General features: G+C 70.4%; 211 protein-coding genes, 1 tRNA gene, 1 other RNA gene, 3 pseudogenes and 2 riboswitches (1 of these 218 only partly in view). Of the genes and pseudogenes, 118 read left to right on the top strand and 98 right to left on the bottom strand.

What is annotated here, in order from left to right; genetic code table 11:
* The 9 genes from HL658_RS22680 to HL658_RS22640 all read right to left on the bottom strand — a co-directional run.
* Positions 1 to 156, bottom strand: the beginning of a protein-coding gene (locus HL658_RS22680) for a gamma-glutamylcyclotransferase (RefSeq protein ID WP_343055285.1). 531 nt of this gene lie to the left of the window's left edge; the window shows 156 of its 687 coding nt (coding positions 1–156); it begins with the start codon at positions 154 to 156; the stop codon falls past the left edge of the window.
* Positions 153 to 1451, bottom strand: coding sequence for a hemolysin family protein (locus tag HL658_RS22675; RefSeq protein WP_180282999.1), 1299 nt, complete (start codon positions 1449 to 1451; stop codon positions 153 to 155). The genes HL658_RS22680 and HL658_RS22675 overlap by 4 nt, the downstream gene beginning before the upstream one ends.
* Before the next feature lie 33 nt (positions 1452 to 1484).
* On the bottom strand, positions 1485 to 2147 hold the full coding sequence (locus HL658_RS22670; protein ID WP_343055283.1) for an exopolysaccharide biosynthesis protein: 663 nt from the start codon (positions 2145 to 2147) through the stop codon (positions 1485 to 1487).
* Positions 2148 to 2279: 132 nt separating this feature from the next.
* The gene (locus HL658_RS22665; protein ID WP_180283000.1) at positions 2280 to 2969 is read right to left on the bottom strand and encodes an ABC transporter permease; all 690 of its coding nucleotides are present in this window, start codon (positions 2967 to 2969) and stop codon (positions 2280 to 2282) included.
* Complete coding sequence (locus HL658_RS22660; protein WP_180283001.1) at positions 2969 to 3673, bottom strand: ABC transporter permease; 705 nt, start codon at positions 3671 to 3673, stop codon at positions 2969 to 2971. Before HL658_RS22660 ends, HL658_RS22665 begins: the two co-directional genes overlap by 1 nt.
* A 64-nt stretch (positions 3674 to 3737) precedes the next feature.
* Entirely contained in the window at positions 3738 to 4595 is an 858-nt protein-coding gene (locus HL658_RS22655) for a transporter substrate-binding domain-containing protein (protein ID WP_343055280.1), read from the bottom strand.
* Positions 4596 to 4684: 89 nt separating this feature from the next.
* Positions 4685 to 5488 carry an ABC transporter ATP-binding protein gene (locus tag HL658_RS22650; protein WP_180283003.1) on the bottom strand — a complete coding sequence of 268 codons (804 nt, stop codon included), beginning with the start codon at positions 5486 to 5488 and terminating at the stop codon, positions 4685 to 4687.
* Positions 5489 to 5563: 75 nt separating this feature from the next.
* The gene (locus HL658_RS22645) at positions 5564 to 7243 is read right to left on the bottom strand and encodes a putative transporter (protein WP_211109815.1); all 1680 of its coding nucleotides are present in this window, start codon (positions 7241 to 7243) and stop codon (positions 5564 to 5566) included.
* Positions 7244 to 7588: 345 nt separating this feature from the next.
* On the bottom strand, positions 7589 to 8878 hold the full coding sequence (locus HL658_RS22640; RefSeq protein ID WP_180287663.1) for a hypothetical protein: 1290 nt from the start codon (positions 8876 to 8878) through the stop codon (positions 7589 to 7591).
* Positions 8879 to 9161: 283 nt separating this feature from the next.
* On the opposite strand from HL658_RS22640, the gene ccmA reads away from it, so the two are divergent.
* The 11 genes from ccmA to HL658_RS38085 all read left to right on the top strand — a co-directional run bounded on the left by ccmA (position 9162) and on the right by HL658_RS38085 (position 19656).
* Positions 9162 to 9845, top strand: a complete 684-nt coding sequence (ccmA, locus tag HL658_RS22635) for a heme ABC exporter ATP-binding protein CcmA (RefSeq protein WP_180283005.1) — start codon at positions 9162 to 9164, stop codon at positions 9843 to 9845.
* On the top strand, positions 9842 to 10507 hold the full coding sequence (ccmB, locus tag HL658_RS22630) for a heme exporter protein CcmB (RefSeq protein WP_180283006.1): 666 nt from the start codon (positions 9842 to 9844) through the stop codon (positions 10505 to 10507). Before ccmA ends, ccmB begins: the two co-directional genes overlap by 4 nt.
* Positions 10508 to 10592: 85 nt before the next feature.
* Positions 10593 to 11795 (top strand): PP2C family protein-serine/threonine phosphatase, encoded by a 1203-nt coding sequence (locus HL658_RS22625; RefSeq protein WP_180283007.1) that lies wholly within the window; start codon positions 10593 to 10595, stop codon positions 11793 to 11795.
* Between the two features lie 158 nt (positions 11796 to 11953).
* Positions 11954 to 12673, top strand: coding sequence for a heme ABC transporter permease (locus HL658_RS22620; RefSeq protein WP_180283008.1), 720 nt, complete (start codon positions 11954 to 11956; stop codon positions 12671 to 12673).
* A gap of 65 nt (positions 12674 to 12738) precedes the next feature.
* Positions 12739 to 12969: a heme exporter protein CcmD gene (gene ccmD, locus HL658_RS22615; protein WP_180283009.1), complete on the top strand. Its 231-nt coding sequence runs from the start codon at positions 12739 to 12741 to the stop codon at positions 12967 to 12969.
* Positions 12966 to 13430 (top strand): cytochrome c maturation protein CcmE, encoded by a 465-nt coding sequence (ccmE, locus tag HL658_RS22610; RefSeq protein WP_180283010.1) that lies wholly within the window; start codon positions 12966 to 12968, stop codon positions 13428 to 13430. Before ccmD ends, ccmE begins: the two co-directional genes overlap by 4 nt.
* A gap of 40 nt (positions 13431 to 13470) precedes the next feature.
* On the top strand, positions 13471 to 15459 hold the full coding sequence (locus HL658_RS22605; RefSeq protein ID WP_180283011.1) for a heme lyase CcmF/NrfE family subunit: 1989 nt from the start codon (positions 13471 to 13473) through the stop codon (positions 15457 to 15459).
* A gap of 19 nt (positions 15460 to 15478) precedes the next feature.
* Positions 15479 to 16012 (top strand): DsbE family thiol:disulfide interchange protein, encoded by a 534-nt coding sequence (locus HL658_RS22600; RefSeq protein WP_180283012.1) that lies wholly within the window; start codon positions 15479 to 15481, stop codon positions 16010 to 16012.
* Positions 16009 to 16485: a cytochrome c-type biogenesis protein gene (locus HL658_RS22595; RefSeq protein WP_180283013.1), complete on the top strand. Its 477-nt coding sequence runs from the start codon at positions 16009 to 16011 to the stop codon at positions 16483 to 16485. The genes HL658_RS22600 and HL658_RS22595 overlap by 4 nt, the downstream gene beginning before the upstream one ends.
* A gap of 4 nt (positions 16486 to 16489) precedes the next feature.
* Complete coding sequence (ccmI, locus tag HL658_RS22590; RefSeq protein ID WP_180283014.1) at positions 16490 to 17857, top strand: c-type cytochrome biogenesis protein CcmI; 1368 nt, start codon at positions 16490 to 16492, stop codon at positions 17855 to 17857.
* Positions 17858 to 17970: 113 nt separating this feature from the next.
* Positions 17971 to 19656, top strand: coding sequence for a histidine kinase dimerization/phosphoacceptor domain -containing protein (locus HL658_RS38085; RefSeq protein WP_180283015.1), 1686 nt, complete (start codon positions 17971 to 17973; stop codon positions 19654 to 19656).
* Here the strand turns inward: HL658_RS38085 and HL658_RS22580 are convergent.
* The gene (locus tag HL658_RS22580) at positions 19640 to 20074 is read right to left on the bottom strand and encodes a hypothetical protein (protein ID WP_180283016.1); all 435 of its coding nucleotides are present in this window, start codon (positions 20072 to 20074) and stop codon (positions 19640 to 19642) included. The genes HL658_RS38085 and HL658_RS22580 overlap by 17 nt on opposite strands.
* Positions 20075 to 20291: 217 nt before the next feature.
* Between HL658_RS22580 and HL658_RS22575 the strand changes: the two genes are divergently transcribed.
* Entirely contained in the window at positions 20292 to 21146 is an 855-nt protein-coding gene (locus HL658_RS22575; protein ID WP_180283017.1) for a DMT family transporter, read from the top strand.
* Between the two features lie 39 nt (positions 21147 to 21185).
* Here HL658_RS22575 and HL658_RS22570 read toward each other — a convergent pair whose 3' ends face one another.
* A complete protein-coding gene (locus HL658_RS22570) occupies positions 21186 to 21560 on the bottom strand; it encodes a YkvA family protein (protein WP_180283018.1) in 375 nt (124 codons plus the stop codon).
* A 97-nt stretch (positions 21561 to 21657) separates the two neighbouring features.
* Between HL658_RS22570 and HL658_RS22565 the strand changes: the two genes are divergently transcribed.
* A complete protein-coding gene (locus HL658_RS22565; RefSeq protein ID WP_180283019.1) occupies positions 21658 to 22419 on the top strand; it encodes an SDR family NAD(P)-dependent oxidoreductase in 762 nt (253 codons plus the stop codon).
* 12 nt (positions 22420 to 22431) lie between these two features.
* On the top strand, positions 22432 to 22851 hold the full coding sequence (locus HL658_RS22560) for a rhodanese-like domain-containing protein (RefSeq protein ID WP_180283020.1): 420 nt from the start codon (positions 22432 to 22434) through the stop codon (positions 22849 to 22851).
* A 22-nt stretch (positions 22852 to 22873) separates the two neighbouring features.
* Here the strand turns inward: HL658_RS22560 and HL658_RS22555 are convergent, their stop codons facing one another.
* The 3 genes from HL658_RS22555 to HL658_RS22545 form a co-directional block, all read right to left on the bottom strand.
* Positions 22874 to 24661 (bottom strand): COG4223 family protein, encoded by a 1788-nt coding sequence (locus HL658_RS22555; RefSeq protein WP_180283021.1) that lies wholly within the window; start codon positions 24659 to 24661, stop codon positions 22874 to 22876.
* A gap of 16 nt (positions 24662 to 24677) precedes the next feature.
* Positions 24678 to 26180, bottom strand: a complete 1503-nt coding sequence (locus HL658_RS22550) for a dynamin family protein (RefSeq protein ID WP_180283022.1) — start codon at positions 26178 to 26180, stop codon at positions 24678 to 24680.
* A 214-nt stretch (positions 26181 to 26394) separates the two neighbouring features.
* The gene (locus HL658_RS22545; protein WP_180283023.1) at positions 26395 to 27771 is read right to left on the bottom strand and encodes a COG4223 family protein; all 1377 of its coding nucleotides are present in this window, start codon (positions 27769 to 27771) and stop codon (positions 26395 to 26397) included.
* A 410-nt stretch (positions 27772 to 28181) separates the two neighbouring features.
* Between HL658_RS22545 and HL658_RS22540 the strand changes: the two genes are divergently transcribed.
* A complete protein-coding gene (locus HL658_RS22540) occupies positions 28182 to 29051 on the top strand; it encodes a COG4223 family protein (RefSeq protein WP_180283024.1) in 870 nt (289 codons plus the stop codon).
* Positions 29052 to 29140: 89 nt separating this feature from the next.
* Here HL658_RS22540 and HL658_RS22535 read toward each other — a convergent pair whose 3' ends face one another.
* Positions 29141 to 29569: a hypothetical protein gene (locus tag HL658_RS22535; RefSeq protein WP_180283025.1), complete on the bottom strand. Its 429-nt coding sequence runs from the start codon at positions 29567 to 29569 to the stop codon at positions 29141 to 29143.
* A gap of 332 nt (positions 29570 to 29901) precedes the next feature.
* Between HL658_RS22535 and HL658_RS22530 the strand changes: the two genes are divergently transcribed.
* Positions 29902 to 30600, top strand: coding sequence for an MlaA family lipoprotein (locus HL658_RS22530; protein WP_180283026.1), 699 nt, complete (start codon positions 29902 to 29904; stop codon positions 30598 to 30600).
* A 67-nt stretch (positions 30601 to 30667) separates the two neighbouring features.
* Here HL658_RS22530 and HL658_RS22525 read toward each other — a convergent pair whose 3' ends face one another.
* Positions 30668 to 31000, bottom strand: coding sequence for a hypothetical protein (locus HL658_RS22525; RefSeq protein ID WP_180283027.1), 333 nt, complete (start codon positions 30998 to 31000; stop codon positions 30668 to 30670).
* Positions 31001 to 31216: 216 nt separating this feature from the next.
* Here HL658_RS22525 and HL658_RS38245 point away from each other — a divergent pair, with 216 nt between their 5' ends.
* The 3 genes from HL658_RS38245 (at position 31217) to HL658_RS22510 (ending at position 34763) form a co-directional block, all read left to right on the top strand.
* Positions 31217 to 31831, top strand: coding sequence for a helix-turn-helix domain-containing protein (locus HL658_RS38245; protein ID WP_425485361.1), 615 nt, complete (start codon positions 31217 to 31219; stop codon positions 31829 to 31831).
* A gap of 296 nt (positions 31832 to 32127) precedes the next feature.
* Positions 32128 to 32553: an ATP-binding protein gene (locus HL658_RS22515; protein ID WP_180283028.1), complete on the top strand. Its 426-nt coding sequence runs from the start codon at positions 32128 to 32130 to the stop codon at positions 32551 to 32553.
* A gap of 98 nt (positions 32554 to 32651) precedes the next feature.
* A complete protein-coding gene (locus HL658_RS22510) occupies positions 32652 to 34763 on the top strand; it encodes a 3-hydroxybutyrate oligomer hydrolase family protein (RefSeq protein WP_180283029.1) in 2112 nt (703 codons plus the stop codon).
* A gap of 6 nt (positions 34764 to 34769) precedes the next feature.
* Here HL658_RS22510 and HL658_RS22505 read toward each other — a convergent pair whose 3' ends face one another.
* From HL658_RS22505 to HL658_RS22485, 5 genes are all read right to left on the bottom strand, one after another.
* Positions 34770 to 35594: a TIGR00282 family metallophosphoesterase gene (locus tag HL658_RS22505; RefSeq protein WP_180283030.1), complete on the bottom strand. Its 825-nt coding sequence runs from the start codon at positions 35592 to 35594 to the stop codon at positions 34770 to 34772.
* Positions 35595 to 35610: 16 nt separating this feature from the next.
* A complete protein-coding gene (locus HL658_RS22500; RefSeq protein ID WP_281378850.1) occupies positions 35611 to 36147 on the bottom strand; it encodes a 5-formyltetrahydrofolate cyclo-ligase in 537 nt (178 codons plus the stop codon).
* Positions 36148 to 36204: 57 nt separating this feature from the next.
* A non-coding RNA gene (gene ssrS, locus HL658_RS22495) (6S RNA) lies at positions 36205 to 36364 on the bottom strand.
* A 13-nt stretch (positions 36365 to 36377) separates the two neighbouring features.
* Positions 36378 to 36722: a cell division protein ZapA gene (locus HL658_RS22490; RefSeq protein ID WP_180283031.1), complete on the bottom strand. Its 345-nt coding sequence runs from the start codon at positions 36720 to 36722 to the stop codon at positions 36378 to 36380.
* A 4-nt stretch (positions 36723 to 36726) separates the two neighbouring features.
* The gene (locus HL658_RS22485; protein ID WP_180283032.1) at positions 36727 to 36951 is read right to left on the bottom strand and encodes a hypothetical protein; all 225 of its coding nucleotides are present in this window, start codon (positions 36949 to 36951) and stop codon (positions 36727 to 36729) included.
* A gap of 216 nt (positions 36952 to 37167) precedes the next feature.
* Between HL658_RS22485 and HL658_RS38080 the strand changes: the two genes are divergently transcribed.
* From HL658_RS38080 to gap, 3 genes are all read left to right on the top strand, one after another.
* Positions 37168 to 37848 (top strand): glycoside hydrolase family 19 protein, encoded by a 681-nt coding sequence (locus HL658_RS38080; RefSeq protein WP_180283033.1) that lies wholly within the window; start codon positions 37168 to 37170, stop codon positions 37846 to 37848.
* Between the two features lie 198 nt (positions 37849 to 38046).
* Positions 38047 to 40056: a transketolase gene (gene tkt / locus HL658_RS22475; protein WP_246337785.1), complete on the top strand. Its 2010-nt coding sequence runs from the start codon at positions 38047 to 38049 to the stop codon at positions 40054 to 40056.
* A 65-nt stretch (positions 40057 to 40121) separates the two neighbouring features.
* The gene (gene gap / locus HL658_RS22470) at positions 40122 to 41129 is read left to right on the top strand and encodes a type I glyceraldehyde-3-phosphate dehydrogenase (RefSeq protein ID WP_180283034.1); all 1008 of its coding nucleotides are present in this window, start codon (positions 40122 to 40124) and stop codon (positions 41127 to 41129) included.
* A gap of 107 nt (positions 41130 to 41236) precedes the next feature.
* Here the strand turns inward: gap and HL658_RS22465 are convergent, their stop codons facing one another.
* Positions 41237 to 41581: a type II toxin-antitoxin system HicB family antitoxin gene (locus HL658_RS22465; RefSeq protein WP_180283035.1), complete on the bottom strand. Its 345-nt coding sequence runs from the start codon at positions 41579 to 41581 to the stop codon at positions 41237 to 41239.
* 68 nt (positions 41582 to 41649) lie between these two features.
* Positions 41650 to 41865 (bottom strand): hypothetical protein, encoded by a 216-nt coding sequence (locus HL658_RS22460; RefSeq protein WP_180283036.1) that lies wholly within the window; start codon positions 41863 to 41865, stop codon positions 41650 to 41652.
* Between the two features lie 113 nt (positions 41866 to 41978).
* On the opposite strand from HL658_RS22460, the gene gcvA reads away from it, so the two are divergent.
* From gcvA to HL658_RS22405, 11 genes are all read left to right on the top strand, one after another.
* Positions 41979 to 42875 (top strand): transcriptional regulator GcvA, encoded by an 897-nt coding sequence (gcvA, locus tag HL658_RS22455; RefSeq protein ID WP_180283037.1) that lies wholly within the window; start codon positions 41979 to 41981, stop codon positions 42873 to 42875.
* 94 nt (positions 42876 to 42969) lie between these two features.
* Positions 42970 to 43614: a hypothetical protein gene (locus HL658_RS22450; protein WP_180283038.1), complete on the top strand. Its 645-nt coding sequence runs from the start codon at positions 42970 to 42972 to the stop codon at positions 43612 to 43614.
* Positions 43611 to 44198, top strand: coding sequence for a hypothetical protein (locus HL658_RS22445; protein ID WP_180283039.1), 588 nt, complete (start codon positions 43611 to 43613; stop codon positions 44196 to 44198). The genes HL658_RS22450 and HL658_RS22445 overlap by 4 nt, the downstream gene beginning before the upstream one ends.
* Before the next feature lie 120 nt (positions 44199 to 44318).
* Positions 44319 to 44780: a hypothetical protein gene (locus HL658_RS22440; protein ID WP_343055277.1), complete on the top strand. Its 462-nt coding sequence runs from the start codon at positions 44319 to 44321 to the stop codon at positions 44778 to 44780.
* Between the two features lie 119 nt (positions 44781 to 44899).
* A complete protein-coding gene (locus HL658_RS22435) occupies positions 44900 to 45829 on the top strand; it encodes a class I fructose-bisphosphate aldolase (protein WP_180283040.1) in 930 nt (309 codons plus the stop codon).
* Positions 45830 to 45831: 2 nt separating this feature from the next.
* A complete protein-coding gene (gene thiE, locus HL658_RS22430; protein ID WP_180283041.1) occupies positions 45832 to 46473 on the top strand; it encodes a thiamine phosphate synthase in 642 nt (213 codons plus the stop codon).
* Between the two features lie 13 nt (positions 46474 to 46486).
* Positions 46487 to 47293, top strand: coding sequence for a TSUP family transporter (locus HL658_RS22425; protein WP_180283042.1), 807 nt, complete (start codon positions 46487 to 46489; stop codon positions 47291 to 47293).
* A 143-nt stretch (positions 47294 to 47436) separates the two neighbouring features.
* Entirely contained in the window at positions 47437 to 48759 is a 1323-nt protein-coding gene (locus HL658_RS22420) for an OmpP1/FadL family transporter (protein WP_180283043.1), read from the top strand.
* A 96-nt stretch (positions 48760 to 48855) separates the two neighbouring features.
* A complete protein-coding gene (locus HL658_RS22415) occupies positions 48856 to 49851 on the top strand; it encodes an MDR family oxidoreductase (RefSeq protein ID WP_180283044.1) in 996 nt (331 codons plus the stop codon).
* Positions 49852 to 50025: 174 nt separating this feature from the next.
* Positions 50026 to 50643: a UDP-N-acetylglucosamine acyltransferase gene (locus tag HL658_RS22410; protein ID WP_180283045.1), complete on the top strand. Its 618-nt coding sequence runs from the start codon at positions 50026 to 50028 to the stop codon at positions 50641 to 50643.
* Positions 50640 to 51107: an outer membrane lipoprotein gene (locus HL658_RS22405; protein WP_180283046.1), complete on the top strand. Its 468-nt coding sequence runs from the start codon at positions 50640 to 50642 to the stop codon at positions 51105 to 51107. The genes HL658_RS22410 and HL658_RS22405 overlap by 4 nt, the downstream gene beginning before the upstream one ends.
* 31 nt (positions 51108 to 51138) lie before the next feature.
* Here HL658_RS22405 and epmA read toward each other — a convergent pair whose 3' ends face one another.
* The gene (gene epmA / locus HL658_RS22400; RefSeq protein WP_180283047.1) at positions 51139 to 52194 is read right to left on the bottom strand and encodes an EF-P lysine aminoacylase EpmA; all 1056 of its coding nucleotides are present in this window, start codon (positions 52192 to 52194) and stop codon (positions 51139 to 51141) included.
* A 150-nt stretch (positions 52195 to 52344) separates the two neighbouring features.
* Here epmA and efp point away from each other — a divergent pair, with 150 nt between their 5' ends.
* The 5 genes from efp (at position 52345) to HL658_RS22375 (ending at position 57811) form a co-directional block, all read left to right on the top strand.
* Positions 52345 to 52911: an elongation factor P gene (efp, locus tag HL658_RS22395; protein ID WP_180283048.1), complete on the top strand. Its 567-nt coding sequence runs from the start codon at positions 52345 to 52347 to the stop codon at positions 52909 to 52911.
* 10 nt (positions 52912 to 52921) lie between these two features.
* Positions 52922 to 53773 (top strand): inositol monophosphatase family protein, encoded by an 852-nt coding sequence (locus HL658_RS22390; protein ID WP_180283049.1) that lies wholly within the window; start codon positions 52922 to 52924, stop codon positions 53771 to 53773.
* 173 nt (positions 53774 to 53946) lie between these two features.
* Entirely contained in the window at positions 53947 to 54756 is an 810-nt protein-coding gene (locus HL658_RS22385) for an OmpA family protein (RefSeq protein WP_180283050.1), read from the top strand.
* A 43-nt stretch (positions 54757 to 54799) separates the two neighbouring features.
* Entirely contained in the window at positions 54800 to 55942 is a 1143-nt protein-coding gene (locus HL658_RS22380) for an FUSC family protein (protein ID WP_180283051.1), read from the top strand.
* Positions 55943 to 55984: 42 nt separating this feature from the next.
* Entirely contained in the window at positions 55985 to 57811 is a 1827-nt protein-coding gene (locus HL658_RS22375) for a peptidoglycan -binding protein (protein WP_180283052.1), read from the top strand.
* 15 nt (positions 57812 to 57826) lie between these two features.
* Here the strand turns inward: HL658_RS22375 and HL658_RS22370 are convergent, their stop codons facing one another.
* From HL658_RS22370 to HL658_RS22355, 4 genes are all read right to left on the bottom strand, one after another.
* Positions 57827 to 58045, bottom strand: coding sequence for a hypothetical protein (locus HL658_RS22370; protein WP_180283053.1), 219 nt, complete (start codon positions 58043 to 58045; stop codon positions 57827 to 57829).
* Positions 58046 to 58213: 168 nt separating this feature from the next.
* Positions 58214 to 59173 carry a manganese catalase family protein gene (locus HL658_RS22365; protein WP_246337784.1) on the bottom strand — a complete coding sequence of 320 codons (960 nt, stop codon included), beginning with the start codon at positions 59171 to 59173 and terminating at the stop codon, positions 58214 to 58216.
* Between the two features lie 68 nt (positions 59174 to 59241).
* Positions 59242 to 59949, bottom strand: a complete 708-nt coding sequence (locus HL658_RS22360; RefSeq protein WP_180283054.1) for a 2OG-Fe(II) oxygenase — start codon at positions 59947 to 59949, stop codon at positions 59242 to 59244.
* 77 nt (positions 59950 to 60026) lie between these two features.
* Complete coding sequence (locus HL658_RS22355; RefSeq protein WP_180283055.1) at positions 60027 to 60968, bottom strand: threonine/serine dehydratase; 942 nt, start codon at positions 60966 to 60968, stop codon at positions 60027 to 60029.
* A gap of 53 nt (positions 60969 to 61021) precedes the next feature.
* Between HL658_RS22355 and HL658_RS22350 the strand changes: the two genes are divergently transcribed.
* From HL658_RS22350 to HL658_RS22330, 5 genes are all read left to right on the top strand, one after another.
* The gene (locus HL658_RS22350; protein ID WP_180283056.1) at positions 61022 to 61324 is read left to right on the top strand and encodes an ArsR/SmtB family transcription factor; all 303 of its coding nucleotides are present in this window, start codon (positions 61022 to 61024) and stop codon (positions 61322 to 61324) included.
* A gap of 136 nt (positions 61325 to 61460) precedes the next feature.
* Positions 61461 to 61889 (top strand): hypothetical protein, encoded by a 429-nt coding sequence (locus HL658_RS22345; protein ID WP_180283057.1) that lies wholly within the window; start codon positions 61461 to 61463, stop codon positions 61887 to 61889.
* The gene (locus tag HL658_RS22340; protein ID WP_180283058.1) at positions 61886 to 63613 is read left to right on the top strand and encodes a hypothetical protein; all 1728 of its coding nucleotides are present in this window, start codon (positions 61886 to 61888) and stop codon (positions 63611 to 63613) included. The genes HL658_RS22345 and HL658_RS22340 overlap by 4 nt, the downstream gene beginning before the upstream one ends.
* A gap of 15 nt (positions 63614 to 63628) precedes the next feature.
* The gene (locus HL658_RS22335) at positions 63629 to 64486 is read left to right on the top strand and encodes a hypothetical protein (RefSeq protein ID WP_180283059.1); all 858 of its coding nucleotides are present in this window, start codon (positions 63629 to 63631) and stop codon (positions 64484 to 64486) included.
* 12 nt (positions 64487 to 64498) lie between these two features.
* The gene (locus HL658_RS22330) at positions 64499 to 64678 is read left to right on the top strand and encodes a hypothetical protein (protein ID WP_180283060.1); all 180 of its coding nucleotides are present in this window, start codon (positions 64499 to 64501) and stop codon (positions 64676 to 64678) included.
* A 4-nt stretch (positions 64679 to 64682) separates the two neighbouring features.
* Here the strand turns inward: HL658_RS22330 and HL658_RS22325 are convergent, their stop codons facing one another.
* A complete protein-coding gene (locus HL658_RS22325) occupies positions 64683 to 65276 on the bottom strand; it encodes an NAD(P)H-dependent oxidoreductase (protein WP_180283061.1) in 594 nt (197 codons plus the stop codon).
* Between the two features lie 53 nt (positions 65277 to 65329).
* Between HL658_RS22325 and HL658_RS22320 the strand changes: the two genes are divergently transcribed.
* A complete protein-coding gene (locus HL658_RS22320) occupies positions 65330 to 65734 on the top strand; it encodes a hypothetical protein (protein ID WP_180283062.1) in 405 nt (134 codons plus the stop codon).
* 7 nt (positions 65735 to 65741) lie between these two features.
* Here the strand turns inward: HL658_RS22320 and HL658_RS22315 are convergent, their stop codons facing one another.
* Positions 65742 to 66002, bottom strand: coding sequence for a hypothetical protein (locus tag HL658_RS22315; RefSeq protein ID WP_180283063.1), 261 nt, complete (start codon positions 66000 to 66002; stop codon positions 65742 to 65744).
* Positions 66003 to 66215: 213 nt separating this feature from the next.
* On the opposite strand from HL658_RS22315, the gene HL658_RS22310 reads away from it, so the two are divergent.
* The gene (locus HL658_RS22310) at positions 66216 to 67088 is read left to right on the top strand and encodes a peptidoglycan-binding domain-containing protein (protein WP_180283064.1); all 873 of its coding nucleotides are present in this window, start codon (positions 66216 to 66218) and stop codon (positions 67086 to 67088) included.
* Between the two features lie 252 nt (positions 67089 to 67340).
* Here HL658_RS22310 and HL658_RS37285 read toward each other — a convergent pair.
* Positions 67341 to 67394: pseudogene (locus tag HL658_RS37285) on the bottom strand (hypothetical protein); the annotation flags it as partial.
* Between the two features lie 232 nt (positions 67395 to 67626).
* On the opposite strand from HL658_RS37285, the gene HL658_RS22300 reads away from it, so the two are divergent.
* The 3 genes from HL658_RS22300 to HL658_RS22290 all read left to right on the top strand — a co-directional run bounded on the left by HL658_RS22300 (position 67627) and on the right by HL658_RS22290 (position 70312).
* Positions 67627 to 68901 (top strand): glycosyltransferase family 4 protein, encoded by a 1275-nt coding sequence (locus HL658_RS22300; protein WP_180283065.1) that lies wholly within the window; start codon positions 67627 to 67629, stop codon positions 68899 to 68901.
* A gap of 167 nt (positions 68902 to 69068) precedes the next feature.
* Positions 69069 to 69791, top strand: coding sequence for a hypothetical protein (locus tag HL658_RS22295; protein WP_180283066.1), 723 nt, complete (start codon positions 69069 to 69071; stop codon positions 69789 to 69791).
* Positions 69788 to 70312, top strand: coding sequence for a PIN domain-containing protein (locus HL658_RS22290; RefSeq protein ID WP_180283067.1), 525 nt, complete (start codon positions 69788 to 69790; stop codon positions 70310 to 70312). The genes HL658_RS22295 and HL658_RS22290 overlap by 4 nt, the downstream gene beginning before the upstream one ends.
* Positions 70313 to 70354: 42 nt before the next feature.
* Here the strand turns inward: HL658_RS22290 and purD are convergent, their stop codons facing one another.
* Positions 70355 to 71641 carry a phosphoribosylamine--glycine ligase gene (purD, locus tag HL658_RS22285; RefSeq protein ID WP_180283068.1) on the bottom strand — a complete coding sequence of 429 codons (1287 nt, stop codon included), beginning with the start codon at positions 71639 to 71641 and terminating at the stop codon, positions 70355 to 70357.
* Positions 71642 to 71699: 58 nt separating this feature from the next.
* Between purD and xseA the strand changes: the two genes are divergently transcribed.
* Positions 71700 to 73307: an exodeoxyribonuclease VII large subunit gene (gene xseA, locus HL658_RS22280; protein ID WP_246337783.1), complete on the top strand. Its 1608-nt coding sequence runs from the start codon at positions 71700 to 71702 to the stop codon at positions 73305 to 73307.
* A gap of 9 nt (positions 73308 to 73316) precedes the next feature.
* Here the strand turns inward: xseA and HL658_RS22275 are convergent, their stop codons facing one another.
* Positions 73317 to 74507: a DUF3095 family protein gene (locus HL658_RS22275; protein ID WP_343055275.1), complete on the bottom strand. Its 1191-nt coding sequence runs from the start codon at positions 74505 to 74507 to the stop codon at positions 73317 to 73319.
* Entirely contained in the window at positions 74486 to 75538 is a 1053-nt protein-coding gene (gene pyrC / locus HL658_RS22270) for a dihydroorotase (RefSeq protein ID WP_180283070.1), read from the bottom strand. Before pyrC ends, HL658_RS22275 begins: the two co-directional genes overlap by 22 nt.
* Positions 75539 to 75694: 156 nt before the next feature.
* Between pyrC and hisS the strand changes: the two genes are divergently transcribed.
* Positions 75695 to 77056 carry a histidine--tRNA ligase gene (gene hisS, locus HL658_RS22265; protein ID WP_180283071.1) on the top strand — a complete coding sequence of 454 codons (1362 nt, stop codon included), beginning with the start codon at positions 75695 to 75697 and terminating at the stop codon, positions 77054 to 77056.
* A 22-nt stretch (positions 77057 to 77078) separates the two neighbouring features.
* On the opposite strand, the gene HL658_RS22260 is transcribed toward hisS, so the two are convergent.
* Positions 77079 to 77519, bottom strand: coding sequence for a nucleoside deaminase (locus HL658_RS22260; RefSeq protein ID WP_180283241.1), 441 nt, complete (start codon positions 77517 to 77519; stop codon positions 77079 to 77081).
* 133 nt (positions 77520 to 77652) lie between these two features.
* Between HL658_RS22260 and HL658_RS22255 the strand changes: the two genes are divergently transcribed.
* From HL658_RS22255 to HL658_RS22210, 10 genes are all read left to right on the top strand, one after another.
* Positions 77653 to 77862, top strand: coding sequence for a dodecin (locus HL658_RS22255; protein WP_180283072.1), 210 nt, complete (start codon positions 77653 to 77655; stop codon positions 77860 to 77862).
* 79 nt (positions 77863 to 77941) lie between these two features.
* Entirely contained in the window at positions 77942 to 79276 is a 1335-nt protein-coding gene (locus HL658_RS22250; protein WP_180283073.1) for a pseudouridine synthase, read from the top strand.
* Complete coding sequence (gene rsmD / locus HL658_RS22245; RefSeq protein WP_180283074.1) at positions 79257 to 79811, top strand: 16S rRNA (guanine(966)-N(2))-methyltransferase RsmD; 555 nt, start codon at positions 79257 to 79259, stop codon at positions 79809 to 79811. Before HL658_RS22250 ends, rsmD begins: the two co-directional genes overlap by 20 nt.
* 112 nt (positions 79812 to 79923) lie before the next feature.
* Positions 79924 to 81330, top strand: coding sequence for a dihydrolipoyl dehydrogenase (gene lpdA, locus HL658_RS22240; protein ID WP_180283075.1), 1407 nt, complete (start codon positions 79924 to 79926; stop codon positions 81328 to 81330).
* Positions 81331 to 81452: 122 nt separating this feature from the next.
* Positions 81453 to 83309: an extracellular solute-binding protein gene (locus HL658_RS22235; RefSeq protein WP_180283076.1), complete on the top strand. Its 1857-nt coding sequence runs from the start codon at positions 81453 to 81455 to the stop codon at positions 83307 to 83309.
* Positions 83310 to 83349: 40 nt separating this feature from the next.
* Positions 83350 to 84468, top strand: coding sequence for a microcin C ABC transporter permease YejB (locus HL658_RS22230; protein ID WP_180283077.1), 1119 nt, complete (start codon positions 83350 to 83352; stop codon positions 84466 to 84468).
* Entirely contained in the window at positions 84468 to 85598 is a 1131-nt protein-coding gene (locus tag HL658_RS22225; protein WP_246337781.1) for an ABC transporter permease, read from the top strand. Before HL658_RS22230 ends, HL658_RS22225 begins: the two co-directional genes overlap by 1 nt.
* A gap of 95 nt (positions 85599 to 85693) precedes the next feature.
* Positions 85694 to 87811, top strand: a complete 2118-nt coding sequence (locus tag HL658_RS22220; protein WP_180283078.1) for a S8 family serine peptidase — start codon at positions 85694 to 85696, stop codon at positions 87809 to 87811.
* Positions 87812 to 87914: 103 nt separating this feature from the next.
* Positions 87915 to 88349, top strand: a complete 435-nt coding sequence (locus HL658_RS22215) for a hypothetical protein (RefSeq protein ID WP_180283079.1) — start codon at positions 87915 to 87917, stop codon at positions 88347 to 88349.
* A gap of 140 nt (positions 88350 to 88489) precedes the next feature.
* A complete protein-coding gene (locus HL658_RS22210; RefSeq protein ID WP_196242242.1) occupies positions 88490 to 89062 on the top strand; it encodes a DedA family protein in 573 nt (190 codons plus the stop codon).
* A gap of 39 nt (positions 89063 to 89101) precedes the next feature.
* Here the strand turns inward: HL658_RS22210 and HL658_RS22205 are convergent, their stop codons facing one another.
* Genes HL658_RS22205 through HL658_RS22195 form a run of 3 tightly spaced genes read right to left on the bottom strand, consistent with a single transcriptional unit; the run spans position 89102 to position 91324 of the window.
* Entirely contained in the window at positions 89102 to 90256 is a 1155-nt protein-coding gene (locus HL658_RS22205) for a PP2C family protein-serine/threonine phosphatase (protein WP_180283081.1), read from the bottom strand.
* Between the two features lie 14 nt (positions 90257 to 90270).
* Positions 90271 to 90996, bottom strand: coding sequence for an ATP-binding protein (locus HL658_RS22200; RefSeq protein WP_180283082.1), 726 nt, complete (start codon positions 90994 to 90996; stop codon positions 90271 to 90273).
* 22 nt (positions 90997 to 91018) lie between these two features.
* Positions 91019 to 91324 carry an STAS domain-containing protein gene (locus tag HL658_RS22195; protein ID WP_180283083.1) on the bottom strand — a complete coding sequence of 102 codons (306 nt, stop codon included), beginning with the start codon at positions 91322 to 91324 and terminating at the stop codon, positions 91019 to 91021.
* Positions 91325 to 91739: 415 nt separating this feature from the next.
* Between HL658_RS22195 and HL658_RS22190 the strand changes: the two genes are divergently transcribed.
* Together HL658_RS22190 and HL658_RS22185 are read left to right on the top strand one after the other, a co-directional pair.
* On the top strand, positions 91740 to 94061 hold the full coding sequence (locus HL658_RS22190; RefSeq protein ID WP_180283084.1) for a PAS-domain containing protein: 2322 nt from the start codon (positions 91740 to 91742) through the stop codon (positions 94059 to 94061).
* On the top strand, positions 94058 to 97000 hold the full coding sequence (locus HL658_RS22185) for a response regulator (protein ID WP_180283085.1): 2943 nt from the start codon (positions 94058 to 94060) through the stop codon (positions 96998 to 97000). Before HL658_RS22190 ends, HL658_RS22185 begins: the two co-directional genes overlap by 4 nt.
* 5 nt (positions 97001 to 97005) lie before the next feature.
* On the opposite strand, the gene HL658_RS22180 is transcribed toward HL658_RS22185, so the two are convergent.
* Positions 97006 to 97539 (bottom strand): superoxide dismutase family protein, encoded by a 534-nt coding sequence (locus tag HL658_RS22180; protein ID WP_180283086.1) that lies wholly within the window; start codon positions 97537 to 97539, stop codon positions 97006 to 97008.
* A gap of 209 nt (positions 97540 to 97748) precedes the next feature.
* Here HL658_RS22180 and HL658_RS22175 point away from each other — a divergent pair, with 209 nt between their 5' ends.
* From HL658_RS22175 to HL658_RS22165, 3 genes are read left to right on the top strand one after another with little or no spacing between them, the layout of a single operon-like run.
* A complete protein-coding gene (locus HL658_RS22175; RefSeq protein ID WP_180283087.1) occupies positions 97749 to 98171 on the top strand; it encodes a Fur family transcriptional regulator in 423 nt (140 codons plus the stop codon).
* A complete protein-coding gene (locus HL658_RS22170; RefSeq protein WP_180283088.1) occupies positions 98171 to 98362 on the top strand; it encodes a hypothetical protein in 192 nt (63 codons plus the stop codon). Before HL658_RS22175 ends, HL658_RS22170 begins: the two co-directional genes overlap by 1 nt.
* A gap of 46 nt (positions 98363 to 98408) precedes the next feature.
* Positions 98409 to 99497: a hypothetical protein gene (locus tag HL658_RS22165; protein ID WP_180283089.1), complete on the top strand. Its 1089-nt coding sequence runs from the start codon at positions 98409 to 98411 to the stop codon at positions 99495 to 99497.
* A gap of 3 nt (positions 99498 to 99500) precedes the next feature.
* Here the strand turns inward: HL658_RS22165 and HL658_RS22160 are convergent, their stop codons facing one another.
* From HL658_RS22160 to HL658_RS22135, 6 genes are all read right to left on the bottom strand, one after another.
* Positions 99501 to 100835: a DUF1329 domain-containing protein gene (locus tag HL658_RS22160; protein ID WP_180283090.1), complete on the bottom strand. Its 1335-nt coding sequence runs from the start codon at positions 100833 to 100835 to the stop codon at positions 99501 to 99503.
* Positions 100836 to 100899: 64 nt separating this feature from the next.
* Positions 100900 to 101979 (bottom strand): sn-glycerol-3-phosphate import ATP-binding protein UgpC, encoded by a 1080-nt coding sequence (locus HL658_RS22155; RefSeq protein WP_180283091.1) that lies wholly within the window; start codon positions 101977 to 101979, stop codon positions 100900 to 100902.
* 3 nt (positions 101980 to 101982) lie between these two features.
* Positions 101983 to 102831 (bottom strand): sn-glycerol-3-phosphate ABC transporter permease UgpE, encoded by an 849-nt coding sequence (ugpE, locus tag HL658_RS22150; protein ID WP_180283092.1) that lies wholly within the window; start codon positions 102829 to 102831, stop codon positions 101983 to 101985.
* Positions 102828 to 103712, bottom strand: coding sequence for a sn-glycerol-3-phosphate ABC transporter permease UgpA (gene ugpA / locus HL658_RS22145; protein WP_180283093.1), 885 nt, complete (start codon positions 103710 to 103712; stop codon positions 102828 to 102830). The genes ugpE and ugpA overlap by 4 nt, the downstream gene beginning before the upstream one ends.
* Before the next feature lie 45 nt (positions 103713 to 103757).
* Positions 103758 to 105074 carry a sn-glycerol-3-phosphate ABC transporter substrate-binding protein UgpB gene (ugpB, locus tag HL658_RS22140; RefSeq protein WP_180283094.1) on the bottom strand — a complete coding sequence of 439 codons (1317 nt, stop codon included), beginning with the start codon at positions 105072 to 105074 and terminating at the stop codon, positions 103758 to 103760.
* Positions 105075 to 105244: 170 nt separating this feature from the next.
* Positions 105245 to 106705: a hybrid sensor histidine kinase/response regulator gene (locus HL658_RS22135; RefSeq protein WP_180287662.1), complete on the bottom strand. Its 1461-nt coding sequence runs from the start codon at positions 106703 to 106705 to the stop codon at positions 105245 to 105247.
* Between the two features lie 281 nt (positions 106706 to 106986).
* Here HL658_RS22135 and HL658_RS22130 point away from each other — a divergent pair, with 281 nt between their 5' ends.
* Complete coding sequence (locus HL658_RS22130) at positions 106987 to 107700, top strand: M48 family metallopeptidase (RefSeq protein ID WP_180283096.1); 714 nt, start codon at positions 106987 to 106989, stop codon at positions 107698 to 107700.
* A gap of 43 nt (positions 107701 to 107743) precedes the next feature.
* Entirely contained in the window at positions 107744 to 108970 is a 1227-nt protein-coding gene (locus HL658_RS22125) for a multidrug effflux MFS transporter (protein WP_180283097.1), read from the top strand.
* Here HL658_RS22125 and HL658_RS22120 read toward each other — a convergent pair.
* On the bottom strand, positions 108912 to 109418 hold the full coding sequence (locus HL658_RS22120; protein WP_180283098.1) for an MgtC/SapB family protein: 507 nt from the start codon (positions 109416 to 109418) through the stop codon (positions 108912 to 108914). The two genes, HL658_RS22125 and HL658_RS22120, sit on opposite strands and share 59 nt — an antisense overlap.
* Before the next feature lie 457 nt (positions 109419 to 109875).
* Between HL658_RS22120 and HL658_RS22115 the strand changes: the two genes are divergently transcribed.
* Complete coding sequence (locus HL658_RS22115) at positions 109876 to 111009, top strand: type III PLP-dependent enzyme (RefSeq protein ID WP_180283099.1); 1134 nt, start codon at positions 109876 to 109878, stop codon at positions 111007 to 111009.
* 220 nt (positions 111010 to 111229) lie between these two features.
* Here the strand turns inward: HL658_RS22115 and HL658_RS36660 are convergent, their stop codons facing one another.
* Positions 111230 to 111448, bottom strand: a complete 219-nt coding sequence (locus tag HL658_RS36660; protein WP_211109814.1) for a DUF1127 domain-containing protein — start codon at positions 111446 to 111448, stop codon at positions 111230 to 111232.
* 285 nt (positions 111449 to 111733) lie between these two features.
* A complete protein-coding gene (locus HL658_RS22105) occupies positions 111734 to 112900 on the bottom strand; it encodes a pyridoxal phosphate-dependent aminotransferase (protein WP_180283100.1) in 1167 nt (388 codons plus the stop codon).
* Between the two features lie 159 nt (positions 112901 to 113059).
* Between HL658_RS22105 and HL658_RS22100 the strand changes: the two genes are divergently transcribed.
* Both HL658_RS22100 and HL658_RS22095 read left to right on the top strand, forming a co-directional pair.
* Positions 113060 to 113749, top strand: a complete 690-nt coding sequence (locus tag HL658_RS22100; RefSeq protein WP_180283101.1) for an HAD family hydrolase — start codon at positions 113060 to 113062, stop codon at positions 113747 to 113749.
* The gene (locus HL658_RS22095) at positions 113746 to 114084 is read left to right on the top strand and encodes a cupin domain-containing protein (RefSeq protein WP_180283102.1); all 339 of its coding nucleotides are present in this window, start codon (positions 113746 to 113748) and stop codon (positions 114082 to 114084) included. Before HL658_RS22100 ends, HL658_RS22095 begins: the two co-directional genes overlap by 4 nt.
* A 22-nt stretch (positions 114085 to 114106) precedes the next feature.
* On the opposite strand, the gene HL658_RS22090 is transcribed toward HL658_RS22095, so the two are convergent.
* Positions 114107 to 115819: a caspase family protein gene (locus tag HL658_RS22090; RefSeq protein ID WP_180283103.1), complete on the bottom strand. Its 1713-nt coding sequence runs from the start codon at positions 115817 to 115819 to the stop codon at positions 114107 to 114109.
* Between the two features lie 6 nt (positions 115820 to 115825).
* Positions 115826 to 118048: a CHAT domain-containing protein gene (locus HL658_RS38075; protein WP_180283104.1), complete on the bottom strand. Its 2223-nt coding sequence runs from the start codon at positions 118046 to 118048 to the stop codon at positions 115826 to 115828.
* Positions 118049 to 118265: 217 nt separating this feature from the next.
* On the opposite strand from HL658_RS38075, the gene HL658_RS22080 reads away from it, so the two are divergent.
* Positions 118266 to 119885, top strand: a complete 1620-nt coding sequence (locus HL658_RS22080; RefSeq protein ID WP_180287661.1) for a hypothetical protein — start codon at positions 118266 to 118268, stop codon at positions 119883 to 119885.
* A 147-nt stretch (positions 119886 to 120032) separates the two neighbouring features.
* Here the strand turns inward: HL658_RS22080 and HL658_RS22075 are convergent, their stop codons facing one another.
* From HL658_RS22075 to HL658_RS22060, 4 genes are all read right to left on the bottom strand, one after another.
* Positions 120033 to 120236 (bottom strand): hypothetical protein, encoded by a 204-nt coding sequence (locus HL658_RS22075; RefSeq protein ID WP_180283106.1) that lies wholly within the window; start codon positions 120234 to 120236, stop codon positions 120033 to 120035.
* A gap of 199 nt (positions 120237 to 120435) precedes the next feature.
* Positions 120436 to 121623, bottom strand: coding sequence for a sensor histidine kinase (locus HL658_RS22070; RefSeq protein WP_180283107.1), 1188 nt, complete (start codon positions 121621 to 121623; stop codon positions 120436 to 120438).
* Complete coding sequence (locus HL658_RS22065) at positions 121620 to 122708, bottom strand: cobalamin-dependent protein (RefSeq protein WP_246337780.1); 1089 nt, start codon at positions 122706 to 122708, stop codon at positions 121620 to 121622. Before HL658_RS22065 ends, HL658_RS22070 begins: the two co-directional genes overlap by 4 nt.
* A 99-nt stretch (positions 122709 to 122807) precedes the next feature.
* Positions 122808 to 123227 carry a response regulator gene (locus HL658_RS22060; protein WP_180283108.1) on the bottom strand — a complete coding sequence of 140 codons (420 nt, stop codon included), beginning with the start codon at positions 123225 to 123227 and terminating at the stop codon, positions 122808 to 122810.
* Positions 123228 to 123456: 229 nt separating this feature from the next.
* Here HL658_RS22060 and HL658_RS22055 point away from each other — a divergent pair, with 229 nt between their 5' ends.
* The 3 genes from HL658_RS22055 to HL658_RS22045 all read left to right on the top strand — a co-directional run bounded on the left by HL658_RS22055 (position 123457) and on the right by HL658_RS22045 (position 127100).
* Positions 123457 to 125565, top strand: coding sequence for an ATP-binding protein (locus HL658_RS22055; RefSeq protein WP_180283245.1), 2109 nt, complete (start codon positions 123457 to 123459; stop codon positions 125563 to 125565).
* 111 nt (positions 125566 to 125676) lie between these two features.
* Positions 125677 to 126612: a bifunctional helix-turn-helix transcriptional regulator/GNAT family N-acetyltransferase gene (locus HL658_RS22050; protein WP_180283109.1), complete on the top strand. Its 936-nt coding sequence runs from the start codon at positions 125677 to 125679 to the stop codon at positions 126610 to 126612.
* A 107-nt stretch (positions 126613 to 126719) separates the two neighbouring features.
* Positions 126720 to 127100: a hypothetical protein gene (locus HL658_RS22045; RefSeq protein ID WP_180283110.1), complete on the top strand. Its 381-nt coding sequence runs from the start codon at positions 126720 to 126722 to the stop codon at positions 127098 to 127100.
* A 6-nt stretch (positions 127101 to 127106) separates the two neighbouring features.
* On the opposite strand, the gene HL658_RS22040 is transcribed toward HL658_RS22045, so the two are convergent.
* Together HL658_RS22040 and HL658_RS22035 are read right to left on the bottom strand one after the other, a co-directional pair.
* Complete coding sequence (locus HL658_RS22040; RefSeq protein WP_180283111.1) at positions 127107 to 128795, bottom strand: methyl-accepting chemotaxis protein; 1689 nt, start codon at positions 128793 to 128795, stop codon at positions 127107 to 127109.
* Positions 128792 to 129193 carry a hypothetical protein gene (locus HL658_RS22035; RefSeq protein WP_180283112.1) on the bottom strand — a complete coding sequence of 134 codons (402 nt, stop codon included), beginning with the start codon at positions 129191 to 129193 and terminating at the stop codon, positions 128792 to 128794. Before HL658_RS22035 ends, HL658_RS22040 begins: the two co-directional genes overlap by 4 nt.
* A gap of 131 nt (positions 129194 to 129324) precedes the next feature.
* Between HL658_RS22035 and HL658_RS22030 the strand changes: the two genes are divergently transcribed.
* Entirely contained in the window at positions 129325 to 129921 is a 597-nt protein-coding gene (locus tag HL658_RS22030; RefSeq protein ID WP_180283113.1) for a transcriptional regulator, read from the top strand.
* A gap of 3 nt (positions 129922 to 129924) precedes the next feature.
* On the opposite strand, the gene HL658_RS22025 is transcribed toward HL658_RS22030, so the two are convergent.
* The gene (locus HL658_RS22025; protein ID WP_343055269.1) at positions 129925 to 130416 is read right to left on the bottom strand and encodes a helix-turn-helix domain-containing protein; all 492 of its coding nucleotides are present in this window, start codon (positions 130414 to 130416) and stop codon (positions 129925 to 129927) included.
* Positions 130417 to 130961: 545 nt separating this feature from the next.
* On the opposite strand from HL658_RS22025, the gene fliF reads away from it, so the two are divergent.
* The 15 genes from fliF (at position 130962) to HL658_RS21950 (ending at position 151289) form a co-directional block, all read left to right on the top strand.
* Positions 130962 to 132629 (top strand): flagellar basal-body MS-ring/collar protein FliF, encoded by a 1668-nt coding sequence (gene fliF / locus HL658_RS22020; protein WP_180283114.1) that lies wholly within the window; start codon positions 130962 to 130964, stop codon positions 132627 to 132629.
* Positions 132630 to 132635: 6 nt separating this feature from the next.
* Entirely contained in the window at positions 132636 to 133373 is a 738-nt protein-coding gene (locus HL658_RS22015) for a FliH/SctL family protein (protein WP_180283115.1), read from the top strand.
* A gap of 53 nt (positions 133374 to 133426) precedes the next feature.
* Entirely contained in the window at positions 133427 to 133753 is a 327-nt protein-coding gene (fliN, locus tag HL658_RS22010; RefSeq protein ID WP_180283116.1) for a flagellar motor switch protein FliN, read from the top strand.
* Positions 133753 to 134616: a motility protein A gene (locus tag HL658_RS22005; protein ID WP_180283117.1), complete on the top strand. Its 864-nt coding sequence runs from the start codon at positions 133753 to 133755 to the stop codon at positions 134614 to 134616. The genes fliN and HL658_RS22005 overlap by 1 nt, the downstream gene beginning before the upstream one ends.
* Before the next feature lie 3 nt (positions 134617 to 134619).
* On the top strand, positions 134620 to 136170 hold the full coding sequence (locus HL658_RS22000) for a sigma-54-dependent transcriptional regulator (protein ID WP_180283118.1): 1551 nt from the start codon (positions 134620 to 134622) through the stop codon (positions 136168 to 136170).
* A 39-nt stretch (positions 136171 to 136209) separates the two neighbouring features.
* Entirely contained in the window at positions 136210 to 138378 is a 2169-nt protein-coding gene (flhA, locus tag HL658_RS21995; RefSeq protein WP_180283119.1) for a flagellar biosynthesis protein FlhA, read from the top strand.
* Between the two features lie 79 nt (positions 138379 to 138457).
* Positions 138458 to 139498, top strand: coding sequence for a GTPase (locus HL658_RS21990; RefSeq protein ID WP_180283120.1), 1041 nt, complete (start codon positions 138458 to 138460; stop codon positions 139496 to 139498).
* Positions 139495 to 140295 carry a MinD/ParA family protein gene (locus HL658_RS21985; protein ID WP_180283121.1) on the top strand — a complete coding sequence of 267 codons (801 nt, stop codon included), beginning with the start codon at positions 139495 to 139497 and terminating at the stop codon, positions 140293 to 140295. Before HL658_RS21990 ends, HL658_RS21985 begins: the two co-directional genes overlap by 4 nt.
* A gap of 13 nt (positions 140296 to 140308) precedes the next feature.
* Positions 140309 to 142477 carry a hypothetical protein gene (locus HL658_RS21980; protein ID WP_343055266.1) on the top strand — a complete coding sequence of 723 codons (2169 nt, stop codon included), beginning with the start codon at positions 140309 to 140311 and terminating at the stop codon, positions 142475 to 142477.
* Positions 142478 to 142675: 198 nt separating this feature from the next.
* Entirely contained in the window at positions 142676 to 145366 is a 2691-nt protein-coding gene (locus HL658_RS21975; protein ID WP_180283122.1) for a hybrid sensor histidine kinase/response regulator, read from the top strand.
* Positions 145363 to 145860: a chemotaxis protein CheW gene (locus HL658_RS21970; RefSeq protein WP_180283123.1), complete on the top strand. Its 498-nt coding sequence runs from the start codon at positions 145363 to 145365 to the stop codon at positions 145858 to 145860. Before HL658_RS21975 ends, HL658_RS21970 begins: the two co-directional genes overlap by 4 nt.
* Positions 145861 to 145909: 49 nt before the next feature.
* Complete coding sequence (locus HL658_RS21965) at positions 145910 to 146275, top strand: response regulator (RefSeq protein WP_180283124.1); 366 nt, start codon at positions 145910 to 145912, stop codon at positions 146273 to 146275.
* Positions 146276 to 146380: 105 nt separating this feature from the next.
* Entirely contained in the window at positions 146381 to 147562 is a 1182-nt protein-coding gene (locus HL658_RS21960) for a protein-glutamate methylesterase/protein-glutamine glutaminase (protein ID WP_180283125.1), read from the top strand.
* Entirely contained in the window at positions 147559 to 148407 is an 849-nt protein-coding gene (locus tag HL658_RS21955; RefSeq protein ID WP_180283126.1) for a CheR family methyltransferase, read from the top strand. The genes HL658_RS21960 and HL658_RS21955 overlap by 4 nt, the downstream gene beginning before the upstream one ends.
* Before the next feature lie 179 nt (positions 148408 to 148586).
* Positions 148587 to 151289, top strand: a complete 2703-nt coding sequence (locus tag HL658_RS21950; RefSeq protein WP_180287660.1) for a TIGR02302 family protein — start codon at positions 148587 to 148589, stop codon at positions 151287 to 151289.
* Between the two features lie 82 nt (positions 151290 to 151371).
* On the opposite strand, the gene HL658_RS36580 is transcribed toward HL658_RS21950, so the two are convergent.
* Complete coding sequence (locus HL658_RS36580; protein WP_281378848.1) at positions 151372 to 152037, bottom strand: DUF3426 domain-containing protein; 666 nt, start codon at positions 152035 to 152037, stop codon at positions 151372 to 151374.
* 149 nt (positions 152038 to 152186) lie between these two features.
* Between HL658_RS36580 and ftsE the strand changes: the two genes are divergently transcribed.
* From ftsE to HL658_RS21920, 5 genes are all read left to right on the top strand, one after another.
* Positions 152187 to 152858 (top strand): cell division ATP-binding protein FtsE, encoded by a 672-nt coding sequence (gene ftsE, locus HL658_RS21940; RefSeq protein ID WP_180283129.1) that lies wholly within the window; start codon positions 152187 to 152189, stop codon positions 152856 to 152858.
* Between the two features lie 19 nt (positions 152859 to 152877).
* The gene (locus HL658_RS21935; RefSeq protein WP_180283130.1) at positions 152878 to 153768 is read left to right on the top strand and encodes a cell division protein FtsX; all 891 of its coding nucleotides are present in this window, start codon (positions 152878 to 152880) and stop codon (positions 153766 to 153768) included.
* Between the two features lie 34 nt (positions 153769 to 153802).
* The gene (locus tag HL658_RS21930) at positions 153803 to 154438 is read left to right on the top strand and encodes a YdcF family protein (RefSeq protein WP_246337779.1); all 636 of its coding nucleotides are present in this window, start codon (positions 153803 to 153805) and stop codon (positions 154436 to 154438) included.
* Positions 154439 to 154450: 12 nt separating this feature from the next.
* Positions 154451 to 155224: a lysophospholipid acyltransferase family protein gene (locus HL658_RS21925; RefSeq protein ID WP_180283131.1), complete on the top strand. Its 774-nt coding sequence runs from the start codon at positions 154451 to 154453 to the stop codon at positions 155222 to 155224.
* 69 nt (positions 155225 to 155293) lie between these two features.
* Positions 155294 to 157573, top strand: coding sequence for an adenosylcobalamin-dependent ribonucleoside-diphosphate reductase (locus HL658_RS21920; RefSeq protein WP_180283132.1), 2280 nt, complete (start codon positions 155294 to 155296; stop codon positions 157571 to 157573).
* Positions 157574 to 157606: 33 nt separating this feature from the next.
* Here the strand turns inward: HL658_RS21920 and HL658_RS21915 are convergent, their stop codons facing one another.
* From HL658_RS21915 to HL658_RS21895, 5 genes are all read right to left on the bottom strand, one after another.
* Positions 157607 to 158521 carry a hypothetical protein gene (locus tag HL658_RS21915; protein WP_180283133.1) on the bottom strand — a complete coding sequence of 305 codons (915 nt, stop codon included), beginning with the start codon at positions 158519 to 158521 and terminating at the stop codon, positions 157607 to 157609.
* 196 nt (positions 158522 to 158717) lie between these two features.
* Positions 158718 to 159371: an SH3 domain-containing protein gene (locus tag HL658_RS21910; protein WP_246337778.1), complete on the bottom strand. Its 654-nt coding sequence runs from the start codon at positions 159369 to 159371 to the stop codon at positions 158718 to 158720.
* Between the two features lie 102 nt (positions 159372 to 159473).
* On the bottom strand, positions 159474 to 161423 hold the full coding sequence (locus HL658_RS21905) for a M1 family metallopeptidase (RefSeq protein ID WP_180283135.1): 1950 nt from the start codon (positions 161421 to 161423) through the stop codon (positions 159474 to 159476).
* Between the two features lie 73 nt (positions 161424 to 161496).
* Positions 161497 to 163053 (bottom strand): methyl-accepting chemotaxis protein, encoded by a 1557-nt coding sequence (locus HL658_RS21900; protein WP_180283136.1) that lies wholly within the window; start codon positions 163051 to 163053, stop codon positions 161497 to 161499.
* A gap of 52 nt (positions 163054 to 163105) precedes the next feature.
* On the bottom strand, positions 163106 to 163819 hold the full coding sequence (locus HL658_RS21895; RefSeq protein WP_180283137.1) for a substrate-binding periplasmic protein: 714 nt from the start codon (positions 163817 to 163819) through the stop codon (positions 163106 to 163108).
* Between the two features lie 208 nt (positions 163820 to 164027).
* Between HL658_RS21895 and HL658_RS21890 the strand changes: the two genes are divergently transcribed.
* The 4 genes from HL658_RS21890 to xsc all read left to right on the top strand — a co-directional run bounded on the left by HL658_RS21890 (position 164028) and on the right by xsc (position 169401).
* The gene (locus HL658_RS21890) at positions 164028 to 166106 is read left to right on the top strand and encodes a molybdopterin oxidoreductase family protein (RefSeq protein WP_180283138.1); all 2079 of its coding nucleotides are present in this window, start codon (positions 164028 to 164030) and stop codon (positions 166104 to 166106) included.
* A gap of 19 nt (positions 166107 to 166125) precedes the next feature.
* Positions 166126 to 166677, top strand: coding sequence for a hypothetical protein (locus tag HL658_RS21885; protein WP_180283139.1), 552 nt, complete (start codon positions 166126 to 166128; stop codon positions 166675 to 166677).
* A gap of 99 nt (positions 166678 to 166776) precedes the next feature.
* Positions 166777 to 167316, top strand: coding sequence for a gamma carbonic anhydrase family protein (locus HL658_RS21880; RefSeq protein WP_180283140.1), 540 nt, complete (start codon positions 166777 to 166779; stop codon positions 167314 to 167316).
* 306 nt (positions 167317 to 167622) lie between these two features.
* A complete protein-coding gene (gene xsc / locus HL658_RS21875) occupies positions 167623 to 169401 on the top strand; it encodes a sulfoacetaldehyde acetyltransferase (RefSeq protein WP_180283141.1) in 1779 nt (592 codons plus the stop codon).
* A gap of 163 nt (positions 169402 to 169564) precedes the next feature.
* On the opposite strand, the gene HL658_RS21870 is transcribed toward xsc, so the two are convergent.
* Genes HL658_RS21870 through napE form a run of 6 tightly spaced genes read right to left on the bottom strand, consistent with a single transcriptional unit; the run spans position 169565 to position 174234 of the window.
* The gene (locus HL658_RS21870; protein WP_180283142.1) at positions 169565 to 170179 is read right to left on the bottom strand and encodes a NapC/NirT family cytochrome c; all 615 of its coding nucleotides are present in this window, start codon (positions 170177 to 170179) and stop codon (positions 169565 to 169567) included.
* Positions 170176 to 170664 (bottom strand): nitrate reductase cytochrome c-type subunit, encoded by a 489-nt coding sequence (locus HL658_RS21865; protein WP_180283143.1) that lies wholly within the window; start codon positions 170662 to 170664, stop codon positions 170176 to 170178. The genes HL658_RS21870 and HL658_RS21865 overlap by 4 nt, the downstream gene beginning before the upstream one ends.
* A gap of 13 nt (positions 170665 to 170677) precedes the next feature.
* Positions 170678 to 173170, bottom strand: a complete 2493-nt coding sequence (gene napA, locus HL658_RS21860; protein ID WP_180283144.1) for a periplasmic nitrate reductase subunit alpha — start codon at positions 173168 to 173170, stop codon at positions 170678 to 170680.
* 57 nt (positions 173171 to 173227) lie between these two features.
* The gene (locus tag HL658_RS21855; protein WP_180283145.1) at positions 173228 to 173494 is read right to left on the bottom strand and encodes a chaperone NapD; all 267 of its coding nucleotides are present in this window, start codon (positions 173492 to 173494) and stop codon (positions 173228 to 173230) included.
* Positions 173484 to 174011 carry a ferredoxin-type protein NapF gene (gene napF, locus HL658_RS21850; protein ID WP_180283146.1) on the bottom strand — a complete coding sequence of 176 codons (528 nt, stop codon included), beginning with the start codon at positions 174009 to 174011 and terminating at the stop codon, positions 173484 to 173486. Before napF ends, HL658_RS21855 begins: the two co-directional genes overlap by 11 nt.
* 7 nt (positions 174012 to 174018) lie before the next feature.
* Complete coding sequence (gene napE, locus HL658_RS21845; protein WP_180283147.1) at positions 174019 to 174234, bottom strand: periplasmic nitrate reductase, NapE protein; 216 nt, start codon at positions 174232 to 174234, stop codon at positions 174019 to 174021.
* Between the two features lie 194 nt (positions 174235 to 174428).
* Here napE and HL658_RS21840 point away from each other — a divergent pair, with 194 nt between their 5' ends.
* The gene (locus HL658_RS21840; protein WP_180283148.1) at positions 174429 to 175058 is read left to right on the top strand and encodes an NnrU family protein; all 630 of its coding nucleotides are present in this window, start codon (positions 174429 to 174431) and stop codon (positions 175056 to 175058) included.
* A gap of 18 nt (positions 175059 to 175076) precedes the next feature.
* Here the strand turns inward: HL658_RS21840 and HL658_RS21835 are convergent, their stop codons facing one another.
* The 10 genes and pseudogenes from HL658_RS21835 to HL658_RS38315 form a co-directional block, all read right to left on the bottom strand.
* On the bottom strand, positions 175077 to 175571 hold the full coding sequence (locus HL658_RS21835; protein ID WP_180283149.1) for a glycine cleavage system protein H: 495 nt from the start codon (positions 175569 to 175571) through the stop codon (positions 175077 to 175079).
* Between the two features lie 5 nt (positions 175572 to 175576).
* Entirely contained in the window at positions 175577 to 176068 is a 492-nt protein-coding gene (locus HL658_RS21830; RefSeq protein ID WP_180283150.1) for a hypothetical protein, read from the bottom strand.
* Positions 176069 to 176089: 21 nt separating this feature from the next.
* Positions 176090 to 176184, bottom strand: a tRNA-Sec gene (locus HL658_RS21825).
* Positions 176185 to 176313: 129 nt separating this feature from the next.
* Positions 176314 to 178143 (bottom strand): annotated as a pseudogene (gene selB, locus HL658_RS21820) (selenocysteine-specific translation elongation factor); the annotation flags it as partial.
* Positions 178140 to 179576, bottom strand: a complete 1437-nt coding sequence (gene selA, locus HL658_RS21815; protein WP_180283151.1) for an L-seryl-tRNA(Sec) selenium transferase — start codon at positions 179574 to 179576, stop codon at positions 178140 to 178142. The gene selA and the pseudogene selB, both read right to left, overlap by 4 nt.
* A 21-nt stretch (positions 179577 to 179597) precedes the next feature.
* Positions 179598 to 180542 (bottom strand): formate dehydrogenase accessory protein FdhE, encoded by a 945-nt coding sequence (gene fdhE / locus HL658_RS21810; protein WP_281378843.1) that lies wholly within the window; start codon positions 180540 to 180542, stop codon positions 179598 to 179600.
* 33 nt (positions 180543 to 180575) lie between these two features.
* Complete coding sequence (locus HL658_RS21805) at positions 180576 to 181262, bottom strand: formate dehydrogenase subunit gamma (RefSeq protein WP_180283153.1); 687 nt, start codon at positions 181260 to 181262, stop codon at positions 180576 to 180578.
* Complete coding sequence (fdxH, locus tag HL658_RS21800) at positions 181259 to 182161, bottom strand: formate dehydrogenase subunit beta (protein ID WP_180283154.1); 903 nt, start codon at positions 182159 to 182161, stop codon at positions 181259 to 181261. The genes HL658_RS21805 and fdxH overlap by 4 nt, the downstream gene beginning before the upstream one ends.
* A gap of 15 nt (positions 182162 to 182176) precedes the next feature.
* Positions 182177 to 184657 (bottom strand): formate dehydrogenase-N subunit alpha, encoded by a 2481-nt coding sequence (fdnG, locus tag HL658_RS21795; RefSeq protein ID WP_484463070.1) that lies wholly within the window; start codon positions 184655 to 184657, stop codon positions 182177 to 182179.
* 12 nt (positions 184658 to 184669) lie between these two features.
* Complete coding sequence (locus tag HL658_RS38315; protein ID WP_246337776.1) at positions 184670 to 185269, bottom strand: twin-arginine translocation signal domain-containing protein; 600 nt, start codon at positions 185267 to 185269, stop codon at positions 184670 to 184672.
* Between the two features lie 243 nt (positions 185270 to 185512).
* Here HL658_RS38315 and HL658_RS21790 point away from each other — a divergent pair, with 243 nt between their 5' ends.
* On the top strand, positions 185513 to 186655 hold the full coding sequence (locus HL658_RS21790; protein ID WP_343055259.1) for a cysteine desulfurase family protein: 1143 nt from the start codon (positions 185513 to 185515) through the stop codon (positions 186653 to 186655).
* Between the two features lie 7 nt (positions 186656 to 186662).
* Here HL658_RS21790 and selD read toward each other — a convergent pair whose 3' ends face one another.
* The 19 genes from selD to HL658_RS21695 all read right to left on the bottom strand — a co-directional run bounded on the left by selD (position 186663) and on the right by HL658_RS21695 (position 206619).
* Positions 186663 to 187709, bottom strand: coding sequence for a selenide, water dikinase SelD (gene selD / locus HL658_RS21785; protein ID WP_180283156.1), 1047 nt, complete (start codon positions 187707 to 187709; stop codon positions 186663 to 186665).
* A gap of 35 nt (positions 187710 to 187744) precedes the next feature.
* A complete protein-coding gene (locus tag HL658_RS21780) occupies positions 187745 to 188122 on the bottom strand; it encodes a DsrE family protein (RefSeq protein ID WP_180283157.1) in 378 nt (125 codons plus the stop codon).
* Entirely contained in the window at positions 188122 to 189201 is a 1080-nt protein-coding gene (locus HL658_RS21775) for a lipoate--protein ligase family protein (protein WP_180283158.1), read from the bottom strand. Before HL658_RS21775 ends, HL658_RS21780 begins: the two co-directional genes overlap by 1 nt.
* On the bottom strand, positions 189198 to 190268 hold the full coding sequence (locus HL658_RS21770) for a radical SAM protein (protein WP_180283159.1): 1071 nt from the start codon (positions 190266 to 190268) through the stop codon (positions 189198 to 189200). Before HL658_RS21770 ends, HL658_RS21775 begins: the two co-directional genes overlap by 4 nt.
* 17 nt (positions 190269 to 190285) lie before the next feature.
* On the bottom strand, positions 190286 to 191254 hold the full coding sequence (locus HL658_RS21765) for a radical SAM protein (protein ID WP_180283160.1): 969 nt from the start codon (positions 191252 to 191254) through the stop codon (positions 190286 to 190288).
* 203 nt (positions 191255 to 191457) lie between these two features.
* On the bottom strand, positions 191458 to 192135 hold the full coding sequence (locus HL658_RS21760; RefSeq protein ID WP_180283161.1) for an energy-coupling factor ABC transporter permease: 678 nt from the start codon (positions 192133 to 192135) through the stop codon (positions 191458 to 191460).
* A 71-nt stretch (positions 192136 to 192206) separates the two neighbouring features.
* Positions 192207 to 192449, bottom strand: a riboswitch (cobalamin riboswitch).
* 19 nt (positions 192450 to 192468) lie between these two features.
* The gene (cobA, locus tag HL658_RS21755; protein WP_180283162.1) at positions 192469 to 193230 is read right to left on the bottom strand and encodes a uroporphyrinogen-III C-methyltransferase; all 762 of its coding nucleotides are present in this window, start codon (positions 193228 to 193230) and stop codon (positions 192469 to 192471) included.
* Positions 193227 to 194546: a cobyrinic acid a,c-diamide synthase CobB gene (locus HL658_RS21750; RefSeq protein ID WP_180283163.1), complete on the bottom strand. Its 1320-nt coding sequence runs from the start codon at positions 194544 to 194546 to the stop codon at positions 193227 to 193229. Before HL658_RS21750 ends, cobA begins: the two co-directional genes overlap by 4 nt.
* Entirely contained in the window at positions 194539 to 195330 is a 792-nt protein-coding gene (gene cobM / locus HL658_RS21745; protein WP_180287659.1) for a precorrin-4 C(11)-methyltransferase, read from the bottom strand. Before cobM ends, HL658_RS21750 begins: the two co-directional genes overlap by 8 nt.
* Positions 195327 to 195719, bottom strand: a complete 393-nt coding sequence (locus HL658_RS21740) for a cobalamin biosynthesis protein (protein WP_180283165.1) — start codon at positions 195717 to 195719, stop codon at positions 195327 to 195329. The genes cobM and HL658_RS21740 overlap by 4 nt, the downstream gene beginning before the upstream one ends.
* Positions 195716 to 196915, bottom strand: a complete 1200-nt coding sequence (gene cbiE, locus HL658_RS21735) for a precorrin-6y C5,15-methyltransferase (decarboxylating) subunit CbiE (RefSeq protein ID WP_180283166.1) — start codon at positions 196913 to 196915, stop codon at positions 195716 to 195718. The genes HL658_RS21740 and cbiE overlap by 4 nt, the downstream gene beginning before the upstream one ends.
* Positions 196908 to 197696 (bottom strand): precorrin-3B C(17)-methyltransferase, encoded by a 789-nt coding sequence (cobJ, locus tag HL658_RS21730; RefSeq protein WP_180283167.1) that lies wholly within the window; start codon positions 197694 to 197696, stop codon positions 196908 to 196910. Before cobJ ends, cbiE begins: the two co-directional genes overlap by 8 nt.
* The gene (locus tag HL658_RS21725; RefSeq protein ID WP_180283168.1) at positions 197693 to 198424 is read right to left on the bottom strand and encodes a precorrin-2 C(20)-methyltransferase; all 732 of its coding nucleotides are present in this window, start codon (positions 198422 to 198424) and stop codon (positions 197693 to 197695) included. Before HL658_RS21725 ends, cobJ begins: the two co-directional genes overlap by 4 nt.
* Positions 198421 to 199050, bottom strand: coding sequence for a precorrin-8X methylmutase (locus HL658_RS21720; protein ID WP_180283169.1), 630 nt, complete (start codon positions 199048 to 199050; stop codon positions 198421 to 198423). The genes HL658_RS21725 and HL658_RS21720 overlap by 4 nt, the downstream gene beginning before the upstream one ends.
* Entirely contained in the window at positions 199050 to 200195 is a 1146-nt protein-coding gene (cobG, locus tag HL658_RS21715) for a precorrin-3B synthase (protein ID WP_211109813.1), read from the bottom strand. The genes HL658_RS21720 and cobG overlap by 1 nt, the downstream gene beginning before the upstream one ends.
* Positions 200192 to 203479, bottom strand: a complete 3288-nt coding sequence (gene cobN, locus HL658_RS21710) for a cobaltochelatase subunit CobN (protein WP_180283170.1) — start codon at positions 203477 to 203479, stop codon at positions 200192 to 200194. The genes cobG and cobN overlap by 4 nt, the downstream gene beginning before the upstream one ends.
* Positions 203480 to 203486: 7 nt before the next feature.
* Entirely contained in the window at positions 203487 to 204524 is a 1038-nt protein-coding gene (gene cobW, locus HL658_RS21705) for a cobalamin biosynthesis protein CobW (protein WP_180283171.1), read from the bottom strand.
* Between the two features lie 96 nt (positions 204525 to 204620).
* Positions 204621 to 204848, bottom strand: a riboswitch (cobalamin riboswitch).
* Positions 204849 to 205139: 291 nt separating this feature from the next.
* Complete coding sequence (locus HL658_RS21700) at positions 205140 to 205742, bottom strand: hypothetical protein (RefSeq protein ID WP_180287658.1); 603 nt, start codon at positions 205740 to 205742, stop codon at positions 205140 to 205142.
* 301 nt (positions 205743 to 206043) lie between these two features.
* The gene (locus HL658_RS21695) at positions 206044 to 206619 is read right to left on the bottom strand and encodes a PRC-barrel domain-containing protein (RefSeq protein WP_180283173.1); all 576 of its coding nucleotides are present in this window, start codon (positions 206617 to 206619) and stop codon (positions 206044 to 206046) included.
* A 170-nt stretch (positions 206620 to 206789) separates the two neighbouring features.
* Between HL658_RS21695 and HL658_RS21690 the strand changes: the two genes are divergently transcribed.
* The 17 genes and pseudogenes from HL658_RS21690 to HL658_RS21620 form a co-directional block, all read left to right on the top strand.
* Entirely contained in the window at positions 206790 to 207503 is a 714-nt protein-coding gene (locus HL658_RS21690; RefSeq protein WP_180283174.1) for a response regulator, read from the top strand.
* Complete coding sequence (locus tag HL658_RS21685; protein WP_180283175.1) at positions 207500 to 208837, top strand: ATP-binding protein; 1338 nt, start codon at positions 207500 to 207502, stop codon at positions 208835 to 208837. The genes HL658_RS21690 and HL658_RS21685 overlap by 4 nt, the downstream gene beginning before the upstream one ends.
* Positions 208838 to 209035: 198 nt before the next feature.
* A pseudogene (locus HL658_RS38240) lies at positions 209036 to 209440 on the top strand (RNA polymerase sigma factor); the annotation flags it as partial.
* Positions 209441 to 210069: 629 nt separating this feature from the next.
* Positions 210070 to 211134, top strand: coding sequence for a glycosyltransferase (locus tag HL658_RS21675; RefSeq protein WP_343055257.1), 1065 nt, complete (start codon positions 210070 to 210072; stop codon positions 211132 to 211134).
* A 5-nt stretch (positions 211135 to 211139) separates the two neighbouring features.
* Positions 211140 to 211853 carry a class I SAM-dependent methyltransferase gene (locus HL658_RS21670; protein ID WP_180283177.1) on the top strand — a complete coding sequence of 238 codons (714 nt, stop codon included), beginning with the start codon at positions 211140 to 211142 and terminating at the stop codon, positions 211851 to 211853.
* Positions 211850 to 212278, top strand: a complete 429-nt coding sequence (locus HL658_RS21665) for a GtrA family protein (RefSeq protein WP_180283178.1) — start codon at positions 211850 to 211852, stop codon at positions 212276 to 212278. The genes HL658_RS21670 and HL658_RS21665 overlap by 4 nt, the downstream gene beginning before the upstream one ends.
* A gap of 162 nt (positions 212279 to 212440) precedes the next feature.
* Complete coding sequence (locus HL658_RS21660) at positions 212441 to 214564, top strand: glycosyltransferase family protein (RefSeq protein WP_180283179.1); 2124 nt, start codon at positions 212441 to 212443, stop codon at positions 214562 to 214564.
* A gap of 91 nt (positions 214565 to 214655) precedes the next feature.
* The gene (locus tag HL658_RS37850) at positions 214656 to 214778 is read left to right on the top strand and encodes a hypothetical protein (RefSeq protein ID WP_281378841.1); all 123 of its coding nucleotides are present in this window, start codon (positions 214656 to 214658) and stop codon (positions 214776 to 214778) included.
* Positions 214779 to 215114: 336 nt separating this feature from the next.
* A complete protein-coding gene (locus HL658_RS38310) occupies positions 215115 to 215201 on the top strand; it encodes a small membrane protein YohP (protein ID WP_484463071.1) in 87 nt (28 codons plus the stop codon).
* Between the two features lie 60 nt (positions 215202 to 215261).
* Complete coding sequence (locus HL658_RS21655) at positions 215262 to 216083, top strand: IS5 family transposase (protein WP_180283180.1); 822 nt, start codon at positions 215262 to 215264, stop codon at positions 216081 to 216083.
* 401 nt (positions 216084 to 216484) lie between these two features.
* Positions 216485 to 217492 (top strand): 2-dehydropantoate 2-reductase, encoded by a 1008-nt coding sequence (locus tag HL658_RS21650; RefSeq protein ID WP_180283181.1) that lies wholly within the window; start codon positions 216485 to 216487, stop codon positions 217490 to 217492.
* Positions 217493 to 217774: 282 nt separating this feature from the next.
* The gene (locus HL658_RS21645) at positions 217775 to 218464 is read left to right on the top strand and encodes a GntR family transcriptional regulator (RefSeq protein WP_246337775.1); all 690 of its coding nucleotides are present in this window, start codon (positions 217775 to 217777) and stop codon (positions 218462 to 218464) included.
* Between the two features lie 44 nt (positions 218465 to 218508).
* Complete coding sequence (gene oxc / locus HL658_RS21640; RefSeq protein WP_180283182.1) at positions 218509 to 220269, top strand: oxalyl-CoA decarboxylase; 1761 nt, start codon at positions 218509 to 218511, stop codon at positions 220267 to 220269.
* Between the two features lie 92 nt (positions 220270 to 220361).
* Complete coding sequence (frc, locus tag HL658_RS21635; protein ID WP_180283183.1) at positions 220362 to 221642, top strand: formyl-CoA transferase; 1281 nt, start codon at positions 220362 to 220364, stop codon at positions 221640 to 221642.
* Between the two features lie 155 nt (positions 221643 to 221797).
* Positions 221798 to 223951: an acetate--CoA ligase family protein gene (locus tag HL658_RS21630; protein WP_211109812.1), complete on the top strand. Its 2154-nt coding sequence runs from the start codon at positions 221798 to 221800 to the stop codon at positions 223949 to 223951.
* Positions 223952 to 224095: 144 nt separating this feature from the next.
* Positions 224096 to 225295 (top strand): ADP-forming succinate--CoA ligase subunit beta, encoded by a 1200-nt coding sequence (gene sucC / locus HL658_RS21625; protein WP_180283185.1) that lies wholly within the window; start codon positions 224096 to 224098, stop codon positions 225293 to 225295.
* Positions 225295 to 225762 (top strand): succinate--CoA ligase subunit alpha (locus HL658_RS21620; RefSeq protein WP_425485359.1); only part of this gene is annotated, 468 nt, incomplete at its 3' end. The genes sucC and HL658_RS21620, both read left to right, overlap by 1 nt.

The following is a 225762-nucleotide window of genomic DNA, read 5'->3' as shown; positions in this document are numbered from 1 at the left end:
CGGACGGGTCGCCAGCGTGCGGTCGAGCGACTGGCGCAGCTCCTCCTCGGTCAGCACGCGCAGCGCGATGCCAGCCTCGCGGATCAGGCGTTGGAACAGGCCGTTGCGCAGCGCCTCCCGGTCCACCGCGTGGCGCCCGCCGGGGAGGTCGTTCACGCGCCCTCGCCGCCGGCCTTCTGGATCAGGATCTTGTCGATGCGGCGGCCGTCCATGTCCACCACCTCGAAGCGGAAGCCCTCCCAGTCCACATACTCCGACGCGGTGGGCACATGGCCCAGCTTGTCGAGCACGAAGCCGGCGATGGTGTGGTAGTCGCCGTCGTCCACGCGGAGCGCCGGCAGGTCGATCGCCGCCTCCACATCGTCCACCGGCGTCATGCCATCGACCAGCCAGGAGCCGTCCTCGCGCCGGACGATGCCCTGCTCCTCGTCGCCCTGGTCGGGCATCTCGCCGGCGATGGCCTCCAGGATGTCGGTGACGGTGACGATGCCCTCCACGCTGCCATACTCGTCCACCACCACGGCCATGTGGACGGTGGCCTGCTTGAACAGCTCCAGCAGCCGCATCACCGGCGTGCCGTCATGAACGATGAGGGCGTCCACCACCACCGCCCGCAGGTCGAAGGGGCGGCCGTGCAGCGCCTGATCGAGCAGCGCCTTGGTGGCGACGATGCCCTGCACCTCGTCCAGGTCACCGCGGCAGGCGGGGAAGCGGGAATAGCCGCTCTCGCGGATCTCGCGGGCGATCGTCTCCTGCGGGTCGTCGAGGTCGAGCCACACCACATCCGGCCGCGGCGTCATGATCGAGCGCACGCTGCGGTCGGACAGCCGCAGCACCCCCTCGATCATCTGGCGCTCGGCAGGCTCGAAGACGCCGGACTGGGTGCCCTCGGCGATCAGGGTCTTGACCTCCTCCTCCGTCACCGTCTGGTCGCGGATGCCGGACAGGCCGAGCAGCTTCAGCATGCCTTCGGTCGATACGCCGAGCAGCCAGACCAGCGGGGCCGCGGCGCGTGACAGGACGCTCATGGGGGCGGCGACGGTGGCGCTGATGCGCTCCGGGTTGGCGAGCGCCAGCCGCTTGGGCACCAGCTCGCCGACGATCAGCGACAGGTAGGTGATGGCCGCCACCACCAGCACGAAGGCGACCTGCCCGCCATAGGGCGCGATCCACGCCACCTCGTCCAGCGTGACGCCAAGGCGTTCGGCGATGGTGGCACCGCCGTAGGCGCCGGCGATGATGCCGATCAGCGTGATGCCGACCTGCACCGTGGACAGGAAGTTGGACGGATCCTCCGACAGCGCGAGCGCCGCCCTCGCCCCCTTGCCGCCCCGCGCCTCGGCAAGCTGCTGCAGCCGCGCCCGGCGCGACGACACCAGCGCCATCTCCGACATCGCGAAGAAGGCGTTGAGCAGGATCAGGAAGACGATGATCAGGATTTCCCACAACATGCGCGGTTCTGTTCCTCCCTTACGCGGCCGCCGTCAGGCGAACAGGCCCCGGACGAGGAGCCACGCGGCCCCCCCCAGCCCGAAGACGACGGCCGACACGAAGGCGAGCGCCAGGACCGAGCCGACCAGCCCGGCCAGGACGAACGCCCCGTCCCGTTCGATGAGTCCGAGCGCGATCAGCCCGATGCCGACCGCGGGCGGCAGATTGCCGAACACGATCGGCAGGCTGAGAACGCCCGCCAGGACGATGATGACGAGGCCGAGCAGCCGTTCGGCCAGGGCCTCGGTGAATTGGGGAAGCCGCGGGCGCAGGTGCCGCTCGACCCGCGCCACATGCGGATGCACCCGGCGGACCACGCCGAGGAAGGCGTCGCGGTCGAAGCCGACCGACGCCAGCCGCCGCGGCAGCCAGGGCTGTCGCATGCCGGCGGCCATCTGGGCGCCCAGCAGGATCATCGGGATGCCCACGGCCGTGGACAGGCCGGGCATCGGGATGACGTTGGGGATCGCCAGCAGCAGCAGCATCATGCCGAAGGCGCGGTCGCCGAGCAGCGCGACCAGCCCGCCCAACGTGATGGTGCGGCCGTGCTCGTGCTCCAGGAAATCCAGCAGCAGCTCCGAGGCGCGCCGCCGCGGGGGCGGGGAGACCAGAGCGGGGACCGCAGCCGATTCGCGTGTGGGACTCTCGTGACTCACGGCGGTTTCCGCGGCGGACGGCGGGCCGTCAGGGCCGCCGCGGCGCAGCAAGCGCCATCGCCCTTGTACCGGAAACGGCCCCGGAACTCCAGCCCGCGTCGTCGCCGCACCGCCCGACGGCGGGAATCGGCCTCACACCCGCGCGCGCAGGTGGGGGGTCATACGCCATTCGGCCCAGCGGATCAGCCGCGCCGCGGCGAAATTGATCAGCAGATAGAGGATCCCGGCGACGATGAAGATCTCGAAGACCGCGTAGGTCTGCGAGATGATCCGGCGCGCCACGCCGGTGATCTCCAGCAGCGTGATGGTGCTGGCGAGCGAGCTGGCCTTCACCATCAGGATGATCTCGTTGCCGTAAGCGGGCAGCGCCTGACGCACCGCCACCGGAAGGACGATGCGGCGGAACAGCAGCAGCCGCGACATGCCGCAGGCCCGCGCCGCCTCCACCTGCCCCTGCGGCACCGACAGGATGGCGCCGCGGATGATCTCGCTCTGGTAGGCGCCGGTGTTCAGCATCAGCGCCAGGATGGCGCACCAGTAGGGCTCGCGCAGAAGCGGCCAGAACAGGCTGGCGCGCACCGCCTCGAACTGGCTGAGTCCGTAATAGATCAGGAAGATCTGCACCAGCAGCGGCGTGCCGCGGAACACGAACACATAGGCCGACGCGGCGCCCGCCGCCACCGCATGGCCCGACAGCCGCGCCCAGGCGGCCAGCGCCGCCATCCCAAGACCCAGCAGCAGCGCCAGCGCCACGAGCTGGAGCGTCAGCGGCACCGCGGCCAGCAGGGCGGGGACGCTGTCCCACATCAGCTCCCAATCCATCAGGCCCTCCGCACGCCGCGCATGGCGTTCTTCTCGGCCCGGTCGAACAGGGCGGTGGAGACGGTGGTCAACAGCAGGTAGAGCACGGCGGCCGCCGCGTAGAACACGAAGGGCTGCTTGGTCGAGCCGGCCCCCACCGCCGCCTGCCGCATGATCTCCGCCAACGCGGTGACCGAGATGAGGGCGGTGTCCTTCAGCGTGAGCTGCCACACGTTGCCCAGCCCCGGCAGGGCGTGGCGCAGCGTCAGCGGCCCCAGGATGCGCCGCAGGATCAGCCAGCGCCCCATGCCGCAGGCCCGCGCCGCCTCGATCTGGCCGTAGGGCACGGCCTGCGCCGCACCCCGGATCACCTCGGTCGAATAGGCGCCGGAGATCAGCCCCACCGCCACCACGCCGACCACGAAGGCGTTGACCTCGATGTACTCGTCGTAGCCGAAGACGGATGCCAGGGCCATCACCATGCCGCTGCCCCCGAAGAACAGCAGATAGATGACCAGCAGCTCCGGCACCCCGCGCACGACGGTGGTGTAGGCCTCCGCCACCCCGACCAGGATCAGGTTGCGGCTGAGCTTGGCCGACGCACCCAGCGTCCCGAACACCAGCCCCAGCAGGAACGCGGAGGTCGCCACCGCGACCGTCATCGCCGCCCCCTGGAGCATCTCGTCGCCCCAGCCGCCGTCGCCGAAGGCCAGCAGCTCGATCATGGGGCACCGCCGTCATGAGCCCTCTCCCCCGCGCGGGGGAGAGGGGGGTTGGCCGGGACCCGCGTCACGGGGTGACGGCGATGTCGTAGCCGAACCACTGGGTGCTGAGCTTGCCGGTCACCCCGGCCTTGTGGGCCTCGACGATGGCCTTCTCGAACAGCGTCTTGAGGTCCTTGTCGGCCTTGCGCAGGCCGACCGCCACGCCGTCGCCCAGGATGCCGCCGCGGTACTGGGTGCCGAAGACGGTGATGTCCTTGGTCGCCCCTTCCTTCTGCAGCCCGCCGATGGCCGAGCGGTCGGCGAACATGGCGTCGATGCGGCCGGCGACGAGGTCGAGGCCGATGTTGTCCACCTTGTCGTAGGTGCGCAGCGTGACGCCCGGCATGTACTTCTCGACGAAGGACGCCTGGATGGTGGAGACCTGGGCGCCCACGGTCTTGCCCTTGAGCTGGCTGGCGAGCCGCTCGATCACCGTGCGCTCGTCGGCGGTCAGCTCCTTCATGTCGACCAGCGCCGGGTCGGCGGCGATGGTCAGCAGCGGGCTGCCCTTCATGGCGGCGAAGGCCGACGGCTCGTTGGCGTAGGGGCCGGCGAACTGGATGACCTTGCGGCGCTCGTCGGTGGCCGACATGCCGGCCATGATGGCGTCGTACTTGCCCTGCTGGAGGGCGGGGATGATGCCGTCCCAGTCCTGCGCCACCAGCTCGCACTCGACCTTCATGCGGGTGCAGAGATCCTTCATCAGGTCGACCTCGAAGCCGACCAGCTTGCCGGACGAGTCGGTGCCGTTCCAGGGCATGTAGGCGCCCTCGGTGGCGATGCGGACCTTCTTCCACTCCTTGGCATCGGCCCCCGTCGCGACGGCGGTGGCGGAGAGGGCGATCGCGGCCCCGACCAGGAGCGTGGCGATGGTGGATTTCACAGCAGATGCCTCCTCTGTTCGGGCGGCCCCGGTTGTTTCGGTGGGGCCGTCGGTTGATTCGTCTGACATCCCGCGCCCGAAGCCCGGCGTCAAGCGCCGCCGGACAGGTGGCGGGACAGAAACTGCCGCACCCGCTCGGACTCCGGGTCGACCAGCACCTTGCCGGGCCGGCCGCGCTCCTCGATCCGGCCCTGGTGCAGGAACACCACCTCGCTGGAGACCTCGCGGGCGAAGCCCATCTCGTGGGTCACCACGATCATGGTGTTGCCCTCCTCCGCGAGCTGGCGGATGACGCCCAGCACCTCCCCCACCAGCTCGGGGTCCAGCGCCGAGGTCGGCTCGTCGAACAGCATCACCTTGGGCTGCATGGCGAGCGCGCGGGCGATGGCGGCGCGCTGCTGCTGGCCGCCCGACAGCTCCACCGGGTAGGACTCCGCCTTGGCGAGGATGCCGACCTTGTCGAGCAGCATGCGCGCGCGCTCCGCCGCCTCGGCCTTCGGCACGCCCAGCACATGCACCGGCGCCTCGATGACGTTCTGGAGGATCGTCATGTGGCTCCACAGGTTGAAGCTCTGGAACACCATGCCGAGCCGGGTGCGCACCCGGTCCACCTGTTTGGGATCGGCGGGAACCGTGCGGCCGCCCTTGGTCTTCAGCCGGATCTCCTCGCCGCCGATGACGACGCGGCCCGAATCGGGCACCTCCAGCATGTTGACGCAGCGCAGCAGCGTGCTCTTGCCCGAGCCGGAGGAGCCGATCAGCGTGAGGACATCCCCCTCGTGCGCGGTCAGCGAGACGCCCTTCAGCACCTCCAGCGAACCGAACCGCTTGTGCAGGTCATGGATGACGACGGCTTCGGGGGCGCTGGGACTGCTGGGCGGGTGGGCGTGCATGCCGGGGCTGCGACCTCGTTCGGACTATGCCTAGGCTAGTCCGGCAAACCCCTCCCCGCAAAGCGGAATCCACCGTCACCACAGCAGCACGACGAGGATCTGCGGGGACAGGATGCGCAGGCACATCACCAGCGGGTAGACGGCGGCGTAGGCCAGCGACGCCGCCGCGCAGGGCGACAGCGCGTTGGCGAAGGCCAGCGCCGGTGGGTCCGTCATGCTGCCGGACAAGAGGCCGCAGAGGGTGAGGTAGTCGAGCTTCCCGACGGCGCGCGCCAGCATCCCCACCAGCAGCAGCGGCAGCAGCGTGATCGCGGCCCCGCAAGCCATCCACAACAGCCCGTCGCCGTGCACCAGCGTCTCCACGAAGCGCCCGCCGGACAGCAGCCCGACCACCGCCAGGAACAGCACGATGCCCAGCTCGCGCAGGGCGGTGTTGGCGGCCGGCGGCATGAACCAGACCAGCGGCCCCAGATGGCCGACCCGCGACAGCAGGATGGCCGCTACCAGCGGCCCGCCGGCCAGCCCCAGCTTCAGCGGCGCCGGCATGCCGGGCAGATGCACCGGGATGGAGCCGATGGCGATGCCCAGCGCGATGCCGATGAAGACCGGGATGAAGGTCACCTGCTCCAGCCGGCGCGGGGCGTTGCCGAACAGGGCGGCGACCCGCTTCAGATCGTCCGGCCGGCCGATGACGGTCAGGATGTCGCCGAACTGAAGCTGCAGGGCCGCCGCCGGCACCAGTTCCACGCCGGCGCGGGTGACGCGGCTGACCACCGCGTCGTGGCTGTCGGCCAGCGAGAGCTGGGCCAGCGTCTTGCCCAGCGTGTGGGAGTTGGTGACCACCATGCGCTCCCACCGCAGGTCGGTGCCCTTGGTGGTCAGCGTCACCTCCGACTCGGCGCCCAGTTCGGCCTTCAGCCGGTCGAGCAGCGGGCGCGGCCCCACCAGATGCATGACGTCGCCCACGCTCAGCCGCGTGTCGGCGTGCGCCACCTGGAGCCGGCCGTCGCGCAGCAGGCGGGACGCGATGACCTTGTGGTCGACACTGCCCAGCACGTCGCGGAGCTGACGACCATCAGCCGCGGCGTTGCGCACGGCGACGTCCAGCGTCTCCAGCGCCGCCACCTCGGCGCGGCGCCGCGCTTCGAAGGCGGCGGCCTCGGCCGTCGGGTCGATGCGGAAGACCGCGCGGATCAGCGCCATGGTCAGCAGGATGCCGGCGATGCCGAAGGGATAAGCGACGGCATAGCCCAGGCTGGGGGTGGCGACGGCACCGGACGGCGCCCCCACCTCCTGCAACACCTGCTGGGCCGCGGCCAGCGAGGGCGTGTTGGTGACGGCGCCGGAATAGACGCCCAGCACCGCCTCCAGCGGCACTCCGGCCAGCAGATGGATCGCCGCGGCGGTGGCGGTGCCCAGCAGCACGACGGCCGCCGCCAGCCCGTTCAGCCCCGCCCCCTGCCGCTTCAGCGCGGAGAAGAAGGCGGGGCCGACCTGGATGCCGATGGTGTAGACGAACAGGATCAGCCCGAACTCGCGCACGAAATGCAGGACATGCAGGTCGAAGGACACCCCGGCCACCGCCGCCACATGACCCGCCGCCAGCCCGGCGAACAGCACCCCGCCGATGCCGAGCCCGACCCCGAAGAGCTTCACATGCCCCAGCGCCAGCCCGGCCACGGAGACCAGGCTGAGCACGAGGACGACGCGGCCGATGTCCGACAGCCCGTTGAAGAGGTCGAGGAGGAGGGTCATCGCGGCGGCGGATCCAGTCGGTTGCGGGGCGATTGCCGAGGGCGGTTGCAGGAGCGCACCCTTTCTGCCCGAGCCACCCGCCGTCCGCAACCCGCACGGGCAGAGGCATCCGAACGAGTGATTGGCCCCATGGATCACATTTTCGCCACTTTTATACCCTATCCCTGACACCACGGAGAGGGATGGTCCGTCTGGTCCGGACGGGACCGAGCCCCCTCCGGGATCCCCCGAGCACCCGGGCGCCTTTTTCCCCGGCGCCCACCAGCCAAGCCCCGGCTGGATGGACGGCCCCGCCGGAGCCCCCCGGCGGGGCCGTTTCCTTGTGCGCCCGGCGGCGCGTCCTCATCATCGCCCCACGGTTCGCAAGCAGGATTCGGGGTGCCGGGGCGCCGTCAGTCCGGTTCCGGACGGGTTGTACAGACAGCCGAACGCCTCCGGCAGCCGCGTCGGCCCCGTGTTCGATGCGAGGGGCGTCAGCAGCAGGAACAGGAATGCCAACCCGTTCAGCGCATGACGGGGCAAGCCGTGCTCGCATATCCGCGTCAGCGCGGACTCGAGAACCGGCACCGGCGACAGGCGCAACAGGCAGAGACTGGCGACGAGCATGTTCAGGGCGGTGAAGGACGACCAGCGGATGTAATCGACCCCGATGCCGAACATCAGAAGCGGCGTGTAGCATGAGCCGAAGCAAAGTGCGGCGGCGCGCGGTACCGCGATCCGTCCGATGGCCGACCACAGGGTTCGGGCCAGCACCGTCGCCGCGCCGATGATCAGGACGCTGAGGACGGCGGCCAGCGGCCAGAAGTTCCCCAGGGTATAACGGATGTTGCCAGCAAGGCCGCGGTGGTGGACGGCGAGACTGTTCCCGCTCTCGTGCAGCGCATAGGGAGTGCGGAACAACCAGTGCGCATCCCATACCGGTTTGGGCACCGACGGACTCCCCAGCCACTCTACGGCCGCAAAGCACAGGATCGGCACCGCCGCGGCGAGCGGGACGGCGAATCGCCGGATCGGGTGCGGGGAGCCTCCGTCCGCGTCCAGCCGCATCGCCAGCACCCCGAGGGCCGTCGGAAAGTGGAAGAACAGGAATCCCTCGTGGATGAACATGGCGAGCGAACAGGCCGCCGCGAGCACCGCGCAGGCCAAGCGACGATCGCAGGCGACAGCGGCGTGGCAGGCCAGCAGAAACAGCAGAAACGACAGTTGCTCCGGCCGGCCGAACATCCGGATGAAGATGGGAATGGCGGGTTCGAGCAGCGCCCCGGCCAGCGCGACGATCAGGACCAGTGCGCTGGGGCGGTGCCGCAGAATCGACGTCACGAACAGGCCGTAGGCGAGGACGAGGACCGCCAGCATGGCGCTGGAAAGCACGACGAGGTTCCGGTACTCGTTCCCCGCACCGCCCGCCAGCAGGTCCAACAGCTCACCCGGCAATCCACGCCGGACGAATCCCAGGCTGTAGTCCCAGGTCCAGCTCATCACCACAAACGGATCGATTTCTCCGATCTTGTAAAAAAACTGCAATGACAATGCGAACGATATCAAAAGCATGCCAACAGCCGCCATGGTCGCCCGCACCCGGACACCCGCGATACCAACATGATATTCCGGACTCGCCAGTGAACTGCGCATCATAGCCACCATTCTTCCGGCATGAACTTGAGCTGCTCACCGGGACAAGCGTAATCACGATAATTTACAACCACCGCAGGTGAATGCGGCTCTACCCGGAATCGGCGTGGCCGACGGGCCATGCCCCTTATTAGAGAAGGGTCATTTCCCGCCATCGGATGGCCGGCCAGCCACGCTTTCCGATCCGTGGCATCAGGTCCGCGACATCCGGGCCGCGACATCGGCGCGGGCTGTGCTATAGGTCGCACCCTACGTCCTTCACCCACCGGATCTGTTGCGTTTCCGCATGCCCGTGTTTTCAGGAACCGATCTCACCTGCCTGCGCGGCGACCGGCTGGTCTTCACCGGGCTGGACTTCCGGGTGGAGTCGGGCGGCGCACTGCTGCTGCTGGGTCCCAACGGCAGCGGCAAGTCCAGCCTGTTGCGGGTGATGGCGGGGCTGCTGCGGCCCTTCCGCGGGCGGCTGGCCTGGGACGACGCCGCGTCCGAAGACGACGACCAGCACGGCGGGCGGATTCATTACGTGGGTCATCTGGACGCGGTGAAGCCGGTGCTGACGGCGCTGGAGAATCTGAGCTTCTGGGCGTCGCTCGGCGGGGCCGCCGACCCGGCGGGAGCGGCCATGGCGGCGCTGGAGCGGCTGGGCGTGCCGCACATCGCGGGGGTGCCCGGGCGCTACCTGTCGGCGGGGCAGAAGCGGCGGCTGACGCTGGCGCGGGTGCTGGCGGCCCCCGCCCCGCTGTGGCTGCTGGACGAGCCGACGGTGGCGCTGGACCGGGCGGCGGTGCGGCTGCTGGAGGGCATCCTGGCCGAGCACAGGGCCGGCGGCGGCATGGTGGCGCTGTCCACCCACGCCGACATCGCGCTGCCGGGTGCGGCCGAACTGCACCTCGACCACTTCGCGCCGGCCACCGGCGACGACGTCGATCTTGACAGTGACGCCAACGGGGATGGGGAGGCCGCGGCATGAAGGGTTTCCTGCGCCTCGTCGCCCGCGACCTGCGGCTGGCCCTGCGGCAGGGCTCCGACGCCACCATCGCGGTGATGTTCTTCGTGCTGTGCGTGGTGCTGTTCCCCTTCGGCGTGGGGCCGGAGGCCAACATCCTCGCCCGCATCGCGGCGGGGGTGATCTGGGTGGCGGCGCTGCTCGCCTCGCTGCTGTCGCTGGAGCGGCTGTTCCTCACCGATTACGAGGACGGCTCGCTGGAGCTGCTGGCCCTGTCGCGCATCCCGATGGAAGCGGTGGTGCTGGCAAAGACGCTGGCGCATTGGCTGGTGACGGGGGTGCCGCTGATCGTCGCAGCCCCCATCCTGGCGCTGCTGCTGAACATGGAGGCGGCGGGCTTCGGCGTGCTGGTTCTGGCGCTCGCCATCGGCACCCCGGCGCTCAGCCTGATCGGCAGCATCGGGGCGGCGCTGACGCTTGGCGCACGGCGCGGCGGTGTGCTGCTGTCGCTGCTGATCCTGCCGCTCTACATCCCTGTGCTGATCTTCGGGGCCGGCGCCATCGACGCGGCGTTGAACGCCCTGTCGCCGCGCCCGCACCTGCTGCTGCTGGCCGGTCTGCTGGCCGCCGCCCTGCCGCTCGCCCCGCTGGCCGGGGCCGCGGCCCTGCGCCAGGCGCTGGAGTAGCCGCAGCGATCATCCAAGGTAACACTTTCCCCACGCGGCCGTGCTAGGGTTGTGGCGACGGCACACCGTGCGTCGAGGGGGGAGCATGGCGGCGATCGGACTCGACTGGTACCAGCTCAAGGACCAGCGGGTGCTCGTGGTGGACGATCAGGCGCTGGTGCGGTCGCTGATCGGCGGCATGCTGGCGAGCGTCGGCTTCGAGACCGTGGCCTTCGCCGAGGATGGCGACGAGGCGCTGGAGCGGGTCGGCAGCTTCCGCCCCGACCTGATCCTGCTCGACCTTCTGATGCCGCGGGTGGACGGCATCGGCGTGCTGGAGCAGCTCCGCGCCGAAGCCGCCTGGATGGACGTGCCGGTCCTGGTGCTGACCGCGGCCGACGACCTGCAGATGCGCGGGCGGGTCTTCATGGCCGGGGCCACCGACTTCATCTCCAAACCCGTCAACCGGCTGGAGCTGCTGGCGCGGGTCAAGGTGCACCTGTCCAACTGGGTGCTCATCCGCACGCTGGATCGCCAGTTGAAGCGCATCGACGCCGACCTGAAGGAGGCGCAGCGCATGCAGACGGCGCTGCTGCCGGGGGCCGACGCCCTGCGCGCGCTGGAGCGCAGCCACGGCGTGACGGTGGCGTCGCATTTCGAAAGCTCGTCGCGGGTCGGCGGCGACTATTGGACGGCGCGGGCGCTGGAGGATGGCGCCCTGGCGGTGCTGATCTGCGACTTCTCCGGCCACGGCGTGTCGGCGGCGCTGAACACCGTGCGGCTGCACACGCTGCTGGCCGACCTGCTGGCGCCGGTCTGGCACCGGCCGGCCGAGCTGCTGGGGGCGATCAACGCCGCGCTGGTCGGCCGCCTGCCGGAGGGGCAGTTCGCCACCATGTTCGCGGCCGTCGTGGACACCCGCGCCGACACCCTGTCCTACGCGGCGGCGGCGGCACCCGACGCCTTTCTCGGCCGGGCGGCAGGGGGGGAGCTGCGGCGGCTGGACGGCACCGGTCTGCCGGTCGGGCTGTCGCCGAAGGCGCGCTACCGCGAGGCCACGGTGCCCTTCCCGCCCGGCCATTACCTGTTCCTCTACTCCGACGCCTTCTACGAGGGGGTGCCGGCGCCCAAGGGGCGGTCGGGCCGACGGGAGTTCGCGGAGGTGTTCCAGGCGATCCTGTCCGCCCCCTGCGCCGACCCGGTGCTGCCCCGCCTGCTCGACTGGTTCTACGCCCGGTCCCCCCGCCCGCCGAAGGACGACCTGACCGCGGTGTGGCTGGAGCGGCGCCCGGCGCGGTGGGAGGAATAGGCCATTGGTAGGATCGGGCGCGGCCGGTGGAATAAGGGCTGCGACGAATCGTCTTGCCTTATGACTTCGATCAAGGCACAGCCCTGCCAAAGACCGTAGGATCACCCATATCGTCGGCAAGCCGGCCTTCCGGATCGTCGCGCCTGGACCGTACCGTCATGCACCGTTTCGCCAACCCCGCCCGCTTCCTGCGCCTGTCGGCCGCCATTCTGCCGTGGAGCGCGGGGGCCACCGTCGTTCTGCTGATCGTCGGGCTGTATCTCAGCCTGTTCGGATCGCCGCCCGACTACCAGCAGGGCGACACGGTGCGGATCATGTACATCCATGTGCCGGCGGCGTGGATGAGCCTGTTCGTCTACACCAACATGGCGATCGCCGCGGCGGTCGGGCTGGTGTGGAAACACCCGCTGGCCGACCTGTTCGCCAAGGCCGCCGCCCCCGTCGGGGCGGGCTTCACCGCGGTGTGCCTGATCACCGGGTCGCTGTGGGGTGCGCCGATGTGGGGCACCTGGTGGGTGTGGGACGCGCGGCTGACCAGCGTGCTGATCCTGTTCTTCCTGTATCTCGGCTACATGGCGCTGGTGAACGCCTTCGACAGCCCGGAGCGCGGGATCAAGGCGGGCAACGTGCTGCTGCTGGTGGGCATCGTCAACGTGCCGATCATCAAGTTCTCGGTGGACTGGTGGAACACGCTGCACCAGCCCTCCAGCGTCATCCGCATGGGTGGGCCGACCATCGATTCCACCATGCTGTGGCCCTTGCTGGTCATGGCGCTGGCCTTCACCACCTATTTCGTGTCGGTGGTGCTGCTGCGGGTGAAGGCGGAGATCCTCGCCCGCCGCATCCAGACGCTGCGCCTGTCCGAGGCGCAGGGCTGACGGCTGCCACATTGGCGCCACGAGGGCGCCGCATGACGAACGCAGTGGGGACGAGCGACCGACCGATGGCTGAATTCTTCGCGATGGGCGGCTACGCCTGGTATGTCTGGCCCTCCTACGGGATCGCGGCGGCGGTGCTGATCGGGCTGCTGGTCGCCTCCGTCCGCGGCCTGCGCGGCCAGGAGACCACGCTGAAGGCGCTGGAGGGTGCCCGCCCGCGTCGCCGCCCCCGCGCCAACACTGGAAACGGCACCGGAGACGCCGCCGGCCGTCCGGCGGCGGGAGTGGAAGGATGACGAGAAAGAAGCGCCGCCTGTACATGCTGGGCCTCGCCCTGCTCGGGCTGGGGACCGCGACCGCCCTGACGCTGACCGCGTTCCAGGACAACCTCGTCTTCTTCTTCAGCCCCACCGACCTGCAGGCCAAGGCGGCCGAGGTGCGCGACCGCAACTTCCGCCTCGGCGGGCTGGTCGAGCAGGGCAGCGTCGAGCGGCGCCCGGACGGCATCACCGTGCTGTTCAAGGTGTCGGACGGCCCGCACGCGGTGCCCGTCTCCTACACCGGCCAGCTCCCCGACCTGTTCCGCGAGGGCCAGGGCGTGGTGGTGGAGGGGCGGCTGCGCCCCGACGGCGTGTTCGTCGCCCGCGAGGTGCTGGCCAAGCACGACGAGAACTACATGCCCCCCGAAGTGGCCGATGCGCTGAAGCGCGCCGAGCACTTCAAGGACACCCAGAAGACGCTGGTGCCTGGGTCGTGACGCCCGCCCAGCCCGCACGCGCCGTTACCGGAGACCGCCCGTGATCCCCGAGCTTGGCCATTACGCGCTGGTGCTGGCGCTGTTCGTGGCGCTGGTGCAGTCGACCCTGCCGTTGGTGGGTGCGGCCACCGGGAACGCCGCCTGGATGGCGGTGGCGCGGCCGGCGGCGGTGGCGCAGCTGGCGCTGATCACCGTCGCCTATCTGGCGCTGACCTGGGCCTATCTGGTGTCCGACTTCAGCGTGCTCAACGTCGTGCAGAACAGCCACTCGGCCAAGCCGCTGATCTACAAGCTGTCCGGCGTGTGGGGCAACCACGAGGGGTCGATGATCCTGTGGGTCGCCATGCTGGCGGTGTTCGGGGCCGCGGTGGCGCTGTTCGGCCGCAACCTGCCGCCGACGCTGAAGGCCCGCGTGCTGTCGGTGCAGGGCATGATCGGGGTGGGCTTCCTGCTGTTCATCCTGATCACCTCCAACCCCTTCATCCGCGTGGTGCCGGCGCCGCCCGACGGCAACGACCTGAACCCGCTGCTGCAGGACCCCGGCCTCGCCTTCCACCCGCCCTTCCTCTATCTGGGCTATGTCGGCTTCTCCATGGCCTTCTCCTTCGCGGTCGGCGCGCTGATCGAGGGGCGGGTGGATCCGGCCTGGGCACGCTGGGTGCGGCCGTGGACGCTGGTGGCGTGGTCGTCGCTGACCATGGGCATCGCCATGGGCTCCTGGTGGGCCTATTACGAGCTGGGCTGGGGCGGCTGGTGGTACTGGGACCCGGTGGAGAACGCCTCGCTGATGCCGTGGCTGGCCGGCACCGCCCTGCTGCACTCCGCCATCGTGGTGGAGAAGCGCGACGCGCTGAAGACCTGGACCATCCTGCTGGCCATCGTCACCTTCTCGCTGTCGCTGATGGGCACCTTCCTGGTGCGCTCGGGCATCCTCACCTCGGTGCACGCCTTCGCGGTCGATCCGGCGCGCGGCGTCTTCATCCTGGGGCTGCTGCTGCTGGCGACCGGCGGCTCGCTGCTGCTCTACGGCGTCCGGGCACCCGGCCTGAAGACCGGGGGCCTGTTCGCCCCGGTCAGCCGGGAAGGCGCGCTGGTGCTCAACAACCTGCTGCTGTCCACGGCGACGGCCACCGTCTTCATCGGCACGCTCTACCCGCTGTTCCTCGACATCGTCGGCGGCGGCAAGGTGTCGGTGGGGCCGCCCTTCTTCAACGCCACGTTCCTGCCGCTGATGATCCCGCTGGTCGCCGCCATGGTGGTCGGCCCCATGCTGTCCTGGAAGCGCGGCGACCTGCCCGGCGCGCTCGGCCGGCTGGGGGCGGCGGGGGCCGCGGTGCTGCTGTCGGTGCTGGTCACCGTGTGGCTGACCGGCGGCCCGCTGCTGGCGCTGGTCGGCATCGGACTCGGCATCTGGGCCATCGCAGGCTCGGCGGTGGAGGTGGCCGAACGGGTGCGCCTGTTCCGCATTCCGCTGCGTGACAGCTGGACCCGCGCCGCCGGCCTGCCGCGCGCCGCCTGGGGCATGACCATCGCGCACGCCGGCCTCGGCATTGCCATTCTCGGCATGACCGGCACCTCCGCCTGGGTGACCGAGGACATCAAGGCGATGAAGCCCGGCGACCGCACCACCCTGGCCGGCTACGAAATCCTGTTCGAGGACCTGCGCCCGGCGGTGGTGGCCGGCAATTACAGCGCCGATGTCGGCCGCTTCCGCATCACCCGCGACGGCGCGCCGGTGGCGGTTCTGACTCCGGAGCGGCGCAGCTACAACGTGCAGCGCATGACCACGACCGAGGCGGCGATCCACACCACCTGGGTTTCCGACCTCTACATCGCGCTCGGCGATCCGGGGCAGACGGGGGCCTGGACCGTGCGCCTCTACCACCACCCGCTGGTGCCGTGGATCTGGATCGGCGCGGTGATCATGGTGGCGGGCGGGCTCGTGTCCCTCACCGACCGGCGGCTGCGGGTGGGAGCCCCCGAACGTCGCCGCGCGACACCACCCCCGGCCGCGCAGCCCGCCGAATAGCCCCGAGGAACACCCGTCGATGCGCCGCCTGCTCTTCATCCTGCCGCTGCTGCTGTTCGTCGGCGTGGCGGTGGCCTTCTACCTGGGCTTCAACCGCGACCCGCGGGAGATCCCGTCCGTCCTGATCGACAAGCCGGTGCCGGAGTTCGCGCTGCCGGCGCTGCCCGGCTACAAGCAGGGGCTGGCGACGGCCGACCTGAAGGGCGATGTGCAGCTGGTCAACGTCTTCGCCTCCTGGTGCGTGCCCTGCAAGATCGAGCACCCGGTCATCACCCGCCTGTCGCGGGAGCAGGGGGTTCCCGTGCGCGCCATCAACCACAAGGACAAGGCGGAGGACGCCATCGCCTGGCTGAAGCGCAACGGCGATCCCTACGCCGGCATCGGCCAGGATCTGGACGGCCGTGTGTCCATCGACTGGGGCGTCTACGGCGTGCCGGAGACCTTCCTGATCGACCGCCAGGGGCGCATCCGCTACAAGCACGTCGGCCCGCTGTCGCCCGAGGTGGTGGAGCGCGACATCCTGCCCCTCGTCAAGGAGCTGCGGAAGGGATGAGGACGCGTCTCCTCGCCGCTTGGCTGGCGCTTGGTTCCCTGGCTGCCGCCCTGCCCGCCGCCGCCGTCATGCCCGACGAGATCCTGGCCGACCAGGGGCTGGAGCACCGCGCGCGCGAACTCAGCAAGGAGCTGCGCTGCCTCGTCTGCCAGAACCAGTCGATCGACGACAGCAACGCGCCGCTGGCGCGCGACCTGCGGGTGCTGGTCCGCGAGCGGCTGAAGGCCGGCGACAGCGACGCGCGGGTGCTGGACTACGTCACCGACCGCTACGGCGACTATGTGCTGCTGCGTCCGCCCTTCAAGGCGACGACCTGGCTGCTGTGGATCGGGCCCTTCCTGGTGTTCGCCATCGGGGCGGCGGCCACCGCCGTCTATCTGCGCGGCCGGCGCGGGGTCGCGGCCGGCGCGGATACCGCCCCCCTGAGCGAGGACGAGCAGCGCCGCCTGGACGCGCTGCTGCGCAAGGACTGACGCGATGCTGTTCTGGATCGTCGCCGCGGCCATGACCGCGGGTGTGCTGCTGCTCATCCTGCCGCCGCTGCTGCGCCCGGCGGGTGCCGCCCCGGCGCGCGCCGCTTACGACATCGAGGTCTACCGCGACCAGCTCACCGAACTCGACCGCGACGTCGAGCGCGGGTTGGTGACCGAGGCGCAGGCCGCCGCCGCCCGCGCCGAGATCGGCCGGCGCATGCTGACCGCCGGGGCCGAGAGCGCACCGGCCGCCGCCGCCCCGCCGCGGCGCGCCCGCGCCTTGGCGGTGGTCCTGGCCCTGGCGATCCCGGTGGGGGCGCTGGCCGTCTATCTGCCGCTCGGCCATCCCGACCTGCCGGCCCAGCCGCTCGCCTCCCGCGACCTGGACGCCGAGCGCAACGCACCGCCGCCCGCCGTGCTGGCCGCGGTCGACAAGCTGAAGGCGCATCTGGCGGCCGAACCCAACGACCTGCAGGGCTGGTCGGTGCTGGGCCAGACCTACGCCCGCATGGGTCGCTGGGGCGACGCGGCCGACGCGCTGCGCCGCGCCGTCGGCCTGTCTCGGGGCGATCTGGAGGTGACCGCCTTCTACGCGGAGGCGCTGACCAACGCCAACGGCGGCACCGTGCCGGAGGAGGCGCGCACCGCCTTCGACGCCATCCTGGAGAAGAACCCCGCCGACCCGCGCGCCCGCTACTATCTGGCGCTCGCCCGCTTCCAGGCCGGCGACGTGAAGGGCGCGCTGGAGCGCTGGGCCGCCATCGTCGCCGACACGCCGGAGGACGCGCCCTGGCTGCCCATGGTGCAGGCCCGCGTCACGGAGGCCGCCGGCCGGCTGGGGCTCGACGTCGCCACCGTCATGCCGAAGCCGAAGCCGGCCGAGCCACCGCCCGCCGCCCAGGCCGGCACCACCGCCGATCAGGAGCGCATGGTCCGCGGCATGGTGGAGTCCCTGGCCGCGAAGCTGGAGGCCAACCCCGGCGATGTGGACGGCTGGGTGCGGCTCGCCCGCTCCTACCGGGTGCTGGGGGAGATGGGCAACGCCGAAACGGCCGCCCGCAACGCCGTGGAGCGCGCTCCCAAGCGGCCCGACGCGCTGCTGGCGCTGGTCGATGTGCTGCTCGCCACGGCACCCCCCGCCGAGGGCCGCGGCACCATGCCGGCGGAGGCCGTGCGCCTGCTGAAGGAGGTCGCAGCGCTCGACCCGGCGAACCGCGACGCGCTGTGGCTCCTGGGCCTGGACGCCGCCAACGCCGGCCGCAAGGTCGAGGCGGCGGAGCTGTGGGGCCGCCTGCTCGCCCAGCTCGACCCCAAGGACCCCGACCACGCGCTGCTGCGCCAGCGGCTGGACGCGCTGAAGGCCGGAGGCTGAGGGCGCGTCAGAGGCCGGAGACAGGATTTGTCCCGCGCCTGGGGGGTGGAATTCCCAGGCGCTTTGGTTCAGATTCCTGTCGCATGGCAGCGAATGTTACCGAACCGGCTGCGGTGACCGATTCCGGTCAGGGTGCGCAGGCTCCCCCGAGCGCGCGGCTGGAAGCCGCGATCGCGTGGCTGGCGGTCGCCGGCCTGGTGCTTCTGGTGTCAGCGGTCGGCATCCTGGCGCTGCATCTGCGCGACAAGGTGATGGAGGAGGCGGAGGCGCGCGCCACCGACACCGTGCGCGTGCTGGCCGAGCACGCCGCCCGCCTGTTCGACGCCGCCGACCTGCTGGTGGTGCGCGCGGCGGAGGAGACCCGCAATCGCGACTGGGACGAGATGGAGCGGTCGACCGTCACCTGGGACCGGCTGCGGCGGGAGGCGGTGCGCTTCCCCTTCGTGGACGCCGTGTGGTTGAACGACGCCAACGGCCGGCTGCGCCTGACCACCTTCCGCTTTCCCGCACCGTCGACGACGGTGACCGACCGCGACTTCTTCACCATCCACACCGACGGGCCCGACATTCCCTATGTCAGCGAGCTGATCGTCGGCCGGGTGACGGGGGAGCCGACCTTCCTGGTCAGCCGCCGGCTCGCCAACCCGTTCGACGGCTTCCGCGGCATCGCGTCGATCACCATGAAGCCGGCCTATTTCAGCGACTTCTACCGACAGCTCGACCTGCCCTACGCGCCCACCATCCTGCTCTACCGCAGCGGCGGCAAGGATGTGGTGGTGCAGCACCCGGCCCCGTCGCCCGGCGCCACCACCCCCTTCGACGCCACCGTCGCGGCCGCGATGCGGGAGGCGCCGTTCGGCGGCACCGTGCATGACGGCTCCACCCTCTTCACCTACCGGGCTTTGGCCGAATGGCCGGTCGGTGTCGCGGTGCGGCTGGACCTGCGGCTGGCCGACGCCGCGTGGCGGCGGACGCTGTGGCCCTATCTGCTGGTCGCCATGGCTGGGGCGACGGCGCTGGTCGGGCTGGCCGCCTTCGGCTTCCGGCAGGCGCGCGCCGTTCGCCGGGCGCAGCGCGCGCTGGAGGACCGCGTGCGCGACCGCACCGCCTCGCTGGAGGCGGCGCTCGACCAGCGCAACGCGCTGGTCGCCCAGAAGGACCTGCTGATGCAGGAGGTCAACCACCGCATCAAGAACAGCCTTCAGATGGTGTCCAGCCTGCTGGCGCTGCAGGGCCAGAGCGCGCCGGAGGGCGAGGCGCGACGCCAGATCGCCGAGGCCGGGCGCCGCGTGCGCGCGGTCAGCGACATCCACACCCTGCTCTACCGCGGACAGGACGTGCGCGCCGTGCCCTTCCACGACTATCTGGCCGCCCTCTGCCGCGATCTGGAACGCTCGGCCATGCAGGGCGAGGAATGGCGGCTGGAACTGGCGCTGGAGCCGGCCGAGGTGCCGACCGACCGCGCCGTGCCGCTGGGGCTGATCGCCAACGAGCTGGTGATGAACGCGGTCAAGCACGCCTATCCTGACAGCGGCGACAAGCCGGTCCGTGTCGGCCTCGCGCGGGTCGATGCCGAGGTGGTGCGGTTGACGGTCGCCGACCGCGGCACCGGCCTGCCGGAGGGCTTCGACTGGCGGCGCAGCCGCAGCCTGGGCATGCGGGTGGTGCACGCACTGTCGGCCCAGCTCGGCGCCGGGCTGGAGGTGCGGGACACCGCACCGGGCACCGAATTCGCCGTCACCGTCCGCCTGTCCGCATGGGAGGAGGAGCAGTCCGCCGCGGTCAGCGCGCCACCTTGAGCGCGAGGTCCAGCCGCTCCACCGAACAGCGCGTCTCCGCCTCCCGGCAATAGCGGTATTCGATGCGCAGCGTGCCGTCGTGGCTGTCGGGCGTGGCGATGCGCAGGGACCCCGCGCGGTCGAGCGGCAGCCGCGCCCGCATGGCACCGCCCTCGCCGCGCACCGTCGTCGGCAGAGCGCCGCCGATGTGTTCGCGGATCAGGGCGGAGGCGTCGAGCCGCAGCACCGGCGGCTTGATGGTGACGCCCTTCAGCGGCTGCACGGAGACCACCACCGCGCCCGCACGCCCGCGCGCTTCCAGGGACACGGTGACGGTGGCACCGTCCAGCGTCTCCGACCACACCCGCTCCGGATCGGCGGCCAATGCCGGGCGCGCGAGTGCCACGAGCAGCAGACCGGCGGCCACAACCCTCGACATGCGTCTTCCTTCGTACGCCGTGCCACGACCCATGCGCGGGACTCATGGTGGATGCGCGGTGACCGGCCCGCAAGTCCCCGCTTGGACACTGGCGCTCATGGTTCGTACGCAACACATTCGGAGAACGCCCATTGCCGCCGTCACCCGATCGGTCGCCCCCTTGCCCTCTCCGCTCCCGCTCCCGAGGCTGTCACCGGCCACGCAGGCCGTGCTGTGGATGGTCCTGTCCACGGCCATCTTCGCCACCGGCAACATCCTGATCCGGCACGCCACCAGCGAGGTGCACCCGTTCCAGGTGGCGTTCTTCCGCAACTTCTTCAGCCTTCTGTGCCTGCTTCCGCTGGTGGTCGGGGCGGGGCTGACCTTGCGGACGAGCCGGGTCGGTCTCTACCTGTCGCGGTCCCTCACCAGCCTGTGCGCCATGCTGACCTGGTTCTACGGCCTGTCGGTGGTGCCGCTGGCCGACGCTACCGCGCTGGCCTTCACCCTGCCGCTCTTCGCCACCATCGGCGCCGCCCTGTTCCTGGGGGAGGTGGTGCGGCTGCGGCGCTGGATCGCGGTGGTCGTGGGGTTCATCGGGGTGCTGATCATCCTGCGGCCGGGGGCCGGCAGCCTGACCATTGGGGCGGGAATCGTGCTGGTGAGCTGCATCTTCTCCGCGGCCACCACCCTCCAGGTCCGGTCGCTGGCGCGCTCCGAAGGCACGGTGGCGATGGTGACCTACATGGTGCTGTTCCTGACGCCCATGTCGCTGGTGCCGGCATTGTTCGTGTGGAGCTGGCCGTCCTGGGCGATGCTCGGCTGGATGGCGCTGCTGGGCGCCGGCCTGACGCTCGGCCATCTGGCGCTGACACGCGCCTTCCATCTGGCCGAGGCGTCGGCGCTGATGCCCTATGATTACCTGAAACTGCCCTTCACGGCGCTGCTCGCCTATGGCCTGTACGGCGAGATGATGGACGGCTGGGGCTGGGTGGGCGCCGCGATCATCGCTGGTTCGACCCTCTACATCAGCCACCGCGAAGCCAAGCTGGCCCGCCGCACCCGCGCCGCGGTGCCGGCCGCGGCGGAGTGACCGGCGGCCGCGGCGGCGCCACAACAACGGCAGGGCGGCTCACGCCGCCGCCCTCTCCTCCTCCCGCAGGGCGGCGCGGGCGCGGTCGTAATGCTCCGGCCGCAGGTTGGCGCGCACGGCCTGGATCGCCGCCATGACGACCGCCGCGTCGTCGGTGAAGCCGACCACCAGCAGCCAGTCCGGCACCAGATCGGCCGGCATGATGAAATAGGCGAGCGCACCCATCAGCACCGCTTTGGCGGTGGCCGGGGTGGCCGGGTCGATCGCGCAGTACCAAGCGGCCAGCGCGTGCTCCAGGAACGGCAGCCGCTTCACGTTGGCGCGCAGCTTGTCCCAGAAGCGGCGGCGGACCAGCGTCTCGTCGCGCGCCACCTTCAACGGATCGAAGGGCGGTTCAGCGGTGCCCTCGGTCATGGCTCCTCCATTCGGCCGCAAGCGGGCGGGTTTCCCACGCCGGCACGGCTCTGCTACACATGCGATCAGAGAACGGAACACACAACGGGAGGGTTTCATGAAAATCGACGGCGTCGCGGCGTTGGTGACCGGCGGCGGGTCCGGCATGGGGGCGGCGACCGCCCGCCACCTCGCCTCGCTCGGGGCCAAGGTGACCGTGCTGGACGTGAACGAGGACGCCGTCCTGGCGGTCGCGAACGAGATCGGTGGGCTGGGGCTGGTCTGCGACGTGACCGACGCCGCCTCGGCGGAGAAGGCCTTCGCCCAGGCCGAGGGCGCGCACGGCGCCGCCCGCATCGCCGTCAACTGCGCCGGCGTGGCACCCGCCCAGCGCATCGTCGGCCGCGATGGCGCCATGCCGCTGGAAGCCTTCCGCCGGGTGATCGAGGTCAACCTGATCGGCACCTTCAACATCCTGCGTCTGGCCGCCGCCGGCATGGCCAAGCTGGACCCCACCGACAGCGGCGAGCGCGGCGTGATCGTCAACACCGCGTCGGTCGCCGCCTACGAAGGGCAGATCGGGCAGGCGGCCTACGCCTCGTCCAAGGGCGGTGTCGTGGCGCTGACCATCTGCGCGGCGCGCGACCTCGCCCGCAGCGCCATCCGCGTGATGACCATCGCGCCGGGCCTGATCGGTACGCCCATGCTGCTGGGCATGCCGCAGGAGGTGCAGGACAGCCTCGCCGCGTCCGTGCCCTTCCCCAAGCGCTTCGGCCGGCCGGAGGAATACGCGCGGCTGGTGCAGCACATCGCCGAGAACGAGATGCTGAACGGCGACGTCATCCGGCTCGACGGCGCCATCCGCATGGCCCCGCAGTAAGGGGGTTCGGCCATGGCGCTGACCGTCGGCTACCGCCAGCTCCTGGACGAGGCCAACGCCCGGATCGAGACGCTGCCGCTCGACCGGGCGGCGGCGTTGCACGGCGATCCGGACACGCTGTTCGTGGACATCCGCGACCCGCGCGAGCTGGCCCGCGACGGCATGATCCCCGGCGCCTTCCACGCGCCGCGGGGCATGCTGGAATTCTGGGTGGACCCGGACAGCCCCTACCACAAGCCGGTCTTCGCGTCGGGCCAGCGGCTGGTGCTCTACTGCGCCAGCGCCTGGCGCTCGGCGCTGTCGACCGACCTGCTGCAACGGATGGGGGTGCCGCGCGTCTGCCACCTGGAAGGCGGCTTCTCGGCCTGGAAGAAGGCCGGCCTGCCGGTGGACGTACGAAGCAGCGGCGGGCCGGAGGGCGGCGGGGGCTGACGCCGCCCGCCACGGTCGCACCCTACGGCTTCACCTCGGCCGAGGCCAGCCGGCGCAGGGCGGCCTCGTTGAGGCCGCGCAGCGCGCGCTCGGCCTCCACGCGGATCATCGCCATGCGCAGCCATGCGTCGGCGTGCACCGCGCCGGGCGGCTGGAGGGCGGCCAGATCCTTCACCGCCTCGGCGAAGTTGCCGTTGGTGATGCTGGCGGCGGCGCGGCCCAGCGCGGCGCGGGCGGCTTCCCCCGGCACCGCGGGCGGGGCGACGGTCCAGCCGAAATAGGACTGGACGGTCGCCATCTGCCGCTCGTACCAGGGGGGCGCCGCGGCCTCCTCGGCCTCCAGCACCTTCTTGGCGGCGGTGTTGAAGTCGCGGCGCAGCAGAGACAGGCTGGGAGCGCCGCGCGTGGCGAGCGGGGCCAGCCGCTCGGCCGAGGCGGCGATCACCGGGTCGTTGCCGCCGAACTGGCGCAGCGCCTGGACCTCCGCGGCGAAGGGCTCGCCCTCGTCGAGCGCGGTGCGGATGCGGGTGGCGAGCGTCAGAAGCACCGGCCCGGCGGTCGGGGCGGGGATCTTCTCCTCCACCTCGTCGATCCGGGTGCCCAGCGCCTGGACGCCCTGGCTGTTGGCCTGCACCGAGTCGCGCAGCGGTCCGATGGCGCCGTCGATCCCGTCCATCCGGCCATCGATCACGGTCACCCGGCCGTCCACAGCGGTCACCCGGCCGTCCGTCGCGGTGACCCGCCCATCGACAGCGTCGATCCGCGCGGCGAGCGCGGTTTCCACCGCGGCGACCTTCTCGCCGGTGGCGACCGTCGCAGCCTGCACGGCGGCCTCGACCGCCGCGGTGCGGTCGGTCACCGCCTTGATCGAGTCGCCGAGCCCGGCGATCTGTGCCACCACCGCCTGGGCGCCCGACTCGAGAGCCGTGGCGCGGCTGGCGACGGCGGCCACCGCCGCAGCCCCGGCGTCGGCCACCTGCACCAGCTTCTGTTCGACGCCGTCGAGCCGCCCGCCGGCCGCCGTCTGGGCGCCGGCCAGCTCATCCGCCCGGGCGACGGCCTTGGTCATGCCGCCCTCCACCATCGACAGGCGGCTGGTGTGCTCGCGCGCCGTGCCTTCGCCCTGCTCCAGCCGGACGGCCAGCGCGCGGCCGCTGGCCTCCATCTGGTCGGCGCGGCTGTCGATCTTCGCCAGCCTCGTCTCCAGCGCGCCCAGCGCTTTGGAGAGCTGGAGCACCTGATCCTCCGCCCGGCGCAGCTGATCGGTCAGCGACAGGAAGCGCTCGCTCTCCCCCGACGCCTCGACGAAGCGGTTCAGCGTGTCGCGGTCCACCGGCTGGCCGGCCGGGGTGGTCGCCAGCGCCGTGCTGAGCGCGTTGATCCGCTGGTCGAAGCGCTGGAGGTCGACCTCGATCACCTCCGGCGGGCGGGTGTCGGCCGTGCCGGTGACGATGCCGACCCAGGGTTTGTCGCCGAACTGGGCGCGCAGCTGCTCGGCCAGGATCGGTCGCAGGCTGGGTGCGGCGATGGTGCCGCCCGCCCCGACCAGCGCGATCAGCGCGCAGAACAGAGCCAGCCCGGTGCCGCGGGCGCGCGGCGGCTTGGCGGCGAGCGGCGGCAGCGGCGCGTCGGTGGCAAGCCGCGGCAGCGCCGGCGGCTCCTGGAAAGCTCTCGCCTCGGCCCGCGCCCCGTCCTTCGGCCCCGGGTCCGCGCCCGGCGGCGGCACCAGGAACTCGGGGAAGGGCTTCGCTCCGGACTCGGCGCCGAAGGACGGGGCGGTCTTCTGATCGTCGCGGCTCGGCTCGCTCACGGGCGCATCTCCCAGGTCATGCGATCGGTGCGTTGGTCGTCTCGCCGGCGGCGGGCGCCGGTGCGGCGTCGGGCTTGCGCCGGCCCGCCGGGTCGGTGTGGATGTCGTTCAGCCGCTGCACATGCGCGGCCACCGCCTCGCGGATGGCGAAGATGCGCTTGCGGGCACCCCGCCCCCAGCCGACCGGCGAGGAGCTGAGGATGCTGCGGAACAGCCCGGTGTTCTTCAGGAAGGCGTTGCGCGGGTTGAGGTCGGCCTCGCCCATGCGCTCCGGCAGCTTGCCGGCGATGCCACGCGCCATAAGCCGGCGGATCCACAAATGCCCCGCCCCGAACAGACCGAGCAGCAGCAGCAGCGCCGCCACCGCCCGCACCGGCAGCCCGGCCAGCCACGCCGGCTGCCATTCCATCAGCCAGGTCAGGAAGGGCGGCACGCTGTCCGTGCCGGCGGCGTAGACCACGCCGCCGATGGCGCCCAGCAGCAGCGCCAGCCACAGCGCGTCGCCCCAAAGCACGCGGCGGCGCCAGCGGGCGATGGCGGTCTGCACCACCGGGATCAGTTCGCCCTCCACCTCCTTGGCGATGCTGTCCAGCATGCCGACGATGCGGTAGCCGCGGCCGATCTCCACCTCCGCGATGCGGCCGTAGATCTCGGTCAGGTCGGTCGCACACTTCTGCTCGTAGCGGGCGCGCTTGGCCTCGTCCTCGATCACGCCGGCCGACGCCCGGTCGTAGATGCCGTAGAAGCGGCCGCTGACCAGCCCGGCCCCGGCGACCGAGCGCTGCCACGCGCCGAACACCGCCTCCGCGTTGTCCTCCTTCGCGGTCGTGTCGATCTGGTTGAGGATGTAGAGGAACTTGCGGGCGTCGGCGCGGCGTACGGTCTTGGACACCAGCAGCCGCAGCGTGTCCTGCATGGCGCCCGGCTCCGGATGGCGGGCGTCGAAGAAGACCAGCACGAGGTCCGACAGGTCGATGATGTGATCGGTCAGCCGCAGGATCGAGCGGCGCTGGTCGTCGGCGTCGAAGCCCGGCGAATCGATCAGGATCTTGCCGCGGATACGCTCGCTCGCCAGCGTCTTGAGCTGGAGGTAGCTGTCGATGCGCTTGCCCTCCCCGGCCGCGACCTTCTCGATCTCGTCGCTGATCCGGTAGAAGGGAAAGCGCGGGTCGGCGTTCAGCGCGGTGCCCGGCAGCGCCTCGTGCCGGGTGTCGGCGCCGTAGCAGACCACCGTGAACTTGTCGTCCACCGCCTGGTTGCCGGTGCTCTGCAACGGCGCCTGGAGGTAGCTGTTGATGAAGGTGGACTTGCCCGACGAGAAGGTGCCGAGCACCGCGATCATCGGCCACCAGGGAATCCGCGTCGCCAGCGACTCGTCGTTCTTCAGCAGGCCGAGCTTGCAGAGCACCCGGTCGAAATCCCGGAAGGTCGGGATGATCGGCAGCAGGACCGGGTTTTCCGAACGCAGGTGGCTTTCCAGGCCCGTGAGGCGCTGCTGGAGTGCTTGCCTGGAATTCATACGGCGACGAACCCTCTTGCTGAACGGCTTGCCGGCCACGCGGCCGAAGGGCGCACCATGAACGGGATGGCCGGTGGCCGCCCCGTGAGCAGGACGGCCGGACGCCGCCTCTTTAGCACGGCTGCGGACCGGCGTGGCGTATCAAAATACAGCACGGGGACGATCGGCCGCCGCGGCGCGTACGCGGTGCGCCGCGGCGGCGATGCGGCACCGGTCAGGGAAGCAGGGTCGCGACACGCTTGGTCAGCAGGGCGCTGGCGTTGTCCGCGGCGATGCGCGCCCGCGCCTCCGCCAGCCAGGGCTGGACGGCGGCGGCGGACGGCCCCTGCAGCATCGACACCAGATCGGCGGCGGCGGCGAACTCCCCACGCTCCAGCATGCCGGCGGCGCGCGCCATCAGGGCTGGCGTGCTCTGGCCGTCGGAGCTGTCGGACACCGGCAGGCGCAGCACCCCGGCCACCCCGGTGACCCAGCCCAGCACCCGCTCGCCGAGGCCGGAGTCGAGCCCGCCCATGTCCGCGCGCACCACCGCCGGCACCTGCCACGCGAAGCGCTGCACCACCTGGTCGCGGGTCGGAATGCCCTTCGCGGCGAAGGGGGCGATGGCGTCGAGGGCGACCCCGGACGCGTCGTCGGCGATGCCCGACGCGCGCACGGCGGCCAGCTCGCTGGCGAAGGGCGTGCCACCCGCCAGCGCCTCGCGCAGGTCGCGCACCGCCAGAGCGCCGATTCCGGCCACCTTGCGGTCCATCGCCGCGGCCGCCTTCTCCAGCGCGGCGACCCGGTCGGACAGCGAGGTGCCGGTGGTGAGCGCGTAGCCCAGCCGGCCCTCGAGGTCGTTCACCCGCGTCTCCAGCCCGGACACCTGCCCGGACCGTTCGAGATAGTCGGGCGACCACAGCGGCGCCGTCACCGCGGCACCGGCGCCGATGATCGCCAGCAGTGCCGCCACCACGGCGACGCCGGCCCCGCCACCGGAGGAGGCCGGGGCCGGCGCGTGGCCGACGCCGTGCATGTACGCATGCGCCAGCGCCGACACCGGAGACGGTGCGCCGACGAAGACGCTGTCGGCCGGCGGCGGGGCGGCCGGTTCCGGCGCCGCCGCGGCCGGCTTGTCGCCCACACCATGCACATACGCGTGCGCCAGCGCCGACACCGGCGACGGCGCACCGGCGAAGACGCTGGGGGCGGCGGGCTCCGCCGCGGGCGCCACGGCCACAGGCTCGGGGGCCGGCGCTGGCTCGACGGCCGGCGCTGGCTCGGGGGCGGATTCGGGCGCCGGTTCGGCCGCGGTCGCGGCGGCCGCCGCCTCGGCGACGGCCGGCTCCTCCATGCGGAAGACGCCGTCCAGCTCACCATCGGCGAAGGCGATGCCGTGCTTCTCGGCGGCGGCGCGCAGCTCGGCCTGGCGGGCGCCGGGGATGGCGGCGCGCTTCTTCCAGCCCTGCACGGTGCTGACCGGCACACCCACCTTCTCGGCCATCGGCCGGATGCCGCCGAATCGCTCGATGAGCCGCTCGACCGGCGTGTGCGCGGCGTCGGCCGCTCCGTCCGGGGTGTCCACCTGGTCGTTTCCGTTCTGCTGGGCCATGCTTCACCTATCCGGGCTGTTCGCGTGGATCCGGGCCGTCCGTGCGGGCGTGGACACGCCGGCACGCCCCCTCACTTGGATTCGGGCGCCGACCGGCCACGCGCCCGGGATCGGCGCGGGCGGACAGGCCGCACGGATGGCAATAGTAGCAAAGCATCACGCCCGGACGGGAGCATAAAATGCTGCGATGCACGTCCGGTTGACGCTTCCGTACGTTTCGGCACACCGTGGTAGGCACGGTGGACGGACACCTCCGTGCGACGGCAGCGGTTCGATTGCCCGAGGTGATGACAAACGCATGCTGCGGAGCGGCGAATCGGCCAACGCCGCAAGTCGCCGTTGAGTTCTCGCGCGTGCCTCTGTATCAGTCGTACAAGCTTCAACCGGCAGACGACACGGGGGCCTCCTCAATGAGCGATTCCGAAAGCCAGACGACTCCCCAATCCGCGACGGCCACTCCGGCGCCCCAGACCGTCATCGTGCGCCGCGGCGGCGCGGGCACGGTGGTGGTGGCGCTCGTCCTGTCGCTGCTCGGCACCGCCGCGGCGATCGTGGCGACCCCGTACTGGGTGCCGGCGGTGACCAAGCTGGCCGGCCTTCCCGACCCCGTGCGCAAGCTCGACGCCGAACAGGCGCGCGTCGGCCGCTCGCTGGGCGAGATGGAGCAGAAGGTCGCGGCGCTGGGCGAGCAGGTCGGCAAGCTCTCCGGCAGCATCGCGGGCGGGGCGGCCACCGCCACCGACCTGCGTTCGGCCACGCTGGCCCTGGCGGTCGGCGAGCTGCGCAACGCGCTGCGCCGCACCGGCCCCTTCGACAGCGAGCTCGCCACGCTGCGCGCGATCGCCGGCAAGGACGCGGACATCGAGAAGGCGGTCGCCGGCTTCGCCTCCTTCGCCAGCACCGGCATCCCCAGCCGCGCCCAGCTGCGCGCCGACTTCCCGCGCGCGGCCTCGGCGGCGGTGAGCGCCGGCGTGCCGGTTCCGGCCCAGAAGGAGGCCGGCGGCTGGTACACCAGCGTGTCCTCCGCGGTCACCCACTTCACCTACATCGTCCGCCTGGACACGCCCCCGGCGGACAGCGCGTACGCCATCGTGCAGGACGCACGCGCCCGGCTGTCGGCGGATGATCTCGCTGGAACGGTGGACGAGCTGGCCAAGCTGCCGGCCCCGATCGACCCGGAGACCGGAAGCTGGATGACCCATGCCCAGGCACGTGTGGCGGCCGACCGCGGCATCGCCGCGCTGACCACCCTGACCATGGCCCGCATCAGCGCCAAGTAAGCGCACGGCGCATCGAGGCCCGAACAAGAAAGGCCGCCGGGTGACCGGCGGCCTTTCTCGTGTATGCGCTATGCGCCGAAGCCGTACGCCTATTCGGCCTCGACCTTGTTGTACCAGCGGCGGGTGCCCAGCATGCCGTTGCGCTTGGCCGTCCAGCCGTTGGCGATCATGATCTTCTTGATCCGCTTCCTCGCCTCGTCCTCGCTCACGCCGAACGCGCAGAAGCGACGGTAGAAGCCGACGGCGTCGTTGAACTGCCGCTTCTCGATGCGCCCGTTGTCGGCGTAATCCTCCAGGATCTCGGCGATCCTCTTCTCCGCCTCGGACTCGAAGACGTATCCCTGGTCGGACGCCACGCCCAGCATGATCTGGCGCCCGTCGTCCAGGCCCAGCTCGAAGCGCATCACGCCGTCCTCGAGAATCTTCTTCTCCGTCTCGCGGTCGATGTAGCGTCCACCGAGCGCCTGAACCTTCACGTACTCGGCAAACCGCTTCTTCACATCCTCGGAAACCGCCATGACCGCCCTCGACGCGATGCTCCAGACCCGCGGCATTGATTAGCCCGAAAGGCTACCGCACCGCGAGCGATATTTATGGACCGTGTTCGTGAATGGTTTGACCGCAAGCACGCGGCGCCTGTCAAGGCGAGCGTACGCCGCCGTCTATGCAGTGGCGGCTTGCAGCGTACGTACGCACGCCTCACCGGCGGTGGAACCCCGACGGATGTTGCCGGCCCGGATGGCCGTCCCTCCTTTGCCCCCGCACCGGGTGTGAACCCCCGGCCGCGGCACCGGCGTTCCCCCCACGTCGGTGCGGTGGGCATCGGCGGGTCTATCGATGGAGGCACCGGATGGCGCAATCAATACTTGCAGCGGCGGTGGCCGCCGCCATCCTGGCCAGCCCCGGCCAAGCCGCCGCCGACCTCTGGAGCGACCCTTTGGAACCGATGAACCGGGCCGTGCACGGCTTCAACCGCGCGGTGCTCGACGGTGTGCTGGTCCCGGCCGCCGGGCTGTACCGCAGCACCGTGCCCGACGTGCTGCGCAACGGCGTCAGCAACGCCATCGCCAACCTGCGGGAACCGGTGACCGCGGCGTCGAGCGGACTGCAGGGCGACTTCGCCAACGCCGGAGTCGCCGTCGCCCGTTTCGCCATCAACTCCACCATCGGGCTGGCCGGGGTGATGGACGCCGCCGGAGCCATGGGGCTGGTCTCCCGCCCCGAGGACATGGACCAGGCCCTGTGCGCCCACGGCGTCCCGGAGGGGCCGTTCCTGATCATCCCCTTCTACGGGCCGAGCACGCTGCGCGACGCGACCGCACAGGCCGCCATGATCGCCGGCGGCCTGTCCCTGGCCGGGGAGGATCTGTGGGCGGGTGTACTTGCGGCAGGCGCGGTGGGCGCGCTCGACGCGGCACCCGCGCTGGCCGCCTTCGACCACACATCGGTCGATGCGTACGCCGCGCAGCGCAGCGCCTATCTCCAGCACCGCCGCGCGGCCTGCGCCAACGGCGAGATCATGGAGACCGCGCTGTTCCCCGAGGAGTGAACGGCGCCCGACCGGGATGTCCGGCCCTGCGCACGGGCGGGCGGGCCGGACATCCTGACGAGGCTGCCTAGATGGCGCCGCCCTTCATGGCACCGGTGATCGGCTTCAGGGTCGGGCCGTAGGCGTCGAACCACCAGCTTCCGATCAGCGCCCCGGCCACGGCCCCGGCGATCAACGCCGGCGCCGAACCGACCATCATATCCATTGCGATCACCCCGGCCACGACGCCGATGCCGACGGTCAGCGCCTCGCCCGGCACCATGCCCCAGCGGTTCGCGACGCTTGGCATCTCGACCTGCGCGGGCACCGTCTCGACGGCGGGAAGGCGGTCCGCCGCGCGCGCCGACAGCGGGGCCGCGGCAAGGATCAGGACGAACAGACAGGCGAACAATCGGGGCATGGGTTCCCTCCGGCGCGTGTGGTGCGGGGCAGATCATTCCTTCTACAGGCGCAATCGGCGCACGCCAACCTCCGTGCAACCACACCCCGGCGGTGTCCGGACCACCGCCAAGGATATGGCGCGATTGGTCTTGAACATGGACTAGATGTGTGTAAAGAATGCGCGGAAATGTTAATAGACCTGTGCGCACCTCTACAAGCATAGGATGGCCATCACATGAGCGAAACGGTCGCACGCAAGAGAGGTCGCCGGGGGTCGCCGGAATCATGGTCGGTCGACGCTCATGTGGGCCAGCGAGTCCGCATGCGCCGAACTCTTCTCGGCATGAGCCAGGAGCGTCTCGGCGAAGCGATTGGCTTGACGTTCCAACAGGTGCAGAAGTACGAGCGGGGGTCGAACCGGATTTCCGCGGGAACTCTCTATCGTTTGAGTCAAGTGCTCGATGTTCCGGTCAGCTTTTTCTTCGACAACTACCGGGATATGCAAAGTAACGTTGCGCCGACGGACGGACGGGCCCGGTCGGTCGAGGGCGGAACGGGGATAAGCCGTCGCGATGCACGTTTGCTGAGGTTGTGGCGTAACGCACCGCCGGCCATCTCGGATGAAATTCTCTCATTGCTTGCGTCGCTTTCGCCCCATCTCTCCGACCCGCGTGAAGGTGACGAGTCGGCCGACACGGTTCTGGTCGCCGCCCGCTCCACCCCCGATGGGGTCTCGACGCTCGGGGACATCGTGCCGCCGTCCAGGCGCAAACCGCGCCGTCGGCATGGCGCGGTCTGGGATCCGGCGGACATCTATCGGTCTCGGAAGTCGCTGCCGCCCCGCGATTGAGCCGGCACGCCGTACGCCCTCCGCCGATCCCTTGCGGAGGATCGCCGCGGCGACAGGCCCTGCGGCAAAACAGCGCAGGTCACGCTTGGACCGGTCCGACCCTGCTCTGCCAGCGACCTCCTGGGGATCCGCACCGCATGACAACCGGAGGTCCGGAGCACGGTTTCATCGGGGAGATTCCCGTTGCCGCTGCTGCGTTCGCTCCCCTACAATCGGGACCGTCAGGATACGCCCGGCATCCTCCTGGCGGCCGCCGGGTACCGGCGGATGGCGGCACACGCAACCACCGGCGGCCGATGACCGACGCGCTCGACCTCAAACTGCGAAACGATCTGGAGGAAATCCCGCGTCTGGCGGAAACGATCGAAGAATTCTTCGATGGTCACGACCTGCCGCCGACGCTGGCCTTCAACTTCAACCTGGCCCTCGACGAGCTGCTGACCAACGTCATCTCCTACGCGTTCGAGCCGGGTACCGAACATGAGATCGCCGTGCGGGTGACGCTGGACGGCGACCGGCTTGTGACCGCGGTGATCGAGGACGACGGCCCCGCCTTCGACCCCTTCAACGACGCACGGCCGCCGGTGCTGGAAGGCGGTGTCGACGACCGCCCCATCGGCGGGCTGGGCATCCATTTCGTGAAGTCGATGATGGACGACGTCCGCTACGAACGGCGCGGCGACCACAACCACGTGTTCCTCATCAAGCGCGCCACCGGCTGAGGCGGCCCTCTCCACCCCGCACGCCCGCTTGACCTTCCGCATGTACGTTTGGCGTACTGTCGGCGGAGCGGACAAGAACAACACGGGGGATGGGGAGCATGCGGCGGGTGATGGTGGCCGGTGCGGCCGGTGTGATCGGATTGTTGCTGGACGCCGGCGCCGGTGCCGCGGTCCCGCCACCGGGCTTCGTGGTGCCGGGCAGCGTGGTGGTGCGCGATCTGGACGGCGTCACCGACGACCTGCTGACCGCGGGTTTGGGGGCGGAGGGCATCGCGTCGGCGACCCTGCCCACGATCGCCGACCCCGCCGCCCCGACCCCCGACGAGCTGCGCCGCCGCGCCGTCCATAACGCGTGGCGCGGGCTGATCGACACCTCGCCCGGCGGCGGCTGGACGGTGCTGTTCGGACCGAACCTGGGGCCGGGCTACACCGATCGCGGCGGCAAGGGGCTGGTCGCCGGACGCGAATACCTGATGCAGACCGATGACGGCGCGGGCGGCGGCCTGCAGACGGTGCTGGTGCAGATCCCAGCCGACTTCGACCGGCAGCGTCCCTGCCTTGTCACCGGGCCCTCGTCCGGGTCGCGCAACGTCTACGGTGCGGTCGGTACGACGGCGGAATGGGCCTTCCGCAACCGCTGCGCCATCGCCCACACCGACAAGGGCACCGGCAACGCCTACCACGATCTGACACGCGGCACCGTCTACGACCGTTTGGGGCGTCTGCGCCCGGCGAACGGGGCGGAGGCGCCCAATTTCCGCGCGCCGGACCGCGACGGGCTCGCCGCCTGGATCGATGCCAACCCGGACCGGCTGGCCTACAAACAGGCCCATTCCGGGAAGAACGTCGACAGCCGCTGGGGTTTCTACACGCTCCAGGCGATACGCGCCGGGCTGTGGGCGCTCAACGACCATCTCGGCACCGGAACGGAAAGCATCACACCCGCCAACACCCTGGTGATCGCCGCCGGCGTGTCCAACGGCGGCGGTGCCGCCATCCAGGCGGCGGAGACCGACCGCGACGGGCTGATCGACGCGGTGGTGACCGTGATCCCCAACGTGATCCCCGCGCCGCGCGACGGCATGGTGATCCGTTACGGGGGCGAACCGGTCACCGACCCCGGCCGGCACTTCATCGACTACTACACGCAGCTCGCGCTCTACGCCGACTGCGCGGCGCTGGCCCCGGCGCTGGCCGGCGCGCCCTTCCAGGACCGTGAGCCGAACGGCGGCGGCGCCGGCCAGACGCTGCGCGCCAACCGCTGCGCCTCGCTGAAGGACAAGGGCCTGCTGACCGCCACCGACACCGCCGCGCAGGCGGCGGAGGCGTTGGAGCGGATCACCGCGCACGGCGTGCTGCGGGAGAGCCTGTTCACCCTGCCCTTCATGGCCTGGGCCGGCGGCTACCGGCAGATCATCGGCACCTACCCGCAGGGCTACGGCCGCTTCCTGGTGCAGGAGAACCCCTGCGGCACCAGCTTCGCCGCCACCGGCCCCGACGGCCGTCCGGCGCCGCTGCCCGGTGCCGCGGCGGCGCTGCTGTTTGCGGCGGGCAACATCCTCCCACCCTCCGGCGGCATCGCGGTGATCGCCGACCGTGCGGAGAACGGCCCCGTCGCCGAGCCGATGGCGGTGTCGCGCAGCACCGGGCGGGCCGACCTCAACCTCGACTCGGCGCTGTGCTGGCGCGCGCTGGTGACGGGCGAAGGCGGCGGCCAGGACGGTCGCGGCCAGGGCGACGCTGGCCGCCGGGTGCGGCAGGGCATGGCGGAGGTGACCTCCGGCGGCGACCTGCACGGGCTGCCGGCGCTGCTGGTCGCCGCCCGCGACGATCAGGTGATCCACCCCAACCACGCCGGCCGCGCCTACAGCGCGCTCAACGCGCTGGTGGAGGGGCCGCGGAGCCGCCTGTCCTACATCGAGGTGACCAACACCCAGCATTTCGAGTCGCTGATCCCCGCCTTCAAACGCGACGGCGGGCCGGCCTATCTGCCGATCCAGCATTATTACGCACGAGCCCTCGACGCCATGCTGGCGCATCTGCGCGACGGCACCCCGCTGCCGCCGTCCCAGGTCGTGCGCACGACGCCCCGCGGGGCGACCGCGCTGACCACGGAGAATTTCACAACCTTCCTGCCGCCGATAACCGCGCAACCCGCCGCGGCCGACGCCATCACCGCGGACAAGACGGGACTGTCGGTGCCGCGTTAGGCGACCTCACCCACCCCGCATCGGCAGATGCTGGCTGAGCCGCCCACCGAGCCGCACCGGCTCCACGCGGAGCGCCAGTCCGGTGCGGTCGTCGGTTTCCACATAGACGCCGCAGACGGTGGCCGGCCCCTCGGCGGGGGAAAGCCGTTCGGTCGGCAGCTTGCGGATGAGCTTGGCCGCCGCGACCTCCTTCTTCATGCCGATGGCGCTGTCGTAGTCGCCGCACATGCCGGCGTCCGACAGATAGGCGGTGCCGCCCGGCAGGATCTGGTGGTCGGCGGTGGGCACGTGGCTGTGGGTGCCGACCACGAGGCTGGCGCGGCCGTCCAGCGTGTGGCCCATGATCATCTTCTCGCTGGTCGCCTCGCCGTGCACATCGACGATGATGGCGGAGACGCCGCCGGGGCCCAGCCGGTGCGCGCGCAGCACCCGCTCCATCCCGGCGAAGGGATCGTCCAGCGCGTCCATGAACAGCCGGCACATGACGTTGACCACCAGCACCGCGCGCTGCCCGCGGGTCTGGAGCAGCACGAAGCCGCAGCCGGGCGTGCCCTCCGGATAGTTGAGCGGGCGCAGCAGCCGGGGCTGCTGGTCGATCTGCCCCACCAGCTCCTTCTGGTCCCAGACATGGTTGCCGGTGGTGATGACATCGACGCCGGCGGCGAAGAACTCGTCGGCGATCTTCATGGTGATGCCGAAGCCGCCGGCGGAGTTCTCGCCGTTCACGACGGTGATGTCGGGGTCCAGCCGCTCGCGCAGCACCGGCAGCGCCGCCAGCACGCCGTCTCGCCCGGTGCGCCCCACCACATCGCCCAGAAACAGAATCCTCATCGCCCGCCCTTCGTCCTCATGCCAGTCTGAGCGCCTCGCGCTCCGTCACGATCCAGTCCAGCGGCTCGTCATAACCGCCGCGGGGCACCGCCTCCACCTCCTGCCCGGCGTAGGCGACGCCCACCGCCAGCACCGGCCCGCGCGCCCGCAATTCGGCCAGCGTGCGGTCGTAATAGCCGGCCCCGTAGCCCAGCCGGTGCCCGGCCCGGTCGAAGGCCAGCATCGGCACCAGCAGCACCGCCGGCACCACCACCGGCCGGTCCTCCCCGCACTCCGCGATGCCGTAGCGGCCCTTGGCCATCTGGCAGTCCGGCTCCCAGGAGCGGAAGACCAGCGGCGTGCCGCGCGGCCCGCTCACCGGCAGCGCAACCGCACGTCCCTCCCCATGGAGCCGGCGCAGCAGCGGCAGCACGTCGAGTTCCGAGCCCAGCGGCCAGTAGCCGGCCACCGGCCCCGGCGGCAGCGGCACCACCCCCAGCAGCCGGTCGTGCAGCGCCTTGGCGGCCCGGGGATCGGCAAGCCCGTCGCGAACCACCTTCATACGGGTGCGCAGCGCCGCCTTGGCGGCGGCCGGATCGTCGATTGGGGAGGCGATATCGGGAATGGGTTGGAAGGTGCCGCCTCGGCCGTTGGCCATGTGCCTATCCTCCATGGCCTGCTTACGCAGGTGGGCGCCGTGTACCGGGGCCACGACCCCGGTAGGGACAGCTCCCGAGAGGTAGGGTTACGGCCCTGGGGATAATGCGGCCTGACGCACCAGGCAGCAGCCTTCCTGTTCGTAAGCTAAGCGCGCTCGAGCCGCGCCGCAACCTCTTCGATGCGTTCGGCCAGATCGTTGACCGAGGCGGTGAGATCCTCCGCCTCCTCCGGGGCGAGGCCGGGGTGATGGGCGACCAGACCGCGGCCGGCCAGCACGTCGCGGCCGGCGATCACGTCCTGCAGCTCGTCCGCCAGCACCAGACAGGTGATCACCAGCATCTGCGCCTCCGCCCCGCTGCGCCCGCCGCCGGTCAGGCCCTTCAGCCGGTGATCGACGTAGGCGGCCAGCTCGCGCAGACGGCTCTCCTGCCCGTCCTCGCAGGCCAGCAGATAGGGGCGTCCGTTGACCTCGACTTCCACCGTCGCCATGGCATCAGCTCTCCAGCACCGCTTCCAGCCGGCCGATGGCGGATTCCAGCCGGCGCGACATCTCCTCCGCGTTCGCCACGGCCAGCGCCTCGGCCGTGCGCGCCTCGCGCACCTGATCGCCGAGCTCGCGCGTCCGCGCCACGGCCCGGCCCGTCTGGCCGACGGCCGCGTGTTCCAGGCGGCCGACCGCCCGCTCCAGTCGTTGCAGCGCGGCTCTCAAGGTGTCCATGCGGCGAATCCGGCCCGGTGCGTTCGCAATTGCACAAAAAACATCCCCTAGAGGTGGGCGAAGCCGGCGCGCGCGTCAACGGGAAAGAGGGATGACAGGGCGCCGCGCACCTCTGAAAAGTTGTGCAATCAGTTTGAGATTCTTCGATTGCGCCACTATCGTCCGCGGGTGATCTTCGTGGGATGTTCCCGCGATGAAAAGCCATGGAGCGACGCGGTGAACCGGACGCTGCTTACCACCCTCTACCCCAAGGCACCTTCCAGCCACATCGACGCCATCGCCGCGAACGGCGATGCGGTGTTCTCGTCCTTCGCGATCACCTACGGAACCAACCGGCTGTCCTACTTCCTGGCGCAGATCGGCCACGAATCGGGTGGGCTGACCATCTTCACCGAGAACCTGAACTACAGCGCGCAGGGGCTGGCGGCCACCTGGCCCAGCCGCTACGCGGTGAAGGAGGGCAGCGGCTACAAGAAGGACGCCAACGGCAAATATGTGCCGAACGACGTCGCCAACACCCTGAACCGGAAGCCGGAGGCGATCGCCAACAACTGCTACGCCGACCGCATGGGCAACGGCAACGAGGCGAGCGGCGACGGCTGGCGCTTCCGCGGGCGCGGCTACATCCAGATCACCGGGCGCGACGCCTACCGCACGCTGGGCGGCTATTGCGGGCTGGACCTGGAGAACAACCCGGACATGGCGTCCGACCCGCAGCACGCGCTGACCGTGGCCTGCGCCTTCTGGAAGTGGAAGACCATCAACCCGTCCTGCGACGCCGGCGACTTCACCAAGGTCACCAAGCTGATCAACGGCGGCACCAACGGGCTTGCCGACCGCGAGGCGTGGCTGGCAAAGGTGGAGGACGCGCTGAAGAGCTACCCGCCGGCGGGGTGACGTGTTGCGCTGGATGGGAAGCGTCCGCGCCGCACACCCCTCCCCCACCCACCCCATCGGCGGGGGCCGGGTCTGCCCAAACAGCCGGTTGACCTGGGCGCACCGGTTCTGCATGGTGCGCCATCCGGCGGGGACCCGGCGCGGCCGCCCGCGTCGGTGCTGTTTTCACGTTGCCGAACGATCAGGACCCCTCCGCCGATGTCGCCTTCCCCGACCAGCGCCGGCACGCCGCCGGCCGTACCCTTCGCGACCATGGCCAACGCCATCCGCGTGCTCGCCATGGACGCCGTCGAGGCCGCCAAGTCGGGGCATCCCGGCATGCCGATGGGCATGGCCGACGTCGCCACGGTGCTGTTCACCCGGTTCATGACGTTCGACGCGGCGACCCCGCGCTGGCACGACCGCGACCGCTTCGTGCTGTCGGCCGGCCACGGCTCCATGCTGATCTACGCGCTGGCCCATCTGCTGGGCTACGAGCGCATGACGATCGACCAGATCAAGCGCTTCCGTCAGCTCCACAGCCTGACCCCCGGCCATCCGGAGGTCGATCCGAGCATCGGCGTGGAGATGACCACCGGGCCGCTGGGTCAGGGCATCTCCACCGCCGTCGGCATGGCGCTGGCCGAGCGGATCACCAACGCCCGCTTCGGTGACGACCTCGTCAACCACTTCACCTATGTCATCGCGTCGGACGGCGACCTGATGGAGGGCGTCAGCCACGAGGCGTGCTCGCTGGCCGGCCATCTCCAGCTCGGCCGGCTGATCGTGCTGTGGGACGACAACCGCATCTCCATCGACGGGCCGACCACCCTGTCCTTCACCGACGACACCCAGGCGCGCTTCCGCGCCTATGGCTGGGATGTGCAGGCGGTGGACGGGCATGATCCGGAGGCGGTCGCCGCCGCCATCGAGGCGGCGCGCGCCACCCACACCCCGTCGCTGATCGCCTGCCGCACCATCATCGGCAAGGGCGCCCCCAACAAGGCCAACAGCCACAACGCCCACGGCGCGCCGCTGGGCGCCGACGAGGTGGCCGCCACCCGCTCGGTGCTGGGCTGGCCGCACGAGGCGTTCGTGGTGCCGGACGAGGTTCTTGCGGCCTGGCGCGCCGCCGGCCGCCGCGGCGCGGACGCCGTCGCCGCCTGGACCAAGCGGTTCGAGGCGCTGGACGGGCACGCCCGCAAGGCCTTCGCCGACGCCATGGACAAGGCCGTGCCGGGCGCCCTGCCGGAGCTGATCGACGCCTTCAAGCGGAAGGTTTCCGCCGAGAAGCCCTCCTGGGCCACCCGCGTGGCGTCGGGCAACGTGCTGGACGTGCTGGTGCCCGGCATCCCCGAACTGATCGGCGGCTCTGCCGACCTCACCCCGTCCAACAACACCAAGGCCAAGAACAGCGCCGACGTGCAGGGCCGCGGCAGCTTCGCCGGGCGCTACGTCCGCTATGGCGTGCGCGAGCACGGCATGGCCGCGACGATGAACGGCATGGCGCTGCACGGGGGCGTGATCCCCTACGGCGGCACCTTCATGCAGTTCGCCGACTACTGCCGCCCGTCGATCCGTCTGGCCGCGCTGATGAAGCAGCGCGTCGTCTTCGTGATGACGCACGACAGCATCGGGCTTGGCGAGGACGGGCCGACCCACCAGCCGGTGGAGCATCTGGCGGCCCTGCGCGCCATCCCCAACCTGCTGGTGATGCGCCCGGCGGATGCGGTGGAGACGGCGGAGTGCTGGCAGATCGCGCTTGAGCGCCGCGACGCCCCGTCGCTGCTGGCGCTGACCCGCCAGAACGTGCCGACCGTGCGCACCGAGCACAGGGCCGAGAACCTGAGCGCCAAGGGCGCCTATGTGCTGGCCGAGGCGGACGGGGAGCGGCGCGTCACCCTGCTGTCCACCGGGTCGGAGATCGGCCTCGCGATGGAGGCGCGCGCCACGCTCCAGGCCGAAGGGATCGGCACCGCCGTGGTGTCCATGCCCTGCTGGGCGCTGTTCGAGGCGCAGACTGCGGCCGAGCAGGAGGCGGTGCTGGGCACCGGCGTGCGCGTCGCCGTGGAAGCGGCGGTGCGGCTGGGCTGGGACCGCTGGATCGGGCCGAAGGGCGGCTTCGTCGGCATGACCGGCTTCGGCGAATCGGCCCCCTATCAGGATCTGTACCGGCACTTCGGCATCACCGCGGATGCGGTGGTGGCCGCGGCGAAGGAACGTCTGTAATCAACCCCGGCCCCGGGACCGCCATGCCCCGGGGCGCGTGAACGTCGAGAGAACTGGAGGACGCAATGGCTGTTCGGGTTGCGATCAACGGGTTCGGCCGCATCGGCCGTCTGGTGCTGCGGGCGCTGTACGAGAGCGGCCGGACCGATGTGGAGGTGGCGGCAATCAACGACCTCGCCGACCTCGCCACCAACGTCCATCTGCTGAAGTACGACAGCGTGCACGGCCGCTTCCCCGGCACGGTGGAGGCCGTCGACGGCAACCTCGTCGTCAACGGCCACGCGATCAAGGTCGTGCAGGAGCGTGACCCGACCAAGCTGCCCTGGGGCGACCTGGGCGTCGACATCGCCATGGAGTGCTCGGGCATCTTCACCAAGCGCGCCGACGCCGAGAAGCACATCCAGGCCGGTGCCAAGAAGGTGCTGATCTCGGCCCCCGCGACGGACGAGGACATCACCGTCGTGTACGGCGTCAACTCCGACAAGCTGACGGCCGAGCACAAGATCGTCTCCAACGCGTCCTGCACCACCAACTGCCTGGCCCCGGTCGCCTATGTGCTGAACAACCTGGTCGGCATCGAGCACGGCTTCATGACCACGATCCACAGCTACACGGGTGACCAGCGGGTCGTGGACACCATGCACAAGGACCTGCACCGCGCCCGCGCGGCGGCCCTGAACATGATCCCGACCTCCACCGGTGCGGCGAAGGCCGTCGGCAAGGTGCTGCCGGAGCTGAAGGGCAAGCTGGACGGCACCGCCATCCGCGTGCCGACCCCCAACGTCTCCGTCGTGGACTTCAAGTTCAAGGCCAAGCGCGCCACCACGGTCGAGGAGATCCAGGCGGCGATCAAGGCCGCGGCCGACGGCCCGCTGAAGGGCATCCTCGGCTACTACGACGAGGATCTGGTCTCCACCGACTTCAACCACGACCCGCGCTCGTCGATTTTCGCTCTGAAGGAGACGAAGGTCATCGACGGCGACTTCGTGCGCATCATGACCTGGTACGACAACGAGTGGGGCTTCTCCAACCGCATGAGCGACACCGCCGTCGCCATGGCGAAGCTGGGCTGATCCGAGCGGCCCTCTCCCCGTCGGGGAGAGGGCCCCACAGGTCAAAAAAGGGGCGTGCCCGCCATCGCGGACGCGCCCCTTTTGCTGCGACTCCGTGACGCCGGTGCTCAGCCCGCGCGGGCCATCGACACGCCGGTCGCCTCCGCCAGCCGGTCGGCGACCCAGGCGCTCACGCTCTTGCCGTCGCGCTGCGCGCAGGCGACGATGGCGCGGTGCAGGGTCGGGTGGATGCGGATGGCGATGTGCCCGCAATAGGGCTGGTCGGTGTTCGCGGCGATGTCCGACGACAGCTCCAGGTAGTCCTCCACCGCCCGCTCGAAGGCCGACCGCAGCTCGTCCACCGACTTGCCGGTGAAGATGATGCCATCGCGTGTGTTGATCACCTCGCCGACGAACACGCCGGCTTCGGCATCGAAGTCGATCTGGGCCTTGTAGCCCTTGTAGTCCATCATCGGCGCGCCCTCGGCATTCCCACGGGAACAACCATAGCGGAAGGAGGCACCGCGGGGTTTGACCTGTCTCAATTCTCCCAGACACGTTGTGGGTATGACCCTTGGGCCAGAAGGCGGCGGGCGGTCGCCTCGTCCACCCCGGCGTCGCGCAGCAGATGCGGACCGGCGCGCAGCAGCCGCCGCAACTCCCGCTCGGTCGCCCGACGGCGCCGCCGCTCCGCCAGCGCCTCCAGAAGACCGGCCAGCGCACCCCCGGAAAACCCTGCGATCCTCAGCCCGACCATGGCCCCGTCCTTTCCGTCAGCGGTCCCGCGGCGTTGCGCCACAGCCATGACCTAAGCTCACGCACAAGCTCGTGCAAACGGGTTATTCTCATGGCGTTGACCGAGGAAAACTCATGACCGGTTCGAACCGCCGCCTGCCGCCGCTGAACGCGCTGCGCGCCTTCGAGGCCGCCGGACGCCACCTCAGCTTCACCCGCGCGGCCGAGGAGCTGAACGTCACGCAAGGTGCCGTCAGCCGCCATGTGAAGGGGCTGGAGGAGGTGCTGGGCGTCGCGCTGTTCCGCCGCGGGCACCGCGGGCTGGAGCTGACGCGGGAGGGAACGGCGCTGCTGCCGCGCCTGTCCGACGGCTTCGACCGGCTGGCCGATGCCGTGGCCGCCCTGCGGCCGGCGACCAGCGACCTGACGGTCAAGGTGCTGCCGACCTTCGCCGTGCGCTGGCTGATCCCGCGCCTGACCCGATTCCAGGACCGGCATCCGGATTTGGCGGTGCGGCTGACCACCTCCTGGCACGAGGTGGATTTCAGCCGGGAGGATTTCGACGCCGGCATCGTCCACGGCAACCACCTGCATGTCAGCTACGACCGGCTGTTCCCGGTGGTGACCATGCGCGTCGCCCCGGCCTGCGCGCCGTCCCTGCTGGAGGGGGCCAACCCGCTGCGCCGGCCGGAGGATCTGGTCCACCACACGTTGCTGCACGGCAGCCCGCGCTGCACCGCTTGGAAGGCGTGGCTGCGCACCCACCCCGTGCCGGGCGTCGATCCCGAGTCGGGACTGATCTTCGACATCGACGACTCGGCTTGGCGGGCAGCGGCCAGCGGGGCGGGGGTGGCGTTGTGCGACCTGCAGTTCGTCGCCGAGGATCTCGCCGCCGGCCGGCTCGTGCTGCCCTTCGACCGGCCGGTGCTGGAGCTGGGCAGCTACTATCTGGTGTGCCCGCACCGCACCTCCGACCTTCCGGCTGTGATGGCATTTCGCGCTTGGCTCCAGGAGGAGGCCGCCGCAATCTGACGGGAACCGTTTCAATTCGCTGCGTTGCACTCTCCGCCAATCGGGGTAGAATCGATCGAGTTTTCGCTAAGTTGATTCCAACGGAGCGGTGGGCATGGCGTCGATGGATGTGTTCGCTCTGGGGCTCGTGGTGGTCTGCGCCACCGGGCTGGGCTTCACCATCGTCGTGGAGTCGGTGAAGCTCCTGGCCGTGTCCGGCCGCGCGTCCCAGATCGGCGGCAAGGTGGAGAGCCGCAAGGCGGCGCTGGAGGAGCTGCGCCGCCAGCTCGGCGTGGCGGAGGATGGCGAGACGCGCCGGCAGACCGAACTGGCCCGGCTGGCCAACGACCGCGCGCGGGTGGAGGGGCTGATCAAATCCTTCCAGGCCGACAAGCTGGAGATGGTGCACGAGCTGGGCCAGCCCGACGGCGGCAACGCGCTCTACATCTGCGAACTCAAGACCACACCGGATTTCAACCGCCTGGATTCGCGACGGCTGATCTTCGCCCGCGAGATCTGGCAGCACCGCAACGTCGCGCATGTCTGGGCGGAGAGCGCCGACGCGGCGCTGGGCCATGTGCAGCGCGCCTTCCACGGCCGCGCCGGTGTGGTGCCCGGGCGCATCCTGGCGACCGACACCACCTCCGAGGGGCCGGCGGACACGACCGCGGCGGACGCCGCCGAGCCGACGAAAGCGGCGGCGCCGTCCCGCGGGGTGCCGCGCCAGCCGGCCACCGAACGGCAGAAACCGGCGGCATGACTCCGTTCCTGATCTACGCGACCATCCTGCTCATCGCCTTCAGCGCCGCCGTCACCCGCTACAGCGGTCGGCGGCTGCACGGCGCGCGGTCGCAGCTCGCAGGCGATGAGGAGAAGCTGCGCAGCACCGAACTCGCCATCGCCGAGGCGCGGCGCTCCATCGAGGCCGTGGAGCGCCGCTCGAACGCCCTGGACGACGAGGTCGCCGCGGCGCGCGAGGCGCTGGCCGCGGCGGAGAAGCGGCTGGCCGAGGTGCGGCAGGCACCGGTGGAGCGGCATTATGTCTTCGACCGGCTGGAGCCGCGGCCCGGCGTCATCTGGACCGCCCGCATCCGCCGCATCCCCGACTCCATCACCCCCGCCCGCGTCGTCGCCGCCTGGGGCATGATGCGCGACGTGCTGGTGGTCGGCGGCAGCTACAGCGAGGCCAGCGAACGGGTGGCGCAGCGCTTCTCCAAACAGACGGGATTCGAGGTCATCCGCCTGTCGCCGTCCCCTCTGTTCGTGGCGCGCAAACCGGCGGAGGAGGCCCCCGCCGACGCGCCGAAAGCGGAGGCGAAGGGACGCGGCCGGGAGCGGGGATGACGGGGGCGGAGACGTTGTCGAGTTGAGCCCCCACCCAAACCCTCCCCCATCTTGCGACGGGGGAGGGCTTTTCCTCCTCCCCCCGCGAAGTGGGGGAAGGTCGGGAGGGGGGCCCGACGCGTGACGCCCCCACCCACCGCCGCTATGCTCACCCCCATGACCACCCCCGCCCTGCCCCCCGCCGTGCTGGTGCACGGACTCGACGACGCGTTGGCCGCCGTGTCCGCGGCGGCGGAGACCGGGCGGGCGGTGGCGCTGCTGTCGGCGCCGGCGGCCTCGGCGCACGCCGGGGCGTTGTGGCTGCTGGAGCTGCGGAGTCGGGCGCTGGACGCACACCCGTCGGCGGACGCGATCGCCATCCTCGACTGCGACGACCGGGCGGGGGACGCGCAAGGCGCCATCGCCGCGGGCGTCACCCGGCTGGTGTTCTCCGGGCGGGCGGACGCGGCGGCGCGGCTGGCCGACATCGCCGCGGCGTGCGGCGCGGTGCTGCTGACCGCAAGGCCGGCCGCGCTGGACCTGCGCGGCCGGCGCGACGCGGCGGCGGCCTGCCGGGCCTGGCTTCTCGGGCGGACCGGTTAGCCCGTTCGGGCGCCCCCCGCGGCAAAGGGAGCCTACGCCCGTCCCGGCGTTGCAAAGCGCCGCGCGCTGGGCTATGAGACCGCCGCTTTCCAAAAAAACCGCCAAGGGGTCGAGCCACCATGAAGCTCACGCGCCGAGTCAAGGAAATCCTCGCGAATTACGAGAGCGACAACCCGGGTGTGAAGGGCAATCTGGCCCGCATCCTGATGGAAGGGAAGCTGGGCGGCAGCGGCAAGCTGGTCATCCTCCCCGTCGATCAGGGCTTCGAGCACGGCCCGGCCCGCAGCTTCGCCCCGAACCCCCCGGGCTACGACCCCCATTACCACTACCAGCTCGCCATCGACGCCGGCTGCAACGCCTACGCCGCCCCGCTGGGTTCGCTGGAGGCCGGAGCCGACACCTTCGCCGGCGCCATCCCGACCATCCTGAAGATGAACAGCGCCAACAGCCTGTCGACCCAGAAGGAAGCGGCCGACCAGGCGGTCACCGCCTCGGTGAAGGACGCGCTGCGGCTGGGCTGCGCGGCCATCGGCTTCACCATCTACCCCGGCTCCGAGGCCATGTACGACCAGTACGAGGAGATCCGCGAGCTGTCGGCGGAGGCCAAGTCGGTCGGCATCGCGACGGTGATCTGGTCCTACCCGCGCGGCGGCAACATCTCCAAGGACGGCGAGCTGGCGGTCGACGTGATCGGCTACGCCGCCCACATGGCGGCCCTGCTCGGCGCCCACATCATCAAGGTGAAGCTCCCCAGCGCCCACCTGGAGAACGCGGAGGCCAAGAAGGTCTACGAGTCCAAGGGCATCAAGATCGACACCCTGCCCGACCGTGTGAAGCACATCATGCAGTGCTCCTTCAACGGGCGCCGCATCGTGGTGTTCTCCGGCGGTGCCGCCAAGGGCGAGGACGCGGTGTTCGATGACGCGCGCGCCATCCGCGACGGCGGCGGCAACGGCTCGATCATCGGCCGCAACGCCTTCCAGCGCCCGAAGGAGGAGGCCCTGGCGCTCCTCGACCGCATCATGAAGATCTACCAGGGCAAGGAGTGACGGTGTCCGCCCCGGACTGCCGTCTGTACCTCGTGACGCCGCCGGTGCTCGACCCGGCGGCGTTCGCGCCGTTGCTGGCCGAGGCGCTGGACGCGGGCGACGTCGCCTGCGTCCAGCTCCGCCTCAAGGACTGCGACGACGACACGCTGCGCCGCGCCATCGACCGGCTGCGCCCGATCACCCAGGACCGCGGCGTCGCCTTCATCCTGAACGACCGGCCCGACCTCGCCCGCGCCGCCGGCTGCGACGGCGTGCATGTGGGCCAGAGCGACACCCCCTACCGCGAGGCGCGCAAGCTGGTGGGCAACGACGCCATCGTCGGCGTGACCTGCCACGACAGCCGCCACCTCGCCATGGTCGCGGCGGAGGCCGGGGCCGATTACGTCGCCTTCGGCGCCTTCTTCCCCACCACCACCAAGGACGCCATCCACCACGCCGAGCCGGAGATCCTGGACTGGTGGTCGGAGATGATGGAGGTTCCCTGCGTCGCCATCGGCGGCATCACGCCGGACAATTGCGGGCCGCTGGTGCGCGCGGGCGCCGATTTCCTGGCCGTGGTGGGTGCGGTGTGGAACCACCCGGACGGGCCGGGGGCGGGGGTTCGCGCCTTCACCGCGGCGATCGCCGCGGCGGAACAGGGCTGAACGCCGTTCCATCATGGACCTGCTGAGCGGCGACCTGCTCGTCATCCTGTTCGCGGTCGGCCTCGTGGCCGGCTTTGTCGACTCCATCGCCGGGGGCGGCGGGCTGCTGACCATCCCCGTGCTGCTGTGGTGCGGGCTGACACCCGCCCAGGCCATTGCCACCAACAAGCTGCAATCCAGCTTCGGATCCTTCTCCGCCGCGCTGCGCTTCGTACGCTCGGGCGAGGTGGACCCGCGGGCCGTCGCCCCGGTCGCCGCCTGCGCCGCGGCGGGAGCCGTGCTGGGCGCCCTGGCGCTGCAGGTCAGCGACCCGGAATTCCTGCGCGACGTGATCCCGCTGCTGCTGATCGGCATCGCCGTCTATCTGCTGGCCTTCCCGACCGCCGGAAATCTCGATCAGCACCGGCGCATCGGCGATGGCACATTCGCGCTGACGGCCGGGCTGGGCATCGGCTTCTACGACGGCTTCTTCGGGCCGGGCACCGGCACCTTCCTCGCCATCGCCTTCGTCACCCTGCAGGGATTCAACCTGCGCAAGGCGACCGCCCACACCAAGCTGGTGAACTTCGCCAGCAACATCGCCTCGCTGCTTCTCTTCATGGCGGGCGGGCAGATCCTGTGGGCCGCGGGCTTGGTCATGGGTGTGGCCCAATTCATCGGCGCCCAGGCCGGCGCCCACATGGTGATGCGCGACGGCGCCCGGCTGGTGCGCCCCATGCTCGTCTTCGCCTCGCTCGCCATCACCGCCAAGCTGGTGTGGTCGGACGAGGGGAACTGGCTGCGGAGCGTGGTGCTCTGGGCCGTATCGCCGCTCCTCTGACCGTCCGCATCCCAAGCGTTACCGAACGGCAACAATCCCATTTCGAATTGCAGGAAGGGCATTGCTCTCCCGCGGTCGGTGATTTACGTTTACGTCAACGTCCGGAAAGGGACGAACAAACAGGTCGCCTGGGGGGAAATATTATGCATAGAAAGGAATTCGTGGCCGCCGGTGCCGCCGTCCTCGGTGCGGCGTTGCTGCCGTCGGCGGCGCTGGCGTCGGGCTATGCGCTCAAGGAGCAGAGCGTGTCCGGCCAGGGCACCTCCTTCGCCGGCATCAGCGCCGGCGGCAACGGGGACGCCAGCTCCATGTTCTTCAACCCCGCCACCATGGGGCTGGTGAAGGGGAACCAGTTCGTCCAGACCTTCACCGGGATCATGCCCTATTCGAAGCTGGAAAGCGCCAGCGCCCGCCGCGCCGCCTACGCCGGCGGCACCACCATCACCGGGCGCACGGATGTGGGCGACGGGGCGCAGGACGCCGTGCTGCCGGCGGGCTACTTCGTCTACACGGTGAACGACGACCTGAAGCTCGGCATTTCCGGCAACGGGCCATGGGGGCTGGTCACCGACTACAGCTACGACTGGGTGGGGCGTTACCACGGCGTGCGGTCGGACCTGCGCACCTACAATTTCGGCCCGTCCATGTCCTATCAGGTCAACCCGGTGCTGACGGTCGGTTTCGGGATCCAGGTCCAGTACATGAAGGCCGAGCTGTCGCAGGTGAACGACTTCGGGCTGCGGCTCGGCCGGCCGGGCTCGCTGGACCTGACCAGCGACATCGTCGGCGACGACATCGGCTACGGCTTCACCGCCGGCGTGCTCTACCAGCCGCTGCCGACGACCCGCGTCGGTCTCGGCTTCCGCTCGGCGGTCACGCACGAGCTGGAAGGCGACATCACCATCAGCAACCGTCCGGCGTCGCTGGCCGGCGTGCTGCCGAACAGCTCGACCGCCACCGCCAAGACGACCACGCCGGAGGTGGTCAGCCTCGGCGCCTACCACGAGCTGTCCGAGCGGCTCGCCATCATGGGCGAGGTGCAGTGGACGAACTGGTCGCGCTTCCGCGAACTCCGCGTCGCCTTCGGCAGCCCGGCGCTCGGCACCTCCTCCACCGAGGAGGAGTGGAAGGACAGCTGGTTCTTCGCGCTCGGCGCCACCTACAAGGCGACCGACCGGCTGGTGCTGCGCACCGGCATCGGCTACGACCAGTCGCCGATCAGCGACGCCTACCGCACGCCGCGCATCCCCGACGCCGACCGCACCTGGCTGTCGGTGGGCGCCGGCTACAAGGTCACCGACGCCATCCAGCTCGACGTCGCCTACACCCACATCTTCGTCCAGGACTCCACCCTGGAGCTGACCGACACCAGCCCGACCGGGGTCAACGCCGGCCGCGGCTCCCTGAACGCCAAGTACGAGAACCACGTCGATCTGGTCGGCATTCAGGCGCGCATCTCCTTCTGACGCAGCGGCGTCGGCGGGCGGGGCCTTGCCCGCCGGCGCCCGCGTGCTTAGGCTCTCCCGCAACGCACGCCAAAAAACCAACGGGAGAAACGCGCCATGACCGACCGCTTCACCGCCTTCGTGATCGAGGACGCCAACGGCAAGCCCAAGGGCGGCTTCAAGGAGCTGTCCGTCGCCGACCTGCCCGACCATGAGGTGCTGGTCGAGATCGCCTTCTCGGCCCTGAACTACAAGGACGGGCTGGCGGTGTCGGGCAAGGGCCGCATCGCCCGCAAGCTGCCGATGGTGGCCGGCATCGACCTCGCCGGCACGGTGGTGGAATCGCGCGCGCCGGACTGGAAGCCCGGCGACCGGGTGGTGGTCAACGGCTGGGGCCTGTCGGAGACGCAGTGGGGCGCCTATGGCCGCTTCCAGCGGGTGAAGCCGGAGTGGCTGACCCGCTTGCCCGACGTCTTCACCCCAGAACAGGCCATGGCCATCGGCACCGCCGGCTACACCGCCTCGCTCTGCGTCGATGCCCTGGAGGACCGCGGCGTCATTCAGCCCGGCGGTGGGGAGGTGCTGGTCACCGGGGCGGCGGGCGGTGTCGGTTCCGTCGCCATCGCGCTGCTGGCGGCGCGCGGCTATCCCGTCACCGCCTCCACCGGCCGGCCGGAGCAGGCCGATTACCTGAAGGGCCTGGGCGCCACCGGCATCGTCGAGCGGGCCAGCCTGCTGGAGAAGGGCGCGCCCTTGCAGAAGGAGCGCTGGGCCGGTGCCGTCGATTCGGTCGGCGGGATCACGCTGGTCAACGCGCTGTCGCAGACCGTCTATGGCGGCGCCGTCGCTGCCTGCGGGCTGGCCGGCTCCACCGACCTGCCGACGACCGTGCTGCCCTTCATTCTGCGCGGCGTGGCGCTGCTCGGCATCGACAGCGTGATGGCGCCGGCCGCCAGGCGCGAACGCGCCTGGGCGCGGCTGGCCCGCGATCTCGATTCCGGCAAGCTCGCCGCCATGACCACGGTCGAACCGATGTCGAAGCTGCCGGAGCTGGCCGACGCCATCCTCGCCGGCAAGACCCGCGGCCGGGTGGTGATCGACGTGAACCGCTAGCGGACAAACGTCCGACAACGTCTGAGTGCCTGGCCGACCACCTGATCATCGATCGCATGACGGTTGAAAACGGGAGCGTTTCCGCGCTCCCGCTTATCACCACGTGCGGCACGTTGATAGCGATTCCGTTCTGTTGTATAAAGTGCGCATCGCATGTCCAGAATGGCGGCTTGCATGCCAAGAAAGCTCTTTTCGGCGGTTCTTTGTTCCTTTTTTCTCTCGGCGTGCGGCCCGCAGCTTCCCCCGCTGAACTTTTCCGTGCCGAACGTAGGCCCTACACAGACGAAGCTGAACGCCGAATTGAAGGCGATAACCGTCGGTGTTGCCCGGCCCGATGAGGCGACCGGCGACCTGGAGTACGGGGTTGAGTCGGTCGCGCCTCTGTGGAAAACGGCGATCGAGGAAGCCGTCACCAAGATGGCCATCTTCCGTGACGACGCTCCCCGGAAGTTGTCGCTTGCCGTCAAAATCCTGAAGGTGAAGATGCCGGCATTCGGCGGCACCATGGTGACGGAGAGTGCCGCACGGTATGAGATCATCGATCGCAGTGATGGATCGATCATCTTCTCCACTGACGTCGATACGAAGGGTGAAGTGCCTTTCGAATATGCGTTTATCGGCGTCGTCCGTGCGCGGGAAAGCGCCAATCGCTCCATTCAGAACAACATCCTGCAATTCCTTCAACAGCTTGAAACGGTCAACCTGGAACGCCCCATGTTTCCGGCCGGCAGGCCAGCGCCGCAGAACTCCCCGACGGCGCCAACGGGGACCAAGCCGGCTCCTACCTCATGAGGACCAAGGTCGCGCGTATCGGTGCGGTGGCGTGGCTGGGGTTGATGGCCGCAGCCTGCGCGCCGAATATTTCGCCCGATAGCTACGCGGTCGGTTCGGTGGGGCAAGTGAACCGCACCGTCCGCGGGGTCATCATCAGCGCCCGTCCGGTCGCCATTGGCGGGACGCAATCCGGGCTTGGAGCCGGCGCCGGTGCGGTTGCGGGCGGTGCCGCCGGTTCCATGATCGGCGGTAACGTCCAGACCAACATCATCGGCGCGGTCGGCGGTGCCGTGGTCGGCGGCATCGCCGGCGCGATGATCGAGGAGTCTGCCACACGGCAAACCGGCATCGAGTATGTCGTGCAGACCGAGAATGGCGCGTTGCTGACCGTTGTTCAGGGGTCCACGCCAGCGCTTTCCGTCAAGGACCGGGTTCTGGTGATCTACGGCAGCCGGTCGCGGGTGGTTCCGGACCCGACGTGATCCCTGCTCGCGGCGGACTGCAGAAGCGACGTCACGGCCCCGCCACCGGCAGCCACAGCACCTCGTCGATGCGCTCGGCCCCGCTGCACAGCATGACGAGGCGGTCGAAGCCGAGCGCGATGCCACTGCTCTCGGGCAGGCCGTGCTCCAGGGCGGCCAGGAAATCCTCGTCCATCGGGAAGCGCTCGCCGTAGAGCCGTTCCTTGAGATCCATGTCGGCCTCGAAGCGGGCGCGCTGCACGGACGCGTCGGTCAGCTCGCCGAAGGCGTTGGCGAGTTCCAGGCCGCAGGCGTAGAGCTCGAAACGCTCGGCCAGACGCGGGTCCTCCGGCTTGGGGCGCGACAGGGCCGCCATGCAGACGGGGTAATCGGTCAACACGCATGGCACCCCCTCCCCCAGCCGGGGTTCGATGCGGTCGAACATCACGCGGAAGACCAGATCCTCCCAGCGGTCGCCGGGGTGGGGGTGGATGCCGATGCGCGCGACCTCCGCCGCCAGCGCCGCCGGGTCGGGGTCGTGGGTGCCATCCACCGTCGCCAGCAGGTCGATGCCGGCGTATTCCGCGAAGGCGTCGGCCACCGTCAGCACGCGCCAGGGGCGGAAGGGGTCGCACTCCACGCCACGGAAGCGGAACACATTGCGCCCCGCCGCTTCCGCCGCCGCGCGCACCAGATCCACGCAGTCGTCGATCAGGGTCCGGTATCCCTCCCCCGCCCGGTACCATTCGAGCATGGAAAATTCCGGGTGGTGGGTGTCCGAACGCTCGCCGTTGCGGAAGACGTGGGCGAGCTGCCAGAGCCGCGGCACGCCGGCGGCCAGCAGCTTCTTCATGGCGAATTCGGGGCTGGTGTGCAGGTGCAGCCGCAGCCGGTCGGCGGGATCGGTGCCGACCAGTTCGGTGGCGAAGGAGCGCAGGTGCGGCTCCATCCCCGGCGAGACCTGGAGGGCGGGCGTGTCCACCTCGGTGAAGCCCCGCTCCTCGAAGACGCGGCGGATCGCGCGCAGCACGCGGCCGCGCGCCTCCAGATGCGGGCGGCGGCGGGCGAAGGCGTCGGGGCGCCAGGGGGGGATGGTGCTGTTCTTCATGCCCGGAACCATGCACCGGAGCGGTTCCGCCCGCAATCGGCCGCGATTCGGCCAACGCCGACGGGGAAAGCGGCCCCCGGCGTTGCCTCCCCGCGGGCAAGCTGCTAGGGTCCGGCCGCCTCGTCACACGGACATCACGGGTTTACGGTCATGAAGGTCAACGCCAACCAGATGCGCCCCGGCCACGTGCTGGAACACAACGGCAAGCTCTGGGTCATTCAAAAGACGGCCATCGTCCAGCCCGGCAAGGGCGGCGCGTTCATCCAGCTCGAAATGAAGGACGTGCGCACGGGCAACAAGAACATCGAGCGCTTCCGCACCCAGGAGACGGTCGAGCGCGCCCGCCTGGACGAGCACGACATGACCTTCCTGTTCGGTGAAGGCGACAACTTCACCTTCATGGACAAGGAAAGCTACGAGCAGATCAGCATTCCGCGCGACATCATCGGCGACCAGGCCGTGTTCCTGCAGGACGGGATGGAAGTGACGGTGCAGAGCTTCGAGGGCGCCCCGCTCTCGGTCGAGCTGCCGCCCAAGGTGACCCTGGAGATCGTCGAGGCCGACCCGGTGGTGAAGGGGCAGACCGCGTCCTCCTCCTACAAGCCGGCGAAGCTGGAGAACGGCGTGTCGATCCTGGTCCCGCCGCACATCGGCGCCGGCACCAAGGTGATCGTCGACACCGCCACCGGCGAATACGTCGAACGCGCAAAGGACTGATACAGGCATCATGGCAGCCCGCTCCGCCCTCATCAATGTGATGGCCCGCGCCGCCGAAAAGGCGGCCAAGGGTCTCGTGCGCGACTTCGGCGAGGTGGAGCATCTCCAGGTCTCGCGCAAGGGACCGGCCGACTTCGTGTCCGTCGCCGACACCCGCGCGGAGAAGATCCTGCGCGAGGAGCTGGCGAAGGCGCGGCCCGACTTCGGCTTTCTGATGGAGGAGTCCGGCGGCAGCAAGGGCCGCGACGACACCACCCGCTGGATTGTCGACCCGCTGGACGGCACCACCAACTTCCTGCACGGCCTGCCGCACTGGGCCATCTCCATCGCGGTGGAGAAGGCCGGGGAGATCGTCGCCGGCGTGGTGTATGAACCCGTGCACGACGAGCTGTTCTGGGCGGAGAAGGGCGCCGGCGCCTTCCTCAACCACAGCCGGCTGCGCGTGTCCGAGCGCCGCCGGATGGAGGACGCGCTGATCGCCACCGGCATCCCCTTCAAGGGCCACGGCGACAGCGCGCAGTTCCAGACCGAGCTGAACGCGCTGATGATGGAGGTGGCGGGCATCCGCCGATGGGGAGCGGCGTCGCTCGACCTCGCCTACGTCGCGGCCGGGCGCTACGACGGCTATTGGGAGCGCGGGCTGTCGCCCTGGGACTGCGCTGCCGGGTCGCTGATGGTGACCGAGGCCGGCGGTTTCGTCGGCGAGATCGGCGGCGGCCGCAACCCGGTGTTCGGCGGCTCCATCCTGGCGGCCAACGCGCATCTGCATCTGCCGCTCGCCAAGGTGCTGCGGGGTGCCGAACGGACGAAGCCGTCCAGCCCCTCGGCGGGTGCCGCGGCATCACCCGAACGATCGGGGTAGGCATCCGGCTCATTGGACGGAGCCTCCCTCGCACACGGCCAAAGCGGTTGTCGCTTTGCCGATCCTTGGGCTATGGTCCCCCGGTGTTTCAATGGCTTCGCGGCGTCCGCGCCGCGTCGGAAAGGGAGTGGTCCGCGGGCATGACCGGCCGGTCGTCAGCGCGTGCGAGGGGCGTGTGCGCCGCGATCGCGGTCGCGACCGCCGTCATGCTGGCGTCGCCGTCGGGGCTGCTGGCGCAGACGGCACCCGCGGCCGCCGTCCAGGGTGCTCCCGGCCAGGGCGCTCCCGGCCAGCCGGCGCGCATCCTGCCGCCGCCGCCGCCCGGTGCCATGGGTCTGACGCTGGAGAACGCCAGGCCGCTGCCGGTGCCGACGCGTCCCGCGCTCGGCACCCCGCCGGCACCGAAGGCACCGCCGCGCCTCGTCCTGCCGGAGGTGATGGCGGCACCGCCGCCCCCGCAGATCACGGCGGAGGCGCCGATCCCGCCGCCCCCACCGCCGGCCGCGATCCCCAACGTGCCGCAATCGCTGCGCAACCAACCGGGACCGCCGGTTCCGACGCCGGGGTCGCAGGTCGCCACCGCGCCGCCGCCGCGCCCGCAGGCGCCGCAACCCACCGCACCCGCCGCCCTGCCGCCACCGCCGGCCGTTTCGGCGCCACTGCCTGCGGGCCCGCTCACCGTCACCTTCGCGGCGGGTGAGGTGGATCTGCCGGCCAGCGTCGATGCGCTGCTGGCCCCGGTGGCGGAACGGCTGCGCACGCGGGAGACGGCGCGGCTCCAGCTCTTCTCCTACGCCAGCGGCACCGAGGAGACGGCGCGCGAGGCGCGGCAGCTGTCGCTGGCGCGGGCTCTGGTGCTGCGCGAGCGGCTGACCGCCTACGGCATCCGCAGCACCCGCATCGACATCCGAGCGCTCGGCACCGGCGCCCCCGCGAAGGACGGGCCGCAGGACCGCATCGACCTGGAGTTCGTCAACGACTGAGCCGGCCCATCCGCCGCGCCGCACCCCGGAGGTTCCTGCCCCGATGTCGCGCCCCGAGCGCTATCTGACCCGGATGGCCCTGTTCCTGGCCGTGGTGGTCACCGTGGTGGCGCTCCTCTACGCGCCGCTGCGCAGCTCCTTCATGCACAACCCCGTGCTCAACGGCGTCATCCTGGGCACGCTTGTCCTGGGCGTGGTCTTCATCTTCCGGCAGGTGGTGATGCTGCGGCGGGAGGTGGCGTGGCTGGAGCATTTTCAGCAGGCCCGCCCCAGCGCCTCGTCCGAGGAGCCCGAGCCGGTGCTGCTCGCCCCCATGGCCCGCATGCTGGGCGAGCGCAAGGGTCGGCTGATCCTGTCGGCGCTGTCCATGCGCTCGCTGCTCGACGGCATCTCGGCCCGGCTGGACGAATCGCGGGAGCTGTCGCGCTACCTGATCGGGCTGCTGATCTTCCTGGGGCTGCTCGGCACCTTCTGGGGCCTGTTGGGAACGGTGCAGTCGGTCGGCAACGTCATCGGCTCGCTGTCGGTGCAGGGTGGCGACGTCGGCGTGATGTTCCAGGGCCTGCAACAGGGGCTGGAAGCGCCGCTGACCGGCATGGGCACGGCCTTCAGCTCGTCGCTGTTCGGGCTCGCCGGGTCGCTTGTGCTGGGCTTCCTGGAACTCCAGGCGAGCCAAGCGCAGAACCGCTTCTTCCAGGATCTGGAGGACTGGCTGTCCGGCGCCACCCGGCTGTCGAGCGGGGCCGGCGGGCTGGAGACCGGCGACCAGTCGATCCCCGCCTATCTCCAAGCGCTGCTGGAGCAGACGGCGGAGAATCTCGATACGCTCCAGCGCACCGTGGCGGCCTCGGAGGAGGGGCGGCGCACCGCCAGCCAGGGCCTCATGCAGCTCACCGAGCGGCTGACCATGCTGACCGACCAGATGCGCGCCGAACAGCAGCTCATGCTGCGTCTTGCCGAGGGGCAGGGGGACATGAAGACGCTGCTGGCCCGCCTCACCGACGCCACGGTCGGCGGGTTGGATGAGGCGTCGCGCCAGCATCTGCGCAACGTCGACGTCTATCTGGCCCGGCTGGTCGAGGAGGCGTCCGCCGGGCGCACCCAGGCGGTGGCCGAGATCCGCAGCGAGATCAAGATCCTCACCCGCACCATCGCGGCCCTGGCCGAAGAGGCGGAATCGCGCTGACGGGCCCGCCCCCGCGGCGCCGGAACAAGGTAGGGAACGAGCATGGCCGGCAACAGCCGCCGCAACGGCCACCGCGAGATCAACGCCTGGCCCGGATGGGTGGACGCCCTGTCGTCCCTCATCATGGTGGTCATGTTCCTGCTGATGGTGTTCGTGGTGGCGCAGTTCTACATGGCCACCGCGCTGACCGGGCGGGACGAGCAGCTCACCCGGCTCAACGCACGTGTCGCCGAGCTGAACGACCTGCTGGCCCTGGAGCGGGAGGCGAACGCCGACCTGCGCCTGGGCATCGCCCAGGTGTCCGACGAGCTGCAGGCATCCACCGCCGCGCGCGAGGACATGACCAGCCAGCTCGCGACCCTGCAGGACGACCGCGACCAGCTCGCCCGCGCGGCGGAGGAGCTGCGCAGCACCGTCCGGGCCGACCGCGAGACCATCGAGCTGCGGCTGCGCGAGGTGGCCAGCCTGCAGAACGACCTGAAGGCTCTGCGCGAGGCGCGCGAGCGGTTGGAGGTCGAGGTTGCGGCCCTGTCGCGCCTCAGCGACACGCTGCGCAGCCGCGCCGAGACCGCCGAGCGCGACCGCGCGCAGACCGCCGAAACCCTGCAACGCACCGACGACAGCCTGAGGCGCACCGACGAGCAGCGCCAGCGGTTGCTGGCCGAACTCGGCACCGCCCGCGACCGCGCCGACAACGCCGAGCGGCAGGCGACGGCCCTCGGCACCGACCTCACCGCCGCGTGGGAGCGTGCCGAGGCCGCCGAGCGGCAGGCCGCGACCCTCGGCACCGACCTGACCGCAACGCGCGAGCGCGCCGAGGCCGCGGAGCGACAGGCATCCGCGCTCGGCAGGGACCTCAAGGCGGCCCGTGAACGCGCCGGCACGGCGGAGGAGGAACGCTCGCGGCTGGCCGACAAGCTGCGCCTGACCGACGAGCAGGTCCGCAAGCTGATGGCCGACCTCGACTCCCAGCGCGCCCGAGCCGAGACCGCCGAAACCGAGCGTAGCCGCACCGCCGAAGCGCTGCGCCTGACGGAGGAGCAGAAGCGGCTGCTGATGGCCGATCTCGGTGCGCTGCGCGACCGCTCGCGCGAGCTGGAGTCCAGCCTGTCCGATCAGAAGGAGCGCACGGTGCTGGCGCAGAAGGCCATCGACCAGCGCGACATCCGCATCACCGAACTGCTGTCCGCGATCGACACCACCAAGGCCGCGCTCTCGGGCGAACAGGAGCTGACCACCCGCAGCCGCGTGCAGGTGACGCTGCTGAACCAGCAGATCGCCGCCCTTCGCGAACAGCTCGCCCGCATCAGCGCCACGCTGGAGGCGTCGGAGAAGAAGGGCGAGGAGCAGCGGGTGCAGATCGCCGACCTCGGCTCCCGCCTCAACCAGGCGCTCGCCAGCAAGGTGCAGGAACTCGCCCGCTACCGGTCGGAGTTCTTCGGCCGCGTGCGCGAGGCCTTGGGCAACCGGCCGGACGTGCGCATCGTCGGCGACCGCTTCGTCTTCCAGTCCGAACTGTTGTTCCCCTCCGGTGCGGCGTCGCTGGAGGCGGCCGGGCGGGAGCGGCTGGGGCAGCTCGCGCAGTCGCTGATCGATGTGGCGAAGACCATGCCGTCCGACATCAACTGGGTGCTGCGGGTGGACGGTCACACCGACTCGCGGCCGATCAACACGGCGCAGTTCCCCTCCAACTGGGAACTGTCGGCGGCGCGCGCCATCTCGGTGGCCAAATACCTGATCGAGCAGGGCATCCCGCCCGGCCGGCTGGCGGTCGCCGGCTTCGGCGAAAACCAGCCGCTCGACCCGTCCGGCAGCGAGGATGCCATGGCCCGCAACCGCCGGATCGAGCTGAAGCTGGACCAGCGGTAGCTGCGGCACGACCCGTCAGCGCCGCGTGGTCCGGCTGGACGGCGCGCGGCGGCGGGTCGGCTTGGGTGGCGGCAGGGTGCGGGGTAGCAGGCCGATGGCCTGGGCGCAGTCGTCGTGCCAGAGGAACCCTGGGCGGTCTGGCAGCCAGAACATCGGCTCACCCAGCAACACCTCGTGGCCGCAGTGGCTGCACACGAGCACGGACAAGGCTGCCGCGGTTCGATCGTTCTGCATCAGGCCGGATTCAGCGGACGAAGGCACGGACATTGATGCACGAACGGATAGTTCCTAGCAAGAGTGTGGATATTGCCTTTCCACCGAATGGAACGGGCGCCGGTCTCCCGACGCCCATTCATGCCCTGGCCGGCAGTCAGCCGGCCACCCGCTTGGTCTTGCCGGCGCTCAGCCCGACACCTGCTTGGTCTTGCCGGCACCCGGCCCGGCGCCGAGGTCGGCGCCCGTCGTCGGATCCCTGGACAGGTCGGATTTGGTGCGCTCCGCCACCTTCTCCACCGCGGCGATTTCGGCCGCCGCGAGGCGCACCGTGGCGTTGCCGTCGCCGCCGTCCACCGCCGACTGGTCCTGGCGGAGGTCGACATACTCCCACTGTTCGCCCTGGTTCCACGGGCCGCGCGCGTCACCCGGACCCTGGCTCATGTTGTAGTATTTGTTGGCATACTCCGGGATGCCGGGCAGCTTGCCGGGCGGGAAGTTGTTCTCGATGCTGTAGAGCGCCTTCTCGAAGGACTTCTGGTGCGCCACCTCGCGGGTCATCAGGAAGCCCAGCGCTTCCTTCACACCCGGATCGGGCGTGACGTTCATCAGGCGCTCATAGAGGATCTTGGCCCGCGACTCGGCGGCGATGTTGGAGCGCAGATCGCAGGTCGGATCGCCGATCGAATCGACATAGGCCGCCGTCCACGGCACGCCGGCGGAATTCGTCAGCGCCGGCCCGCCGCCATAGAGCAGCGACAGGGTGTGGCTGTCGCCACCGGCGGTGATGTTGGCCAGCATGTCGGCGGTCTCCTCCGCCCCTTCCGCCAGCTTGCCCTTCACGCCCTTGGTGAGCATGGCGACGATGCTGCCGATCACCTCCAGGTGGCTCAGCTCCTCGGTCGCGATGTCGATCAACAGGTCCTTGCGGCCGGGATCCTCCTCGGCCAGACCCTGCACGAAATAACGCATGGCCGCCGCCAGCTCGCCCTGCGGCCCGCCGAACTGCTCCAGCATCAGGCTGGCCAGCTTGGGATCGGGCTCCGACACGCGCACCGTGTACATAAGCCGCTTGTTGTGCATGAACATGCGGAAGAACCCCTCGTCCAGAGTGATGACCGGATGGAGCGCGCTTCGCGGCGGGGGCATGGCCCCTGCCGGCGCGCTCCAGGTCCGTCAACAGGGCCTTCTTAGAGGCGTTCCAAAAAATCGGCGCCTCAGCGGGCGTCGTGGAAGATGATGCCGGCCGTGAAGCGCTCGCCCGAGCGGACGCGGCTGACACCGTGCCGCAAATTCACCCGGTGGAAGCCGCGGGTGCCGCGCGCCGGGCGGTGGCGCACCGCGAAGATGGCGGCCTGGAGGTGGCCCAGCGGCACCACCTCGGCCCGCGACTGGACGCGCGGGCGCTGCTCCACCAGCGTGAACTCGCCGCCGGTGAAGTCCACGCCCGGCCGCGACAGCAGCAGCACCATCTGGAAGGGGAAGACCATGTCGCCGTAGAGATCCTGGTGCAGGCAGTTGAAGTCGTCCGGCCCGTACTTCAGCAGCAGCGGCGTCGGCTTGACCTGTCCCGCGGCGTGGCATTCGGCGAGGTAGCCGTCGAGCGTGGCGGGGTAGCGGCGTGCGTCGCGCAGCCGTTCGTTCCACAGGTCGGCAATGGGGGCGAGACGTGGGTAGGCCGCCTGCCGGAGCGCCGCGACGGGCGGCGGCAAGGGATAGGCGAAATACTTGTACTCCCCGCGGCCATACCCATGGCGCTCCATGACCACCCGGTTGCGGAAGCGGTCCTTGTCCGGGTAGAGCGCCACGAGGTCCCGCGCTTCCGCCTCGGCGAGGAGCGGCCCGGTGACGGCCACGCCCGTCTCCTCCAGATCGCGGGCGATGGCGGTCCAGTCCAAAGCGTCGATGGCGGTGGCGCGGGTCATGCGGGCATCCGGGTCGGTGGCGGAACCGGCAGGCTGCGGCAAGCGCCGCGCCCGTCCAACCCGGATCTTGCGACGCGTCAGCGGCCGAAGTCGACCGCCGTGGTGTTGGCCCCGCACAGCAGCACCGCCACCCGCTCGTCCGGGCGCGGCCGGTAGGCGCCGGACAGCAGCGCCGCGAAGGCGGCGGCCCCGCCGGGTTCCACCACCACGCGCAGACGATCCCACAGCAGGCGCTGGGCCGCGGTGATGGCGTCGTCGGCGACCAGCACCGAGCGGGCGACGTGGCGCTGCGCGATCGGGAACATCAGCCCGCCGACCTGCCGCGGGGCCAGCGAATCGGCGGCGACGCCGCCGGCCGGCGCATCGACGGGCCGGCCGGCCTGCAAGGCGCGGTGCAGCGTCGGCGCCTCCGCCGGTTCGACCGCGACGACCGACACGCGGCCCCCGAACCACGCGGCGATTCCACCGATCAGCCCGCCGCCGCCGACCGCGACCAGCAGGGTGTCGACCTCGGGAAGCTGCTCCTCCGTCTCCAGCCCGACGCTGCCCTGGCCCAGCAGCGTCTCCCGCTCGTCGTAGGCGTGGACGGTCAGCACGCCGGCGGTGGCGGCGAAGGCTTCCATGGCGGCCAGCGCGTCGGCGTAGCGGTCGCCGCCGACCACCAGCTCGGCCCCGTAGGCGCGGATCCGCTCCAGCTTGGCGGGCGAGGCCACCGTCGGCACGAAGATTCGCGCCGGCAGGCCGAGGCGGGAGGCGGCGTAGGCCACCGCCGCGCCATGGTTCCCACCCGACGCCGCGGCGACCCCGGCGGACGGCACGGCGCGGCCCAGCATGTGGGCGAAGGCGCCGCGCGCCTTGAAGGAGCCGCTGTGCTGCAGGAACTCCAGCTTCACATGCAAGGCGCCGGCGGCCAGCCCGAACTCGGCAGGGTCCAGCGCCAGCGTCGGCGTGCGCCGCACATGCGGGCGGATCAGCCGCTCCGTCGCGGCGATGGCGTCCCGCGTGATCCCGATCTCCATGCGTATCCGCTCCCGTGCTTGACTTGGACGGCATTATATAGGAACATTCCTATATGTCTATCGCCCCGATCACCCGCGCGCTGGCCAGCGAGAAGCGCCTGCTCATCCTGTCCTGGCTCAAGGACCCGCGGGCGCATTTTCCACCCCAGTTGGACGGCGATCTGGTCGAGGACGGGGTCTGCGTCGTGCTGATCGCGGAGAAGCTGGGCGTCAGTCAGCCCACCGCGACCGCCCACCTGCAACGGCTGGCCGAGGTGGGGTTGCTGCGGGCCAAGCGGGTGAAGCAGTGGACCTTCTACAAGCGGGACGAAACCGCCATCGCCAGGATCCGCGCCGCGGTGGCCGAGGCGCTGTGAGCAGCGCTGCCAAAGCGGCTGCCATTACAAATCGAAACGTAACCTTTTGTTAAGGGTACCACGACAGCCTGCGGGTGTATGCGCCCCATCCCTTCGTGGTGGCCCCACCCCGTTCGAGCGTCGCGGAACCCCACCCTTGCTGCTGATCCGCAAAACCCAGATGAAGTCGCTGGAGCGGGCCATGCTCGCCCGCTTCCGCGCCACCGCCCGCGCGCAGTTGCTGGGCGCGCTTCCCGCCGGAACGCCGGAGGAGCGCGTGGATGCGCTTCTGGACCACGGGCTCGCCAGCGCCACCGCCGCGGGCATGGAGACGGAGCAGCAGCATCTGCGCTTCCTGTCCGTCATGGCGGCGCTGGGGCCGGATTTCGACCGCGACCCGGCCCGGCCGCGGCTGGGCGAGACGCTGCGCCAGGGGCTGCCGCCCTGGATGGCGCTGGACCGGCTGGAGGCCTTCGCCCGCGGCGAGGACCCCGACGCGGAGGAGCGTGCCGTGCTGCGCGCCTTCGCCGCTCCTTCTCCGATCGAGGCATCCGCCGTCGAAACGCCGGAGGCGGTGGAGGCATGACCGCGACGCGCGACGCCGGCACCAAGCCGGGGCAAACGACCCTGCCCTGCGGGCGGGACGCGCCGCCCTGCTGCGTCACCAAGCTGCTGGTGTCCTGCGGCCATTCCGAGCGCGGCTACATCCTGCAGGTGCCCAACCAGCCGACGCGCAACGGGGTCTGCCTGCTGCAGATGGTGGCGTCCGACACGGTGACCATCGACGGCGGGCCGCAGCGCGCGGCGCTGAAGACGCTGCGGGTGCGCGATCTGGCGCGCATCCACCTGATCGGCGGGCCCTGCCGCCAGGGCCACCCGTCCGGCAAGGGGCCGGGTGCCAACACGCTGGTGCGCGACAAAATCCCCGCCAAGAACCTGCGGCCGGTGGTGCGGGTGAGCGGACCGGACATCGACGTCACCCTGCCCTCCCCCTACGCGGTCAGCGTCTATGGGCCGGAGGCGACCTTCGGCATGGACGACATCGCCATGGTCCGCGCCGGCGCGCCGCTGGCCGGGCTGGCGCTGGACCTGCTGGACTTCATCCGCAAATTCCTGATGCCGGCGGAGCCCTACGTCTACACCGCCTATGTGGACGCCTGCGCGGCGCCGAGGATGGCGGCGGTGATCGAGGTGTTTCCCAAACAGTCCTGGGAAGGCGCCTTCGCCGTCAGCTTCGAGCAGAAGCGGGAAAAGACCGTCCTGCTCGACCCCTACAGCCGTTCCAACGCCAAGGCGGCGAAGGGCAAGGCGGCGGGCGCGCTGGCGCCCTACAAATGGAACGAGAAGGCGGTGGAGACGCGGCAGATGGGCATGGCCATCGCCGTGGCGCTGACCGCCAAGTACGGCAACCAGTCGGTCACGGTGCGGCCCTTCCTGCGCACCAAGGAGTTCCCGGCCAAGAAGCTCGTCACCTTCGTCGGCAAGTTCAAGGAGCTGGTGGCGGTCGGCGCCAAGCCCAACCCGCGCACCCGCACCCGCGGCTCCTGGACCATCAACCTGCCGACCGTGCAGGTCAGCGGCAAGCTGGAGAATGTCGAGAAGAAGGGCCAGTGGTACGTCGGGTGGGAAGGGGCCATCGCGCTCAACTTCCAGCCGCTGATCGGCGCCTCGATGGAGGCGGACCTGCTGGAATGGTTCCTCAAGACCTTCGAGCACACCCCCCACCCCGTCGCCAAGGCCATCATCAAGGTGGCGCTGTGGGCCAAGGAGCGGGCACGCCAGGCGGAGGTGCTGGACGTGGCGCTGGTGCTGAAAGGCGCCGGCAGCATCGAGGGTGGGCTGGCCTGGAAGATCAACAGCGACGCCCACGACCCCAACCGCCCGCGCTGGCAGCCCGACGAGGGCAGCGTCGGCGGCAAGTTCGAGCTGAGCCTGGAAGGGCTGGTGGAGGCCAAGTCCGATTTCTGGAACGTCGCGGCCGGCGGGCGGCTCGGCGGCCTGACCGGGATCAGCGGCAAGGTCACCCACGACATGAACAAGAAGGGCGGCGACTCCATCGAATGGCAGGTCGGGTGGGACGGGCTGACCATCTTCTACTCCACCTACGTGCGCAAGATGGCGGGCAGCGAATCGGGCCCGGCCCCCACCTCCAAGCCGCAGCACAAGGTCGGCACCGACGACAAGGAGCGGGTGGGCGAGACGGGCAAGACCTTCACGGTCTTCGAACCCTACTACTACCCGCCCAAGCCGCCCGCCCTGTCCGCCACCCAGAAGCCGGACAAGACCACCATGTCGGAATTCGTCGCGTGACCGGAGCGCCCTGACATGCCCACCCGCGACCACATCGTCACGCTCCGCCTGTCGGCCGGCGGCTGCCGCTACGACGTGCGGGTCAACGACGTGCCGGTGTTCCAGGACCTGGAACACGGCCACCCGATGACCGCGTCCATGCTGGTCAACGAGTCCATCGCCCCCGGCGCCAACGCGCTGAGCATCCGCATGCTGCCGCCGCCCGGCGAATCCGCCCTGGTGGAGGACAGCCGTGTCGAGGCGGTGCTGACCATCCGCCCCCACACCCGGCCCAAGGGCGACGACGTGGCGCTGACCACCCTGTCCCTGCGCGGCGGGCGGCCACGGCCGGAGGACGCGGTGGCGGACAGCACGCCACCGGGCGGCACGTCCTGGGGCTCGGTCGGGGCGGCCGACGCGGCACCGCTGCCGCCCGCCGGTCTCGCAGCGCGGCGCACCGTCTCCTTCGCCCTGCCCGCCCACGCGTGGCGCTGGCTGTCCAGCGACCGCATCCCCGACGACGACGCCACGCGGCGGGAGCTGGAACGGCGCTACAGCCGCATCCGGGACCTGCTGGCGGAGGGGCGCACGGACTGGATCCCCACCACCATGCGCGAGCGGCACCAGGAGATGGCGCTGGCCCTGTTCGAGGCGCCGGAGGCGGTGGAGGCGGCCAACGGCCTGTTCGCCGCCGCGCGCGATCCCGGCCTGTCCCTGCACCCGCTGGAGCTGCCGGACGCCGAGATGCAGGTGTTCGGCGACGGGCGGCTCGCCCGGCTCGTGCGCTGGGACGGGCGGCCGCTGATCGTCTTCGTGGCGCGCGACGGCTCGGGTGCGGACTACTTCCCGATCACCTTCCGGCGCCAGGGCGCCGACTGGATCCTCTGCCGCTGAAGGACCTGCGCCATGGACGCCATCGTGGACCTGCTGAAGCTTCTGAATTCGCTGGTCCGCCTGATGCGGGACCTGGACGGCGGTGTGTTCCTGTGGCTCGTGGGGATCGTGGCGCTGGTCGTGTTCGTGGTGCTGGTCATCACGGTGGTCGAGCGGATGCGGGCGCGCCGAAACGGTGGCGGGGCGGCGTGAGTGCCTACCCCAGCCGCCGCATGTCCGCCGCCGCCGCCGCGAGAAAGCGGGCGCGGGTGTCCGGTGTGGAGCGGTCCATGTCGTAGAGGGCGCGCCAGTGGAAGCGCGCCTTGGGGGCGCAAGCGCCGACCACGCCCACGCGCAGGATCCGCCGCGACGGGTGCCGCAGCCCCAGCGCGTTGATCCACCAGGGCGAGCCGAAGCTGGTCAGGACCGCCACGTGCCGCAGGTTGGTCAGCAGCGGCCGGATGGTGCCGCCGGCCGGGTCGTGCCGGAAGGCGACGCCGGGGGCCCACACGCGATCGAAATAGCCCTTCATGATCGCCGGCATGTCGAACCACCAGTGCGGGTAGACCAGCACCAGGGCGTCCGCCCAGCGCAGCCGCTCCACCAGCGGGGCGACGGCCGTCGTGTCGTAGTCCGGCCGGTGGTAGGCGGCGCGTTCGGCGGCGGTCAGGGCTGGCTCGAAGCCCTGGGCGTAGAGGTCGGTCTCCGCCACCTCGTGACCGGCGTCGCGCAGGGTGTCGGCGGCGGTGCGGTGCACGGCGGCGGCGAAGCTGTCGGGCAGCGGGTGGGCGAGGATGGTCTGCACGCGCATGGGCGGTGTCCGGGATCTCCGCAGCGGGCGTTCGGTGTGCTACAAGACCGGCCATGCCGCAAGCCCGCCCGCCGCAACCCACCCGTTTCGCCATTCAGAAGGCGCGCGGCAAGGGCTGGTCGACGCTGGAGGTGGGGGAGGAGCTGGCCCAGACCGAGGCGCGCTTCGACCTGATGGTGAAGGTCAACCCGCGCGCCTATTTCCGTCTGATCCAGCTCGATTACAACCCCGACTCCGGCTACGACGGGATGGAGTTCAACTGGACGCTCATCCACCTGTACGATCCGTCCAAGGGCGGCACCCGCAAATCGGGCCGCGGACGGACCGCGGCGGCGCGACCGCCCAAGGCGCCGGGTGCCAAGGACCGCACGCGGGCGCCGGTGCGCTTCTATCTGGCCGTGGTGCTGATCGGGCTGCTGGCCGGGGCGCTGGTCTATATGCGCTGGGGGTTGGGATGACGCCCGGTCACTCCGCCTCGTAGCCCTTGCGGCGCATGCACTGGGCGAAGACGGTCTTGCGGTACTGGAATTGCGGCGTCTCGGGCAGCGGGTTCACCGGGTAGCCGCGCAGCCGCATGAGCGTGTCGACCTGATCGTCGCATTCGTCATAGGCGGCGGTGGCGGTGCCTTCGCCGGTGGCCGTCCATTCGCGGTGGGTGGGGGTGCTGCCACAGCCGGCCAGCGCCAGACATCCCAGAATGATGGTCGCGCGGCACCAGACGCCCATGGCCTTCCCCTCCTTCCGCAGAGTCCCCGACGGTAGGCCCCGGTTGGTGACCCAAGCGTTAATTGGGGCCTTCACCACCGCAAGGGCGTGGCGCAAAGGCCGCATGCCGGCACCACGGGCGGCCTACGCGGAAATTCCACCTGGATTTCCGCCGCAATCTGCTACCTACATCGGTCTTACACCCTTGGCGTGGTGCGGGCGAGAGGTCGGTTCATGGGCGTGGTTTCCGGGTTTCGGCGCGGGCGGCTGGCGCTGGCGCTGCTGGGCGGTCTGGCGGCGGCGATCGCCGCCGGAGGTGCCGTGGCGCAGGATCCGTCGGCCGCCGACATCCAGTGGGCGCAGACGGTCCTGAAGGAAAAGGGTTTCGACACCGGCGGCCGGGCCAACGGCCAGATGACGCCGGGCACCCGCCAGGCGCTCAGCGCCTACCAGCGGTCGGTCGGCCTGCCGGCCACCGGGCAGCTCGATAGCGCCACCGTGGCGAAGATGATGGGCGACCGCAAGGCCTCCTCCACCGTCGGCAACCTCGCCGCACCGAAACCGGGCGGCTCCGGCACGCGGGAGGCGCAGCGCGACGTCACCCCGCGCGCCGCCCCCACCCAGCGCATCGAGGGCGCCGGCACCGACGCCGAGGTCGCGTACAACCCGGTGGTGCGCGGCCCCGGCTCCCCCTCGGCCGCCAGCCCCGCCCCCAGCCACGGCGGATCGCGCGCGCCATCCCAAGCGGAGGCCCCGGCCCCGCAGGCCGTCCCGCGCGCCGCGGTCAGCGCCGCCGATCCCGCGGGCCACGAGGTGGCGACCACCGCCGCCGCCAAGGATGAGGCCACCGGCTGGCGCCCGCCGAAATGGGCGGCCTATGGGGTGATCGGGGTGATCGTGGCGACGCTCGGCTATCTGCTGGCCGGCTGGTGGCGCAGCGGCCGGACGGCCGCCGTTCCGGCTACGGCTCCCGGCGGGGCTCCGGGCGGGGGCGAGCGCGGCATCCCCAGCTTCGACGGCCGGCGCGAACCGACCTTCGGCCGCCGCGAGGAACTGACCGCCGGCCCCCTGCCCCCGCTGACCGCCGAACGCCGCGCCCGGCGCTGAACGACCGTCTTGTACCATCGCGCGTAGGTTCTGACTTACGCGCGATGGTAAGGGCCGCGACCGCTGCCCCGCGGGCTCATGCCCGCGAAGGCAAGCGGCCGGATGGCCGCGCCCGCCGTGTGAGGGCGAGCATAAAGCCACCTGCGCCATCGGGCACATGGCGTTGGCGCAGCCGCCGGGGTTGCAGGCGGGGGCCGGGGCGGGCTGCGCCTTGCCGACGCGCGGGGCCATGATGGCCTTGGACAGTTCCGGCTTGCCGCAGGACGGGCAGGGCTGGGTGGGCAGGCGGGCGGTGCAGTCCGCCATGTTCTCGAACCACTGGTCGAACTCGTGGCCGCAGGTGCAGCGCAGGGCGTAGAGGATCATCGGCCGGAAACCGCCATGCTGTGGATGGTCCGCCCTGTATAGAACGGCGCGAAGGGTCGTGCACGGATCTGGATCAAAGCGGGGACAGGGCGCTGCACGCGGGTATCGCCGGTTGAACCGCACCGGCCTGGTCCTGTAGCGTCCACCTTCGGATTACTCCGATGGTGGACGCATGGTGGACGCGGCATCCACGCTTCTGCGCGAACGGACGCGGGCCGGGACCGGCCTGCCGGCCGGCGGGCCGCGGCTGCGCGTGGCGGTGCATGATTACGGCGGCTACGCCTTTCCGGTGCAGCTCAGCCGCTGGCTGGCGGCGCAGGGCCACGCGGTGCTGCACCTCTATTCCGGGGATGTGGAGGCGCCGCGCGGCCGGCTCGACCGGCATCCGGACGACCCCGCCAGCTTCGCCGTGGAGGCCGTGTCCACCGGCCGCCCCCTGACCAAATACGACCTCGCCCGCCGCTGGTGGCAGGAGACGCGCTTCGGCGCCCGGCTGGCGGAGCGGGTGCTCGCCTTCGCGCCCGACGTGGTGCTCTCCGCCAACACCCCGCCGGCCGTGCAGCAGCGGCTGCTGAAGGCCCTGTCACGGGTGGGGGTGCCTCTGGTCTGCTGGGTGCAGGACATCTTCTCCATCGGTGCTGCGGAGATCCTGAAGGGCAAGCCCGCCCTGCTGCGCGTGCCGGCCCTGGGGTTCCTGGAGCGGGTGGAGTACGGCACGCTGCGCGCTGCCGCCGGTCTGGTGGTGATCTCCCCCGATTTCCTGACCACGCTCGCCGAACGCGGTGTGCGCCACCCGCGCGGCACGGTGATCGAGAACTGGGCGCCGCTCGGCGAGATCCGCCCTCTGCCCAAGGACAACGGCTGGGCGCGGGCGCAGGGGCTGGCCGACCGGTTCGTCTTCCTGTGCTCCGGCACGCTGGGCATGAAGCACGACCCCGGCCAGCTCCTGCGCCTGGCCCACGCCTTCCGCGACGACCCGGCGGTGCGGGTAGTGGCGGTGAGCCAGGGGCTTGGCCGCCGCTTCCTGGAGGAGGCGAAGGCGCGCGACGGCCTGGACAACCTCGTGCTGCTGGATTTCCAGCCCTTCGGCATGCTGCCGGAGGTGCTGGCGACCGCCGACGTCTCCGTCGTGCTGCTGGAGGAGTATGCCGGCGCCCTGTCGGTGCCGTCGAAGGTCTACAGCCACGCCTGCGCCGAACGCCCGATCCTGGCCGCCATCCCCGCCGCCAACCTCGCCCGCAGGATCGTGGAGCGGGAGGGGCTGGGGCTGGCCGTCGATCCCGGCGACCGCGACGGCTTCCTCGCCGCCGCCCGCCGCCTGCGCCGGGACGCCGACCTCCGCACCGCCTGCGCCGCCGCCCAATCCCGCTTCGCCGCCCACGCCTGCGACATCGCCCGCATCGGCCCGAATTTCCTGGAGGTGCTGCACGCGGCGCGGAGCGGGTGACGCTGGGTCGGCGCGGTTGTGTCGTCGTTTGAAATCCGAGCGGTTCGGCGGAACTTGCTTTCCGTTTCCTGCAACGCCGGCGCAATCCGGGACACATCGCGCGCATTGGTCGCTTTGACTTTGTCCGACGTTGTCCGCATGTTTAGGGACGATGTGGGAGAGGATCCGTGAAGACGGAACTGCGGTTCGTGATCGATGCGCTCAACCCGGAGACTCTGTCTCTCGGGCGCCTCGTTGCGTATCTGGGGGAGCTCAGCAGGCTGCTGGGTGACGATCCCGGCCTTCACTTCGACCGCATCGATCACGGCAGCGCTGTTCTGGTTGCTTGGGCCGATGAACCAGCTCGGCCAAGGATTGATGATCGGCTGACGCGCGTCAGGCTTGGCAGTGGCCCGCTGGAAGCCGCGAAAGCACTGACCAAGCTCAACGAACTTCTCCGTGACGACAACGCTATCGGTGTCCTTCAGGTTGGCGGGGCCGAGATCATCCCGTTCCCTGGACGCACCGCGCGCAGGATCGAATGCATCGGACCGGTTCAACAGCCGACAATGATCGAGGGGCAACTGATCCGCATCGGGGGCAAGGACAGAACCGTCCACTTCCATTTGGCCGACCATGACCGCACCTGGAGCGGTGAAACCACCCGCCAGCTCGCCAAAGCGATGGGGCAGCACCTGTTCGGGCAGACGCTTCGGGTGACGGGGGTCGGGACTTGGAGGCGAGACATCGGCGAGCAATGGGTATTGAGCCGGTTCCAGGCCAGTGGCTTCGAGGTGCTGGACGACGCTCCGCTCGCCGAAGCCCTGGCGAAGTTGAAGGCCTCGATGCCCGAACGCGGCGGTCTGGTCGAGCAATGCCGGGACTTGCGGGGGGGCGACGACACCGAATGATCGCCGTCGACACCAACGTCCTCCTGTACCTGATCAAGCCAGATACTGTTCCCCCTCAGGACGCCCCCACGGGGAAGCCGGTTGAGCGCTGTCAGGAGCGTGTCGAGTTCCTGATTTCGACCTTGTCGAAAACGCGCACGAAGCTCGTTCTGCCAACACCTGCCATCACCGAGATGTTGGTAAGCACCGGAGAGTCCGCGACAGCCGTTTTAGAAGTTCTGCGGACCATGAGCGTCTTCCGGATCGCGGATTTTGACCAACGGGCTGCCCTGGAATGCAGCTTGTTGATGTCCCAGCATTGGGCAGGGCGCCTGAAGCAGTTGAAATCAGACGTCGGCAGGCACCGAATCAAGTTTGACCTAATGATCGTCGCCATCGCCCGCGTTGCCGGGGCCCGCGAGATTCTATCGGACGACAAGAGCGTCAAGGACGTAGCAGCCATCACCGGCATGCCGGCGCGGGGGATCGCCGATCTCCCGCTGCCGCCTGAGCCCGACCAATCGTCGTTCCAGGGCCTCTGAGGCTCTCGGAAGGACAGTCAGACGTCAATCCGAGACTCGCCCCTACCGCCCGACCGCGCGCCAACCGATGTCGCGGCGGCAGAAGCCGTCCGGCCAGTCGAGCGCGTCCACGGCGGTGTAGGCGCGGGCCTGCGCCTCCCGCACCGTGGGGGCGAGCGCCGTCACGCCCAGCACGCGGCCGCCGGTGGCGAGCACGCGGCCGTCGTCGGCGCGCTTGGTGCCGGCGTGGAAGACGGTCACGCCCTCCACCGCCCCGGCGGCGTCCAGCCCACGGATCTCGGTGCCCTTCGCGTAATCGCCGGGGTAGCCGCGGGCGGCCATGACGACGCAGAGCGCGGTCTCGTCGTACCAGCGCAGGTCGATGCTGCCGAGCACCCCATCGGCGGCGGCCACCAGGGCGGCCAGCGCGTCGGACTTCAGCCGCATCATCAGGGTCTGGCATTCCGGGTCGCCGAAGCGGACGTTGAACTCCAGCGTCTTCGGCACCTTGCCGGTTGGCGTGTCGATGATCATCAGCCCGGCGAAGAGCACGCCCTTGAAGGGCCGCCCCTCCGCCGCCATGCCGCGCACCGTGGGCTCGACGATCTCGCGCATCACGCGGGCCTGGAGCTCGGGCGTCAGCGCCGGGGCGGGGGAATAGGCGCCCATGCCGCCGGTGTTGGGGCCGGTGTCGCCGTCGCCGACCGCCTTGTGGTCCTGCGCCGAGACCAGCGGAAGGGCCGTCGTGCCGTCGCACAGGGCGAAGAAGCTGACCTCCTCCCCGTCCAGGAACTCCTCGATCACCACCTCGGCCCCGGCGGCGCCGAAGCGGCCGTCCACCAGCGCCTCGTCCACGGCGGCCAGGGCCTCCTCCACCGTGCGGGCGACGGTCACGCCCTTGCCGGCGGCCAGCCCGTCGGCCTTGACCACGATGGGGGCGCCCGTGTCGCGCACATAGGCGCGCGCGGCTTCCACCTCGGTGAAGCGGCGGTATTCGGCGGTGGGGATGGCGTATTTCGCCAGCAGATCCTTCATGAAGCCCTTGGAGCCTTCCAGCGCCGCGGCGGCCGCACTCGGCCCGAAGGCCTTCACCCCCATCGCGTCGAGCCGGTCCACCAGCCCCAGCACCAGCGGCCCCTCCGGCCCGACCACCACGAAATCGACGGCATTGTCGCGGACGAAGGCGAGCAGCCCCTCCACATCCTCCGCCCCGATCGGCACGCAGGTGGCGACATCGGCGATGCCGGCGTTGCCGGGCGCGCACCAGAGCGTGTCGCAGAGCGGCGACGCGGAGATGGCCCAGCACAGCGCGTGCTCGCGCCCACCCGACCCGACGACGAGGACTTTCATGGCTGCCGGCCTTCGACCCTATCTTGACGATGCCCACGCCTTGTATCATGCCCCCGCCATGACTCAAGACCTAGACGCCACCACACCCGCCCCGGCCCCCGCCGCCGCCCAGCGCCGCCCCGGATCGAACCTGCCGGAATATTCGGTGGGCGACCTTGCCCGCGCGCTGAAGCGTACGATCGAGGACGCGTACGGCCTGGTGCGCGTGCGCGGCGAGATTTCGCAGCCGAAGAAGCACAGCTCCGGCCACTGCTACCTGCGGCTCAAGGACGAGACCGCGGTGATCGAGGCGGTCGTCTGGCGCGGCAGCATGGCCAAGCTGGCGGTGAAGCCGGAGGAGGGGCTGGAGGTCATCGTCCAGGGCCGGCTGACCACCTACCCCGGCCGCTCCCAGTACCAGCTCGTCATCGAGTCGATGGAGCTGGCGGGCGAAGGCGCGCTGCTCAAGATGCTGGAGGAGCGCAAGCGCAAGCTGGCGGCGGAGGGGCTGTTCGACAGCGGCCGAAAGCGCCCCATCCCCTTCCTGCCGGACGTCATCGGCGTCATCACCTCGCCCACCGGCGCCGTCATCCGCGACATCCTGCACCGGCTGGCCGAGCGTTTCCCGCGCCGCGTGCTGCTGTGGCCGGTGGCCGTGCAGGGTGACAACGCCGCGGCGCAGGTGGCCGCCGCCATCGAGGGCTTCAACCGGCTGGCCCCCGGCGGGGCGGTGCCGCGGCCGGACCTGCTGATCGTGGCGCGCGGCGGCGGCTCGTTGGAGGATCTGATGCCCTTCAACGAGGAGATCGTGGTGCGGGCGGCGGCGAACAGCCGCATCCCGCTGATCTCCGCGGTCGGGCACGAGACGGACACCACCCTGATCGACCACGCCGCCGATCTGCGGGCACCCACCCCGACCGCGGCCGCCGAGAAGGCGGTGCCGGTGCGCGCCGAGCTGCTGGCCCAGGTGATGGACTGCGGCCGCCGCCTGCTGAACGGCGCCCACCGCGGGCTGGAGGACCGGCGCGCCCGCCTGGAAGGGCTGGCCCGCGGCCTCGGCGACCCGCGGGCGCTGCTGGAGGCGCACGCGCAGCGGCTGGACGACCGGGCGGAGCGGCTGGGGCTGGCGGCGACCTCCTTCCTGGAGCGCCGCCGCACCCGCGTGGGCGAGTTGGGCGCCCGCATCCGCCACCCGCGGGAGAAGCTGGCCGACGCCGCGGCCCGGCTGACGCTCGCCGCCCGCACGCTGGACGGCGCGCTGCGCCAGTCGGTGACGGTGGCGCGCGGCCGGCACGATCGGGTGGCGGCCCGGCTGTCGCTGCGCCCGGTGGTGATCCGCATCGCCGAGGGCGGGCGGCGGCTGGAGGATCTGCGGCCGCGACTCGACCGCGGCCTGTCCAAGCTGACCGACGACCGCGCCGCCCGGCTCCAGGCGCTCGGCCAATTGCTGGAGAGCTATTCCTACGAGGGCGTGCTGAAGCGCGGCTACGCGCTGGTGCGGGGGGAGGATGGCCAGCCGCTGACCCGCGCCGCCGAGGCCACCCCCGGCCGCGCCGTGTCGCTGGTCTTCCACGACGGCGAAGCCGCGGCCACGGTGGACGGTGGCGAGCCCAAGCCGGCGGCGCGGCGCGCGAAGGACGAGAAGCCGGCGCCGAAACGCGTGCCGGTGCAGGGATCGCTGTTCTGAGGCACCGCCTCACCCGACCTTGCCGAACCGCTCCTTGAGCATCACCGACGCCCGCCACAGGCCGATGCCCGCACCGTCCACGAAATGAACGTGGCGGTCGGCGGCGAGGTCGCCGACGAGGCAGGTGATGGTGGTGGCGTCCGCCCGCGCCATGCCGTAGCGGATGGCGCCCTCGGCGACGCGACGTTCCAGAAGCGCCTCGATGGCCGTCGCCTCGGCTTCGGTGACGTCGAGCACGAAGCGGGTGCCGCCCGCGGCCTTGCGGTAGTCGGAACGCTCGGCCAGGACGCGGCGGTAAACGCTGGGGTCGAAGGTGCCGAGCCGGCTGCCAAGGGTGTCCAGGGTCACCAGCGCCAGCGACTTGCCCAGAGCCGACAGGAGCTTCCATACCCGCCGCCCCTTCGGCACCGTGCGCGCCTCCGCCCGCAGGGAGCGCAGCGACGGCGGCCAGCGCGGGGCCAGCCGCTCGCCGCGGCCGAGCGGGGCGGCGTCCATGGTCGGCACGACGGCCTCGATCTCCGCCTGCAACCCCATCAGCGTGGCGACGCCGGCCGTCCCGCGGGCCACCGGATCGACGATGACGCAGAGGATGGTGCCGCGGCTGGCCGGCACCGGGTGCCAGCGGCAGGACAGCGTCTCCAACCCCGGCAGCGGTCCCGGCCGCGGCGTCACCTGGCGGGCCGGCTGCTCCTTGATCCAGCGTTCGGCGACCGCCACGCCGGAGCCGAGGAACAGCCCGAAACTGTTGCCGTTGCCGACATCCTGGAGGGCCACGCGCACATCCAGGCCGCTGGCGTTCAACTCGTCCACCCCCACGACGCCGGCCAGCATGGGCACGCCCATCTCCACAGTGGACCAGTGGACCAGCGCGGACAGCGCCGCCTCCACGTCCGCGCGCCCGCCCGGCGGCACCGCGGCGATGGCGCCGTCGCCGCCGAACTGGACGCAAGGGTCTTCCATCCCCAGGGTCCGCAGCACCTCCGACAGAACCGCCACCGCGGCACCGGCGACGAAGTTGACGTCGCGGTCGCGCCCGGTGGTGGCGAGCCCGGTGGAGCCGATCACGTCGGCCGAGGCGATCGACCAGCCGGGCCCCAGCTCGGCGTAATGGCCGGGGTCGGTGGCCTCCGCGGCGAAGTCGCGGATGACCGGCAGGGGTGCGGGCGCCCCCACGGGGCTCAGGCCGCCCCGGCGAAGCACCAGCCGAGCGGCTCGCCGCTGCGGAAGGGCAGCACGCCGTCACCCTCGGGCAGCAGCACCACGTCGGGCACCACCTCCGTCCGACGCTCCAGCGCCACCACGTCGTCGGCCACCGGCAGGCCGTAGAAGCGCGGGCCGTTCAGGCTGGCGAAGGCTTCCAGCGCGTCGAGCCGGCCCATCGCCTCGAACGCCTCGGCGTAGAGTTCGAGCGCGGTGGGGGCGGTGAAGATGCCGGCGCAACCGCAGGCGCATTCCTTTGACGCCACCGTGTGCGGGGCCGTGTCGGTGCCCAGGAAGAACGGCCCTTCGCCCGAGGTCGCGGCCTCCAGCAGCGCCTGCCGGTGATGCTCGCGCTTGGCGATGGGCAGGCAGTAGAGGTGCGGGCGGATGCCGCCCTGGAACAGGTGGGTGCGGTTGATCAGCAGATGGTGCGCGGTGATGGTGGCACCGACCCGGCCGGTGGCGGCGTGGGCGCGCACGAAATCCACCGCCTCCTTCGTGGTGGCGTGCTCCAGCACCACCTTCAGGCCGGGGTGGCGCTCCAGCAGCGGGGCCAGCACGCGGTCGAGGAAGACGGCCTCGCGGTCGAACACGTCGACCTCGGCGTCGGTCACCTCGCCGTGGATCAGCAGCGGCATGCCGGCCTCGGCCATCGCGTCGAGCACGCCGGCCACCTTGCCCAGGTCGGTCACGCCGTGGGCGCTGTTGGTGGTGGCGTGGGCCGGGTAGAGCTTGACCGCGGTCAGCACACCGTCGCGGTGGCCGGCCACGATGTCGGCGGCGTCCGTGGTGTCGGTCAGGTAAGCGGTCATCAGCGGCGTGAAGGACAGGCCGGACGGCAGCGCCGCCAGGATGCGCTCGCGGTAGGCCACGGCGTCCGCGCTGGTGACCACCGGCGGGCGCAGGTTCGGCATGACGATGGCGCGGCCGAACTGGCGGGCGGTGAAGGGCAGCACCGCGCGCAGCATGGCGCCGTCGCGGAAATGCACATGCCAGTCGTCGGGCCGGCGCAGGATCAGGCGGTCGGTCATCGCGGGCTCCGTCGCGCGAGGTGGGGACTTGGCGGCGAGTTCTAGCGGCAACAGCTGACGGCGTCGAGGTGGCACGGCCGGTGGGGCGTGACGGGCCGGCGGAAATCCGCTAGAAGACCCGCCTTCCCTTCGCAAGTCCGACCGGCAGGCCACCCGATGAGCCCGATCACCCCCCGCACCCCGCCCGGAACCATGGAACTGCTGCCGCGCCGGCAGGTGGCGTTCCAGCGGATGCTCGACACCATCCGCCGCGGCTACGAGCGCTTCGGCTTCATGCCGGTGGAGACGCCGGTGTTCGAGCTGTCCGACGTTCTGCTGACCAAGAGCGGGGGCGAGACGGAGAAGCAGGTCTATTTCGTGCAGTCCACCGGCGCCATGCAGCAGGGCCACAAGCCCGAGATGGCGCTGCGCTTCGACCTGACGGTGCCGCTGGCCCGCTATGTGGCGGAGCATGAGCGCGACCTCGCCTTCCCCTTCCGCCGCTACCAGATCCAGCGCGTCTACCGCGGCGAGCGGGCGCAGCGCGGGCGCTTCCGCGAGTTCTACCAGTGCGACATCGACGTGATCGGCAAGGACACGCTGCCGCTCCAGTACGACGCCGAGATCCCGGCGGTCATCCACCACGTGTTCAGCGAGCTGGGCTTCGGCGGCTTCACGATCAACGTCAACAACCGCAAGATCCTGCTGGGGCTGCTCGACGGGCTGGGCATTCCGGAGCCGGAACGGCGCGTGCTGGTGCTGCGCGAGATCGACAAGCTGGACAAGCTCGACCGCGACAAGGTGCGCGCCAACCTGACCGGGGAGGCGCTGGCCGTGCCGGGCGAGGCGGCCGACCGCATCCTCGATCTGATCGCGGAACGATCCGACAACGACGGCACGCTGGCCCGGCTGGCCGGCATGGGCATCGACAGCCCGCTGTTCCTCCAGGGCGTGGACGAGCTGACCCAGGTGATCCGCGGCCTGCGCGCCTTCGGCGTGCCGGACGGTGCGGTGCGCATCAACCTCGCCATCGCGCGCGGGCTCGATTACTACACCGGAACGGTCTACGAGACCTTCCTGAACGATCACCCCGGCATCGGCAGCGTGTGCTCCGGCGGGCGCTACGAGAATCTCGCCAGCCACTACACCAAATCCACCCTGCCCGGCGTCGGCATCTCCATCGGCGCCACCCGGCTGTTCTACCAGCTCATGGAGGCCGGGCTGATCCAGGATGGCGGGGCCGTGGCCGATGTCCTGGTCACCCAGCTCGATCCCGCCCTGTCGATGGACTATTTCCGTATCGCAACGGATTTGCGGGCGGCCGGGCTGAACACCGAGATCCAGTTCGAAGGCGGAAAGATCGCCAAACAGCTGAAATACGCCGACCGCGCCGGCATCCCCCTCGCCGTGCTGATGGGGACCGACGAGAAGGCCCGCGGCAGCGCCACCGTGAAGCATCTTCTGCGCGGCGAACAGATGGAGGTGCCTCTGGGTGAGCTGGGCGCGCGCATCCGGGAACTGCTGGGGCGGGCCGGTTGACACGCACGGCCGGCGGGGCGGATCACCCGTGCCGCCGGCCCTGGAAGAACCCGCGCAGCAGCGCCGCGGCCCGCGTCTCGTCGATGCCGCCATAAACATCGGGCGCGTGGTGGCAGGTGGGTTGGGCGAAGAAGCGGGGACCGTGGTCCACCGCCCCGCCCTTGGGGTCGTAGGCGCCGAAATAGACCCGGCGCAGGCGGGCGAAGCTGATGGCGGCGGCGCACAGCGCGCAGGGCTCCAGCGTCACGTAGAGATCGCAATCGGGAAGCCGCGGCTCGGCCCTGGCGGCGCAGGCGGCGCGGATCGCCAGCACCTCGGCGTGGGCGGTGGGGTCGGCGAGATCCTCGGTGCGGTTGCCGGCGCGGGCCAGGATGCGGCCGGTGGCCGCCTCCACCACCACAGCGCCCACCGGCACCTCACCGCGGGACGCGGCGGCCTCGGCCTCCTCGAAGGCGGCCTGCATGGGGGACGGGGGCGTCGGCATGGGGCGGACCCTGCCCCGGCGCGCGGACCCGCGTCAAGGCGTCGGTTGCGGGCGGGACGGGACGGGTCCAAGCTGGTGGTAGGACCACCGGCGAAGGAAGGAAACGCCCGCCATGGAAAACCACGTCTACAAGAAGATCGAGATCGTCGGCACCTCCGACACCGGCATCGAGGACGCCATCAGCCATGGCGTCGAGCGCGCCGCGGCCACGCTGCACAATCTCGACTGGTTCGAGGTGTCGGAGATCCGCGGTGCCGTGCGCGGCGGCAAGGTGGCGCAGTATCAGGTGGTGATGAAGGTGGGCTTCCGACTGGAGGACTGACTGGCAACCACAGGGCCGGCAACCACAGGCCCGCGGCGGCTGTTGCGGGGCGTGCGGCTTGGCCCTATGGTCGCACGCCATGAGCGACAGCCCCATCGACACCGATTCCGTGCCCGATTCCGCCCCCGAGGCCACTCCGGAGGCTGGCGAGCGCATCGCCAAGCGGCTGGCGCGCGCCGGCCTGTGCTCCCGTCGCGACGCCGAGCGCTGGGTGGAGGGGGGCCGCGTCTCCGTCAACGGGCAGGTGCTGGCCAGCCCGGCCTTCGTGGTGCGCCCCGGCGATCTGATCGTCGTCGACGGCAAGCCGCTACCGGAGCCGGAGCCGGCGCGGCTCTGGCGCTACCACAAGCCGGCCGGCCTCGTCACCACGGCGCGCGACGAGAAGGGCCGCACCACCGTGTTCGACCGGCTGCCGCCGGACCTGCCGCGCGTCGTCTCGGTCGGCCGGCTCGACCTGACCACCGAGGGGCTGCTGCTGCTGACCAACGACGGGGAGCTGGCCCGTTACCTGGAGCTGCCGACCACCGGCTGGACGCGCCGATACCGTGTGCGCGTGCACGGCACGGTGGACGAGCCGCGGCTGGCCGCCCTGATGAAGGGGCCGACCATCGACGGCGTGAAGTACGGCCCCATCGAGGCGACGCTCGACCGCGTGACCGGCAGCAACGCCTGGCTGTCGGTCAGCCTGAAGGAAGGCAAGAACCGCGAGATCCGCAAGGTGATGGAGGCGATGGACCTGCAGGTCACCCGCCTCATCCGCGTCGCCTACGGCCCCTTCCAGCTCGGCAAGCTGGAGGAGGGCGCGGTGGAGGAGGTTCCCAAGCGCGTCGTCCGCGACCAGATGGCCCGCTTCTTCGGTGGCGGGGACGAGGCGCCGAAGCCCGCCGGCGGCACCGCCACCGCCAAGCAAAAGCCGCCGCAGCGCCCGCGCGCGGCGCCCAAGCCGGCGGACGGCCCTCGCGGCGGCGGGCCGAAGCCCGGTGGCTCCAGGAGCGACGGACCTCGGAGCGACAGGCCTCGGAGCGACGGACCTCGGAGCGATGGACCCCGGAGCGACAGGCCTCGGAGCGACGGACCTCGGAGCGATGGACCCCGGAGCGACGGACCTCGGAGCGATGGACCCCGGAGCGATGGACCCCGGAGCGACAGGCCTCGGAGCGACGGACCCCGGAGCGACGGGCCGAGAGCGGCTGGGCCTCGGAGCGACGGGCCGAGGGCGGCCGGGCCGAAACCGGCCGGCTCCAAGCCGTCTGGGCCCAAGCGGTCTGACGCCAAGGCGGCCGCCCCCAAGCCGGCCGGTTCCAAGCCGCGCGGGCCGAAGCCGGCCGAGGCCGCCCCCGCCGGGCGCGGCCGGCCGGAGGGGCGCCCAGCGCGGCCCGCATCGGAGAGGAAGGGTGCGGATCGTCGGCGGTAGGCACCGCGGCCGGCGCCTGACCGCCCCTGCCGGCATGGACGTGCGCCCGACCACCGACCGCACGCGCGAGTCGCTGTTCAACATCCTGGCCCACGCCGGCTGGGTGGGGATCGAGGGCGCTGTCGTGCTCGACGCCTTCTGCGGCACCGGGGCGCTGGGGCTGGAGGCGCTGTCGCGCGGGGCGGAGCGCGCCACCTTCCTGGACAGCGCCGGCCCCTCGCTCGCCGCCGCCCGCGCCAACATCGCGGCACTGGGGGAGGACGGGCGCTCGTTGGTGCTGCGCGGCGACGCCACCCGCCCGCCCAAGGCCCCGACGGCCCACAGCCTTGCTTTCCTCGACCCGCCCTACGGCTGCGATCTGGGGCCGCGGGCGCTGGCGGCTCTGGCGGCCGGCGGCTGGCTGGCGCCGGGGGCACTGGCGGTGGTGGAGGAGGCGGCCTCTGCGACTTTCACCCTGCCCGATGGGTTCACGACCCTGGACGAGCGCCGCTACGGCGACACGGTCCTGCGTTTCGCAACCCTGGGCGGCGCGTGAGGAGACGAAGTGTCCCGTTGCCGTTTGGCGGGCGGGGCGGCATAAATCGGCGTCTTCCCCGATGGACGGGACGGCGGGTCCTCAACGAGAAGAATGGCGGAAGGAAAGCCTCATGGCTGAAAATACGTTCGACGTCGTGGTCATCGGCGGCGGTCCCGGCGGTTACGTCTGCGCGATCCGGGCGGCCCAGCTCGGCTTCAAGGTGGCCTGCGTGGAGAAGCGCGGGACGCTGGGCGGCACCTGCCTCAACGTCGGCTGCATCCCGTCCAAGGCCCTGCTGTCCGCCTCGGAGAAGTTCGAGGAGGCCGGCCACGGCCTCGCCAAGATGGGCGTGAAGGTCGGCGGGGTCGAGCTCGACCTGCCGGCGATGATGGCCTTCAAGGACGACGTGGTGAAGTCCAACGTCAACGGCGTGGAGTTCCTGTTCAAGAAGAACAAGATCACCTGGCTGAAGGGTCACGGCCGCATCACCGCCCCCGGCACGGTCGAAGTGGCCGGCGAGACGACCGAGACCGTCACCGCGTCCAAGGCCATCGTGATCGCCACCGGCTCCGACGTGACGCCGCTGCCCGGCCTGACCATCGACGAGACGACCATCGTGTCCTCCACCGGCGCCCTGACCCTGGCCGAGGTGCCGAAGCGCCTGGCCGTCATCGGCGGCGGCGTGATCGGGCTGGAGCTGGGCTCGGTCTGGGGCCGTCTCGGCGCCGAGGTCACGGTGGTGGAGTTCCTGGACAAGATCCTGCCGACCATGGACGGCGAGATCTCCAAGCAGATGCAGCGCATCCTTGGCAAGCAGGGCATGACCTTCAAGCTCGGCACCAAGGTCACCGGGGCGGTACCCGGCGACAGCGGCGTCAAGCTCACGCTGGAACCCGCCAAGGGCGGTGCGGCGGAAGAGCTGGAGGCGGACGTGGTGCTGGTCGCCATCGGCCGCCGCCCCTACACCGACAGCCTGGGGCTGGACGAGGTGGGCGTGGAGCGCGACAACCGCGGCCGCGTGAAGGTCGACCATCACTTCCAGACCAACGTCCCCGGCATCTACGCCATCGGCGACGTGATCGAAGGCCCGATGCTGGCCCACAAGGCCGAGGACGAGGGCGTGGTGCTGGCCGAGCAGCTCGCCGGTCAGGCGAGCCACGTCAACCACGACGTCATCCCCGGCGTGGTCTACACGTGGCCCGAGGTGGCCTCCGTCGGCAAGACCGAGGAGGAGCTGAAGGCCGCGGGCGTCGCCTACAAGGCCGGCAAGTTCCCCTTCACCGCCAACGGCCGGGCGCGGGCCATCAACATGACCGACGGCTTCGTGAAGGTCCTGGCCGACGCCAGGACCGACAAGGTGCTCGGCGTGCACATGGTCGGCCCCAACGTCGGCGAGCTGGTGTCGGAGCTGTGCGTCGCCATGGAGTTCGGCGCGTCCGCCGAGGACATCGCCCGCACCTGCCACGCCCACCCGACCCTGGCGGAGGTCACCAAGGAAGCCGCCCTGGCGGTGGACGGGCGCGCGCTGCACATGTGAGGAAAAATCCCCTCTCCCGCACCGGGAGAGGGGTTTCCCGGCACCCAAAGCCCGTCTACGCCTTGATTGTGCCATACCCCGGACCCCACCTTAACCCCGGCGTTCGGGAACGGGGAGTGGTCATGGTGGCGCGGCGGATTCTCGGGGCGGTGACGTGTGCGGTCACGGTGGCGGCGATGCTGGCGCTGGGGAGCGCGGGTGCGGCGCCGGCGCAGGAGGCGATGCACGCCATCTCCCAGCATGGCACGCCGAAATACGGGCCGGGCTTCACCCATTTCGACTACGCCAACCCCGACGCCCCCAAGGGGGGCGAGATCCGGCTGTCGGCCTTCGGCAGCTTCGACAGCCTGAACCCCTTCATCCTGCGCGGGCAGGTGGCGGTCGGGGCCGGGCTGGTGTTCGAAACGCTGACCACCGGCTCCGGCGACGAGGTGACGACCGAATACGGCGAACTGGCGGAGACCATCACGCTGGCTCCCGACCGGAGCTGGGTGGAGTACGCGCTGCGCCCGCAGGCGCGCTTCCACGACGGCCGGCCGGTGACGGCCGAAGACGTGATCTGGAGCTTCGAGACGCTGAAGGAAAAGGGCCACCCCCACTACCGGACTTACTACGCCGACGTTGTTAAGGCGGAAAAGACCGGGGACCGCAAGGTTCGTTTCACCTTCCGCGACACCGGCAACAGCGAGCTTCCGGTGATCATGGGGCAGTTGCCGGTGCTGCCGCGCCATGTGTTCGAGACGCGCGACTTCGCCGCGACCACACTGGACCCCATCGTCGGCAGCGGTCCTTACCGGATCGAATCGGTCCAGCCCGGCCGCGGCATCACCTACCGCCGGGTCGAGGACTGGTGGGCGAAGGATCTGCCGCTCAACAAGGGCCGCTACAACTTCGACCGCATCCGGTACGATTACTACCGCGACCTGGACGTGGCGTTCGAAGCGTTCAAGGCCGGTGGCTACGACTTCCGCAGCGAGCATTCGTCCAAGAACTGGGCGACCGGCTACGACATCCCCGCCGTGCGCGACGGTCAGATCGTGAAGGAGGAGATCCGCCACGAGGACCCGCGCGGCATGCAGGCCTTTGTCTTCAACATCCGCCGGCCGCTCTTCCAGGACCGCCGGGTGCGCGAAGCGCTGAATCAGCTTTTCGATTACGAGTGGACGCGGGCCAACCTGTCCTATGGCCTGTACCGGCGCACCAAGAGCTACTTCGCCAACTCCGAACTGGCGGCAACCGGAACGCCGGGCGAGGCCGAGCTGAAGATCCTGGAGCCCTACCGTGGCAAGGTGCCGGAGGAGGTGTTCACCAAGGCCTTCGAGCCTCCGGTCACCGATGGCACCGGCAACATCCGGCCGCAGCTCCGCACCGCGCTGGGGCTGTTCAAACAGGCGGGGTGGGAGCTGAAGGATGGAAAGCTGGTCAATGTGAAGACCGGCGAGCCCATGCGCTTCGAAATCCTGATGGTGCAGGCGGATCTGGAGCGCATCGTCCAGCCCTTCGTCCGCAATCTGGAACGCGCCGGCATCCAGGCCGCCATCCGCGTGGTGGACAGCGCGCAGTACCAGAATCGCACGGACAATTTCGATTACGATATGATCATCGCCAGCTTCGCCCAATCGTTGTCGCCAGGGAACGAGCAGCGTGACTACTGGAATTCCGCCCGCGCCGACCAGCCGGGCAGCCGCAACCTGATCGGCATCAAGGACCCGGTGGTGGACGAGTTGATCGAGAAGCTGATCCAGGCCCCCGACCGCGACAGCCTGATCGCCCACACCCGGGCGCTCGACCGCGTGCTGCTGTGGAACTGGTACGTGATCCCGCACTGGCACGACAACGTCTACCGCGTCGCCTATTGGAACCGCTTCTCCCACCCGGCGGTTGCCCCCAAGCACGGGCTGGCGGTGATCGACACCTGGTGGGTCGATCCGGCCAAGGCCGCGCGCACGCCCTCGACAGCGCCGCAGACCGCGAACTAGAGTTCCAACGGCACACCGAACCGGAGGTCCGGCCCACACGATGCTGGCCTACATCATCCGCCGACTCCTGCTGATCATCCCGACCCTGTTCGGGATCATGGTCATCAACTTCCTGATCGTGCAGATCGCCCCCGGCGGGCCGATCGAGCAGGTCGTTGCGCGACTGCAAGGAACCGCCGTGGAGGCCACCGCCCGCATTGGCGGCACCGGCGCGGGGGAGGCTGGTCCCGGTGCCGGCGGCCCGCAGGGGGGTGCCGGCGGCAGCGAGGTGACCAGCCGCTACCGCGGCGCCCAGGGCCTGGATCCGGAGTTCATCAAGCAGCTCGAGCGTGAATTCGGTTTCGACAAGCCGCTGCACGAGCGCTTCATCCACATGATGTCGAACTATCTGGTGTTCGATTTCGGCAACAGCTACTTCCGCGACCAGCGCGTCGTCGATCTGGTGATCGACAAGATGCCGGTGTCGATCTCGCTCGGCATCTGGACGACGCTGATCGTCTATCTCGTCTCCATCCCGCTCGGCATCGCCAAGGCGACGCGCGACGGGCAGCCCTTCGATGTCTGGACATCCGGCGTGGTCATCGTCGGCTACGCCATCCCCAGCTTCCTGTTCGCGGTGCTGTTGATCGTGGTGTTCGCCGGCGGCCGCTATCTCGACTGGTTTCCATTGCGCGGGCTGACCTCCGACAACTGGTCGAGCCTGTCCTGGCGGCAGCAGATCCTCGATTATTTCTGGCACATCACACTGCCGGTGTTCGCCATGGTGATCGGCGGATTCGCCAGCCTGACCATGCTGACCAAGAACTCCTTCCTGGAGGAGATCAACAAGCAGTATGTGGTGACCGCGCGCGCCAAGGGACTGACCGAGCGCCGGGTCCTCTATGGCCACATCTTCCGCAACGCCATGCTGATCGTCATCGCCGGCTTCCCCGGCGCCTTCATCGGGGTGCTGTTCACCGGCGCCCTGCTGATCGAAGTGATCTTCTCGCTGGACGGGCTGGGGTTGCTGGGGTTCGAGGCGGCGATCAACCGCGATTACCCGGTGATGTTCGGCACACTGTATTTCTTCACGCTGCTCGGGCTGCTGATGAACCTGCTGGGCGATCTGATGTATGTGGTCACCGACCCGCGCATCGATTTCGAGGCGCGGAGCGTGTGATGGCGGCGACCACGGGGGAGGACCGGTTCCTTAGCATGCGGATCACGCCGCTGACGCGGCGGCGGCTGACCAATTTCCGCGCCAACCGGCGCGGCTTCTGGTCGCTGTGGCTATTCCTGATCCTGTTCTTCGTGACGCTGTTCGCGGAGTTCATCGCCAACGACCGGCCGCTGGCCGTGCGCTACGAGGAGCAGTGGTACTTCCCGGTCTTCACCAGCTACCCGGAAACCACCTTCGGCGGCGAGTTCGCGACGGAGGCCGACTACCGCGACCCCTATGTGCAGGAGCTGATCGCCGAGAAGGGCTGGGCGGTGTGGCCGCCGATCCGCTACAGCTACCGCACGATCAACTACAACCTTCCGGTCCCCGCCCCCGCCCCGCCGTCGGCCGAGAACTGGCTGGGCACCGACGACCAGGGACGCGATGTGGTGGCGCGGCTGATCTATGGCTTCCGCATCTCGGTGCTGTTCGGGCTGACGCTGACCATCCTGTCCTCCATCGTCGGCATCGCGGCGGGGGCGGTCCAGGGATACTTCGGCGGTCTGACCGACTTGCTGTTCCAGCGCTTCATCGAGATCTGGTCGGGGCTGCCGACCCTGTTCCTGCTGATCATCCTGTCCAGCGTGGTCACGCCCAACTTCTGGTGGCTGTTGGGCCTGCTGCTGCTGTTCTCGTGGATGGCGCTGGTGGGGGTGGTGCGGGCGGAGTTCCTGCGCGCCCGCAACTTCGACTATGTGCGCGCGGCCAAGGCGCTGGGGGCCGGCGACCTGGAGATCATGTGGCGGCACGTGCTGCCCAACGCCACGGTCGCCACCCTGACCTTCCTGCCCTTCATCCTGAACGGTTCCATCACCACCCTGACGGCACTGGACTTCCTGGGCTTCGGCCTGCCGCCGGGGTCGCCCAGCCTGGGCGAGCTGCTGGCGCAGGGAAAGGCGAACCTGCAGGCGCCGTGGCTGGGCCTGACCGCCTTCTTCGTGCTGGCGATCATGCTGAGCCTGCTGATCTTCATCGGCGAGGCGGTGCGCGACGCCTTCGACCCGCGCAAGACGCTGTCCCAGCTCGCCACCGGGCCTGCGGCGCAACCCGCCCCGGCACCGGTCAAGAGCGACGCGAAAGCGGCGGAGTAGCACAACGCCGCCTTGCCAAGCCGGCGACCCCGGTCGCATAATCGCGCCGTAAGGATGCATCGCGGACAACCCACGGGTGCTCCAGGAGGCGGGCCATGGCGTGGAGCGTCGCGGTACTGGACCAGGGGATCTCGAACTGGTTCGAGCGGACCTACAGGCGCAACCTGTACGAATATGACGTTTACTGGGGCGACAGGGAAACCGATTACGGCGTGCCCTATACCCACGGCACCTACGCCGCCATGGCGGCCTGGTCGGTCAACCCCGCTCTGGACTTCATCGACCTGCGGGTGATGAGCCCATCGGACTCCGTGTCCTATTACGACGCCGAAGCGGGACTGAGCCGCCTGATCACCCTCAGCAATCAAGGCTATGGGATCGGTGCGGTCAACCTCAGCTGGGGCGGGCCAAGCTCGTTCTCCTCGGTCACCAACGCCATCAACGAGCTGGCCGGGCGTGGCATCTATGCCGTGGCCGCATCCGGCAACCATGGCAACCGCTCGTCCTTCGATACCCCGTTCTACCCCGCGTCCATGTCCAACGTCATCGCGGTGGGCGCGCATGACGGCACCGGCACGCCGGTCGATTGGTCGCAGAACGACAGCAGGATCACCGTGCTGGCGGACGGGACCGACGTCCCCGTACCGGGGATCAACGGAACCAGCTTCGCCGCCCCACAGGTCGCTTCCACCGTTGCAACACTGCAAGCCTACGCCCGATACGGACTAGGGCGCCCCCTGACCCTCGCCGAGATGAAGGACTCGCTGCAACTGGGCGGCAACGGTCCCAGGTCGGCTCCGGACCCGGCGGACGGCCGAACCCGTTACTTCCTCCACACCCATCAGGGCAGCGTCGATTACTTCGTCGGCCGCTACCTGCTGCCAAGCTTCGACCCGCTTTCCTACATCGCCTCCTACAGCGACCTGACGACCCTGTACGGCACCCACGGTGCGGCAGGGCTGGCGCATTTCCTGGGAAGTGGGGCGTACGAGGGGCGCGCCGTCACCTTCGACGGGCTGTCCTATCTCGCCGCCAACCTGGACGTGGCCGACACGCTGGGAGTTTCGGCGACGGCCGGCGCGGCGCACTACCTCAGCAGCGGCCGGTCGGAAGGACGGCGGTCGTCGTTCGACCATTGGAACTATCTGGCCGCAAATCCGGACCTGATTGCCCCTCTCGGCACGATGAACACCATGTCGGCCCGTCACTATCTGCAGAACGGGCGGGCCGAGCAGCGACCGACCGCCGGGTTCGATCCGCTGCGGTACATCGCCTCCTATGGCGACCTCATCGGCGCCTATGGGCTGCGCAACACGGCGGGGGCCGTCCAGCATTATGTGACGAGCGGGCGCGGCGAGGGACGGCAGGCGTCCTTCGACGCGATGGGCTATCTGGCCGTCAACCGCGACCTCCTCACGGCTTTCGGGATCGATACCACCGCAGCGACCCGCCATTACATCGCCAATGGTTACCGTGAGCGGCGTGTCACCCTGTTCGATTCCTACCGCTATCTCGCATCGAACACGGACCTCATCGCGGCGCTCGGTACCGGTTCCACGGCAGCGGCCGAACACTATGTCCGCAACGGCATCCGCGAGGGGCGGGGCATGGGGTTCTCAGCGGAGGACTATCTGGGCGCCAACCTGGATCTTGCTCTGGCCTTCGGCTCGGACTCCGCCGGGGCGATCCGGCACTATGTGCAGCATGGCTGGCGCGAGGGGAGGCAGACCCGGATCGACCCCGCCGCCGCATCCGTGTCCGAATCCTCCACCGATCTCCCCGCCAATTCCACCACCAGCGGCCGCGTGGCGGTCGGCGGCACCGTGACCGGCCGTTTCACCGCACCCGCCTATTACTCGGACACCGACTGGTTCCGCATCCGGCTGCTGGCCGGACAGGGCATTCAGATCACGCTGACCGGACGTCCGACCGGTGCGTTGACGATCGGCGGCCAGTATCTCGCCCTGTACCACCCGTCTGGCTGGTCGGTGGCCTACAGCTACGGGACATACAACAGCAACACGACCACGCTCACCTACACGGCCCCGGCAGCCGGAGACTACCACATCGCGGCGCAGGGCTACGTATACCCGGCAAGTTGGAACCAGCCGACGGTTCCCCAGCCCTACACACTGGCGGTGACCGCACGTCGGTCCGCGGCACCGCTGGCCGGCCCCGACGACGGCGCCGGGTTGTTGGCCGCGGCGGTTTGAGCACGTTCGCCTTTAGGGCTCGACAGCCGGGCGCCGTTCTGTAGAATGAACCGTGAACATCTACCAACGGGACCCGAACCGGGACAGCACGGGCGATCACGGCATGAATACAGGCACCGACGGCGCGGCGCCCCAGCCGCTTCTCTTCGACAGCCTGCCGGAAACCGAACCCCGGCGGCGCCCGGCGCGGCGCGCGCGCGCCACCACGCTGGCCGAGCCGATCGCGGTGGATGCCGTGCGCGAGCCGGCCCCCCCGCCGCTGCCGCCCATGCTGGCAGCGCCGCCCGCCCCTCCCATTCCGAGACCGCCCCCCGCCGTTCTCGACCCGGCCGCCCTGACCAATCCCGAGTTGCGGGCGCTGGTCCAGGGGCTGACCGACCAGCGGCTCGCCTGGCTGGTGGTGGAGGCGGCGCGGGAGGTGAAGCGGCGGCTGGTGCCGGACGATCCGGACGACTCCGGCGAGGCGGCGGAACCCAACCCCGTCCTGCTCCGCGCCGCGCGCCAGACGGCGGGGGAGTTGTCGGGCGAGGACGCGTGACCGGTCGCTCCGAATAATCGACCACGGATTCCGCGTCGCAGCATGAAGAACACAGCGGACAGGAAGGGGCCGCCTATGTCAGAGTGCGTAAGCGCGCCGGACAGCGGGTCCGGCGGAGATGTTGCGGTTCGGGGTCGCTTTTGGACTGGATCACCTGGTTGCAGGAGTGGGGGGATGCCTTCTATCCCCTGGCGTTCTTCTGGGCTTTCTTCGAAGGTGAAACGTTTGTCATCTTCGGCGGGATGGCGGCTCACCTTGGCGTCCTCGATCTGCGATTGCTGATCGCGACGGTGTGGATGGGCAGCTTCTGTGGTGATCAGCTCTGGTTCTGGCTCGGCCGGCGCTGGGGCAACAAGGCGCTGGCCCGCTTCCCCGCGGCGCAGCCGCGGGCGGAGAAGGTTCTGGCTTGGCTGGAACGCTACGGCGTCGGCTTCATCCTGGTCTTCCGCTTCCTCTACGGCGTGCGCAACGTCGCCTCCGTCGCCGTCGGCACGTCGGGCATGCCTTGGAGCAAGTTCCTGTTCTGGAACTTCATCGCCGCGGGGCTCTGGGCCTTCAGCTTCGCCGGGGCCGGCTATTTGTTGGGCGAGGCGGCCGCGCGCGTCGGCGAGTATGGGCCGAAGGTGCTGGTGGGCATCCTGCTGGTGGTGGCGCTGGGCTTCTTCGCACGGCGCCAGTTCCTGCGGATGCGGCGGCGCGGCGCGGAGACCTGACGCCAGCCCGGCGCCGTGGCGCCGGATGGCGCCAGCGCCTCAGCGCCGGGCGATCCACACGGCGGTGAGGTCGTCGCGCAGCGGCCGGTCCACATTGGCGAAGAAATCGTCGAGCAGATGGGCGAGCGGCGCGTCGGGCCGCTGGTCCAGCGCCGACTGCACGATCTCCAGGATGCGGTCGGAGCCGATGCAGCGCCCATCCGCCGTGCGGCTCTCGATCAGCGCGTCGGAATAGAGGAACAGGAAGCCGCCCGGCGGCAGCGCCACGGTGCGGTTGGTGTAGCGCGCCTTGCGCGACACGCCCAGCAGCAGCCCCGCGGAATCGATCAGCCCCAGGTCGCCCTCGGTCCCCAGCACCGGGTTGGGCGCCCCGGCCGAGGCGTAGGTCAGCGCGTTGGTGCCGGTGTCGAGCACGGCGTAGATCGCGGTGGCGAACTGGCCGGTGGTCAGCACGTCCTTCAGGGCGTTGTTCAGGTTGCTCAGCCACTGCGCCGGGTTCAGCCAGGCCACGGCGAAGCGGTCGATCAGCGTGTGCAGGCGGAAGGTGTTGATCGCCGCGGTGATGCCGTGACCGGCGAAATCGGCCATCAGGAAGCCGATGTGCCGCTCGTCGATCTCGAACACGTTCCACAGGTCGCCGCCCAGCTCCGACGAGGTCTCGAAGTGGCTGTCGATGCGCAGCCCGTAGCGGTCGCCCACCTCCACCAGCCGCCGCTTCTCCGGCAGCAGGGAGAGCTGCATCGCCTGGGCGTGCTTCAGCTCCTTCTCCACACGCCCGCGGAATTCGGCCAGATCCTTGAACAGCTTGCGCCTTTCGAGCTGGTGGCGGACCCGGGCGGCGCATTCGCCGGGCTTGATCGGCTTGGAGATGAAGTCGCTGCCGCCCGCCTCGAAGCAGCGCACCTGCTCGTCGTCGCCGTCCAGCGCGGTCTGGAACAGGATGGGCAGCTCGGCGTGGGTGGCGTTCCGGCGGAGCTGGCGGCACATTTCCAGCCCGTCCATGTTCGGCATGTCCACGTCGAGCAGCACGAGGTCGGGGCGGAAGCGCTCCACCTTCTCCAGCCCGTCGACGCCGTCCACCGCGAACTCGATGTTCTGGATGCCGGCCCGCCGGATCACGATCGCCAGCGACTTGCGATTGAACTCGTTGTCGTCGACGATGAGAACCCGGCTGTCCCGCAGCGAAATGGTCATGCGCGTCGTCCGGTTCAGAGTTCGAAACGCAGCGCGGTGCAACGACCGCCGTCGGTGACCGTCACATCCTGCGCCAGCGCCCGCATGAAGATGAAGCCCCGGCCCGACCGCGCGGTGCCGCCGGCGTCCGGGGGCAGGATCGCCGTGTCGAAGCCGTTGCCCTGGTCGGACACCGCGATCACCAGAACCGCCCCGCGCCAGCGTGCGAAGATGTCGGTGCGGCGGTTGCCCAGCACCGGATCGCGCATCCGCTCGCCCACCAGCTGGCTGAACACCCGGTAACCGTCCGGCCGGTCCTTGGCGGAGCTGGCGATTTCCAGGTTGCCGTGGACGACGGCGTTCGCCACCGCCTCGTGCAGGCACAGCTCCACCGCGGAGCGCCGTTCCTGCGTCAGAACGCCACGGGCGGCCAGCGCGTCGCACACCAGCACCGCGCACTGCGCGCCGAACGCCGTTCGGGTGGTCAGGGACAAATACAAACCATGGTCGCAGACCGGCACCCCCTGCCAGTCACCCTCCGCGCCGCCCGCGGAATCACGCTCGATGGTGTGGAAGGCGGTGCCCCCGAGGGCCGCCATGATGTCGTCGCGGGTGGCGCCATGGTCCAACAGGACGGCGCCGGCGACGCTCTGGGCCGGGTCGGCCGACGCCCGGCATTCCTCCACCTTGAGCCCGTAACGCGCGGCCACCCGCGCCGCGAGCCCCGGCCCCGGCCGTTCGCCATCGATGCGCGGGGCCATGCCGGCCCCGGTATCGGGTGCGTCAGGTCTCAATGGTGATGATCTCGGAAATCCTGGCCAGATCGATGGAGCGCTTCACGTCGTTCCGGGGGCCGCGGACGATCAGCTTGACGTTCCGCTGCTCCGCCTCCTCCTGCATGATCAGCAGCATGCCGAGCCCCGCGGAGTCGATGAACTCCAGGTCCTTCAGGTCGATGACCATGCGCTTGATGCCGTCGGATTCGAGCAGCCGGACGATGTCCCTCAGACGGTCGTGATCGGTGAATTCCAGCCGGCCGCGCAGCCGGGCCTCGATGCCGTCGGAGCTGGTGCTCGATTCGAAATCCATATCGCCCTCGCTTGCGCCGCGCGGCCTCGACACGACCATCGGGCGCTTCGCGGCACGATAGATCCGCACACACGGCCCGTCTTACGGCACTTCGCCATCGGATTTCAACCTTCATTATTGCAGCTGCCCGTGACATGAACAGGATGCGCGGCAAGTCGGAACACCCCATTATGCGCCGTTGCATGACAACCAAAAAGCACGCGGTGCGGGCGTGCGCTTGCGGTTGCCCCGCGGTCTGCGGACACTGTAGAACCCATGGTGGAGTTTTGCCCGTCGGCACCCGCGCCAGACGGCGCAACCCGCCCTTTCCTCACGCCGGACAGGAGGATGCGATGCGCGACCGATCCGACGACCGCCGCCCCCGCGGGCACGGCGCGCGACGCGGCCGGCGGCCGGCCCCGGTGGGACCCGCGCGATGAGCCCTGTGCATCGGGCCTGGCAGGGCGTTCCGTCCGTCACGGCCAAGTTCCTGGTCATCCTGATCCCGATCCTGCTGCTGACGACGCTCGGCTTCTCCGCCATGTTCTTCATCTCCAGGCACGCGGAGCTGAAGCAGACGCTGGCCGGGCGCATCGACACGGTGGCGGAGAGCAACGCCATGGCGCTGTCCGCCAGCCTGTGGGCGATGGACGAGGCGTCGACGCGCAACATCATCAAGGCGATCGCCATCAACCCGGAACTCCGCTGCGTCGTGGTGGAGGACGAGATGGCCGGTAAGCGCTACCTGTGGCCGGAGGGCGGCTGCCCGAAGGACCGCGACCTGGACATGACCAGCCGCTCCGTCACGGTGAACGGCCAGCGTCTGGGCATGGTGTCGCTGTCCTTCACCTACGCACCGGCCGACGCCCAGATCCAGGGGGAGATCGTCAGCACCCTGTCCCTGCTCGCCCTGGTCCTGATCGGCACGGTCTTCACCGCGCTGACCGCCCATCGGCTGACCATCGGCATCCCGCTGAAGCGGCTGATCGCCTCCATCCGGCTGGCCGACCGCGACCACGAGCGGCGCTTCGTGGACTGGGATTCCGCGGACGAGCTGGGCCGCGTCATCCGCGCCTACAACGCCATGATGTCGCGCCTGAACGAGGAGGAGGCGGCGCTGCGCCAGAGCGAGGAGCGGCTGTCGCTGGCCATCACCGCCACCCGCTCGTCGGTCTGGGATCTCGATCTGCGCACCGGGCAGTACTGGTGGTCGCCGGAATTCCCCTCCCTGCTCGGCTATGACCCCGGCGAGCTGGCGATGACCACCGAGGCGTGGGAGTCGCTGGTCCATCCGGTCGATCTGCCCGGCGTCCTGCGCTCGATCGAGCGCCACGTGCGCGGCAGCGCCCCCACCTTCTCCATCACCTACCGGGCGCGGCGCAAGAACGGATCCTGGATGTGGCTGGAGGACCGCGCGACCGCGATCCGCGACGCCGGCGGCCAGGCCGTCCGGCTGACCGGCACCATGTCCGACGCCACCCAGCGCATGCAGGCGGCCGAGGATCTGGCGCGCGAACGCAACATCCTGCAGATCACGTTGGACAATGTGGACCAGGGCATCGTGATGGTGGACCCGGAGCTGCGGCTGGTGCTGTCCAACCGCCGCGCCGCGGAGCTGCTGAACGTGCCGTCGGAATTCCTGGACAGCCGCCCCTCCTACCCCGAGATCGTCGATATGCAGCACGACCGCGGCGCCTTCATCGACGCCGGCGACGATCCCGACTTGTATTACGAGCGGCTGTACGAATGCTCCGAGCACGCGGTCGCCTTCAAGCGCCGGCGCAACGACGGCACCGTCATCGAGGTGCGCTCCAACCCGCTGCCCAGCGGCGGCTTCGTGCGCACCTTCACCGACATCACGGTGGAGGCGCGCTCGGCCGAGGAGATTTTCAGCGCCATGCAGGCCCTGGAGCAGGCCTACGCCGAGCTGAAGGAGACGCAGGCCAGCCTCGTCCAGGCCGAGAAGATGGCGTCGCTGGCGCTGCTGGTGGCCGGCGTCGCGCACGAGATCAACACCCCCGTCGGCATCGCCTACGGCTGCGCCACGCATCTGTCCACCCGCACCCGGGCGCTGGTCGACAGCTTCGAGGCGGGCGGGCTGAAGAAATCGGACCTGACCGGCTATGTCGCCACCGCCGGCGAGGCGACGCGGCTCATCCAGCAGAACCTGACCCGCGCGGCCGAGCTGATCCAGAGCTTCAAGCGCGTCGCGGTCGATCAGACCAGCCAGGAGCAGCGCAGCTTCGAACTGAGCACCTACCTCGGCGAGGTGGTGACCTCGCTGGGTCCGCAGCTGCGCAAGAGCCGCCACTCCCTGGCCGTCGATTGTCCCGACGGGATCGAGGTCAACGGCTATCCCGGCGCGCTGTCGCAGGTGATCACCAACCTGATCATCAACGCGCTGACCCACGCCTTCGACGGGGATGCGGACGGGCGCATGGCGCTGACCGCCGCCCTTGCCGGTGACGGCGAGGTGGAGCTGCGCTTCAGCGACGACGGCAAAGGCATTCCGGAGGAGCATCTGCCGCGCATCTTCGAGCCGTTCTTCACCACCCGGCGCGGAGCCGGCGGCAGCGGGCTCGGGCTGCACATCGTCTACAACCTCGTCACCCAGACGCTGGGCGGCCGCATCGCCGTGGACAGCCGCGTGGGCGGGGGAACCACCTTCACGATGCGCATCCCGCGCAACGCCGCCGGCCGCAACCGGCCGGCCGAGGAGCCGGAAGCCATCGAGCACCGAGGGAGCCGGTACGCATGAGCATGGGCGCGCCCGCGGACGAGGACGACGACATCCTGTTCGCCGACGAGGGCGAGGCGGAGTCCTCCGACCTCAACCCGTGGCCGGTGCTGGTCGTGGACGACGAGGCCGACGTCCATTCCATGACCAGCCTGATCCTGGCCGGCACCGTCTTCCTGGGCCGGCCGCTGCATCTGCTGGGCGCCCATTCGGCGGCGGAGGCGCGGGCGGTGCTGCGGGCGCGCGGCGACATCGCCGTCGTCCTGCTCGACGTGGTGATGGAGGACGATCACGCCGGTCTCGACCTGGTCCGCTGGATCCGCGACGATCTCGGCAACCACGACGTCCGCATCGTGCTGCGCACCGGCCAGCCGGGACAGGCGCCGCAGCGCGACATCATCATCGACTACGACATCAACGACTACAAATCGAAGGCCGAGCTGTCGGCGGAGGGGCTGTTCACCGCCATCATCTCGGCGCTGCGCTCCTTCGACTACATCAAGTCCATCGAGACCAAGGTGATGGAGCGCACCGCGGAGCTGTCGGAAAGCCGCGAGCAGATGCGCTCGATCCTCGAATCGAGTCCGATCGGCGTCAGCGCCTTCGACGAGAACGGGACCATCGTCTTCGCCAACCGCCGGCTCGGCCATATGCTGGGGGTGGGCGACCCGCAGATCATCGGCATCGACGCCCGCGACCTGTTCTCGGTCGCCGACGACCACATGCGCCTGATCCACTGGATCCTGAACCACCGTCAGATCCGCGACGTCGAGGCCCGCCTGCGCCGGGCCGACGGCTCCACCTTCTGGGCGCTGGTGTCCGGCGATCCCACGGTGCTGGAGGGCCGGCCGGTCTATCTCGCCTGGTACTACGACATCACCCGGCGCAAGCTGGCCGAGCGCCAGATGGAGATCGCCAAGGAGGAGGCGGAGCAGGCCACCGCCGCCAAGTCCGTCTTCCTCGCCACCATGAGCCACGAGATCCGCACGCCGATGAACGGCGTGATGGGCATGGTGGAGCTGCTGGAACGCACCACGCTGGACGCCCACCAGGCGGACACGGTGGCGACCATCCGCGAATCCGCCACCGCGCTGCTGCGGATCATCGACGACATCCTCGACTTCTCGAAGATCGAGGCCGGCAAGATGGATCTGGAGCAGGTGCCGGTGTCGGTCGGCGCGCTGGTGGAGGGGGTGGCCGACACTTTCGCCCCCGCCGCCCGGCGCAAGGGGCTGAAGCTGTTCACCTTCATCGATCCGGAGGTGCCGCCCGCCGTGTTCGGCGACCCCGTGCGCATCCGCCAGATCCTCTTCAATCTCGGCGGCAACGCCATCAAGTTCACCCAGGCCGGCCATGTGGTGATCCGCGCCGACGCCATGGAAAGGGGGGCCGGCTGGCGGCGGGTGCGCATCTCCGTCATCGACACCGGCATCGGTGTGTCGGAACAGGCGCGCGCCAAGCTGTTCCACCCCTTCACCCAGGCGGAAAGCTCGACCACCCGCCGCTTCGGCGGCACCGGGCTGGGCCTGTCCATCTGCCGCCGGCTGGCCACGCTGATGGGCGGCGAGGTGGGGATGGAGAGCACGGTGGGGTCCGGCTCCACCTTCTGGATCTCGCTGCCGCTGGGCATCTCACCGCTGCCGGCGCAGGACAACCAGGGCAAGCCGCTGCCGACGGAGCCGGACCTGTCCGGCCTGACCGTGCTGGCCGCCCTTCCCAACCCGCTGGAGCGCGAGTTCCTCGGCCGATACCTGCGGGGCGCCGGCGCGCGCGTGATACCGGCGGCGGACGAGCGCGACGTGGCGGAACAGAGCCTGGCCGCCCGCACCGAGGCGCGGTCGATCGACGTGGTGGTGATCTGCGCCGACCTGCACCCGGCCGCGGTGGCGCGCGCGCCGGAGCTGCTGGGGCGCCGTTCCGGCGAGGGACGGACCCCGGCGGTGCTGCTGTGCGCGGCGATGGCCGACGGCGACTCGCGGACGCTCGGCGACGGCATCCTGACCCTGTCCCGCCCGGTGCGGCGCCACACGCTGCTGCGGGCGGTCGCGGTGGGGGCGGGACGCGCCAGCCCGGACGTGGAGCCGGTGGCGCCGCCGCCGCGCCTGCCCGCGCCCAAGGCGCCGACCGTGCACGAGGCGCTGAGCGAGGGACGGCTGATCCTGGTGGCGGAGGACAACCCGATCAACCGCAAGGTCATCATGATGCAGTTGCAGTCGCTGGGCTACGCCGCCGAGATGACCGTCAACGGGGTGGAGGCGCTGGAGGCGCTGCGCCGGCGCCAGTACGCAGCGCTGCTGACCGACGTCCACATGCCGGAGATGGACGGTTTCGAGCTGGCCCGGCGCGTGCGCGAGATGGAGCGCGGCGGCAGCCGCCGCCTGCCGATCATCGCCATCACCGCCAACGCCTTCCAGGGGGAGGCGGACAAGTTCGCCTCCGCCGGGATGGACGACTGCGTGGCGAAGCCGATCGACATGACCCGCCTGTCGGCCGCCCTCGAACGCTGGGTCGCCGCGCCGCCGGGCGGCGCGCCCGCTGCCGAGGAGCCGCCGCCCGCCGACGGGGCCGCGACCGCAGCGCCCGCGGCCGGCGACACGCCGGGCGACGCTCCCGACGACACCCCCACCGGCACGGCACCGGCCATCGAGCTGCGGTCGCTGACGGAGCTGTGCGGCGGCGACCAGGACCTGATCCGCGAGATGCTCGCCGACTTCGTCGAGGTCACCGGTGCCATCATGGACGCCTTGCGCGCGGCACTCGCGGCGCAGGATGCCGCGACTGTCAAGAGCTGCGCCCACAACATCAAGGGCTCCGCCCGCACCGCGGGCGCCAAGTTGCTGGGGTCGGCCGCCTTCGCACTGGAGCAGGCGGCCGGCGGCGACTGGCCCACGGTGGCGGCGCTGGCCCGCGACGTGGAGGAGGCCTTCGCCGCGGTGCAGCGCTTCGCCGCGACGTTCTGACCGTCCTACTTGATCACGCCGCAGGCGATCCGCCCGCCGGAGTGGCCGGAGGGATCGGTCACGTAATCGTCGGGCCCGTCATGGACCATGAAGGCGGAGCCGTCCTGGTCCATCAGATCCGTCGCACCGCCGCCGATCGAGACGAGCTGGGTGACAAATTCGAAGCGGGCGGTGCCGTCGGCGTGCACATGGATGTTGGGCAGATCGCCCGCGTGCGTGGACGCCTGGTTGAGGCCGTGCTTGGCTTTTCCGGGGTTGAAGTGGCCACCCGCCGCGTCGAAGGCGGGGGTGCAGGCGCCCTTCTCGTGGATGTGGAAGCCGTGCCAGCCCGGCGGCAGGCCCTGAAGCTCACCGCGGATGAAGACGCCGGCCGGATACTGGGCGATGGTCACCGATCCCACCTGCTTGCCGGCCGGGTCCATCATCGTGGCGGCGCGGGTGGGGGCGCTGGTGGCGGACTGCGAGCCCTGCTGGGCCAGCACCGGCCCGGCCACCCACAAGCCGAGGGTCGCGGCGAGGGCGATGCGCGAGAGGGTCATGGTCGTCTTCCGTCCTTGTTTTCCGGTGTCGATTCCCCGACGCCGCCAAGCCCGCGGCCGGCGGCGTCCCTGCCTCAACCGCGGAATGGCCCGGTGGTTTCGCTACCCACAGGAAAAGTGCGGCTATTCGCCGCGTCCATGTTGCGGTGCAACCCGGTTTGGTGTTGTATTCTGCGAATGGTTCGCGATTGCGATGGATGCGGCCCCCGATGATGTCACGTCTGGAGAGAGTGTGCCTCGAGAAGGGGCTGAAGATGACCGACCAGCGCCGCGTCATCTCGCGCGTCCTGTCGGAGTCCGAGGACCACCCGGACGTGGAGGAGGTGCACCGCCGCGCCAACCTCCTCGACCCACGAATCTCACTCGCCACCGTCTATCGGACGATGCGCCTGCTGGAGGACGCCGAGGTCATCAAGAAGCTGGATTTCGGCGACGGCCGCGCCCGCTACGAGGAGGCGTCGAATCACCATCATCATCACCTGATCGACACCCGCACCGGCGTGGTGATCGAGTTCGCGAGCCCCGAACTGGAAGCGCTCAAGGAGCGGATCGCCCGCGAGCTCGGCTACCGGATCGTGGGCCACCGGCTGGAAATCTACGGCATTCCTCTGGCTGAGAAGGAGACCCCCTGATGGACGACCAGCACCTCCGTTGCCGCGAGGCGGTGACGCGCTGCTATTCGGGCCTGTGCGACTGCGGCCAGCCCGAATGCTACGCGCTCCAGGCGGCCGTCACCGTCTACCGCTTCCACAACCCCGGGTGCAACCCGCTGGCGGCGGAGACGATCGTGAGCCATTGGGTGGCGGGGGCGGTCCGGCACTGACTGCGAAGGGTCGCGCCGGCTCGCCCGCGGGTGGTAGCTTGCTGCCATGCGACGCTTCCTGATCGGCGCCCTGCTGACGGCGCTCCTCGCCTACCCCATGCTGTTCTACGCGCACAAGTATGCGGTGCCGTGGACCGGCATGAACGATTTCCGCAGCTACCACGCCATGGTGCTGAACCCGCTGGATTTCGACGCTGTGCGCGCACCCTTCGCGATGCGGCAGATCCCGACGCTGATCGCGCGGGCAATCCTTGAGCTGGGGCTGATCTACCCCAACGACATCTGGTTCGAGCAGCACGCCACGCAGGGCGGCGCCACCTATTCCAAGGACGTGTTCTTCGCGCTGATGTTCGGCAGCTTCCTGGGCATGGTCGGCACCGGCGGGCTTCTGTACATGGCCGCGGCGCGCCTCGACGGGGAGCGGGCGCGGCTGCTGTCGCCTTACGGGCTGCTGGCCGTCGGGCTGCTGCTGCTGGCCGGGACGACGCTGTTCTACACGCTGGCGCCGCTGACGGAGGGGTGGAGCTGGTTTCTGCTGCTGGAGATCGTCGTCCTCTCCCGCCGCGACGACCGCTGGCGCTGGGTAGCCTTGCCGCTGCTGATGCTGGCGATCTTCGAGCGCGAGCTGCTGCCGCTGGTGATCGCCATTATCGCCACGGCGGAGCTGCTGGCCGGCTGGACCGAGGTCGGTGCCGACCGCCGCCGCTACCTGCTGGCGCTGCTCGGCACCTCGCTGCTGTCGCTGTTCACCTACTGGCTGCTGCGCGGGGTGGTGCTGCCGCTGTGGGAGGTCGACCAGCGGCAGATCAGCCCGATCTTCTGGGCCCGCTACCTGCTGCTGAACTGGCGGCGCCTGATCGAATTCGAGTTCGTCCAGGGGGTGTTCTTCAAGCTGAACGTCTTCCTTCTGTGGGCGGCGGCGGCCGCAGCGGCCCTGCGCCAGGGTCTGCCGCGTCAGGACACGGCGTTCCTGGCCGCACTCGCCCTGTCCGCAACCACCATCCTGCTGATCGCGGTGGGGTCGGCGGGCGACCGCGGGTCGGACCGGCTGGTCGCCATCCTGACGCCGCTGTTCGTGCTGTCGCTGGTGGAGCTTCTGCACCGGCTCAACGGGGCGGATCCCCGCGGAGACTGACCGTCAGCGCCGCCGAGTGGTCGTTCGCAGGCTTTCCGGGGCGAAGGCGTCGGCGGTCATCGGCTTGCCGAACACCGGCGGCGGCCCGTCGTTGTCCAGCCCGTTGATCACGTAGCGGTTGCCGGACAGGTCGTAGGTGATCTCCATGGTCGGGGCGAAGACCGGCACCTGGCTGTAGGTCATGCCGTGCGCCTCGGCGTAGCGGGCCAGCGTGCCGTCGGGCGCGTAATGCTCGGCCATCACGATCTGCCAGGAATCCTCGTCCAGATAATAGGTGCGTTCGGGGAAGGGGTGGCTGAAGCCGGGCTTCAGCTTCGCGTCCACCACCCACAGCCGGTGCAGCTCGTAGCGCAGGAAGGCCGGGTTGGGGTGGGCGGCCCACAGGAAATCCTCGGGCGTCAGGTTTCCCGCCTCCAGCCGGTTGGCGTTGTAGGGGGCGTACATCGACCGCCGTCCGACCAGCGTGACGTCGAACCGGTCGAGCATGCCGCTGAACATGTCCAGCATGTCGGCGGTGCGGACGCCGTCGGTCGTCGGATCGGGGGTGTCGTAGGCGAAGTCGGGCGCGCGCAGCACCTTGGTATCGCCGGGCGGGCGGAACCAGGCGGCGCGCGGGCGGCGGATCGGGTCGAGCGCGTCCTGCAGGATCAGCACCCCGCCCGCCACCTGCTGCGGCTCCAGCCCGCTGCGCTTGAGGTAGAGGGCGGCTGGCGCGTCCGCGGCCAGGGAATAGGCGGGGAACCACTCCATCCGGTAGCGGCTGAGCGCCAGATTGCCGTAGCTGTCCGGCACCACCACCCCGTCCAGCGCCGTCACCGTGCCGCCGCGCCAGCGCAGCAGATGGTTCCACATCGCCTCGGCACCCGATTTCGGCTGCGGGAAGGGGATGCCGACGCGGGCGTCGCGCACCACCAGCCCGTTCTCCACCAACCGGGCGGTCTTCGCGTTCTCCGCCGTGGCGTCGTAGATCCGCTGGGGGGCGGCGGCGGTGCGGCGGGTGACGTAGACCGGCACCTCGAAGCTGGGATGGCGCTTCAGCAGCTCCTGCAGCCCGACCGACAGCCGCACGCGGTAACGCTGGAGATCCGCCGGCCCCACCGTGAACCAGCGGGGATCCTCGAAGAAGGGGTCGGGGTGGCGCTGTCCATCGACGTAGCCCTTGACCGGCGCCGTCAGCCCGCCGGTCCATTCGGGGATGAAGCGGTTCTGGTCCCCGGCCCGGATGGCGCCGAAGGGGGTGAGCTCGGGCGGCGGCTCCTGCGCCGTGACGGGCCCTGTCAGCAAACCAAGCGCGACCAGCGTGCCGGCAAGGCGGAGGGCGAGGAAGGATGCGACCATGACAAGGGACCGGTGCGGGGAAAGCTCCCCGCATCATCGCGGTTCCGGACGCCCGATCAACCCCTCACTCCGCCAGCCGCCGCCCCGTCTCCCCGTCGAACAGGTGGATGGCGTCGGCCGGGGCCGACACCTCCAGCGTGTCGCCGGTGGTGCAGGAGGGCAGGCCCGGCTGGCGCACCAGCAGCGTGTCGCCCTCCGCCAGACGTCCGTGCACCACCGTGTCGGCGCCGAGCGCCTCCACCAGCTCCACCCGCAGACGAAGGCGGGGGCCGGCGCCGTCCGAGGCCGGGCCCAGATGCTCCGGTCGGATGCCGAGCTTGACCGGGTGCCCGGCCCCACCGGGAAGGGCGCGCGGCAGGTCGAGCCGGTGCCCGCCGTGCAGTTCCACCGCGGTGCCCGAGGACGACAGCGCGCCGTCCAGGATGTTCATGGGCGGCGAGCCGATGAAGCCGGCCACGAACAGGCTGGCAGGGCGCTGGTAGACCTCCAGCGGCGTGCCCACCTGCTCCGCCACCCCGCCGTTCATCACCAAGATGCGGTGGGCCAGCGTCATCGCCTCCACCTGGTCGTGGGTGACGTAGAGGCTGGTGATGCCGAGCCGGTCCTGGAGCCGCTTGATCTCCACCCGCATCTGGGTGCGCAGCTTGGCGTCCAGGTTGGACAGCGGCTCGTCGAACAGGAAGACCGCCGGCTCGCGCACGATGGCGCGGCCCATGGCGACGCGCTGCCGCTGCCCGCCGGAAAGCTGGGAGGGACGCCGTTCCAGGTAGGAACCGAGTTCCAGGATGGCCGCGGCCTTGTCCACCCGCGCCTTGATCTCGGCCTTGGGCAGACCCTGGATTTTCAGCCCGTAGGCCATGTTGTCGTACACGCTCATGTGCGGGTAGAGCGCGTAGTTCTGGAACACCATGGCGATGTTGCGATCCTTCGGCTCCAGCCGGTTGACCACCCGGCCGGCGATGGCGATCTCGCCCTCGGTGATCTCCTCCAACCCCGCCACCATGCGCAGCAGCGTGGACTTGCCGCAGCCGGACGGACCCAGCAGCACCAGGAACTCCCCGTCCGCCACGCTGAGATCGACGCCCTTGATGGCCTCGACCGCGCCGTAATGCTTGCGGACCTGCCGCAGTTCAACCGTTGCCATGGGTCACTTCTCGCTGTCCACGAGGCCTTTGACGAACCAGCGCTGCATCAGCACCACCACCAGCACCGGCGGCACCAGCGCCAGGATGGTGGTGACCATCACCATGTGCCATTCCGTCTCGGCGTCGGCGAAGGAGATCATCTTGCGCAGCGCGATGATGATCGTGTTCATGTCGTTGCTGTTGGTGACCAGCAGCGGCCACAGATACTGCGTCCATCCATAGATGAAGAGGATGACGAAGAGGGCCGCGATGTTGGTCTTCGACAAGGGCAGCAGGATGTCCTTGAAGAAACGCCAGGGGCCGGCGCCGTCGATGCGCGCGGCCTCCACCAGCTCGTCGGGGATGGTCAGGAAGAACTGGCGGAAGAGGAAGGTGGCGGTGGCCGACGCCATCAGCGGCACCGTCAGCCCGGCGTAGGTGTCGATCAGCCCCAGATCCACCATGACCTTGTAGGTCGGCATGATGCGCACCTCGACCGGCAGCATCAGCGTGATGAAGATCATCCAGAAGAACACCATCCGCAGCGGGAAGCGGAAGAAGACGATGGCGTAGGCCGACAGCATCGAGATGACGATCTTCCCCACCGCCACCGCCAGCGCCACCACCGTGGTGTTGGCCAGCAGCAGCGAGACATCGACCCCACCGATCCGCCCCAGCCCGCCGAACAGCGCCTGCCCGTAATTTTCCAGGAAATGCGGTCCCGGCCACAGCGGCATGGGCGGGGCCAGGATCTCCGCGATGGTCCGGGTGGACGCCACGAAGGTGTAGTAGATGGGGAAGGCCACGATGACGATGCCGGCGATCAGCGTGAAATGCGCCAGCAGGGTTCCGACCGGACGGCGCTCGATCATGCGTAATGCACCTTCTTCTCGACGTAGCGGAACTGCACCGCCGTCAGCCCGATGACGATCGCCATCAGGATCACCGACTGGGCGGAGGAGGATCCCAGGTCGAGGTTGACGTAGCCGTCGTTGAAGACCTTGTAGACCAGCGTCTCCGTCGCCTTGGCCGGGCCGCCGCCGGTGACGGCGTGGATGATGCCGAAGGTGTCGAAGAAGGCGTAGACGGTGTTGACCACCAGCAGATAGAAGCTGACCGGCGACAGCAGCGGGAAGATGATGGACCAGAAGCGGCGCCACGGCCCGGCCCCGTCGATGGCCGCCGCCTCGATCAGCGAGCGTGGGATGGCCTGGAGCCCGGCCAGGAAGAAGATGAAGTTGTAGCTGACCTGCTTCCACGCTGCGGCCACCACCACCAGCAGCATCGCCTGGTCGCCGTCCAGCAGCGGATCCCACGCCACGCCGGCGCGGCGCAGCAGGAAGGCCAGCGTGCCCATCGCCGGGCTGAACAGGAACAGCCAGAGCATGCCGGCCACCGCCGGAGCCACCGCGTAGGGCCAGATCAGCAGCGTGCGGTAGACGCCGCGCCCCTTGACCACCCGGTCGGTCATCACCGCCAGCAGCAGCGCCGCGGCGAGCGCGGCGACCGCCACCGACAGGCTGAACACCACCGTGACCCGCAGCGAGTGCAGGTAGTTGGGGTCGGTCAGCACGGCCCGGAAATTCTCCAGCCCCACGAAGGCGCTGGACAGGCCGAAGGGATCCTCGCGGTAGAGCGACTGCTTCACCGCCTGGAAGGCGGGCCAGAAGAAGAAGACCGACGTGATCGCGATCTGCGGCGCCAGCAGCAGATACGGAAGGACCCGGTTGGGGAAGGTGACGCGGCGTTGCATGGCGGACGCCCCTCCGCCGGGCGGGCCGGCGGAGGGGACTGTTCCTTACTGCTGCACCGCCTTGGCGGCCGTCTCGATGGCGGCGTTGGCGCGTTCCACCGCGCGGTTCAGCGCGGTCTTGGCGTCCTGCTTGCCGGCCAGCAGCGCCTCGATCTCCTCGTTCTCGATGTCGCGCACCGCCGGCATGTTGACCAGACGGATGCCGCGCGAGTTGTCGGTGGGCTGCTTGGCGATCATCTGCAGGATCGGCTGCTCGCGGCCGGGGTTCTTCTCGTAGAAACCGTCCTTCTTGGACTGCTCGTAGGCGGCGAAGGTGACCGGCAGATAACCCGACACCTGATGCAGCCGCGCCTGCACCGGGGTCTGCGACAGGAAGGTGAAGAACTTGGCCACACCCTTGTAATCGGCCGCCGGCTTGCCGGCGAACACCCACAGGGAGGCCCCGCCCGGCACCGTGTTTTGCGGCGCGCCGGCCGCCTCCGGGTAATAGGGCAGCGGGCCGGTGGTGAACTCCATGCCCGACTTGATCATGTCGCCGATGCCGCCCGACGATTCGGTGAGGATGGCGCATTCGCCGGACAGGAACTTGTTCTTCGCCTCCACAGTGCGGCCGCCATACTGGAAAACGCCTTCCTTCTGCAGGGTGGCGATGCGGTCCCAATGGTCGACGAAGATCGGCTCGTTGATCTTCAGCTTGGGCGTCAGGCTGTTCAGCCCGTTGGCGTCGGTGGCGTAGGCCACATTGTTCCAGGCCGCGAAGTTCTCCAGCCCGATCCAGGTCGGCCAGGTCGTGGTGACGCCGCAGGCCCAGCCCGACGCCTTGATCTTGCGGGCGGCGTCGAACACCTCGTGCCAGGTCTTCGGCAGCTTGGCGGGGTCGAGCCCGGCCTGACGCAGCGCCTTCACGTTGTAGTAGGCGATCGGCGAGGAGCTGTTGAAGGGGAAGGACAGCAGTTCGCCCTTGCTGGTCGAGTAGTAGCCGACGATGCCCGGCAGGTAGTTCTTGATCTCGAAGGTCTCGCCACCGTCCTTCATCACCTCGGCCACCGGCTTGATGGCGGCGCGCGCACCCATCATCACGCCGGTGCCGACGTCGAACACCTGGATGATGTGCGGGGCCTGGCGGGCGCGGAAGGCGGCGATGCCGGCGTTCAGCGTCTCCGGATAGGTGCCCTTGAAGACGGGGACGACCTTGTAGTCGGACTGGCTCTCGTTGAATTCCTTGGCGAGCCGCTCGACCGTCTCGTTGTTGGCGCCGGTCATGGCGTGCCACCACTGCAGCTCGGTGGCGGCCTGGGCGGAAAGGGTGGTGACGGCGAACGTCAGCGCCGACGCCGTCAGCGCGGCCTTGAAGCGGATCATGGGTGCCTCCCTGTGTGGGGTCTCTCGGGGCGCACGCCGACCGCCATCCGGCCCTCACGCAACGCCGCCCTGCCCCGGCTGCATAGGGGTACAGCATTGCCACGACGTGACGGTTTTGTGAAGCTTTGTTGACGCAGGAAATGGTTGCGGCGGCGGCGTACGCGGTCGCGTCACGCGGCTCCCGCCGCTGCGGCTTCCATCGCAGGCGGCAACGCCGCCAAGCTGCGGGCGATGATGGCGCGCAGGACCGCCGGGTCGAAGGGCTTGTGGACCAGCCGGAATTCGGCGGCGTTGACCAGACGCAGGCGCTCCGGATCGGTGTCGCCGGTGACGATCACACCGGGGATGCGCAGGCCCAGCCGGCTCCACAGCGTGCGGATCACGTCCACCCCCGTCTCCGGCCCGGAAAGGCGGAGGTCGGACACGATGATGTCCGGCAGACGGGTTGCCGCCTCGCGACACGCCTCGGCAAGGCCGCGGGTGGGGAGCGCACGGTACCCCCAGTCGCGCAGCAGCATGACGATGCCTTCGAGCTGCATGGGATCGTCCTCGACCACCAGCACGGTGCCCTGCGCCGGCGGCTCCTCCTCCGCCGGCTGGTGCTGCGGTGCCGGCCCGCGCGCCACGCCAGCCAGCGGCAGCTCCACGGCGAAGACCGAGCCGTGCCCCGGCCGCGACCGCACCGACAGGGTGGCGCCGAGCAGGGCGGCCAGCCGCTGCGCGATGGCCAGCCCAAGCCCCAGGCCGTGCCGCCGGTCGCGGGCGGGGTTGCCGAGCTGGTGGAAGTCGTTCCAGATCGCGTCGCGTTCCGACTCGGGAATGCCGCAGCCGGTGTCCCACACCTCCAGCCGCAGGCTGCCGCCGCGGTGCCGGCCGCCGATCAGCACGCCACCCTTCTCCGTGAAGCGCAGGGCGTTGGCGATCAGCGGGCGCAGCAGGCGCTCCAACAGGGCCGCGTCGCTCACCACGTCGCAGCCGGTGGGGTGGACGCTGAAGCGCAGCCCCGCCTTGTCCGCCTCCGGCTGGAACTCGTCGATCAGCCGGCCGAGCACATCGTCCACCGGCACCGGGCCAAGCTCGGCGGTGATCAGCCCGGCGTCCAGCTTGGTGACGTCGAGCAGGGCGCGCAGCAGGACCTCCGCCGCCTCGATGGACTCGCCAAGTCGGGCCGCCATGTCGAGCGCGCCGGAATCGGTCAGCTTGGCCGACAGCAGGTGATGAAAGAGGTGCATCGCCTGGAAGGGTTGGCGCAGGTCGTGGCTGGCGGCGGCCAGGAACTTGCCCTTCGCGGCGCGCTCGCGGGCGGCCTCCGCACGCGCCTCCTCCGCCTCGCGGCGGGCGGCGTCGAGCGCCTCGGCACCGACGCGGGCGCCGACCGTCACCGCCCAGACACGCCCGTCGGGATCGAGCACCGGGGCGAAGCGCAGGGTGCGGCCGGGCAGCAGGCCGGACACGGAAGCCGGGTGTCCGGTGGACGCGCAGCGGCGGACATGGCCCTGGAAACGCTCCGCCAGCACCGGCGCCATGCCGCAACCATCCAGGGCGCACCCCTCCAGCTCGTCGCCGATCACACCGACCGCCTCGGCGAACATCCGGCTCGCGACCAGAATGCGGCCACCGGTGTCCAGCAACGTCAGCGGTTCACCCCCGGCCGAAAGGAGTACGCCAAGCATATGCTCGCGTGACGCCATAGTCCCTTCCGGATATCGCTCTTGAATAGGGTTCGACACAACGATTCCTGCCAGGGCTCGACTTGACGATCACTACCGCTGGACGGCGGTCTCCTACCAAAGTGACACAAAAGCCCCGGGATGCAACAAATTCGGATTGGTTATGTCGTTTGGCGGACGGCTCATCCTCCGGTTCCGACAGGCACTGGCCGACCCGCGGAGCAGCGGTCTATAGTGCGGCCATGACATCCCGCCGCGCCGCACGCAGTCCCCGCGCCCTGTTGATCGCCGGCCTGCCCGCCCCCCTGGAGTTGAGGGAGAGCACACGCACGCGCCGGCTGACCCTTCGGGTCGATGCCGGGCGCGGGCTGATCCAGGTGGTGGTGCCGCCCGGCCTGCCGGAGGCGGAGGTGCGGCGCTTCGTCACCCGCCACGACGGCTGGGTGCGCGACCGGCTGGCGGCGCTGCCGCCGCAGCTTCCCTTCGCCGACGGCGCGGTGGTGCCGGTGCTGGGGGTGGACCATGTGATCCGGCACAGCACCGGCCACAGCGGCGGCACCCGGCGCGAGGATGGTGCGATCCTGGTCGGCGGCCAGCCCGAACATCTGCGCCGGCGCGTGCTCGACCACCTCGTCGCCGAGGCGCGGCGGGAGCTGGCGGCCCGCGCGCGGGAGAAGGCGGCGCTGATCGGCGCCCGCGTGGCCGCGGTGACGGTGCGCGACACCCGCAGCCGCTGGGGAAGCTGCTCGGCGACCGGGCGCCTCTCCTTCTCGTGGCGGCTGATCATGACGCCGGAGCCGGTGCTCGACTATGTGGTCGCGCACGAGGTGGCGCATCTGAAGGAACTCAACCACTCCCCGCGTTTCTGGGCCGTCTGCGCCGGCCTCACCCCCGACGTGAAGGGGCCCCGCTCCTGGCTGAAGACCAATGGGGCGCGGCTGCTGCGCTACGGGTAGACCGTCCTCCCCCGCCCGTTCCGGAACGGCGTCGATCCGAGCCATGCCCCGCCCAGACTCCGCCCTCGTCCGCGTGCTGCTGACCGCGCTCGTCGCCTTCGGGCCGCTGTCCACCGACCTCTATCTGCCGGCCCTGCCGACGCTGGTGACGGTGTTCGGCACCGACGTGCCGTCGGTCCAGCTCACGCTCAGCGCCTTCCTGGTCGGCTTCGCCGTGGCGCAACTCTTCTATGGTCCGGTGTCGGACCGCTTCGGCCGGCGCCCGGCGCTGATCGGCGGGGTGTCGCTCTACATCCTGGCCAGCCTGCTCTGCGCGCTCGCCGCCTCCATCGAGGCGCTGGTCGCCGCGCGGCTGTTCCAGGCGCTGGGCGCCTGTTGCGGGCCGGTGGTGGCGCGCGCGGTGGTGCGCGACGTGTTCGGCCGCGACCGGGCGGCGGGGGTGCTGGCCTACATGGCGATGGCCATGGCGCTGGCCCCGGCGGTGGGGCCGGTGCTGGGCGGGCTGCTGACGGAGGGGTTCGGCTGGCGCGCCACCTTCCTGCTGCTGACCGGATTCGGCGTGCTGGTGCTGGCCAGCGTCCTGCTGCTGCTGGAGGAGACCAACACCCACCGCGACCCCGACGCGCTGCGCCCGGAGCGGCTGCTCGGCAACTATCTGCTGCTGCTGCGCGACCGCGGCTATCTCGGCTTCATGTTCACGGTGGCCTTCGCCTACAGCGGCATCTTCGCCTTCATCTCCGGCTCCTCCTTCGTGCTGATCGGCCGGCTGCACCTGTCGCCGGTCGCCTACGGGCTGAGCTTCGGGTTGGTGGTGATCGGCTACATGGCCGGCAGCTTTCTGGCCGGGCGCTACACCGCGCGGCTGGGCATCGAGCGGATGATCCGGCTGGGGACGGGCTGTTCGCTGGCGGGCGGTGCGATCGGGGCCGGGCTGGCGGCGGCCGGGATGGAGACCCTGCCTGCCATCCTCGTCCCGATGTTCCTGTTCATCCTCGGCACCGGGCTGACGCTGCCCAACGCCATGGCCGGCGCCGTCGGCCCCTACCCCACCATGGCCGGCCTCGCCTCGGCGTTGCTGGGCTTCGTGCAGATGGGGGTGGCGGCGCTGGTCGGCATCCTGGTCGGCCATCTGTCGGATGGCGCCTCGCTGCCGATGATGGGCTCGGTGGCCGCGGTGGCTTTGCTGGCGTGGCTGAGCGCCCGCGGGATGGTCAGGGCGCGTCCTCCTCGTCCGGATCCTCCGGCCCCGTCCGCTTCCGCTCGCCCTTGAACAGCCAGCGTTCCAGCGGCGACAGCACCAGCATCACCATCAGGCTGAGCCCGAGCGCGATGAAGGCGATGACGTGGTAGCCGGCGCCGCAGGCGATGCCGAGCGCGCCGGCCATCCACACCATGGCGGCCGTGGTGGCCCCGCGCACCGTGCCGCCGGACTGGATCATCACCCCGGCGGCGATGAAGCCGATGGCCTGCGCCAGCCCCTGGATGACGCGGGTGGGATCGACGTCGCCCGGCTGGCCGCGGGCCGTGGATTCGGCCAGCATCTCCAGCGCCACCAGGGTCGTGGCGGCGGCGCTGAGCGCCACCAGCGTGTTGGTGCGCAGCCCCGCCGGCTTGCCCCGCGCCTCGCGGTCCAGCCCCAGCAGGGCGCCGCAGACCAGCGCCAGAACCAGCCGCGTGACGACCGTTTCCGGCCCCAGATCGTCGAGCGATCCACCCATGCCACCCCCATCCCGGCATCGCGTCCAGGTGCCGGAACGGCACCCGGAATTTTTCACAGGTGGGTGCGATTTTCCTCTTTAAACCCCGCCCCATTCGATCTATGTACTGCGCCACTCGCAAGCGCACGTGCCGCTGGCCCGCCCTCGCTTTCCCTAAGCGACTGTGGTTATGCAACGACGTAACGCGTGATTTCCCGACCGTCCCTTAAGCAAGGCGGCGATTTGGAGGTTACGATGGTTCATGTTGTTGTCGGTGGGCCTTTGAAGCCCACCAGGCTCCGAAATCATCCCGTCTGCACGTACCTGGTAACACAGGCCCCGGAAAAGACGACGTCCAGTATGAGCGGCCTGAACGCCTGACCATCTGACGGTCAAGTTTGCGTGTTCGGCCGCTTAGACTCCGACTCTGCCCAAAATCCGTCGTCGCCACCCAGCATCTTGCGTCCGGGAGACTGAGATGACCGAGAAGATTGCGCGCTTTTTCGAAGAGCAGCGCCCGCAGACCCCGTGCCTCGTCGTCGATCTCGACGTGGTCGAGCGCAATTACAACGATCTCAGCGAAGCCCTGCCGGACGCGCGGATCTACTACGCCGTGAAGGCCAACCCGGCCCCGGAGATCCTGTCGCTGCTGAACCGCCTCGGCTCCGCCTTCGACACCGCGAGCGTGCCGGAGATCGAGATGGTGCTGGCCGCCGGCTGCACGCCCGACCGCATCTCCTACGGCAACACCATCAAGAAGGAAGCGGACATCCGCCGCGCCTTCGAGCTGGGCGTGCGCCTGTTCGCCTTCGACAGCGAGGCGGAGCTGGAGAAGATCGAGCGCGCCGCGCCCGGCGCCCGCGTCTTCTGCCGCATCCTGACCAGCGGCGAGGGGGCGGAGTGGCCCCTGTCGCGCAAGTTCGGCTGCGACCTGCCGATGGCGCGCGAACTGCTGCTGAAGGCCCGCGACATGAACGTCGAGCCGTGGGGCGTGTCCTTCCACGTCGGGTCGCAGCAGAAGGACCTGACGCAGTGGGACATCGCCATCGCGCAGGTCGCCATGCTCTTCCGTGACCTGGAGGCGCACGGCGTCGATCTCGGCATGATCAATCTGGGCGGCGGCTTCCCCACCCGCTACCGCTCCGACGTGCCGGCGTCCGCCGCTTATGGCGAGGCGATCTTCCACTCGCTGCGGCAGCATTTCGGCAACCACCTGCCCGAGGCGATCGTCGAGCCCGGCCGCGGCATGGTCGGCAACGCCGGCGTCATCGAGAGCGAGGTCGTTCTCATCTCGCGCAAGTCGGCGAACGAGCGCAAGCGCTGGGTCTATCTCGACATCGGCAAGTTCGGCGGTCTGGCCGAGACCATGGACGAGGCCATCCAGTACCCGATCGAGACCCCCGTCGACCACGACGAGGAGACCGAGCCGGTGGTGCTGGCCGGCCCGACCTGCGACAGCGCCGACGTGCTGTACGAGAAGACCGAGTACCATCTGCCCCTGTCGCTGAAGGTCGGCGACCGCGTGCGCATCCGCGCCACCGGCGCCTACACCACCACCTACAGCGCCGTCTGCTTCAACGGCTTCTCGCCGCTGCAGTCCTACTGCATCTGACCTGATCGACCCTCTCCCGCCCCCGGCGGGAGAGGGAGGGACCCGCGAAGCGGGAGGGTGAGGGCAAGGGTCTTCCCGAGAATCCCAGCCCTCACCCTTCCCACGCCATGGGCGTGGGCCCCTTCCCTCTCCCACCGGAGGCGGGCGAGGGTGTGAAACAGAAAAAGGGCCGCCCCCTTTCGGGAGCGGCCCTTTTGCATTCGCAGCCGGGTCGGGCGCTTTACGCGCGCCAGAAGGGCTTCGACACTTCCTGTTCGACGTCGGACTGGGACAGACCGATGTCGTGCAGCACGCGCTCGTCCAGACGGGCCAGTTCGCGGCGGGTCACGGCGCGCTGATGCCAGGTGGTGAACATGTCGAAGAAGCCGTCGAGACGCCGCGAAACGCCGACGCCGAACAGGCCGTGGCCAGCAGGGGCCGTACGCAGAGCCGTCGCCATGATGATGATTCCTTGAGTTTGTCTTGTTCGTATCTTTCCGCGGAAGGCCGCCGGCCCCTGGGGGCGCCGCCATCCGCTGACAGAAAGATAATTACGCTCCCCTACCCCATTTGACCACCCACGGCTTTGTATGGCCGCCCTGTGCCCAATCGATGACTGGCCCTGGAATAATCACAGGCATGTTGCCCAAAAACAACGCAAGACGATGGGTCGATCAATCAGCAAATCATCAGCTTATCTGACGATCCTAGTCTTGATGATCACTTCGTCTTGCCTTCCTCCCACTCAGGACAGCACCGGCGCCATGCGCGCAAGCGCGGTCTTCAGGCTCTCCAGCCGGCTGGCGAAGCACAGGCGCAGCGCCCCGTCGCCGCCGGCCCCGAAGGCGGTGCCGGGGGCGAGGCCAACGCCCGCCTCGTCGATGATGCGGCGGGCGAGCGCCATGCTGTCCGGCTCCCCCTCCACCTGGAAGAAGGCGTAGAAGGCGCCGGCCGGTGGCTGCACCCGCACCCGCGGCAGGCTGCCCAGGATCGCCATGACCTGATCGCGGGCGGCGCGGCAGCGCTCCACCAGCTCGGCCACGAAGGGCTCGCCCTGCTCGATGGCGGTGAGGCCGGCGAGCTGCACGAACTCCGCCACGCCGGAGTTGGAGAACTGGATCAGGTTCTCCAGCACCGGCCCCAGCCGCGCCGGCGTCACCATCCAGCCGAGCCGCCAGCCGGTCATCGACCAGTTCTTGGAGAAGCTGTTGATGACGATCAGCCGGTCGTCCGGCTCCGACACCTCCAGGAAGGACGGGGCGGCCGGGCGGTCGTAGACGAGACGGGCGTAGACCTCGTCCGACACCACCCACAGGCCGCGGGACCGGGCGAACTCCATGAGGCGGGCCATGTCCGCCTTCTCCATCACCCATCCCGTCGGGTTGCCGGGGGAGTTGACGAAGATCGCCTTGGTGCGTGGGCCGCAGGCGGCGAACAGCGCCTCCAGATCGAGCGTCCAGCCCTGGTTGCCCAGCGTCATCGGCACCTGGACCGCGGTGCCGCCGGCCACCCCGACCGCCGCGCTGATGTTCGGCCAGACGGGGGAAACGACGGCCATCTCGTCGCCGGGGCCGACCAGCATCTGCGCCGCGACCATGATCGCCTGCATGCCCGATCCTGTGACGGTGATGCGCTCCACCGGCACGGACACGCCGTGCACCCGGCCGAGATAGCCGGACAGCGCGGCGCGCAGCTCCGGCAGGCCGCGCTGGACCGTGTAGAAGACGCGCCCGTCGCGCAGGCCCTTCACCCCGGCCTCGACGATCGGGGCGGGGGTGGGCACGTCGCCCTCCCCGAACCACAGCGGGATGAGGTCGCTGCGGCCGAGACTGCGGCCGTAATTGGCGATCTCCACGATCGGGCTGGCCGGAAGGGTGGCGATGCCGGGGCGGATGTCGAACTCGGGAAGCATGACGGGTTTTCCGGTGTGGGGAACGGCTGGCAGTCTACGCGCCACTCTAAGCGAAGGCACGGTGCGCAAAAAAGGCCGCCCTCCCCCGCCCTTGCGGCTGGACACCCCGGCGGCGGCGGCATAGCTGTTGGCGCACCGAACGGCTGCGGGGGTCCGCCGATGATCGACACCATCGCCTTCGACGGCGACGACACGCTCTGGCACAACGAGTCGCTGTTCTCCATGACGCAGGACCGCTTCCGCGCGGTGCTCGCCCACGCCGCCGACCCGGCCGACATCGACCGCCGCCTGCTGGAGACGGAGCGCGCCAACCTCGGCGTCTACGGGTACGGCATCAAGGGCTTTGTGCTGTCGATGATCGAGACGGCCGTGGAGCTGACCGAGGGGCGCATCGCCGGCCGCGACATCCAGCACCTGATCGATTTTGGCAAGGCGATGCTGGAACACCCGGTGGATCTGCTGGACGGGGTGGAGGAGGCGCTGGCCGCCTTCGCCGGCCGCCGGCTGTTGCTGATCACCAAGGGCGACCTGTTCGACCAGGAGAGCAAGATCGCCCGCTCCGGGCTGGCCGAACGCTTCACCGCGGTGGAGATCGTCAGCGAGAAGGACCGGGCGACCTACGCCCGCATCCTGGCCCGTCATGGGGTGGAGCCCGGCCGCTTCCTGATGGTCGGCAACTCCGTGCGGTCCGACATCCTGCCGGTGCTGGAGGCGGGCGGGCGCGCCGTGCACGTCCCCTACCACATCACCTGGGCGCACGAGCAGGCCGAGCCGCCTGCCGACGGCTACCGCCGCATCGCGTCCTTGCACGAGCTTCCCGCCCTCGTCCGGTCACTGGAGGACTCATGAACCTCGTTCCCCTGCCCGACGTCCAACCGGAGGAGGGCGGCCCCGCCCCCGACCGACTGCTGTCCGGCGACCCGCGCTTCACCACCTGGAATGCCTACGAATCGGCGGACGGCAAACGCTTCGCCGGCACCTGGCGCTGCACCCCCGGCGCTTGGCGCATCGTCTACGACGAGTGGGAGTATTGCGAGGTGCTGGAAGGGGTCGGCGTCATCACCCACAGCGACGGCCGGCGCTGGACCCTGAAGGCCGGCGACCGCTTCGTGCTGGAGCCGGGCTTCACCGGCTCCTGGGAGGTCGTGAAGACGATGGTCAAGCGCTACGTCGTCGTGCTGTAGGCCGCCATCCGGCCGCGCTGGTTCAGCGGGCGGTGGTCTCGATGAAGATCACCGATTCGGCGAAGCGGCCGGGGTTGGCGTCCATCCAGGCGGCGATCCGGGCGACGAGCGCCTTCGCCTGGCTGCGGCTGAGGGCGGTGTAAGGACCGTTCCGGGGCACCAGCTCGTCGAGGAAGGGGGGCTTGCTCGTAAAGGCGATGGCCTTGATGAGGTCGGTGCCGAAGGGTGCGGTCACGTAGAAGCTCTCCTCCCCGGTCGGCAGGCGGAGCCGGCCGTTCGCCCCGACGCGGGCGGCGCGCGTGGTCTGGTTCGGCAGCAGAACGTTGACCGACCCGTCGGAGGAGGCCGCGATCAGCAGGAGGTGGGCGTCCTGCCCGGACTCCACCGTGTAGGAGAGCTGCTCCCCGTCGCTGAAGCGCACCCGGCCGTCGCCGGTCGACAAGGCCAGACGGAAGCCGCCGGCCGCGCGCCCGAGCAGCAGCAGGTCGCTGTTCTCCGCGATCACCCGCAGCGACTTCACAAGGTCGCCGACCGCCGCCGGCGCCTCGCGGCCGGGTCGGGGAGCGCCGGAGCCGGCCGCGGGTGCCGCCACCGCCACCGCACGGCGGGAGAAGGCCCGCTGCCGCGACGCCTCCGCCAGGGCGGCATTCTGCAGGGTCAACCGCAGGGTGTCGTCGCTTCCACCGACGAACAGCACGTCCGCCTCGTCCGGCGAGGCCACGAAGCCGACCAGCGCCTTGGGGATGTCCTTTTCGATGCGCTGGCGGATGGCCGCGGTGTCGGCGATGTCGCGGAACCCGACCATCAGGGCGCGGCGCACGGGGGCGCCGCCGGGTGCCGCCGGCACCGCCGCAACGGCCGGGGTCGGGGCGGGAGTGGCTGCCGGACGCGGGGCCGCGACCGGGGACGCCGAAGCCGGGGCGGGTGCCACCGCACCCGCCCCCGCCGGCCGGGCCAGCCAATGGCTCGTGGTGCCGAGTGAGGCGTAGACGAAGGGCTTCTGCCGCCCGCCCGTCGCCGCCTGGACGCTGTCGCGCACGCGGTCGAACAGGACGCGCAACTCCAGCTCGGGGTTCTCGATGTGCTCCAGCAGCGCCGCCGTGTAGGGGCTGTGCCGACCGGTCCCGTCGGCCGCCACCGCGTTCGCCTCGGTGGCGAAGGCGACCAGCATGTCGTTGCCGCGGGTGACCCGCGCCATCCCGCGCGTCGGCACGCCGCGCAGCCCGAGTAGCCGCGCCACCTCCGCGGCGAAGGGGTTGTCGCGGCAGGCGTCGAGGATGGCGACGCGCAGGGCCCGCGCGCCGCCCGTGCGTTCCAGCACCTGGTCCAACGACAGGGCGGTCCCTTCCACATCCTGCAGCCGGGTCAGCGCGAAATCCGTCGGCAGCAGGTAATTGCGACCGCCGATCTGCAAGCCGTGGCCGGCGTAGAAGGTCAGCACCGTCGCCGGTCCCTCCGTCCGGATGGCGTCCTCGGCCTGCTGCATCAGGCGGCCCATCCCGGCGTGGTCGAGGTCGTAGCCGTCCACCACGCGGTAGCCCAGGCGCCGCAGCGCCGCGGCCACCGCCTCCGCGTCGCGGCGCGCGTTGGGCAGGGGGGCGCCGTTGCGGTAGGCGCCGTTGCCGATGACGATGGCCAGCCGGTCCGCTGCGGCCTCCGCCACCGCCGGCCACACCACCAGAATCGTCAGGACCAGAAGCCGCAGCAGCCCCGTCATCGCGTATCCCCGGTTCATGCGGCTCTACTGGATCAGGTAATAGGGCGCCCAGATGTAGGGCGTCGTCGGGTATTCGGCGCGCAGGCGATCCTGGCTGCGGGAGAAGGCGACTCGCACGTCGTTCGACTGCGCCAGCGCCTCGTAGAAATACTGGACGAACTTCCCGGCGGTCAGCGAATCGACCTTCCACAGGGTGAGGACGATGTTGCGGTTGCCGCCCACCATCAGCGGCCGCAGGATGCCCATCAGCTCCGACCGGTTGCGGCTGTCGCCGGCGGTCAGCCCGGTTTCGCAGGCGGCGAGGAACACCAGCTCGTTGCCCTGAGCGGCGGCGAAATCCAGCATCTCGCGGGCGTAGAGGGCCGCGGAATCGTCGCGCGACTCGTCCATCCGGCTGCCGGCAAGCAGCAGCTTGGACGAGGACGGATCGCCCGGATCGTACAGGCCGTGCATCGACAGATGCAGGATGGAATGGCCGGACACCGCGGCGAAGGCCCGCTTCGACGCCTCCCCGCGCTTCAGCAGCGTCGAGTCCGGGAAGGAACGGGCGATGTGGGCGATCTCCTGCTCGGAATCGGGCAGGTCGCCGGTGGGGTTGAACAGGCCGGCCAGACGGGTGTTGGACAGGCGCGACTGCGGTGCGAAGCTCATCAGGTTGAGCGCGCGCGGCGAATCGGGCCCGAGTGCCAGGGCGAAGGGATAGGCCGACAGCCATTTGTCCGGCGACACCACCACACCGGGCTTCACCGTGAAGGGCAGCAGCAGCCGTGCGGCGGCGCCGGTCTGCGGCCGGCGGGGGGCGGCGGCGGGAGCCGCGGCGGGGGTTGCCGCGGGGGCGGGGGTCGGAGAGGCGGATGATCCCGAGGCCACGGCGACGGCGCGGTTGGCCGTCACCCAGGAGCCGTATTCCGCCTCCAGACCGGCGATCTCGTCGGCGACGGCGGTGCGCAGCGCCCGCATCGGCGCGCCGGTCAGGCGCTGGACCTGGATCGCCCCGCCGTCGAGATAGGTCACGTACAGGCTTTCCTCGACGAAGACGTCGTTGGCGACGGCCGGACGGGCGGGGGCTGCCGTCGCCGATGTCGACGCTGATGGGGCGGACGGGGCGGCGACCGCCACCGCGCGCAGCTCCATCAACGAGCTCGCCGAATCCCGGCGCGACGCGATGGCGATCTCCGAATTGGCGGGGGCCGAGCGGTAATCGCCGGCGATGTAATAGTCGAGGAAGGCCGGCGTCGAGCGCAGACGGGCCAGGAACGCCTGCTTGTCGGGAAGGCGGGTGACCGGGTCGAGCGGCACCGCGCCGGCGCCGATGCCGGCCAGGCGCGGGCTGAGCGAACGGTAGCGGGCGCGCTCTTCCAGGATCATCCGGGACTTGTTCAGCGAGATGTAATACAGCATGTCCTGATGCCGCCGCGCGCGGTAGCAGGCATCGATCAGCTTCTCGATGTACCGGTTGACCAGCCGGTTGTACATCCAGCGCGACGAGTAATCCGTCATGTTGTTGTACGGAATGTACACGATCGCCAGGGCCATTTCGGCGAATTCGATCGTCCCGGTCTTGTCGAACAGCGATTCGTAATAGCGCGACAGCGAAATGAAGTCGATTTCCTGAAAGAAAAAGTCGGACGGGCGCATCCCCTCCTTCTTGGCGAGGGTTGCCCCGGTCAGGCTGGCCGGCGGCGTTCCGAGGTTGATCAGTTCCCATTCCGCGCGGATCAGCCGGCTGATCAGTTGACGGCGGTCGGGCGTGCCGGGGTGGGTGCGGGTCAGGTCGGCCCCGACGTCCGCCAGGAACTGTTCCAGCTTGGCGCGGGTGTAGCTCTGCGACGATCCGGGCGGCGTGCCCATCAGCAGGTTGCGGTTGCGCTCCAGCCGGCGCTGCGACAGCGCCATGATCTGGCTGGAGGTGACGTTGACGTAGCGGTCGCGGTAGGCGGTGTCCGCCAGGATGCGGTTGTTCGCCGAGCCCGCCGAGAAGCCCGGACGGTCGCCGTCGGACAGCGTGCCGATGGCCTGGATGCGGGTGTCGGTATCGACGGCGCGTTCGATGTCGAGCAGGTGGTAGCTGTAGAGGTCGGCGAGCTCGTTCAGCAGATGCTGTCGTTCCGACGCCGAACCGGCCTTGCCGAGTGCCGCCAGCATCAGGCGTTCCGCGTCGGAATGCTCCTGCCGGTCATAGGCGCCCTGGGTCGCGTTGATCCGCTCGATTCGCGCGGCGAGCTGGTCGTCGCGCGCGCCGATCACCGTTTCGGATGCCCGGCAACCACCAAGAATGGTGACCACGAGAGCGGAGATGATCAGAATTCGCCCTTGACTGCCACGGCGCACGGCGGGCGCCAGCGGCGTGCGACACTGTGGGAACGAGCCGTCCAATTCCGCCTCTTTCGTTGCAACCCTACCAACCGCCGCGTAGACATAGTTCGGCAATTGCGCGAAGAGCAAGCCCAAAGGAAGCGGAAGAATGCGCTCGGCATCTTATAGTTGTTATGCCCTTCTGTGGATCGTTGTGGCCGGTCTGCTCTCCGGCTGTGTTCCGACCGGCAACGCGATCATGGCCGGCATGGCCGGTGGCGCCCCGCCGAGCGTGAAGACCGCGGCCTACACCAAGGCTTCGGCGGACGGCAGCCGGGTGGGACGGCTGATGTACAACTCGGCCTACCAGGACGTGGCCCTCAACTTCATCAAGAGCGGCAAGGGATTGCTTGAGCCGGTCTACGAATTGCGGCTGCAATCCAACAGTTCCTTCGATCTGGTGCCGGACTGGGACGCCACGACGGACCTGCACAAGACCCTGTCGGCGACCATGTCGCTGCTTCCGATGAGCGCGACGCGGACCTATGCCTCGCTCCAGCTCGCGCAGATCAAGCGCCAGCAGGCCGAGTGGCTGACGGACCTGCAACGCACCATCAGGGAGGAGATCTCCGGCCGGGTCCGCGTCACCGGCGGCGATGTCCTGGCGCTGTTCAGTGGCGACTCCAAACAGCAGCGGCGCGCGCTCGGCGGCGGATTCGCCGGCCAGCTCCTGGAAATGGCCGATCCGGTCGACAAGTCGCCCTACGCCGCCCCCTTCTACTCCGCCGTGCTGAAGACGTTCGAGACGGATCAGGTGTCCTTTGTGGTCTCCCCGTCCTTCGAGCTGGTCTTCATGCAGCAGAGCCTGAACCTGCGGCTGGCCGGGATCGCGGCGACCGCCGAGGTGCTGGGCGATAAGCTGAGCGCGCTGCAGCGCTACGCCCGCGCCGGCGGCGGGCGGAACGACACGAACATCCTCCTCGCCCTGTCCTCCCCCCCGATCTCCGACATGCAGCGCGCCTACATCGTCAGCATGGCGCGCGCCTTGTCGGGCCTGTCGATGCGGCTGAACTGGTACGCCAACATCGCCGGCGAGCGCACCGCGCTGGCCTTCATGAGCGTCGAGAACTTCCGCGGGGTCGAGCAGTCGGGTGGCCGGCTCAACGCCTCGCTCGACGCCGGCCGGGCCGAGACGATCGTCGCCACCCTGTCCACCGGCTACACGCCGGGCGGCGGGGGCAACCCCTTCATCGCCAACCTGCAGCCGGTACCGCCGGAACAGCGGCACCTCTACGACATCACCCAGCTGACGACCATCATGGTGATGAAGCCGGGCGCATCCATGTTCGGCCCGATCGACTGGAGCCGGTCGCTGGGCAACGTCTTCGACGTCGTCAACGCCATGTGCGGCGTGCTGCTGACCTGCGTGGAGGGAGGGCCGGCGGAGCGGCAGGACTATGTCCAGCTCGTGGCGGTCGGATCGAAGCCCAAGGCCATCGAGGCGCTGCGGCTGGCGGGCAACAAGGCCCCGTTCTGGCAGCCCTTCTTCCAGTGCGACCAGACCGCCGCGGCGGTGAGCGGCTTCCTGGCCGACTACACGGCGGAATCCCAGCACGCGGTGGAAACCGCGTCCTGCCACTTCGACATCGCCCGGCAGGCCTACGCGTCCACCACGGCCGCCCGACGGCAATCCACGCGCGACCTCACCCGCACGGCCGCCGCCGCCTTCGCCGACGCGCGGAAGGAATTGAAGCTGACCACCGGCCTGAAGACCCGCCCGCTGGATTGAGGGCCACTTCCACCCCCACACCGACCCCTTCTCCACAGCGGCGACGCGTCGACCGGAGCCTGGCCAAAGGAGGGCCGGGCGGCGCAGCGGCGGAGAAGGGGCGGGTCTGGGGGCGGAGGACGGACCGGGCGGCCGACCGCCACCGACTCAGAGCAGGTGGGTGGCCTTGCGGCCGATCTCGATGACGACGATGCCGAGGATCAGGATGGAGCCGAGCAGCGCCACGCGGGCGATGTCGCGTTCCCAGACCCGGTGGCGCTGACGGGAGGCGAGTTCACGGGCGGCGATGCGCTGGCGGGCCTTGATGCGGCGCTGGGCGAGTTTTCCCTCGATCCATTCCGTCGTTCCCATGCCGGCCACCCTCGGAAGTGCGTCGCTTTTGCTAGACCTTTGTATAAAATTTTACCCGAATGCGCAATACCTTTCGGGACGGGTCGGGCTGTGGCGGGGCGTCGCATGGGGATGTGGAACGGACGGGTCCGGACCCGTCGGTCCCGCGACGGCATGGACGACGGTCACCGTCACTCCGGAAGCGGGCGCGTGCACGGCGTTACCCGGCACCCGCCAGCGGCAGCTCCACCGTGAAGGTGGATCCCTGCCCCGGCGCGCTCCGGACCAGGATTCGGCCGCCGTGGGCATCGACGATGGTGCGGCAGATGAACAGGCCGAGGCCGACCGACATCTCGCCGGCGGTGCCGGACTGGGCGTGGCGGGCGAAGGGCTGGAAGATGCGGGCGGTCTCCGCCTTCGACATGCCGCGCCCCTCGTCGGCGACGATGACGCGGGCGTGGCTGTCGGTGCGGTCCACCGTGACGTCCACGCGGGTGCCGCGTTCGGAATACTTCACGGCGTTGGACAGCAGGTTGTTCATCAGCTGCTCCAGCTTGGACGGATCCGCCTGGATGCGGGGCAGCCCGTCCGCCACCCGGACCTCCAGCCGGATGTCCTTGCCGCGCGCGATGATGCCGTTGATGCCGGCGTTGCGCCGGACCAGCCCCCCCAGATCGACGGAACGGCGCGCCACATGCAGCTTGCCCGCCTGGGCCGCCGCCATGGACAGCGCGTCGTCGATCAGGTGGCTCATGAACAGACTGGATTCCCGGATGCGGTCCAGGCTGCCCATGTCGCGCGGTTCGATCCGGCCGTTCAGCCGGGTGCCGAGATGCTCGGCGAAGCCGGTGATGACCTGGAGCGGCGTGCGCAGGTCGTGCGCCAGCATGCCCATCAGGCGGTTGCGCTGCTCGTTCAGCAGCTTCAGCTCGGCGTTGGCCTTGGCGAGATCGCGCTGGGCGTTGGCGAGCTCGCTGTTGACGCGGGTCATCTCCTCGAACAGCGCCGCGTCGCGGGCCGCGGCGGGGGCCAGCCAGCGGTCGAGCGGGCGCAAGCCCTCGGCCAGCTCCGCATCGACGGACGCCAGATCCTGCCGGATGGCGGTGGCCGCCCCCGGCTGGCGCGCTGCGACCAGCACCAGCCGGCCGACGGGCATCGCCGCCCCGGACAGATAGACCGTCGACTCACGACCGCCGCCGTCGCGCGGCAGTTCGAAGGGTCGGTCCACCAGGACGCCCTCGCGTCCCAGGGCGGCCAGCGCATCCAGCGCGCGCGCCACGTCGCCGGGGCCGAACAGGGTCGGGAACAGCACGCCGTCCGACAGCGCGAAGGCACCAACGCCGCCGCCGAGCGAGCGCCAGCGGCGTACCACGCCGTCCGCGTCGCAGAGAACCACCAGCGCGTTCATGCCGCCGCGATCCCCCCGCCGGCGTCCTGAAACTCCGCACCCCCCAGCCGGGCGGCCAGCGTCACCGCATCCTCGGCACCGGCGGCGGAACCATCCGCCCCGACGCTGCGCCACAGGTCGGGATCGATGTTGAAGGGATAGCCGCCGACGATCACGTGCACGCGGCGGTCGCCCAGCCCCTCGCGCACCTGCCGGATCAGCTCGGCCACCGCGCCCACATGGGCGGTGATGGTGGCCGAGACGGCGAGCACGGCGGCGTTGCGCTCCCGGACCGCGCGGACCACGGCGGCGGCCGGGGCGTTGGCGCCCAGATAATAGGTGTCCCAGCCCGCCATCTCGAAGAAATCGGCCACCATGCGGATGCCGATCTCGTGCATCTCGCCGCTGACGCAGGTGGCGACCAGCGCCAGACCGTGCCGCTCCGCCGCGAAGATGCGGGGATAGAGCATGGACATGGTGGCCTGCGTCGCGGCGGTGACGAAATGCTCGTGCGCCACCGAAATCCGCCCGAGCTGCCACAGCCGCCCGACCTCGCGCAGGGTCGGCTGGAACACGTGGAGATAGGCGTCGCGCACCGGCAGGCCCGCCTCCACCGCCTCCAGCACCAGGGTGGTGGCGGTGCGCCGGTCGCCGGCCAGCAGCGCGTCGAGGTAGCGTTGCGCCAGCCAGCCATGGGGGGCTGCGGGGTCGAGGTGGGCGACCGGCTCGTCCGGGACATGCGGCAGCCCGTCGAGGGCGGCGGCGATGCAGCGCGCCGCCACGTCCGCCACCGGCCCGCCCACGCGCTCCGCGACGACCTCGCGCAGGATCTCCAGGCTGTCGCGCAGATCGCTCGCCGGAATCTTCAGCCCGGCGAAGAGCACCTTGACCCAGGCGGCGTACTCGCTGAACAAACGCGGGCTGTCGGCGGCGACCGCCTCGGCCAGATAGAGGATGTGGTAACGCAGATCCTCCGCGCATTTCGCGGCCCCGGCGTCGCCGTAGCGGTCCCGCAGGGCGGGCCTGCGGGCGAACTGCGCCGAAACCACGGCCTGCGCCAGCTCGTCACGGCGCCCGGTGATCTCGGCGGCGGCTGTTCGTGTCAATCCATACCCTCCAGCAGCGGCCAGCCGGCCTGTCCCAGGGGAACAGCCGGGACCCCCGTCCGGTGCCACAGGCGCTGCATCCGGCGCGGATCGCCGGATTCAGCGTCCCCGCTGGACAACCAGGGACAGACGCTTCGACAGATCGGTCTTGGTGACCGGCTTCACAAGGTATCCGGTGATGCCGTAGGTGATGGCCCGTTTGACCGTCTCGGCCTCGCGGTGGACCGTCGTCACGATCACCGGAATGGCGGCCAGCTCGTTGCCGGTCGCGGTGCGCAGGGCGTGCAGCAGTTCCAGCCCGCCCATGCGCGGCATGTCGAGATCGCACAGGATCACGTCCACTTCCGGCCCGCGCTTGCGCAGGAACTCCAGGGCCGCCATGCCGTCGGAAGCGTCCCAGGCGGTGCGGGTTCCCAACTCCCTCAAAAGGGCCACGATGGTCCGTCGTGTGAACATGTCGTCGTCCACGACCAGCACGCCGAGGTCGCGGATCTTGCGGATGTTGTCCTCTGTGCCCATGCCGGCTCCCTTGCAGCCGCGGCTGGCCGGACGACCGGCGGCCAACCGCGGCGTGTACGATATCAACCAACATGGTGGCGCGGAAGACGCGGATTGCCCGGCGCGCGTGCGGCGCGGCACACGGGACCGGCCGGTGGTGAGGGATGACCATGGCAATCGCCATACGCTCCCTTTATTGTGGCCCCATCAATGTTCCGGTGATTGACGATCGGTGTCGATGACGCGCGCCATGCAGCCCCTTCCGTCCACCGACACGACGCGGCAGCGGCCGGACGCCGCCGTGCTCGCCCAGGCTCTGGAAGCGTCCACGGCGGGGCTCGCGATCGGCGATCCGACCCGGCCGGGCTGCCCGTTCGTCTTCTGCAACAGGGCCTTCCTGGACATCTGCGGCTACCGCGAGTCCGATCTGGTCGGGCAAGGCTTCGCGGCGCTGGAGGGGCCGGACACCGACACCGGCAGCGCCGCCCTGGTCCGCCGCGCGGTCGGGCTGGGCGAGCCGCTGTCGGTGGAGATCCTGCATTACCGCCAGGACGGCAGCGCCTTCTGGAACGCCCTGTCGATCCGCCCGATGCCGGGGCCGGACGGGCGGGCGGCCTGGTTCGTCGCCAGCTCCGCCGACGTGACCGGCCGCCGCCGGTCGGAACAGAGGCTGCTGGACGCGCAGGAGCAGACCACCAAGCTCGCCGCCGAGACCTTCGCGCTCGCCGAGGATCTGGACCGGGCGCGGGAGGAGGCGGAGGCCGCCCGCATCGCCGCGGAGAACGCCAGCCGCGCCAAGTCGCGCTTCCTGGCGATGATGAGCCACGAGCTGCGCACGCCGATGACCGCGGTGATCGGCATGGGCGACCTGCTCGGCGGCACGTCGCTGACCCCGCAGCAGCAGGGGCTGGTGAAGACGCTGCGCTCGTCGGCGGACACGCTGCTGGCGATCCTCAACGACATCCTCGACTTCTCCAAGATCGAGGCCGGGCAGCTGGAGATCGAGGAGATCGACTTCTCCCTGCACCGGCTGGTGGAGGACGTGGTGCAGCTCTTCCTGGTGCGCGCCGCGGCCAAGGGGGTGGCGCTCAGCGCCTCGCTGGCCGAGGACACGCCGCGCCACATCCGCGGCGACCCGACCCGGCTGCGCCAGGTTCTGTTCAATCTCGTCGGCAACGCCATCAAGTTCACCGACCGCGGCCGCATCGAGATCGCCGGCTGGTGCGCGGACCTGGGTGACGGCGACTGCGTGATCCGCTTCGAGGTGTCGGACACCGGGATCGGCATGACGGAGCAGCAGCAGGCCCGCCTGTTCGAGGCCTTCGTCCAGGCGGAGGCGTCGACCGCCCGGCGCTACGGCGGCACCGGGCTGGGGCTCGCCATCTGCAAGCGGCTGGTGGAGGCGATGGGCGGCGACATCGGCGTGGCCAGCACGCCGGGCCGTGGCTCCACCTTCCGGTTCTCCATCCGCACCCGGCCGGCGCTGGCCCCGCCGGACGCCGCCACGCTGAACCGCCCGCCGCCGGAGGCGTTGGCGCTCCCCGCCGCCCCGCCCGCGTCGCTGCGCCTCCTCCTGGCGGAGGACAACGACGTGAACCGCATGCTGATCACCACCATGCTGACGCGGATGGGGCACCGGGTGGACGCCGTGGGGGACGGCCGGGCGGTCGTGGCGACTCTGGCCGCCTCCCCCGAGTACGACGCGCTGGTGCTCGATATGGAGATGCCGGTGATGGACGGCCGCTCGGCGGCCCGGGCGATCCGGCGCATGGTCGGGCCGGTGGCCCGCATCCCCATCGTCGGCCTGTCCGCCGACGCACTGCCCGAGCACCGCGACGGGCACATGGCGGCGGGGCTGGACGCCTATCTCACCAAGCCCGTCGATTGGGACCATCTGGGCTCCGTGCTGCTCGGTCTTGTCGCCCGCCGCGTGTCGCAGCAGACGGAGCCGGCAGTGCCGCCGTTGCCGGCCGATCCGGCGGAGCTGCCGGATCCCGGCCGCTTCGCCAGCCAGCCGCTGGTCGACCGGGTGAAGCTGGCCGAGCTGCGGCTGGCGCTGGGCTCCGAAAGCCTGGACGGCATGCTGAGCCTGTTCCCGGAAACGGCGTTGCGCGAGCGGGCGGCCATCGCCGCCGCCGTCCACGCCGGCCGCGTGCGCGACGTGCGGCAGGCCGCGCACACGCTGGCCGGGCTGTCGGCCAATTTCGGCTGCCTGCGGCTTGCCGAGGTGGCGCGCGCCGTCAACGAGGCGCATGCCGACACCGCGGCGCTGGGCGCCCTGCTTCCCCTGCTGGACGCGGTGCTGGCCGAAACGAACCGCCTGGTCACCATCTCGGAAACCACCCGCATCGGGGCCTGAGGGGGGGCAAGCGCCGCTCGCGACCCAGGGCGTTCGACCATATAGTTGACAAAAGCAATCTATTGATTGATTTTGGCTTCCATCGAAACCGCGAGCCGCAGGACCCGTCCCATGCGCGACACCGAGCGAGACGAGAGCATCGCCGCCGTACGGAGCTTCAACCGCTTCTACACGCGCCGCATCGGGGTGCTGCGTGACGGGCTTCTGAACAGCGACTTCTCGCTGACCGAGGCGCGGGTGCTGTACGAGCTGGCACACGCCGAGGGAGTGACGGCCGCCGGAATCGCGCGCGAACTGGGGCTCGACCCCGGCTATCTCAGCCGCATCCTGCGCACCTTCGAGCGCGGCGGCATGGTGTCCCGCATGCCGTCGCCGTCGGACGCGCGGCAATCCATCCTGGCGCTGACGACGGAGGGGCGGAAAGCCTACGCCGCGCTCGACGCGCGGTCGCAGGCCGACGTCGCGGCGATGGTCGATGCCCTGCCCCCCGACGGCCGCCGCCGGCTGACCGCGGCCATGCGGACGGTCGAGGCGGTGCTGGAGGGGCGCGGCGACGGCCCCCGGCCGATCCTGCTGCGCCCGAACCGGCCGGGCGACATCGGCTGGATCATCCACCGGCACGCCGTGCTCTACACCGGGGAGTATGGCTGGAACGCCGGATTCGAGACGCTGGTGGCGGAGATCGCGGCGCAGTTCCTCGCCAAATTCGATCCGGCCCGCGAAATGTGCCTGATCGCCGAACTGGGGGACGTCCTGGCGGGGTCGGTGATGGTGGTGCGCGACAGCGACGAGGTGGCGCGGCTGCGGCTGCTGCTGGTCGAGCCCGAGGCGCGCGGGCATGGCATCGGCCGGCGCCTGGTGGAGGAGTGCGTCCGCTTCGCCCGCGGCGCCGGTTACCGCAAGCTGACCTTGTGGACCAACAACGTGCTGACCGCCGCCCGCCGCATCTACGAAACCGCCGGCTTCCGGCTGGTGTCGGAAGAACCGCACGACCGCTTCGGCCCGCCCATGGTCGGCCAGACCTGGGATCTCGATCTGCGACCGTAGGTCCTATGCCTATTGACGTGGATCATGGCGGGAACAATGCTGCATCGCAAAATATCATCACTGGGGGAGGCGCCGGACGATCGCGAGGGAATTGCGGGAGAGCGGGTATGTGGGTCCATATGGTCTGTGCGTCCGGCACCGCCGGAACCGTTGCCGGTGCGGACCGGCGTCTGCTGCACCACGGTCTGGGCGTTGATCCCGCGACCGAACATCCGGTGACCGTGCGCCACGCGCTGGAGGCCGCCGGTCTCGATCCCTTCAAATCGGCGCGGCGCCTGATGACCCTGCCGCCGCCGGTGGCCCGCGACGACCTTGCCGCGGTGCTGCGCGGCTTTTCCATCGGCGACCACCGCTGCCCCGATCCGGAAGGCCATGCCCACGCCGCGCTGACGGATGCGGGTACCGACATCGTGCCGCATCCCTTCGGCGATCCCCGCTTCGGGCTGACCGGGGCGGCGCTGCTGGCGCTGGTGCTGATGGCGCTGTAAGGCGCCTCACGCGGCGCGCAGGTCGGTCACGAAGCGGCCGACCGTCTCGCGCAGGTGGGCGGCGCGGCGTTCCATCTCGTCGGACGCGGACATGACGTCGCCCGCCGCCTGCCTTGCCTCCTCCGCGATGGATCGGATGCCCGTCACCGTCTGGGCGACGGCCTCGGTGTCGGTCGCGGCCTCCCCGGCGCTGCGGCCGATGTCGCGGGTGCTGTCGGCCTGCCGCTCGACGGCGGCGGCAACGGACGCGGCGATCACGCTGACCTGCTGGATCACGTCGGCCACCTCCAGGATCGAGCCGGCGGTCTCCGACGCGGCACCGCGGATGGCCTCCACCTGCCCGACGATGTCCTCGGTGGCCTTGGCGGTCTGGCCGGCGAGGTTCTTCACCTCCGTCGCCACCACCGCGAAGCCCTTCCCGGCTTCGCCGGCGCGCGCCGCCTCGATGGTGGCGTTCAGGGCCAGCAGATTGGTCTGACCCGCGATGTCGGTGATGAGCTGCACCACGTCGCCGATCCGCGCGCTGGCGGCCTGCAACCCTTCCACCAACGCGCGCGAGCGGATGGCGCGCTCACGCGCGTCCTCGGCGACGCTACGGGAGCGGGCGGTCTGGCGGGCGATCTCCTCCACCGCCGTCGCCATTCCGGCACTGGCCCCGGCCACGGCCGCGACGTTGGCGGAGACGCCGTTGGCGCTGCCGGCGGCCCGGCCGCTCTGGTCGACCGTCCGCTGGGCCATCGCCTCCAGCGCGCGCGCCGTCGACCGGAACCGCTCCGACGCCGTCCCGAAACCCTCCAGCACCTGGCGGACGGAGCCGTCGAATTCCAGAAGGGAACGCTCCAGCCGCTCGGTGCGGGCGTGCCGGCGCTCGTTCTCCTCCGCCTGGGTGGCGTGCAGGCGCTGACGCTCCAGCGCGTTGTCCTTGAACACCGTGACGGCATCGGCCATGGCGCCGACCTCGTTGCGGACGCCGGCGAAGGGAACGGTGACGGCGAGATCGTCGGCGGCCAGCCGGCGCATCGCCACCGACAGGGCGTCCAGCGGCCGCACGATGCTGCGCGCGATCGCCGCGGCGATCGCCAGCACGCCGACGGCGATCAGCGCCCCCAGCGCCGCGAGCTTGAGCACGGTGTCCCGCACGTCGCCGCTGACATCGTCCACATGCACACCGGCCCCGACCACCCAGCCCCAGGGTGCGAAGCGCACGATGTAGGAGGATTTGGCGCGCGGCGCCTCGTCGGCCGGGTTCTTCCAGTAGTAGCGGTAGAATCCCTGACCGTCGCGCTCGGCGATCGCGATCATGTCCTTGAAGATCGCGGCTCCGGCCGCGTCGCGCACCCCGTCCAGCTTGCGGCCGACCAGGGCCGGCTGCATCGGATGCATCAGCATGGTGGCGTCGAGCCCGTTGATCCAGAAATAGTTGTCGCCGTCGAAGCGCAGCCGGCCGACCTCCTCCATCGCCGCGCGCTTGGCCTGCTCCACCCCGATGCGCCCGGACTCCGCCAGCGCGTGCTGGGTGCGCACCAGGCTCATGGCCGTCTCCACCAGCGTCCGCACGCGGTCCCGCCGCTCGCGCTCGATGGTGGCGGCCGTGTCGGCCGCGGCGAACAGGATGACCGCCACCGTCCCCAGAACCGCGAGCCCGACGAGGATGGCGAGTTTGCGCCCGATGCTCAGGGTGTTCAGGATCGTCAAGGCGGCGTTCTCCCCATGATGGATCGGCCGCATTCTTTCGCGCGGCGGACCAATTCGGTTTGCCGCACCCTAATATCTGTTCGTCGGACTTTCACCCATTCATACGCGAACAGTTGGCCATGGCGACCAAACGCCGCGCCAACGGCCGACCGCCGCCACTCCGCGGCGTCGATCCGGCCGACCGCGGCGATGCGCTGGGGGATCGGCGCGTTGATGGTCTGGCGCTGCTCGTCCAGCCGGGCGTTCACGACCCGGAACTCGGTCTTCATCGCGGCCTCAAGCCGCCCGATCTCCGCCCGCAATTCGGCGCGCAGTTCGGCGGCGGTCGACTCGATCTTCGCGTTGAGGGTACGCCCGAGCGTCTCGATGGCGGTGAGGATCTGGTCGGAGCGGTCCATGGCAGCCTCGGGCAGCGCCGATGCGAACAGCCTGCCATCGTCTCGCGCATCGCGCGAGCGGCGTCCGGCGGACGGGGCATGGCCAGCTTGCGCGCGTTGTCGGGGGGGCCGGGGTTTGGTACACGGATGGCATGACCCGACGCCGCGCCGCCTCCAAACGCATCGCCCATCCCGACCAGTTCGACCTGCTGGACTATCCGGAGGCGACGGCGGTGCTGCTGACCTATTCCGGCCGCACGGTGGACCTGGAGTCCCCCGACTTCACCCATTTCGACATCGACGACATCGCGCGTCCGCTGGCCTACCAGTGCCGCTTCGTCGGCAACACCCAGGCTTATTACAGTGTGGCCCAGCATTGCGTGCTGGCCAGCCGGCTGGCTCCGGAGGGGTACGAGTACGACGCGCTGATGCACGACAGCGAGGAAGCCTTCACCGGCGACTGGCCGACGCCCTGGAAGGTGCGGATCGGCCGCGACGCGATCCGGCAGGCGATCGAGCCGCTGAAATCGGCGCTCGCCAAGCGTTTCGGCTTCCGTCATCCGGAACCGAAGGCGGTGAAGCTGTCCGACCAGCGCGCGCTGGCGACCGAGCTCAGGGACCTCTGCGCCCCGCACCGCGTCAACTGGCGGGACCTGCCCGCCCCGGCAACGGAGCCGATCGTGCCGCTGGGACCGGAGGAGGCGATGACCGCCTTCCTCCGCCGGTATCGGGAGTTGAAGCCCGGCTGACGCTCAGGCCTGGCCGCCCTGGTGATCGCCGGCACCGCGGCCGGTCGCCGGGGGCTGCACCGCGAGGTCGGGCACGCCGCTGTCCACAGCGTCCGCGCACCGCTCGGCCAGTTCGCGGATGGCACCGCGCACCTGCGGGTCGCGGATGTTCTGAAAATAGCGCGCGAGCATCAGCGCCTCGCGCGACCGCAAGGTGGTCTCGTTCTCGTCCGCCTGCGGCGCGCCGCTGGCGGCGTCACGGGCACGTTCGTCCAATCCGTCGAAGAAGACCGACACCGGGACACGGAAGAATTGTGCCAGCTTGAACAGCCGGCTGGCCGAAACGCGGTTGAAACCGCGCTCGTATTTCTGCAGTTGCTGGAAGGTCAGCCCCAGAGCCGCCGCTACATCGCTCTGGCTCAACCCGGCAAGCATTCGCAGTTCGCGCAGGCGCTGCCCGACGAACACATCGACCTCGTTGAGGCCTTCCTTCTTTTCACGGCCGCGCTTTTTCACAGCGTTCTCCCGTTCCGCCCGAAATGCGTAGCCTCCTCCGCCGAATGCCAGGACTTTCTCGCGTCCAGGCGGCAAAGGGCCGAAGGCCCGCAATGGCTGTCATCCGAAAGATTTCATCGATCATGCTCAACGCGAGCATGCACCGGACCGTACGTATGCGTTGACTTGCGATATGTCAACCAGCACTCTCGCCAATACGCCGAATGGTACAGAAGACTCCAAACCCTCTACCCCCTGCGTACATCCGTGCGAAGCGGCCGGTCGCGTCGACAACCCCCGCAAGACGTCACCGTGCCGCGCGCATTACGTGAGTATGCGAGGAAAACTTCGTGGCACGCAGGCAACAGAGCGCAAGCGATGACGCGCAGGTAGGCAGAATTTGCCGGGTACTGGGCAAAATCTGCCCATGAATTAAGAGTCTGTTCATCAAACCGTCCCTAGCATCCGAGCGTGAGACTCCAATGGGTTGACCGTCGGTCCGCCGCTGCGTGGCGGTCGCGGGCCGATCCCTTCCAACAGGCAGCCGGACGCCCGGGGACACGCGCGTGAACAACCTGATCCAGACCCTGCGCAATCTCGGGCCGGTGCGGCTCGCCGCCATCGGCGGCGTGGCGCTGCTGCTCATCGGATTCTTCATCTACCTGACGGCCCGCCTGTCCACCCCCGACATGGAGCTGCTCTACGCCGAGCTCCAGACCTCCGACGCCGCCGCCATCACCAAGCAGCTCGACGCCGCGAAGATTCCTTATACGGTCGACAAGACCGGAACCCGCATCATGGTTCCGTCAGACCAGGTGGGCCCGGTGCGCATGCGCATGGCGGCGGCCGGCCTGCCCAGCGGCGGCTCGGTCGGCTACGAGCTGTTCGACAAGCCGGAGGGCTTCGGCACCACCAGCTTCATCCAGAACATCAACCACCTGCGCGCCATGGAAGGGGAGATGGCGCGCACCGTGGCGACGCTGGCCGGGGTGCAGACGGCGCGCGTCCACCTCGTCCTGCCCAAGCGCGAGCTGTTCGCCCGCCAGCAGAACCCGGCCACCGCCAGCGTCTTCCTGAAGCTGAAGCCGGGGGCCCAGCTCAGCCGCGAGAACATCATGGCGATCCAGCACCTGATCGCCGCCTCCGTCCCCAACCTCGAACCGTCGCAGATCTCCATCATCGACGACCGCGGCAAGCTGCTGGCCCGCGGCATGGGCGGCAACAGCGACGAGCTGCTGATGGCGACGGCGGAGGAGAAGAAGCTGGCCTATGAAGGCCGGCTGGCGCGGGTGGTGGAGGATCTGCTGGGCCGCACCATCGGTTACGGCAAGGTGCGGGCCGAAGTGTCGGCCGACCTCGACTTCGACCGCATCACCACCCAGTCCGAGATCTTCGATCCCGAAAGCCAGGTCGTCCGCTCCACCCAGACGGTGAACGAGGCGAACGAGAGCCAGGACCGCGACCCCGCCCAGCCGGTCACCGTGGACCAGAACCTGCCCACCGCCCAGGCCGGCGGCAACAGCAGCGCCGCACTCGCCTCCAACAAGCAGAACCGCAACGAGGAGACGATCAACTACGAGATCAGCCGCACCACCCGGAACCACGTGCGCGAGACGGGGCAGGTGCGCCGCCTGTCGGTCGCGGTGCTGGTGGACGGCGTCTACACCCCGCAGGCCGGCGGCGCCCGCCCCACCTACCAGCCGCGCTCCGACCAGGAGATGGAAAGCCTGAAGTCGCTGGTGCGCACCGCCGTCGGGCTGGACGCCGTGCGTGGCGACACGATCGAAGTGGTGAACATGCGCTTCTGGTCGCCCGAGGACGACCAGCCGCCGCCCGAGGAGATGTTCCTCGGCATGACCAAGGACGACATCTTCCGCATAGCCGAGATGGTGGTGCTGGGGATCGTCGCCGTCCTCATCATCCTGCTCGTCATCCGCCCGCTGATCAGCCGCGCCTTCGAGCGGGCGGAGGCGCAGGACGACGACGAGATGGACAAGCTGCTGACCGACCAGTCCGGCATGCCCGCGGCGCTGGCCGCCCCCACCGGCGCCCTCGCCCAGGATCTGGCGCTGGAAGCCGCCCAGGCCGACGAGGAGCTGGAGCAGATGATCGACATCAACCGCGTCGAGGGGCGCGTGCGCGCCTCCTCGCTGCGCAAGGTGGGCGAGATCGTCGAGAAGCACCCGGAGGAAGCCGTGTCGATCCTGCGCAACTGGCTCTATCAGGAGAGCTGACGCCCCATGAGTTCGGTCCGCAAGTTCCTCTTCGACGACAGCTTCGACATCGACCCGGCGCCGCGCGGGCGCCGCCTGCCGGAGCCCGAGCCGGAGCCGGTGGCGGCCGAGCCGCCGCCGCCCCCGCCGCCGACCTTCAGCGAGGCCGAGCTGGCCGCCGCCCGCCAGCAGGGCTACGCCGAGGGCGAGAAGGCCGGCAAGGCCGCCGGCTATGGCCAGGGGTTCGGTGAAGGCAACACCGCCGGCCGCAAGGCCGGGCACGAGCAGGCCAAGGCGGAGCTGGAGAAGCAGCTCGAAACACGCCTCGCCGCCTCGCTCGACCGCATCGGCGCCGGCGTCGACCAGCTCCTGACCGGCCGCGCCCAGGCCGCCGCCGAGCGGCGCGACCTGCCGGTGCATCTGGCGCTCGCCATCGTCCGCAAGCTGCTGCCGGAATACAGCCGGCGCTACGGGCTGGGCGAGATCGAGGGCATGGTCCGCCAGTGCCTGACCGAGCTGATGGACGAGCCGCGCCTTCTGGTGCGCGTCGCCCCGGACATGGTGGACCCCGTGCGTGAACAGCTGGAACCCCTGGCCGGCAGCCGCGGTTTCGGGGCCAAGCTGATGGTTCTGGAGGAACCGTCGCTCGGCCGCGGCGACTGCCGGGTGGAATGGGCCGAGGGCGGGGCCGAGCGCAACACCGCCCAGCTGATCGCGGAGATCGAGGCCTGCGCCGCCCGGCTGCTGGAGGCCCCGCCGCAATGACGCCGACCGTTTTTTCCCGCATGCCCCAGCCGGGGCCGGAGACCTGACGCACGATGGCCAAGGACGATTTCACCCTCGACGACCTCGACGGCGGCCGTACCGATCTCGCGGAATACGAGTCCGGAATGGGGCCGGCGAAGGATCTGGAGGCGGTCTACGACATCCCGGTCCAGATTTCCGCGGTGCTCGGCAAGTCCACCATGCAGGTGAGCCAGCTCCTCAAGCTCGGCCGTGGCGCGGTGGTGGAGCTGGACCGCAAGGTCGGCGAGGCGATCGACATCTACGTCAACAACCGCTTGGTGGCCCGCGGCGAGGTCGTGGTGGTGGAGGACCGGCTGGGCGTGACCATGACGGAAATCATCAAGTCGGACCGCGGCTGATGACGTCGTTGCGCGACACCGCCTCCGGCCGTGCGCCCGCCGCCCCGCCCCGCGCGCTGCGCCCGCGCGGCGGGCTGGACGTGGCGACGCTGGTCGGGCTGGCGGCCGCGGTCGGGGTGATCGTGGTGGCGATGACGGCGGGCGGCTCGCTGCGCGCCTTCCTCGACCCGCCATCGCTCATCGTCGTCCTGGGCGGCACGCTGGCTGTGACAACGGCGAGCTTTTCGTTGGGCGACGTGGTGCGCGCCTGGCGGCAGGCCGGCCAGATGCTGGCGCTGACCACCCACGACCCGCAAGCGGTCGGCCGGCAGGTGCTGCTGCTGGCCGAGGCGGCGCGCCGCGCCGGGCCGGAGACGCTGAAGGGCGTGCTGCCCGACCTGAGGCACGATGTCTTCCTGCAGCGCAGCGTGGCGCTGATCGTGGAGGGGCTGCCCCCCGACGACATCGAACGCATGCTGACCGGCGAGGTCGAGGCGTCCGGATCCGCGCGGATCAAGAGTGCGGCCGTCCTGCGCCGCGCGTCGGAGGTGGCCCCGGCGATGGGGCTGATCGGCACGCTGGTGGGGCTCGTCCACATGCTGGGCGGTCTGAACGATCCTTCGGCCATCGGCCCGGCGATGGCGCTGGCGCTGCTCACCACCTTCTACGGTGCCGTGCTCGGCAACGTGGCGCTGGCCCCGCTGGCGGCCAAGCTGGAACGCGCCGCCGAGGACGAGGCGCTCATCAAGACACTGTACACCATCGCCGCGGTATCCATCGCCCGCCAGGAGAATCCCCGGCGCCTCGAGATGCTGCTGAACGCGGTGCTGCCGCCCGGCAAGCGCCTGACCCATTCCGAACGCGAATCCCCGAGGGGGGCCTAGACCATGCGTCTGATGATCGTTGGTACCTTGGAAGGCTACATCACCGCCGCCGGCAAGATCGCCATGCAGCGGGGCGCCAAGGTGTCCCACACCGACAGCATCGAGGGCGCGCTCAACGCCTTGCGATCGGCCGCCGGCGCCGACCTCGTGATGATCGACGTCAAGCTCGACGTCGCGCGCTTCGTGGAGAGCCTGAAGGCGGAGCGGATCACCCTGCCCGTCGTCGCCTGCGGCATCGGCACCGACGCCTCGGCCGCCGTGCGCGCCATCCGCGCCGGCGCCAAGGAGTACATCCCGCTGCCCCCCGATGCCGAGCTGATCGGCGCCGTGCTGGCCGCGGTGGCGGAGGAGAGCCACGCCATCGTCAGCCAGGACCCCGCCATGCAGGCGGTGCTGCGGCTGGCCGACCAGATCGCGCCCAGCGACGCCTCGGTGTTCATCACCGGCGAGTCCGGCACCGGCAAGGAGCTGATGGCGCGCTACATCCACCGCAAGAGCCGGCGGGCCGACAACGCCTTCGTCGCGGTGAACTGCGCGGCGATCCCCGAGAACCTGCTGGAATCGGAGCTGTTCGGCCACGAGAAGGGCGCCTTCACCGGCGCCGTGGCGCGCCGCATCGGCAAGTTCGAGGAGGCCAACGGCGGCACCCTGCTGCTGGACGAGCTGTCGGAGATGCACCCGCGGCTCCAGGCCAAGCTGCTGCGCGCCATCCAGGAGCGGGAGATCGACCGCATCGGCTCCACCCAGCCGATCAAGATCAACGTCCGGCTGATCGCCACCTCCAACCGCGACCTGGAGGCGGAGGTCAAAGCGGGCAACTTCCGCGAGGACCTGTTCTTCCGCCTGAACGTGATGAGCATCCCGCTGCCGTCGCTGCGCGACCGCCCCGCCGACATCCCGCTGATCGCCGAGCATTTCATCCGGAAATACGCGGAGGCCAACGGGCTGGGCGAGCGGCGCCTGTCGGCGGAAGCGATGGGCATGCTGATGACCCACCACTGGCGCGGCAACGTGCGCGAGCTGGAGAACACCATGCACCGCGCCGTGTTGCTGGCGCGCGGCGAGGTGGTGGGGCCGGAGGCGATCATGCTGTCGGGTGCCGCTCTGGCGCCCGACGCGGGCATGCGCGCCAGCATCCCGTCCCATTCCCCGGTGGCGCAGCCCTTCGCCCACCCCGGTGGCACGGTACCGGCAGCTCCGCGCGGCTACCCGCAGTCACAGGGTTACGGCCAGCCGCAGGGCTACCCGCCACAGGGGTACGGCCAGCCACAGGGCTATGCGCCGGCGCCCCCGCCGCCCCAGCCGGCGTCGGCCGTTCCGGTCGCCCCCAACGGCCAGGGCGTGCTGTCGGCGCTGGTCGGCCGCACCGTGGCCGACGTGGAGCGCGACCTGATCCTGGAGACCCTGACCCACTGCGTCGGCAACCGGACGCACGCCGCCAACATCCTCGGCATTTCGATCCGGACCCTGCGCAACAAGCTGAAGCAGTACAGCGAGGAGGGCGTGCCCGTTCCCCCGCCGGGTGCGGACGAGCGGGCGGCCTATTCGCCGTGATGACGACGTGACCGAACGACGAGCGGCTGGGCATCTGGAATGGCGCTGACGGAACACAATCCGGCCCCGCAGGGCGGTCGCGGCGGTGGCAACCTCGCCGTATTCGGCGAGATGGCGTCGGCCATCCGCAGCGGCGTGAAGCGCGGCGACACCGTCATGGCCTTCGGGATCATGGCGATCATCGCCATGCTCATTTTCCCGATGCCGTCCTTGCTGCTCGACATCATGCTGGCGTTCAACATCACCGTCTCCGTGCTGATCCTGATGGTGGTGCTGTTCCTGCAGAAGCCGCTGGAGCTGTCCTCCTATCCCACCATCCTGCTGATCACCACGCTGATCCGCCTGTCGCTCAACCTCGCTTCCACCCGCCTGATCCTGTCGCACGGGCACGAGGGCACGGACGCCGCCGGCCACGTCATCCAGGCCTTCTCCAACTTCGTGATGGGTGGCGACTTCATCATCGGCGTGATCATCTTCTCGGTGCTCACCATCGTGAACTTCAAGGTGATCACCGCCGGTTCGGGCCGCATCGCCGAGGTGGCCGCGCGCTTCACCCTGGACGCCATGCCCGGCAAGCAGATGGCGATCGACGCCGACCTGTCCGCCGGCATGATCGACGAGGGCACCGCGCGCGCCCGCCGCAAGGAGCTGGAGGACGAGAGCGCCTTCTTCGGCTCGATGGACGGTGCGTCGAAGTTCGTGAAGGGCGACGCGGTCGCCGGCCTGATCATCACCGTCATCAACATCGTCGGCGGCGTCGCCATCGGCGCGCTGCGCCACGACATGCCGGTGATGGAGGCGCTGGACACCTTCACCAAGCTGACCATCGGCGACGGCCTGGTCTCCCAGATTCCCGGCCTGATCATCTCGATCTCCGCCGGTTTCCTGGTGGCCAAGGCCGGCACCGGCGGCTCCACCGACAAGGCGGTGGTCGGCCAGCTCACCGGCTACCCGCAGGCGCTGGGGCTGGCGTCGGCCATGCTGATGTTCATCGGCATGCTGCCCGGCATGCCGTCCATCATCTTCCTGCCGCTGTCGGTCGGGGCCGCCGCCGCCGCCTGGTACCTGCCCAAGCTGCGCGAGAAGAAGGAGGCGGCCGAGGCGGAGGAGGCGGCGGCGGAGGCCGCGGGCGGTGGACCCGGCGGCGGCCCGGCGGCCCCGGTGGCCGACGAGCCGATCGCCACCGCGCTCGCCATCGACCATCTGCGGCTGGAGCTGGGCTACGGCTTGTTGTCGCTGATCAGCCAGCCGCAGGCGGGCACCCACCGGCTGACCGACCAGATCAAGGGGCTGCGCCGCCAGATCGCCAGCGAGGTGGGCTTCGTCATGCCCGCCGTGCGCATCCAGGACAACCTCCAGCTCCCGCCCAACAGCTACGTGATCCGGGTGAAGGAGATCGAGGCCGGGCGCGGCGACATCCGCCCGAACATGCTGCTGGTCATGGACCCCCGCGGCGACGCCATGAGCCTGCCCGGCGAGCAGACGACCGAGCCGACCTTCGGCCTGCCCGCCATCTGGATCGAGCCCGGCTACCGCGAGGAGGCCCTGTTCAAGGGCTACACGGTGGTGGATCCCTCCACCGTCGTCACCACGCATCTGACCGAGCTGATCAAGGACAACATGTCGGAGATGCTGTCCTACACCGAGACGCAGAAGCTGCTCGACGAGCTGGGGCAGGAGCACCAGAAGCTGGTGGGCGACGTCATCCCCTCGCAGATCACCGTCGGCGGCTTGCAGCGCGTGTTGCAGAACCTGCTGGGCGAACGGGTGTCGATCCGCGACCTGCCGACCATCCTGGAAGGCATCTCGGAGGCGGCCGGCATCACCCGCAGCGTCACCCAGATCACCGAGCATGTCCGCTCGCGCATCGCCCGTCAGATCTGCGACAGCTGCACCAACGAGATGGGCTTCATCCCGCTGGTCACCCTGTCGCCGGAGTGGGAGCAGGCCTTCGCCGAATCGCTGGCCGGCGACGGCGACGACAAGCAGCTGATGATGGCGCCCAGCCGTCTCCAGCAGTTCATCACCTCGGTCCGCCAGACCTTCGAACGGCACGCCATGATGGGCGAGACCCCCGTGCTGCTGACCAGCCCGCTGATCCGGCCCTATGTCCGCTCCATCGTCGAGCGGTTCCGACCGGCCACCGTGGTGATGTCGCAGAACGAGATCCATCCCAAGGCGCGGATCAAGACCCTGGGGCAGATTTGATGACTCCAGCCACCATCGCCACACCACCACCCCAGGGACGGCCCGCTGACCGGGCCGCCGCCACCGCGGAGGGCTTCCCGTGCGCCTGAAGTCCTTCCATGCCAAGACCATGTCCGAGGCGATGAAGCTCGTCCGGCAGACGCTGGGCGACGACGCCATCATCGTCGCCACGCGCGAGGAGGAGGGCGGCGGCGTGCGCGTGACCGCCGCGGTGGAGGAGGACGACCACGCCACCGCCCAGGCCCGCCTGCAGGCCGCCCGGCCGGTGGAGCCGGAGATCGACGTCGGCGAGGCGGTGGCGGAGGCGCTGCACCGGCACGGCGTGCCGGCCTCGCTGGCCGAGGTGCTGGTGGACGCCGCCGCCGGGCTCGACACCGAGGACCCGACGCTGGCGCTGGGTGCCGCACTCGACAGCGTGTTCACCTTCAACCCGCTGCCCGACGCCCGCGGCGGCGGTGGCAAGACGCTGGTGCTGGTCGGTCCGCCCGGCGGCGGCAAGACGCTGACCGTCGCCAAGCTGGCCGCCCGCGCCGTGCTGAAGAACCGCACGGTCGGCGTCATCACCACCGACACGGTGCGTGCCGGCGGTGTGGACCAGCTCGCCGCCTTCATGCGCATCCTGAAGGTCAAGCTGATCTCGGTGGACGATCCGGACGCGCTGCACGGCGCCATCGCCGTCAACCAGGGCTGCGACCTCGTGCTGGTCGACACCGCCGGCCGCAACCCCTTCGACGAGAGCGAGATGGACGATCTGCGCGCCATGCTCGCCGCCGCCGAGTCGGAGCCGATCATGGTGCTGCCGGCCGGCCTGGACGCGCTGGAGGCCGCCGACACCGGCCAGGCCTTCAAGGCGCTGGGCGCCCGGCGCATGCTGCTGACCCGGCTGGACATGGCGCGGCGCTTCGGCAGCATGCTGGTGACCGCCCAGCGCACCCGCCTGTCCTTCTGCGACGGCAGCGTCTCGGCCCGGGTGGCCGAAGGTCTGACCCCGCTCAATCCCGTGGCGCTTGCGCGCCTGATGATGCCTGGGCAGGAAAAGACGGCGCCCGCCCGCGCCGTCCGTCCCTCCGGACCCAAGGCCAAGACCATGAGTTCCCCGTCGTCGAGGACGCTGCCATGACCGAACCGCTGTTTCCGGCCACCGCCGCCACTTCCAACGTGCGTCCCCTGCGCGGTGCCAACGTCGTCGCCGTGGCCAGCGGCAAGGGCGGCGTGGGCAAGACCTGGTTCTCGATCACGCTGGCCCATTCGCTGGCCAGGATGGGCCGGAACGCCCTGCTGTTCGACGGCGACCTGGGCCTTGCCAACGTCGACATCCAGCTGGGATTCCAGCCCAAGCACGATCTGGGCGCCGTGATCAACGGCGAGGTCACGCTGGAAATGGCGGCGCAACGCTTCCCCGACACCGGCTTCGACATCATCGCCGGGCGGTCCGGCTCGGGCACGCTGGCGCAGCTTCCCAGCCAGCGGCTGTCCGGCCTGCGCAACGACCTGCTGGAGCTGGCGCGCAGCTACGACGTGGTGATCATGGACATGGGGGCCGGCGTCGACCGCACCGTGCGCACCCTGTCGGGACCTGCCGGCATCACGCTGGTGGTCACCACCGACGAGCCGACCTCGCTGACCGACGCCTACGCCTTCATCAAGCTGACCCACGCCACCAACCCCAACGCCGACCTGCGGGTGGTGGTCAACCTCGCCCAGACGGTGAAGGAGGGGGAGCGCACCTACGGCACCATCCTGAAGGCCTGCCAGAATTTCCTGAAATACAAGCCGGCGCTGGCCGGCATCGTGCGCCGCGACCTGAAGGTGCGCGACGCCATCCGCAACCAGACCCCGATCCTCACCCGCTCCCCCGGTGCCGACGCGGCGGCCGACGTGCAGGCCATCGCGCAGCGGCTGTTCACCGGGCAGTGACGGGACGCGGCCGGTGACCGGCGCGGTCCCGCCGCCCGTCGCCCCGACGGCCCCCGCCGCCGCGGCCACGGCCGCGCCCGTGGTGCTGGCCGAGGCGACGGTGGTGCGGCTGCCTGAACGGCTCCAGGATGTCGGCCGCGCCGTGGTGGTCGGCGGCACCGTCGCCGGGGAGACGCCGGACGGGCTGACCCGCGTCCGCACCGCCGCCGGCGAGGTGCTGGTGAAGAGCCAGACGCCGCTGCCCGCCGACAAGCCCGTGACCTTGCAGATCGCCGCCGGCAATCCGCCCGGCAAGGCGCTGGTGCTGGCACAGCCCGGCACCGGACAGGCCGCGGCACCGCAGGCCGGAGGCTCCGGCAGCGCCATCACGGTGCTGCTGTCCACCACACAGACGGGGCCGTTGCTGCCCACCGCGACCGCCCCCGCCCCGCCGCTGGCGGTCGGGACGGTGCTGCCGGCCCTCGTGATCGCCGCAGCCCCCCGCCCCTCCGGCGCGTCGGCCGCCGCGGCGCTGCCCGGAGTCGCCGCACCGACACCGGCCGCCACGCCGAGCCAGCCGCAGCCGGCCGCCGGTTCCGCGGCACCGGCCGGGCCCACCGCCGTGCCAACGCCCGTGGCGGGTGGCCCGGCGACCCCGGCCCTGCCGACTCCGCCACCATCCGCAGCGGCGCCCACCCCCGGCGCCGCATCCCTGCTCCCCGCCCCGCCCGCCGGTGCGTCGGCGAGCCCGCCGGCCGCCGCGGCGACTCCGCAACCGGCCGCCGCCGCGCCCGGTGCTGCCATGCCCAGCGCGGTTGTCCCCGGCACGACGGCGCCGGGTGCCGCGCCATCGGGCGTTGTCCCAATCTTGTCACCGCTGCTGTCGGTGCCGCCCGCGGGCGGCGCCACGCCCCAGGCCGCGCCGTCGCCGGGCAGCCCCGTGCCAGTCCCTGCGCCCCCCGCCGATGCACCGCCCTCCGGCCAGCCGACGGCGGCTCCTCCGGCAGCGGGCCAGTCCGCGCCGCTTGGCAATCCGCCGACCGGCAACGCGCCCCTCCAGCCGGGCCCGTCCACCCCGTCCCCGGCAACCGCCGCCGGTGCGCCGTCGCCGGCCATGCCGACGGGCACGGGAGGCGGAACCCCGTCCGCACCGGCACAACCGGCGGGCCCGACGCCCGCCATGCCGGGTCCGGCCGCCACCGGCCCGACCACGCCACAGCCGTCCGCACCGGCGCTGGCGCAGGGCGCCACGGTCGCCTTGCGGATCCTGAGCGTCACCCCGCCCGGATCGCCGGACACGCCGGCACCGGCGGCCGCCTCCGTCCCGACGGGCGCCGGCGGCGACCGGGTCGTGTCGGGCACGATCGCCGGCGTCACCAACCAGGGGCAGCCGATCCTGGCGACCGAGGACGGCATGCTGGCGCTCAACACCCGGGCCAGCGCCCCGCCGGGGACGCGCATCACCGCGGCGCTGGCCGGGCCCGGCGCGCCGCCCGTCCCCGCCGCCGCGACCCCGCCGCCGGCCGATCCCCTGGCGCTCGCCACCGGCGGACGAGACTGGCCGGCCCTGCGTCAGGTGCTGGCGTCCCTTGGCGGGCTCGATCGCGCGCTCGCCCAATCGTTGGTCGGCAGTCTTCTGCCGCAGCCGAACCGCAAGCTGGGCGCGGCGCTCGCCTTCTTCCTGTCGGCGGCGCGCGGCGGCGACGCCCGCGGCTGGCTGGGGGCGGAGGCCACGGACGCGCTGCAACGGTCCGGGCAGGGCGCGTTGCTGGAGCGGCTGGACCGGGAATTCCGCGAGGCGTCCCAGGCGCCGGAGACGGCGGCCGGGGAGTGGCGCCCGGTCGCCATGCCGATGCTGGACACCACCGGCCTGCACCCGATCCGCATCTGCGTCCGCCCGGTCGGCGAGGAGGAGCCGGAGGATGGTGCCGACCGCCGGGACCGCGGCAACCGCTTCCTGATCGATGTGGAGCTGAGCCGGCTCGGCCCCATGCAGCTCGACGGTCTCGTGCGCGAGAACCGCTTCGACCTGATCCTGCGCAGCCACGCCGCCCTGACGCCGGAGCTCCGCCAGGAGCTGACGCGGGTCTTCGCCGACAGTGTGGCGGCGGTGGGGTTCGCCGGCGGCCTGAGTTTCCAGAGCGGCGCCCGCAGCTGGGTGGCGCTGACGCGCGGTGCCGGCGGGTTCGGCGTGACGGCGTGAGGGGAGCGGCGGGCGTGATTCCGGCGCTCCCCACCCGCGCCGGAACCCTATCGATAGAGGCAAGACATTCTTAATCAGTGTTTGACAGGCTCCGCCCGTACCGGAAGGGCATCCGGAGTGGTTGTCTGCACCCCTGCGTATGGCAAAGGGACAGCAACCCAGCCCGAAACGGCGTGGGCGTGACGTAGGGACGGCGAGATGGATGATCTGCTCAGTGAATTCCTGACGGAAACGAACGAAAACCTGTCCGTCCTGGACGTCGAGCTGGTCAGGCTCGAGCAGAATCCCAACAACCCGGAACTGCTGTCCAACATCTTCCGGCTGGTCCACACGATCAAGGGGACCTGCGGCTTCCTGGGCCTGCCCCGGCTGGAACGGGTGGCGCACGCGTCGGAGAACGTGCTGGGCAAGTTCCGCGACGGTGAACTGACCATCACGCCGGAAGCGGTCTCGCTGATCCTGCGGGCGCTGGACGCGATCAAGAGCCTGCTGGCCATCCTGGAAGCCACGGAGGCCGAGCCTCCGGGCGACGACCAGGCGCTCATCGAGCAGCTCAACGCCTGCGCGGAAGGCAAGCTGGCCGCGGCGCCCAAGCCCGCCGCACCGGCCCCGGTCGTGGCCGCCGCCCCACCGCCCCCGCCGCCCCCGCCGGCGCCCGAGCCCTCCACCGCGCTGGCCACCGTTCCGGCCGAGGAACCGCCCGCCCCGCCGCCCTCCCAGGAGCTGGTGGTGCCGGAGCCCGAGCCGGTGAAGGCGCCGGCCCCGGCCGCCGCCGCACCCCAGGCGCAGGCGCAGGCCGCCAACCCGGAAGCCGCCGCCGCGGAGTCGGCGGTCGCCGCGCAGACCATCCGCGTCAACGTGGACCTGCTCGAGAACCTGATGACCATGGTTTCGGAGCTGGTGCTGACCCGCAACCAGCTCCTGCAGATCCTGCGCTCGCAGAAGGAGAGCGAGTTCGCCGCCCCGCTGCAGCGCCTGAACCACGTCACCTCCGAGCTTCAGGAAGGGGTGATGAAGACGCGCATGCAGCCCATCGGCAACGCCTGGGCCAAGCTGCCGCGTCTGGTGCGCGATCTGGCGCATGAACTGGGCAAGAAGATCGACCTGCAGATGCTCGGCGCCGACACCGAGCTGGACCGGCAGGTGCTGGAGCTGATCAAGGACCCGCTGACCCACATGGTCCGCAACTCCGCCGACCACGGGCTGGAGATACCGGCGGATCGCGTGCGCGCGGGCAAGAGCGAGACCGGCCGCGTCACGCTGAACGCGTACCACGAGGGCGGCCACATCATCATCGAGATCCAGGACGACGGTAAGGGCCTGGCGATCGACAAGATCAAGGCCAAGGCCATCCAGAACGGCCTGGCCAGCGAGGGCGAGCTGGCCGCGATGTCGGACCAGCAGATCATCCAGTTCATCATGAAGCCCGGCTTCTCGACCGCGGCGAAGGTCACCAACGTGTCGGGCCGCGGCGTCGGCATGGACGTGGTCAAGACCAACATCGAGAAGATCGGCGGCACGATCGAGATCAAGTCGCAGCAGGGCAAGGGATCGACCTTCGTCATCAAGATCCCGCTGACCCTGGCGATCGTCTCGGCCCTGATCGTGGAGTGTGCGGGCGAGCGCTTCGCCATCCCGCAGATCAGCGTGGTCGAGCTGGTGCGGGCGGCGGCCGACAGCGAGCACACCATCGAGCGGCTGAAGGGCACCCCGGTGCTGCGGCTGCGCAACCGCCTGCTGCCGCTGGTGTCGCTGCAGGAGCTGCTGCGGCTGGAGCGCGAGGGCGAGGACAAGCGGCACGAGGACGAGACCTTCATCGTCGTGACCCAGGTCGGCACCTACACCTTCGGCATCATGGTGGACCGGGTCTACGACACCGAGGAAATCGTGGTGAAGCCGGTGGCGCCGATCCTGCGCCACATCGAGATGTTCTCGGGCAACACGATCCTGGGCGACGGCTCGGTGATCATGATCCTCGACCCCAACGGCATCGCGTCGGCCACCGGCGAGATGGCGATGGCGGGCGATGCGATGAGCAAGGAATCCATGGCCGTCCAGCAGTCGCGCCAGGAGGACAAGATGGCGCTGCTGCTGTTCCGCGCCGGCGAGGGCGCGCCCAAGGCGGTGCCGCTGTCGCTGGTCGCCCGCCTGGAGGACATCGACCTCGCCACGGTGGAGCTGTCGAACGGCATGCCGGTCGTGCAGTACCGCGGCAAGCTGATGCCGCTGGTGCCCATCGACCAGGGCTTCGTGCTGCGTCACGAAGGGCGCCAGCCGGTGCTGGTGTTCGCCGACGGCGACCGCTCCATGGGCCTGATCGTGGACGAGATCGTCGATATCGTGGAAGAGAAGCTGATGGTGCAGCTCGCCGCCGACCGGCCGGGCAACATGGGCAGCGCCATCATCGCCGGCAAGGCGACCGACGTCATCGACGCGGGCTTCTTCCTGACCCAGGCCTACAAGGATTGGTTCGGCACCTCCAGCAGCGACGGCTACGAGGAGGACAAGGCACAGCGCGTGCTTCTGGTCGACGACAGCCCGTTCTTCCGCAACCTGCTGACCCCGCTGCTGTCGGTGGCCGGCTACGACGTCACCGCGGTGGAGACGGCGGCGGAAGCGATGTCGCTGTGCGAGGCGGGCGAGGACTTCGACATCATCGTCAGCGACATCGAGATGCCGGGCATGAGCGGCTTCGAGTTCGCCCAGGCCGTGCGCCATGGCAGCCGCTGGCAGAATGTGCCGCTGGTGGCGCTGTCCAGCCACGCCACCCCGCGCGACCTCGACCGCGGCCGGCAGGCCGGCTTCACCGACTATGTCGCCAAGTTCGACCGCGACGCGCTTCTGTACACCCTCCAGCAGACGCTGTCCGAGCATAAAGGTGCCGCATGAGCAGCAACGCCAAGCTTCCCGCCAAACGGACCCGCGGCGACGACGTGATCGCGTCGGGCAGCCAGGACTATGTGACCATGACCATCGCCGAGCAGCTGTTCGGCATTCCGGTCCTCCAGGTCCAGGACGTCCTCGGCCACCAGAAGATCACCCGCATCCCGCTGGCCCCGCCGGAGGTCGCAGGGTCGCTGAACCTGCGCGGGCGCATCGTGACGGCGATCGACGTGCGGCTGCGCCTGAACCTGCCCGGCCGACCCAAGAACAAGCCGGGCATGTCGATCGTGGTCGACCTGCGCGGCGAGCTGTACAGCCTGATGGTCGATTCGGTCGGCGAGGTGCTGAGCCTGCTGAACGAGGATTTCGAGCGCAACCCGGCTACCCTGGACCCGCGCTGGCGCGAGGTGTCCACGGGCATCTACCGCCTGAACAACCAGCTCATGGTCGTGCTGGACGTGCCCAGGCTGCTGAACTTCACGAACATGGAAGCCGCCTGAACGCGGCCTGCGTGTGACCCTTGCCGGAGGCTGGAGCCGAGGTCCCGATATGAAGTCCTGTCTGGTGGTGGATGACAGCCGCGTGGTTCGCAAGGTCGCGCGCAAGATTCTGGAAGAGCTGAGCTTCGCGTGCAGCGAGGCGGAGGACGGCAAGCAGGCCATGGAGGCCTGCGCCGTCAAGATGCCCGATGCAATCCTGCTCGACTGGAACATGCCGGTGATGACGGGGATCGAGTTCCTGCGCCGGCTGCGCAAGATGAGCGGCGGCGACGGTCCCAAGGTGGTGTTCTGCACCACCGAGAACGATCTGGCGCACATTCAGGAAGCGCTGTCGGCGGGTGCCAACGAATACATCATGAAGCCCTTCGACAGCGACATCATCCAGACGAAGTTCCAGCAGGTGGGCTTGCTCTAGGTGGTCCCGCGCGTCTGCCCGGCCCGGCTTCCTCCCCAAGCCGGTGCCGGATCGAGTTCAACCCCGCGGCGTCCGTCCGCTCATCGATGAGGCTGTACGCCCGCCATGTCCGACAGTCCCGGCAGGGCCAACCCGATCCCACCCAGACCATCCGGAGCGGACCCGTTCCGCGTGATGGTGGTGGACGATTCCGCCGTGATCCGCGGGCTGTTGACGCGCGCGCTGGAAGGGGATGCCGAGATCAAGGTCGTCGCCTCGGTCGGCGACGGCCAGATGGCGATCAACTCGCTGCAACGCAACTCCATCGACGTCATCGTGCTCGACATCGAGATGCCGGTGATGGACGGCATCACGGCGATCCCGAAACTGCTGGCGGTGGCGCCGCAGGTTAAGATCATCATGGCCTCCACGCTGACGCTGCGCGGGGCCGACGTGTCGATGCGCTGCCTCCAGGCGGGGGCCGCCGACTACATTCCGAAGCCGACCTCCACCCGCGAGATCGGCGGGGCCGACGATTTCAAGCGCGAGCTGGTCTCCAAGGTGAAGGCGCTCGGCGCCTCGGCACGCCGCGCCGGTTCGCGCTCGCGCGGCGAGGTGCGGCCGATCGCGCCCACCTCGGCGGGCGGCCTGCCCAGCTCCAGCCTGCTGCGGCGGGCCGACCCGGCCACCCTGACCCTGCGTCCGATCCCGGCGGTCCTGCCGCGGCCGGACGTCATCGCCATCGGCAGTTCCACCGGCGGGCCGCAGGCGCTGTTCGAGGTGCTGGCGCACCTGAAGCAGGCGGTGACGCAACCGATCCTGATCACCCAGCACATGCCGGCCACCTTCACCACCATCCTGGCGGAGCACATCACCCGCCAGTGCGGGCTGGACGCGAAGGAGGCCAAGGATGGCGAGCCGGTGGTGGAGCGACGCTGCTACATCGCGCCCGGCGACTTCCACATGCTGGTGACCCAGCGCGCCGGGCACAACGTCATCCAGCTCACCAAGGATCCGCCCGAGAATTTCTGCCGGCCGGCCGTCGATCCGATGATGCGGTCGCTGGTGCGCAGCTACGGCGGGCGCAAGATCCTGGCCTGCATCCTCACCGGCATGGGGCAGGACGGGATGAAGGGGTGCACCGAGGTGGTGAACAACGGCGGCCTGCTGATCGGGCAGGACGAAGCCAGCAGCGTGGTGTGGGGCATGCCGGGTGCCGTCGCGCAGGCCGGCTTGTGCTCGGTCATCCTGCCCCTGAAAGAGATCGGTCCCACCATTCGCAAGTATGCATCGAGGGCGGCCGCATGAGGGTCGAGGATTTCGACATGTTCGCCACGCTGCTGAAGCAGCGGTCGGGCCTGGTGCTGACGAAGGACAAGGCGTATCTGCTGGAATCGCGCCTGATGCCGGTGGCGCGCAAGTGGAACATGAAGGGGCTGGACGAGCTCGCCAACACCGTGCGCACGCGCAAGGACGAGGCGCTGCTGCGCGACATCACCGAAGCGATGACGACCAACGAGTCGTCCTTCTACCGCGATTCCAAGCCGTTCGACCAGTTCCGCCAGCTCGTCCTGCCGCGCCTTCTGGAGACGCGGGCGTCCAAGCGCTCGATCCGCATCTGGTCGGCGGCCTGCTCCTCGGGGCAGGAGGCCTATTCGCTGGCAATGCTGCTGCTGGACGAGCAGGCAAAGATCGCCGGCTGGCGCATCGAGATCGTCGGCACCGACATCTCCGCCGAGATGGTGGAGCGCGCCAAGGCCGGCGTCTACACCCAATTCGAGGTGCAGCGCGGCCTGCCCATCCAGATGCTGGTCAAGCACTTCAAGCAGAACGGCGACAAGTGGCAGATCAGCCAGCAGATCCGCCAGATGGCGTCCTTCCGCGAATGGAACCTGCTGCAGGACCTCTCGGCGCTGGGGCAGTTCGACGTGGTGTTCTGCCGGAACGTGCTGATCTATTTCGACCAGCCGACGAAGACCAAGGTTCTGGAGTCGATCGCCCGCCAGATGCCGCCCGACGGCATCCTGTATCTGGGCGGTGCCGAGACCGTGCTGGGCATCACCGACCGCTTCAAGGCGGTGGACGGCCAGCGCGGCCTCTACACCCCCGCCGCCGGCGGCTTCGCCGCCCCCGCCGCCGCCCGGGCCTTCTGAGGATCCGCCCCCTCCGGCGCAGATGCCAGGCGCCACGGTTTGTGCCTTAATGATCACCCGATGCCGGGGCCTTATTTCGGCCACGGAGGGGTGATTGTGATGGACGCGAACCATATCCATGGCGTCGTCCCCCGCGCCCGACGGGCCGCGGCCGGCGACGGGCTGGACGGGAGTGCGGCATGAGGACGAGCGACGATCGGAACCGCGCCGTGCGCGACAATGCCGCCCCCGACGCGGCCCACGGCACCGCCAGGAACGCGGGAGGCATCGGGGAACCGGGCTTCCGCCTGCTCCAGGCGCGGCTGGCGCTGGCGTGGGAGCGGCTGTGGCCGGGGCTGTGGCCGGCGGCCAGCGTGCTGGGCCTGTTCATCGCCGTCGCCTTCTTCAATATCCTGCCCACCCTGCCCGGCTGGCTGCATCTGCTGGCCCTGGCGGGCTTCGCCGCCGGGTTGGGGGTCGCCCTGTGGCGCGGGCTGCGCGGCTTCACCTTCCCCGACGCCGCGGCGGCACGCCGGCGGATCGAGCGCGACAGCGGCTTGGCCCACCGGCCGTTGCACGTCCTGCGCGACAGCGTGTCCGGCAACGACCCGATGGCCGCCGCCCTCTGGCGTCTGCATCAGGAGCGCGTACGCGACGCGGTGAAGCGCCTGCGCGTGCGGATGCCGGAACCGCATGTGGCCGCCCGCGACCGTTACGCGGTGCGCGTGCTGGTCGGCCTGCTGCTGTTCGTGTCGGCCGGGGTGGCGTGGCAGGACTGGCGCGCCCGGCTGGAGGCGGCGCTGACCCCCGGCCTGTCCAGCCCGGCGGCGGCCACGGCGTCCACCCTCGACCTGTGGGTGACGCCGCCCGACTACACCGGATTGGCGCCGATCTTCCTGACATCGGGCGGCACGGCCGCCGCGGCCGGACCCGCCGCGGGGTCGGGTGCGGCGCCGGCGGCCGCCCCCGGCCAGCCCGCCCCCGGCCAGCCCGCCCCCGGCCAGCCCATCGCGGTGCCCAGCGGCAGCCAGGTGCTCGCCCGCGCCACCGGCGGCTCCACCGTCCCGGTGCTGGAGGTGAACGGCGCCGACGCCGGGTTCGAAGCGGTGGAGACCGGGACCTTCCAGATCCAGGCCCCGGTCACCGGCGGCACCCGCATCGCGGTGCGGCAGGGCAGCCGGACGATGGGCTCCTGGCCGATCACCGTGGTGCCCGACCGCGCGCCGACCGTCGCCTTCGCCCAGCCGCCCGCGGCCGGGGAGCGCGGGGCGCTGCGCATCGACTATGTGGCGCAGGACGATTACGGCCTGACCGGCATCGACGCCGTCGTGGCGCTGGCGGCCGAGGGGCTGGAGACCGACCCGGAGTTCGACCGCGCTCCGGTGACGTTGCCGATGGGTCTGCCGGGCGCCCGCCCGAAGCAGGCGCGCAGTGCCGGCTTCCACGACCTGACGGCACACCCCTGGGCCGGCCTGCCGGTCACGCTGCGGCTGAGCGCCACCGACGGCGCCGGCCAGCAGGGTCACAGCGACGAGGTCGCCATGACCCTGCCGGAGCGGATGTTCAGCCACCCCGTCGCGCGCGAGATCGTGGAGCAGCGCAAGAAGCTGACGCTCCGCCCCAGCGCCATGCGGACGGAGGTGGCGCGCGCCCTGTCGGAGCTGTCGGCCCGCCCCGGCGCCTTCGCCGGCGACATCATCGTCTTCCTGTCGCTGCGCACGGCGGTGGCGCGGCTGATGCTGGACGATTCGGTGGAGGCCATCCCGGAGCTGCAGCAGCTGCTGTGGGAGACCGCGCTGCGGGTCGAGGATGGCGGGCTGTCGCTGGCCGAACGGGACCTGCGCGATGCCGAGCGGCGGCTGGCCGAGGCGCTCGAACGTAACGCCTCGGACGAGGAGCTGCGGCGGCTGATGGACGAGCTCCAGACCGCGATGGACCGCTTCCTCGAAGCCATGGAGGAGCAGATGCGCCAGGCGCTGGAACGCGGCGAACAGATCCCCCAGATGCCGCCCGAGATGGCCCAGCGCATGGACATGTTCGACCGAAACGATCTCCAGCGCATGATGGACCAGATGCGGGCGATGGCGGAGACCGGGGCCAAGGACGCCGCCCGCCAGATGCTCTCGCAGCTTCAGCAGATGCTGGAGAGCATGCGCTCCGGCGCCATGGCGCAGATGCAGCAGAACCAACAGAACCAGCAGATGCAGATGATGCGCGAGCTGCAGGAGCTCGCGCAGAGGCAGCAGCAGTTGCTGGACGAGACCTTCCGCCAGTCGCAGGAGCAGATGGGCAACCAGCAGGGCCAGCCGCAGCAGGGGCCGCGCGGGCGTCAGCAGCAGCAGCAGCAGCAGGGCCAGCGCGGCGGCCAGAACAACTCCGGCAGCCCGACGATGCAGCGTCAGGCGGAACGGCAGGAGGCGCTGCGCCGCCAGCTCGGCGACATCATGCGCCGCATGGGCGAGACGGGGGGCGAGATCCCGCGCCCGCTGGGCCGCGCCGAACGGGCCATGCGCGACGCCGGCCAGGCGCTCCGGCAGGGTCAGCCCGGCTCCGCCGTGCCGCCGCAGACCCAGGCCATGGACGAGCTGCAGCAGGGCATGCAGTCCATGGCCGAGCAGATGATGCAGCAGATGCAGCAGATGATGATGGGTGCTCAGCCGGGCATGCAGCCGGGGGGCCAGCCAAGCCAGCCCGACCCGCGCCAGGTCGGCCGCAACCGTGATCCGCTCGGCCGCCGCCCGCCCAGCCAGGGCACGGTGGATAACAACGACGTCAAGATCCCGGAGGAGGCGGACCTCCAGCGGTCCCGCGAGATCCTGGACGAGCTGCGCCGCCGCTCCGGCGAATTCGACCGCCCGCGGCCGGAGCGTGACTACATCGACCGGCTGCTGCGGCAGTTCTGAGGGGCGGTGTCGCGGTGGGCCCCCACCCAAACCCTCCCCCATCTGATGACGGGGGAGGGCTTCCGTCTCCTCCCCCCGTCCCTCACTCCCCTTCGAAGCTGATCATCACCTCGGCCGCGGCGCCGGGATCGGATTCGGCGGACTGGAAGATGGCGACCTCGCCGGGCAGCAGGCCGGTCTGCGACGGCTCGATGGTCCAGCTCTTCAGCGGCTTCTTCTCGGCGTCGAGCGTCACCGCGCGCAGCTTCGGCACGGCCCGCTCACGGTCGCTGTCGTTGACGATGCGCCCTTCGACGATCAGCAGGGCGGCGCCGTTCTCCACCCGGTGTTCGGAGCGCACGCCCTGGAGCTTCAGCCCGGCACCCGGCGGATCGACCGGAAGCCCGACGAGGGCGTAGAGCCGGGCCGAGGGCGGCCAGGCATCGACGATGGCGGCGCGGGCGAGCAGACCGCCCGCCACGATGCCGGCCACCACCACGCCGAAGGCGATCCAGCCGACCGGCAGCCGGCGACCACCGCGACCCCTGCCCCGCGCGTCGCCGCCGATGGGGCGCGTGTCGCGCGTCGGCATGCGCAGCTCGGTCGCCTCGTCGTCCATCATCCGCGTTTCGGCACCGGCGCGCTCCGGCACCCGGTACTGCTGCCAGGTGTGGCCGCATTTGGCGCAACGCACCTTGCGGCCTTCGGGACCGACGGATGCGGCGCCCACGGTGTAACGCGTGGCGCATGTTGGGCAGGTGATGAGCATCGACATGCGGCCGGACAACGCGGAAACAGACTGTCTTATAAGAAACGATGCGGTATGAAGCAAGGAAGGCCCCATGCCGGCCCGCGGACGGCCATACCACCGCCGGGGCCCGCCGCCGGGGCACCCGTCGGCAACCACGGTGAACGGGTGTGATCAGGTTCGAGAATGTCGGTCTGCGTTACGGCACCGGGACGGAGGTGTTGCGCGACGTCAGCTTCACGCTGGCGCCGGGTTCCTACCATTTTCTGACCGGCGCCAGCGGAGCGGGCAAGTCGTCGCTGCTGAAGCTGATGTATCTGGCGCACCGCCCGTCGCGCGGGCTGATCACGCTGCTGGGCCGCGACGTGGCGCGGCTGAAGCGGACGGAGCTGCCGGCGCTGCGGCGGCAGATCGGCGTGGTGTTCCAGGATTTCCAGCTTCTCGACCATCTGTCGGCGCTGGACAACGTCGCCCTGCCGCTGCGCATGGCCGGGGTGGCGGAGGACGACGCCATGGAGCATTGCGTGGAGATCCTGAAATGGGTCGGTCTGGGCAACCACCTGCAGGCCAAGCCCTCCACCCTGTCCGGCGGGCAGCAGCAGCGCGTCGCCATCGCCCGCGCGGTGATCAACCGGCCACGCCTGCTGCTGGCCGATGAGCCGACCGGCAATGTCGACGACGGCATCGGCATGCGCCTGCTCTATCTCTTCGAGGAGTTGTACAAGCTGGGCACCACCGTGGTGATCGCCACCCACAACGAGGCGCTGATCCGCCGCTTCGACCACCCGCACCTGCACCTCGACCAGGGCCGGCTGCACCTGCTGTCCGGCGCCGCCGCCTGACGGCCGGGGAGGGACGACCATGCTGCTGCGCAAGCAATACGATGTGCCGCTGGCGCGTGATCCATCCTCGCGCTTCCTCGTCTGGATCACGCTGCTGATGAGCTATCTGGCGGCGCTGGCGCTGGCCGGGGCGTTGCTGGTGGGGGAGATGGCGGCGCGCTGGGACAGCGGGCTGGCCGGCGGGCTGACCGTGCAGATCGCCCCCCTGCCCGGCCGCACCGACGTGCCACCGCTGACCGCGCGGGTGGAGGCGGCGCTGACGGTGCTGCGCGCGACCCCTGGCGTGACCAGGGCCGACCCGCTCGGCACCGACGACGCCGCACGCCTGCTGGAGCCGTGGCTGGGGCCGGACGCGGCCAAGGATCCGTCGCTGCCGGTGCCGCGGCTGATCGACGTGGTCACCGACGGCACGGTGGACACGCCGCAGCTCGCCCGCCGGCTCGAGTCGGCGGCGCCCGGCGCCACGCTGGACGACCACGCGGCGTGGCTGGCCGACCTGCGCGCCTTCGCCCGCTCGGTGGTGCTGGCGGCGCTGGGCATCGTCGCCGTGGTCAGCGGGGCGGCGGTGCTGGCCGTGGTCTTCGCGGTGCGCGCGGGGCTTGCGATTCACCACAATGTGGTGCAACTGCTGCATCTCATGGGAGCCACCGACCGCTATGTCTCGCGCCAGTTCGAATCGCATGTGCTGGGTCTCAGCCTGCGCGGCGGGCTGGCCGGCGTGGCTCTGGCCGCGGCCACCCTGCTCGGGCTCCAGCACGCGGCGGAGGGGCTGCGCGCCAGCCTGCTGCCGGACATGAACATGGCGCCCTGGCAATGGGCGACTCTTCTGGTGGTACCGGCCGCCGCCGCTCTGCTGGCGGTCGGCACCGCGCGGGCGACCGTGCTGCGGACGCTGGAGGCCCTGCCGTGACCGCCCAGCCTGCCGGCCGGGACCGGCCGGGGCGATGATGCGGGACCGCTCCCGGCGCGGCGGCGTGCTGCGCGACCTGCGACGCCTGTTCCTGCTGGCGCTGGCGGTGACGCTGGCCTGGGGCGGCGGCCTCGTCTGGTTCGCCGGCGACATCCCGCGCGAGGAGGGGGCGGGCGCCGATCAGGCCCGCAGGACCGACGCCGTCGTCGTGCTGACCGGCGGCAGCCACCGGCTGACCACCGGCCTGCGGCTGCTGGAGGATGGGCTGGGCCGCAAGCTCTTCGTGTCGGGCGTCTATGACGGGGTGGACGTGCAGGAGCTGCTGCGCGTCGTGCGCCAGACGCCGGGGCACCTGGAATGCTGCATCGTGCTGGGTTACGCCGCCGACAGCACGCTGGGCAACGCGTCGGAGACCGCCGGCTGGATGCGCGAGCAGGGCTACCGGTCGCTGCGGCTGGTCACCGCCAATTACCACATGCGGCGCAGCCTTCTGGAGTTCCGCCTGGCGATGCCCGACATCGAGGTGGTGCCCCACCCCGTGGCCCCGCCCAACGTGCGGCTGGAGGACTGGTGGCTGCGGCCGGGCACGGCCAGCCTCATCGTCAACGAATACAACAAGTACCTTGCGGTTCTGCTGCGCTCGCTTCTCGAAGACTCCCGCCAATCCTGATACGGTCCCGCCATGATCGCCTTGCGTTCGCTCCTCTTCAACATCGCCTTCTACGGCTGGACCACGATCGCCTGCTTCGGCCTGCTGTGGATGCTGCTGCTGCCGCGGCGGCGGATGATCGCCGTCGTGCGCTGGTACCTCGACACGGTGGGCTGGCTGGAGCGCGTCATCCTCGGTCTCGACTACGAGGTGCGGGGCCGGGAGAACCTGCCGGCCGGGGCCTGCATCGTCGCCGCCAAGCACCAGTCGGCGTGGGAGACGATGAAGCTGCACGCCCTGTTCGGCGACCCGGCCATCGTGCTGAAGCGGGAGCTGACCTGGATCCCCATCTGGGGCTGGTACGCCCGCAAGGCGCGCATGATCGCCGTGGACCGCGGGGCGCGCGGCAAGGCCCTGTCCTCGATGATCGAGAACTCCCGCCCTGTGGCGGCGGAGGGGCGGCCCATCGTGATCTTCCCGCAGGGGACCCGCACCGCCCCCGGCGCCTACCGCGGCTACCGCGTCGGGGTGGGCGCGCTGTACGAGCAGTTGCGGTTGCCCATCGTACCGGTGGCGCTCAACTCCGGCGTCTTCTGGGGGCGCAACAGCTTCATGAAGCGGTCCGGCACCATCGTCGTGGAGATCCTTCCGCCCATCCAGCCCGGCCTGCCCCGCGCCCAGGCGATGGCGGAGCTGGAAAGCCGGCTGGAGGCCGCGACCGACCGGCTGGTGGTCGCCGCCGGCGGGCCGCCGACCGTGCGCAACGCGACGGCCGCTCCCGCAAGAGCCGTGGCCCCGGCTCCCTGACGCGCACGGGAACGACGGGGACACCATATCGACCACGCCGGCGGGGACGGGCCGGGCATGGAGGATCGGATGACGGGCATCGCCGCGATTTCCCAGCAGATCTGGGACATGAAGTACCGCTTCAAGACGGCGGACGGCGAGCCGCTGGACGCCACCATCGACGACACCTGGACCCGCGTCGCGGGTGCGCTAGCCGCCGGTGAATCCGACCCCGCCCGCTGGGCGCCGGTGTTCCGCGACGCGCTGGCCGGCTTCGGTTTCCTGCCGGCGGGGCGCATCCTGGCCGGGGCCGGCACCGGACGGTCGGTGACGCTGTTCAACTGCTTCGTCATGGGCCGGATCGGGGACGATCTGGGCGCCATCTTCGCGCATCTGCGCGAGGCGGCGCTGACCATGCAGCAGGGCGGCGGCATCGGCTACGACTTCTCCACCATCCGCCCCAAGGGCGCGCGCGTGCACGGGGTGGGGGCCGACGCGTCGGGGCCGCTGTCCTTCATGGACGTGTGGGACAGCATGTGCCGCACCATCATGTCGGCCGGCGCCCGGCGCGGCGCGATGATGGCGACGCTGCGCTGCGACCATCCCGACATCGAGGCCTTCATCGACGCCAAGCGCGAGCCGGGCCGGTTGCGCATGTTCAACCTGTCGGTGCTGGTCACGGACGCGTTCATGCAGGCGGTGGAGGCGGATCAGCCCTGGCCGCTCGGGTTCGACGGCCACTGCACCAAGGTCCTGCGCGCCCGCGAGCTGTGGGACCGCATCATGCAGGCCACCTACGCCTACGCCGAACCGGGCGTGATCTTCATCGACCGCATCAACGCCACCAATAACCTGCGGTATTGCGAGGAGATTTCTGCCACTAATCCTTGTGGAGAACAGCCGCTCCCCCCCTATGGCGCCTGCCTGCTGGGCTCCATCAATCTCGCCACGCTGGTGCGCGATCCGTTCGGAATGGAAGCAGGGCTGGACATGGAGCGGTTGCGGGCGCTGGTGCCGGTCGCCGTGCGCATGATGGACAATGTGGTCGACGTCTCCCGCTTCCCGCTGGAGGCGCAGCGGCGGGAGGCGCAGGCGAAGCGTCGCATCGGGCTCGGGGTCACCGGGCTGGCCGACGCGCTGATCCTGTGCGGCGTGCGCTACGGCAGCGCGCGGGCGGTGGAGCTGACCGACCTCTGGCTGGGCGCGGTCCAGGCGGAGGCGTACCGGGCCTCCGCCGCGCTGGCCGCCGAGAAGGGGGCCTTCCCGCTCTACGACCGCGACGCGTACATGGCCTCGCCCATGGTGATGGCGCTTCCCGGCGACGTGCGCGCGGCGATCGCGGCGCATGGCGTGCGCAACGCGCTGCTGACCTCCATCGCCCCCACCGGCACCATCTCGCTGTTCGCGGACAACGTGTCGTCGGGGATTGAGCCGGTCTTCTCCTACAGTTACGAGCGGTCGGTGCTGATGCCGGACGGCAGCCGCCGGACGGAGGAGGTCAGCGACCCTGCCCACCGCCTGTTCCGCGAGCGTTTCGGGCCGGACGCGCCACTGCCTGATTATTTCGTGGACGCCCAGAGCCTGACTCCGGCGGAGCATGTGGTGATGCAGGCCGCCGCCCAGCGGCATGTGGACAGCTCCATCTCCAAGACCATCAACTGCCCGGAGGATCTGCCCTTCGACGCCTTCAAGGACGTGTACCGGCAGGCGTACGCGTTGGGATGCAAGGGCTGCACCACCTATCGCCCCAACGCCGTGACCGGTGCGGTGCTGGCGGTGAAGAAGGAAACGCCCAAAGCGCCGGCGCCGGCCGGCGACGGCGGTTCCGTCGTCTACATGACCAAGCCGCTCGACCGGCCGGAGGCGCTGCCGGGGGAAACGTACAAGGTGCGCTGGCCGGACAGCGACCACGCCATGTACATCACCATCAACGACGTGGTGGAGGCCGGGCGCCGACGGCCGTTCGAGGTGTTCATCAACTCCAAGAACATGGAGCATTACGCCTGGACGGTGGCGCTGACCCGCATGATCTCCGCCGTGTTCCGGCGCGGCGGCGACGTCAGCTTCGTGGTGGAGGAGCTGAAGGCGGTGTTCGACCCGCGCGGCGGCGCGTGGCTGGGCGGGCGCTATGTGCCGTCCCTGCTGGCCGCCATCGGCGACGTGATCGAGCGGCACATGACCGCCATCGGCTTCCTGCCGGACCGCGGGGCGGGCGAGCCGGCCAAGCGGATCATCGCCGGTGGCCCGTCCACCGGCACGGAGCCTGCGGCCCGCGCCGCGCTGCAATGCCCGAAATGCGGCCAGCCCGGCTTGGTGCGGCAGGAGGGGTGCGACACCTGCCACAGCTGCGGCTATTCGAAATGCTCGTGACCGGTGGTCACCCCGGCGTCCTGTGACCGGCGGTCACTCGGCGGCGTGCATGGCGGCGGTGACCGTCTCCGAATCGGCCTGCTTGCGCTCGTTGCTTGTGCCGTGCACGCCGATTTCGGTGAAACGCCGCACCCAGTCGTCGAGGCGGGATTTCTCCACCACCCCCGTGGCTGGATCGAGGCTGGACACGGAAAAGGCGATCTCCGCGTGCAGCGCCGTGAGGCCGGCCAGCTTCGCCGATTTGTTGGCGTAGTCCTGCTGCGGACCGTAGAAGGACCCCACGCTGCCGACGACGGTGGTCATGGTGGACAGCAGCAGAGCCGACATGCCGAGCGCCCATTTCCAGCGCTGCGGCCAAGCAGGCGCATCCGCCCCCACACCCGACGGAAGCGGGGCCGCCGAGGTCAGCCCGTGCGTGTTCAGCGCGACCACCAGCGTCGTCGCCGCGCTGATCAGGATCGAGAACCATTGGAAGACCTGGAGCCAGACATAGCTCTGCTGCACCCGCTCGTGGAACTCGTGACGGAGATGGAAGATCTTCTTGCTGAGCAGCAGCACCTGCCGCTCCCACCCCTTGAGCCGTCCGTCGGCCGGCAGGGACCGGGTGGCCGTGAAGCGGGTGCTGACGGGCAGGAAGGGTTGGAAATCCTGCACATCCGACACCTCCGTGACCGCCAGCCCATGCTGCGCGGCGACGGCGTGCATCACGGCGAGGAAATCGTCGCGCGCCGTTGATTCGGCCAGGGTTCGTTGCTGGTCGTTGGTGGCCGGCCCCGTCGCCTCGGACAGCGAGATCGGCCGGCCGAACACGGCGGCGAGCACGGCCAGCCCGAGCGACAGCCCGACCACCGTGAGAAGACCGACGCGCCACCAGCGCATCACCACATCCGGGGCCGAGCGTGCGTCAGCCAACGCTGTGCCGTTGTCCATAACCGAGGACGTGGTCATGCCGGGCCGTCCACCTTTGTCCAATATGACGGACAGACTAACCCGTTCGACGGGTTTTATGAAGGTGACTTTCTAAATTTAGGAATAAATCTCCGTCATCTTCATCCCTGGATGGCGTGATGATCACCACACGATCGTATTCGGAAAGAGTGCCGCCGCTGCCCGCGGTCGGTGGCGGGCAGCGGCGGGAGATGCCTCAGCGGGACGAACCCATCGCCGGCAGGGCGAGGTCCGGCGTGTCGCCGCTGTCGCCGATGGTGATCCGCTCGCGCTCGTTGCCGCCCATCACGACGCTGACCGGGCGGCCGTTGTTGTAGTTCTTCCACATCTGGTACACGGCGAGCGCCGCGTAGATCTTCGCATCGCGGCTGGTGTTGTAGACCCAGGCGTCGGTCGGCACCACGCGGAGCGTGCCGTTGTTGCCGGCCTCCACCTTCTCGGCGAAGCGGTAGCCGAACTGGTCGTTGATGCGGCGCACCAACGTGTCGAAGGCCGGTGACAGGCGCTCGAACCCGGCGGCCTCCTCACGCTGCGGCGCGCGTGCGGCACCCTCGCCCGACAGGGTGCTCGCGGTCTTGCGGCGGACGAGGTCGGAGAAGATCCACCCCTCCTCGCCCGTGCGCACCACGCGCACGCCCAGCCACTCGCCCTCCCGCCGCAGCTCGACCAGCTCGTCGTTGCGCGACACGGTGGAGCGTACGTTGGCGCTGTCCGACGGGCCGGCGCGCAGGTTCACCTTCTCCGAGGTGACCGCGTGCACGTCACCCGGCGCCGCACCGGCCGAAACCGGAAACCCGGCGGCGACACCCACGGCCGCGCAGAGACCCAGACCCAACGTCCGTCCGATCATGTTCCCCTCCCTCCTGGCGGTGCGCACGGGAAGCCCGTGCGTCTTCCCACCATGAACACGTACGAAGGGCATACGATCCCGTGGACGATCCCGCAGGCCGGCTCAATCGAGTGCACGACGCAAAGGCGTGGACGTCGGCTCCCACACGCCCCGTTCCACCGCCCGCGCGCCGTCGAACACCAGCCAACTCTGCCGGCCATAATGCGGCAGCGGGCGCAGCAGCGCGCCGAGTGCGCCCGCATCGGCGGCGGCCACGGTGAGCACGGGGCGGCCATCCGCCGTGCGCGCGGCCCACACCCGCGCCGTGCCGCGCCCGCCCAGCGCGTCCGGCATCGGCGGCAGCGACAGGCGGCGGGCGGTGGCGGCCACCGCCGCGTCGGTGCCGATCAGCAGAAGCGGAGCGGTCGGGTCCAGACGATCGGGCGGCGTTGGCTGCGGCTCGCCTTCCAGCAGGCGGGACGCCAGGGCACGCGCGGTCTCCGCCGCCTCACCTTCCGCCACGATCACCAGACGGGCGGCGGGGTCGAGCAGCGTGTCGCGCAGGATCGGCGGCGCCTCCCCCGGCGCCAGCCGGCGGAACAGGTCGAGGCCGGGGTCGATGGCGACCTCCAGCGGCCGGGCCTGCGCCGGCAGGGTGACAGTCGCCGTGCGCCCCTCCAGCCGAACCCGGCGCGCCTCCGTCCCGACGGACGTGCGCACCGACACCGGAACGGACAGGGTGAAGGTCGGGTCGTCCTGGGCCAGGGTCAGGGTGATGGCGTTCCCTGCGGTCGTCGCCCGCTCCAGCCGCAGCGTCGGCGCCCCCGGCCGCTCCAGCCATTGCGCGAAGAAGCGGCCGAGGTCACGGCCCGCGGCCTCCTCGAAGGCGTGCCGCAGGTCGGGCCAGCCGGCATCCTGAAAGGCCTCCCGCACCCAGAAGCGCCGCAGCCCGTCGGTGAAGGCGGCCTCCCCGATCTCACCGCGCAGCATGTGGAAGAGGTAGGCGGCCTTGCCATAGCCGACGATCTGGCCGGCGGCGTGGGTGCGCGTGCGGAAGGCGGTCAACGGCGTGTCGTGGTCGGCCGGCAGGGCCGCGTAATCGCGCAGCCACTCCAGCCGCATGGAACGCGCCGCCGACGGGTCGCGGGCGGCGGTGCCGTCATGGTCGGCCATCAGGGTGGTCAGCCCCTCCGCCCAGTTGCCGCCCTCGTACGCGACGCGCACACCGTTGCCCCACCAGTTGTGCAGCACCTCGTGCGCCAGCGACTGGCCGCGCACGAAGGGCAGCGGCAGCACACGCCGGCCGATGTAGGTCAGCGCCGGGAAGCCGAGCCCGACCGGCAGCGGCGCCGACACCACCGCGAAGCCGGCGAAGGGGTACGGACCGATGCGCGCGGCGAATCCGTCGATGGCGGCGGACACATCGTCCAGGAAGGCCGGAGACAGCGCCTCCTGCTCCGGGTGGAAATAGGTGCGCAGGCGGATGTCGCCGTGCCGCCGCTCGGCGATCCGCCAGGGACCGGCGAACAGCGACGGCTCCTCGACATCCCGCGCCTCGGCGAAGACGGCGCGGTAACCGCCGCCCGCCTGCTCCTCCACCAGCGCGCCGGTGGCTACGGCGACATAGGGGGCGGGCACGCGTACGGTCAGGCGCCACGCCGGCGGCGCGCCATCGGAGGACGCGATCCAGCTCCCGGCCGGCAGATACACCCCGTCCTCCCCCGCCGCGGCGCCCCGCCCATCCGGAGCGAAGGGCGGCAGGGTGGCGGTGTAGCGCAGCCGCAGCTCGCCCCCGCCATCCGGCACCGGGATCACGGCGCCAACGGGCAGGCGCCGCACCGCCAGCGTCCGGCCGCCGGCCGTCGCCTCCGCCAGCTCCATCGGCGCCGGCAGCCGCAGGGCGTCGGCGGCACCGGGGGTGACGGTGACTCGGTCGGTCACCGTCACGCGCCGCGCCGCCGGATCGAGCACCACGTCGAGCTCGTGATGGACGCCCGCCAGGGCGGGCACGGCGGTGAGCAGCACGGCGATGGCCGTGCACAGCGCATGGCGCGCGTTGGTGAAGACCCTCATCGCCAGCCCATACCCCGTCGCCGCATCGTCCCCGATCCGATGTAGGTCGGCCGCGGCGATCCGGCGAGGGGCATCACGCAGCCTGGAACTCCGTCAGGAACTGCCGGACCTCGGCGCGCAGGGTGGAGAAGCGCTCCTGGAGCAGGCGGGCGACCTCCACGCTCTCGCGCGCCGCGGCGGCGACCCCGGCCGACGCCTCGGACGCGGCCTCGATGCTGCGCGACACGGTCGACGCCTCGTCCGCCGCGTGGCGGACCTTCTGCGCGATCTCACCGGTGGCGGCGAGCTGCTGCTCGACCGCCGCGGCGATCTCGGCGGAACGCTCGCTGAGCGCGCCGATGGTGTCGGTGATGGCGCCGATGGCCATGACCGTCTCGTTGGTCACGGTCTGGATGGCGCCGATCTGGCCGGAAATGTCCTCCGTCGCCTTGGCGGTCTGGGTGGCGAGGTTCTTGACCTCCTGCGCCACCACGGCGAACCCCTTGCCCGCCTCCCCGGCCCTGGCTGCCTCGATCGTCGCGTTCAGCGCCAGCAGGTTGGTCTGGCCGGCGATGCTGGTGATCAGGCTGGTGATCTCGCTGATGCGGGCGGCCGATTCGGCCAGCGCCTCGACCGTCCTGCGGCTGGCGCGCGCCTTGTCGATGGCCTCCCCCGACATGGCGACGGAGCGGTTCACGCTGTGGGCGATGGCGCGGATGGACTGGGTGAGCTGCTCGGCGGCGGCGCTCGCCATGCCGACGTTGCGGCCGGCTTCGTCCGCCGCGTCGGCGACGGTGCTGTTGCAGCGGTCGGCCCTCAGCGCGCCTTCCAGCATCGTCCCGGCGCTGCCCTGCATCTGCACCGCGGTGGCGGAGGTCTCCTCCACCACCGTCTGCATGCGCTGGTCGAAGGCGGCGGTCAGCTCGCCCAGCCGCAAGGCGCGACGTGCGTCCTGCCCCTGGCGGACGATCTTTTCCGCTTCCAGCCGCTCGCGGTGCTCGGCGTTCCCGCGCAGCACGTCGATGGCGCGCGCCATGGCGCCGACCTCATCCGCCCGCTCCAGCGCCGGCACCGCCACCGCGTAATCGCCGTCGGCCAGCCGGCCGACCACGCGGGTGATGCGGATGAGCGGCCCGGTGATGGTCGACACGACAAGGAACAGGACCGCCATGATGGCGGCGAAGGCGACCACCCCCACCGCGATCCGGGTGGTCGCGTCCGCCGTGATGCGCACCTCCAGCGTGTCGGTGCGCAGGCGCAGGACATAGGCGCCAATGGGGCGGACCTGCCCCGCCTGCCCGGCCATCACCGGCTGCGTCACCTCCACGAAGCCGGCGGCGGCACGGGTGTCGCCGTCCTCCGCCACCACGCGGCCCTTGTCGTCGCGCACGAAGCCGGCGAGGTAGTCGGGGTCGGTCGACGGGGCCTTCACCACCACCCGGACCTGCTCGGTGTCGAGGTCGAACAGCGGCAGGGCCAGCGCGCGCGCCTGGAGTGCGGCCACCATGCGGGCGCGTGCGTCCAGCGCCTCGTGCGCCCGGTCACGGGTGGATTTCACGTCGGCGGCGATCGTCAGCACCTGATAGGCCAGCAGCACCGCCCCGATCAGCACCATCGCCCGCTGCCGCAGGCCCAGTCCGGACATCACCATCACCGCACCTCGTCCTTACGTTCGATCTGGGCGTTCCGTCAGACCCGCGCGATCACTTCGCCCGGCGGGCGAACCCCGCTTCCAGCTTGGCCAGCAGCGCCTCCGCCCCCGGCGCCTTCTTCGACACCACGACGAAGATGTCGATCGCCGACACCGGCGCCGATGCCAGGTCCGGCACTGGTTTGCCGGCCAGCGCCTGCGCCATCGGCAACGAATATTGAAGGAGCACCGGCGCGCGCCCCGCCTGGAGCAGGTTGACCGCCTGGTCGGGGGTGCGCGCCTCCACCACCGTCACCTTGTTGGCGGGGTCGTCCATCCAGACGCGCCAGCCGGCGTAGGAATATCCGGTCAGCACGATCACCGCCTTGCCGGCCAGATCCTCCTTGCGCGTCACCACAGGAGCGCTGCCGATGCCATAGGCGTTCAGCTCGATCCGGCCGATGGGGTTCGCCGAGGCGATGGTGGTGCCCTCCAGCTCCTTCACCGTCCGGATGCCGAGGAAGACGTGGAACTCCCCGTCCGCCAGCCCCTGGAACAGGCGGCGCGCGGGCACCGATTCCGCGGTGAAGGCGATGCCCTCCTCCGCCGCCACCTTGCCGAAGGCCTCGATCAGGCTGCCCTTGGGCTGGCCACCCTCCGTCTGGGTGTAGGGCGGGAACTCGACATAGCCGAGCTTCACCGGATCGGCCGCCGCAAACCCCGGCAACAGCCCCAGCAACGTTGCAACCAGGGCGCCTGTGCACCAGCCCGATCCGTGCCCGATCATCCGATCACCCCCTTCGCACCAGAAATCCCAGCGCGCCACACCCCGCTGCGCGTGCCGATCCCACCGACGACTCGCGATTTTGACGCGCTGCAACGAACGGTGCCCACCGATTGTTGTAAGATGATTTCAACCCGTTCACCACGCGGCGATTGCCTGCGGCAAAAGCGCCCACTAATCTTTGCGGGTGTCCGCCGCGTGAGTTCCGTCGATGCCCGACAGCAGCCCTTTCCTCGCCACCGCCTGCCCGCATGATTGCCCGTCCACCTGCGCGCTGGAGGTCGAGCGCATCGCCCCCGACCGCATCGGCAAGGTGCGCGGCGCCGCCGACAACAGCTACACGGCGGGCGTGATCTGCGCCAAGGTCAGCCGCTACGCCGAGCGTGTGCACAGTCCCGACCGGCTGACCCGGCCGCTGCTGCGCACCGGGCCCAAGGGCTCCGGCCAGTGGCGGGAGATCGGCTGGGAGGAGGCGCTGGACCGCATCACCGACGCCTTCCTCGACGCCGAACGCCACTTCGGCCCGGAAGCGGTCTGGCCCTACTATTACGCTGGCACCATGGGGCTGGTGCAGCGCGGCTCGATCCAGCGGATGCGCCACCTGAAGGGCTATGCCGGCCAATACAGCACGGTCTGCGACACGCCGGCCAACATGGGCTGGCTGGCCGGCTACGGCGCCATCCGCGGCACCGACCCGCGGGAGATGGCCGAGAGCGACCTGATCGTGAACTGGGGCGGCAACCCGGTGGCGACCCAGGTCAACGTGATGACCCACGTCAGCCGGGCGCGCAAGGCGCGCGGCGCCAAGCTGGTCACCATCGACCCCTACCGCACCGGCACGGCGGACGTGTCGGACCTGCACATCATGCCGCGGCCGGGCACCGACGGGGCGCTGGCCTGCGCGGTGATGCATGCGCTGTTCCGCGACGGCTTCGCCGACCGCGCCTATCTCGCCCGCTACGCCGCCGGCGTGGAGCGGCTGGAGGAACATCTGCGCGACCGCACGCCGGAATGGGCGGAAGCGATCACCGGCGTTCCGGCGGCCGAGATCACCGCCTTCGCCCGGCTCTACGGCGGCACCAAGGCCAGCTACCTGCGCATGGGCTACGGCCTGACGCGCAGCCGCAACGGTGCCGCGCAGATGCACGCGGTGAGCTGCCTGCCCGTGGTGACCGGGGCGTGGCAGCACCGGGGCGGCGGCGGGCTCTATTGCTCGTCGGGCATCTACCGCATCGACCGCAAGCCCATCGACGCCAACGATCGCGCCCGGCCCGGTGTCCGCCAGCTCGACCAGTCCCGCATCGGGGCGGTGCTGACGGGCAGCGCGCGCGACCTGGGCGACGGGCCGCCCATCAAGGCGATGCTGGTGCAGAACACCAACCCCGCGGCCATCTGTCCGGACAGCGCGCGGGTGCGCGCCGGGCTGCTGCGCGAGGATCTGTTCGTCGCCGTGCACGAGCAGTTCATGACCGACACCGCCGCCCTCGCCGACCTCGTGATCCCCGCCACCACCTTCCTGGAGCACGACGACCTCTACCGCGGCGGCGGGCAGTCGCACATCCTGGTCGGCCGCAAGGTGATCGAGCCGCAGGGCGAGGCGCGCGAGAACCACATCGTCAACAACGACCTGATGCGCCGGCTCGGCGCCGACGACCACCCCGCCTGCCATATGAGCGCGTGGGAGCTGGTCGACACCGTGCTGAAGGCCAGCGGCCTGCCCGACGCCGAGACGCTGGCCGCCGGCCGTTGGCACGACGCGCAGCCGGATTTCGAGACCTCCCACTTCCTGACCGGCTTCGGCTTTCCCGACGGGCGCTTCCGCTTCGCGCCGGACTGGGCGGCGCTGGGCGCCATGGGCGGGCGCGACGGGCTGGACGAGCTGCCGGCCCTGCCCGACCACATGCCGCCGGGCGGGACCACGGACGACGAGCACCCCTTCCGCCTCGTCACCGCCCCGGCGCGCCAGTTCCTCAACACCAGCTTCACCGAGACCGGCACCGCACGGAAGCGCGAGGGGCGGCCGACCGCCCTGATGCATCCGGACGACTGCGCGGCGCTGGGGGTGGCGGAAGACACGCCCGTCCGGCTCGGCAACCGGCAGGCCAGCGTCGTCGTGCACGCAAGGCCCTTCGGCGGGTTGCAGCGGGGGGTGGTGGTGGTCGAGGGCATCTGGCCCAACGGCGCCTTCGTGGAGGGGCTGGGCATCAACGCGCTGACCTCGCCGGAGCCGATCCCGCCCGCTGGCGGGGCGGCTTTCCACGACACGGCGGTGTGGGTGCGGGCGGCGTGAGCAGGGGGAGACAAGGGGAATGGTGATGAGGACGATCGCGGCGGCGCTCCTTCTGGCCCTGGCGGCTGGCCCGGCGGCGGCGGAGTGCGTGGCGAAGGGCAACGCCATCGTGCTGACGGTGGCCGGCAACATCGCGTCGCCCAACCGCGGCCCCTTCGTGGAGTCCACCGACCGCTTCCACGCCTTCCGCGGCAACCAGTGGGAGAAGGCGCGGACCTTCACCATCGACGAGCTGGCCGCCCTGCCGCAGATGGCGGTGCGCACCGTCGTGCCCTACGACGGCAAGTCCTACCGCTTCGAGGGGCCGGCGCTGGCGGATGTGCTGAAGGCCGCCGGCGCCGCCTCCGGCACCGTGGCGGTGCAGGCCATCGACGGCTACGAGGTGGAGCTGTCGCCGGAGATCCAGGCGGCGGACAAGCAGGTGCTGGCGCTCTGTCAGGAGGGGAAGCCGCTGGGGCTCGGCGCGCTGGGGCCACTCTACACCGTCGTTCCCATGGCCGACGGCGCCACCCCCACCGACGACCAGTCCAACCGGCAGATCTGGGCGGCGCATTACATCAACGTGAAGTGACGGCGGCGCCGCGACGGCCAGCGCCATGAGAACGGTTGCATTCCAAGGCCCGGCGCGACGATCCTCCCCGGCAAACGGAGACCGAGGAGGACAGCGCCCATGCCCGTCTACAGCCTGAACGGCCACACCCCCACCCTGCCCGAGAGCGGGCGCGTCTGGATCGCGCCGGGTGCGCGCGTCATCGGCCGCGTGCGGCTGGGGGAGGATGTCAGCGTCTGGTTCAACGCGGTGCTGCGCGCCGACACCGAGGACGTGACCATCGGCGACCGCAGCAACGTGCAGGACGGGGCGGTGATGCACGCCGACCCCGGCTTCCCGCTGACCGTCGGCCCCGACTGCACGGTCGGGCACGGCGCCATCCTGCACGGCTGCACCGTCGGCGCCGGCAGCCTGATCGGCATGGGGGCCACGATCATGAACGGCGCCGTCGTCGGCCGGAACGCCGTCGTCGGCGCCAACACCCTGATCCGCGAGGGCCAGAGCTTCCCCGACGGCGCCGTCGTGGTGGGCAACCCCGCCCGGCTGGTCAAGACCCTCGACCCCGACTCCAGCATGGGGGCGGAAGCCGCCGCCCGCTACGTCGAGCGCGGCGGGCAGTACCGGGAGGGGCTGCGGGCGGTGGACGGCGCGGAGGAGTGACGCCGGAGATGGGGGCGTGGTCGCCTTGAGCCCCCACCCGTCAATTCCGTTCAATGAGACAAATCGGATCGTTTGCTGATAGGAAAGAAGAAATCCGCTTGCCCATCGCTCCCGTTTTTGGCAGGATCGAGACGGATCATATCGCTGGGTGAGACTGCACGCAGCGATCCGGCCACACCCCCCCGCGGAACGCGGCGGGGTTGAAGACGATGGGGAGGGGACGGTTTCGGCCGGTGCCGGCGTGGCGGACGCCCCGGCACCACCGCGCGCCGTACCGTCCGGACAGCAGACGACGGGAGAGCCACCATGAAAATGACGACCGAAGAAGCCTTCGTGAAGGTTCTTCAGATGCACGGCATCCAGCATGCCTTCGGCATCATCGGATCGGCCATGATGCCGGTCTCCGACCTGTTCCCGAAGGCCGGGATCACCTTCTGGGACTGCGCGCACGAGACCAACGCGGCGCTGATCTGCGACGGCTACAGCCGCGTCACCGGCAAGATGGGCATGGCCATCGCCCAGAACGGTCCGGGCGTCACCGGCTTCATCACCTCGATCAAGACCGCCTACTGGAACCACACGCCGATGCTGCTGGTCACCCCGCAGGCGGCCAACAAGACCATCGGCCAGGGCGGCTTCCAGGAAGTCGAGCAGATGGCCATGTTCGAGGACATGGTCTGCTACCAGGAGGAGGTCCGCGATCCCTCCCGCATCCCCGAGGTCCTGAACCGGGTGATCGAGAAGGCGTGGCGCGGTTCGGCGCCGGCCCAGATCAACATCCCGCGCGACTATTGGACCCACGTCATCGACGTCGAGCTGCCGCAGATCGTTCGGCTGGAGCGCCCCTCCGGCGGTCGCCAGGCGGTGGCGGAGGCCGCGAAGCTGCTGTCGGAGGCCAAGTTCCCGGTCATCCTGAACGGCGCCGGCGTGGTGATCGGCGATGCCATCGAGGATTCCAAGGCGCTGGCCGAGCGTCTGGACGCCCCGGTCTGCTGCGGCTACCAGCACAACGACGCCTTCCCGGGCAGCCACCCGCTGGCCGCCGGCCCGCTCGGCTACAACGGCTCCAAGGCCGCCATGGAGCTGATCGCCAAGGCCGACGTGGTGCTGGCGCTGGGCACCCGTCTGAACCCCTTCTCCACCCTGCCCGGCTACGGCATGGACTATTGGCCGAAGACCGCCAAGATCATCCAGGTCGACATCAACCCCGACCGCATCGGCCTGACCAAGAAGGTCTCGGTGGGCATCTGCGGCGACGCCAAGCAGGTGGCGCAGCAGCTTCTGGCGCAGCTCGCCCCGACCGCCGGCGACGACGGGCGCGAGGAGCGCAAGGCGCTCATCCACCGCACCAAGTCGGCGTGGCTGCAGATGCTGTCCTCGCTCGACCATGAGGACGACGACCCCGGCACGAGCTGGAACGCCGAGGCGCGCGAGCGCGAGCCGAACCGCATGTCGCCGCGCCAGGCCTGGCGGGCCATCCAGGCGGCCCTGCCCCGCAACGCCATCCTGTCCACCGACATCGGCAACAACTGCGCCATCGGCAACGCCTACCCGTCCTTCGAGGAGGGCCGGAAGTATCTGGCGCCGGGCATGTTCGGCCCCTGCGGCTACGGCTTCCCGTCCATCGTCGGCGCCAAGATCGGTTGCCCGGACGTGCCGGTGATCGGCTTCGCCGGTGACGGCGCCTTCGGCATCTCGATGAACGAGATGAGCTCGATCGGCCGCGAGGAGTGGCCGGCGATCACCATGGTGATCTTCCGCAACTACCAGTGGGGCGCCGAGAAGCGCAACACGACGCTCTGGTACGACAACAACTTCGTCGGCACCGAGCTGAACCTGAAGCTCAGCTACGCCAAGGTGGCGGAAGCCTGCGGGCTGGCCGGCATCGTCGCCACCACCCAGCAGGAGGTGACCGACGCGCTGACCAAGGCGATCGAGAACCAGAACAAGGGCATCACCACCTTCGTCGAGGTGGTGCTGAACCAGGAGCTGGGCGAGCCGTTCCGCCGCGACGCCATGAAGAAGCCGGTGGTCGTCGCCGGCATCGACCCGGCCGACATGCGGCCGCAGCAGCCGCCGGTCTGAGCAGGTCTACTGATCGAACGAGAGTCCCCTTCCTCCCTCGGGGGGAAGGGACGGGGGTGGGGACCGACGCGTCCCCCGCGATTCTCCCGGCCTTCGGGCCATAAACTCCCCCACCCCGAACCCCTCCCCCTCGCGGGGGAGGGGCTTTTTTCATGCCCGCTCCTCACTTCTGTTCGCTGACCGTCCAGCCCGGCGGCACGCCCTGCATGTCGGGCAGCCGGTGGGCGATACCCTTGTGGCAGTCGATGCAGGTGCGTTCCCCGGTGAACAGGAACCGCTGGTGGATGTCGGCGGCCCGCGCCCCCTGCCTGGTGATGTCCATGGACTCCGCGCTGTGGCAGTTGCGGCATTCCAGGCTGTTGTTGGCCTTCAGCCGCGCCCATTCATGCTCCGCCAGCTCGCGGCGCATGGCGGCGAACTTGTCCGGCGTGTCGATGGTGCCGAACAGGTGGCCCCACACCTCCTTGGACGCCTGCATCTTGCGGGCGATCTTGTCGGTCCAGGCGTGCGGCACGTGGCAATCCGGACAGGTGGCGCGCACGCCCGAGCGGTTGGTGAAGTGGATGGTCTGCTTGAGCTCCTGATAGACGTTGTCGTTCATCTCATGGCAGGAGATGCAGAAGGCCTCGCGGTTGGTCGCCTCCAGCGCGGTGTTGAAGCCGCCCCAGAAGAACACGCCGGCCGCGAAGCCGCCGAGCGTCAGGAACCCCAGGCTGAGGGTGCGTGCCGGGGTGGCGATGATCCGCCATGGCCGCAGCAGGAATCCGGGCAGTCTCATCGCCGGTCACCCCCGTCCGAAGGCCGGCTGATCAGGCTGTCCACGTCGCGGAAGTCGTTGCGGATGGGGGGCTGCGCCACCGTCTGCGGCACATGGCATTGCAGACAGAAGTACCGCCGCGGGGTGACGCCGCCCAGCGTCTGGCCGTCGCGGTCCACGTAATGGGTGATGCTGATCATCGGCGCCTGCGAGCCGGCCGTGTATTGCCGGCTGTGGCAGGTCAGGCACTGGTTGTTGTTCAGCGTGAGCTGGTAGTCCCGGATGTTGTGCGGGATCACCGGCGGCTGTTCGGGGTAGTTGCGGGCGACCCGGCGGTCGTCGGTGACGTCGGCCGGGATGGGTGGCGGCACCGGTTCCTGCTCGAAGCCGACGGGCGGGCGGAACGGCGTCTGGACGGAAGCCCCCTGGCCCGGCGATTGGGCCGGAAGCACGGCGGGCAGCAGGACGGGAAGCGCGGCCAGAACCGCGAGGATGCGGGCGTTCATCTCGGTTCCTCCCTCAGACGGCCACGACCTTGACGGCGCATTTCTTGAAGTCGGTCTGCTTGCTGATGGGGTCGGTGGCGTCCAGCGTGACCTTGTTGATCAGGCGGGAGCTGTCGAACCAGGGCACGAAGATCGCCCCCCGCGGCGGCTTGTTCCGCCCGCGCGTCTCCACCCGCGTGCGGATCTCGCCGCGGCGCGACATGACGCGCACCTCCGAGCCGCGGCGCAGGCCGCGGGCGGCGGCGTCGTCCGGGTGCATGTAGACCAGCGCCATCGGCATGGCCTTGTACAGCTCCGGCACCCGCATGGTCATGGAGCCGGAGTGCCAGTGCTCCAGCACGCGGCCGGTGACCAGCCACAGGTCGAACTCCTGGTCGGGGCTCTCGGCCGGCGGCTCGTAGGGGAAGGCGAAGATGTTGGCCCGGCCGTCGGGGTTGCCGTAGAACTTCACACCCTCCCCGGCCTTCACGAAGGGATCGAGCCCTTCCCGGTAGCGCCACAGCGTCTCCTTGCCGTCCACCACCGGCCAGCGCAGGCCGCGCACCTGATGATAGGTGTCGTACGGGGCGAGGTCGTGGCCGTGGCCGCGCCCGAACCAGGCGTATTCCTCGAACAGCCCCTTCTGGAGGTAGAAGCCGAACGCCTTCGCCTCGTCGTTCCCGTAGGCCGGGTCGAGATCGGACAGCGGGAAGCGGTTCACCTCGCCGTTGGCGAAGAGCACGTCGTAGAGGGTCTTGCCCTTCATCTCCGGGGCCCTGGCGATCAGGTCGGCCGGCCACACCTCCTCCACCGTGAAGCGCTTGGAGAACTCCACGAGTTGCCAGAGGTCGGAGCGCGCCTCGCCGGGTGCTGCGACGAGCTGGTGCCAGAAATGGGTGCGCCGCTCGGCGTTGCCGTAGGCCCCTTCCTTCTCCACCCACATGGCCGCGGGCAGGATCAGGTCGGCCGCCATCGCCGTGACGGTCGGGTAGGCGTCGGAGACGACGATGAAATTGTCGGGGTTGCGGTAGCCGGGATACGTCTCCTGCGTCGTGTTGGGCGCCGCCTGGAGGTTGTTGTTGACCATGATCCAGTAGGCGTTGAGCTTGCCGTCCTTCAGCATGCGGTCCTGCAGCACGGCGTGGTATCCGGGCTTGGCGGGAATTGTCCCTTCCGGCACCCGCCACTGCCTCTCCGTCACCTTGCGGTGCTCGGGATTGGTGACCTGCATGTCGGCCGGCAGGCGGTGGGCGAAGGTCCCCACCTCGCGCGCGGTGCCGCAGGCGCTGGGCTGACCGGTCAGGGAAAAGGGGCTGTTGCCGGGCTCGCTGATCTTACCGGTCAGCAGGTGGATGTTGTAGACCATGTGGTTCACCCACACGCCGCGGACGTGCTGGTTGAAGCCCATGGTCCAGAAGGACATGACCTTGGTCTTGGGATCGGCGTACAGCTCGGCCAGGGCCAGCAGACGCTCCTTCGGCACCTTGCTGATCTCCGACGCGCGCTCGACCGTGTAGTCGCTGACGAAGCGGGCGAACTCCTCGAAGTTGCTGGGCGTGCTGACCGCCGGGTCGCGCGGGTTGGCGGCGCGCGTCTCCAGCACATGCTCGGGGCGCAGGCCGTAGCCGATGTCCTTCTGCCCCATGCGGAAGTTGCAGTGCTTCTCGACGAACTCCCGGTTCACCCGCCCGGTCTGGATGATGTGGTTGGCGATGAAGTTGAGGATGGCGAGGTCGGTGCCGGGCGAGAACACCATCGGGATGTCGGCCAGCTCGAAGCTGCGGTGCTCGAAGGTGGAGAGCACGGCCACCTTCACATGCTTGGCCGACAGGCGACGGTCGGTGACGCGGGTCCACAGGATCGGGTGCATCTCCGCCATGTTGGAGCCCCAGAGCACGAAGGCGTCGGCGTGCTCCATGTCGTCGTAGCAACCCATCGGCTCGTCCATGCCGAAGGTGCGGATGAAGGCGACCGCGGCCGACGCCATGCAGTGGCGCGCGTTGGGATCCAGGTTGTTGGTGCGGAAGCCGGCCCGCATCAGCTTGCTGGCGGCGTAGCCCTCCCAGATCGTCCACTGGCCGGAGCCGAACATGCCGACCGCGTCGGGGCCCTTCTCCTTCAGCACGCGCTTCCACTGGGCCGCCATCTCGTCGAAGGCGCGCTCCCAGGACACCGGCTGGAACTCGCCCTCCTTGTGGTACTTGCCGTCGCGCATGCGCAGCAGCGGCGTGGTCAACCGGTCCTGCCCGTACAGGATCTTGGACAGGAAATAGCCCTTCACGCAGTTCAGGCCGCGGTTGACGTCGGCCTTGATGTCGCCGTGGGTGGCGACCACGCGGTTGTCCTTGACCGCCACCATGACGCCGCAGCCGGTGCCGCAGAAGCGGCAGGGAGCCTTGGACCAGGTGAGCTTCGCGTCCTCTCCCGCCACCATGCTGGTCTGGGCGGCGGCGGGAAGGCTGATGCCGCCCGCCGCCGCGGCCGTGGCGACGGCCTGCGCCTTGATGTAATCGCGCCTGTTGAGCATGGAGTCCTCCGCTCGTCGGTGGGTCCCGCCAGTGGGGGCCGTTTCAGTGGGGTCGGTTCAGTGTGTCGGCGGGGCGGCTTCATCGACCGCCTCCGCGTGGTGGAAGACCAGAACGGCCGACAGCACCCCGTCCATCAGGTGCATCGCGGTCATGCGGTCGGCGATCCAGCCCTCGTGCGGGCCTTCGACGACCACGACCAGCTTGCCGTCCTGCTCGGCGTGGATCTCGGCACCCGGCGTTCCGGCGATCGCCGCGCGCACCGGAACCAGCCGGTCGGGACGGACATGAACGAGCAGCGACGCGACGTGCAGTTCAGCAGGCATGGGGCTTCTCCGGTGCCGGTTGCATGGTGACGGCGTTCACCGGGCAAGCCGGCACGCAGGCGCCGCAGCCCGTGCAGGCCGAGGCGTCCACCAGCGCCTCCGCGGTCCCCCCCGGCAGCGGGCGGAAGCGCAGCGCCGCCTCTGGGCAGGAATCCTGGCAGGACCGGCAATAGACCCCGGCCACCGCCAGGCAGCCGCCGCCGACCGCCGCGACGTGGGTCCAGGGGCGGCGGCCGGTGTCGAAGATCGGCTGCGGGCAGGCGGTGGCGCAGGCGCCGCAGAAGCTGCATTCCCCCGCCGTGAAGCGCACCACCGGAAAACCACCATCGCCGGGGGCGATGATCCGTTCCGGGCAGGCGGTGGCGCAGGCGCCGCAGCGGGTGCAGAGGTCGCGCAACGCCGCGGCGTCGGCCCAGGGCGGATGGATGGGGGGCACCGCGGCGCGGCGACCCAGCAGCAGTCCGCGCCGGCCGCGGTCGATGCCGCCCGGTCGAGGACCCGGTCGTTGGGTGCTCATGGCCGGCTCAGTGCACCGGCGGCCCCGGAGGCCCCATGATGAGCTGCGACATCCAGACGAGGAACCCATAGCCCCCGACCACCGCCACCGCCACGAAGGGCCAGATGACGACGGACAGGAACAGGAAGACGGCGATCTCGCGCCGCTTCACCGCCGGATCGATGACCGTGTCCGCAGCGGTCGCCGTCGCTTCGCCAATCCGGTCATGGCCTGCACGGCCCATGGCATCCTCCCAGCGTCGACATGGACTTTTTCGGTGAACCGGCCGTGCTCTTCGTTGGTTCCGGCCGCACCCGACGGGTCCAGAATAGCCGGACCACCCGGGCCGGACTTGACTATGGTCAAGCCCGACGGCGTTACGCCGGGTCTAGGGTGCCGCGTCCGGTCGGAGTGCGTTCGCCGTGAAGGAGCCCGGTCATGACCCCGCTGATCGCCGCGGTTCTCGTCCTTGTCGCCAGCCACACCGTGCCTTCCCATGGCGCCGTCCGCGGGGCGATGACGGACCGCTTGGGGCTGCGCGGCTTCCGCACGGTGCATTCGCTGGTGTCGGCCGCCGCGCTGGCCGCGGTCGTGGTGGCTTACCGGGCGGCGGAACCGGGGCTGTGGGTGTGGTACCCGGTGTTCGAGGCACGTTACGCCACCATCGCGGTGATGCCGGTGGCCGCCTTCCTGCTCGTCGGGCGCCTGACCCGGCGCCCCGGACCGGAGCCGTGCGGCGTCTACCGCATCACCACGACGCCCGGCAGCATGGCCGTGCTGCTGTGGAGCCTAAGCCATCTTGCCGTGGCCGGCGACCAGCGGCGGGTCATCCTGTTCGCCGGCATGCTGGCCATCGCCCTGGTCTCGCTGGTCCGCAACGCGGGACTGGCCAATCCACCCGGGCTGGCCGGCACGATCCCCTTCGCCCGCATCCTGGCCGGGCGGGAGCGGCTGGAACCGCGGGAGATCGGGCTGTGGCGGCCGGTGCTGGCGCTGCTGCTCGTCGCCGCCCTGCTGGCCCTGCACCCGCTGGTCTTCGGGGTCGATCCGCTGGCCGGGCTGATCTGACGCGGGATGGTTCCGCTCTCAGCCGGCGGGCGTGCCGCAGCCGGGGAAATTGTTGGCGCGCATCCAGTCCGCGTAGGCGTCGGCGACGGCGGTACCGGGAGTGAGAGCGGCCAGCGCGTCGTCGCCAGCGGGCCGGGCGGTCATCATCCAGCCGGCGCCATAGGGATCGGCGACCATCAGCGACGGGCGGTCGATCAGCGCGTGGTTGACCGCGACCACCACCCCGTCGAAGGCGACGCGCGCCGGCCCCACCCACTTGCTGCTCTCGATGGTGGCGCCGGAACGTCCCTTCTCCAGCGCCCGGCCGGCGCGCTTGGGCGTGAAGGCGAAGATGCGGCCGTTGGCGAGCGCCACCGCCACCACCGTCATGCCGAGCCGCACCAGCCCGCCCGGCAGCGGCTCGTACCACATGTGGTTCGGCACGTCGTAGAGCAGCCCGAGCGGCAGCGGGCAGCCCTTGACGGTGACGAGGCCTGGGCCGGAGTCGGGGCCGGAGCCGGGGTCCGTGGGCATCGCGCTCAGAACTCGACCACCGGCAGCTCCGGATATTCCACGTCCAGCAGGGCGAGGAAGGGCTGCCCGATCGCCGTCTCGTACCACGCCTCGAAGGCCGCGATGGCGTCCTCCACCCGCACCGGCTCCACCGCCGCATCATCGGCCGCATCGTCGGCCGGCCGCGATTCCGCCCACACCGCCAGCGTGACGGCCTGGAAGGCATCGAGGATGCGGGTGCGGGCTTCGGTCTCCGCGTGCCAGTCCAGCTCGCGCTGAAGGGCCGCGGCCCCGACCGCGGTCGCGGCCTCCGCGGTCTCCGCGCCGGCGACGGCGGCGGCGACCGCCTTCACCAGCCCCAGCCGGCGGAAGGCGAACTGCCGCTGCCGCTCATGCCGGGCGATGCCGTCAGCCACCGACTGGCGGAACGCGATCTCCGCCGCCTGCGCCGCCTTCGCCGCCGCATCGAGCCGCCCGACGCAGCCGGGCCCGACGCCACCGGTTGGATGTGCCGTCATCGTCACGCTCCTGAATGGGGTTGGCGGAGGAGGTAGGAGTCGAACCTACCAAGGACCGTCTCGCGGCCCTCTCCGGATTTGAAGTCCGGCCGCCCCACCGGGGACGCTGCTCCTCCGTCGTTCCGATCCGCCGGCGCCCGTGGGGCCGGCGGGGTCGAGAACAGATCGGCCTTGTGCGGGTTGATGCGCCGGATGTCGCCGCGGCGCATGGTCAAGCCCTGTCGGTCGAAGAACTCAAGGATTTGGATCGCAACCTTGCGGCCATTGTCAAGCCGGTCGCGGAACTGGGTCACGCCGAAACGCCCCTCCTCACCCGCGGCGGCCAGCGCGCGCGCCACGTCGGCCATCTCCACCACGGTCTCGGCCAGGAAGAAATGGTCCTGCGCGATTTCATCCACGTCGCCGCGCCGGGCCGCCATGCGGAACAGGCGGCGCAGCAGCCGTTCGTCGATGTCGAAGCGCCGGGCCAGATCGCGCACCCGCGGCGGGCGGAAGCGGGCCTCGCCGCCCAGCAGCGGCCGGATGCCGGCCCACATGCGCTCGTCCTCCGCGGTGAAGCGGACCTCGTGGCCGGGGGCGCGCACCCAGGCACGGTCAATGGCGACCACCCCCTCCGCCCGCAGCCGCTGCAGCGCCACGGCGAAGAGCGGGGCGGGCAGGCGCGGCTTCAGCGTCAGCCGCAGCCGCTCCTGCGCGAGGCCGGGCTGGTCCGGGTTTTCGGCGTGGAAGCGGGCAAGGGTGCCGGCGAGGTCGTCGCGCAGCCGGTCCCAGGCAGTGGGCAGCAGGGCGGCGGTGACGGGCCCGGCGGTCAGCGTCACCAGCCCAAGCCCCTCCGCCAGCCGCCCGGCGAGATCGGCCGCCCCGGCCCGGTCGCGCACGAAGGCGCCGAGATCCGCCCAGCCGCGCCCGGCAGCGAGGAAGCCGGCCAGCGCGTCGGCCGGGTCGTCCCGGCGGAGTGCCGCCAGCTCGGCGCGGCGCTCGGGCGTGCGGCGCCGGCGCTCGGGCGCCTGGAGGTCCACCAGCACGCCGCCGCCCAGCGTGCGGGTGGCGGCGGTGTCGCGCAGCACGAAGCGGTCGCCCGCGGCCACCGCCACCGGCTCGTCGAGCACGAGTTGCACGAAGTCGGTGCCGCCCGGCTCCAGCTCGCCGTCGCGCAGGACGACGACGCGGGCCGCCGCCTCGGTGGAGCCATGATGCAGCCGCACCGGCATCCACTGCCCGACCGGCCGCCGCTCCGACCGCAGCACCGTCAGCTCGGCGTCGATGCGGCGCACCGGGGCGTGCAGCGCGGGGTCGAGCAGCACCTGCCCGCGCGGAACCGTGTCGCGCGACACCTTGGGGCCGACCAGGGACACCGCGCAGCGCTGCCCGGCATGGCCGCGCTCCACCGGCCGGTTCTGGGCGTGGATGGAACGCACCCGCGCCTCGATCCCGGCCGGGGAGACCGCCACCGTGTCGCCCACCGCGACCGAGCCGGACATCACCGTGCCCGTCACCACCGTGCCGGCTCCGGCCAGGGAGAAGACGCGGTCGATGGCGAGCCGGAAGCGCCCACCGTCGGTGCGGGTTCCCGTCGCGGCGCGTGCCTCGTCGAGACGTGCGGCAAGATCCGCCAGCCCTTCGCCGGAGACGGCGGAGACAGGAACCACGTCAGCGCCCTCCAGCCCGGTGCCGGCGAGGAGTGCCGCGATCTCCGCGGTCACGGCGGCGCGCCGGGCCTCGTCGGCAAGATCGGCCTTGGTCAGCGCGACGATGCCGCGCCGCAGCCCCAGCAGATCGACGATCGCCAGATGCTCGCGCGTCTGCGGCATCACCCCGTCGTCGGCCGCCACGGTCAGCAGCACGAGGTCGATGCCGGTCGCCCCGGCCAGCATGGTGTGCACCAGCCGCTCATGGCCGGGCACATCCACGAAGCCCACCACATCCCCATCCGGGCGCGGCCAATAGGCGAAGCCCAGCTCGATGGTGATGCCGCGGGCCTTCTCCTCCTTCAGCCGGTCGGTGTCGACGCCGGTCAGCGCCCGCACCAGGCTGGTCTTGCCATGGTCGATGTGCCCGGCGGTGCCGACGATCATGGCACTGCCGCCTCCGCCGGAACAACGAGGCGCGCGAGTTGGCCGGCGAAGCCGTCCACGTCCTCCAGGCAGCGCAGGTCGAAGCGCAGCGCCCCCTTCTCGATGCGGCCGATCACCGGCACCGGAAGCCGACGGAAGGCCGCGGCCAGCGCCTCCACCGCGCCGCCGGAGGCGCCGCGCCCGGCCGGCTCGATGGCGAGGCCGTGGCTGGGGATGGTCTCCAGCGGCAGCGCGCCGGACCCGATCTGGCTGGCGCAGTCGGCGGACGCCACGCTCCAGCCAGCCCCCACCGCCCCGGCGATGACGGGCCCAAGCCGTTCCGCCAGCCCGCGCAGTTCCTCCACCGGCCGCGTCAGGAAACGCAGCGTCGGCAGGGTCGCCGGCAGCCGGTCGGGGTCGCGGTAGAGGCGCAGGGTCGCCTCCAGCGCCGCCAGCCGGATCTTGTCGAGCCGCACCGCCCGCTTGATGGGGTTTTTCGCGCAGGCCCGCACCAGGTCGCGCCGCCCGACGATGAAGCCCGCCTGCGGCCCGCCCAGCAGCTTGTCGCCGGAGAAGGTGACGAGGTCGGCGCCGTCGGCGACCGCGTCCTGCACCGTGCGCTCCCGCCGCAGGCCATAGCGCGACAGATCCACCAGCGTGCCGGAGCCGAGATCGTCCACGACCGGCACGCCGCGCTCCCGCCCGATGGCGGCGAGCGCCTGGGTCGACACCTCCGCCGTGAAGCCCTGGACGAGGTAGTTGGAGGTGTGGACCTTCATCAGCAGGCCGGTGTCCGGCCCGACCGCGCCTTCGTAATCGCGGAGGTGGGTGCGGTTGGTGGTGCCGACCTCGCGCAGGCGCGTGCCGGCCCGCGCCATAATCTCCGGCATGCGGAAGGCGCCGCCGATCTCGATCAGCTCACCGCGGGAGACCACCGTCTCCCGCCCCTGGGCCAGCGTGTTGAGCACCAGCAGAACCGCGGCGGCGTTGTTGTTGACGAGGCAGGCGTCCTCCGCCCCCGTCAGCTCGCAAAGCAGGCCGCGCACGGCGTCGTCACGCTCGCCGCGGCCACCGCCGTCCAGGTCGAATTCCAGCGCCGCGGGGTGGCGCATGGCGGCCGCGGCGGCCTCCACCGCCGCCTCGGCCAGTACGGCGCGGCCGAGGTTGGTGTGCAGGACCGTGCCGGTCAGATTGTGGACGCGGCGCAGCCGCGGCGCGTCGTCGGCTTCCAGCCGAGCCAGCGCCGCTTCGGCGGCCAGCACGGCGGCGGTGGCGCGGTCGGGCGGCGGCGGATCGTCGTCGCCGGTGGTGCGCAGCCGTACGCGCAGGCCGTCCAAGGCGCCGCGCACGGCGCCGAGTGCGGCGTCGTGGCCGAAGCGCGCGACGGCGACGCGGCCGATCTCGCCGCGCATCACCTCGTCGACCGAGGGCAAGGGTCCGGCCCGCCGGCTCATGGCGTCAGTCCCCGCGGACGGTCAGTAGCCGGTCAGGAAGGGGTTCGCGCCGCCGCGCACCCAATCCTCCTCGGCGAGCAGAAGGTCGAGCCCGAGGGAGCCGACATCGTCGGCCACCGACTCCAGCCGTGTGTCCTTGTGCTGGTGCAGGATCTTGACGTAGCCGTGGCACTGCTCGCAGGTCTCGGCCTTCACCACGTCGGGTGCCCCCTCGATGGTGTGGTAGGCGATGCCGTCGACACCGCCGCACAGCAGGCACTTGATGCGCACCACGTTCCACAGGGTGCCGCACATGGAACAGGCACAGAATCGCGTGCCGTGCGCCCCCGGCCAGCCGACGATCATGCTGGCGACCGGGCCGGACCCGCAGGATGGGCAGGCCGCGTCGGCCACGGGGGTGAGCCGGCTGGCGTCGAGCCGCGCCGCGGCCCTGGTGAAATGCACCTGGAGGGCGGCGGCCATCAGCACATGGGGGGCGACCGCATCTTCCGGGATGGAACCGACCAGCACGGCATCGGCCATGGCGCGCCGCGCGTCCGCGTCCGCCGCGCGCAGGCCTTCGATGGCGTCGCGGGACGCTTGCGGCAGGCCGTCCGCGACGGCCAGCCGGTCGAGGAAGGCGGTCAGCGTGGCGTCGAACACCGCGTCGGCTTCGAAGCGGCCGAAGGGGACCGGCGGCATGGAATGGGTGTAGGCCCGCTCCAGCTCCACCGGCGGCGGCAGCACCGGCTCCGGCAGGCCGTCCAGGCAATCGCGCTGCGCCCCGGCAACTGACGCGAGGAAGCGCAGATAGGCTTCGAGCGGATGCTCCGGCGCCAGTTCGGCGAAGCGCGCCGCGCGGCGGCCGAACAGGCTGGCGGGGTCGGGCAGGACGGCGAAGGGCGGGTCCGCCGCCTCTCCGATGTTCATGGGTGCCGGGGGGACGGCGCCCCCCGGCGGAAGTTGCGGAGAACCGGCACGCGGCATCTTCGTTCCTTGGTTTGCTGACAGGTTCCGTGCCTACTCCGCGGGACGCCGGGGCGTCCTTGCCCCGACCTCCTCACGCAGCCAGCGCCGGTGGTGACGCCACGCCCAGCCGCCGGTCACCGAACCGCGCATCATCGCGCGGACGGTGCCCTTGACCCACAGCGCCGCGTAGACGTGGACGATCCAGATCAGGATCGCCCCGATCGCCGCCAGCGCGTGCACAAGAACGGCAAGCCGCTGCTGGTCGATGGGGATGACGATGCCGAGCGTCTCGCGCAGGAACGGGTACTGGGACCGCCAGATGCCCACCCCGCTGACGAACAGCACGATGATCAGGATCGACATGCCCCAGAAGACCAGCTTCTGCCCGGCGTTGTACTTGCCAACTTCCGGCAGCTCCTCCTCCCGGCCCGCCAGCACGGCGCGCACGCGGCCGAGCCAGACATTGTCCGTACGTTCCCAGAGGTTCAGCCGCCAGAAGCGCAGGAACAGACCGGCGAAGCTGACCAGCAGCACGAGGCCGATCCAGGGATGGATGATCCGCGTGTACTCGCCGCCGCCGAACAGACCGGTCAGGAAGAACAGCGACGGATGGAACAGCGCCAGACCGCTGAGCGCCAGCAGGATCAGGCTGGCCGCCGTCACCCAGTGGTTGACCCGCGCCGCCGCGGAATAGCGGCTGACCGTGGTCGGCTCGTCGCGGTAGTGGGAGCCCGTCATGTCCCGTCCCCCTTCAGTTTGGCCGCCGCCTGCTCATCCTCGTCCGAGACGCGGTTCGGGCCGTTCACGACGTAGTGCATGAAGCCGAACACCGCGGCGAAGCCGATCCCGAGCAGGCCGACGTTCTTGGTCAGGCCCTTCCACATCTCGACCAGCGGGCTGATCTTCGGGGCCAGGGGAAGGCCGGCGTAAATCGGGGGCTTGTCCGCGTGATGCAGCACGTACATCACGTGGGTGCCGCCGACGCCGGCCGGATCATAGACGCCCGCCTTGTCGTAGCCGCGCGACTTCAGATCCGCCACCCGCTCCTCGCCATGGGCGATCATGTCCTCCTTGGAGCCGAACACGAGCGCCTGGGTCGGGCAGGCCTTGACGCAGGCCGGAGCCTGCCCGACCGCCACGCGGTCGGAGCAGAGCGTGCACTTGTACGCCTTGTTGTCGGCCTTGGAGATGCGCGGGATGTTGAACGGACACCCCTTCACGCAGTAGCCGCAGCCGATGCAGTTCTCCGAAACGAAGTCGACGATGCCGTTGGAGTACTGGACGATGGCACCCGGCGCGGGACAGGCCTTGAGACAGCCGGGATCGGAGCAATGCATGCAGCCGTCCTTGCGGATCAGCCACTCCAGATTGCCGGTGTCCGGGTTGTCCCACTCCGTGAAGCGCATCAGCGTCCAGGTGGCGGGGGAGAGGTCGTGGGGGTTGTCGTAGACCCCGGTGACCTCGCCCACCTCCTCGCGCAGGTCGTTCCACTCCATGCAGGCCACCTGGCACGCCTTGCAGCCGATGCATTTGGAGACGTCGATCAGCTTCGCCACCTCCAGCGTCTTGCGCGCGGCCGGCGGCGTGCCGGACGTCGCGGAGCGGCGCTGGAGATCAAGGGATTGCAATGTCGCCATGACCGTTGCCCTCCCTTAAGAGACAGCCGGGCCGCTGGCGAGCGGCTCGATGTCGACGAGGAACGCCTTGTATTCCGGCGTCTGGGTGTTGGCGTCGCCGACGAAGGGCGTCAGCGTGTTGACGCCGAAGCTCTTCTTGGTCTCGCCGATGAAGCCGAAATGGATCGGCATGCCGACGGTGTGCACCGTCTTGCCGTCCACCTTCAGCACCGGGATGCGCTTGGTGACGACCGCTTTCGCCTTCACCGACCCGCGGTTGGAGAAGACGCGGACCCAGCCGCCGTTCTGGATGCCTTTTTCCCGCGCCAGATCCGGGGAGATCTCGACGAAGAACTCGGGCTGCACGATCGCGTTGAGCTTCACGTGCTTGGTCCAGTAATGGAAATGCTCGGTCAGGCGGTAGGTGGTGGCGACGTAGGGGAAGTCCTTCGCCGTGCCGAACACCTCCATGTCGCCCTTAAACACCCGGGCCGCGGGGTTCGTCGGGGTCTTGGGGTGCAGGACGTTGGCGACCGGACTTTCGAACGGCTCGTAATGTTCGGGGAACGGCCCTTCCGCCATCAGCTTGCGCGCGAACAGGCGGGACACGCCCTCCGCGTTCATGATGAAGGGTCCGGCCGCCCTCTCGGGCGACAGCGTCGGCGCGTAGTCCGGCACGTCGGGTCCGACCCAGCGAGAGCCGTTCCAGTGGATGTACTGCTTCCTGGCGCTCCACGGCTTGCCGTTGGGATCCGACGAGGCCCTGTTGTAGAGCACGCGGCGGTTGGCCGGCCACGCGAAGCCCCATTTCGGGTGCACGCCCAGCCCGCTGGGGTCCGTGTTGTCGCGGCGGGCGGTCATGTTGCCCGCTTCGGTGTACGCCCCTGAATAGATCCAGCACCCGCTCATGGTGGAACCGTCGTCGCGGAGCTGGGCGAAACCGTCGACCTGCTCCCCGGCCCGGCGCAGGATCTTTGTGGGGTCGGTGGGGTCCTTCAGATCCGCGAGCGCCTTGCCGTTCAGCTCGCGCAGCAGCTCGTCCGGGCTCGGGTTGCGGGCCTGGACGTAGTTCCAGTCGAGGTTCTGGATCGGCTCGGGTACGGCACCGCCGTTCTTGGCGTACAGGTCGCGGATGCGCAGGAACAGGTCGGCCATGATGACCGTGTCCGTGCGCGATTCGCCGGGACCGTCCGCCGCCTTCCAGCGCCAGTTGAGCGTACGGCTGGAGTTGGTGAAGCTCCCCTCGTCCTCCGCGAAGCAGGTCGAGGGCAGCATGAACACCTCGGTCTGCACCTTGGCGGAGTCGATGTCGTTGAACTCCCCATGGTTCTCCCAGAAGCGCGCGGTCTCCGTCTCCAGCGGGTCGATGGACACCAGGAACTTCAGCTTCGACAGCGCCGCCCGCATCTTGTTCTTGTTGGGCACCGACAGCAGCGGGTTGAAGCCCTGGCAGATGTAACCATTCATCTGGCCCTGGTGCATCAGCTCGAACTGCTGCAGCGTGTCGTAGACCTTGTCGATCTTGGGAAGCCAGGCGTAGCCGAACTCGTTGTCCTTGGTGGCGGCCGTCCCGTACATGGCCTTCAGCAGGCTGACGTAGAACTTGTTGTAGTTCTGCCAGAAGCTGATCTGGTTGGCCTGCAGCGGGCGGAAGTCGCGGTTGGCGAAATGGGACGCCAGCGTCGGCTCGCGGTCGGTGGGCATCGCCAGATAGCCGGGCGTGCTCTGCGACAGCAGACCGATGTCGGTCAGACCCTGCACGTTGGAATGGCCGCGCAACGCGTTCACCCCACCGCCCGGAACGCCCATGTTGCCCAGCATGAGCTGGAGCATGCCGGCCGTGCGGATGGTCTGCGACCCATAGCTGTGCTGCGTCCAGCCCAGCGCGTACATGATCGTCATCGACTTCTCACCGTTGCCGGTGGAACCGATGTACTCGCACACCTTCAGGAACTTGTCCTTGGGCGACCCGCAGATCCGCTCCACCATTTCCGGCGTGTAGCGGGAGACGTGCTGCTTCAGGAGCTGAAAGACCGAGCGCGGGTGTTCGAGCGTGAGGTCGCGAACGGCAAAGCCGTCCTCCCCCATCTCGTAGTCCCAGCTTGACCGGTCATAGGTGCGGCGTTCGGCGTTGTAGCCGGAATACAACCCCTCCTCGGGATTGAAGGCGAAGGTGTCCTTGACGATGTAGGACGCGTTGGTGAAATGCTTCACATACTCTGCGTGATACTTTCCGGTCGTCAGCAGATAGTTGATGACGCCGAGCAGATAGGCGGTGTCCGTACCCGCCCGGATCGGGCAGTAATAGTCGGACACGGCGGCCGAGCGGGTGAAGCGCGGGTCCACCACGACGAGGCGCGCGTTGTTGTGGGCCTTCGCTTCCGCGACCCACTTGAAACCACAGGGATGCGCTTCGGCGGCATTGCCGCCCATGACGAGGACGATGTCGGCGTTCTTGATGTCCGTCCAGGAGTTCGTCATCGCACCGCGACCGAATGTCGGAGCCAGACTGGCCACCGTCGGGGCGTGTCAGATGCGGGCCTGGTTGTCCACCTGGATGAGGCCGAGACCGCGGGTCACCTTCCAGGTCAGCCAGCCCGCCTCGTTCGAGGTGGCGCAGCCGGCCAGGAACCCGGTGGTGGTCCAGCGGTTGACCGTGACCCCGTCCTTGTTGGCCGCGATGAAGTTGCGGTCGCGGTCCTCCTTCATCAGGGTGGCGATGCGGTCCATCGCCCAATCCCAGGAGACCTGCTTGAACGCCGCCGTGCCGGGGGCCCGGTACATCGGGTGCTTCACCCGCGTCTTGGCGCGGATGAAGTCGAGCACGCCGGCACCCTTCGGGCACAGCGTACCGCGGTTGACGGGGTTGTCGGGATCGCCCTCGACATGGAAGATCTCGGACCTGGCGTTCTTGGAGCGGTCGCCAAGGCTGTACAGGATCATTCCGCAACTGACGGAGCAGTAGGGACAGGTGTTCCGCGTCTCGGTCGCGCGCGCCAGCTTGAACGGACGGACGGCTTGCGCCATCGCCTCCTCCGCTCCGCCGAAGCCGAACGCCCCGAGCGCCGAACCCGCCGCCCCCGCGCCCGTCAGCTTCAGGAGCTGCCGTCGTGAGAGTTGCATGTTCATCGGTGTGTGTCCTCCTTGACGAGGGGCGCCGGACCGGCACCCCATCGAGACCTCCCCCTGCCCCCGGTCCGGGGGGCCGCAACACAACGCCATCTTCTTTATGGTTTTTGCGCGTCTTCGAACTGCTTGTAAGACTAGCAAATTCGGCGCGGCGCTGTAAAGATCGCTACCAGCAGCGAAAGTGTCGCAGGCGGCGGCATGCGCAACTATCGGCATGCGCCCGGACAAGGAAGGATCCGAAGCGTGACCGACAACGCCGTCTATCTGGATCACAATGCAACCACACCGGTCGATCCGGCGGTTCTGGACGCCATGTTGCCCTTTCTGCGCGGGGAGTTCGGCAACCCGTCGAGCGCCTACCCGCTGGGCCGACGCGCGCACGACGCGGTGGAGGCGGCACGGGCGGCGGTGGCGGCCCTGATCGGCGCCGCCCCCGACGAGATCCTGTTCACCGGCGGCGGCACGGAATCGAGCAACCACGCCATCCGCGGTGCCGCGGCCATGGCTCCGCCGGAACGGCGGCGGATCGTCACCACCACGGTGGAGCATCCGGCCACCGAAAAGCCCTGCCGGCGCCTCACCGCCGCCGGCTTTTCGGTGGAGCGGCTGCCGGTGGACGGCACCGGCCGCGTGGCGCTGGACGCGGCGGAACGACTGATCGATGCGGGCACCGCCCTGGTGACGGCCATCCACGCGCAGAACGAGTTGGGCACGCTCCAGCCGATCACCGAACTCGCCACGCTGGCCCGGCGCCATGGCGCGCTCTGCCACGCCGACGCCGCGCAGTCCCTGGGCAAGGTGCCGGTGGATGTGGCGGCGCTGGGTGTCGATCTGCTCACCATCGCCGGCCACAAGCTGTACGCGCCCAAGGGCGTCGGCGCCCTGTATGTCCGCCGCGGCGTCCGGCTGGATCCACTGGTGGACGGCGCCGGGCAGGAGGGAGGCCGCCGCCCCGGCACGGAAAACGTGCCCTACATCGTCGGGCTCGGCACCGCCTGCCGGCTCGCCGCCGGGCGTCTGGCGGAGGAGGCGGTGCGCCTGGACGCGCTGCGCGGCGACCTGCAGTGGCGTCTTGCCGACGCGGTGCCGGGCCTCCGGGTGCTGGGCCATCCGACGGATCGGCTTCCCAACACGCTGAGCCTGCTGTTTCCCGGCGTGCACGGCAACGATGTGTTGGCCGCGGCACCCGAGGTGATGGCCTCCACCGGCTCCGCCTGCCACGCCGGCGACCCGCAGCCCTCCGCCGTGCTGCTGGCGATGGGCATCCCGCCGGCCGAGGCGCTGGGCGCCGTGCGCCTGTCGCTCGGGCGCCTCACCGGCCCGGCGGAGGTGGAACGCGCCGCCGCCGCGCTGGCCGCCGCGTGGCGATCCTGCCGCGGCGGTTGACGCACGCTCACACCACGCGGACGGCTGCCGGCCCCTCCGCCAGGGTGCCGACCACCCGCGCCGCACCGTGGCCGTGCGCGCGGAACACGCCCAGCACCTCGTCCACCGAACCGGGGGCGCAGGCGACCAGCAGGCCGCCGCTGGTCTGCGGGTCGGTCAGCAGCTTGCGCCGCACCTCCGGCCAGCCGCCGGGGAGCACCACCCCGTCGCCGTAGCTGGCCCAGTTCCGCGTCGAGGCGCCGGTGGTGTGCCCGGCCTCCGCCAGCGCTGCCGTGTCCGGGAAGAAAGGCAGGTCGTCGAAGCGGACATCCGCCGACACACCCGACCCGCGGCACACCTCCAGCAGATGCCCCAGCAGCCCGAAGCCGGTGACGTCGGTGACGGCGTGCACGCCCTCCAGCGCCGCGAGGTCGGCGCCCGGCGTGTTGAGCCGCGTGGTGCTGTCGATCATCGCGGCGTAGGAGGTGGCCTGCAGCACCCCCTTCTTCAGCGCCGCGCTGTAGACGCCGATGCCCAGCGGTTTGCCCAGCACCAGCACATCGCCGGCGCGCGCCGTGCTGTTGCGCTTGATGCGGTCGGGGTGCACGACCCCCAGCGCCACCAGCCCGTAGATGGGCTCCTTCGAATCGATGGAATGGCCGCCCGCCACCACCACCCCGGCCGCCGCGCACACCGCCTGCCCGCCTTCCAGGATGCGGCGGATGGTGGCCGGCGGCAGCCGGTCGATGGGCATGCCGACCACCGCCAGCGCCAGGATCGGCCGCCCGCCCATGGCGTAGACGTCGGACAGCGCGTTGGTCGCGGCGATGCGCCCGAAATCGAAGGGATCGTCCACCACCGGCATGAAGAAATCGGTGGTGGCGACGATGGCCTGCGCGTCGTTCAGCCGGTAGACCGCGGCGTCGTCGGCGGTGGCCGCGTCCACCAGCAGCTCCGGCGGCACCACCTGCCCCGGCAGCGTCGCCAGGATCTCCTGAAGCAACGCCGGCGCGATCTTGCACCCACAGCCCCCGCCATGGGCCAGCTCGGTGAGGCGGACAGCGGTTTCGGTCATCGGCTCCCTCCCTTGTCATTCTTCCCGGCGGCGGCTCAGTAACTCAGCACCCGCACGTCGTCGTCCATGGTCAAGGCGATCAGGGTGGCGGCCCCCATCAGGCCGGCGCATTCGGGGATCAGGTCGGCTTCGCCCATGCCGAACAGCTCCAGGTTGGCGGGGCAGGCCCAGAAGCGGGCGCCCAGCTCGTGGGCGTCGCGGATCCAGTCATGCACCGACTTGCCGGAGCCGGGCTTCGCGAACAGCGTCTCCGCCACGCCGCGGCGCATCAGCTTGCCGGCGGTCGCGGTGCAGACCACGTCCACCTCGTAATCCATCGCGGCGGCGGTGGCCGCGTGGTAGAAGGGCGCGCCCAGCTCCTCGTGGTTGCGGGCGTCGGTGTTGACCAACACGATCAGCAGGCGGCGCGGCATCACACGGTCTCCCGGTTTCGGTGGGCGTCGACAAGTTCCTGCAGCAGGGCCAGCAGGTCGTCGGACGAGCAGCCGAGAAAGCTGGCCCCGGACGCCGCCAGCATCGCGCGGGCGCGCTCCACGCACCCCTGCATGGACGTGTCCTTCAACGCCGCTTCCAGGTCGGCCAACGTGCGCGGCGGGTTGACGAAACCGTCACCGGTGAACAGCACCGTCTCGATCATCCCATCACCGCCCGGCCGCGGCTTCAGATGCGCCCGCAGCAGGCCGCCGGGCGTGCGCCGTGTCTGGCTGAGCACGCCGTCTCCGGAGGGCGGGGCGGGGCCGGCGATGAAGTCCGGCGTTCCCACCTCATGGCGCTCCACCGCATCGGCCGACGCTTCTTCCGCCGCCCTCAGGATGCCGGGAACGGGATCGAGCCCCAGCCCGTCGGCCAGCCCGCCGACCAGCGCCTCCACGACGGTCACCATCGGCACCGGTGCGCCGAGCAGCGTTTCCAGGTCGCTCACCCGGTCCTCGATGGCGGCGGCGCCGTGCCGGCCCAGCTTCTCCCCCGGCCAGCGCAGCGCCCGGCCGATCAGCTTGCGATCAAGCTGGACCAGCACCGTGCCCTGGTAGAGCAGGGTCGGCCCGTCGAACCAGCCGCCCATGCCGCTGATCTTGCGACCACCCACCTCGACATCGTTGCGGGGCCGGAACCGCGCATCGACGCCGAGGCCCGACAGGCCGGCGGCGACCGCGCCGCCGATGCGCTCCGCCGCCTCCCCCAGCCCGCCGGGGAACAGGGCGGCGGGCAGCAGAAGTTCCCAGCCGAGGATCCCCGGCGCCATCACGATCGCCCCGCCGCCGGTGATCCGCCTCGCCACCGTCACGTCGTTGGCGGCGCACCACGCGCCGTCGACCTCCCGCTCCAGGATCTGATGGCGCCCGACCAGCGCGCAGGGTGGAAAGCTCTGGAGCCGCAACGTGTCCGGCGTGGTGCCGGCGCGGTGCCCCTCGGCCAGAGCGGCGGAGGCGGACAGGTGCCAGGTCGGCCGGCGAACGCCGGAATCGACGACACGGATCGGGCGGCGGGTCATGGGTGGGCTCCCGCTGGGCCGAGTTGGCGGCGGATGCGGCGCAGGTCGCCGCCGTTGGGCTGGAAGGGGTAGCTGGCGATGTCGCCGGGCGGGCTGTCGCCGTAGGGGCGGTCGCAGGCCGACACGTCGTCGCGCTCCTTCCCCGGACAGCCCGACGTGCGGAAGGGCACACCGGTCGCCACCACCGCGGCCAGCTCCTCGGGGTCCATGCCGAAATCCACCAGAGCCCCGTCCCCGTCGAAGCCCAGCGCCTCGAAGGGATGGGCGCGGTACTCGATCAGGTAGCGGGCGAGCTGCACGCGGCGCCAGCGCTCGCGCGGCGGCGCCGGCCGGTGGTCGAGCAGCGATCCGGCCTCCGGGAAGAAGCAGAACAGGTGGCTGTGCCCGCCCATGCGGGTGAGGTCCGCCGACAGCCCGAGAATGTCGCGGTCGCTCTCCCCCAGCCCGACGATCAGGTGCATGCCGATGCGGCCCGGCCCGAAAATGGCGCGCGCGTCCTCGAACACCGACCAGTAGCCGTCCCAGCGGTGCGGGCTGCCCACCCCCTTGCCGCGGGTGGCGGCGAACACGTCGGGGTTGGCGGCGTCCAGCGCCACGGTGAAGATGTCGGCGCCGAGGTCGTGCAGATCCTGCACGTCCCGCCGCGTCATGGTGGTGGGGTTGGACAGGATCGAGACCGGGATGCGCCCGCGCGGGATACGCGCGGTCCAGGCCGCCAGCACCGTCTTGGTGTCCTCGTCGGAGCGGGGGTGGGTGATCATGCTGATGCACATGCGGTGGAAGGGACCCGCCTCCCCCATCGCCTCCACCCGGTCGATCACATCGGCCAGTGGTGCTGTCGGCCAGTCCACCCGGATGAAGTTGCGGTCGGCGTAGCGCCGCTCGGCGTCGCGGTGGCGGGCCAGCCCGCAATAGGCGCAGTTGGCGCGACAGCCCTCCGGGTAGGTCAGCAGCAGGTTCAGGCAGCGGGTGCAGGCGCAGCGGTGCATGCGCGCCGGGCTGATCCCCAGCGAGATCGCCGCCGCGGTGGACATCTGCACGAACTCCGGCGAGCGCCGTTCGGCCATCCCCTCCCCCTCCCCGGTCAGGCCGCCGCGGCGCAGCGGTTGCGGGTCAGGCCGCAGCAGGCCATGGCCTGATCCGCCGACCGGCCCAGCGCGCGGGCTACCTCCATGATTCCCTCCGACGGGTAGGCGATGCCGTCGAAGCCGGCCAGCAGGGCCGCGGCGTCCAGCGCCGCCCGCGCCCGGCCATGCGGCCGCGCGCAGCCCAGCAGCAGGGTCCGGTCGGCCAGACGCGCCCGCGCCCGCCCGAAGAAGCGCGCGACGTCGGTCGTGTCCGGCGCGCGGAACCGCCCCGGCTCGGCGAAGGCCGGCATGACGACCACCAGGATCACCGTGTCGGCGGCGCTGTCGGCGATGACGCCGAGCGCCCGGTCCTCGCCCCGCAGCTCCCCGAAATGCAGCCCGGCCACGATGTGCGGCACGGTGCGCAGACCGGCCTTGAGCAGGCAGTCGAGCGACCGCGCGAAATCCGCCACCGGCCGGTCGAGCCGGTAGACCTCGCGGATGGTGTCGTCGTCGCCGATGATGTCGAGCATCGCCACATCGATCCCGGCATCGGCCAGCAGGCCGGCCCGGCGATGGTCCACCAACCCGGTGTGGACGGCGACCTCCAGGCCCGGGTGGTCGCGCTTCAGCGCCGCGACGGTGGACAGGAAGCGTTCGAAGGGCACCTCGTTGCGCCGGTTGGACCCGCCTGACAAAAGAAACCCCGCCAGCCCGTCCGCGGCGATCCCGTCCCGCACGAGACGGTCGAGATCGGCGGGCGTGGTGGCGGGGGTCATCGGCTCCAGGATCGCCGCCCGGCAATGGTGGCAGTTCAGCGCGCAGGCAGGGCCGGTGATGGAGAAGGCGGGGAAGCGCCGCGACACGCGGCAGGGCTCGAGTCCCTCGACCTCGTGATGACGGAAGGTCGGGGTGGAGGCCCGGAAGGGACGCCCCGAGAAGGCGGTGCCGACCGCCCTCAACGCGGCCAGATCGGCCGCGGGCAAATCCGAAACATCCAGGTCGCCGATGCACGCATCGGCGATCGGAACAGGACGGTGGTCGTCGGGCATTGTTCCCCGGCATGGCCTCCCACCGCGCACCACGTGGCGCACCGGCGGGAACAGTATGCCGCATCAACCATCCGTCCGCCGCTACTTTCCGAGGGCGCCCACCACTTTGGGGGGAGGGCGCTCCCGGACAGCGGGCGTCAGGCGTGGCCGAACATCCGGTCGGTGACCAGCGGCGAGCGGGCGCCACGGCCCAGCGCCTTGGCGGCGGCGAGCACGGCCAGATCGACCAGCGGCTCGACCAGCACCACCAGCATGTAGGCGGCCCCGAAGCTGCCCACCGAGGCGAGGTTTTCCGCGCCGAAGCCCTGGCCGTAGAAGGCCCAGAAGGCCACCCACGACACGATGCCGGCCTGATAGGTGAAGGACAGCTTGGCGACCTGGGCGTAGCTCAGATCGACATAGGCGGTCCTGGCCGGAACGATGCGGCGGGCCACCGCCTCGATCGCGAACAGCGGCACCAGCAGGGTGGTGACGTTCATGAAGTATTGCGGCAGGTCGTAGGGTGCGAAGAACAGACCCTGGATGGCAAGGCCCGCCGCCAGACCGACCGCCGCCGGGGCGGCCCCGAACAGCAGCAGCAGCGTGGAACCGAGGATCAGGTGCACTTCCGAGATGCCGACCGGCACATGCGGCAGCACCTCGAAGAAGCTGAACACCAGAGCGGTGGCCGCGGCGCTGCGCAGGACGAAGGCGCCGGCCCCCTCCTGACGCACGGCATCGACCGCCAGCTTGGCGCCGTACACGGCGCCCGTGCCGGCAGTGGCGTAGGAAAGCGCGATCTTCGCGCTGTCGACGATTCCGGGTTCCATATGCATGAAAACAACTCCTTGCTCCGCATACACCCCGTGCAGCGGCATGGATGATCGTGGGGTGTCGTGGGTCCACCCCGGTTTGGCGTCGCGGCCGGTCTCCGGGCTTGCGAGCGGGGTATCCCCGGGGCCGTCCCGCCTTCCCACGCGGCGTGCGCGCGCAGTGGCATGATGGGGGGCCTTCACTCGCCTACCGTTGCGGGGGCAGCGCCGGACTGGGTCCGCCAGCACCCTCGTGGAGAGGGCAAGGCGCACCGTCACCGGCTTCCCGTTTCACCCCCGCCCTTGCGGCCGGGGGCACCGTTCAGCCCTTCCTGAATAACACCGTCCGACCCATGGTCAAACGGGAAAAGCCGCGCCCGGGCTTCCTTCGCCGGCCAGCGGACCGTAGAGGATCAGCGCCGGGGCGTGCCCCGGATCGCCGGCAAGGTCGCGGGCCAGCCCGCCGAGCGTGCCGCGGGCCAGCCGCTGCTCCGGCCGGCTGACATTCTCGGCCAGCAGCGCCGGGGTGTCGGCTGGCAGCCCATGCTCCATCAGCCGCGCCGCCAGCACCGGGAAGGTGCGCTTGGGCATGAAGACCACCGTCGTCGCCAGCGGGTCGGCCAGCGCCGGCAGGTTCAGATCCGCCGGCAGCGCGCCCGCCACGTCGTGGCCGGTGACGAACTGCACGCGACGCGCCGACAGCCGGCGGGTCAGCGGGATCAGCGCGGCCGCCGCGGCGGCGGTGGCGGAGGTGACGCCGGGCACCACCTCGTACCCGATGCCGGCGGCGCGCAGCGCGTCCATCTCCTCCTCCAGCCGGCCGAACAGGGCGGGGTCGCCGGATTTCAGCCGCACCACGCGGGCGCCGGTGCGGGCGTAATCCACCAGCAGGCGGCTGACATGGTCCTGCTTGGGCGAGGGCCGTCCGGCGCGCTTGCCGACCGCGACCAGATCGGCCTCCGCCCGCGCGTGGGCGAGGATGGGGCCGGCCGACAGATCGTCGAACAGCACGGCGTCGGCGGCCTTCAGCCGGGCGACCGCCTTGAGGGTCAGAAGCTCCGGATCGCCGGGGCCGGAACCGACGAAGGACACGAATCCGGGGGTCTGTCTCCCGTTCATCGGGCGTCCTCCGCGATCATGTGGAAGAAGCTGCCGGTGACCCGGCCGCGGCGCGCACCCGACTCGGGCACCGCAACACCGTCGGCGTCGGTCACGCGGGCGAGCGGCGGGTCGGGCTGGTCGAGAATGGTGGAGTAGTGGAACTCGTGCCCGCGCAGCACCGACCCGGCGGGAAAGCCCGGCATCGGGGCCAGCAACTCCGCCCGCCGGTAGCCCAGATGCATGCGCCGCTTCTCGTAGCTGGTGACGAGGCCGAGCAGCCCGACCATCCGGTGCCGCACGCCCTGCCCGTCCACCAGCCAGTCGCCCAGGGCCATGTAGCCGCCGCATTCCCCATGCACCGGCCGGCTTTCGGCGAAACGCCGAAGTCCGGCGCGGAACCGCTCCGCCGCCGCCAGCCGGCCGGCGTGCAGCTCCGGATAGCCGCCGGGCAGCCAGGCGAGGTCGGCCGCGGGGTCGGGCGGCTCGTCGGCCAGCGGCGAAAAGGGCCGGATCTCCGCCCCCGCCGCCCGCCAGCCCTCCAGCAAATGCGGGTAGAGGAAGGAGAAGGCGGCATCCAGCGCCAGCGCGATGCGCTGCGCCGGCGGGCGCGGCAGCGGGCCGGACGGCGCACCCGCGCGCCCCCCTCCGGCTGCGCGGCGCAGCGCCGCGACGTCCACATGCGCCCGCAGGAAGGCGGCGAGCGCCGCCAGCGTCGCCTCCAGGTCCGGATGCTCCATCGCCTGCACCAGCCCCAGATGGCGTTCGGGCAGGGTGAGGTCCTTGCGCCGCGGCAGGGCGCCCAGCACGCGGATGCCCGCCGCCTCCATGCCCAGCCGGGTCAGCCGCTCGTGCCGCGGGCTGGCGACGCGGTTGAGGATGACGCCGGCGAAGGGCAGGTCGGGCCGCAGCCGCGCGAAGCCCAGCGCCGTCGCCGCCGCCGACTGCGCCTGCCCGCTCACATCCAGCACCAGCACCACCGGCCAGCCGAAGGCCGCCGCCAGCTCGGCCCCCGTGCCGGTGCCGGACGCCCCCGGCCGTGCCACCCCGTCGTAGAGCCCCATCGAGCCCTCGGCGACCACGAGGTCGGCCCCGTCCGCCCGTGCCGCGATGGCGTCGAGCAGGTCCGGCCCCATCGCCCAGCTGTCGAGGTTGAAGGAGGCGCGGCCGCAGGCGGCGCGGTGGAAGGCCGGGTCGATGTAGTCGGGGCCGTTCTTGAAGGGTTGCGCGACCACCCCGTCCTCCGCCAGCGCCCGCAGCAGGCCCAGCGTCACCGTGGTCTTGCCGCTGCCCGAGGCGGGGGCGGCGATCAGCAGGCCGGGCGGGCGCTCAGCCATCGGAGCTTGCCCCGCCGGAGGGGAAGAGTGCCGAGTTGGGGCGGAAGCGGCGGTCGTAGTCGGCGGCGTAGAGCCGGCTGTCGGCGAACCCCTCCGCCGCCAGCGCGCGGCCGACCAGGATCAGGGCGGTGCGCTCCACCCCGTCGCCCAGCGCCGCCTCCAGCGTGGCCAGCGTGGCGCGCACCACCCGCTGGTCGGGCCAGCTCGCCCGGTAGACGACGGCGGCCGGACAGTCCGCGCCGTAGTGGGGCGACAGCTCGGCCACCACGTCGGCCAGCTTGTGGATGGACAGATGGATGGCGAGCGTCGCCCCGGTGGCGGCGAAGGCGGCCAGCCGCTCCCCCTCCGGCATGGCCGACGCGCGGCCGGAGGTGCGCGTCAGCACCACCGACTGCGCCAGCCCCGGCAGGGTCAATTCCGTTTCCAGCGCGGCGGCGGCGGCGGCGAAGGACGGCACGCCGGGGGTGACGGTGACCGGGATGCCCTCCGTCCGCAGGCGACGAAGCTGCTCCCCCATGGCCGACCACACCGACAGGTCGCCGGAATGCAGCCGCGCCACGTCCTGGCCCGCGGCGTGGGCCGCCACGCATTCGGCGATGATGGCGTCGAGGTCGAGCGGCGCGGTGTTGACGATCCGCGCCCCCGGTGGGCAATGGGCCAGCACCCCCTCCGGCACCAGCGAGCCGGCGTAGAGGCAGACCGGGCAGCGCGCGATCAGGTCGCGCCCGCGCAGCGTCAGCAGGTCGGCGGCACCGGGGCCGGCGCCGATGAAGTGGACGGTCATGGCGAAGCTCCCGTAACGGCGATGGCGCCCACAGCGATGGCACAGGTGGCGAGACGGTCGGCGGACACCACGCGCGGCCCCAGCAGCCGCGCCGGCCCGCCACCCCCGGCGGCGACCAGCGCCGCGGCCTCCGCCACGCAGCCGGTGCCGCGGGCGGCGAGCACGCGGGCCGAGCGGCTGGGGGTGTCGGTGGCGGCGAGATCGCCCGCGGCGACCGCAATCACCGGCACGCCCAGCGCCCCGGCGAGCGACCGCAGCGCCGCGGCGTCGGCCTTGTCGGCGGGCGCCGCGAGGAGGGTGACCCGATGCCCCACCGCGGCGCGCTCCAGCGCGTCGCGCAGCGACTCCACGGTGGCGGCACCACGGAAGCCGAAGCCGGCGGCGATCATCGCACCACGCTCCACTGCACCACCGGATAAGCGGATTTCCACCCGCGCCGGCCGCCGAGCGGCGACGCCTCGGCCAATTCGATGCGCAGCAGGCTGCCACCGACGCGATCGTGCCAGGAGGCCAGCAGTGCCTCGGACTCCAGCGTCACGGCGTTGGCGACCACGCGGCAGCCGGCGGGCAGCCGCTCCCACAGGGCCGTCAACAGCGCTTCGGACAGCCCGCCGCCGACGAACACCGCGTCGGGTGGCGGCAGCCCCTCCAGCACGTCCAGCGCGCGGCCCTGCACCAGTTGGAGCCGGTCGGCGCCGAGACGGTCGGCGTTGGCGCGGATGCGGGCGGCGCGCGCCGGGTCGGCCTCGACGGCGGTCGCCTGGGTGGTGGGGTGGGCGAGCAGCCATTCGATGGAGACGGAGCCGGAACCGGCCCCGATGTCCCACAGCCGCTCGCCCGGCCGCGGGGCGAGCGCGGACAGGGTCAACGCCCTCACCGGGCGCTTGGTGATCTGGCCGTCATGGTCGAACAGGGCATCGGCGCGGCCCGCCGCCGCGGTGATCACCGCGCCGTCGCCGGCCGGCTCCAGCCCCACCGCCACGGGGTGGGCGACGTCGGTCAGGTCGAAGCCGGCGGCGCTGGTCCGGCGCACCCGCTCGCGCGGGCCGCCGAGAGACTCCAGCACCGTCATGGCGGTGGCGCCGAAGCCGGCGTCGCGCAGCCAGGCCGCAAGCTCCGCCACCGCCGCCCCGTCGCGCAGCAGCAGCAGCGCCCGCACTCCCGGCGCCAGATGCGGGCGCAGCCGCGCCAGCGGGGCGGCGTGCAGGCCCAGACAGACGGTGGTCTCCAGCGCCCAGCCCAGCCGCGCCGCGGCCAGCCCGAAGGTCGAGGGTGCGGGCAGCGCCCACCACTCCCCCAGCTCCAGATGGCGGGTGACGCTGGTGCCCGCCCCGAACCAGAAGGGATCGCCCGACGCCAGCATGACCACGCGCCGCCCGCGCAACGCCAGCAACCGCGGGATGCCGTCCGCGAAGGGCACCGGCCATTCCATCGCCTCGGCCGTCAGCCCCGGCAGCAGCGCCAGATGGCGGGACGCACCCGTCACCACGTCAGCGGCGGCGATGGCGGCGAGCGCGGCGGAGGACAGCCCGTCCGCCCCATCCTCGCCAAGCCCGACGATGGTGAGCCAGGGGGCGCTAGCCATGCCCGCCACCCTCCCCCGCCGGGACCGCGCGCGGGGTGTAGACGAAGGCTCCGGACGGACGGGGCAGGACGCGGGTCAGGCTGGAGCCCACCAGCACCACCGTGCGCATGTCCGCCATCTCCGGCCGCGCGTCCGGCAGCGGGACGACGCGCAGCGTCTCCTCCGGCGTGGTGACGGCGCGGGCGAAGACCACCGGCCGCGCGTCGCCGCAGGCCTCCCGCAGCAGCTCCAGCGCGCGGGCGAAGCCCTCCGGCCGGGCCTTGCTGCGCGGGTTGTAGAGGGCGATAGCGAAGTCCGCCTCGACCGCGAGGCGCAGGCGCTTCTCGATCAGCGCCCAGGGCTTCAGATTGTCCGACAGGTTGATGGCGCAGAAATCATGGCCCAGCGGCGCCCCGACCCTGGCCGCCGCCGCCAGCATGGCGGTGATCCCCGGCAGCACCCGGATGTCGAGTGCCCGCCACGCCGCCGGCCCCGCCTCCAGCGCCTCGAACAGCGCCGACGCCATGGCGAACACCCCCGGATCGCCCGACGACACCACCACCACCCGCCGCCCGGCCGCGGCCAGCTCCAGCGCGTGGCGGGCGCGGTCGAGCTCCACCCGGTTGTCGCTGGCGTGCAGGGTCAGCCCGTCGCGCGGGGCCACCCGCGCCACATAGGGGATGTAGCCGACCGCGTCGGTGGCGGCGGCCAGAGCGGCGCTCACCTCCGGCGTCACCAGCGCCGCGTCTCCCGGCCCGAGCCCCACCACCGCCAGCCAGCCGCCGTCCAGCGCGACGCTCACGGCCGCCGCCCCCGGCCGTGCACCAGCACGATGGAGAAATAGGGGGTCACCCGCTCCCCCGCCTCGTTCAGCGGGACCACCCGTTGGGTGGCCATGGTCGCGAACTCCACCAGCCACGCCGCGTCCAGCCGGCCGGATTCGGTCAGCGCGCGGCGCACCTTGCCGATGTTGCGACCGATCTTCATGACCACCAGCGCGTCGCAATCGGCCATGCGGCGGGACAGCTCCTCCTCCGGCAGGGTGGCGGGCAGCACGGTCATCACGTCGTCGCCCCAGGTGATGGGGATGCCGGTCGCGGTCCAGGCGCCCGACATGCCGGTCACCGCCGGCACCACCCGCACCGGCACCAGCCCCTCCAGCCGCGCGTGCAGATGCATGAAGGAGCCGTAGAAGAACGGGTCGCCCTCGCACAGCACCACCACATCCTCGCCCGCCGCCGCGATCGCCGCCAGACGCGCCGCGCAATCGGCGTAGAAGGCGGACAACAGCTCGTTGTAGCGCGGGTCCTCCACCGGGATCTCGGTGGTGACCGGGTATTCCATGGCGATCTCGGCGGCGTCGGGGCCGAGCATGCCGTCCACGATGGTGCGCGCCTGCCCCGGCCGCCCGGCCTTGCGGAAATAGGCGACGTGGCGCGCGGTGCGGATCAGCCGGTCGGCCCGCACCGTCATCAGCTCGCGGTCGCCGGGGCCGAGCCCGACGCCGTGGATGGTCCCCGGCCCGCTCATTCCGCGCGGCTCGCCAGCGCGTTGACGGCCGCCACGGCGATGGCGCTGCCGCCCGGCCGCCCCTCGACGATGCAGCAGGGCACGGGTTGCGCCTCCCACAGCGCGGCCTTGGATTCCACCGCCCCCACGAAGCCCACCGGGCAGCCGACGATGGCGGCGGGGCGCGGGCAGTCCGGATCCTCCAGCATGGTCAGCAGGTGGAACAGCGCGGTCGGCGCGTTGCCGATGGCGACCACGGCGCCGGCCAGCAGGGGGCGCCACAGCTCCAGCGCCGCGGCGCTGCGGGTGGTGCCGAGCCGGCGCGCCAGTTCCGGCACCCCCGGCTCGTGCAGCGTGCAGAGCACCCTGTTGTCGGCCGGCAGGCGCGGGCGGGTGATGCCCTCGCTCACCATCCGCGCGTCGCACAGGATGGCCGCCCCCGCCTCCAACGCCGCGCGGGCCGCCGACACGAAGCCTGGGGAGAAGTGGATGCGCGGGGCCAGCTCCACCATGCCGCAGGCGTGGATCATGCGCACGGCCACCGGCTCCTCCTCCGCGTCGAAGCGGGCGAGGTCCGCTTCCGCCCGGATGGTGGCGAAGGACTGGCGGTAGATGGCGGCGCCGTCGGTCTCGTACTGATGCGGCATCACGCGGCTCCGAAGCGGGTGGCAAGAGTGTCCGGGTCGAGGCCGGTCTCCAACGGCATGTCCCACGCCCGGCCGTCGCGCACAAGGTCGAACCGCCCGTCGCGGCCAACCAGCGTCAGCGGTGCGGCGCCCGCGTGGGCGCAGCCCTTGGCGCAGCCGGAGACGTGCAGCCGCCCCGGCGCCCGCGCGGCGAGACGAAGGGCGAGATCGCGCGTCGCCACCGTGGCGGACGGGCAGAAGGGCACCCCCGCGCAGGCCTCCACCCGCAACCGCGGGTCGTCGGCACCGGTGACGAAGCCGTCCGCGGCCACCAGCGCGCCGCCTTCCAGGATCAGCACCCGCACAGCGGTGGTGCGCAAGGCCGCGGCCCCGCTGGCGCGCAGCAAGTCGGCGAACGCCGCCGCCTCGATCTGGCCGAAGGGAACCCCCACCGCCAGTCCCAGAGAGGTCACGCCGGGGGCCACGGGCGGCGCTTCCGCAGCCGGCGCCTCGGTCCCGGCGAACGCGTCGGGCAGCGCGGTCCCAGCCAGATGCCGCGCCATGCGCCCCGCCGCCGCCCCGCCGCTGTCGACGAACCAGCGGGCAAGCGCGATCACCGCATCGACCGCGCCCTCCACCGCGACCGGGCGGCCGAGCGGTGCCCCGTCCGCCCGCAGGATCAGCCCGCCGCTGGCCCCCCGCTCGACGCGGATGTCGGCCGACGCCGCGGCCAGCCGGCGGGCGTCCCCGGCATCGACCGCGAAGCCGAACTTGGCGGGCAGCGGCGGCAGCTCGGCCAGCCGCGCCGCGAGGGCGGCGGCGATGAGCGCCGTGTCGTCCCCGGTCTGCCAGAACGGATCGACCAGGATGTTGCGGCGGGATTCCAACGCCGGGTCGGCGTCCAGCAGCCCCAGCGCGCCCAGCCGCTCCAGCAGCGGCCCGTGCGTGTCGGTCCGCACGCCGCGGATTTGCAGGTTGGCGCGGCTGGTCAGGTCGATGATGCCGGAGCCGTACGTCCGTGCCGCGTCGCACAGCCCGTACGCCTGCTCCGCCGTCAGCCGCGCCAGCACCGGACGGACGCGCAAGATCAGCCCGTCGCCGGATTCCATGGGACGGTACGCGCCGGGGCACCAGCCCTTGGCGGGTGGTCGGAGGGTCGTCGTCATGGGGCGCTCCGCAGGCTGGCGAGGATGGAGTTGCGCCGCGTGCGCCACAGGCCGGCGGCGTGGAGGGCGGCGAAACGCTCCTCCATGGCCGCCAGTGCTGCGGGATTTTCGGCCTTCAGGAAAGCGCGCACGTCGTCGCGCCCCAGCGTGGCGTCGTGGTAGAGGTCGAACAGGTGCGCCGGCACGGCACCCGCCAGATGGGCGAAGGCCGCCATGTGGTCGAGCGTCGCCGCGATCTCCCCAGCCCCGCGGAAACCGTGGCGCATCATGCCGGCGATCCAGGCGGGGTTGGCGGCCCGCCCGCGCACGACGCGCGCCACCTCCTCCCCCAGGCTGCGGGCGCGGGGGGCTTGCGCGTCGGTGGCGTCCAGATGGTAGAGCGCCGCCCGCCCGCCGGTCAGCGCCTTGGCCGCGGCGAAGCCGGCCTCGTGCGCCGCGTAGTCGGCCGCCAGCAGCAGGTCGGTTTCCGGCAGATCCTGGAGATGGACGAAGGCGTCGGCACCGGCGACCCGCGCCTCGATCCCGGCGCGGTCGCGGGCGGCGTCGGCGCCGTTCAGCGCCCACTGGCTGGCGTCGAGCCACGCCTCTCCGGCCCGCGCCCGACCGGATTCCGAAAAATCCTCCGCCGCGTCGCCCAGCCCCAGCCCGTAGCCGCCGGGTGCCGGGCCATAGACCCGCCGCGGCGCCGCCTCCCCCGCGTAGGGGTTCATCTCGGCCGGCTCGTCGCGGGCGCCGAGCGCCCGCACCGCCTGCCCGAACAGGGTGGACAGGGTGGGGAACACGTCGCGGAACAGGCCGGACACCCGCAGCGTCACGTCGATCCGCGGGCGGTCGAGCACCGCCAGCGGCAGGATCTCCACACCAGCCACCCGGCCCGACTCCTCGTCCCACACGGGCTTGGCGCCCAGCAGGTGGAGCGCCATGGCGAACTCCTCTCCGCCCGTGCGCATGGTGGCGGAACCCCAGAGATCGACCACCAGCCCGCGCGGCCAGTCGCCATGATCCTGCAAGTGACGGCGCAGCAGCTCCTCGGCGAGGCGTACACCCTGCGCGTACGCCGCGCGCGACGGCACCGCGCGCGGGTCTGTCGTGAACAGGTTGCGCCCGGTGGGCAGCACGTCCGCCCGCCCGCGCCAGGGGGAGCCGGACGGCCCCGCCGCCACCCGCCGCCCGTCCAGCGCCGCCAGCAGCCCGTCGCGTTCCGCCTCCGCGCATCGCGCCGCCTCCGGCCAGTCGCCGGCTGGCGCACGCCCGAACACGTGCAGCCCATCGCCAAAGCGGCTGTCCTTCACATCGCAGACGAAGCGGTCGATGCGGGTGATCGCCTCCACCGTGCCCATTTCGGGGCCGAGGCCCAGATCCTCCTCCACCCCCGCGGCCCGCGCCTCCTCCCGGATGTCGGCGTGCAGCCGCTCCCGGCGCTTCGGGTCGAGCCCGTCGGCGTTGGAGAATTCGTCGAGCAGCGCCTCCAGCCGGGCGAGGCGGTCGCTGCCGGCGCCGCGCCGCAGCGGCGGCGGGATGTGGCCCACGGTGACGGCACCCAGCCGGCGCTTGGCCTGCGCCGCCTCGCCCGGGTCGTTGACGATGAAGGGGTAGACGACGGGCAGGTCGCCGGTCAGCGCTTCCGGCCAGCAGGCGGCGGACAGCGCCACCGCCTTGCCCGGCAGCCATTCCAGCGTGCCATGGGCGCCGATGTGGACCAGCGCGTCGATGCGCTCCGCCCGGCGCATCCACAGATAGAAGGCCACATAGGCGTGTCGCGGCACCCGCGACAGGTCGTGGTACTCGCCGTCGCGCACCCGCGGCTCCCCACGCTCCGGCTGCAAGGCCACCAGCGCGTTGCCGCGACGCACGGCGCGGAACCGGAAGATGCCGTCCCGACAGTCGGAGTCCTCCTCCGGATCGCCCCACGCCACCTCAAGATCGCTCCGTAGGGCGGGTGGCAGGGCGGTCAGTGCCATCCGGTAGTCGGCGAGCGGCCAGGACAGGCTGCCGGTGCTCAAGGCGTCGGCCAGCGGCCCAGCCGGCCCGGTCGCGTAGCCCGCCGTCGCGAGGTCCGCCAGCATCGCGTCGGCCGACGCCAGCGCGTCCAGCCCCACCGCGTGGGCCATGCGGTGCTCCTTGCCCGGATAGGTGGACAGCACCAGCGCCAGCCGCGTCTCCGCCGCGGGCAGGGTCTGCAGCCGCACCCAAGCCGCCACCCGGTCGGCCACGGCACCGACCCGCTCCGGCTCCGCCCGGTGGACCATGCGCGCGAAGCCGAGCGCCGCGTCGCGCTCCGTCGCCTCCTTGAAGCTGACCACCCCCGCGAACAGACGCCCGTCCACCTCCGGCAGCACCACATGCATGGCGAGGTCGGCGGGGGACAGGCCGCGCGCCGCCCCCTCCCACGCCGCGCGGGTGCTGGTCGCCAGCGCCACCTGGAACACCGGTACGCCGGCCGCGTCGAGCGGCGAGCCGCGGTCACCGTCGCGGGCGGAAAAAGCGGTGACGTTGACGATCGCGGCCGGGGCCAGCGCCCCCGCCCAGCGGGCCAGCCAACCGGCCGCCCCCGGCGCCTTCAGCGACGGCGCGAACAGCCCGAAGGGTGCGAAGCCGCGCGCCTCCAGCGCCGCGAACAGCGCCTCCACCGGTTCCAGATCGTGGGCCGCCAAATAGGTGCGGTAGAAGACCACGAGCACCCGCGGCCGGTCACCGGGCGCCGCGGCAAAGGCCGCCGGGCATGCAATGGCGTCGGCCGGTGTCCAGCCGCCCACCTCCGGCAGGGCCTTGCTGCCCGGCACCGGCCCGGCGTAGAGCCCGGCGGCGAGTGCGAGCTGCGCCAGCGCCGCCTGCGCCGCCACCGCGCCGCCGGTCTCGCACAGCCGGGCCAGCCGGGCCAGCGTCGAGGGCGGCAGGGTGGAGGCGGCGTCGAGTTGCGGGTCCGGCCGCCCGTCCCCCGGCAGCACGGCGAGCGCGATGCCGCGGCGCCGCGCCATCTGCTCCACCTGCGCCAGACCATAGGCCCAATAGGGCACGCCGCCGATCAGCCGGATCAGGATGCCCTTCGCACCCGCCAGCGTCTTCTCGATGTAGGTGTCCACCGAAAGCGGGTGGCGCAGCGCCGCGAGGTTGGCAAGCCGCAGCGACGGCAGTGCGCCGCCCGCCCGGTGCCAGCCCGCGGCGAACGCGCCGAGGTCGCTGTCGGAGAAGGACAGCACCACCAGATCGGCCGGCTCTTGGCCGAGGTCGGTGGGGGTGTCGGTCTCCTCCAGGCCGTGCCGCTCGCGGAAGACGACGTGCATCGCGGCGTTATCCGGCGAGGTCCGCGGCCAGCGCCGGCACGTCGAGACCGCCCGCCTCGGCGATCACCACCAGCCGGCCAGTGCGCGGCTCGCCCGGCGCCCAGGGCCGGTCGTACTGGGTGCGCACCCGCGCGCCCACCGCCTGGACCAGCAGCCGCATCGGCTTGCCCGCCACGGCCACATAGCCCTTGGCCCGCAGCAGCCCGCGGGCCGCCGACACCGACGCCAGCCGGTCGGCCAGGGCGGCGGGGTCGGTCTGTTCGGGCAGGTCGATGACCGCGCTCTCGAAATCCTCGTGGTCGTGGTCGTCCTCGCCGTCATGGTGGGACGGCCGGGCGGCGATGTCGTCCTCCGCCGCGGCGTTGAGGCCGAGGATCACCCGCGGATCGACGGCCCCCTCCCGCACCTCCACCACCGGCAGCGGGCGCGGGGCCTCCGCCGCGATCACGGCGCGGGCGCGTTCCAGCCCGGCGGCGTCGGTCAGGTCGGGCTTGGTCAGCAGCACGAGGTCGGCGCAGGCGATCTGGTCCTCGAACACCTCCGACAGGGGCGTCTCGTGGTCCAGGCTGTCGTCGGCGGCGCGCTGGGCGTCCACCCGCGCGGGGTCGGGGGCGAAGCGGCCGGCGGCCACGGCTTCCGCGTCGGCCAGCGCGATCACCCCGTCCACCGTGATGCGCGAGCGGATGTCCGGCCAGTCGAACGCCTTCAGCAGCGGCTTGGGCAGGGCGAGGCCGGAGGTCTCGATCAGGATGTGGTCGGGGCGCGGCGACAGCGCCATCAGCCGCTCGATGGTGGGGATGAAATCGTCGGCGACGGTGCAGCAGATGCAGCCGTTGGCCAGCTCGACGATGTTCTCCTCCGGGCATTCGGGGATGGCGCAGGATTTCAGGATCTCGCCATCGACGCCGACGTCGCCGAACTCGTTCACCACCACGGCGAGGCGGCGGCCCTCCGGGTTGCGCAGCAGATGGCGGATCAGCGTCGTCTTCCCGGCGCCGAGGAAGCCGGTCACCACGGTCACGGGGATTTTCGACAGATCGGGCACGCGGGTCCTCCGGCATCGGTGTTGCGGATGCGGGAGGAACGGAGGCGGGATGGACCGGAGCACGGCGCAGACCCGTCGCCGGAATCCCCCGTCCGGTTGCGTCACAGCGTGCTGGCAGGTCTCCCGGCTTGCGGATGCCGGAGCCATCGGCTCCGCCGGTCGCCCCGCCTTCCCGGCCCCGCCCTCGTCGGGCTAGGCCAGTGGCGCTGGGGCGCCCTCTCCGGTCACGGTCGCGGGGGCGGCTGCGCTTGAAGGACCATCGGCCCCCCTGTCGCATTCCCTCTTCGCCTGTCATGGACAGGAACCAGCCGCACGGTGATGCGCCACAGGGCGGCCCGGTGTCAAGGGCAGCCGGTCACGCGCGATCGGACATCGCCGGTGACCCACGGCCTGTGGGTGTGGAGGTTCGGCCGGGTATGAAAACGAAAAGCCCCTGACGACGGTTGTCATCAAGGGTTTTTTGATTTGGTTGCGGGGACTCGCAACCTCCAACAGCTCACGCGTCCGGCGGTCTGGATCTGAGCTCCCTTATGGCCGCCGCTCGCGGTCATGCACCCCTCCGAACTCGGCCTGGAAGATCGTGTTCCCCGATATGCCCTTCGGCCCCCCGGTGCCTCACCGCGCTCCCGTCGTGGTCCGCGGCAGCCGTGCGAAGCCGTCGGGGAACAGGGCCTTCGCCGCGTCGGCGATCAGGAAGCGGAAGGAAAGCTGGTCCGGCGTCACCCGGCCCGCCGATCGCATCGTCGTCGTGCGCAGCGCCACATCGTCCACGCACAGCGCGCCGGTGAGGCCCACGGCGCTGTGGAGGCCCCGGAAATCGGGCGGCGGCGGAGCTGCCTCGGAACGGGAGCCGGCCTTGCACAGGTCGGTTTCGACCGGCTGCGCCGGATCGTGGAAGGAGATCACCACCGTGTACTCCCGCTCCGGCTCGTAAGCGGGATGCCTTGCGAAGTTCCTGCCCGGGTCGAGCAGTTCCTCCGGCATCGCGGCGGCCACCGAGCCGGCGAAGCTTTCCGGTGCCACCCCGTCCATGCCGCCGAAAATCATGACCGCAAGGTTGCTGCCGTCCGGCCTCAGGCGCACGCCCTCGGCCCATGCCGGAAGGGCCGAAACCGTGCCGGTCGAGACGATCAGGGCCGCAAACCACGTTTTTCCGCGCATAGCCATAGTCCCTGAAAAGGTTCGGTCGTCACCCTGAACCCGACACGCGCCATCCATGATCCCTCATGCGCGCCCGGAACACACCGCGTTCGACCGAGTTCTGCATGCGGGCATGCCGTCCTGCATGCTCCCGTCCACGACACGACCAGGAGATTCGTCATGCCTCTGCTTCTTTGGCTGCTCGGTGTGCCCGGCATCATCGTCATCCTGCTGTGGATCACCGGCATCATCGGCTTCTGATCCCGGAGCGGATCGGCACCCGGCTTCACCGAAACCCGGAACAGCGCGATCGCTTCGCCCCGCAGGGCGATGCCCTGAAGGGGAAGCGATCGGACCGTCCGGCGTGCTCCGGTGGAGGTCAACGGGCCGGGGTGCTGCCGGCGGCACCCGGAGCCGGCGGGGCGTCCGGCGTTGCGGACGGGGCGGCGCCATCGGCCGGCGCCGCGCCGCTGCCGGTGCGGGACCGGTTGAGGGACGTCATGCCGTCCTCGTACTGGAACTCCGCCATGTTCCGGACGTCGTCCCGCGACAGGCTGGACACATGCAGGTCGTCGTCGTCCGGCCGGCTCTGCACCAGGTTGAAATCGATGGCGACCTGCTTCTCGTTCATGCCGAGGAAGCCGCCACGCGCGAGCACCAGTTTCCGCGCCTGTCCGTCCGGCCCGAGGATGACGTCCTCGACCTCGCCCAGCTTCTCGTCGTCCCGGCCGATGACGTCCTTGCCCATCAGCCGGTCGACACTCGCCATGCCGCCTCGCACGTTGTCCTCCGTACCGGTGGACCGCTGCGTGCCGGCGGTGCCGGGGCCGGTCATCGTCGCCGACGGGGAGGCATCGTTCGCGGCGTTCCCGGTCCGGGGTGCCGGGGATTGCGCCCAGGCGGCGCTGGACATCAGCGCGATGGCGGCGGCGGCTCCGATCAATCGGATGGTCATGTTGAAACTCCTTGCTGAAGAAGGGGCTGCCATGAGCCCCCGCCCTCCGAACTCGCCGCGGGCGGGATTGTTTCCATGGTTTCTTGCGGCCCGCCCACCCGCGGGGAACCTCCGCCATCGTGGCTCTTTATGTCTGGAGAGAGTTTCGAACCGAAGCCCGCGCCCCGGCCATGAACGCAGCACCGCACATCCTGGTCGTCGATGACCATGCCGAGATCCGGGATCTGCTCGGACGCTTCCTGCGCCAGCACGGCTTCCGGGCCACCGGTGTTCCGGACGGCCAGGGGATGCGCGCCGCCCTGGCGTCCGCCACCGTCGATCTGGTGGTCCTCGACCTGATGTTGCCCGGCGAGAGCGGGCTCGACCTGTGCCGGGAACTGCGGGGCTCGTCGTCCTTGCCCGTCATCATGCTGACCGCCATGGGCGAGGAGACCGACCGGATCGTCGGGCTGGAGGTCGGCGCCGACGACTATGTCCCGAAGCCGTTCAACGCGCGCGAGCTTCTGGCGCGCATCCGTGCCGTCCTGCGACGAACCGCCGACCGGCCCGCGGCCGGCCCGCAGGGCAACGCCCTGGTGTTCGCCGGCTGGCGCCTCGACCTCGTCCGCCGGGATCTCACGTCGCCCGACGGCGTGGCGGTCGATCTGACATCCGGCGAGTACGATCTGTTGCTGGCCTTCGCCGAGAATCCGCAGACCGTGCTGAGCCGGGACCGCCTGCTCGAACTCTCGCACAACCGGGTGTTCACCGCCTACGACCGCAGCATCGACGTCCAGGTCAGCCGGCTGCGCCGCAAGATCGAGGACGAATCGCGCCCGGACCCGCTCATCAAGACCATCCGGGGGGTGGGCTACATGCTCACGGTTCCGGTCGGGCGGCCATGAGGCGCCTGGTTCCCGACACCCTGGTCGGCCGCACCCTGGCCATCATCTTCCTGGCGCTGCTGGCCTCCCAGTTCGTCAGTTCCCTGGTCTACCGCGCGAACGCGCCAGACAGCACCGCCACCCGGCGCGAACCGGGCTTGGCCGAGCGGATCGCCATCGTCCGCCGGTCCATCGCCGACGAGCCGCCGGAGCGGCGCCAATCGGCGGCGGCGGCGTTGTCCGGACGCATCGTCCGGGTGCAGTGGAGCATCACGCCCTTCGTGACGGCGCCCGCCGACGAAACGCTGCTGGCGCTCGAGAAGCGGCTTCGCGGTCTGCAGCCCGAGCTTGCCGCCGGCGAGTTGCACGCGACCTACGCCGGGGCCAAGGACTCGCCGCCCGACAATCCCCTGGATCATGCGCTGCTGCTCTCCGCCAGGATCGAGGACGGCAGCTGGGTCAATTTCGTCGTGGTTCCACCGGAAAAGCCGCCGCTGTTCAGCGCGCGTTTCATCATGGCGATCATGGCGATGAGCGCGGCCACGCTCGCCATGTCGATCCTCCTGGCGTGGACGCTGACCAAGCCGTTCCGGGATCTTGAACGCGCCAGCCTGCGCCTCGGCGTCGATACCGCCGCGCCGGGGCTGCCGGTCACCGGCCCCCGCGAGGTCCGGAACACCACCCGCGCCTTCAACGAGATGCAGGACCGGATCCGCCGCCTGATCGCCGACCGCACCCAGATGCTGGCGGCGATCAGTCACGACCTGCGCAACCCGATCACGACCCTGCGCCTGCGCTCCGAGTTCGTGGAGGACGACGCGCTGCGGGAGAAGATCGTCGCCGACCTCGACGAGATGGAAGAGATGGTGTCGGCCACACTCGCCTTCATGCGCGACGATTTCCACGAGGAGGAGGCGCGCGTGACCGACATCGCGACCATCCTGGAGTCGGTCTGCGACATGTTGACCGACCTGGGCAAGGACGTGTGCTGCGAGGTGTCGGCGGCACCTCTGCGCTGCCGCCCGCTGTCGCTCAAGCGGGCCTTCCGTAACCTCATCGACAACGCGGTGAAGCATGGCCGGTGCGTCGAGGTGCGGCTGTCGGCCGAAGCCTCGCATTACCGGGTCGAGGTGATGGACGACGGCCCCGGCCTGCCGGAGTCCGAGCTGGAGGCGGTGTTCGCGCCCTTCTACCGGCGCGACCAGGCGCGCAGCCGGCACACCGGCGGCTTCGGGCTGGGGCTCACGGTCGCACGGGCGATCATCCGCTCGCACGGCGGCGACGTCGCGCTGGGCAACCGGCGCGAGGGCGGCCTCCAAGCCACCGTCACCCTGCCGCGAACGCCGGCCGTCTGACCAGCGCCCACATTTCCCGATTGTTACGAGATGTTTCCGAAGTCGCCGCCCGCGAGACGACGGCGAACGCGGTCGGTTGTTTCGACTGGATACCCATACGGAACGGAACATCGCACGGTGAATTCGCTGTGATCCGTATCATTTTGCTTTCTTACGCCACAAACCAATGACTGATTACAGCCGATTTTGGAGCACATCATGAGTTTTTCATTTGATCGTGATCTCGTCTCTTGTCTTCCGGATCTCGGAAGGTTTGCACGCCGCCTGCCCGGGAGTCCGGCACAGGCCGACGACCTCGTTCAGGATTGCCTAGAACGCGCTCTGCGCCACCGCGGGCGCTTCGAGCCGGGCACGAACCTGAAGGCCTGGCTGTGCACGATCATGAAGAACCTTCACTTCACAGCATACGGGCGCGAGCGCCGAATGCCCTGCACCGAACTGGTGGAGGACGCCGTCACCACCGGGCCGCAGCAGGAATGGCGGATCATGCTGCGCGAGGTTGGCGACGCCATCGAAGGGCTGCCGCCGGAACAGCGGCAGATGGTGGAGATGGTGTGCATCGATGGCGCCACCTACGAGGAGGCGTCCGCTGCCCAGGGCATCGTCATGGGGACGGTCCGTTCGCGACTGAGCCGCGCCCGCGCCGGGCTGCGTTCCGCCCTCGAGTCCGGACGTTCTCCAGCCGAGCGGGCCGGCCGTGCACGGCATCGCGCATCGGTGGAGAATCCTGCACGAACGGGCAATCCGAATGATGCGGAGCGCGTCACAGGGCACCATCGGCCGCCTGATGAACGGATTGCGGCAGCACACGCATGCGGCGCATCCGGAGGCGGGAACGGCCCGGCGCGATCCCTGTCATTCCGCACCTCCCCGACGAGCCACGCCCGTTGTGACGTCGGCGAGGCTGGGCTTCCGGTCCGCACCGGGTCCGTGCCCGTACAAATCCGCACGGGCGGCACCAGACATTGCCTGGAACAACGCGCCCTTCCGGCAATCAAATCCGCCGTTCGGCCGTCCATGACCGGAGACGCGTCGGAGCGCACCGCCCGCAACGCCGCCCCCGGCCTCCTCCGCCCCAGCGGCATGGACGCGCGGCGATGGGCCATGCGCACCGGCACCGGTCGGGGAGGCCGCCAGATCGGCAATCGGATCGGACGAGGGGCCGATACGCGAAGCGCCACGGACACCGCGCCCAGTCGACATAGCGCCGCCGAACATGCGCTCCAACAGCCGTGCCCATTGTTACCGGCGTATCGGAAACATTGCCGGATCACCGGCACCCGGTATCGCAGCAGGTTGGGCACCGGCCCATTCACCGGCCAATGGATGGGACAGCCATGCGCATCGCAGTCATCATTCCGGTCTTCAACGACTGGGATTCCTTCATCATCCTGGTCCGGGAACTGGACCGGGTGTTTGCGGGAATCAACGCGGCGGTCGAGGTCTTCCCGATCGACGACGGCTCCACCGAGCCGATCCCGTTCCCGGCCAAGCCCATCGACGACCTGTGCAACGTGGATCGCGTCGAACTGCTGAGCCTCGTGTGCAACCTCGGGCACCAGCGGGCCATCGCCACCGCGCTCACCGAGGCTTACCGGCGGCAGGTTTTCGACATCGTCTGCGTGATGGACGGCGATGGCGAGGACCGGCCGAAGGATCTCGTCTCCCTGATCCGGGAACACCTCTCCTATCCCGACCACGTGATCGTCGCCCGCCGCTGTGAACGGTCGGAAGGTCCGGCGTTCCAAGCTTTCTACACCGTCTACAAGATGGCCTTCGCCGTGCTCACCGGCAGGCGGATCGACTTCGGCAACTTCTGCGTGATCCCGGCGAAAGCGCTGGAACGCGTGGTCCATTTTCCCGATGTCTGGAATCATCTGGCGGCGGCCCTCGTCAAATCGCGCCTGCCGATCCGCAAAGTGGAACTGCCCCGCGGCAACCGGTACGCCGGCCGGTCGAAGATGAGCCTGATCGCGTTGGTGACGCACGGCCTGAGCGCGGTGTCCACCTTCAGCGACGCGGTGTTCGTGAGGCTTCTCCTGATGTCCCTCGGCATGGCGGGCATGGTCGCGGTGGGCCTGCTCGGCGTGATGGCCGTGCGGCTGTTCACCGAACTGGCGGTTCCCGGCTGGGCCTCCACCGTGTCGGGGCTACTGTTCATCCTGCTGGTCCAGGCGGTGATGTTCTCGGTGGTCGCGGCCTTCCTGACCCTCGCCGGCCGGTCGGCCCCGGGCATGGTTCCGGCGTCCGATGCGCTCCGCTTCATCCGCGAGCGCACCGTGCTCGCCGGGAGTTAGCATTCATGGACACCACGACCATTGTCTACGCCGGCTCCGAGCTGGAACTGTTCCGCGCCGCCACCCGATGGAAGGAGTATTGGTCCGCCTGCCTGCGCCCCTACGTGTCAGGCCGGGTGCTGGAGGTCGGTGCCGGCATCGGCGGCACCACCGGGGTGCTCGCGACGGGGCGGGAGGACGAGTGGGTGTGCCTTGAGCCGGACCCCGCACTGGCAAGCCGGCTGCGCGCGGCGGCCGAGGCGGGCCGGCTGCCGCGGACCTGCCGGGTGCGGACGGGAACGCTGACCGACGTCGCCGCCTCGGACCGCTTCGACACGATCCTGTACATCGACGTGCTGGAGCACATCGAGGACGACCGGGCGGAGTTGGCGCGCGCCGCGGCCCATTTGGCGCCGGGCGGGCACCTCGTCGTGCTGGCGCCCGCCCACAGCTTTCTGTTCACGCCGTTCGATCAGGCGATCGGCCATTTCCGGCGCTACGACCGGGCCTCGCTGCTCGGGCTGGAACCGCCCGGGTTGCGGGTGGCGGCCGCCTTCTACCTGGACAGCGTCGGCATGCTGGCCTCCCTCGGGAACCGGCTGCTGCTGCGATCCGGCATGCCGACCGAAGGGCAGATCAGGCTGTGGGACCGGGCGATGGTGCCCTTGTCCCGTCGCCTCGACCCGCTGCTCCGCCGCTCGGTCGGCAAGACCGTGGTGACGGTCTGGGAAGCGCCGTGAGGTGGCCGGGCCGCATCGGGGGAACCGGGGAGCGCGGTCCCCTGTCGCTCGGCAGCGCGATCCGCTTCGGGCTTGTCGGCGCCTGCGCGACCCTGATCTACCTTCTTCTCAGCATCGGGCTCGGGAGCGACGGGACGGGCATCCCCCCGGCCGCGGCGAACGTCGTCGCGATCCTGACGGCGCTCGCCGTCTCCTACGTCGGCCACCACCGGTTCACATTCGGATTGCGCGGTGGCCACGACGTCCACCTCGGTCGCTTCGCGGCCACATCCGCCGTCCTGCTGACGTTGAGCACGCTGCTGACCGTCGTCCTCACCGACCTGGCGCATGTCGACCACCGGATGGCGGCGTTCGCGGTGGCGATCGGCTATCCGCCGGCGAGCTATCTCGCGAACGCGCTCTGGAGCTTCCGCGCGCGGGGGTGAACGGCGTCCGTCCATCGGGGAAGACCGGAAGAACTCCTCCGGGATCGGGGCAACCGAACGAAAGGAACCCGCTGGCGGGCCATGGCACAGCAGGAAACGATCATGATCCCGGCCGAAGCCGGTCGCGACGCGCCGCGGCGAACGGCCCTGGCGATCGCCGCGGTGCTGCTCGCCGTGGTGGGCGGGGGCATCGCCGAACTCACGGAACCCGGTTTCTTCTTCCGTGACGACATGCAGCATTATTTCATGCCGATGTTCATGGAGATCGGCAGGCAGCTGGCAGACGGCTCCTGGCCCTCGATCAGTCTCCGCAGCTGGTTCGGGGGCAATCTCGTCGGCGAGTATCAATACGCCCTCTACAACCCGGTATCCCTGCTGCTGTACTGGGTCATCCACCGGATCCCCGATCCGGCGAAGGCCGCGTTCCTGTTCTCGGTGTTCCACCTGGCCCTGGGGGCGCTTGGAACCTTCTTCCTGGCACGGACCGCGGGGCTGCGTGACGATCTGGCGCTCGCCGCGTCCGTGACGGTCGCAACCAACAGCTTCGTGGTGTACTGGTTCGCCTCATCGTGGGTATCGCACCTGGTCGCCTTCGCCTGGTCGACCTGGGCGATGTTCTTCCTGCTCAAGGTCGCCACGAACCCCCGCTACGCGGTTCCGGCGGTCGCCGCCATCCACCTGACCCTGACCTCCGGCTTCCCACAGGCCGCCGTCGCGCTTTCGGTCTGGGGCGGCGTGCTCGCCGGGGAGCGGTGGTGCAGGACCAGGAGTCCGGCCCCGGTCGTCGCGCTGGCGGTGTGCGCCCTGTCCGGTATTCTGGTCTCGCTGCCCGCCATCCTTCCGGTGGCCGCCTTCGTCGAAGGCTCGGCACGCCCCGAAGGAGTGTCCAACACCGGCTTCAACACGGCCCTGCTTGGCGATCTCCTGAAATTCTCCTTTCCCTCGCACGTCGGCCTGCTCAACACCTATGGGGGCTTCCGGCCGGTCACCCCGCCGATCTACCTGACCGCCTGGTTCGCCCTGCCCGTTCTCGTGACGGCGCTGGCGGTGCGGCACCAGCCGTCCGCCGGCCCGCGCTGGTCGCCCCTGCTGCTGCCGCTCATCGCGGCGGTCTGTTTCGGCGTGCTGGCCCAGGGGCCCGACCAGCTCGGCCCGTTCCGCTATCCGTTCCGGTTCCTGCCCTGGTTCCATGTCTGCGTGACGCTCGCCTGCCTGGCCGTGCTGGACCGCACCCTCAGATCAGCCGGGTCCAAGGCGGGGCCGGGCATGCCTCTGCTCCTGGCTGCGGCGGCGGTCGGCATTTTCGGCCTGTCGGTGCAGCAGCAGCCCGACCTCTGGCGCGTCCATGCCGTCTTCCTCGCCCTCCAGCTCGCGTTCTCGCTGCTGCTGCCGATGGTGATCCGGCGGCATGGCGGTGCGACGGGCGCCTTCCTGGTCGCGACCTCCCTGTGCGTCGTTGCCGCGACCCATCTTGTCTGGCCCCACACCAACGTCCTCGGCAAGATCCATCTGCCCGAACACGGCGCGATGGACGCGGGCGGCGGCGACCCGCGGATGTTGTCGATCCAGCTGGCCGGGTATGTGGACCGCGAGAGTGCCGACGCCATGGAAGAGGCGGTGTCCGGCAACACGTTCCTGCTCCAGGGCGGTGCGATGATCAACGGGTACTCGCCGATCATGCCGAAGGGCTTGGCGGAGCGGCTGTGCATGGGGCTGTTCGGCTGGACATGCCCGGATGCCGCGGCCAACCTGTTCCGGCCGGATCCGGAAACCGGCATGGACCTGGCGGATCTGGCCCGGCTCGGCCGGATCATGGTCCAGCGGGGAGACGACCTCGACGCTTTCCGGGCCCACAAGCCGGATCGGTGGGCGGCGACCGGGGAGGGGCGCTCCATGGTGGAGTTCCGGCGTCGCGCTCCGCTTCCATCGCATGGCGGATACGTCTCATGGTTGCCGCCCGGCGTCACGGTGGAAAGTACGGTGTCCGTCACCGACAAGCAGGAGGTGCATCGGCTGCGGGCCGGATCGTCCTGGCGTGGCGGGCGGCTGGTCCTCGCCCGCGCGGCCTATCCGGGTTACCGGGCCGAACTGGACGGTCGCCCGCTGCCGGTCGAGGCTCATCTCGGCGTTCTGGTGTCGGTGGTTCTGCCCGCCGACACCTCTGGCGAGCTTCGCGTCTGGTTCGAGCCTCCGGGCCAAGCAGCGGGCCGGCTTGCCGCAGGCGCAGGCCTGGTCCTGCTGGCAGCCTGGCTCATGTCGGTGAGGTTGAAAGGCCGCAGGCTGTGATCGGGATGCCCATCGCCGCCCGGTTGCGTCATCGGCTCGTTCCGCGGATTGCCGGCGTTGCAGCGGCGGCGTTGTCGGCCGCGTGCACGGAATGGACGGAATCCGCAAGGCGGCCGCAAGCGCCGCTTCCGTCCCGGCCGTCCGCGTGATGGGCGCGGTGGTGCTGTTCATCGGATGGGCGGCGGACGCAATCAACGACTTGGCCGAAGGGTGACGTTCGTGCTCCTCGATATGCACGGCTTCGGGCCGGCCCGATCTTTGGCCGGAACCTAATCCCGTGGCCCGAGTTGCCCCAACTAGGTCAGCCGAACATCGGCCCTGCCAGGGCTGGCCGGACCCACCGACAATCAGAGGACCGTCATGGACGAGGATCGAATGAAAGGCGCCGCGACCAACGCCAAGGGTGGCGCCCGGAGCACCATCGGCAGAGCCAAGGATACGATGCGCGACAAGCTCGGTCGCTGACCGGCACCGTTCCCCGACGTACACATGATCGGACAAGCGCAAGCCCGGATTCGCATGCGCCCGTCCGGCTTCGACAGGAGGTTCCATGCTGAAGTTTCTCGGCGGCACCATCGGTGTCATCTTTCTCATCGGCCTGCTGGTCGTGATCGGCCTGTTCGCCTTGATCTTCTGAGTGCCTGTTCGGGAATTGGCGGATGGTGGCATAGATGGGCTCGGCTCCCACCAATAGGTGATGTGGACGAAAGACCATCGTGAACGTCAGAAGCGGTTCGAACGGCAGCGCTATCCGACGGATTTGAGTGACGCGGAATGGGCCGGCATCGAGCCTCTGCTACCGCCTCCGTCCCGGCGCGGCCGGAAGGCCGCAGTGGACATGCGGGAGGTTCTGAACGCGTTGCGTTATCTGGCGCGGTCGGGTTGCGGGTGGCGTCTGCTGCCGATCCATTTCCCGCCCTGGCCGACGGTGTATTGGTGGTTCCGCAAGCTGCTGCAGCGCTTCCTGTTCCGGACGATCCACGACATCATGGTGATGATCGATGGGGAGTTGCAGGGCCGCGAGGCCAGCCCGAGCGCGGGCGTGCTGGACAGCCAGACGGTCAAGGCGCCCAATGCGCCCGGCGGCGGCGGATATGACGCCGGCAAGAAGACCAAGGGGCGCAAGCGGCAGATCGCGGTGGACACCGACGGGCATCTGCTCATGCTCAACCTGACCACCGCCGACGTTCAGGACGCCGCCGGGGCCGAACTCATTGCCAAGGCGATCCGCAAACGCTGGCCGTGGCTCAAGCACTTCTTCGCTGACGGAGCCTGTGCCCGCGGCAAGCTCGCCAGCCTGGCCGCCTATCAGGACTTCGCCCGCGAGGTCGTGCGCAAGATGGCCGACCAGAAGGGCTTCCAGGTGTTGCCGCGGCGCTGGGTCGTCGAACGGACCCTCGGATGGATGATGCAATGGCGCCGCCTCGTCCGCGACTACGAAAGGTGCTGTGACGCGTCAGGCGGCATGACCTATCTCACCATGGGTGCACTCATGCTCCGAAGAATCGCCCACCCCTGATTTCTCAAACGGGCGCTAAATACCTCATTTCATACTTTCTGGAACTGTTTCTAGCCGAGCAGGCCATATTCATTGATGCAAATTTAGACACCTATTCGTCAAACTATTTTAAGGTCGACACTTGCTCGCAAAGAAATTGACACGGAATACTAAAAATTCCATAAAGTAACTTAATTTTTTCTCCGGCGTCCAGAAGATAACACCTTAACCCTATGGACCATTATTTGATTGAGCATAAATTCTGCCGGGTCCTTCCACATGGCGGAAAGAGTTGCCCCCGATTGGCCGTTGACAGCTTGGTATATGGTATACCAGACTAATCATCATCGCCAGCCGGTATCGGCGCGGGCCATGCGCGTCGCGGCCCTTCCGGCCCGGCGGTACGGAAACGGGGGGAAACGATGAAAATCTGCATCTTCGGGTCTGGGGCCATCGGTGGCTACATGGGCATCCGCCTGCATCAGGCGGGGGCCGACGTCAGCCTGATCGCGCGCGGGGCGCATCTGGCGGCGATGCGCGAGAACGGGGTGACGCTGATCGCCGGCGAGGATCGGCAGGTCGTGCGCCCCCGCTGCACCGACAACCCGGCCGAACTCGGTCCGCAGGATTACGTGATCATCGCGCTGAAGGCGCATTCGGTGCCGGGTGCGGTGGAGTCCATGCGCCCGCTGCTGGGTCCGGACACCGCGGTGGTCACCGCCGTCAACGGCATCCCCTACTGGTACTTCCACAAGCATGGCGGCGAGGTCGAAGGCCGCACACTGGAGACCATCGACCCCGGTGCCGTGCAATGGCGCGGGCTGGGGCCGGAGCGCGCCATCGGCTGCGTCGTCTACCCCGCCACCGAGGTGGTGGAGCCCGGCGTGATCCAGCATGTCTACGGCGACAAGTTCCCGCTGGGCGAGCCGGACGGCAGTCTGTCCCCGCGGGTGACCGCGCTGTCGCGCATGATGGAGGCCGGCGGCCTGCGCGCGCCCGTCCTTGAGAAGATCCGCGACGAGATCTGGCTGAAGCTGTGGGGCAACCTGTGCTTCAACCCGATCAGCGCGCTGACCCACGCCACGCTCGACGTGATCTGCGGCGATCCGGAGGTGCGCGCGGTGGCCAAGGCGATGATGCTGGAGGCCAAGGCCATCGGCGACCGTCTCGGCGTCGGCTTCCGCGTCGATGTGGAGCGGCGCATCAACGGTGCCGGTGCGGTCGGCGCCCACAAGACCTCGATGCTCCAGGATCTGGAGCGCGGCCGGCCGATGGAGATCGACGCGCTGCTGTCGGTCGTGCAGGAGATGGGCCGCATGGTCGGCCTGCCCACCCCCACCATCGATGTGGTGCTCGGCTTGACCCGCCTGCGCGCCGAGGTCGCCGGCCTTTACAGCCGTCTGCCGGTCGCGGTTCCCGCCGCGGCGTGACACCCCGCCGCTCTCCCGCATGGGAGAGCGGCGTCGCTGCCGATTATTACATGCCACTTCCCTAGTCCGCCGGCGGGTGACTGCCGGCGGCGTATGGCTTTGACTGCGCAATACTCGGAAATGCGTTTTCACCAATCAATTCGTTGATCGCACAAAAGCGCTTGCGGGCATTTGGCATCTGGTATACGGTATCAGTCATCCAATCCGGCGCCACAAGCCGGACGCGCAAACGACGGCCCTCACGGGATATCCCACGGGTCGTCTTGCAGGGTCGGGAACGCCATGAATCGTCTGAGCTTCGAGGTCCAGCGCCTGGACCAGGGCATGAGCTTCAAGGCCAAGGCCTATCAGGCGTTGCGCCACGCCATCACGCAGATGGACATCTACGGCCACACCGAGGAGATCCGTCTCGACGAACGCCAGCTCTGCGAGGCGCTGGGCGTCAGCCGCACCCCCGTCCGCGAGGCCATGGCGCTGCTGGAGCAGGAGGGTTTCATCCGCTCCCAGCCGCGGCGCGGCGTTCTGGTGGTGCGCAAGACCAAGACCGAGATCATCGAGATGATCATGGTCTGCGCAGCGCTGGAAGGCATGGCGGCGCGGCTGGTGGTGGAGCGGGCGTCGGACGAGGAGCTCCAGGCGATCATCGACACCTTCGCCAGCTTCAAGGCAGACGAGCTGACGGCGCACATTCCCGAATATTCCGACGCCAACGTCAGCTTCCACCAGAAGGTCGTCCAGGCGTCGGGCTGCGCGCTGATCAGCGAGATCACCGACCGCTTCTTCATCCACATGCGCGCCATCCGGCGCGCCACGATGCAGACCGGCGATCGCGCGGACCAGTCCATCCACGAACACGGTGAGATCATCCGGGCCTTCCAGCAGCGCGATCCGGATCTGGCCGAGCGCAGCATGCGCAACCACACGCTCGGTCTCGCGCATTACGTCGAAAAACACTGCGATTTTCTCGACTGACCGATTCGAACCCCAAAAGAAACCCCCGGGGAGGAGTTTCCCTTATGTCAGCCGCGACAATGCTCAAGAATCAGGCGCCCGCCGCAGCCGAGGCGGAGGAACCGGCGCTCACCGACGGCTTCCAGCTCGTCATCGACGCGCTGAAGCTGAACGGCATCAGCAACCTCTACGCCGTGCCCGGCATTCCCATCTCGGACCTGCTGCGCATGGCGCAGGCCGAGGGCATGCGGGTCATCTCCTTCCGGCACGAGCAGAACGCCGGCAACGCCGCCGCCATCGCCGGTTTCCTCACCAGGAAGCCGGGCGTCGCCATCACCGTGTCGGCGCCGGGGTTCCTCAACGGCCTGACGGCGCTGGCCAACGCCACCACCAACTGCTTCCCGATGATCCTCATCTCCGGCTCGTCGGAGCGGGAGATCGTCGATCTCCAGCAGGGCGACTACGAGGAGATGGACCAGCTCGCCATCGCCAAGCCGCTCTGCAAGGCCGCCTTCCGCGTGCTGCACGCCTGCGACATCGGCATCGGCATCGCGCGCGCCATCCGCGCCGCGGTCTCCGGCCGGCCGGGGGGCGTCTATCTCGACCTGCCCGCCAAGCTGTTCTCGCAGGTGATGGACGCGGCCGAGGGCAAGCGCTCGCTGGTCGAGGTCATCGACCCGGCCCCGGCGCAGCTCCCCGCCCCGTCGGCGGTGGCCCGCGCGCTGGACGTGCTGAAGGGCGCCAAGCGCCCGCTGGTCATCCTTGGCAAGGGGGCCGCCTACGCCCAGGCCGACGACGAGATCAAGGCCTTCATCGAGAAGAGCGGCCTGCCCTTCCTGCAGATGAGCATGGCCAAGGGCCTGCTGCCCGACACCCACCCGCAGTCGGCGGGGGCCGCGCGCTCCCACGTGCTGAAGGAGTCGGACGTGGTGCTGCTGGTCGGCGCGCGGCTGAACTGGCTGCTGTCGCACGGCAAGGGCAAGAGCTGGGGCGAGCCCGGCAGCAAGAAGTTCATCCAGATCGACATCGAGCCGAAGGAGATGGACAGCAACGTCGAGATCGTCGCCCCCGTGGTCGGCGACATCGGCTCCTGCATCGCCGCCCTGCTGGCCGGCATCGACAAGGGCTGGACGCCGCCGCCGCAGGACTGGACGGCCGGCATCGCCGCCAAGCGCGACGGCAACGTCGCCAAGATGGCGCCGAAGCTGATGAGCAACGCGGTGCCGATGAACTTCCACGGCGCACTCGGCGCGCTCCGCCGCGTGGTGCAGGAACGGCCCGACGCCATCCTGGTGAACGAGGGCGCCAACACGCTCGACCTCGCCCGCGGCATCATCGACATGCACAAGCCGCGCAAGCGGCTGGACGTCGGCACCTGGGGCGTGATGGGCATCGGAATGGGCTATGCGGTCGCCGCGGCGGTCGAGACCGGCCTGCCCGTGCTGGCGGTGGAGGGCGACAGCGCCTTCGGCTTCTCCGGCATGGAGGTGGAGACCATCTGCCGCTACCGGCTGCCGGTCACCATCGTGATCTTCAACAACAACGGCATCTACCGCGGCACCGACGTCAACCCGACCGGCGGCGAGGACGCCTCGCCCATGGTCTTCGTGCCGGGTGCCCGTTACGACAAGATGATGGAAGCCTTCGGCGGCGTCGGCATGCACGTCACCTCGCCCGACGAGCTGTACCGCGCGGTCAGCGAGGCCATGGACAGCGGCAAGCCGACCCTGATCAACGCCGTCATCGACCCCGCCGCCGGCACCGAGAGCGGCAACATCGGCAGCCTCAACCCGACCAGCGCCGTCCGCAAGAAGCCGGCGGCCTGACGACCGACACCGGGCGGCCCGCCGCTGGACGCGGGCCGCCGCTACCCGAGACACACGGGGACACCCCCCACGCGAGCCCCTGGGAGGATTGGATGGGCAAGGCACTCGAAGGCGTGCGAATTCTGGATTTCACCCATGTGCAGTCGGGTCCGACCTGCACGCAGCTCCTGGCCTGGTTCGGCGCCGACGTGATCAAGGTGGAGCGCCCCGGCGAGGGCGACATCACGCGCGGCCAGCTCCGCGACGTCCCCGACGCGGACAGCCTCTATTTCACCATGCTGAACCACAACAAGCGGTCCATCACCATCGACACCAAGAACCCCAAGGGCAAGGAGGTTCTGGAAGAGCTGGTGAAGATCTGCGACGTGCTGGTGGAGAACTTCGCCCCCGGCGTGCTCGACCGCATGGGGCTGACCTGGGAGCGCATCCAGTCGCTGAACCCGCGGATGGTGGTCGCCTCGGTGAAGGGCTTCGGCCCCGGCCCCTACGAGGACTGCAAGGTCTATGAGAACGTCGCCCAGTGCGCGGGCGGTGCGGCCTCCACCACCGGCTTCGACGACGGCCCGCCGCTGGTCACCGGCGCCCAGATCGGCGACAGCGGCACCGGCCTGCATCTGGCGCTCGGCATCGTCACGGCGCTCTACCAGCGCAACAGCACCGGCCGCGGCCAGAAGGTGCTGGCGGCCATGCAGGACGGCGTGCTGAACCTGTGCCGGGTCAAGCTGCGCGACCAGCAGCGCCTGGCCCACGGGCCCCTGAAGGAATACCCGCAATACCCGAACGGCGAGTTCGGCGAGGCGGTGCCGCGCGCCGGCAACGCGTCGGGCGGCGGCCAGCCGGGCTGGATCCTGAAGTGCAAGGGCTGGGAGACCGATCCCAACGCCTACATCTACTTCATCACCCAGGCGCCGGTGTGGGCCAAGATCTGCGAGGTGATCGGCAAGCCGGAGTGGGTCACCGATCCCGACTACGCCACCCCGGTCGCCCGCCTGCCGCGCCTGATGTCGATCTTCGCCACCATCGAGGAATGGACGAAGACCAAGACCAAGTTCGAGGCGATGGACATCCTCAACAAGTACGACATCCCCTGCGGTCCCATCCTGTCGATGAAGGAGATCGCCGAGGAGCCGTCGTTGCGCGCCACCGGCACGGTGGTCGAGGTGGACCACCCCACCCGCGGCAAGTACCTGTCGGTCGGCAACCCGATCAAGCTGTCGGACAGCCCGACCGAGGTGACCCGCTCGCCGCTGCTGGGTGAGCACACCGAGGAGATCCTGGCCCAGGTGCTGAAGTTCTCGCCGGACCAGATCGCCGAGATCCGCGGCACCGGTGCGCTCGGCAAGGAGCAGCCGCGGCTGGCCGCAGCCGAATAACGCACTGACGAGCGGCGGCCGGTCGATCCACCCCCGGCCGCCGCCCGCGATCACCCCGATTTCCACATCACCGGGACGCCGACGCGTCCGCCGGACGCCCCGTAACGCGCCGTCCGCAAGCCAACGGCGGCCCATCAGAAGGCGAGGGAATGACCATGAGCGTTGCATACGCGGAACCGAACCAGAGCCCGCAGGACGTTGTCCGCCAGCTTCTCGACACGGCGAAGGCCGAGGGCCGCAGCTCCCTGACCGCCCCGGAAGCCAAGCAGCTCTGCGACCTGTATGAAATCCCGGTCCCGCAGGAAGGGCTGGCCAAGACCGCCGACGAGGCCGTGAAGCTGGCCCAGGGCATGGGCTTCCCGGTCGTGCTCAAGATCGTGTCGCCGCAGATCCTGCACAAGACCGAGGCCGGCGGCGTCATCGTCGGCGTCACCACGGCCGAGGACGTGAAGGCCGGCTTCGACACGATCATGACCCGCGCCAAGGCCTACGACGCCTCGGCGGAGCTGATCGGCGTGCAGGTCCAGCAGATGCTGAAGGGCGGCACCGAGGTCATCGTCGGCTCGATCACCGACCCCAGCTTCGGCAAGCTGGTCGCCTTCGGGCTCGGCGGCGTGCTGGTGGAGGTGCTGAAGGACATCACCTTCCGCCTGGCCCCGGTCACCAAGGAGGTCGCGCTGTCCATGCTGGACGGCATCCAGGCGGCCGAGATGCTGAAGGGCGTGCGCGGCGGCAAGCCGGTGGACCGTGACGCGCTCGCCAACGTGATCGTCAACGTCTCCCGCCTCGTCAACGACGTGCCGGAGATCGTCGAGCTCGACCTGAACCCGGTCTTCGCCCGCGAGGACGGCGCCACCGCCGCCGACGTGCGCGTGGTGCTGGACTTCGAGGCGAAGACCGCGCGCTACCGCCCGAACGAGGAGCAGATCCTCGCCAAGATGAACCGCATCATGCAGCCCGATGCCGTCGCCGTGATCGGCGCCTCGGCCGAGGACGGCAAGATCGGCAACTCGGTGATGAAGAACCTGATCAACGGCGGCTACAAGGGCGGCATCTACCCGATCCACCCGAAGGCCGACGAGATCCTGGGCTACAAGGCCTACAAGAGCGTCAAGGACGTGCCCGGCACCGTGGACGTGGCGGTCTTCGCCATCCCGGCGAAGTTCGTGGCCGGTGCGCTGACCGAGGTCGGCGAGAAGGGCATCCCCGGTGCGGTGCTGATCCCGTCCGGCTTCGCCGAGACCGGCAACGTCGAGGGCCAGGAGGAGCTGGTCGCCATCGCGCGGAAGTACGACATCCGCCTGATGGGGCCGAACATCTACGGCTTCTACTACACGCCGAAGAACCTCTGCGCCACCTTCTGCACGCCGTTCGACGTGAAGGGCAAGGCCGCCCTGTCGTCGCAGTCCGGCGGCATCGGCATGGCGATCATCGGCTTCAGCCGCTCCACCAAGATGGGCGTGTCGGCCATCGTCGGTCTCGGCAACAAGTCGGACATCGACGAGGACGATCTGCTCACCTTCTTCGAGCATGACGACAACACCCAGGTCATCGCCATCCATTGCGAGGATCTGAAGGACGGCCGCGCCTTCGCCGAGGCCGCCAAGCGGGTGTCGCAGAAGAAGCCCGTCGTGGTGCTGAAGGCCGGCCGCACCTCGCTGGGCGCGCGGGCCGCCAGCTCCCACACCGGGGCGCTCGCCGGCAACGACAAGATCTACGAGGACGTCCTGAAGCAGAGCGGCGTCGTGCGCGCCCGCAGCCTGCAGGATCTGCTGCAGTTCGCCCGCGGCATTCCGGTCCTGCCGACGCCCAAGGGCGAGAACGTCGTCATCATCACGGGTGCGGGCGGCTCCGGCGTGCTGCTGTCAGACGCCTGCGCCGACAACGGCCTGTCGCTGATGGCGATGCCGGCGGACCTCGACGCCGCCTTCCGCAAGTTCATCCCGCCCTTCGGCGCCGCCGGCAACCCGGTGGACATCACCGGCGGCGAGCCGCCCGTCACCTACCAGAACACCATCCGGCTGGGGCTCGAGGACGAGCGCATCCACGCCCTGATCCTCGGCTATTGGCACACCATCATCACCCCGCCGATGGTCTTCGCGAACAAGGTCATCGAGGTGGTCAACGAGATGAAGGCGAAGGGCATCCACAAGCCGGTCGTCGCCTCGCTCGCCGGTGACGTGCAGGTCGAGGAGGCCTCCGACTTCCTCTACCAGAACGGTGTCGTCGCCTACCCCTACAACACCGAGACCCCGGTCGCGGTGCTCGGCGCCAAGTACAAGTGGGCCCGCGCGGCCGGTCTTCTGTAACCCTCACCCAAGGCCCCTCCCCCGTCGCCGGATGGGGGAGGATGGGAGGGGGCCGATTGCGGAAACGCCGCCGACGGATGCTGAAGCCGTCGCGCCGGCCCCCACCCCAACATGCGAAAGTCCCAAGGGAGGGACACAAAACCCATGAACATCCACGAGTATCAGGCAAAAGCCCTGCTCAAGACCTACGGCGTCGCGGTGCCCCGCGGCGGCGTCGCCCACACGGCGGACGAGGCGGAGACGGTGGCGCGCGAGCTGGGCGGCCCGGTGTGGGTCGTGAAGTCGCAGATCCACGCTGGCGGCCGCGGCGCCGGGCGCTTCAAGGACAACCCCGAGGGCAAGGGCGGCGTCCGCGTCGTCAAGTCGGTGGAGGATGTGGCCGCCAACGCCGCCCAGATGCTGGGCCATGTTCTGGTCACCAAGCAGACGGGGCCGGCGGGCAAGGAGGTCAAGCGCGTCTACATCGAGGAAGGTGCGGACATCAAGCGCGAACTGTACCTGGGCCTGCTCATCGACCGCGCGACCGGCCGGGTCACCATCATCGCCTCCACCGAAGGCGGCATGGAGATCGAGGAGGTCGCCCACAACACGCCCGAGAAGATCATCAAGGTCGCCATCGACCCGATCACCGGCGTGCAGGGCTACCACACCCGCAAGATCGCCTTCGGCCTGAAGCTGGAGGGCAAGCAGATCGGCGCCGCGGCGAAGTTCATCACCGCCGCCTACAAGGCCTTCGTCGAGCTGGACTGCTCGATCGTCGAGATCAACCCGCTGATCGTCACCGGGGCCGGCGATGTGATCGCGCTCGATGCCAAGATGGCTTTCGACGACAACGCACTGTTCCGCCACAAGGAGGTCGCCGCACTCCGCGACGAGTCCGAGGAGGACCCGGCGGAGACGGAAGCCGCCAGGCACGACCTGAACTACGTGAAGCTGGACGGCAACATCGGCTGCATGGTGAACGGGGCGGGCCTCGCCATGGCGACGATGGACATCATCAAGCTGTATGGCGGCGAGCCGGCCAACTTCCTGGATGTCGGCGGCGGTGCGACGAAGGAGCGGGTGACCGCGGCCTTCAAGCTGATCCTGTCCGATCCGAACGTCGAGGGCATCCTGGTCAACATCTTCGGCGGCATCATGCGCTGCGACGTGATCGCCGAGGGCGTCGTCGCCGCCGCGCGCGAGGTGTCCCTGCACGTGCCGCTGGTGGTCCGGCTGGAGGGCACCAACGTGGCGCTTGGCAAGAAGATCCTGGCCGAATCCGGCCTTCCCATCCTGTCGGCCGACAATCTGGCCGACGCCGCGCAGAAGATCACCCGCGCCGTGGTGAAGGAGGCCGCCTGATGTCCGTCCTGATCAATTCCGAAACCAAGGTCATCTGCCAGGGCTTCACCGGCGCGCAGGGCACCTTCCACTCCGAGCAGGCGATCGCCTACGGCACCCGGATGGTCGGCGGCGTAACCCCCGGCAAGGGCGGCAGCACGCATCTCGACCTCCCCATCTTCGACACGGTGGCGGACGCCGTCGCCAAGACCGGCGCCAACGCCAGCGTGATCTACGTGCCGCCGCCGTTTGCGGCGGACGCGATCCTGGAAGCCATCGACGCCGAGATCCCGCTGGTGGTGTGCATCACCGAGGGCATCCCGGTGCTCGACATGGTGCGGGTGAAGCGCGCGCTGGGGTCGTCGGGCACGCGGCTGATCGGGCCGAACTGCCCCGGCATCATCACGCCGGACGAGTGCAAGATCGGCATCATGCCGGGCCACATCCACAAGCGAGGCAAGATCGGCATCGTGTCGCGCTCGGGCACG

The organism is Azospirillum oleiclasticum (genome assembly GCF_013423485.1).
GTDB lineage: Bacteria > Pseudomonadota > Alphaproteobacteria > Azospirillales > Azospirillaceae > Azospirillum > Azospirillum oleiclasticum.
The sequence above is the reverse complement of the archived record's forward strand: the minus strand, read 5'-3'. Positions and strand labels throughout refer to the sequence as shown.

Excerpts from the sequence above, each read along its gene's own strand:
- HL658_RS22675 (WP_180282999.1), bottom strand. The coding sequence starts at position 1,451 with ATGTTGTGGGAAATCCTGATCATCGTCTTCCTGATCCTGCTCAACGCC.
- HL658_RS22665 (WP_180283000.1), bottom strand. The coding sequence starts at position 2,969 with ATGGATTGGGAGCTGATGTGGGACAGCGTCCCCGCCCTGCTGGCCGCG.
- HL658_RS22660 (WP_180283001.1), bottom strand. The coding sequence starts at position 3,673 with ATGATCGAGCTGCTGGCCTTCGGCGACGGCGGCTGGGGCGACGAGATG.
- HL658_RS22650 (WP_180283003.1), bottom strand. The coding sequence starts at position 5,488 with ATGCACGCCCACCCGCCCAGCAGTCCCAGCGCCCCCGAAGCCGTCGTC.
- HL658_RS22645 (WP_211109815.1), bottom strand. The coding sequence starts at position 7,243 with ATGACCCTCCTCCTCGACCTCTTCAACGGGCTGTCGGACATCGGCCGC.
- HL658_RS22640 (WP_180287663.1), bottom strand. The coding sequence starts at position 8,878 with ATGATGCGCAGTTCACTGGCGAGTCCGGAATATCATGTTGGTATCGCG.
- ccmA (WP_180283005.1), top strand. The coding sequence starts at position 9,162 with ATGCCCGTGTTTTCAGGAACCGATCTCACCTGCCTGCGCGGCGACCGG.
- ccmB (WP_180283006.1), top strand. The coding sequence starts at position 9,842 with ATGAAGGGTTTCCTGCGCCTCGTCGCCCGCGACCTGCGGCTGGCCCTG.
- HL658_RS22625 (WP_180283007.1), top strand. The coding sequence starts at position 10,593 with ATGGCGGCGATCGGACTCGACTGGTACCAGCTCAAGGACCAGCGGGTG.
- HL658_RS22620 (WP_180283008.1), top strand. The coding sequence starts at position 11,954 with ATGCACCGTTTCGCCAACCCCGCCCGCTTCCTGCGCCTGTCGGCCGCC.
- ccmD (WP_180283009.1), top strand. The coding sequence starts at position 12,739 with ATGGCTGAATTCTTCGCGATGGGCGGCTACGCCTGGTATGTCTGGCCC.
- ccmE (WP_180283010.1), top strand. The coding sequence starts at position 12,966 with ATGACGAGAAAGAAGCGCCGCCTGTACATGCTGGGCCTCGCCCTGCTC.
- HL658_RS22600 (WP_180283012.1), top strand. The coding sequence starts at position 15,479 with ATGCGCCGCCTGCTCTTCATCCTGCCGCTGCTGCTGTTCGTCGGCGTG.
- HL658_RS22595 (WP_180283013.1), top strand. The coding sequence starts at position 16,009 with ATGAGGACGCGTCTCCTCGCCGCTTGGCTGGCGCTTGGTTCCCTGGCT.
- ccmI (WP_180283014.1), top strand. The coding sequence starts at position 16,490 with ATGCTGTTCTGGATCGTCGCCGCGGCCATGACCGCGGGTGTGCTGCTG.
- HL658_RS22580 (WP_180283016.1), bottom strand. The coding sequence starts at position 20,074 with ATGTCGAGGGTTGTGGCCGCCGGTCTGCTGCTCGTGGCACTCGCGCGC.
- HL658_RS22575 (WP_180283017.1), top strand. The coding sequence starts at position 20,292 with ATGGTCCTGTCCACGGCCATCTTCGCCACCGGCAACATCCTGATCCGG.
- HL658_RS22570 (WP_180283018.1), bottom strand. The coding sequence starts at position 21,560 with ATGACCGAGGGCACCGCTGAACCGCCCTTCGATCCGTTGAAGGTGGCG.
- HL658_RS22565 (WP_180283019.1), top strand. The coding sequence starts at position 21,658 with ATGAAAATCGACGGCGTCGCGGCGTTGGTGACCGGCGGCGGGTCCGGC.
- HL658_RS22560 (WP_180283020.1), top strand. The coding sequence starts at position 22,432 with ATGGCGCTGACCGTCGGCTACCGCCAGCTCCTGGACGAGGCCAACGCC.
- HL658_RS22550 (WP_180283022.1), bottom strand. The coding sequence starts at position 26,180 with ATGAATTCCAGGCAAGCACTCCAGCAGCGCCTCACGGGCCTGGAAAGC.
- HL658_RS22545 (WP_180283023.1), bottom strand. The coding sequence starts at position 27,771 with ATGGCCCAGCAGAACGGAAACGACCAGGTGGACACCCCGGACGGAGCG.
- HL658_RS22540 (WP_180283024.1), top strand. The coding sequence starts at position 28,182 with ATGAGCGATTCCGAAAGCCAGACGACTCCCCAATCCGCGACGGCCACT.
- HL658_RS22535 (WP_180283025.1), bottom strand. The coding sequence starts at position 29,569 with ATGGCGGTTTCCGAGGATGTGAAGAAGCGGTTTGCCGAGTACGTGAAG.
- HL658_RS22530 (WP_180283026.1), top strand. The coding sequence starts at position 29,902 with ATGGCGCAATCAATACTTGCAGCGGCGGTGGCCGCCGCCATCCTGGCC.
- HL658_RS22525 (WP_180283027.1), bottom strand. The coding sequence starts at position 31,000 with ATGCCCCGATTGTTCGCCTGTCTGTTCGTCCTGATCCTTGCCGCGGCC.
- HL658_RS38245 (WP_425485361.1), top strand. The coding sequence starts at position 31,217 with ATGAGCGAAACGGTCGCACGCAAGAGAGGTCGCCGGGGGTCGCCGGAA.
- HL658_RS22515 (WP_180283028.1), top strand. The coding sequence starts at position 32,128 with ATGACCGACGCGCTCGACCTCAAACTGCGAAACGATCTGGAGGAAATC.
- HL658_RS22510 (WP_180283029.1), top strand. The coding sequence starts at position 32,652 with ATGCGGCGGGTGATGGTGGCCGGTGCGGCCGGTGTGATCGGATTGTTG.
- HL658_RS22505 (WP_180283030.1), bottom strand. The coding sequence starts at position 35,594 with ATGAGGATTCTGTTTCTGGGCGATGTGGTGGGGCGCACCGGGCGAGAC.
- HL658_RS22490 (WP_180283031.1), bottom strand. The coding sequence starts at position 36,722 with ATGGCGACGGTGGAAGTCGAGGTCAACGGACGCCCCTATCTGCTGGCC.
- HL658_RS22485 (WP_180283032.1), bottom strand. The coding sequence starts at position 36,951 with ATGGACACCTTGAGAGCCGCGCTGCAACGACTGGAGCGGGCGGTCGGC.
- tkt (WP_246337785.1), top strand. The coding sequence starts at position 38,047 with ATGTCGCCTTCCCCGACCAGCGCCGGCACGCCGCCGGCCGTACCCTTC.
- gap (WP_180283034.1), top strand. The coding sequence starts at position 40,122 with ATGGCTGTTCGGGTTGCGATCAACGGGTTCGGCCGCATCGGCCGTCTG.
- HL658_RS22465 (WP_180283035.1), bottom strand. The coding sequence starts at position 41,581 with ATGATGGACTACAAGGGCTACAAGGCCCAGATCGACTTCGATGCCGAA.
- HL658_RS22460 (WP_180283036.1), bottom strand. The coding sequence starts at position 41,865 with ATGGTCGGGCTGAGGATCGCAGGGTTTTCCGGGGGTGCGCTGGCCGGT.
- gcvA (WP_180283037.1), top strand. The coding sequence starts at position 41,979 with ATGACCGGTTCGAACCGCCGCCTGCCGCCGCTGAACGCGCTGCGCGCC.
- HL658_RS22450 (WP_180283038.1), top strand. The coding sequence starts at position 42,970 with ATGGCGTCGATGGATGTGTTCGCTCTGGGGCTCGTGGTGGTCTGCGCC.
- HL658_RS22445 (WP_180283039.1), top strand. The coding sequence starts at position 43,611 with ATGACTCCGTTCCTGATCTACGCGACCATCCTGCTCATCGCCTTCAGC.
- HL658_RS22435 (WP_180283040.1), top strand. The coding sequence starts at position 44,900 with ATGAAGCTCACGCGCCGAGTCAAGGAAATCCTCGCGAATTACGAGAGC.
- HL658_RS22425 (WP_180283042.1), top strand. The coding sequence starts at position 46,487 with ATGGACCTGCTGAGCGGCGACCTGCTCGTCATCCTGTTCGCGGTCGGC.
- HL658_RS22420 (WP_180283043.1), top strand. The coding sequence starts at position 47,437 with ATGCATAGAAAGGAATTCGTGGCCGCCGGTGCCGCCGTCCTCGGTGCG.
- HL658_RS22415 (WP_180283044.1), top strand. The coding sequence starts at position 48,856 with ATGACCGACCGCTTCACCGCCTTCGTGATCGAGGACGCCAACGGCAAG.
- HL658_RS22410 (WP_180283045.1), top strand. The coding sequence starts at position 50,026 with ATGCCAAGAAAGCTCTTTTCGGCGGTTCTTTGTTCCTTTTTTCTCTCG.
- HL658_RS22405 (WP_180283046.1), top strand. The coding sequence starts at position 50,640 with ATGAGGACCAAGGTCGCGCGTATCGGTGCGGTGGCGTGGCTGGGGTTG.
- epmA (WP_180283047.1), bottom strand. The coding sequence starts at position 52,194 with ATGAAGAACAGCACCATCCCCCCCTGGCGCCCCGACGCCTTCGCCCGC.
- efp (WP_180283048.1), top strand. The coding sequence starts at position 52,345 with ATGAAGGTCAACGCCAACCAGATGCGCCCCGGCCACGTGCTGGAACAC.
- HL658_RS22390 (WP_180283049.1), top strand. The coding sequence starts at position 52,922 with ATGGCAGCCCGCTCCGCCCTCATCAATGTGATGGCCCGCGCCGCCGAA.
- HL658_RS22380 (WP_180283051.1), top strand. The coding sequence starts at position 54,800 with ATGTCGCGCCCCGAGCGCTATCTGACCCGGATGGCCCTGTTCCTGGCC.
- HL658_RS22375 (WP_180283052.1), top strand. The coding sequence starts at position 55,985 with ATGGCCGGCAACAGCCGCCGCAACGGCCACCGCGAGATCAACGCCTGG.
- HL658_RS22370 (WP_180283053.1), bottom strand. The coding sequence starts at position 58,045 with ATGCAGAACGATCGAACCGCGGCAGCCTTGTCCGTGCTCGTGTGCAGC.
- HL658_RS22365 (WP_246337784.1), bottom strand. The coding sequence starts at position 59,173 with ATGCCCCCGCCGCGAAGCGCGCTCCATCCGGTCATCACTCTGGACGAG.
- HL658_RS22360 (WP_180283054.1), bottom strand. The coding sequence starts at position 59,949 with ATGACCCGCGCCACCGCCATCGACGCTTTGGACTGGACCGCCATCGCC.
- HL658_RS22355 (WP_180283055.1), bottom strand. The coding sequence starts at position 60,968 with ATGGAGATCGGGATCACGCGGGACGCCATCGCCGCGACGGAGCGGCTG.
- HL658_RS22350 (WP_180283056.1), top strand. The coding sequence starts at position 61,022 with ATGTCTATCGCCCCGATCACCCGCGCGCTGGCCAGCGAGAAGCGCCTG.
- HL658_RS22340 (WP_180283058.1), top strand. The coding sequence starts at position 61,886 with ATGACCGCGACGCGCGACGCCGGCACCAAGCCGGGGCAAACGACCCTG.
- HL658_RS22335 (WP_180283059.1), top strand. The coding sequence starts at position 63,629 with ATGCCCACCCGCGACCACATCGTCACGCTCCGCCTGTCGGCCGGCGGC.
- HL658_RS22330 (WP_180283060.1), top strand. The coding sequence starts at position 64,499 with ATGGACGCCATCGTGGACCTGCTGAAGCTTCTGAATTCGCTGGTCCGC.
- HL658_RS22325 (WP_180283061.1), bottom strand. The coding sequence starts at position 65,276 with ATGCGCGTGCAGACCATCCTCGCCCACCCGCTGCCCGACAGCTTCGCC.
- HL658_RS22320 (WP_180283062.1), top strand. The coding sequence starts at position 65,330 with ATGCCGCAAGCCCGCCCGCCGCAACCCACCCGTTTCGCCATTCAGAAG.
- HL658_RS22315 (WP_180283063.1), bottom strand. The coding sequence starts at position 66,002 with ATGGGCGTCTGGTGCCGCGCGACCATCATTCTGGGATGTCTGGCGCTG.
- HL658_RS22310 (WP_180283064.1), top strand. The coding sequence starts at position 66,216 with ATGGGCGTGGTTTCCGGGTTTCGGCGCGGGCGGCTGGCGCTGGCGCTG.
- HL658_RS22300 (WP_180283065.1), top strand. The coding sequence starts at position 67,627 with ATGGTGGACGCGGCATCCACGCTTCTGCGCGAACGGACGCGGGCCGGG.
- HL658_RS22290 (WP_180283067.1), top strand. The coding sequence starts at position 69,788 with ATGATCGCCGTCGACACCAACGTCCTCCTGTACCTGATCAAGCCAGAT.
- purD (WP_180283068.1), bottom strand. The coding sequence starts at position 71,641 with ATGAAAGTCCTCGTCGTCGGGTCGGGTGGGCGCGAGCACGCGCTGTGC.
- xseA (WP_246337783.1), top strand. The coding sequence starts at position 71,700 with ATGACTCAAGACCTAGACGCCACCACACCCGCCCCGGCCCCCGCCGCC.
- pyrC (WP_180283070.1), bottom strand. The coding sequence starts at position 75,538 with ATGACCGACCGCCTGATCCTGCGCCGGCCCGACGACTGGCATGTGCAT.
- hisS (WP_180283071.1), top strand. The coding sequence starts at position 75,695 with ATGAGCCCGATCACCCCCCGCACCCCGCCCGGAACCATGGAACTGCTG.
- HL658_RS22260 (WP_180283241.1), bottom strand. The coding sequence starts at position 77,519 with ATGCAGGCCGCCTTCGAGGAGGCCGAGGCCGCCGCGTCCCGCGGTGAG.
- HL658_RS22255 (WP_180283072.1), top strand. The coding sequence starts at position 77,653 with ATGGAAAACCACGTCTACAAGAAGATCGAGATCGTCGGCACCTCCGAC.
- HL658_RS22250 (WP_180283073.1), top strand. The coding sequence starts at position 77,942 with ATGAGCGACAGCCCCATCGACACCGATTCCGTGCCCGATTCCGCCCCC.
- lpdA (WP_180283075.1), top strand. The coding sequence starts at position 79,924 with ATGGCTGAAAATACGTTCGACGTCGTGGTCATCGGCGGCGGTCCCGGC.
- HL658_RS22235 (WP_180283076.1), top strand. The coding sequence starts at position 81,453 with ATGGTGGCGCGGCGGATTCTCGGGGCGGTGACGTGTGCGGTCACGGTG.
- HL658_RS22230 (WP_180283077.1), top strand. The coding sequence starts at position 83,350 with ATGCTGGCCTACATCATCCGCCGACTCCTGCTGATCATCCCGACCCTG.
- HL658_RS22225 (WP_246337781.1), top strand. The coding sequence starts at position 84,468 with ATGGCGGCGACCACGGGGGAGGACCGGTTCCTTAGCATGCGGATCACG.
- HL658_RS22220 (WP_180283078.1), top strand. The coding sequence starts at position 85,694 with ATGGCGTGGAGCGTCGCGGTACTGGACCAGGGGATCTCGAACTGGTTC.
- HL658_RS22215 (WP_180283079.1), top strand. The coding sequence starts at position 87,915 with ATGAATACAGGCACCGACGGCGCGGCGCCCCAGCCGCTTCTCTTCGAC.
- HL658_RS22205 (WP_180283081.1), bottom strand. The coding sequence starts at position 90,256 with ATGACCATTTCGCTGCGGGACAGCCGGGTTCTCATCGTCGACGACAAC.
- HL658_RS22200 (WP_180283082.1), bottom strand. The coding sequence starts at position 90,996 with ATGGCCCCGCGCATCGATGGCGAACGGCCGGGGCCGGGGCTCGCGGCG.
- HL658_RS22195 (WP_180283083.1), bottom strand. The coding sequence starts at position 91,324 with ATGGATTTCGAATCGAGCACCAGCTCCGACGGCATCGAGGCCCGGCTG.
- HL658_RS22190 (WP_180283084.1), top strand. The coding sequence starts at position 91,740 with ATGAGCCCTGTGCATCGGGCCTGGCAGGGCGTTCCGTCCGTCACGGCC.
- HL658_RS22185 (WP_180283085.1), top strand. The coding sequence starts at position 94,058 with ATGAGCATGGGCGCGCCCGCGGACGAGGACGACGACATCCTGTTCGCC.
- HL658_RS22180 (WP_180283086.1), bottom strand. The coding sequence starts at position 97,539 with ATGACCCTCTCGCGCATCGCCCTCGCCGCGACCCTCGGCTTGTGGGTG.
- HL658_RS22175 (WP_180283087.1), top strand. The coding sequence starts at position 97,749 with ATGATGTCACGTCTGGAGAGAGTGTGCCTCGAGAAGGGGCTGAAGATG.
- HL658_RS22170 (WP_180283088.1), top strand. The coding sequence starts at position 98,171 with ATGGACGACCAGCACCTCCGTTGCCGCGAGGCGGTGACGCGCTGCTAT.
- HL658_RS22165 (WP_180283089.1), top strand. The coding sequence starts at position 98,409 with ATGCGACGCTTCCTGATCGGCGCCCTGCTGACGGCGCTCCTCGCCTAC.
- HL658_RS22160 (WP_180283090.1), bottom strand. The coding sequence starts at position 100,835 with ATGGTCGCATCCTTCCTCGCCCTCCGCCTTGCCGGCACGCTGGTCGCG.
- HL658_RS22155 (WP_180283091.1), bottom strand. The coding sequence starts at position 101,979 with ATGGCAACGGTTGAACTGCGGCAGGTCCGCAAGCATTACGGCGCGGTC.
- ugpE (WP_180283092.1), bottom strand. The coding sequence starts at position 102,831 with ATGATCGAGCGCCGTCCGGTCGGAACCCTGCTGGCGCATTTCACGCTG.
- ugpA (WP_180283093.1), bottom strand. The coding sequence starts at position 103,712 with ATGCAACGCCGCGTCACCTTCCCCAACCGGGTCCTTCCGTATCTGCTG.
- ugpB (WP_180283094.1), bottom strand. The coding sequence starts at position 105,074 with ATGATCCGCTTCAAGGCCGCGCTGACGGCGTCGGCGCTGACGTTCGCC.
- HL658_RS22130 (WP_180283096.1), top strand. The coding sequence starts at position 106,987 with ATGACATCCCGCCGCGCCGCACGCAGTCCCCGCGCCCTGTTGATCGCC.
- HL658_RS22125 (WP_180283097.1), top strand. The coding sequence starts at position 107,744 with ATGCCCCGCCCAGACTCCGCCCTCGTCCGCGTGCTGCTGACCGCGCTC.
- HL658_RS22120 (WP_180283098.1), bottom strand. The coding sequence starts at position 109,418 with ATGGGTGGATCGCTCGACGATCTGGGGCCGGAAACGGTCGTCACGCGG.
- HL658_RS22115 (WP_180283099.1), top strand. The coding sequence starts at position 109,876 with ATGACCGAGAAGATTGCGCGCTTTTTCGAAGAGCAGCGCCCGCAGACC.
- HL658_RS36660 (WP_211109814.1), bottom strand. The coding sequence starts at position 111,448 with ATGGCGACGGCTCTGCGTACGGCCCCTGCTGGCCACGGCCTGTTCGGC.
- HL658_RS22105 (WP_180283100.1), bottom strand. The coding sequence starts at position 112,900 with ATGCTTCCCGAGTTCGACATCCGCCCCGGCATCGCCACCCTTCCGGCC.
- HL658_RS22100 (WP_180283101.1), top strand. The coding sequence starts at position 113,060 with ATGATCGACACCATCGCCTTCGACGGCGACGACACGCTCTGGCACAAC.
- HL658_RS22095 (WP_180283102.1), top strand. The coding sequence starts at position 113,746 with ATGAACCTCGTTCCCCTGCCCGACGTCCAACCGGAGGAGGGCGGCCCC.
- HL658_RS22090 (WP_180283103.1), bottom strand. The coding sequence starts at position 115,819 with ATGAACCGGGGATACGCGATGACGGGGCTGCTGCGGCTTCTGGTCCTG.
- HL658_RS22080 (WP_180287661.1), top strand. The coding sequence starts at position 118,266 with ATGCGCTCGGCATCTTATAGTTGTTATGCCCTTCTGTGGATCGTTGTG.
- HL658_RS22075 (WP_180283106.1), bottom strand. The coding sequence starts at position 120,236 with ATGGGAACGACGGAATGGATCGAGGGAAAACTCGCCCAGCGCCGCATC.
- HL658_RS22070 (WP_180283107.1), bottom strand. The coding sequence starts at position 121,623 with ATGAACGCGCTGGTGGTTCTCTGCGACGCGGACGGCGTGGTACGCCGC.
- HL658_RS22060 (WP_180283108.1), bottom strand. The coding sequence starts at position 123,227 with ATGGGCACAGAGGACAACATCCGCAAGATCCGCGACCTCGGCGTGCTG.
- HL658_RS22055 (WP_180283245.1), top strand. The coding sequence starts at position 123,457 with ATGCAGCCCCTTCCGTCCACCGACACGACGCGGCAGCGGCCGGACGCC.
- HL658_RS22050 (WP_180283109.1), top strand. The coding sequence starts at position 125,677 with ATGCGCGACACCGAGCGAGACGAGAGCATCGCCGCCGTACGGAGCTTC.
- HL658_RS22045 (WP_180283110.1), top strand. The coding sequence starts at position 126,720 with ATGTGGGTCCATATGGTCTGTGCGTCCGGCACCGCCGGAACCGTTGCC.
- HL658_RS22035 (WP_180283112.1), bottom strand. The coding sequence starts at position 129,193 with ATGGACCGCTCCGACCAGATCCTCACCGCCATCGAGACGCTCGGGCGT.
- HL658_RS22030 (WP_180283113.1), top strand. The coding sequence starts at position 129,325 with ATGACCCGACGCCGCGCCGCCTCCAAACGCATCGCCCATCCCGACCAG.
- HL658_RS22015 (WP_180283115.1), top strand. The coding sequence starts at position 132,636 with ATGAGTTCGGTCCGCAAGTTCCTCTTCGACGACAGCTTCGACATCGAC.
- fliN (WP_180283116.1), top strand. The coding sequence starts at position 133,427 with ATGGCCAAGGACGATTTCACCCTCGACGACCTCGACGGCGGCCGTACC.
- HL658_RS22005 (WP_180283117.1), top strand. The coding sequence starts at position 133,753 with ATGACGTCGTTGCGCGACACCGCCTCCGGCCGTGCGCCCGCCGCCCCG.
- HL658_RS22000 (WP_180283118.1), top strand. The coding sequence starts at position 134,620 with ATGCGTCTGATGATCGTTGGTACCTTGGAAGGCTACATCACCGCCGCC.
- flhA (WP_180283119.1), top strand. The coding sequence starts at position 136,210 with ATGGCGCTGACGGAACACAATCCGGCCCCGCAGGGCGGTCGCGGCGGT.
- HL658_RS21985 (WP_180283121.1), top strand. The coding sequence starts at position 139,495 with ATGACCGAACCGCTGTTTCCGGCCACCGCCGCCACTTCCAACGTGCGT.
- HL658_RS21975 (WP_180283122.1), top strand. The coding sequence starts at position 142,676 with ATGGATGATCTGCTCAGTGAATTCCTGACGGAAACGAACGAAAACCTG.
- HL658_RS21970 (WP_180283123.1), top strand. The coding sequence starts at position 145,363 with ATGAGCAGCAACGCCAAGCTTCCCGCCAAACGGACCCGCGGCGACGAC.
- HL658_RS21965 (WP_180283124.1), top strand. The coding sequence starts at position 145,910 with ATGAAGTCCTGTCTGGTGGTGGATGACAGCCGCGTGGTTCGCAAGGTC.
- HL658_RS21960 (WP_180283125.1), top strand. The coding sequence starts at position 146,381 with ATGTCCGACAGTCCCGGCAGGGCCAACCCGATCCCACCCAGACCATCC.
- HL658_RS21955 (WP_180283126.1), top strand. The coding sequence starts at position 147,559 with ATGAGGGTCGAGGATTTCGACATGTTCGCCACGCTGCTGAAGCAGCGG.
- HL658_RS21950 (WP_180287660.1), top strand. The coding sequence starts at position 148,587 with ATGAGGACGAGCGACGATCGGAACCGCGCCGTGCGCGACAATGCCGCC.
- HL658_RS36580 (WP_281378848.1), bottom strand. The coding sequence starts at position 152,037 with ATGCTCATCACCTGCCCAACATGCGCCACGCGTTACACCGTGGGCGCC.
- HL658_RS21935 (WP_180283130.1), top strand. The coding sequence starts at position 152,878 with ATGCTGCTGCGCAAGCAATACGATGTGCCGCTGGCGCGTGATCCATCC.
- HL658_RS21930 (WP_246337779.1), top strand. The coding sequence starts at position 153,803 with ATGATGCGGGACCGCTCCCGGCGCGGCGGCGTGCTGCGCGACCTGCGA.
- HL658_RS21925 (WP_180283131.1), top strand. The coding sequence starts at position 154,451 with ATGATCGCCTTGCGTTCGCTCCTCTTCAACATCGCCTTCTACGGCTGG.
- HL658_RS21920 (WP_180283132.1), top strand. The coding sequence starts at position 155,294 with ATGACGGGCATCGCCGCGATTTCCCAGCAGATCTGGGACATGAAGTAC.
- HL658_RS21915 (WP_180283133.1), bottom strand. The coding sequence starts at position 158,521 with ATGACCACGTCCTCGGTTATGGACAACGGCACAGCGTTGGCTGACGCA.
- HL658_RS21910 (WP_246337778.1), bottom strand. The coding sequence starts at position 159,371 with ATGATCGGACGGACGTTGGGTCTGGGTCTCTGCGCGGCCGTGGGTGTC.
- HL658_RS21905 (WP_180283135.1), bottom strand. The coding sequence starts at position 161,423 with ATGAGGGTCTTCACCAACGCGCGCCATGCGCTGTGCACGGCCATCGCC.
- HL658_RS21900 (WP_180283136.1), bottom strand. The coding sequence starts at position 163,053 with ATGGTGATGTCCGGACTGGGCCTGCGGCAGCGGGCGATGGTGCTGATC.
- HL658_RS21895 (WP_180283137.1), bottom strand. The coding sequence starts at position 163,819 with ATGATCGGGCACGGATCGGGCTGGTGCACAGGCGCCCTGGTTGCAACG.
- HL658_RS21890 (WP_180283138.1), top strand. The coding sequence starts at position 164,028 with ATGCCCGACAGCAGCCCTTTCCTCGCCACCGCCTGCCCGCATGATTGC.
- HL658_RS21885 (WP_180283139.1), top strand. The coding sequence starts at position 166,126 with ATGGTGATGAGGACGATCGCGGCGGCGCTCCTTCTGGCCCTGGCGGCT.
- HL658_RS21880 (WP_180283140.1), top strand. The coding sequence starts at position 166,777 with ATGCCCGTCTACAGCCTGAACGGCCACACCCCCACCCTGCCCGAGAGC.
- xsc (WP_180283141.1), top strand. The coding sequence starts at position 167,623 with ATGAAAATGACGACCGAAGAAGCCTTCGTGAAGGTTCTTCAGATGCAC.
- HL658_RS21870 (WP_180283142.1), bottom strand. The coding sequence starts at position 170,179 with ATGAGACTGCCCGGATTCCTGCTGCGGCCATGGCGGATCATCGCCACC.
- HL658_RS21865 (WP_180283143.1), bottom strand. The coding sequence starts at position 170,664 with ATGAACGCCCGCATCCTCGCGGTTCTGGCCGCGCTTCCCGTCCTGCTG.
- napA (WP_180283144.1), bottom strand. The coding sequence starts at position 173,170 with ATGCTCAACAGGCGCGATTACATCAAGGCGCAGGCCGTCGCCACGGCC.
- HL658_RS21855 (WP_180283145.1), bottom strand. The coding sequence starts at position 173,494 with ATGCCTGCTGAACTGCACGTCGCGTCGCTGCTCGTTCATGTCCGTCCC.
- napF (WP_180283146.1), bottom strand. The coding sequence starts at position 174,011 with ATGAGCACCCAACGACCGGGTCCTCGACCGGGCGGCATCGACCGCGGC.
- napE (WP_180283147.1), bottom strand. The coding sequence starts at position 174,234 with ATGGGCCGTGCAGGCCATGACCGGATTGGCGAAGCGACGGCGACCGCT.
- HL658_RS21840 (WP_180283148.1), top strand. The coding sequence starts at position 174,429 with ATGACCCCGCTGATCGCCGCGGTTCTCGTCCTTGTCGCCAGCCACACC.
- HL658_RS21835 (WP_180283149.1), bottom strand. The coding sequence starts at position 175,571 with ATGCCCACGGACCCCGGCTCCGGCCCCGACTCCGGCCCAGGCCTCGTC.
- HL658_RS21830 (WP_180283150.1), bottom strand. The coding sequence starts at position 176,068 with ATGACGGCACATCCAACCGGTGGCGTCGGGCCCGGCTGCGTCGGGCGG.
- selA (WP_180283151.1), bottom strand. The coding sequence starts at position 179,576 with ATGAGCCGGCGGGCCGGACCCTTGCCCTCGGTCGACGAGGTGATGCGC.
- fdhE (WP_281378843.1), bottom strand. The coding sequence starts at position 180,542 with ATGCCGCGTGCCGGTTCTCCGCAACTTCCGCCGGGGGGCGCCGTCCCC.
- HL658_RS21805 (WP_180283153.1), bottom strand. The coding sequence starts at position 181,262 with ATGACGGGCTCCCACTACCGCGACGAGCCGACCACGGTCAGCCGCTAT.
- fdxH (WP_180283154.1), bottom strand. The coding sequence starts at position 182,161 with ATGGCGACATTGCAATCCCTTGATCTCCAGCGCCGCTCCGCGACGTCC.
- HL658_RS38315 (WP_246337776.1), bottom strand. The coding sequence starts at position 185,269 with ATGAACATGCAACTCTCACGACGGCAGCTCCTGAAGCTGACGGGCGCG.
- selD (WP_180283156.1), bottom strand. The coding sequence starts at position 187,709 with ATGACCGAAACCGCTGTCCGCCTCACCGAGCTGGCCCATGGCGGGGGC.
- HL658_RS21780 (WP_180283157.1), bottom strand. The coding sequence starts at position 188,122 with ATGCCGCGCCGCCTGCTGATCGTGTTGGTCAACACCGACGCCCGCAAC.
- HL658_RS21775 (WP_180283158.1), bottom strand. The coding sequence starts at position 189,201 with ATGACCCGCCGCCCGATCCGTGTCGTCGATTCCGGCGTTCGCCGGCCG.
- HL658_RS21770 (WP_180283159.1), bottom strand. The coding sequence starts at position 190,268 with ATGGCCGAACGGCGCTCGCCGGAGTTCGTGCAGATGTCCACCGCGGCG.
- HL658_RS21760 (WP_180283161.1), bottom strand. The coding sequence starts at position 192,135 with ATGCATATGGAACCCGGAATCGTCGACAGCGCGAAGATCGCGCTTTCC.
- cobA (WP_180283162.1), bottom strand. The coding sequence starts at position 193,230 with ATGAACGGGAGACAGACCCCCGGATTCGTGTCCTTCGTCGGTTCCGGC.
- HL658_RS21750 (WP_180283163.1), bottom strand. The coding sequence starts at position 194,546 with ATGGCTGAGCGCCCGCCCGGCCTGCTGATCGCCGCCCCCGCCTCGGGC.
- cobM (WP_180287659.1), bottom strand. The coding sequence starts at position 195,330 with ATGACCGTCCACTTCATCGGCGCCGGCCCCGGTGCCGCCGACCTGCTG.
- HL658_RS21740 (WP_180283165.1), bottom strand. The coding sequence starts at position 195,719 with ATGATCGCCGCCGGCTTCGGCTTCCGTGGTGCCGCCACCGTGGAGTCG.
- cbiE (WP_180283166.1), bottom strand. The coding sequence starts at position 196,915 with ATGGCTAGCGCCCCCTGGCTCACCATCGTCGGGCTTGGCGAGGATGGG.
- HL658_RS21725 (WP_180283168.1), bottom strand. The coding sequence starts at position 198,424 with ATGAGCGGGCCGGGGACCATCCACGGCGTCGGGCTCGGCCCCGGCGAC.
- HL658_RS21720 (WP_180283169.1), bottom strand. The coding sequence starts at position 199,050 with ATGCCGCATCAGTACGAGACCGACGGCGCCGCCATCTACCGCCAGTCC.
- cobG (WP_211109813.1), bottom strand. The coding sequence starts at position 200,195 with ATGACGACGACCCTCCGACCACCCGCCAAGGGCTGGTGCCCCGGCGCG.
- cobN (WP_180283170.1), bottom strand. The coding sequence starts at position 203,479 with ATGCACGTCGTCTTCCGCGAGCGGCACGGCCTGGAGGAGACCGACACC.
- HL658_RS21700 (WP_180287658.1), bottom strand. The coding sequence starts at position 205,742 with ATGGATGGCGCGTGTCGGGTTCAGGGTGACGACCGAACCTTTTCAGGG.
- HL658_RS21695 (WP_180283173.1), bottom strand. The coding sequence starts at position 206,619 with ATGACCATCCGATTGATCGGAGCCGCCGCCGCCATCGCGCTGATGTCC.
- HL658_RS21690 (WP_180283174.1), top strand. The coding sequence starts at position 206,790 with ATGAACGCAGCACCGCACATCCTGGTCGTCGATGACCATGCCGAGATC.
- HL658_RS21685 (WP_180283175.1), top strand. The coding sequence starts at position 207,500 with ATGAGGCGCCTGGTTCCCGACACCCTGGTCGGCCGCACCCTGGCCATC.
- HL658_RS21670 (WP_180283177.1), top strand. The coding sequence starts at position 211,140 with ATGGACACCACGACCATTGTCTACGCCGGCTCCGAGCTGGAACTGTTC.
- HL658_RS37850 (WP_281378841.1), top strand. The coding sequence starts at position 214,656 with ATGGACGGAATCCGCAAGGCGGCCGCAAGCGCCGCTTCCGTCCCGGCC.
- HL658_RS38310 (WP_484463071.1), top strand. The coding sequence starts at position 215,115 with ATGCTGAAGTTTCTCGGCGGCACCATCGGTGTCATCTTTCTCATCGGC.
- HL658_RS21655 (WP_180283180.1), top strand. The coding sequence starts at position 215,262 with ATGTGGACGAAAGACCATCGTGAACGTCAGAAGCGGTTCGAACGGCAG.
- HL658_RS21650 (WP_180283181.1), top strand. The coding sequence starts at position 216,485 with ATGAAAATCTGCATCTTCGGGTCTGGGGCCATCGGTGGCTACATGGGC.
- HL658_RS21645 (WP_246337775.1), top strand. The coding sequence starts at position 217,775 with ATGAATCGTCTGAGCTTCGAGGTCCAGCGCCTGGACCAGGGCATGAGC.
- oxc (WP_180283182.1), top strand. The coding sequence starts at position 218,509 with ATGTCAGCCGCGACAATGCTCAAGAATCAGGCGCCCGCCGCAGCCGAG.
- frc (WP_180283183.1), top strand. The coding sequence starts at position 220,362 with ATGGGCAAGGCACTCGAAGGCGTGCGAATTCTGGATTTCACCCATGTG.
- HL658_RS21630 (WP_211109812.1), top strand. The coding sequence starts at position 221,798 with ATGAGCGTTGCATACGCGGAACCGAACCAGAGCCCGCAGGACGTTGTC.
- sucC (WP_180283185.1), top strand. The coding sequence starts at position 224,096 with ATGAACATCCACGAGTATCAGGCAAAAGCCCTGCTCAAGACCTACGGC.